Source organism: Microbacterium sp. C-MGS6, assembly GCF_058140415.1.
Genome location: NZ_CM176934.1, coordinates 3299879 through 3469578 on the forward strand (window position 1 = coordinate 3299879; position 169700 = coordinate 3469578).

Below are 169700 nucleotides of genomic sequence, written 5' to 3' on the forward strand. Positions count from 1 at the left end.
CACGTGGGACGGGCCGAAACGGGTGCCGGGACGATAGCTCACGCCGGAGTCGAACGGGATGCCGATCACGGCGATGTCGGCGCGCGGCACGTCCTCGATGCGGGGCAGGCGGGCGAAGGTGGCGATGCCGGAGTACCGCGGGTTCACGGAGGCGTCGACGGGGCCGATGTTGTCGGTCATTTCTCGTTCCTGTTCGTCGGGAGGTGTGGGTCTCAGAGGGCGTGCTGCGGGATGTGCACGAGCTGCACCCCGCCGTCGGCGATGGCCGCGCGGATGCTGGGGGCGATGTCGGCGCGTGATGCCACCCGTCGCCCGGTCGCCCCGAAGGCGGTGGCGAGCGCGGCCCAGTCCGGCTGCACGAGGTCGACGCCGACCGGGGTCATGCCCCGGTCGAGCTCGTTCTGGCGGATCTCCGCGTATCCGCCGTTGTCGACGCACACCACGGTGACGTCGAGGCGCTGCTCAACGGCGGTGACGAGCTCGTTCACGCAGAACATCAGAGCGCCGTCACCGATGACGGTGACGACCGGGCGTTCGGTCTGCGCGACGGCCGCGCCGATCGCGGCGGGGAGGCCATAGCCGAGCGTGGCGTAGGTCGGCGTGTAGAGGAGGGAGTGCGGCTGCTCCTGCCGCAGCACGCTGCCGAGCGCCATGTAGACGATCTGGGAGGAGTCGCCGGCGACGATCGCATCGGCAGGGAGGGCGGTGGCGATGATCTCGGCCAGCGCGACGGTGTCCGGCGCGGTCTCCCGCGACTCGGCCTCGATCGCGGCCCGCTCGGCCGTGAGGTCGCGGGTGGGACGGGCGGGGTCCGGCAGCAGGGGCAGGAGGGCGTCGGTCACGGCGGCGGCGTCCCCCGTGAGAGCGACCGTCGCGGTGAGGTTCTTGTCGCGCTGCTCCGGGGAGATGTCGATGCGGATCACCGCACCGCGCGCCTCGAGCCGCGGTGCCCAGAGCTCCGCCTCGCCCAGCTTCGAGCCGATCACGAGGAGCACGTCGGCGTCCTCGGCCACGGCGCGGGCGGCGGCCAGACGCAGGTTCGATCCGAGCGACAGCGGATGCCGCTCGTCGAGCACGGCCTTGCCGTTCAGGGTCGTGAGCACGGGGGCGCCGAGCCGCTCGGCCACCGCGACGATCTGGTGCGCGGCGTCCACCGCGCCCCCTCCGGCGACGATCACCGGGGTGCGGGCGGCGGACAGCAGTCGGGCGGCCTCGGCGAGCGCGATCGGGTCTCCGGAGATGCGGTCGGGCATCGACCGCGGCCTCCGGTCCTCCGCGGGCACCTCGGCGGTCCCCTCCAGCACGTCGAGCGGGATCTCGATGTGCACGGGTCGGGGGCGGCCGGTGCGGAAGAGGTGGAACGCGTCGTGCACGGCCTGCACCGCCTCCGCCGCGGACGACACCCGCCGCGACCACTCGGCGATCGCACCGACCATGGCCGTGGCGTCCTTCGTCTCGTGCAACGTGCCGACGTCGGCGAACTCCGCCCCGAGCGGCACGCCCGGGGACAGGACGATGAGTGGTCGCGACTCGCAGAACGCGGTGCCGATGGCGCTCATCGCGTTCTGCAGGCCGGGACCGGAGGTGGTGATCACCACACCGGGAAGGCCGGTCTGCTGGGACCAGCCGTCGGCGCCGTACCCCGATCCCTGCTCGTGGCGGTTCGTCACGGCGCGGATGCCGAGGTCGGCGAGGGGGCGGTAGAACTCCAGGTTGTGCGTGCCGGGGATGCCGAAGATCGCAGTGACCCCGTAGCCGCGGATGGTCTCCAGGACCGCGCGGCCCGCGGTGTCGGCGTACCGGTCGTCTCCGCTGATGTCGGTGCTCATCGTGTCATCCTCACATCGCGTGACGACGGACGCCGTCGACCCAGGTCTCACGGACCTCGATCGCCGCGATCTCCTCGGCAGGCACCGCGAGCGGGTCGCCCGAGAGCACCGCGAAGTCGGCGTACTTGCCCGGCTCCAGCGAGCCGAGGTCGTCCTCCCGTCCGATCGACACCGCGCCCTCGATCGTGTGCGCCCGGAGCGCCGCGATCGCGGAGATGCGCAGGTCGTCCGGGCCGAGCCGGTGTCCGCGGCGGGTGACCCGGGTGACCGCGGTCTGGATCGCCTCCAGGGGGATGGGCTCGGCGACCGGGGCATCCGACGAGATCGTCATGGGCACGCCGGCGCGCTCGAACTCCCCGAGGGGGTTGAAGCGCTCGCCGGGGGTGCCGATGGCCTCCTCCACGCCTTCGCCCCAGTTGAAGTAGTGCTGCGTCTGGTTGACGGGACGGATGCCGGCGACCGCCATCCGCTCGATCTGTGCGGGCGTGGGCAGGCCGCAGTGCTCGATGCGGTGCCGGGCGTCGGCGTCCGGACGCTCCGCAAGGGCCGCCTCGACCGCCGACACGACCATCTCGATCGCGGTGGGCGACTGGGCGTGCGTCGCGGTCTGCAGCCCGGCCGCATGCGCCTTGCGGACGAGCTCCGCGTAGTCGGCGGGCTCGTGGTAGAGCTGGCCGGTGCGGCAGGGGTCGCCGACGTAGCCGTCCGGGAAGTACGCGGTCCAGCCGCCGAGGGTGCCGTCGGCGTAGAACTTGATGCCGGCGAAGCTCAGGTGCGCGTTGCCGAACTGCCCGACCAGCCCCATCTCCAGCGCCTCGTCGAGCAGGTGCGACAGCAGATACATCGACACCCGAAGCTCGAGCCGCCCGGCCTCGGCCAGCCGCAGGTACATGTCGAACTCGCGCCGCGTGACCTGGCAGTCGCCGATCGAGGTGACGCCGCCCGCGAGGAACCGCTGCGTCGCCGCGTCGAGCTGCCGCAGGTGCTCCTCCGGCTCGTCCGCGAGGTGGAAGTTCGGGCCGTGATGGCCGATCTTCACCCCGTGTACGCCGGTGAGGATGTTGCACGCCGCATCCGAGAGTTCACCCGTCAGCTCACCATCGGCGTCGCGGAAGAACTCGCCGCCGTCCGGGTTCGGGGTGTCCCGGTCGACGCCGTTGAGGTCGAGCGTGTACGAGTTCACCACGCCGCCGTGACCGGAGGCGTTCATGAGGTACACCTCGCGGTCGGCGGCCACCTCGTCGAGCTCGAAGCGGGTGGGATGCCGCTTCTCGGCGAGGTTGCGCTGCTCGTAGCCGTAGCCGCGAACCGGGCGTCCGGCGGGGAGGTCGGCGGCCGCGGCCTTCAGCAGGGCCACGATCTCCGGGATGCTCCCCGCCTTCTCGGGGCCGCAGTCCACCCACGTCATCATCTGCCCGAACATCAGCGGATGCGCGTGTGCGTCCACGAAGCCGGGGACGACGACCGCCTCCCCCAGGTCGACGCGCTCCGGGGTGAGGCCCGCCCGCGCCGCCACGTCCTCGCACGCCGCCGCCGTGCCGAGGGCGACGATGCGCCCCCGGTCGGTCAGCATCGCGGTCGCCGTCGTGTCGGAGGCGTCCGCCGTGTGGATCGCCCGCGCGGTGATGAGGGCGGGAGCGGCCTGGGCCGAGCGGTCGAAGGGAGTGAGCTTTCTCATGGGGAGCCTGTTCGCGGTGGTGTCGTACGGGAGGGGCCGGTCAGGGCAGGCGGTTCGCCGTGGTGTCGGTTCGGGCGGTGAACGAGGCCGTGACCGGAGCCTCGTCGGAGTGCTGCGGCGCGAGGCGCGTGCAGATCCCGGCGATGACCGCCATGCCCACGAACATCGCGATGACCGACCAGACGCTCCCGGTCCAGGCGATGAGCTGGGTGGCGAACCAGGGCGAGAACCCGGCCCAGATCGCAGCTCCGACACCGTAGGCCAGCGCGATCGACGTGTAGCGGGCCTGCGGACGGAACATCTGCGCGAGGATCGCCGCGATCGGCGCGTAGGTCGCGCTCATCGCGATGCGCACCAGCGAGGCGAAGAGGAAGATCAACGGCTCCACGCGTCCGGGCATCAGCAGCAGGAAGGGCGCGAAGGTCAGCACGGAGGTGATGAGACCGATGTACATGACGTTCTTGCGGCCCCACTTGTCGCCGAGCCAGGCGACCGGCAGCGTCACCACGAACTCCACGAACGAGGCCAGGGTCATCGCGTCGAGGATGACCTGCTCGCTGATCGCGATGGGCTCGCCGGTCGCGTAGGCGGTGGCGAAGGTGGTGGCCAGGTAGTAGCCGCCGGTGGAGATGGGCAGGATGCCGATGCCGAGGAGGATCGGCTTCCAGTTGACACGGAGGGCGAAGGCCAGCGGCATGGACTGCTTGCGACCCTCGATCTTCTCCTCGAAGACCGGCGACTCCTCGACGCGATACCGGACCCAGAGGCCGACGGCGATCAGCACGATGGACAGCAGGAACGGGATGCGCCAGCCGCCGTCGATGATGAACGTGTCGCCGCCGCGGGCCATGATCGCGAAGATGCCGGAGGCGAGGAGGGCACCGGCCGGGTTGCCGAGCTGGGTGAAGCCGCCGTAGAAGGTCTTCGACTTCTCGGGAGCGTGCTCGACGCTCATGAGCACCGCGCCGCCCCATTCGCCGCCGACCGCGAGGCCCTGGATGGCGCGGAGCAGGATGAGGAGGATGGGCGCGAGGATGCCGATGTTCTCGTACGTCGGGAGGCAGCCGACGAGGACGGTCGCCACGCCCATCAGCAGCAGCGTGATGACGAGCGAGACACGCCGGCCGAGCTTGTCGCCGATGTGCCCGAAGACGATGCCGCCGAGGGGGCGGACGAGGAAGGCGACCGCGAACGTCGCGAAGGCCGCGGCGGTCTCGGCCAGGGGGTCGTCGCTCGGGAAGAACAGCGGGCCGAAGACGAGGGCGGCGGCCGTGGCGTAGACGTAGAAGTCGTACCACTCGATGGTGGTGCCGACGAAGGCGGCGATGCCGGCGCGGCGTGCGCGGCTGTGGACGCCGCTTCGGGGGGTGGGGGTAGTGGTCATGGACCCGCTCCTTCGCGGATGGTGTCGGATAGCGAAGGATGCTACGGAGGTGGAGCACCGTGAGCAAGGGCAGAACTCCAGCCGTACGCGTCATTCACTGGAGGTCTGTCGACAGTACCGCGCACAGCGGGCCTTCCTCTCTGCCTCAACGCGCTCTACGCTGAGGTTCTGCACGGACGACCGTGCACTGCGGGGAAATCGACGGAATCGGATCGGACATGGACTTCGACGCGGAACTCATCCGGGCGCTGCAGGAAGACGGCCGCGCCAGCATCCTCTCCCTCGCCGAGCGCGTCGGCCAGTCCCGCGCCATCGTGGCGGCACGCCTGCGCACCCTGCTCGGCGACCGCACGGTGCGAGTGGTCGCGGCCGTCGACCCGGTGTTCCTCGGCCAGCACGTCCTCGCACACGTGTCGATCCGGACCGACGGCGCCGTCGAGGTGGTCGCCGAGCACCTGCGCGACATGTCCGAGACCGTCCTGGTGTCGGCGGTCGGCGGCGCGCACGACATCGTCACGGAGGTGCGGGTGGGGTCGATGTCGGAGCTCCACGACCTGCTCGCGCGCATCCGCGGGAGCGCCGGGGTGCTCGACATCAACACCATCATCTACTCGACCGTGATCAAGGGGTTCTTCGTCTCGGAGTACCACGGCGGGGTGACGCTCGACGGGATCGACGAGGCTCTCATCGAACTCCTGCAGACCGACGGACGGATGAGCTTCCGTGCCCTCGGCGAGCAGGTGCGACTCTCCCCCAGTGCTGTCGCCACCCGGGTGCAGCGCCTCATCGACGCCGGGGTCATCAAGATCAGCGCCGTGGAGGCCCGCGGGCTCGCGCATCGACAGCTCTCGATGGGCGTGGGCATGACGCTCGGAGACGACGACGAGGCCGTGATCGACGAACTGCGGCGGGGGCGCGGCGTCGACTTCGCCGCGCGGACGCTCGGTCGGTTCGACGCCGTCGCGACCCTCGTCGAGCCCTCCGCCGGAGCCCTGTACGCAAGTCTCGAGCGGCTGCGCGCCCTCCCCGGCGTGACCCGGATCGAGGCGTGGCTGCACCTCGCGGTGCTCAAGGAGGACTACGCCCGCACCCTCCGCCCCCTCCGGACGGACTGACCCCGCCCCGTCCCTTCCCCTTCCCGCCCGGTCCCGCCCGGGATCAAAACCGCGCCTCTTTCCCCCATCCCCCGCACGTTTCTGCACACCCACCGCGGGGTGTCCCCCACGCGGGATGAAAACGGAGCCTCGGGAGGCGCGTGGAGGACCCTTTTTGATCCGGCGCCCTCCGCACTTCCACCGGGAGGGATTCTCGGTGCGGGATGGAAAACGGGCGTCGGGAGGCGCGGTGAGGGGCCTTATCGATCCCGCAGGTGGCGCGGCGGGACCGACCTCAGCCATCTCCAACTCAGCTCCCCTCCGCCTTCCCCATCGCGCACGGCCCATCCGCCCCCGATCCCGGGATCGAAAACGCGCCTCCCGCTCGCGTCCCGGGCACGTTTCTGCACTCCCACCGGGAGGGGTTCTCGGTGCGGGATGAATAAAGGGCGTCGGAAGGTGCGGGGAGGGGCCTTGTCGATCCCGGGATCGAGGGGCAGCACCGGGGCGGGACGGGGCGGCACCGGGGCGGGACCGGGCGGGACCGGGGCGGGACCGGGGTGAGACCGGGGCGAGACCGGGAAGGGGCGGGGCGGGGGGTCAGGGGGCGAGGGGGGCGAGGAAGGCACGGCGGACGGCGGCGACGCCGGCGTCCTCGCGCGTGGGATGCACGCGGTTGAGGAGCAGCACGCCGTAGCCACCGGTCTCGGGGACGACCGCGAAGCACGTGCCGGTGAAACCGGTGTGGCCGACCGCATCGAGGTCACCCATCCACGCGGCATCGCGCACGCGCAGACCGATCGCCTGGCCGTAGCCGGCGTCGGCCTGGATCGACGGGGTCGTCATCCCGCGGAACGACTCCCGTGACAGCACGCGCCCGTGCGGCCCCTCGCCTTCATCGCGCAGGAGACGGGCGAGAGCGGCGACATCCGCCACCGTGCCGAACAGTCCCGCGTGGCCGGCGGGACGGCCGAGCGCGTGGGCGAGCTCGTCGTGCACCTCACCGCGCACGTTCCCGCGATGCGGCTGCGTCTCCGTGGCGACCGCACGCTCCCGCTCCGGAGCCATGGTCAGCGACGCGGCGCCGATCCCCGTGGCCACCTCCGCCCAGAGCGCCGCGAGCGGCCGCCCGGAGACCCGTTCCAGACAGTCTCCGGCCGTGATGTACCCGACGTCGGAATACAGGTGGCGAGCGCCCGGCTCGGCACCGAGCGCCCGACCCCGCACGCGGGCACGCAACTCGTCCCCGCGCACGCCCTCCCGCCACTCGCGCCCCTCCGCCGGCAGCCCGGAGGTGTGGGTGAGGAGGTGTCGGAGGGTGATGCGCTCCGCTCCAGCGCCACTGCCCACCGTGAGGACGCGCTCGACGGGCTCATCGAGGTCGAGCACCCCCGCGTCGACGAGCCGCAGGGCGGCGATCGCGGTGAAGACCTTCGTCAGCGATGCGAGATCGAACAGGTGCGCGGCGGTGAGCGGAGCGGGGTCGTCGTGCGCCGGCGACCCGAGGAGCTGCAGCTCTTCCGCTCCCCCGGCGACCGCCCGCACCGACGCCCACGCCGAGCCCGGGGCTCCGTTCACCACGATCCGCCCGCGGCCGTCACTTGCTCATGCCGGAGGTGAGGCCGTTGATGATCTGCTTCGTCGCCAGCAGGAACAGCACCACGAGCGGGATGGTGGCGATCGTGAGTCCGGCGAACAGCTGCGGCCAATCGGTCGAGTACTCCCCGAAGAACCGGGTCAGGCCCACGGGGAGCGTGTACGAGTCGCGGTCGCGCAGCAGGATCAGCGGGTAGAAGAAGTCGTTCCAGACCGGCACGAACCGGAAGACGATCACCGTCGCGAGCGCCGGGCGCACGAGCGGCAGCAGGATCTGCAGGAACGTGCGCAGCGGTCCGGCGCCGTCGATGCGCGCGGCCTCCTCCAGCTCGATCGGCAGTGCCCGGAAGAACACCGTCAGCACGAAGGTGGTGAACGGGATGCCGAGGGCGCCGTAGACGAGGATGAGGCTGAAGACGTTGCTGGTCATCTTGAGCGCGTCGAGCAGATAGAACAGCGGCAGGATCGCCAGGTGCACCGGCAGCATGAGGCCCGAGAGGAACACGGCCTCGATCCCGCGGAAGAACTTCGCCCTGGCCCGCGCGAAGGCGTAGGCGGCGAGCACCGAGACGACCGTCGTCACGATGACCGACCCGACCGTGACGGTGATCGAGTTGATGAAGTACGTGTCGAACGAGGCGGTGATCCACGCGTTCTGGAAGCTCGTGAACGTCGGGGGGACGGGAAGTCCGAGCGGCTCGGTGGCGATCTGCTGCTGCGTGCGCAGGGAGTTGTTGACCATGAGCAGCAGCGGACCGATCGCGACCAGCGCGTATCCCCACAGGAACACGTTGGCGAGGAGGCGGCCCACGAACGGGGTGTCGTTCGTGCGACGGGAGCGGCGCCGCGGGGCGGAGGGCCGGCCGGAGACGATCGCCTCGGTGGTCGGCTCCTGACGGGTGTCGAGGGCGGTGCTCATCAGAACAGCTTTCGTTCGGCGCGGCGCATCGTCGTCGTGATGACGACGGAGATGACCATGATGAAGATGAACAGGACGGTCGCGAGGGCCGAGGAGACCCCGATGGAGTTCGGGTTCCCGGACTCGAACGCGGTGCGGTAGAAGAGCAGCATCATCACGTCGGTGGAGCCGGCGGGAGCGCCGTTCGACCCGGCGAGCGCGAACGGGATGGCCATCGCCTCCATGCTGCCGATGAAGGTGAGCACGGTGATGATGCCGATCGTCGGGGTGAGCATGGGCAGGGTGATGTAGCGGAACCGCTTCGCGGCCGTGGCGCCGTCGAGCGACGCCGCCTCCTCGATCTCCTCGGGGATGCCGCCGAGGGCGGCGCCGTACAGCAGGATCGGGAATCCGATCCACTGCCAGGCGCTGACCAGCACGATGACCCAGATCGCGAGCTGCGGATCGCCGAGCCATGGCAGCGCGAGGCTCTCCAGGCCGACGCCGCGGAGGATCGCGTTCACCGGGCCGAACAGCGGCGACAGCATCAGCGACCACAGGTAGCCGATGACCATCGGGCTCACGAGGTAGGGCAGGGCGAAGATCGTCTGGAAGAACCGCTTGGTGCGCTTGCGGCGGTGCAGCAGGGTGGCGATGCCGAGGCCGAGCGAGTTCTGGAAGGCCAGGGCGCCGGCGAAGAGCAGCAGGTTGTGGCCGAACGCGTTCCACATCTCGGAGGCGTAGGGCTCCTTGGTGAGGAGCGTGAGGTAGTTGCCGATACCGGCGAATCCACCCTGCTTGGTGCCCTGCCAGTCGAAGAACGAGTAGCTGAGCGCGGCGAGCATCGGGTAGAGGATCAGCACCGCGAAGAGCACGGCGGCCGGGAGCACGAGCAGCGCGGCCGTCGGCGTCGACAGCGCGATGCCGGTGCGGGGGCGCCGGCTCTTCGGCGGGCGCACGGGGAGGGTCAGAGCCATGGGGGGTCCTTCGCTCGTGGTGGGGCGCCGGATGCGGCGCCCCACCACGCTCGGATCAGGAGGAGGGGGTGAACCAGGTGGAGATGCCCGACTGCAGGTCGGCACCCAGCTGCTCCGGGGTCTTCTGACCGAGGAACATGGCCTGGATGTCCGGGCCGAGCACCGCGGTGCCGGTCGGGTCGCCGTAACGGAAGTCGACGAGCAGCAGGTACGGAGCCGGGTTGGCGGTGTACTGCTCGTTCATCTCCTTCATGAGCGGGTCGGAGTACTCCACCCCGGGGAGCGCGGAGAACTGGTCGACCTCGTCGGCGACGAGCTGGCCGAACTCCTTCGTCGTCATCCAGTTGAGCAGCTCGGTGGCCGCCTCCTGGTTCTCGCTGGCCGCGTTGATGCCGAAGCTGCCGTCCGCGTAGCCCGGGGTGACCGCGTGGTCGAGCGCGCTGTCGGGGGACGGCGGGACCTCGTAGACGCCCCACTCGGTGTCGGGCGCGGAGCTCTGGAACGTGGGCAGGTCGAACGAGCCGCCGGGCCACTGCGCGGCCTGGCCCGAGGTGAACTGCAGGACGGCGTCGGCGACGGCGATCGCGTTGACGTTCTTGTCGAGGTACTTCTGCATGTCCTGCACGATCTGCAGAGAGGACACGTAGGCGGGGTCGGTGAAGTCGACGTCGCCGGCGAGCACCTTCTCCTCGAAGTCCGCACCGCCGTAGTGCGCCGACCCGACGATGTCGTGGAACATCGGCAGGACCCAGTCCTCGCGGGCGCCGAGCGCCATGGGGGTGACGCCCTCCTCGAGGAGGGTCTCCTGCAGCTCGATGAACTCGTCCCAGTCGGTGGGCTCCTCGAGGCCCATCTCGTCGAACATGGTCTTGTTGTAGAACATCTGCATGGTCTGGTACGCGAAGGGGACGCCGTAGGTCTTGCCGTCGTCCTTGCCCTGGGCCGCGCGCAGGACCGTGGGGTCGAACTGGTCGAGACCGTCGACGATGTCGTCGATCGGCACGATCTGCTCCGACTGGATCGCCGACTGCACCCCGCCATAGGCGCGCAGCATCGCGATGTCCGGACCGTCGCTGCCCTCGAGGCCGGTGGCGAGGATCTGGTTGTACTCGGTGGGCTGGAAGCCCTCGAACTCGATGGTGACGCCGGGGTGGGACTCTTCGTAGGCGTCGAAGACGGCCTCCCACTTCGGGGACGACGAGGCCTGCCAGGACCAAATGGTCAGGGTGACATCATCCTGGCCTTCGCCGCTCGAGGCTGCGGGCGCGCAGCCGGCGACGGCGAGTCCGGCGACCAGGATCCCTCCGGTGAGAGCGAGGCGGACGGGGCGGTTTCGCATGGTGTTCCTCTCGGGTGACGTCTTCGTCGCGGCACGGGGACGATGCCGACACTGCCACTGTGGGCAATCTCTTACAAAAATGCAAGCGTTTCTGAAAATTCCTACCGAGTGTGCACCCGACCTGCCATCATGGGCTCGTGCCGAACAGTGTCGTGACAGCCATCCATCAGCGCCTCTCCGCGCTCACCCCCACGGAACGCCGCATCGCCGAACGCGTGCTCGCCGAACCGCAGGCGGTCCTGGAGAACTCCATCACCCGACTCGCCGAGGAGTGCGGGGTGTCGGTCGCCAGCGTCGCCCGCTTCACCCGCAGCCTCGGGTTCCCCGGGTACCCCGACCTGCGGATCGCCCTGGCCGGAGAGCTCACGCGGAGCGCGTCCGAGCGCGAGCGCTTCCAGGTGTCCGCCGGCGATGTGAGCCGTCACGACGACGCCGCGACCACGGTGCGCAAGATCGCCTTCGCGGAGGCCGAGGCCATCGAGCGCACCGCCCGCCAGCTCGACATCGCCGAGCTGGAGCGGTGCGTCGCCGTGGTCCGCGGCGCGCGTCGCATCGACATCTACGGCGCGGCCTCCAGCGGACTCGCCGCGCAGGACCTCGAGCAGAAGCTCCATCGCGCCGGCCTCGTCGCCCAGGCGCGGACCGACCACCACCTCGCTCTCACCGGCGCCGCGCTCCTGGACGATCGGGACGCCGCGATCGCCATCTCGCACTCCGGCCGCACCCTGGAGATCGTGCAGGCGGCCGAGGTGGCCGCCGCCGCCGGCGCCACCACCATCGCCATCACCAACAACCCGCGCTCGCCGCTCGCCCGCGCGTGCGCGCACACCCTCGTCACGGCGGTGTCGGAGTCGACCTTCCGCTCCGGCGCGATGGCCAGCCGCATCGCCCAGCTCGCCGTCCTCGACTTCCTCTACACGCGCATCGCCCAGGCCGACTACGACCGGATCTCCGCGAACCTCCAGCGCACGCACGACGCCGTCACCGCTCACAGAATCGATTGATCATGCAGCTCGGAATCGACCGCCTCCTCCACGACGACCTGACGCAGCCGCAGCGGGACCGCCTCCGGGGCGCCCGCCTCGGGATGGTCACGAACGACCTGGCCCTCACCTCGACCCTCGCCCGTGGACGCGCAGGCCTCGCCGACGCCGGCTTCCCGCTCACGCTCCTCTTCGGCCCCGAGCACGGCCTGGACGGCCGGGCCAGGGAGGGAGAGCTGATCGGGGATCTGCGGGACACGCTGACCGGGCTCCCGGTGCGCAGCCTCTACGGCGCGGACGTGCGTCCCGCGGCCGCCGACCTCGCCGACCTCGACGTCGTGCTCGTCGACCTTCCCGACGTGGGTGCGCGTTTCTACACGTACATCTGGACGATGAGCCATGTGCTCGAGGCGTGCGCCGACGCGGGCGTCGCCGTGATGGTGCTCGACCGCCCGAATCCGCTCGGCGGACGCCTGGAGCAGGCCGAGGGCCCGATGCTCGACGAGGCGGCGAACTCGCTCGTCGGACGGTGGACGATGCCCGTCCGCCATGGTCTGACGATCGGCGAGCTCGCGCGGCACTGGGTGCGCACGCGCGGGATCGACGTGGAGCTGCACGTCGTCGAGGTGCAGGGCTGGACGCGCGATCAGACCGCCCTCGGCCGGCAGGAGCTGACCTGGATGCCGCCCTCGCCGAACCTGCCCAGCGCCGCGACCGCCCTCCTGTACCCCGGCACGTGTCTGGCCGAGGGCGTGAACGTCTCCGAGGGTCGCAGCACGGCCGTGCCCTTCCGCGTCGTCGGCGCCCCGTTCATCGACGCCGAGGAGTACACGACCGCGTTCGTCGAGCTCGCCCTTCCCGGCGTCACCGCCTCCCCCTACGGCTTCACCCCTCTGGTGCGGGATCACGCCGGCGAGGCCTGCCAGGGACTCCTCCTGCACGTGACCGACCCGGTCGCCTTCCGGCCGGTGCACACCGGCGTCCGCCTGCTGTCCCTGCTCGCCACCCTCTACCCCGAGGCCCTGGCCGAGCGGGCGCTGGTGCCGATGCCCGGGGAGTCCGACTGGTCCCCGCTGGAGAAGCTTTTCGGGGTCGAGGGCGCCTTCCGCCGGATCACGGCGGGCGAGTGGGACGAACCGGAGTCGCTCGCGGTGCCGGACTGGCCGGGGCTCGTCGACGCCGACCTCCTCTACCGCTGACCGGCAGCCGCGCGGACGTCAAGGGGATGGCGGCGCCCGCGGCCGCCGCGCAGGATAGCCGGTATGACGGACGACGGCCCCGCGCCCACCGCGGACGGACACCACATCGTCGTGAACGGCCGTCGGTGGCGCGCCACCGATCCGTCGATCCCCGAGAACCTGCGGCAGGAGCTCGTCGACGAGCTCATGGCCGCACGGCGCGCGGTCAAGGCGGCGGAGCCCGACGCCCGCCGTCGCGTGCAGGATGCGAAGACCGCCCTCGGCGAGCGGGGTGCCCCGTGGTGGGAGGAGCCCTCCGCGGCGCAGGCCGAGGAGCGGATCGCCGCGACGATGCGCGCCCTCACCCGGAAACGCGCGGACTCGTCGATCTGCCCGAGCGACGTCGCCCGCGCGGTCGGCGGCGCGGAGTGGCGCGACCGGATGCCCGACGTGCGCCGCGTCGCCGCCGACCTGGCGTCCCGCGAGGTGGTCGTGGTCACGCAGAAGGGCGAGCAGGTGAGCATCGCCGACGCCCGGGGCCCCGTCCGGATCCGCCGCGGCCCCGCCCTCTGAACGCCCCGGTCGCCCGACGCCGACGGCGCGCCGTCACCGGGCGTTCACCGTCCGCGGCCAGACTTCGAGCATGACCTCACCCGATCCCGCCGCGGGCGCCCCCGAGCCCGTGGCGACAGCGAACAGCGGCGCCGTTGCCGTCGTCGGACTCGAACTGCGCGGAGACACCCCCGCACCCCGCAAACAGGTGTACTCCTGGGCGCTGTGGGATTGGGCGACGCAGCCGTTCAACACCGTCATCCTCACGTTCGTCTTCACCGCGCTGTACCTCGTCAGCGCCTCATTCCTGCCGCCGGAGGTCGCCGCCCTCGACCCGAGCGACCCGGTCCGCGTCGCCGCGGAGGCTGACCTCGCCTCCGGTCTCGGACTGGGTTCGACGATCGCCGCCCTCGGCATCCTCCTGCTCGCCCCCGTCCTCGGTCAGCGCGCGGATGCGGCCGGACGACAGAAGCTCTGGCTGGGCATCGGCACCGGCGCCCTCATCCTCTGCATGCTGGGGCTGTGGTTCGTGGAGCCGCAGCCGGCCCTGTTCTGGCTCGGCGTCGCGCTGATCTCCGCCGGCTCCGTGTTCGGCGAGATCGCCGCGGTGAACTCCAACGCCATGCTCATCGGCATCGCGAACCCGAAGAACGTCGGCCGCATCTCCGGACTCGGCTGGGGCTTCGGCTACCTCGGCGGCATCATCGCCCTCGTCATCGTCGTCCTGCTGGACACCTTCGACTGGTTCGGGATGTCCACCGACAACGGCCTCGCGTACCGGCTCATCGCGGTGGGATGCGCCGTCTGGGCGATCGTCTTCAGCATCCCGATCTTCCTCAACGTGCCGGAGCCGTCCCTCGGGCGGCCGGAGCGCAAGGTCGGGTTCTTCCGTTCGTACGCCGTGCTCGTGCAGGACGTGATCGGCCTCTACCGCGACCCGCAGACCCGGTCGACGTTCTGGTACCTGCTCGCCAGCGCCGTGTTCCGCGACGGTCTCGGCGGCGTCTTCGCGTTCGGCGCCATCATCGGCACCGCGGTGTTCCGGTTCGGCACCCAGGACATCATCGTCTTCGGCATCGCCGCGAACCTCGTCGCCGGTGTCTCGACCATCATCGCCGGACGCCTCGACGACCGCCTCGGCCCCAAGCGGATCATCCTCGGCTCGATCGGGTCGATGATCGTCGCCGGACTCGCGGTGTTCCTGCTGCGCGACGCCGGGTCCCTCGTGTTCTGGATCGGCGGCCTCGTGCTCTGCGCCTTCGTGGGACCGGCGCAGGCAGCGGCACGGTCCTTCCTCGCCCGCGTCACACCGGCCGGACGGGAAGGCGAGATCTTCGGCCTCTACGCCACGACGGGCAGGGCGGCGAGCTGGATGGCCTCGGCCGCCTGGACCGTGCTGATCGTCGCCACGAGTCAGACCGCCTACGGCATCCTCGGCATCGTCATCGTGCTCATCATCGGGTTCCTCCTCCTGCTGCCCGTGAAGGCACCGCGCTGAGTCCGCTCCGTGCACGACTTCGGACCTCGGAGCCGACACGCCGGCCGTCGGGCCCTGACGGCGGCGAGTCGCGGCGGGGCTCCGAAGCTGTGCCCGGCGAAAGAGCGGGGCCGGCGGGAGTAGCCTGACCCGGTGACCGTCGTCCTCGCCTTCCTCGCCAACATCCTCGTCGCGATCGCGAAGACGGTCGCCGCCGTCATCACCTCGTCCGCGTCGATGGTCGCGGAGGCCGCGCACTCCTGGGCCGACGCGGGGAACGAGATCTTCCTGCTCATCGCCGACCGGCGCGGCGCGAAGACCAAGGACGCCCGGCATCCGCTCGGCTACGGCCGCAACGCGTTCGTCTGGTCTCTCATCGCCGCGTTCGGCATCTTCACCGCCGGTTCGATCGTGTCGATCATGCACGGGATCCAGGAGTTGTCCGACACCGGCCCCGTGGAGAGCCCGGTCGTCGCCTATGTCGTGCTGGGCATCGCCTTCGTGCTGGAGGGGGCGTCGTTCACGCAGGCGATGGTCCGCTCCCGTCGGCTGGCCAAGGAACGCGGGTCCTCCACGTGGGACTTCGTGCTCGAGACGAGCGACACCACGCTCCGGGCGGTGTTCTTCGAGGACTCCGCCGCCCTCATCGGCCTCGTGCTGGCGGGCGGATCGATCCTCCTGCACCAGCTCACCGGCGTCGCCGCGTGGGATGCGATCGGGTCGATCCTCGTCGGGATCCTGCTCGGCGTCGTCGCCGTGATCCTGATCGGGCGGAACATCGCGTTCCTCGTGGGCACGTCGGTGTCCCCCGCACTGCGCTCGCGGGTGGGCACGGCCCTCCTCGGCATGGACGAGATCGAGCGGGTCACCTACCTGCACATCGAGTACGTGGGGCCGAATCGCCTGTTCCTCGTCGCCGAGGTCGACCTCGCGGGCGATGCGCGCGAGCACGACGTGGCCCGGCGGCTGCGGGAGGTGGAGCGGCGGATCGAGGCCCACGATGCTGTCGAGACCGTCGTGCTGTCGCTTTCGGTGGACGACGAGACCTCGCTGGATTTCGCTCGGGTGTGAGGCCGGTCAGGCGCGCCAGTTGTCGGCGAGCTTGGTGAGCAGCCGCGCGAGCTCGGTGCGCTCCTCCTCGGTGAAGGACTCCAGCGCGCGGCCGAGCATCTCGCGGCGTTCCCCCCGCATCCCGCGGGCGAGCCGCCGGCCCTCCTCGGTCAACGCGATGCGGGTGCGGCGGGCGTCGTCCGGATCGGCCTCGCGCCGCACGAACCCGGCCTGCACGCCCTGCTGCACGAGCCGGGACGCCCGCGGCTGATCCACGCCGATCGCCTGCCCGAGCGCGCTCACGCTCAGGGGCTCCGGCGCGGCGGCGAGCGCCTCGAGCATGCGGAGACGGGCCGGTCCGCCGAGGCGGCCGCCGTCGGCCATCCAGGGCGGCATCCCCGGGTGACCACGATGGTGAGCGAAGTGCTCGTGCGGGTCGCCGTGAGGGCCGTGACCGTGTGCACCGTGCGGCCCGCCGTGCTCGCGACCGCCGGGTCCGGGGCGGCGTCCGCGCAGTCGGGAGAGCGCCTGCGCGATCGCTTCGGCGGCGTCGGGGGACGCGGGGTCGATCGGATCGGTGGCCATGCCCCGATTTTACATGCAGCTTGACATGCGTCTCCCATCCATGTCACACTGCATGCACATGCACACTGACATTGATATGTCGGATGACATCCGTCATCGGTGCACCACAGACCATGAAGGATCACCATGAACACCACGACAGACAACACCTCTGACAACAGCTCCCGTCCGTTCGGCTACTGGCTCAAGGCCGTGGATCGCCTGATGGCCCAGGAATTCGCCACCGCCTTCGCCGCGGAGGGCGCGACCCGTCGCGACTGGCGGTTGCTGAACGTCGTCGACGGCTCGGCGCCCTCGCGCCGCCCGCTGAACCCGCACAAGCTGCACGACCTCGTCGACCGCGGCTGGGTCGAAGCGGACGGCGACGGGTGGACACTCACTGGGGAAGGCCGCGCGGCGAAGGAACGCCTCGGCGCCGCCGTCGACAGCATCCGCGCGAAGGTCGCCGGCGCCGTCTCCGACGAGGAGATGGCGACGACCCTCGCCGCACTCGAGAAGATCGCTCGCGCCTTCGACTGGGACGAGGAGACTCCTCTCCCCCGGAAGCGGCGTCCCGGGTTCGGCTTCGGCCCCCGGCACGGCTTCGGCCGCCGGCACGGGCACGGGCACGGCTTCGGACCCGGACACGGCTTCGGACCCGGGGACTTCGAGCCCCGGCGCGGCTTCGGTGCCGGGCACGGCTTCGGACACGGGGACTTCGAGCCCCGGCACGGCTTCGACCGTCACGATGGCGAGGAGGACGGCGGGTACCGCGGACGCGGTCACCACGACGGTCACGCACACCGCGATCACGGTCACGCGCATCGCGGCCACGGCCACGGCCACGGCCACGGCCATCGGGCGCAGCGGATGGCGGAGCGCGCATTCGAGCGCGGCTTCGACGCCGGATTCCGCCGCGGCCACGCCGCCTGACCGTCCCCCTCAAGCGCCTCACCCGACTCCCGGGTGAGGCGCTTTGCGCTTCGCGAAACCGGAACCGGGATCACTTCCGCGCCTCCCGAGCGCCCCCGCGGCACTTTCCCGATCCCCCACCCGCACCCCAGTGCGACCCGAGGTGAGGACGCGGGCGAAGCGCCCTGAGCCGAGACGGGATCAGAGTCGCGCCTCCCAAGCCGTTCCGGGGCACATTCTTGATCCCACACCTCGGCGACGCGAGCACCCCTCCCCGGACGAGATCAGAATCGCCCCTCCCGAACGCCTCAGCGGCACGTTCTCGACCCCGCCCGGTGATCCAGGCAGGCGGCGCGGGAGGGGCGGGGACGAGGCGCCCGGTGCATGCGCAAGGACCCGAGGCGACAAGTACAGGGAAGGCACGTGCGTGGATCAGGAACGGCCCCTCCGTCGCGCCTCGCGGCCCATTTCTCACCCCGCACGCAAGACGGCAGGGCCCGACCGTCGAACGGGGATCAGAAACGCCCCTTCCGACGGATCTCGGGGCCCGATTCTCATCCCGCACGCGAAGGGGGCAGACCGACGGTCGGACGGGTTCAGAAACGGCCCTTCGAAGCGGGATTGCGGGGCGTTCGTGATCCCGCAGGGGGAATGGGGCCCCGGCCGCGGGATGGGGCTAGAGGGCGAGGAGGGCGAGGGCGGTGTCGGGGGCACCGGCGTCACGGAGGCGTGCGCGCATGGCGGCCGCCGCGAGCCCGTACGGCTTGTCGCTCCGCAGGAGGAGCGACCGCGCGTTGGCCTGCTCATTGAGGGCGACGAGCTCGAACGCCAGGACCTCGACGTCGGCCGCGTCGACCTCGCCCTCCGCCGCGGCGAACCGCAGCTGGGCCTCGATGTACCCGTACCAGTCGACGAGGGCTGCCCGCACGGCATCGCTCACGGGGCCGGGCTTGGAGTCGACGTCCGCCGCAGTCGCCGCGAAGAAGCAGCCGCCCGTGAAGACGCGGTCCTTCGAGTAGACCAAGGCATTGTGGAGGAGCGCGGCCAGGCGATGCGCTCCTCTCGGCTGGGCGCGGGCAGGCTCGATGATCCGCGCGACGAAGATGTCCCGAGCGGCGGCGACCGTCGCGAGCTGCAGGCCCTCCTTGCTCTGGAACAGCGTCGCGATGCTGCTCTTGCTCGACCCCGAGGCCGCGGCGAGGCGCCCGATCGTCACGCCGTCCAACCCCTCGACGGAGGCGAGGTCGGTCGCACTCTCCAGCACGATGCGGCGGGAGGCGTCGCCCCGCGCCCGCCGACCGTCCTGCATCACCGTGTCCGTCATAGCCCTAGTATACGAACGATCGTTCGCCTACTATACGGATGATCGTTCGTATAGTTCGGTGAAGGAGCCCCCATGCCGTCCGCGTCCACCCTCCTCGTCCGCACCCTCCCCGCTGTGGGACGTGTCACTCCCCGCCTCGCCGGCGACCTCGCATACGGACTGTTCTTCTCCACCCGTCCGCGGATGGGCGTGCGTGCCACCGACGCCGCGACCCATGAGGCCGCCCGCCGCGGGAGCATCCTCGTGCGCGACATCCCCGTCACGACCTACACGTGGGGCGGGGGTCCGCGCACCGTGCTGCTGCTGCACGGCTGGCGTGGCCGCGCCTCGCAGTTCGCGCCACTCGTGCGGGAGCTCGTCGCCGAGGGGCTCCGGGTCGTCGCCTTCGACGCTCCGGCCCACGGCTCCTCCGGTGGGCGGAGGACCGACATCCGCGACTGGGTCGAGGCCGCGCAGGAGCTGGAACACACCCACGGCCCCTTCTCCGCCCTCATCGGCCACTCCTTCGGGGGTCTCGCGGCACTGACCGTCGCCCGGACGTCCGGCCCGGTCCCCACCGTCGCCGTCGTCGCCGGTGCCGCGGCTCCCGAGGCTTTCCTCGCCCAGTTCGCGCACGACCTCCGCCTCGACCCCGCCACCGCGGAACGGCTCCGCACCCGCTTCCACCGCCGACTCGGCCTCGATTCCGCCTCCGCCGCCGAGCGATACGATGCGGCCGCGGATCCTCTGCCCGCCGGCACCGCCCTGCTCCTCGTGCACGATCGGGGTGACCGCCGGATGACCGACCAGGACACCCTCAGGCTGCACGCCGCCCACCGCGGCCGCTCCCGCCTCGTCCGCACCGTGGGTCTCGGCCATACGAAAGTGCTGTCGGCGGACCCGACCCTCGATGCGGTGGTCGCCCTCGTGACCGGAGGGCTCGACGCCGTCGATGCGCTCGGCACCGCGACGGGACGGGCAGCCACCGACGCCGCACCGGCAGACCGGGCCGCCGCCCTCCGCAGCGCTACACCCGGATCGGCAGGAAGCCCGCGTCCGGGCCGGCCGCCGCGAACGGCAGCCCGACAGTGGTGATCAGCACCACGAGCGTCACCACGGCCGCCGCGAGCAGCAGGAACAGCACGACGAAGACCACGACGGCGAGCACCCGGTAGCTCCCGGTCTCGGGGACCTCCGGGGCGATCGACCGCTGCGCCCAGTCCTCGGCGGCCGCCGCGGGCTGCTCACCCTGGAGGATCGCGGGCGTCGGACGGGATCGTTCCGAGCGACGGGTCGGGGCCGGAAGCACATCTCCTTCGGCGTCCGGCGCCGCCAGCAGCCCCTCCGGAATCGGCGTCTCCGGTGGCGGGGGCGGGATCACGTCATCGGCGGACGGGATCACCGCATCGGCGGGAGCGATCTCCGGTCCCGCAGCGTCCGGCGGCACTGCCTCGTACGGCGCCCTAGGCTCGTCGGGGGTGGTCCCGCTCGCGTCGCTCATGTCAGCCTCCGACGGCTCCGATGTCGGTCACACCCACGTCCGTGCGGTGGAAGTTCTGGAAGGAGCGGGACGCCGTCGGTCCTCGCTGGCCCTGGTAGCGGTTGCCGTAGGGGCCGGAGCCGTACGGGTTCTCCGCCGGCGAGGTGAGCCGGAAGAAGCAGAGCTGGCCGATCTTCATGCCGGGCCACAGCTTGATCGGCAGCGTCGCCACGTTCGCGAGCTCCAGGGTCACATGCCCGGAGAAACCCGGGTCGATGAAACCGGCGGTCGAGTGGGTGATGAGCCCGAGGCGGCCGAGAGAGGACTTGCCCTCCAGCCGCGCGGCGATGTCGTCCGGCAGGGTGACCTGCTCGAACGTGGCCCCCAGCGCGAACTCGCCGGGGTGCAGGATGAAGGGCTCGTCCGGGTCGACCTCGATCAGCCGTGTGAGCTCGGGCTGATCGACCGAGGGATCGATGAACGGGTACTTGTGGTTGTCGAACAGGCGGAAGTAGCGGTCCAGCCGCACATCGATGCTCGACGGCTGGATCATCTCCGGCGCATGCGGTTCCAGGCCGACGCGGCCGGAGGCGAGTTCTGCTCTGATATCGCGATCGCTGAGAAGCACGGCACAAGCCTAGTCACGAGCGACCCGCGCTTTGGCCATCCGGCCTGCGACAGGTAGGCTTGCTCCACCTGCTCTCGGGCGGGTACGGGGCTGTAGTTCAATGGTAGAACTTCTGCTTCCCAAGCAGACAGCGCGGGTTCGATTCCCGTCAGCCCCTCCACATCTCTGATCCTCGCCTCGACGCGACCGGTTCGGCGTCCCCCTCGCTGACCGGCCGGCATCCATCGAAAGAGGGAGACTTCCCTCCATCGTCTTGACGATGTCGCCGCACGACGCTCCTGGTGGAGTGACAGGTATGGCACATTCTCGCGCTCTTCGGCGCTTTCCCGAGTGGATGACCTCCCGTGGCGGCGCATGGATCATGCTCGGCGTGGTCCTCCTGATCATGACGGCTCTCTTCGGCCTGTTCGGGTCGGCGAAGGCCCCGGCCGGCAACGAGCAGGCCCCCGCGGGATCGGAGTCGGCGCGAGCGAGCGCCCTGCTGGCCGAGTTCCCGAACGCGGATCGCCAGTCCGTGATCGTGGTCGCGTCGCGCAACGACGGCGCGACGCTCTCGGCACAGGACGTCGACGCCCTCGAAAGTCTCCTCCCGGTGCTCGGCACGCACGCGGACGCGGATCCGACCGGGCCTCTCGTGAGCGAGGACGAGAAGGCCGCAGTTCTGGTGACGCCGATCGCGGTCGGTCAGACGAGCACCGACACCGCCGCCGTGATCTCGGCGCTCCGCGCCGACATCGACGAGCACGCCCCGGATGGGATGACCCTGCTCGTGACCGGGGGCCCGGCGTTCGGCGCCGATATCGCCGCCTCCTTCGAAGGGGCCGACTTCACCCTGCTGCTCGTGACCATCCTGATCGTCGCGGTACTCCTCATCGTCACGTACCGGTCACCGGTGCTGTGGCTGCTGCCGCTCGCCGCCGTCGGTCTGGCCGACGGACTCGCCGGCCGCCTGACCGCGGCTGCCGGTTCCGCGTGGGACCTGCAGTTCGACGCCGGGATCATCAGCGTCCTCGTCTTCGGCGCCGGGACCAACTACGCCCTCCTCCTGATCTCGAGGTACCGGGAAGAGCTCGCCACCACCACAAGCCATCGCCGGGCGCTCAGCACCGCGTGGCGGCGGACCGCTCCGGCGATCCTCGCCTCGAACCTCACCGTCGTCCTCGCACTCTTGACGCTCGTCCTCGCGGTGATCCCCGGCACGCACGGGCTCGGCGTCTCCTCCGCGATCGGCCTGCTGGTCGCCCTGGCGTCCGTCCTCTTCCTGCTGCCTCCCCTGCTGGCGGTGTGCGGACGGAACGTGTTCTGGCCGTTCGTCCCTCGTCCCGGAGCTGCCGCACGGCGCGGCGGGGTGTGGCGGACGATCGCGACGCGCGTCGTGAGCCGGCCGGTCGGGAGCCTCCTCGGGGGTGCGGCCCTGCTGGCCGTGATGACGATCGGCCTCGTCGGGACGACCGTCGGGCTCGACCAGGTCGACAAGTTCCGGGTCCCGTCCGAGTCCGCGACGGGTCTCGAGGTGCTCTCGAACCACTTCCCGGCAGGAGAGGCGCAGCCGATCCTCATCGTCACGGACAGCGGCGAAGCCGAAGCCGTCCTCACTGCGGCGCGCGACGTGGAGGGCATCGTCCGCGCCACTCCTGTCGGGACGACGGACGATGAGAAGCTCACGGAGATCCTGGTGACCAGCGAGTATGCGCCCAGCACCGAGGAGAGCCTCGCCCAGATCACCGGACTCCGCGATGCCGTGCACGCTGTCCCGGGGGCCGAGGCGGTCGTCGGCGGCGCGGTGGCGACAGATCTCGACGCCCGTGCCGGAAACGTCGCGGACCTCGGCGTCGTGGTGCCTCTCGTCCTGGCGGTGAGCTTCCTGGTGCTCGTGTTCCTGCTGCGGTCGTTCGTCGCCCCGCTGCTGCTGCTCGCCGTCAATGTGGCGAGCGCCGTAGCCGCCATCGGCGCCGGGGCCTGGCTCAGTCGCGTGCTGTTCGGACAGCACGCGCTCGATCTCCCGGTGCCGCTGCTGGCCTTCCTGTTCCTGGTCGCCCTCGGCATCGACTACACGATCTTCCTCGTCCACCGTGCGCGGACCGAAGCGGCGCTGCGGGGCACGCGGGTGGGCATGGTCGAAGCCGTCGCACACACCGGCAGCGTGATCACGAGCGCCGGCATCGTCCTCGCCGCCGTGTTCGCAGCGCTCGGCGTCCTGCCGCTGGTGACCCTCGGGCAACTCGGGCTGATCGTCGGCGTGGGCGTGATCGTCGACACCCTGGTGGTCAGGACCGTGGTCGTGCCGGCACTCTTCGCGCTCGTCGGCGACCGCATCTGGTGGCCGGGGCGACCTGCCTCCGGACGCGTCGCTGACGCGAGGTGATCACGGTGGAGACCGGTGCACCCGCTCAGGCCACCGGACGATACCGCTGCATGACGGCACCGGAGCGGAACTCCCGCCGCTCCACGAGTTCGAGCCGAAGACGCTCGTGCACGCCGTCGAGCAGCCGAGGGCCGTGCCCCGCGACGACCGGATGCACCACGAACACGTACTCGTCGATCAACCCGAGGTCCGCGAGGGTCGCGGGCAGGGCCACCCCGCCGACCGACAGGCCCTCCCCCGGCTGCACCTTCAGCCGCCGCACGGCCTCGGCGAGGTCGCCGCGCACGAGTTCCGCGTTCCAGTCGACGGCATCGAGCGTCGACGACACCACGTGCTTCGGCATGCCATCGATGACCTCGGCGAAGGGTGTCTCCCATTCCTCCATCCAGTCCGGCCAGACCCCGGATTCCGGACGCCGCCACGCGGCCCGCATCATGTCGTACGTCACCCGGCCGTAGAGCAGGGCGTCGGCGCGCTCCAGCTCCGCGGTCCAGAAGCGCATCGACTCCTCATCCGGCGGGAGCCCCGCCTCGTGATGGCAGCAGCCGTCGAGTGTCACGTTGATCGCGTACCGCAGCGGCCTCATCGGAGCTCTCCAACCGGAATCGGCACCGTCAGCACGTTGCCGGGTGGCGCTAGCGGGCACGCCCACGCCGGGTCGTAGGCGCACGACGGGTTGTACGCGAAGTTGAAGTCGAGCACGATCGTGCCGCGGCGTGGGTCGGCCCCGAGGTCGGCACCCTTGATCGTGTCGATGAGGTAGCGCCCGCCGCCGTACGTCCCCCCGCTCTGCCCGGCGGAGGCATCGCGCACCGGCACGAACAGCCCGCCGCCGTAGGAGGCGAGCCGCCACACGTCGAGCGATCCGGCGTCAGGGATCTCCACGACGCCGACGCGCTCGAACGGCACGACGCCGTCGGTCCCGGTCGCGAACTCGAAGGATGCCGGTTCGGTGTCGAGGATCGGAAGCTCGAACCGCCAGGCGGAGTCGTACGGCGCTATCGGGAGTCCCTCGAACGGTGCCCTGTCCTCCGGAAGGAGGGGCGTCGCCGGGTGCCGCAGCAGCAGCTCGTCGCGCTCGATCCGCCACAGCTCGTGCGCCTCCTCCGGGGAGTCGGCCCGTCGCACCGCTTCGTACAGGGCGAACACCCGCCGCCGCCAGTCGACGACCTCGACGGCCGTCTGCGCATTCGTCATGCGCCCACGGTACGCCGGACGACGGACGCCCGGAATGCCCTCAGCTCCGCGTCACGCGACGCTGACGCCGTGCGGCGAGGCCCACCGCGGCGAGCACGATGACGCCCGTGATGACCCTCCCGAACGTCGCACCCAGTGCGATGTCGTGCACATACTGCACTCCCTGCAGCACCCGGCCCGCGGCGACAAGCGCCGCGAGGGCGATCGCGGCCCACACCATATTCACACCCACCAGGGCGACGGCGATCACGACGGCCGCTCCGAACGCGAGGGTCGCATGGTTCGAGGGGAGGGACCAGTCGCCGACCGGCGGGTATTCCCCGGCGCTCGGCCAGCGCAGGCAGGGACGCCCGGGCTAGCCCTCCGGAAGAGGGACGAAATGAACGGGGGTGCACCAACATCGCCGCATGCGCGGTCCAATAGGCTCTAGGCGCCAAACTGAAAGGGGAATGGTATGACCATTCGCAGATTCGCCGCCGCCGCTCTCGTCTCCGCTGCACTTGTCCTTACAGCGTGCTCGACGACCGATGCGTCTTCCGGTTTGGACGCCAGCTCGGTACAGCCGGCGCAACCCGCCAACCTGGTGGGGGACTGGACGGCCGAGGGTGACAACGTATCCCACATTGCGACCATCACCGAAGACACCATCTCGGTGGACTGGTTCAATGACGAGGACGACTCCCGCTCCGTGTACTGGGTCGGCACCTACGAGGCACCTACGGAGGCCGGCGACTTCGCGTGGGAGTCTGCGCGTGACGAGGAGGCCACTGCCTCCGCTCTTCTCGCTTCTCAGGACGACACGAAGACATTCAACTACGAGGACGGCAAGCTGTCCTTCGAAGTCACTGCCTTGGGCACGACCAAGACGGTGATTCTCGTGCCCGCCGAGTAGCTACTCGTCCTTCCCCCGCACTTGGCCCTGTCCTCCGACGAGGACGGGGCCTTCTGTTTGCTGGCCAGCCAGCGGGCGCAGAACCCCCGCGAGGAAGGTGGGTTCCTCCGGGGGCGTGACCAGCTCGGAGAGGAGCCAGTGCAGGCACTGCACTCGTGTTCACGAGCGACATCAAGCATTGCTCGCATGGCGCGAGGTGTAGGCCACATGGGGGACAGACAGGGGTGTTGGCAAGCTTCTAGGTTGAGAGCAGTGCCCCAGTGTGGGGGCCAAACAACCGGAGGATTGATGAAGATTCGTCATGCCCTTGGGGCAGTCGCAGCCGCTTTGATCGCCAGCGCGCTTGTTGCTGCACCCGCATCCGCTTCCACGAAGGGGAGCATCACCGTCGAGCAGATTCCTGGGGTCATCCAGAATGACCTTGAGCAGCGGGACGAGCTGTTCGCGCTGGCAGAGGAGCAGTCACCCGAGGAAGTCCAGCAGCTCCTTGCCGAAGCGGCGGAGGCACACGTCCCGATGGACATCCTGGTCGACGTCGAGACAGGGGTGCAGATCGCAGCGACGCCGTCGGAGGCCCCGATCTCGACGTTCGCGATCGACATGAAGTGTCTGGACAACCCGGCGAAGCTGACCGTCACCGCCGGCGCGAAGGAAGCGGTGTATTGCTTCCGCGGAACGGGCACATACACCGGAACGTGGGGACCCGCTATCAAGCTGTCCGCGGGCGCCTACACAACGACCGCCTGGTACGGCTCGAGCCTTCAGTATGGTGTCTGGGCCGCGGCGGGCAACACGCAGTACTTCTCGTCGCCTGTGACCGTCAAGAAGATCACGCGTAGCTAACCTACGTGACGTTGACGGGTGCATCGAGAATCTTGATGCACCCGTCAACCATTGACCTCACCCGCGAGTAACGGTGAGCGTCGGAAGGGCGCGGCCTTCAGGGTCAAAGGACACCGCGTACTCCATTGCGAGGCCTGTGCGCCCGCTCGGGACCGAGAGGGCGACAGTCGAGGCGTCTGACTTGCAGACCATGTCTCCGCCATTGGTCGGCGGCGGAGCGGCGGCCAACACGCAGCGGCGTCCTTCCAGATCGACCGCCGACCACACTCGTGATTCTCCGACCTCTCCGAAGTAGACGACCGTGTCTTCCTTGAGCATCCCGATGGACGGTGGCACCGCATGCGCAATCGGCTGGGTAGGCTCATTCGCCTCCAGCGCTAGGCCTGCAACCACGCCGAGCCCCAGAAGCCCGACGCCACCAGCACTCAACAGCCATGCGTTCCTGGAGGAGCCGGAAGAGCCCGTCGCGACCGTCGGCGGGCAGACTGCGCGGCCGCCCTCCTCGTCGCTGTGAGAGGTCACCGGGTTCTCGAGCTCCTCCTCGGCTTCGTCAACGCAAGCTGGAGCTGAAACGGTTTCCCTCGGAGATCTGAGAGAAGCGAGCCGGTCGAGTCCTTCCCTCGTCACGGTGCCGTCCCTCCCGTAGAGAGCCTTCTGAAGGTCGCGGATCTCAGCGTCGTCACCACTCACGCAGATCACTGTAACCAGAGCCAGCGGCTTCTCTTCGTGCCGCGCGGCACACTGGTGGGTACAGCGCGAAGTCGCGCCATCCGAGCGGGCAGGCTCCCTGCGGTTCCGCTGGTTCGCTGTCCGCGACGATAACTCCGCTCCGTGCTTCCGCAGCGACCATCCGCAACCACAGGAGCAGCACCCAAAGGACCGAGACCCGAATGTCCGCGACGGGCACGCCATGATGGACGCATGGACGATGAGGGCCGCAGACGGTTCGAGCTGGCGGGCGTCTCGACCCGACGGATCGTGCAACAGAGTCGTACCCACGTCACACGCATCACCGGGAAGATGCGGAGTTGGGTGCTGAACGCGCCCGCGACGACCGTGATCGGGAGCGACCGAGCAGCCATCCAGCGGGGAAGCCAACGGCTGGCTTTCGACTACCGTTTGGAACACGCGCAATCGATGGCGAATGCATTACTGTCGCACCTTGAAGGGCTGCATTTGCTCATGCAGCACGAGACGTTCTACCCAGTACCGGCGACCCCCATCGCGCGTGCGATCGCAGAGGTCTCCGCTTCCGCGTCGTGGGTTCTCGCGGCCGGCCAAGACTCTGACACGCGGGCCGCACGCGCCTACGCCTCGCTGTTCCACTCCATCCATACGGGCGCGCCAGCCGACCCGGAGAAGGCCGTCGAATTACGCGATCGAGTCATAGAAACACTGGTCGAGGACGGTATCAAGATCAGTCGGAGGATGGATAAGAGGGGCAAGGAAACCGATGACGTGGCGCAAGTGATCGTTGGGAGGGGAAGGGCAAAGACCGCGTTCAACTACTCGTAGCGTCTCAACGACGAGATCCCGTCGATCGCTTCGGCTTATTCCGGTATGTCAGGAATCGTGCATGGCGAGATGAATCACCTGGCGAGCACATGGGCTGGACCAGACACGTACGCACGCCTCGTCGGTTTTGTCGTTTCGGAGGCGATCGAAGCCTGGTCAGCCGCAACACATAGGTGGGTCGGCGTCACTGCTGCACCCTTCATCAACGAAATGGACTTACGAAACCTCGTGGACTCCATGCCCCCCGACTACCTCGACGAGTTCAATCAGCTCTGACAACCGAGGCGCTGAGGACGGGATGAGTCATGCGTCCCAGGTGTCGGGCTGAGGATCGCCGGCATCGGGTCGTGCACACCTCGCTGGGGAGAATCCGGGAGCCCAGAAGCCCTAAGCGAGTTCTTCCATCAGGGCATTTATCACCGGTCCGTCCTTTGGAGCGGTTGGCGGACCTCTGCCAGCCCCAGCTCGCGAGCTCAAAAATTCGGCCTAAGTGATCAAGCACGGCTCCCCCACCGGACACGCACAAGGGCCCGTGACAATCGTCACGGGCCCTTGTGCGTTCCTGAACATTGTCAGGCTGGTGTGAGTCGCCGGCGTCGGGTCACGGTGTGGACCTCGCCTCGCTCAACCTGAGCGGCGGCGATATCCAGTGCCTCAACGAGTGGCTTGTTCGCGAGGACCTTTGCCTCGTAGTCGGAGATCACCGTCACTGGTTCGAGCGTGACGGTGCCGTGCGGGCTGGTGGTCACCCGGTAGTCGCGATCAGCCTGGACGATCTTCCCAAGGCTGAGACGGCCCCGGGCATCTGAATGCACGAGTGTCATGATCTGGTCGGTCCCCTTTAATGTCACTTTCCGCGGCTCCGGGCCGCGTTCTCTCCTAGCTGCTCTCAGCTAGTGATTCAAATGTAGCACGAGTTTAGGGTAGTTGGGCATTCGGGGTTCGGTGGGTTTTGCCCCTAGGGGGGTAAAACCCATGGTATCCTTGTCGTATGGAAGTTTCATTCACCTTGGTGGCGCAGGGCGCCGAAGACACCCTCGACGACCACAGTTACAACCAGTTGTGGGATGTCATCGAACGCATCCTCGAGGACCCGGAGTACGCGCGGCGCGCCCCGTGGTCCGAGTTCGTGTCCACCCGGAAGCTCTATGGGACCAAGGTCCCGGGGACGGACCTCACCGTGTACTGGGCAGTCGAGGGGGACACCCTCAGGGTGCACGTGATCGCCGCCGACCGCGGGCTGTAACCATGGAGGGGTTCGGGCCAACGAACCCTGGACCTCTCCATGGCCTGGACCGCACGCCATTGCCCCGCTCTGTGAGCTGACATAATACTCGATATCGGAGATTCAGCAACCGCTTGAGATTCGTATATTTGTTCTATCCAAGAGGGGCTGGGAACGACTGGGGCCACGGTGAATGTTGCCCGGCGATGGGCAATCCTGGCGCGATGCGCTCTGCCTACCGGCGACAAGCGATCACAAGCGGGATCGGTGCTGGAGGCAGCCAAGCACGGCGCGTGGCGTCGACGGACGATCGAACTCTATGAACCCCGGGGTCGTTTTGGTCGCACCAAGAGTTTCAGCACGCGCTCGGCGTTCTTCCGGCGTTCGCCCCGTCCGAAGGTTGCCATGATCGCGAGGAGCACTTTGAGGCAATAGTGGGCGCTGACCGCGACCAGGGCGACGACCGATGCGGGCGGCGCGGCGTCGAGGAGCTGCGAGAGGTAGTCAGACACCGTGTCTCCGAACTGGCACTAGCGCCCCGTCGCCCGGCGCCGGTCAGGAAAGACAAGGTCAGCTTGGGCTTTTGGTGGGCGGACTGATCCGCAATCTGCGATCGACTCAGCGGACACCTAGCCCGGACCCACGGGGAGGACGGGAGATGACGGCGCGAGCGCAGACCACCTGCGGGGAGACAGGGTGCCGGTCCCGCCGGCTTAGGGCCTCTCCGCCGATGAGACAGGGGGCCGGTCCCGCCGGCTTGGGATCTCATCGATACCCGCTACGCGGGTATCCCGCTGCTACGCAGTCGGGGTAGTGCACCCTCCACTGCTACGCAGTTTTGGAGGGGTATTGCTTCTGCGTACATTCTAGACCAGCTGACGGACAGTCGCACCGAAACGGTCGAGGCGTGCAGGTCCCGAGCAAGCACGGGCAAGCTAGTGCCGAGCTTTCTGGCTTCCCGAGGGTACCCGGGTGTCCGTGCTTCACGCGAGACTGAGATTGACACCAGCGATGCGGCGCTCATGGCTGCTGCTTGCACGTTTCGCATCACCATCACCTAGTTCAAGGAGTTCCGTTGGCATTCATCACTCTTCGTGAGGCCGTCATTGGTGAACACAGCCTCGTCAACACCGACCACATCACGCGCGTGGCGTCGGAGAAGGGCCGTCCGAACAACGCCGTGTCCTCGAAGCGCGTTCTGCGCTTGGAGCTGATCGAGTTCGAGCGCCCCGTGTACTTCGCCCCGGTGAATGTTGATGGCGAACCACTTCCGGATCTGGACGACGATGAGGCCGTCGTGCGCAAGTTTGCAGAGTTCCTGAACGCGTCGCTCATCCGGGCGTGACACCGAGTGGGTAAACGCAACGTACGGATTCCGCCAGCCGTCGCGGGGACGCGCTGGGAGACGCTGCTGCAGTCCTATCAGGCGGCTGTGTGGACGATGAGCTATCAGCCGCTGCGGTACACCAGCATCCTGCTGATTGTCCTGACTCTGTGTTTCGTCGTGGTCGCCGTGGCGCTCTCGGGTGCTCCCTGGTGGGTGCTGCTGGGGGTTGCCGTACTCGTGCTGGCAGCCACCTTGCTGATGGCTTTCGCTCTCCAGTGGGCGCGCATGGAACGCTGCACGTACGCCACTCCCGATGCTCGCCTCGCGATCGTCTCCACGCCGCGCGGCTGGTACCTCGCCGATCACGTGATCCGCCCCGGCGCAACCCTCGAAGGCCACCGGCTTCGTCTCCACGTACGCGACGCGCTGACGACCGTCGCAGACGCCCGTCAGATCATCGTCTACGCGCACACGAAGGATGAGCGTCTCGCGCGGATCTACATGCGCTGCGTTCCGGGAATGAGGATCGCCGCCCGCCGACGAAAGCGCATCCTGCTCGTGCGTGTCCCGCGTCAGCCGGTCGACTGCTCGGACTGACCGACCACCACTGCTCTGAGAACGGATGATCTTCTATCAAGACCCTGGGTAGGGATGGCCGCCGCCCATCTCCGCCGGGCGAGGCGCAGCGTGATCTTGGAGACGACGATGCGTCAGCTGGGCGTCGTCGACGCGACGATTCGCGCGTTTCGCGACAGCGGGTACCGCGTGGAGGTGCGAGCTCTCGCGGTTTCTGGCGCGGTATCTTCTCGGCGCGGTGTCGCGCTTCCTCGGAGGACTGTCGAGCAGCTCGTCGCTGCCGGCATCGTCGACCACATCGCGGTGAGCACCCGGTCACAGCCCGTGCTCTACGATCGCTCCGTCTCCCCGGACACTGCACCCGTCGCCTCGCAGGAGACACGTCGCGCTATCGACGCCGGAGGGCTGCCGAGCACGTTGACGGCGCACGAAGAACAGCGCTGGGCGAGAGAGTGCCTGTCGGCGGCTGTGATGATGTCCCAAGTCCCCGATGCGACGCCCGACTTGCGAACCCACCATGAGGCGCCTCGGCTAAGCAGCGCCAGAGGCCATCCGCGCCACCCATGACGCGGCGGAGGTCCCTTCGACGATCCGAGCGGTGCGCGTCGCTACGGAACGGGCCGCAGACCCGCAGCGGCCCACGCAGCCCCACCCGAGAACCGAGCCGGTCACGGGGCCCTTCGGTTCCGAGGCGAACGGTCCCCGGCTCAACTAACCCCCGCTGCTACGCGTCGATTCCGTTCATCGACGAGGGTGGGGACCCCTTGGTCGCGCGCCGGCGTGATGCGAGAGTGAGAGGCGACGACGATGACTGACCACATCGCCGAGAGCTCGACGGGCAACCCTGTCGAATCTGCTCCCGGCATCCCCTGGGCTGAGGAACAGCGGGCAACCCTGGTGGACCGTGTGCCCTGGACCTATGACCACATCGAGGGTGACTCGCTCCAGTTGGAGGACCTGGACACTCTGATGGATGTCCTGCATCACGTGGAGGGCCGGCGGCGAAGAGCCCCGCACCTGCTCACATGGAGCAGGTCCTCGAGCGCATCAAAGAGGTACTGGCCCACCCCGCCGGATCATTCGAAGATGTGCTGACGCCGGCAGGCGACACTACGGACCTCGGTAGGACCTCCGCGTCAGAGGTTGAACCGGAGTAGCTCACAGCCGAGCAGCGCGAGGATCCTCGATGGAAGGTCTACGAGAGCGAGACCCTCGCGACGGTCTATGAGTTCGACGGTCAGCGACGTGTGCAGCTCTGGACCGAGGGGGAGAGTTCGCCGGGATCCCCGAAGGTCGGAGCTGGCAGGAACAGCCGTGGACCGGCGCTGGCTGAGCCGACGTCGAGGAGGAGATCACAACGACGAGCGATCCGCGCGCCCTGGCTCGCCAGATGGAGTGGTTCCGTGAAGACGTGCAGGCCACGGACCTCGCGCCGCGATCATCTCCGTGTACCCGTCCTCGTACGTCGGGTACGCGAGGTCCCCGAGAACCGAACGCAAGAGCGTGCCGTCGTAGACGAAGCCGCTCGGCGCACTGCCGTCGTCGGGCGGTACCGGCAGACCGAGGCGGTCGGCGAGGAAGGTCATGACGTCTCCCAGAGGAGCGGGTGCCGCATCGACGGCGTGCACGAGCGCCGGGGGCTCCGGCGTCCGCAGCAGCAGGTCGAGAGCGCGCACCAGGTCGATCTCGTGGATCCGGTTCGTGCGGCGACGGTGGGCCACCGGAGCCCCCTCCCTGACCTTCCGGAGGAGGAACTCACGCCCGGGACCGTAGATGCCGGCGGGGCGCACGACCACGGCGTCGAAGAGCTCGACGGCCGCGCGCTCTCCGTCGCGCAGACCGCGGCCGCGACCCGTGGTGGGCACCGGCTCGACCCGCTCGGTCACCGGCTCGGCGCCACCGGCGCCGTCGAACACCCCGGTCGACGAGACGAAGAGCGTCCGCGCGGGCGGGGACGGCAACGCCGCCGCGAGGTGCGAGAGCGCCGTGCGGTACAACGACACGTCCGGCCCGGGTGGCAGCGTCACCACCATCGCGTCGACCTCGGGCAGCGGACCCGTGAGCGGGACGGCGAGGTCGGCGGAGAGCGCCTGCACACCGTCCGGAACCGCTCCGGCACTGCGGCGGAGTGCCACGACGGCGCCTCCGTCCCCGAGGAGCAGCGGCGCGAGCCGGGCGCCGAGTTTCCCGAAGCCGACGAGGAGGGTGCGGCGCGGCGGAGGCGGAGTGGTCATCTCCTCCACCCTCGCACATCGGTGCCGGGCGACGGACGTAGGCTTGATCGGTGACGGAATCGCAGGGACGGGTGTGGACGGGGGTCCTGCGCGTCGGCCCGCACCGCGGCGATCACCGGGTGGCCCTGCGCGCCGCGGTGAGCGTCGCCGTCCCGCTGCTCGTGCTGTGGGCCGTCGGCCGGCTCGACCTCAGCATCTACGCGAGCTTCGGCGCCTTCGCCGCGCTCTACGGCCGGCACGACGTCTTCCGCGACCGGATCCGCATGCAGGCGAGTGCCGGAGGCGTGCTGCTCGGCGCGATGCTGATCGGCACGGCGCTGTCGGTCCTCGCCGCCCCCGCCGTGCTGAGCATCCTCGTCGTCGCACTGGTCGCGGCGGCCGTGACGCTCCTCGCCTACGTCCTGCAGTGGCACCCGCCCGGTCCGCTGTTCACGGTCTTCGCGACCGGCGCATGCGCGACCATCCCCGCCACCGGCGCCTCCTTCGGCGCGGTCCTGCTCGTCGGCGGGGCGAGCGTGCTCTTCGGCCTCGCACTCACCGTCCTCGTCGCCGTGGTCACCCGGAGCACGGCGGAGGCGCCGCCGCGACGGCGCCCGTCCGTGGGCCCGGTCGCCGCCGAGATGGCCGCCTCGGTCGCCGTCGCGATCGTCGGTGCCGGAGTCGTGGGCCTGCTCCTCGGCGGCACTCACTGGTACTGGGCGGCGGTCGGCGCGGTGGCGGCAGTCAGCGGCGCGCAGCTCAACGCCCGCGTGATCCGCGGCATCCAGCGCCTCGTCGGCACGCTGCTCGGCGTGCTGGTGGCCGCCGGGATCCTCGCTCTCGACATGCCGCCTCTCGCCGTGATCGCTGTCGTGGTGGTCCTGCAGGGGACGGCGGAACTGTTCATCGGCCGCAACTACGGCATCGCCATGGTGTTCGTCACTCCGCTGGCCCTCCTGATGGTGCACCTGGCCGCACCCACCCCGGTCGCCGACCTGCTGACCGATCGCGTCCTGGAGACGATCATCGGCGTCCTCGTCGGCACGATCGTCGCCGTCGCGTCGGCCGCGCTGCGGCGGCGGGGTCGGCGCCGCCCCTGACGACACGACGAAGCGCCGCACCCCGGAAGGATGCGGCGCTCCGTCGATCGTGTCTACTCGGCGTCCGCAGCGATCTTCCGCGCGTCGTCGGCGTTGAGCACCCGGAACAGCAGCGCCGCGATGATCGCACCGGCCGCGGGAGCCACGATGTAGAGCCAAAGGGAGCTCCACGCGAAGTGCCCGCTGACCGAGAGGCCGAGCGCCACCGCGGGGTTGAATCCGCCACCCGAGATGGAGCCGACCGTCGCCGCACCGACGAAGACGGTCGCACCGATCGCGAGTCCGTAGAACGAGTTGCCCGCCGTGTCCTTCGAGGTGGCGGAGTTCAGCACGACCCAGACGAGGATCAGGGTGAACAGCGCCTCGACGAGGAACGCCGGGCCGACCTCGATGACCATCGCCTTCTCCCCCGCCGGCCAGACGGCGAGAGCCACGAGAGCGGCGAGCGCCCCGCCGGCGAACTGCGCGACGAGGTAGGAGACGAAGTCGGCGACGCTGAGCCCGCCGCGCAGGAACACGCCCAGCGAGACCGCCGGGTTGAGGTGGGCGCCGGAGATGTGGCCCGTGGAGTACACGAGCACCATCAACGTGAAGCCGATCGCGAGCGGGGTGAGCGGGCTTCCGCTGTTCACCGCGGCGATGATGGCGAGGACGAAGAGGAACGTGGCGATCGCTTCTGCGAGCGCCTTACGAGGTGTACCGATCATGAGAGTGTCCTTCTGTGGATCGCAGGCGGCCCCCCGTCTCCCCGGAACGGTCCGGGCGACGACCCGCCTTGCGGCACTGAGGATAGCGCGAGGTCGTCCTGTGCTGGCTCATTGGCGGCGGGACTGTCAAGCCCGTCGCCCCCACCGGCTTCCGGGCCGTACCGTGCAAGGATGACCGCCCAGACCGAGCCGCGCGCCGAGACACCCACCCGGCTGCGCCGCGCCATCACCGGCCCCCTCCTGTTCGCGTTCATCCTCGGTGACGTCCTGGGCGCGGGGATCTATGCGCTCATGGGCGTGCTGTCGGAGGACGTGGGCGGTCTGCTCTGGGCACCGCTCGTCCTCGCCCTCCTTCTCGCCATGCTCACCGCCGGCTCGTATGCGGAACTCGTCACCAAGTATCCGCGCGCCGGCGGCGCCGCGGTCTTCGCCGAGCGCGCGTTCCACAGCCCGCTGGTCTCCTTCCTCGTCGGCTTCAGCATGCTCGCGGCGGGTGTGACCAGCGCGGCCGGTCTCGCCATCGCCTTCGCCGGCGACTACCTCAGCACCTTCATCGACCTGCCGACCATCCCGGTCGCGATCGTCTTCCTCGCGATCGTCGGCCTGCTCAACGCCCGCGGCATCCGCGAGTCGATGGGCGCGAACCTCGTGATGACGGCGATCGAGCTCAGCGGCCTCGTCATCGTGATCGTCGTCGTGGCGGTGTTCGTCGGCGGCGGGGGCGGCGACCTGTCCCGGGCGACGCAGGTGCCGGAGGGGGCGAACGTCGCGCTGGCGGTGCTCTCCGGCGCGGTGATCGCGTACTACTCCTTCGTCGGCTTCGAGACCTCCGCCAACATGATCGAAGAGGTCAAGGACCCGCGGCGGACCTATCCCCGCGCGCTGTTCGGAGCACTCCTCACCGCGGGCGTCGTGTATGTACTCGTCGGCATCGCCAGCGCCGTCGCCCTGCCGGCGTCCGAACTGCAGGAGTCCAGCGGTCCGCTGCTCGCGGTCGTCGAGGCCACCGGGGTCAGCGTCCCGTCCTGGCTGTTCAGCCTCATCGCCCTCATCGCAGTCGCCAACGGTGCGCTGCTCACGATGATCATGGTCAGCCGCCTCACCTACGGCATGGCGGAGCAGAACCTCCTGCCGTCGGTGCTCGGGCGCGTCCTGCCGAAGCGGAAGACCCCGTGGGTCGCGATCCTGACCACGACGCTCGTGGCGATGGGCCTCACGCTGGTCGGAGACCTCGCGACCCTCGCCGAGACCGTCGTGCTGCTGCTGCTCGTCGTCTTCCTGAGCGTGAACATCTCGGTGCTGGTCCTGCGCCGCGACAAGGTCGAGCACGACCACTTCCGCGTGTGGACGTTCGTCCCGGTGCTGGGCATCGCGTCCTGCATCCTGCTGCTCACCCAGCAGCGTCCGCAGGTGTGGCTGTTCGGCGCCATCCTCCTCGCCGTCGGCGGGGTGCTCTACGCTGTCGCCCGATGGACCCGCAATCGATCGAAGACCGCCGACACGAAGGAGAGCCATGAGCACGCCTGACAACGCCGCTGACGAGACGTTCGAGGAGAACCGTCACGACCAGCTGACCTCCGCTCCCGATGCCACGGAGGCCGACGCCGCGCCGCGCGTGGACGTCTCGGAGCACGACGGCAACACGCGCATCGACATCCGCGACGACGCGGAGGTGCGCCCGGGCCCCGGTCCTGGCATGCCGGAGGCCGACGGCGAGGACTGATCCGGCGCCGTCGGGCGCTACAGCCAGCCCTTGCGCTTGAACGCCGCGTAGAGCCCGACGCCCATCGCCACCATGAGCAGCACCGCCATAGGGTACCCGAGTGCCCAGTGCAGCTCCGGCATGTGGTCGAAGTTCATGCCGTAGACGGTGCCGACGAGCGTCGGAGCGAAGAGGATCGCCGCCCAGCCGGAGATCTTCTTCACCTCATCGTTCTGGCGGATGCTGAGTTCCGTCATCCGTCGCATCTCGTCGTTCTGGCGTCGCGCGACGATGGTCGACTCGACCGTGAGGGCGTTGTCGAGGACGGAGCGGAAGGTCGTCGCCTTGTCGCTCACGCGCAGGGTGTGGTCGAGGACGTCCCGCAGGTACCGCTGGAGCTCCTCGCTCACGCGGTACTTCTCGGATCCGCGGAGCAGCGCCTCGAGCATGCCGGTCAGCGGCTGCGTCGCCCGCTGGAAGTCGATCACCTCGCGACCGAGGTCGTAGATCCGCTGGGTCGCGTCCGCGTCCTCCTCGAAGAGCTGACCCTCGATCTCGTCGATGTCGTTCTCGAGTCCGGCGAGGACCGGGGAGTACTCGTCGACGACCTCGTCGAGGATCGCGTAGAGCACCGCCTCAGGGCCGTGGGCGAGCAGAGCGGGATCGGCCTCGAGCCGGCGACGCACGCGGCCGAGGTCCGGCGACTCCGCATGACGGATCGTCACGACGAAGTCGGGTCCTACCAGCACGTGCACCTCGCCGAACTCGACCTCCTCGCGCTCGTCGAGATAGCGGGCGGGGCGGAGGACCATGAACAGCACGTCGCCGTACCGCTCCAGCTTGGCGCGCTGGTGACCGGAGAGCGCGTCCTCCACGACCAGCTCGTGGATGCCGAACTCGTCAGCCACGGCGCGGATCTCCTCGGGGCTCGGCCGATACAGACCGATCCACCCCATGCCCCGTCGTTCGCGGATCCGCTCGAACGTGTCGTTCAGGCTCTGCGGGTTCTCGGTGCGCACGCCATCGACGTAGACGGCGTTGTCGACGATCGCCATGCGGACCTCCTGCTCGTCGAAGACGCGCTCAGCCGGCCGGAGGGACGCACGCGAGCGCGGCGTTCGCGATCGCCGTGTGATACTGCTCGGCCGTATAGGGAAGACCGAACTCCGGAGCCGTCTCCCCGGCCGCCGCGGGAGCCTTGGAGGCGATCGCCGCCAGCTCCCAGGAGAGTTGCTGGGCGAAGCGCGCACCGCCCGTGGAGTCGTTCAGCACCACGGCCACCGTGAAGCCGGTCGTCGGGTCGGAGTACGCCGCCGTCGCGTAGCCGGGAGTCCAGCCGTGCTGACCGATCATAGAACCGACGATGTAGGCGCCACCGGTCGCCTGGTACCACGATGGTGCCTTGTCGTACGCGGGGAGCGGCGACGCGAAGCGGTCCGGCTCGTCCTTCGTGCGCAGCACCTGCTTGGCCTCAGCCTGCATGTACCGCCCGAGGTCGGTGATCGTCGACACCACACCCGAATCGGTGAAGCCGGTGCTGGAGGACATCGTCGTGATGTCGACGGGCGCGGCGCAGGTGAAACCGCCCTCGACGGCTCCCATGTAGTGTCCGCTGAGCGACGCCCCCTCCGACGGCGGTGCCGCAGCGGGCGACGGCAGCGAGGTGTCGGCGAGCTCCAGCGGCTCGGTGACGTACTCGGCGATCAGTTCGCGCGCGCTCATCCCCGAGGCGCGCTCCAACGCGAGGCCGAGGAGAAGGTATCCGGCGTCGGAGTCGCGGAACGTGGTCTGCGGAGCGACGCGCGCGCGGCCGAGACCGTAACCCGCGAGCTCGAGGGGCGCCCAGACCCGCTCCGGCGTGTTCAGCCACGCGCTCTTGACCGTCGCCTCGGACGAACCGGCGCCACTGGTTCCGTTGCACAGATCGAGGAGAGTGACATCGGCCATGTCGGCGACGCCCGAGACGTACTCCGGCACCTTCGCGTCGAGCTCCACGGTGCCCTCGTCGGCGAGCGCGTAGAGGACGTCGCAGGTCATCAACCGGGTGATGTCGGCGATGCGGAACGACATGTCGGTGGAGAGCTCGCCGCCGTCCGCCTTGTCCTGCGTGCCCGTGGCGGCGACCCAGGTGCCGCTCCACGGCACCCAGACCCCGACGATCGCCCCGCTGGCCCCGGAGGCCGCGAGCGCGTTGTCGACCGCGCCCTGCAGCGCCGCGACCGTGTCGTCGGGAAGCGTGGCGTCGACCTGCGGGGGTGGCGTATAGCTGAAGGAGCCCTCGGAGGAGCATCCGGTGAGGACGAGACCGAGAACGGCCGCCGTGGCCGCTGCGGCGCGCCACCGGCGCGACGAGAGAAGCTGCATGTGTGGGAACCCCCGAAGACGTGTCCCCTGAGTCTAGAACGCGGATGCTGAAAGTCGGCCCCGCGTGGCGTCGTAGGGTGTCCCTGTGCCCCATGATTTCGATGCCGACGTGATCGCCGCCGTCCTCCGCCACATGAACGGCGACCACACGGACGACAACCTCCTCATCGCCCGCGCCTTCGCCGAACCGTGCGCGGAGGCGATCGACGGGGCGGTGATGACCGGCTTCGACGGGCAGGTCGGGGTCTGGGAGATCTCCCGCGGTGGCTCGACGTCGGAGCTCCGCGTCCCGTGGCCCGGCGGTCCGATCACCGAGCGCCGAGAGGTGCGCCGCGAGGTCGTGGCCCTGTACGACGCGGCCTGCGCGCGCCTGGGCATCGAACCGCGTCCGCACGACTGAGTCGTCCCGCACAGTTCGGGCTTCCGCCCAAGGTTAGGCTGCCCTTACACTGAAGCCATGCCCGAGATCCTGTCCTTCTCCGCCGCCCTCCGCGAGCGCTCCTCCGGCTCGCACTCCCGCAGCGAGACCGCCGGCTTCATGTCCGATCTACTCAAGGGCGAAGGGTCGCGCGAGGACTACATCGCCCTGGTCGCGCAGCACTACTTCATCTACGACGCCCTCGAAGGCGCGGGAGAGCGGATGCGTCAGGACCCGGTGGCCTCCGTGTTCCTCAGCGACAAGCTCACGCGCCTCCCCGCGCTCGAAGCCGATCTCGCCTTCCTCCTCGGCCCCGAGTGGCGCGAGCGGATCGCACCCCTGCCCACCACGCAGCGCTACGTCGACCGCATCCGTCAGGTGGGCGCGACGTGGGCGGGCGGGTTCGTGGCGCACCACTACACCCGGTACCTCGGCGATCTCTCCGGCGGCATCTTCATCGGGCGGGTGATGGCGCGGCGCTTCGGCTTCGAGACCAACGGCATCGGCTTCTACCTGTTCGACGACATCGCCGACCCCTCCGCCTTCAAGGACGTCTATCGCGAGCAGCTCGACGCCGCTCCGTGGGACGAGGCGGAGCGCGAGCGCGTCATCGACGAGGTGCTGCTGGCGTACCGCTTCAACACCGAGCTCTTCGAAGACCTCGACCGCGCCCGCGCCGCCGCCTGACCCGGCAGCGACCTCAGGTCCTCGGCAGCTCCGGCGTCGAGGCCGCCAGCCACGCATCGCGCATGAACCGGCGCACGTCCTCATCCACGCGGATGTCGCTCGGCCGCAACGGACGGGAGAGGTACAGCCCGTCGAGCGACGTGAGCCGGCTCAGCGCGACGTAGGTCTGCCCCGGCGCGAAGGCCCCGGAGCCCAGGTCGATCACGGCGCGATCGTAGGTCTTGCCCTGGGACTTGTGGATCGTCACGGCCCACGCGAGCCGCAGCGGGAACTGCGTGAACTCGGCGACGACGTCCCGGGAGAGCTTCTTCGTGTTGGGGTCGTAGGCGTACCGGAACCGCTCCCAGACGGCCGGCTCGACGTCGACCTCCTCGCCGTCGATCTCCACCCGCACGGTCCCGCCGAGGATGCGGGTCACCGTCCCGATGGTGCCGTTGACCCAGCGCGGCGGCTCTCCGGTCATCGCGGTGTCGTTGCGCAGGAACATCACCTGCGCCCCCACCTTGAGCTTGAGCTCGGATTCGGCGGGGAGAGAGGCCTCGCCGCGGCCGAAGTCGCCGTTGACCTCCGCCCGCGCGGTCTGCTCCTTGCCGGGCAGCGCGGCGAGATGCCGGCTGTTGATGCTGTTCACGATGTCGTTGCGGGTGGCGAGGGTGATCATCGGCACCTCGCCGGGCTCGGGCTCCGGCGGGGTGCGCGCGCCCTGAGCGTTGAGGATCCCGGCGATCTCCGCCGTCACCCGTCCATAGCGGACGGCGTTGAGCATGGACTTGAAGCCGTCGTCCGACTGGCGGTGGATCTGCACGAGCTCCCGCACGTGCAGCTCCGCCCGGGTGTCCACCTCGAACAACGCCCCCTGGGCTCCTTGGGCCCCTGAGCCTGTCGACGGGCCCGCCCACACCTTCGCGTCGAAGAACCAGAACGACCGGTAGTGATCCTTCACGTACCGAGCCTCATCGCCCCGGGGCGGGACCGGAGCGAGCTGATAGGGGTCGCCGAACATGACGACCTGCACACCGCCGAAGGGCTCTCCCCGCCGCCCTCTCGCCTGCCGCAGCGACCGATCGATGGCGTCCATGAGGTCGGCGTTGACCATGGAGATCTCATCGATGACGAGGGTCTCGATCGCGTTGAGGATGCGTCGGGTCGCATCGTTCTGATCGATGTCGCCGTCCCCGATGAGGCCGATCGGGAGGCGGAACAGGGAGTGGATCGTCTGCCCCTCCACGTTCAACGCTGCGACGCCCGTGGGAGCGCAGATCGCGATCTGCTTCTTCGTGTTCCAGGCGAAGTGCTGCAGCAGCGTGGACTTCCCGGTGCCGGCGCGTCCCGTGATGAACACGTGCTCGCTGGTGTCCTCGATGAGCCGGAACAGCTCCTGCTGCTCCTCGGACAGGGCGGGAAGGGACACGGTTCTCACAGGGCTGACGGGGCGGACACGGGGCGCTCCCCCATGCTACGTGCCCCGTCCGGGACGGGGCCGCCGACGCTCGGCGTCCCCCCAGGACGCCCTCCTAGACTGACCGGCATGGAGCGGGCCGGGACGCGCGCGCCCCGGCGGTCGCGCCTGGGCGCCGATCTGGCGATCCTGGGCCTCATCGGCGTCCTCCTGCTGGCCGCGATCGGCGCGGGCGGCGCGACGCTCTACCGGCAGTTCTACGGCCCGTCGGCGTTCGTGGTCCGCTATCTCGACCTGCTCTCCGAGGGGCGAGCCGCCGATGCCCTCCGCGTTCCCGGTGTCGCTATCGACCGGGAGACCCTCGATGACGCCGGGATCGACCCCGCCGCGTCCGAGGCGATGCTGCGCCGCTCCGCCCTCGGTCCGCTCAGCGACGTCGAGGTCGAATCCGAGGAGCCCTCCGGCGACGGCACCGCGGTGACCGTCAGCTACCGCGCCGGCGGCCACTCCGGCACCACCACGTTCCACGTCGCGCAGGACGGCTGGGCCGGCGTCACACCGAACTGGCGGTTCACGACCAGCCCCCTCGCCGTCGTCGAGCTCACGGTGCGCGGAGCCGACCGGTTCTCCGTGAACGGGTTCGAGGTCGACCGCCGCCAGGTCTCCGCCGCCGGGCCCGCGGCGCTGCCCCTGGAGCCTCTCCCGCTGCTCGTCTTCACCCCCGGGCTCTACTCCGTGACGGTTGACACCGCGATCGCGGAGTCCACCGGGCACGGCGTGCTCGCCGACGAGCCGCTCGCTGTGACCCCTCTCGATGTGCAGACCGAGCCGACGGAGGAGTTCGTCGACGTGGTCCAGGAGCGCGTCGAGGAGTTCCTCACCGCGTGCACCACGCAGGAGGTGCTGCAGCCCACCGCGTGCCCGTTCGGCCTGCGCGTCGAGAACAGGATCGCCGCGCCGCCGAAGTGGTCCATCGCCCAGCAGCCCGAGATCATGGTCGCGCCGTCCGACGACGGTCACTGGCAGATCCCGGCCACCGACGCCGTGGCGCACGTCGAGGTCGAGATCCAGTCGCTCTTCGACGGCTCCGTGGAGCCGGTCTCCGAAGACGTGCCCTTCCGGGTCAACGGCTCCATCGCCATCCTCCCGGACGGCTCGGCATCGATCCGCGTCGGCTCCCCGGACGATCCCGTGAAGTGAGACCGGTGCCCGGTCAGCGGCCCTGGCGCTCCGCCGCGCGCTGATCCCGGGCCGCGAGGTCGGCGAGCCGCGCGTTGTACTCCTCCAGCTCGGCATCGCCGGTGCGATCGGCATGCCGATCGCGGCGACGCTGGAGCTTGGTGTCGCTCCGGCTCCACTGGATGGCGACGGTGATCGCGAGGATGAGCGTCGGGATCTCCCCGATCGACCACGCGATGCCCCCGCCCACGTACTGGTCGGTCATCGGGTCGGCGCCCCAGTCGCGGCCCATCGCACCGAACCAGTCGGCGACCATGAGCCCCTCCTGCATCATGATCGCCATGCCGAAGAACGCGTGCATGGCCATCACGGCGATGAGGGTGATGAGCCGGCCGGGGTACGGCAGGCGATACGGCACCGGGTCGGCGCCGATCAGACTCATCACGAAGAGGTACCCAGAGATCAGGAAGTGGGCGACCATCCACTCGTGCCCGAGGTGCTCGAACATCGACCAGCGCACCAGGTCGGTGAAGTAGAACGCCCAGAGGGACAGGATGAAGATCGCCGCCGCCACGATCGGGTGCGTCACGACCCTCGCGAACGGCGAGTGGACGGCCCACATGATCCATTCGCGACCACCGCGGGTGCCGTCGTCGCGCTTGTGGATGGCGCGCAGCGCGAGGGTGATCGGCGCGCCGGAGACGAGGAGCAGCGGGATCGCCATCGAGAGCATCATGTGCCCCAGCATGTGCACGCTGAAGAGGTACTCCTGGTACGCGTTGATGGGTCCGCCGGTCACCCACACCAGCAGGAGCAGACCGAGCACCCAGAACACGGTGCGGTGGATCGGCCAGCGATCGCCGCGCACCCGGAGTCGGCGCACCCCTGCGAGGTAGAAGAAGAGTCCGAAGCCCGCCGCGACGAGCCACAGCACGTCGATGTCCCAGGCCGTGAACCAGCGCTCCAGAGTGAGCTCCGGCGGCAGCAGCGAGCCGGTGAGGATCTGCGCGGGGGTCTGCGCGAACGCGGCGACCTCTCCGGTCGGCGGGGGCGTGCGAGCGAGCGCGGCCGCCGCGCCGGAGGCGAGGCCCATGAGCGCCACCTCGCCGAGGACCAGAGCCCAGAACCACCGGGAGGCGCGGGCGCCGCTCAGCTTCGGGATCAGCCGCGTGCGGTACCAGGCGCCGAGCAGTCCCATGCCGACGAGCAGGACGGCCTTGACGACGACGATGAGTCCGTAGGGGGTCGTCCACACGGCCTCCCAGCTCCCGACGGCCACGATCGACCGCGTGAAGCCGGAGAAGGCGACGACCGCGAAGGCCGCGATCGCCAGGGACGAGTAGCGGCCGACGAGCCGGGGGAGGTCGAGCCCCTGCTGCCCGCGCAACAGCACGAGAAGGAGCAGCCCGCCGAGCCACGCCGCCGCGCCGATGGTGTGCAGGAGGATCGAGTTGACGGCCATGTTGTGTCCGTCGAGGTCCCCCGCGTGCCCCTGGGTCGCCAGCGGCAGGAAAGACACCGCGGCCAGCAGGGCGGTGAGCAGCGTGGGTGTCCAGGTGCGCCAGGCGAACGCGAGCACCGTGATGACGGCGCCCAGGATCGTTGTGATCAGCCACGACTGCCCCAGCGGGAGCTCGAGCAGGAAGCGGCCGAGCTGCGAACCGAACTCGCGCTCGATGCTGAGCTGCGGGTTGAAGGCGGCCATGAAGGAGAAGAACCCGGCGAGCCCGGCGGAGACGGTGAAGACGGCGGCGCCGATGGACGCGATGTTCAGGGCCGTGTCGAAGGTGCGCTCCCCCGCCTGCAGTCCGAAGAGCGCCAGCACGAGGGAGCCGAGCATGACGGCGCCGGCGATGTTCATCACGAGCTTCGCCAAGGGCGTGCCCCACAGCACCACCGGCCCTGGATCCTGCAGCAGCGGCGGGTTCGCCCCTCCCCCGACCAGAAGCGCCCAGACCAGAGCGGCTCCGGCTGCGACGAGGAGGATCACGATGCCGGCGAGACGGTACGCCGACGTCGGGCGCGGCGTCTCGGTGCGGGAACTCACCCCTCCAGCCTAGGCGCGCGCAGCAGGGAGAACGCACGAAGGCCGCCCCCGAAGCGGGGGCGACCTTCGAACGGGTGCGGTCTTACTTGACGGCAGCCTTGAGCTTGGAGCCGGCGGTCACCTTGACGCGCTTGCCGGCCGGGATCTTGATCTCGGCGCCGGTCTGCGGGTTGCGGCCCGTGCGGGCGGCCGTGTCGACCTGCTCGAACGAGATCCAGCCCGGGATGGAGACCTTGCTGCCCTTGGCGACGGCGTCGGAGACCGTGGCGAACAGCGAGTCGAGGACACCGGAGACGGTGGCCTGGCTCTGGCCGGTGGCGGAAGCGATGCTCGCGACGAGCTCGGTCTTGGTGATGGACTTGTCAGCCATGTCATCCTCCAGCGACGAAGGACCGTCGCATCGTGTGTGTGGGTACGAGGAGCGGGTGCTCCCCGTTGGTCGTGTGACCGCCTCGAATGTACCAACGGCGACCCGGATTTCCGCGTCATTTCGCGGGTTTCGACCTATTTCCCGGCGTGTCGCGTCACATTGGCCACTCGTGCCACAGGTTTTCGGCCGCACGCTCGCGCGTTCAGGCCGCCGCGCGGCATCAGGCACTCCCTGGCATACGCGCCTGATCCGGCGTGATCGCCTGCGTTCCCGGGCATGCAAAAGGGGCGAGGATCCGAAGATCCCCGCCCCTTCTCGCTGGGTGCTTACCAGCTCGACTTGGTCACGCCGGGCAGCTCGCCACGGTGCGCCATGTCACGGAAGCGGACACGCGAGATGCCGAACTTCGTGAGGACACCACGGGGGCGGCCGTCGATGACGTCGCGCGAACGCACGCGAGCCGGCGACGCGTTGCGCGGCAGCTTCTGCAGGCCGACGCGGGCGGCCTCGCGGGCCTCGTCGGTGGCGTTCGGGTCGACCAGGGTCTTCTTCAGCTCGGCACGACGCTCGGCGTAGCGCTCGACGATGACCTTGCGCTGCTCGTTGCGCGCGATCTTGCTCTTCTTAGCCATGGATCAACGCTCCTCTCGGAATTCGACGTGCTGACGGATGACCGGGTCGTACTTCTTGAGCACGAGGCGGTCGGGGGTGTTGCGGCGGTTCTTCTTGGTCACGTACGTGTAACCCGTACCCGCCGTCGAACGCAGCTTGATGATCGGACGGACGTCCTGAGCCTTCTTGGCCATTAGAGCTTCACACCCTTCGCCTGGAGGTCCTTGACGACGTTCTCGATGCCGCGCACGTCGATCACCTTGATGCCCTTGGCGGACACGTTGAGCGTGATCTTACGACCGAGCGAGGGCACGAAATAGGTCTTCTTCTGCACGTTCGGGTCGAAGCGACGCTTCGTCCGGCGGTGCGAGTGCGAGACGTTGTGACCGAAGCCGGGAACAGCTCCGGTCACCTGGCACACTGCTGCCATGATGATGACTCCTTCATTACCGTGAGACCGGACGGCCTCACCCAAGATCCCTTGTCTGCACGCCGCCCCGCATGCCGATCTCTCGGCGGAAGAAGGGGGAGCACACGAACTGCGCACAGGAGCGTGCGCAGACGAAGAGTCAGTCTAGCACGGCTCCGAGCAGCTGCTCGAATCGCCTGAATGGCCCCATCTCAGCCCGAAACGCCGCCATTCGCGCGACTCGAAGCGTCGGCGGCGCCCCGGCCCCACCGGAACGCGGACACCGTGGGGTCGCTGGGGATCCAGAAGCGCCAAGGGAACGCGTCCGTGCCGGCGATGCCCGCCACCCCCACCCGCGGGCCCTGGGCCACGTCGACCACGGGAGGGCCGAGCCACAACTCCGCCCTGGCGCCGTTCCGCTCCTCGCCGGTGATGGCGTCGATGCCGTCGTGCAGGGAGTGCCGCAGTCCCGCGGCCTGTCCGAGCCGTCCGGGCCCACGCGCGAGGTCCCGCCGAGCGGTGCGGCCGAGCGGGAGGACCGCACGCCGTCGCCGGGCCGCCTCCTCCACCCCGGTCACGATCTCCCCCGCGCGCAGCAGCACCCCGTCACCCTGCCCCTCGGGACCGCAGGCCACGTTGACGCAGGAGTGGATGCCGTGACTCAGGTACACGTAGAGATGGCCCGGCTCGCCCCACATCGTGGCGTTCCGGGCGGTGCGGCCCATGCGGGCGTGGGACCCCGGGTCCGCCAGCGCTCCGGTGCCCTGCCCGTGATAGGCCTCCACCTCGGTGATCCGCACGCGCACCTCCACCGGGCGACCGTCCTCGACGACCACGGTCCGCAGCTCCGCGCCGAGGAGCGTCGGCGCGACCTCCACGGCGGAGCGCATCACGTCGTCGCGGGTCGCGCGCCGCAGCGCCAGGGGCCCCGTCATGTCAGAACCGCGGCGCCGTCTGGCACCAGGACGCGTCGAAACCGGTCAGTGCGACGATCTCGTCCCCGGTCTTCATGTCGATGAGGTGCGTCTCGAGCTTCTCCGGCAGCGGCAGCAGCATCCCGTCGTAGGCGTTGTCCGCCATGTCCGGCGCGATCACCACCGCGGCGTACTGCCCGCTCGGCGACGCACAGGCCTGGAGGATCGAGTCGGCCGAACTCACCTCGACCAGCGGCGTGGCCGCGCCGGAGTCGTCGACGCGGATGACGGCCTGTCCCACCGGGAGGCCGCCCTCGTCCCTGGCGACGACGTGACGCAGCGTTCCGCCGGGGAACGGCGTGATGGAGGTCGCGGTGCCGTAGTCCGGCTCCGACGCGGCGAGCGGCTCCTCCGATCCGTCCGCCAGGTCGAGCTCCACCACCGATCCGTCCAGTCGCTCGACGATCGCGGTGTAGGTGCCGCGGGAGATGCCCTGGATCGTCGTGGCGAGACCGAGGGACTGCACGCCGGTGTCGGCCGACTGGTCCACGAGGGAGAGCGCTCCGTCGAAGTCGATGAACAGGACGGCGGCACTGTCCGGCACGAACTGCCACACGAAGACGCTCACCTGCTTGTCTCCGACCTCGGTGATGCGGGGCTCGTCGTCGCCGCTCAGCGACTGGGTGACGAGCACGCTCGCGCGCCCCTCGGTGTCGCTGAGCTCGCGATCGGAGTAGCTGTAGCCGACGAGGTTGCCCCGTTCGGACACCTGGATCGCGCCCACGTAGCCTTCTCCGGGGAGGGGGAGCTCGCGCTGGTCGGAGCCGTCCCTGTCCATCACGAGCAGCCGCGACTGGTCGTCATCCTCGACCGCGGCCACGAGCTGCGTGGACGTGGCCCGGAAGTCGTCGATCCGCGGGTGGGAGAACACCGGCTGCGCGTTCTCGCCGCTCAGGTCGGTGCGGAAGATGATGTCGTCGCCGTCGGGGTCGCGGCGCAGGAGGAAGATCGACGACGCCGGGGTCTCGAAGGATGTCGTCAGATCGGCGGCCGGTCCTCCTCCCGCACCCGTCACGTCGGAGACGGTCACCGTGTAGGTCGTGTCGTCGTCGAGGGGCACCGTGAAGCGCACGCCGACGCCCCGACCGGCGGCATCGACCGTGAACGGCACGGACGGCTCGACCGTGACCTGCTCGGGGTCGATGGCGGAGAGCGGCTGATTCGCCGTGAGGATGACGCGGCTCCCTGAGGATTCGATGGCCTGGGCGGCGTCGACCTGCACATCGGTCACCCGGGGGCCCTGGAGCAGGCTGACGATTCCGAGTCCGGTGCCGACGAGCACGAGCACTCCGACCACGGCACCGATCGTGACGAGGAAGCGGCGGCGGGACCACGGCGCGGGCGGAGGCGCATCGTCGTCGGCGGGGAGGTCGGTGGTCGGCGTCCAGCCCGGATCCGATGCATCTCCCGGTTCGCTGCTCGCCGCGGGGGTGGACGCCGGCCCCGCGGGGGTGAACACCGGCTCGGGCGCCTGCGGGATCGCGGGGACGCCGGCGGCCGCATCGGGAGCAGCGCGCTCCGCCGCCTCACGCTCCGCCGCCTCACGCTCCGCCGCCTCGCGCTCTGCCGCCTCACGCTCCGCCGCAGCTTCGCGATCGACGGCGGCCTGCTCGGCGGCGACCTCGGCGGCCATCCGCTCCACGGCCGCACGTTCCGCCGCGACCTGCTCCGCTTCAGCCTGCTCGGTGGCCGCGCGCTCTGCGGCCGTCTGCTCCTCGGCGGCGCGCTCCTCCGCTTCCCTGGCAGCGCGCAGCTCGGCGCGGGTCCGCGGGACGGCGGGCGGCTCCGGCCGCTCGTCGTCAGTACTCATACGGGTCCTTCGGCTCGTCGATCGCCACGACATCGGTCGGCTCGATGTGCAGGGAGCCGTTCTCATCCGCACGGACGGTCCCGGTGATCTCGACCCATTGTCCGGTCTTGTACGCGTCCGCGTCGACGCTCACCGGCAGCGCCGCCGTCTGGGCGTCGATGACGCAGTGGGTGATCACGAGCCGGGTGAGGTTGACGCCGTCGCCGTCGCCCGGCGTGACGAAGCCCTGCAACGTGACGTCGGCCCCGTCGTAGGCCGTGGTGTTCGTCGCGGCGGCGAAGACGCTCGCCCAGTCGCCCACGCCGAACGTCGACGTGTCCGCGACCCCGAGGGCGACCGTGTCGGCGCCGGCGAACAGTGCGGTCTCCTCCCCGGCGCGCGACATCGCGAGCTCGACCGAGAGCGAGGCGGGAGGCAGGACGAGTGCGGAGACGACGACCCCCGTCGCCACCACACCGCCGGCCAGAGCACCGACCCCGGCGAGGGTCCGGCGCGACGGGACGGAGGGGCGCTCGCTCTCCTCAGCGGAGGAGTGCTCCGACTCCGCAGATCGGGCGGAGGAGGGACCGTGGTCGTGCCCGTGATCCTCCTCCGCGCCCAGGGGCAGCGTGCACGACCAGACGGCTCCGGCGAGAGTGACCACGGCGGCAGCCGATGCGAACCACACCGACTCCGGGCTGATGTAGAGGCTGAGGCGGTCGGTCACCGCGAGGCCGAGGGTGACGACGGCGACGACGGAGGCCAGACCGATCCCCAGCCACCGGGTCGCGAGGGCGCGCGTGCGGACGGAGAGCTCAGGCAAGGACGTTCACCCCGATCCCGATCGCGAAGGCCGACGCCAGCACGACAGCGGTGATCCCGACGAGCGTCCGGGTGGTGAAGGTCGTGCGCATCAGCGCCAGCATCTTGATGTCGACGAGCGGCCCGACCAGGAGGAACGCCACGAGGGCCCCCGAGGAGAAGGTCGACGCGAACGACAGCGCGAAGAAGGCGTCGACATTGGAGCAGATCGCCACGACGATCGCGAGCAGCATCATCGCGACGATGGACAGCACGGGGTTGGCGCCGATCGTGAGCAGGACGTCGCGCGGGATGAGGACCTGCACGGCCCCCGCCAGCGCGGAGCCGATCACGAGCGCCGGCATCACGGCCCGCAGCTCGACGAGGAACTGCGTGAGGCTGCGGCGCACGGGAGTTCCCGGCTCGTGGGTCACGCGCTCGCACGTGTCGACGAAGCGCTGGGTGAGCAGCGACTCCGGCGAGGGGTGGCGGCTGTAGATCCAGCCGATGAGGTTCGCGATGAGGTAGCCACCGACGAGGCGGGCGACGAGGATGCCGCCGTCCCATCCGAACGCGGCGTGCGTCGTGAGGATCACGATCGGGTTCACGATCGGCGCCGCGATGAGGAAGGTCAGCGCTTCCGCGGGGGCGAGTCCGCGCATCATGAGTCCGCGGGCGAACGGGACGTTCCCGCACTCGCAGACCGGGATGAGCATGCCGAGCAGGGAGAGCACGGCGCGGCGGGCCCAGGCGCGGCGCGGGAGCCAGCGGTGGATGACGTCCGCCGGGAGCCAGACCTGCACCACGATCGACAGCAGCACGCCGAGCACCACGAACGGCAGCGCCTCGATCAGCACGCTGAGAGCGAGTGTCAGACCGTCCTGCGCGCGGGTGGGCAGCGAGGCGGGGAAGAGGGTGGGGAGGAAGGCGTCGATGAGGAACAGCGCCGCGACGATCACGACGCCGATGCCGACGGCGATCCACGTCGAGCGCGGCGAGGGCGCTCGACGGTGCGTGTGGCCCGGACGGGTGGCCGTTCGTGCCGGGGCGGTCACGCTGTCGCAGTCCTCTCGGCGTCGCGCTTGTTCGCGCAGGGGGTGCACAGTCCGAAGATGTCGACCACGTGCGCGGCCTCGGTGAAGCCGTGCAGGGCGGCCGTGCGGTGCGCCCACTGCTCCACGTCCTTCGCCTCGATCTCGACCGTGAGGCCGCAGGACCGGCAGATGAGGTGGTGGTGGTGGCCCTGGGTGGTGCACGCCCGGTAGAGCGCCTCCCCCTCGGGGCTCTGCAGCGAGTCGGCATCTCCGGCCGCCGCGAGTCCGGCGAGGGCGCGGTATACAGTGGCCAGGCCGATCCCCGTGTTGTCGTCGCGGAGCGTCGCGTGCAGGCTCTGTGCGCTCACGAAACCGCGCGCGTCGGCGAGCGCTTCGCGCACGCGTTCGCGCTGCCAGGTGTTCCGCTGAGCCATGCCATCGATTCTAGGCCGCCGGGATCGGCGAGGGCTGGGAGCGCCCCCACCGCGGATTCGAGTCGCCCGATTGGCGGCATCTGCGACCGAAATGGAGCGAAGTGCGCGACTCGAAGGGGGTCAGACGCGGGTGACCCGGGAACGGACGCGCTGCACGATCCAGCACACGACGTAGATCGTGAAGGACAGGGTCGTGATGTAGGGGCTGACGGGCAGGGTGCCGGCGAGCGCGAGGAGGATGCCGCCGACGGCCGAGACGAACCCGAACAGCGCCGCCAGCACCGGCACCGCGACCGGGCCCGCCGTGATCCGCATGGCTGCGGCAGCGGGCGTCACCAGGAGCGCCATCACCAGCAGCGCGCCGATGATGTGCACGCTCACCGCGACGATGAGCCCCAGAAGCACCATGAACAGCAGGCTCACGGTGCGGGTGGGCACCCCGCGGGCTGCCGCCGACTCCGGATCGAGTGAGTCGAAGCGCAGCGGATTCCACATCACGAGCAGGCCGAGCAGCACCACGAGGCTGATGCCGACGAGCCAGCCGAGGTCGGGACTCGAGACCGACACGATCTGCCCCGTGAGGAGGCTGAACCGGTTGGCGCTGCGGCCGTCGTACAGCGACAGGAACAGGATGCCGAGACCGAGGCCGAACGGCATGAGCACGCCGACGATCGAGTTGCGGTCCCTGGCCTTGGCGCCGAGGACCCCGATGAGGATCGCCGCCACGAGGGCTCCGCCGAGTGAGCCGAGCACGACGCTGCCGCCGAACAGCAGCGCCGCCGCCGCTCCCGCGAAGGAGAGCTCGCTCACCCCGTGCACCGCGAACGCGAGATCGCGCTGCATGACGAACACCCCGATGAGACCGCCGACGAGCCCGAGCACGGCGCCCGCGATGATCGAGTTCGCGAGCAGGGCGACGAGCTCGCCATAGTCCTGGAAGGAGAAGATGTCGTCCCAGCCGACCATGGGGACGAGAGCGGACGCGACGGTCATGCGGCGCCCCCGTGCTCGTGGTCATGGTCGTGGTGCGGCTCCGCATCGGGGACGCCGACCACGACGAGCCGGTCACCGGCGCGGAGCACGAACACCGGGGTGCCGTAGAGATCCGTCAGCACCCGGGTCTGCAGCACCTCCTCCGGGGTCCCGAGGAGGAACCGGCCGCCGGCGATGTAGAGGATGCGGTCGACGCGGTTCAGGATCGGGTTGACGTCGTGCGTGACGAAGAGCACGGCGGCTCCGCGCTCCCGACGCTGCCGATCGATGATGTCGGTGACGGCGACCTGGTTGGCGAGGTCGAGGTTCGACAGCGGCTCGTCGCAGAGGAGCAGCGCGGGTTCGTCGGCCAGCGCCTGCCCGACGCGGAGGCGCTGCTGCTCTCCGCCGGAGAGGAGGCCCACCCGGCGGTCCGCGTACGAGGTCGCCCCGACAGCGGCCAGCAGGGCGTCGACCTTCGCCCGGTCGCCACGGTGCGGGACCGGGAAGCCGAAGCGGCTGCCCTGCACGCCGAGGGCGACGAGATCACGGGCGCGCATGCTCGTGTCGGGAGCGAGCGAGCGCTGCTGAGGGATGTACCCGATGCGGGCGTTCCCGCGGTGCACGGGCTCGCCGGCCACGCGGATGCTGCCGCGCGAGAGGGGCTGGAGTCCCAGGATGCTGCGGAGGAGCGTCGTCTTCCCGGATCCCGATGGGCCGAGCACGGCGATGAACTCCCCGGGCTGCACCGTGAGGTCGAGTCCCGACCAGAGCTCGCGGTCGCCCCGCTGCAGGGCGCCGTCGGCGATCTCGAGGACCGGACCGGTCTCCCTCGCGGGTCGCTGCGCCTGTGAACGGGCTCCGCTCACGACTGGACGGCGGCGGCGAGGCTCTGGATCGCGTCACTCATCCACTCAGAGTACGACGATCCGTCCTCGAGCAGCTCCGTGAACGCGACCACGGGCACCCCGGCGTCCTCCGCGGCCTTCTCCACGCGCTCCGTCTCCGCGCCGCCGGTCTGGGCGTTGGTGAGCACGGCGGTCACATCGCCGGACCCGACGACCTGCAGCGCCTCGAGCAGCACGGCGGGCGCGACATCACTGCCCTCCTCCACCGACTCCGCGAAGCCCTCGGGGGTGACGTCGGTGAGCCCGGCGGCCGTGGCCAGGTATCCGGGCAACGGCTCGGTCATGAACACCGTCGCACCGGCGGCGTCCGCCTTGATCGCCTCGAGGTCGCCCTCGAAGCCCTCCAGCTCCGCGACGAGCTCGTCCGCGTTCGTGCGGAACGTGTCGGCGCCGTCGGGGTCGATCTCGGTGAGCTCGTCGGCGATCGCCTCGACGACGTGGATCATCGTGTGCGGGTCGAACCAGACGTGCTCGTTGAAGCCCTCGATGTGGTCGTGGCCGGCGTGCTCGTCCTCGCCCTCGGCGTGCTCGTGATCGTGCGGCTCGTCCGTCGCCGCCTCGTCGTGATCGTGGTCCTCGCCCTCGTCGTGACCCTCGTTGCCCGGGTAGTCGTGCGAGAACTCCACCGCGGTGACGACGTGCGGGTCCTGCGCATCCTGCAGGAGGCTGTCGATGAACGCGTCGTAGCCGCCGCCGTTCTCCACCACGAGATCGGCCTTCTGCAGCGTGAGACGGTCGCGGGCACTCGCCTCGTAGGAGTGCGGGTCCTGGGTGACCGAGTCGATGATCGCGGTGACGTCGACGCGGTCCCCGCCGATCTGCGCGGCGATGTCGCCGTAGACGTTGGTGCTCGCGACGACCGTCACCGCGCCGTCGTCCTCTGCCGCGCCCGGGGTGGTCGAGCATCCGGCCAGCGTGAGGGCGGCGACGGAGGCGAGTGTGAGGGCGAGGACGGGCTTCTTCATGATTCCCACTCTAAACGCTAATGAGAACCATTATCAAACCGGTGCCCTCGCCCCGACTCTGCAGTCAGTCCGCGAGCGCCCCCGAGGCGATCCACGCCGTGGCCTCGCCCGGCAGCACGGAGCCGTCGAGGGGCACGGTCGACAGCACGGCATCGTCGGCCGCGGCGCCCAGATCGAACGGAGCGGTGCCGAAGTTCGTCACGACCTCCCACCCGTTCGGGCGGCGGAACCGCAGCACGTCCTCCCGACCCGTGTCGACCCACTCGAGCGTCTCCCCGGTCTGCAGCAGTCGCCGGAGACGCAGCGCCTCGCGGTACAGGTTGAGGGTCGAGCCGGGATCGGCGTCCTCCACCTCGACCGCGTACTCCGCGAACCAGGCAGGCTGCGGCAGGTGCGAGCCAGCCGCGCCGAAGCCGTATGAGCTACCGGACGCCGTCCACGGCAGCGGCACGCGGCAGCCGTCGCGCCCGAGGCCGTCGAAGTCCGCGCCGCGGAAGAACCCGGGGTCCTGGCGCTGGTCGGGGGTGATGTCCGCGACCTCGTGCAGGCCGAGCTCCTCGCCCTGATAGAGGTAGGCGCTGCCGGGCAGGCCGAGCAGCAGCAGCGTCGCGGCGTGCGCCCGACGCAGACCGCCTTCCCGATCGAGTCCCTCCTCCGGGCCGCCCGCGCGCACCCACTCGGTTCCCTGCTTGACCGCGCGTCCGCGCAGCGGCGGCAGGCCGTAGCGGGTGGCGTGCCGGGTCACGTCGTGGTTCGAGAGCACCCAGGTCGTCGAGGATCCGGCGGCCTGCGCCTGGGCGAGGTTGTCGGCGATGATGCGCTGGAAGTCCGCCGCGTCGAAGTCGGCGACGAGCAGGTCGAAGTTGAACGCCTGTCCGAGCCCCTCTGCGGAGGCGTACTTCGCGCGGCGCTCCGGGGTCTCCACCCACGCCTCCGCGACCGCGGTGCGCGGCGGGTCGTACTCGTTGAAGACCGCGCGCCACTGGGCGTAGATCTCGTGCACGTCGTCGCGGTCGATCATCGGGTGCGTGCCGGAGGTGCGGTCCATCGCGTCGAGCTCGGCACGCGACGGCAGCGGCTCGGTGAGGTCCTTCGTCAGCATGTGGGCCACATCGATGCGGAACCCGTCCACGCCGCGGTCCGACCAGAAGCGGAGCGTTGTGAGGAAGTCCTCGCGCACCTCGGGGTGGTCCCAGTTGAGGTCGGGCTGCTCGACGGCGAAGTTGTGCAGGTACCACTGGCCGTCCGCGACGCGCTCCCAGGCGCTGCCGCCGAAGACCGAGACCCAGTCGGTGGGCGGCTCCGCGCCGTCGGGACCGGTGCCCTCGCGGAAGATGTAGCGCTCCCGGGCGGCCGAGCCGCGGCCGGCAGCCAGCGCCTCCTGGAACCAGGCGTGCTGGTCGGAGGTGTGGTTGGGGACGATGTCGACGACGACGCGGATGCCCCGCGCGTGCAGCGCCTCGACCATGGCGTCGAAGTCGTCGAGGGCGCCGAGGCGGGGGTCGACGTCCCGGTAGTCCGCCACGTCGTACCCGCCGTCGGCGAGCTCCGACGGGTAGAACGGGCTCAGCCACACCGCGTCGATGCCGAGCTCGGCGAGGTAGTCGGCGCGCGACACGATGCCGGGGATGTCGCCGAGGCCGTCGCCGTCGGCGTCCGCGAAGCTCCGCGGATAGATCTGGTACACGGCGGCCTGACGCCACCAGGTCGCGGTCTTGTCGTCTTCGCGGGTCGCGGTGAGCAGCGAATCGGTCATGAGGAAGAGGCTCTCCTTGTTTCTTGCGGGGGTCGGGTCAGCCCTTGACGGCACCCTGCGTGACACCCTCCATCACCCAGCGCTGAGTGAAGAGATAGGCGACGATCGCGGGCGCCATGGCCATCAGGTACGAGGCGAAGGCGACGTTGTAGTTGTTGCTGAACTGGTTCTGGAAGAGGTTCTGCCGCACCGGGAGCGTCTGCAGCGCCGGGTCGGAGATGATCAGCGACGGCATCATGAAGTCGTTCCAGGCGTAGAGGAAGGCGAAGATGCCGACCGTGGCGCTCATCGGCGCGAGCAGCGGGAAGATGAGCCGCCAGAACGTCTGCCAGGTCGTGGCGCCGTCGATCCGCGCGCTCTCCTCCAGCTCGATCGGGATCGAGCGCAGGAAGGCCGTGAACAGCAGCACGCTGAAGCTGAGCTGGAACATCGTGGCGAGGATGATCACGCCGAACGGGTTGTCGAGGCCGACGCGTCCGGTGAGCTGGATCTGCGGAAGTGCCACGACGGGGAACGGGATGAACATCGCCGCCAGCAGGTAGAAGAAGGAGTACCGGAACAGCCGGCGGTCCCAGTTGCGCACGATCGCGTACGACGCGAAGGCCGCGAGGACGATCGTCGCGATGACCGTCCCTGCCGTGACGAGCAGCGAGATCGCGGCGCCGACCGGGAACTTCGTCAGCGTCCACGCTTGCACGAAGCCGTCGATGCTGAACGGCGCCGGCAGCGAGAACGCGTTGCCGTCGACCGCCTGCCCGGTGGTCTTGAACGCCATCGAGATCGTCACGTACAGCGGGATGAGGATCGTCGCCGTGCACAGGATCAGGATGATGGTGCCCGACCAGTTGACGCGCTCCATCTTCTGCCGCTTCCGGCGTCCGTCCGCGGGGATGGTGGTGAGGGTCTCCGTCGACATCAGAACGTGTTCCTTCCGCGGGTCAGCGAGAGCTGGAGGACGGAGATGAGCACGGCCACGATGAAGAAGATCGTGGCGTTGGCCATCTGGTAGGCGTAGTCGCCGCCGTTGAAGCCCGCGATGATCGTCATCGCGACGCTGCGGGTGGCGGTGCCGGGACCGCCGTTGGTGAGGCCGACGATGATGTCGTAGGCGTTGAGGAAGCCCTTGAAGCCGAGGATCACGTTGATGACGACGTATCCGGCGACGAGGGGGATCGTGATGCGGGTCAGCTGCTGCGTGCGGCTGGCGCCGTCGATGCTCGCCGCCTCGTACACCTCGCCCGGCACCGACAGGAGTCCGGCGATGTAGATGAGGAGCGTGCCGGGGACCGCCTGCCAGGCGGTGACGATCACGATCGCGACCCAGGCGAGGTCGGGGTTGGCGAGCAGGCTCGTCTCCAGCCACGGGATGCCGGTGGCCGCGCCCGCCGCGGGGATCGAGTTCGAGAACAGGAAGTTGAAGACGTAGGCGATGATGATGCCCGAGATCACCATCGGGATCACGAAGATCGTCCGCAGCCCCGTCTTGAACCGGATGCGGGAGGTGAGGCCGACCGCCAGCAGGAACGCGATGACGTTGACGACGATCACTGTCGCGATCGAGAACCCGAAGGTGAAGAGATAGCTCTGCAGGATCGCCGGGTCGCTGAACAGCGCGATGTAGTTCGTCAGCCCGTTGAAGCTCCATTCGCCGATGCCGATCGAGTCGGTGAAGCTGAAGAAGATGCCGATGACGCCGGGGACCGTGATCGCGAGCGTGAAGATCACCAGGGTCGGCAGCAGGAACAGGTAGTAGATCGGCTCGACGCGGCGCGTGTGGCGGCGGATCTTCCGCTGCTCGCCGGTGACGATGGCGGTCGTGCTGGTGCTCATGGCGCGGACTCCTCTGTCTCGCCCGATGCGGAATCCTCGGAACTCGGGATCGGGGCGCGGAAGGCGATGCGGGCCCAGTCCGCGTCCATGGTGCGGAGGATGGAGGACGGGTCGGCGCCGAGCACCATGGCCTGCGCGTAGTTGTTCATCGGCAGGGTCTTCGGGACGAGGACCGAGGGGCCCTGGTAGATCCGCCCCTCGTCGTAGTACTCGATCATGCCCTCGATACGCGGGTCGTCCGGCGGTGCCGCGTCCGTCGTCGGGGTGAACCCGAGCTGCGAGGCGTTGTACTCCTCGATGTTCTCCGGGAGGTAGAGGTACTCCAGGAAGTCGCGCGCGGCCTCCTGGTGCTGCGACTCCTCGGGGATCATGACCGCGAGGTCCATGTTCACCCGGACGGCGAGGTCGCCCGGATCGTCGGTCATGGGCAGCGGGAAGGTGCCGAGGTCGAGGTCGGGGTCGGTCTTGGCGATCTCGCTGAACGCCCACGGCCCCTGGAGGTACATCGCGGCCTCCCCCTTCGCGAAGGCGAGGTTGCCGTCTCCGTACGCCCGGCTCGCCGCATCCTCGTTCGTGTACTCGTTCGCGAGCACCATCATCCGGTCCATCGGTTCCGCGAAGTCCTTCTCGAAGGAGACCTCCGAGTCCGGGCCCACCTCTGTGCCCTCGGCGGCGAGCGCGTCGAAGAAAGCCAGCACGTCCAGCGAGCCACCGGCCGCGTAGTCGTACCAGCCCTGCGCGACGGTCCAGTCGTCCTTGAACGTGGCGTAGAACGGGTCGATCCCGGCCTCGCGGAGGCTGTCGCTGACGGCGAGGAGCTCGTCCCAGGTCTGCGGCACCTCGAGGCCCTGCTCCGCGAAGATCTGCGTGTTGTAGATGACCGAGGCGGCCATGACCGAGTACGGCAGGGCGCTGGTGCGCCCCTCGCAGGAGCCGTACTGGTCCATCAACGGCTGCAGATCCTCACGGATGCCGGCGGCGGCCTCCGTGTCGGAGAGGTCGGTGAGCGCGCACCGCTGCACGAACCGGGCGACCTCGTAGTTGTAGTTGGCGAGCATGATGTCGGGCGGGTTCCCGCGGACGAAGCTCGCCGAGACGACGTCGACGCCGGACGTGTCGATCTCCACCCGGACGTCGTCCTGCGACGCGTTGTACTCCGCGACGAGCTCCGTCATGAACGGGATGGCCTCGCGCTTGCTGAACGTGAAGCGGATCGTCTCCGCTCCCCCGCCGGCGGCACAGCTCGTGAGCGCCGCGCCGGTCAGCACGAGGCCGAGCGCTCCGGCGGTCCAGCGCACCGCCCGTGATCGTGTGGCAGACACCGTCGTCCTTTCGTAGATCCGCGGAATAAATCTAGTGAGCGAATTTAGTCCGTCTAGAGGTACTGTCTCATCTGGGCGACAGGAAGGTCAAGGGGAGTGACAGAGGTCTCGACGGGACTCGGCACCGGCCGCGCGAGCGTGAGCGCGGTGCTCGACTTCGCCTGGACGGCCGGCGAGTTCACCGCCACCGAGGCCATGGCCGGCACCTCGCTCACGCGCTCGACCACCATCGACGCGATCGACACCCTCGTCACCGCGGAGGTGCTGCGCGAGCTGCCCAACGCCCGCGCCATCGGCGATTACCGCTCCGGGCGCCCCGCGCGCCGCTTCGCCCTCGCGGCAGACCTCGGCGTGGTGATGGGCATCGACGCCGGCGACACCCATCTCGCCGTCACCGTCGCGGATCTGCTCGATCGCACGCTCGTCCATCATCGCGTGGAGGTCGACCCCGCGCAGAGCGTCGAGGACCGCCGGGCGACGATCCTGCGGCACCTCACCGCCGCGCGCGACGAGGCCGGGGTGCCCGCGGAGCGCGTGCTCGCGGTGTGCGCCGGCGTCGCCGCCCCCGTCAACCGCGACGGCATCTCGCCCCCGCACCCCGATGGCTTCTGGGAGCGCACGAACCCCGGGCTCGCGGAGGCCCTGCGCGACTGGGCCCCGGTGGTCGAGGTGAAGAACGACGCCCAGCTCGCCGCGATCGCCGAGGGGACGCTCGGGGTGGCCGTCGACTGCCGCGACTACGTGGCCCTGCTCGCGAGTGAGCGCTTCGGCGGCGGCGTCGTCGTCGACGGGCACGTGCTGCATGGCGCGCACGGCGGCGTCGGCGAGGGCGTGGTGTTCGATCACATCATCGGTGTCGGCTCGGCGGTGGGCCTCCGGCACGCCGTGGAGGAGCAGGCTCGGAGCGCCGTCGAGGACGGGGGCGCTGCCGCAGACGGAATCCTCGGACGGCTCGTGGCGGACGGGCCGGTCGATCCGCGGCTGGTGCTGACCCTCGCCGCCTCCGGAGACGCCGACGCCCTGCGCGTCGCCGAGCGCGTGGGGGCCACCCTCGCCCGTGTCGTCGGGGTGCTCGGCAGCATGTACGACCCGGCCCGCGTGATCATCTGCGGGGCCGTGGCGGAGAGCATCGAGCCTGTGCTGGCCGCCGCCCGCCGGATCCTCCCGGACGAGCTGCACCTGCCCGCACCCGAGATCCTCGCCTCCACACTCGGCGCGGAGGTCGTGTCGGCCGGCGCGATCGCGACCGCCCGGAGGGCTGCCAGGGAGCGTGCCGTCCCCCGCCTCGCGGAACAGCGTCTCACCGCCTGACCCCCCTCTTGCGTCAGCCGCCCCCTCCCCTCGCGAGCCGCCCTCCCTCGCGAGAACAGGTAAGCGCGCGAGTTCAGGCTCTCCCGCCCCTGGCAGCCTGTTCCCGCGCGAACGCCTGTCCCGCCAGCCTGTCGCGAGAACAGGCCCCCGCGCGAACTCAGGCGAACGCGGGAGTTCAGGCTCTCCCCCACTCCAGAGCCTGTTCCCGCGCGAACGCCTGTGTCGTGGGACGCGGATGCCGATCGCGGTCAGGACAGTGTCGGCGGAATACCGAAGAGAGTGTGGAAGGCGGCCGTGCCGGCGGGAGAGACCATCACAGCACGCGAGGTCTGCTGAGGGTGGATCCAGCCTCGGTCGCGCGCGGTGCGGAGGAGGACGGCGCCGAGGTGACCCGAGAGATGCGAGCGCCGTTCCGTCCAGTCGAGGCAGCTCCGCACAAGAGGACGACGAGACGACGGCACCAACGCGTCCGGCCCCGCGATGCTCTCGAACAGGTCGCGCCCCGTCGCGGTCACCGTCAGGTCCGGCGTGAGGTGCCCCCGATCGACGAGGGCGTCGAAGAGGGCGACCCCCAGGCGACCGGCGAGGTGGTCGTAGCAGGTGCGGGCCAGGGCCATGCCGTCTCGCGCCGTCGCCGAACGGAGGCTCGAGACCGGGGCCGCCTTCCCGGCGTACGCCGTCGCGGCCTCGATGATGTGCGCGGCATCGGGGGACGCGAGCGTGACGTAGGAGTGCCGCCCCTGTCGGCGGAGCGCGACGAGCCGGACGTCGAGGAGCGTCGTCAGATGCTCCGACGCCGTCGACCTCGACACCCCAGCGGCACGCGCGAGCTCGCCGGCCGTCCATGCCCGGCCGTCGAGGAGCGCCAGACACATCTGCACCCGGGTCGGGCTGCTGAGCGCGTGTCCCAGCTGGGACACGGACGAGGGATCGACGATCACGCCACGACGGGGTCGTCGAGGAGCGGCGCGCGGAAGTTGGAGCCGACCCGAGGCCCCTGGGCGAAGTAATGGCGGAAGGCGTAGGACAGAGGGTCCCACTTGTCCGTGTCGATGCGGTCGGGTCCGTACGCCTTCAAGATGTCCTCGTGCACGTGGACCTGCAGGACCTCGGCTTCGACCGCCAGCGCGTCGCCGCCGTCGATCGGGATGATCTGGGCCACGCGCGCTTCGATCTGCACCGGGCATTCCGCGATCCGGAACGGGATCACCGCCTCCGACGGCACAGGGGTGAAGCCCCCGAGACTCCATTTGTCCGGCTCATGCCGGTACGCGGGAACCTTCTCGGCGGGAACCGGCGAGCGACCGGTGGTCGGCGCGATCGCCTCCACGGCGTGCACGAGGTCGGCGGAGGGGAGGTTGATGACGAGGTCCCTGACCCGGCCGATGTTCGCGGCCGCCTGCCCTTCGGCACCGAGCCCGAGCATGTACCGCGTCCCCAGCGCCCATGCGGACGAGATCGGGCTGATGTTCGACGACCCGTCGGGGTTGACGGTGGTGATCAGCGCGACGGGAGTCCCGAAGTACAACACCGGCAGGTCGACGCTCCGCGTGGTTCTCATCCGTCCATTCTCGCCACCCGATCGTTCGGGCTGCGCCGAACCGTGGCCTGCTCAGTCCACCAGGAGCGCGGGCTCTTCGAGGATGGAGGCGACGTCGGCGATGAAGCGGCTCATGCCATCGCCGTCGATCACGCGGTGGTCGAACGAGCCGGCGACCGTGGTCACCCAGCGCGGGCGCACCTCGCCGTCGACGACCCAGGGCTTCTGGCTGATCGTGCCCATGGCGACGATGCCGGCCTCGCCCGGGTTGATGATCGGAGTGCCCGCGTCCATCCCGAACACGCCGATGTTCGTGATGGTGATCGTGCCGTTCTGCTGGTTGGCCGGCGGGGTCTTGCCCTCGCGTGCTGTGAGCGTGAGCCGGTTCAGGGCGCGGGCGAGATCCTTCATGCTGAGGTCCTGGGCGTCCTTGATGTTCGGCACGAGCAGACCCCGGGGCGTGGCGGCGGCGATGCCGAGGTTCACGTAGTGGCGCACGGCGATCTCGGCACCGGCCTCGGTGTCGATCCAGGCCGCGTTGACCATCGGCGTCCGGCGCACCGCCCAGATCACCGCGCGAGCCATGATGAGCAGCGGCGAGACCTTGATGTCGGCGTAGTCCGGCGAGGCCTTGAGGCGCTTGACGAGTTCCATCGTGCGGGTGGCGTCGATCTCCTTCCACACCGTGACGTGCGGGGCGGAGTACGCGCTCTGCACCATCGCCGACGACGTCGCCTTGCGCACGCCCTTCACGGGGATGGACTCGGTGCGGTCGTCGCCGGCCGCCGACGGGCGCACGGGCGCGAGGCCGCGCGCCAGGCCGGACGGGGCCTGCGGGGCCGGGACGGTCTCCTCGCGCACGCTCCCCCACTCCGGGGTCTCGATGTTGCGGAAGACGCTGGCCTGCGAGGCGTGCTTCATGACGTCGTCGCGGGTGACCTCGCCGTCGGCACCCGTGGGCGTCACGCTCGTGAGGTCGACGCCGAGGTCGCGGGCGAGCTTGCGGATCGGGGGCTTCGCGATCACGCCGACCGACGACCGCACGGGGCGCTCGGCCGGGCGCTTGCGCCGCGAGGTCGCGCCGCTTCCGGAGCCGTAGCCGACGAGCACCGACCCGCCGCCCTCCTCGGGCGCGGGCGCCTCCGCCGTCGCGACGGTGCCGGGCGCCACCGAACCGTTCCCCGAGCCCGCCGCAGGGTCGGTCACGAAGGTGATGATCGGGGTGCCGACCTCGACCGTCGCCCCCTCGTCGACGAGCAGCTCGCCGACCACGCCCGCGTGCGGGGAGGGCAGCTCGACCAGGGACTTCGCGGTCTCGATTTCGCAGATGACGTCGTTGATGGCGACCCGGTCACCCGGCGCCACCTTCCACGCGACGATCTCGGCCTCGGTCAGCCCTTCGCCGACGTCCGGAAGGGGGAAGTTCTGCGTGCTCATGCGGAGTCCTTTCGTGGGCCGCGTTCGTAACTCAGGAGACTCGATCCGGGGCGCGCCCCTGCGCCCGCGCTGGACGGGTAAAGGGGGCGGTTGTCCTGAGTTGTGAACATGGAACGTCGGTATCAGTAGGCCAGGGAGCGGTCGACGGCTTCGAGGATGCGATCGGCGTCCGGCAGGTACGCGCCCTCGAGCTTCGCGGGCGGGAACGGGGTGTCGTAGCCGGAGACGCGCAGCACCGGAGCCTCGAGGGCGTAGAACGCGCGCTCCATGACGGTCGCGGCGATCTCGCTGCCGAGGCTCGTGAATCCCGGGGCCTCCTGCGCGTAGACCATGCGGCCCGTCTTGCGTACCGACCCGAGGATCGGCTCGTAGTCCACCGGCGACAGCGAGCGCACGTCGACGACCTCGCAGCTCGTGCCCTCGGACTCGGCGAGGGCGGCGGCCTGGAGCAGCGTCGTCACCATGGCGCCGTGTCCGACGAGGGTCACGTCCGTCCCGGTCCGCACCACCCGCGAGGAGTGCAGCGGGACGGCGGGAGCGTCGAGCTCGACCTCGCCCTTCGGCCAGTACCGGCTCTTCGGCTCCAGGAAGATCACCGGGTCGTCCGAGGCGATGGCCTCCTGGATCATCCAGTAGGCGTCGTTCGCGGTGGACGGCGACACCACGCGCAGACCGGGGGTGTGCGTGAAGTACGCCTCCGGGCTCTCCTGGTGGTGCTCGACCGCGCCGATGTGCCCGCCGTACGGGATGCGGATCACGACGGGCAGCCGCAGCGACCCCTCGTGCCGGTTGGTGAGCTTGGCGAGCTGGGTGGTGATCTGGTCGAACGCGGGGAAGACGAAGCCGTCGAACTGGATCTCGACGACGGGACGGAACCCGGCCATCGCGAGGCCGATCGCGGTGCCGACCAGGGCCGACTCCGCGAGCGGGGTGTCCAGCACGCGCTGCTCCCCGAAGTCGCGCTGCAGGTGCTCGGTGATGCGGAACACGCCGCCGAGCTTGCCGATGTCCTCGCCCATGAGGAGGACTTTCGGGTCGTCCTCCATCGCCTTGCGCATACCGGCGTTCAGCGCCTTGCCGAGCGGCATGGTCTCCCGGGTCACTGGCCCTCTCCTTCGAACGACGCCTCGTAGCGGGCGCGCCAGGCTTTCTGCTCCTCGATCAGCGGATGCGGCTCGCTGTACACGTGGTCGAACATGAGGTCGGCGCGGGGCGGGCCGAGCTGCACGGTGCGGGCGCGGAGGTCTTCCGCGGCGTCGGCGGCCTCGGCGTCGACCTCGGCGAAGAAGCCCTCCTCGGCGCCGCGGTTCTCCAGGAACGCGCGCATCCGGACGATCGGGTCGCGCCCGGCCCACGCGAGCTCCTCGTCGTCGCCGCGGTACTTCGTGGGGTCGTCGCTGGTCGTGTGCGCGCCGAGCCGGTAGGTCACGGCCTCGATGGCGCGAGGGCCGCCGCCGCCGCGCGCCTCGTCGAGGGCCACGCGGGACACCGCGTAGCTGGCGAGGACGTCGTTGCCGTCCACGCGGACGCTGGGGATGCCGTACCCGGCGCTGCGCTGCACGAGCGGCACCCGGGACTGCGTGGTGACGGGGACCGAGATGGCCCAGTGGTTGTTCTGCAGGAAGAACAGCGTCGGGGCCTGGTAGCTGGCCGCGAACACCATCGCCTCGTGCACGTCGCCCTGACTGGAGGCCCCGTCGCCGTAGTACACGACGACCGCCTCGTCGCGCTCGGGGTCGCCGGTGCCGGTGCGCCCGTCGAACGTGAGACCCATGGCATAGCCGGCGGCGTGCAGCACCTGGGAGCCGAGCACGAGCGTGTAGAGGCGGGTGTTGCCGTTCTTCGGATCGGTCGGGTCCCAGCCACCGTGGGAGACGCCGCGCATGAGCTTGATGATGTCGACCGGGTCCACGCCGCGGATCCGGGTGACGGCGTGCTCGCGGTACGAGGGGAAGATCGTGTCCTGCGCGCGGGCGGCCCGACCGGAGCCGACCTGCGCCGCCTCCTGTCCGCGGCTCGGCGGCCACAGGGCGAGCTGGCCCTGGCGCTGCAGGTTGGTGGCCTGGGTGTCGATCGCGCGGATGCCCACCATGTCGCGGTAGAACTGCGCGAGCTCGTCGTCGGGGATGGCCTCGATGAGCGGCAGGTACTGCTCCGCGGCCGGCGTCGGGGCGACCTTTCCGGTCTCGTCCAGGACGCGCACGAGGGGGGTCTCAGAGGTGCTCACGGCCCCCACGCTACCCGCGTCGGCATGCCGGGTCACGCATACCTAGGACGCCCTCGTATCTCCCCGGAACCCCGAGATTCCGCGGTTCGCCGGGCGGCGTCGCGCTCAGCGGAGGGTTGCGGCGACCTCCAGCACACGGGTGACGGCCGCCTCCTCGCCGACGGAGATCCGGATGCCGTCGCCGGAGAAAGGGCGCACGATCAGGTCGGCGTCGACGAACGCCGCCGCGACCTCGTCCGTACGCGCGCCGGTCGGCAGCCAGACGAAGTTGCCCTGGGCGTCCGGCACCTCCCAGCCCTGCGCGCGGAGCCCCTCGACGAGACGGGCGCGGCGTTCGACGATCACGGCGACGCGCTCGAGGAGCTCGGCTTCGGCGTCGAGGCTCGCGATGGCGGCGTTCTCGGCCGCGGATGTCACCGACAGCGGGATGCCGGTCGTGCGCGCCGCGTCGAGCACCTTCTCGTGGCCGATCGCATAGCCGACCCGGAGCCCGGCCAGACCGTAGGCCTTGGAGAACGTGCGGAGGACGACCACGTTCGGGTGCGCCTCGAAGACGCGCTCGGCCAGGCCGTCGACGGCGTCGGGGGCGGTGACGAACTCCGCGTAGGCCTCGTCGAGGATGATGAGCACGTCAGAGGGCACGCGGTCCACAAAGGCCGCGAACTCGGCGGAGGTGACGATCGGGCCGGTCGGGTTGTTCGGCGTGCAGACGATGATCGCACGCGTGCGGTCGGTCACGGCGTCGGCCATCGCGTCGAGGTCGTGGCGGGAGTCGGCGGTCAGGGGCACCTGCACCCCGGTCGCCCCGGCGACGAGCGGCAGGCTCGGGTATGCCTCGAACGACCGCCAGGCGTAGACGACCTCGTCGCCGACGGAGGCCGTGGCGAGCACGAGCTGGTGCAGGATCGCGACGCTGCCGGAGGCGACGTGGACCTGCTCGGGCTCGACCCCGTAGCGGGCTCCGAGCCGCGCACGCAGGCGGCCGGCCGTGGCATCGGGATAGCGGTTGATCGGCGTCGTGTGCTGCAGCGCCTCGACGACCGAGGGCAGCGGATCGAACGGATTCTCGTTGCTGGAGAGCTTGAAGGCCTCGGGACCGGCCTGCTTGCCCTGGCGGTACGGTGCGAGGGAGGCGATGGCGGGACGGATGCGGGGCAGGGTCGGCTCGGTCACGCGTCGAGTCTAGGACGTGTGTCCCGCCACCCTTTCGAGGCGGAGGGTGCGGTGATACCATTCTGGTATGGCTATGACGGTGCGACTCCCTGCGGAACTCGATGCCCGGCTGGGCGAGGTCGCCGCCCAGCGACACACGTCCAAGCATGCGCTGCTCATCGAGGCGGCCGATCGCTTCGTCGCGGACAGCCATCGGTCGGCCCTCGTCGACGCCGCCGTCGACTTCGTGTTCGACAACGACAAGGTCCTCCTCGAGCGACTCGAAGACGCGTGACCGAGTATCTGACTCTGGAGGACGGCCTCCGCATCGTCGGCCGCCTGGGGTTCCACGTCCGGGACGCCGGTCTCCTGGCGTCGGCTCTCGCGCGCCCTGCCGCGTCGCTGTTCGGGGAGGACGCCTACGGCACGCTGGACCGGAAGGCGGCCGCCCTCCTCGAGTCTCTGGCCCGCAACCATCCCCTGTTCGACGGAAACAAGCGCACGGCGTGGACGAGTTTCGTGGCGTTCCTCTGGATCAACGGATGGAAGCACCGCTTCACGACGGACGATGCCTTCGATCTGGTCATCGGCGTCGCATCAGGCAGCATCGACCTCGACGAGTCGGAGCGGCGCATCCGCGAGAACCGGATCCCGGTGGACGACCGCGGCTGACACCGCGAGCCCCGCGTGGGAGACTGAACACATCATGCGCTTCATCATCCGGGTCGTCGTCAACGCGTTCGCCATCTGGGTCGTCACGCTCATCCCCGTGCTCCAGGTCACGGTGCGCGCCTTCCCGCCGGGCGAGACGCTGCAGCTCGTCCTGACGCTCCTCGCGGTGGGAGCCCTTTTCGCGCTGGTGAACACCATCATCGGCACGGTCGTGAAGATCGTCGCCTTCCCGCTGTACATCATCACGTTCGGCCTCATCGGCTTCCTCATCAACGGCTTCCTGCTCTGGCTGACCGCCTGGATCACCAGCAGCTTCGGATGGGGCCTGACGGTCGAGTCGTTCTGGTGGGGTGTTCTCGCCGCCCTGATCATCTCGATCATCAACGGCATCTTCGGCTTCATCCTGCGCCCGCAGAACAAGCGCTCCCGCCGCGACTGACCCGTCCACCGACGTCTGCCGACGCCGCGTGCGGCTCACGGATCGGGGAGCACACGCTCCGCGCGGTACTCGGTGCGGTCGACGGTGACGGCGCGGTCCAGGTCCGCCCAGTAGGCGTCGAGAGCCTCCGCCCGCGGGTCGGCGGAGGCATCCACCATCGCCGCCGTCTCGATGTAGTTCTCCAGCGCATGAGTCTCGAGCGCGAGGTCCTGGCGACCGGCGTCGGGGTCGCCCACCCGACTCGCGGTGAAGCTGTCGGCCGAGCCTGTGCCCTCCCTCGCCCCTCCCGCGGCGAGCGCGGACACCACGTCGTCGGTGTGCCGAAGCTGCACCAGGGTGTGATCGGCGGAGAGCGTCGGCTCCACGGGGCTTCCGGCGGTGATCTGAGTCGTGACCGCGAACGGGCTCTCCATCGCCAGGTGCGCCGCGATCATCCCACCCTGCGAGTGCGCGACCACATCCACCCGATCCCCGGGTCTCGCACCGGCCGCGGCCAGGGCGTCGAGGGTCGCCTGATACGACGCGGACCGGCCCCCGGTGTAGAGCTCGATGTTCGACTTCATGTCCCACGGTTCCGTCCCGCCGGCCGTGCGGAGCGACATCGAGCGGCTACCGGCGAGGTAGGCGACGTATCGCGGCGCCTCACCGGGCATCGTGTACTTCTCGATCGCCACCTGCGCCCCGGAGGCGGAGGGCAGGCGGCGGAGCGCACTCGCCAGTCCGGTCGGCGCGCCGGTCGGCCGCGAGCGGGAGGCCACGGAGACGCGTACCGGATCGGCCGTCGCGCCGAGTGCCATTCCCGGTCGGACGCGCCCGAGTCCCGACGTCACGCCTACGAACGCACCGCCCAGGAAGACCGGTGGGAGCAGACCGGCGGCGTCGTACTGGTCGTCGAGGCCGCGGAACCGCCGGGCATCCGCGGTCCGCTCCAGAGTGTCCGCGAGCGTTCCCACACTCCCGTCCGAGGCGAGGAGCCGCGCCAGGCGCGCCTCCACCGCGGCGGCGGTGGCCGCGTCGGTGTGCGCCAGCGCCTCCGCCCGCGCGCGCAGCTCGACGACCTCGTACGCCTCCGCCATCAGGACGAGGTCGGCGGCCGTCTTCTCGACGCGGGCCGTCAGCCCGTCCAGCGACGTCGCCACGGACCGCAGCGACCAGGCCGCGGGGGCCAGCTCCGTCCACGCCGCCGTGGCGAGCAGCGCCTCGGCGCGCGCCACGGCATCGGCCACCTCCGCCAACACCGGGATGACGCCCCGCACCCGTACCGCGAGGTCGCGAAGCTGCGCGGTGTCCACGGCGATCGCGCCGCCGTGGTCGATGCTGAGCCCGCTCATGCCGCTTCCGCCTCCCTGCGGCACTGCTGCATCATGGCGCGCACCGGCGCCGCGTCCTCGGACAGCCGCCAGAGCGCCATCCGCAGCGCCTCGACCCCCTCGGATTCCCAGGAGCACGCATCACGCAGGGCCGTCAGCACGGACGCCGCCTCGTCGAGTCGCTCCCCGGCCGCATCCAGCTCGGACAGCACTGCGGCGCGCAGCGCGGGGTCGACACCGGGAGAGAGGGCGGTGAGAGGGAAGGACGACATGGATCCACCCTTTCCCCGCCCTTCGTTCCCCGGCTCCGGATGCGCCTCACACGGGCACGGACCGTGGACAGTCGTCGCCCACACACCACGGTGCAGGAGAGTCGAAGGCGGGTCGCGATCCGGGCGGCGCTGTGCAGGAACCGCATCGACCGGCAGAATGGATCCGTGACAGCCCGAGATCCCTTCCGCGTGATCTTCGTCTGCACCGGCAACATCTGCCGCTCCCCCATGGCGGAGGCCGTGTTCCGGGACCTCGCGGAACGGCAGGGTCTCGGTTCCCGGATCGTCTCCCGCAGCGCGGGCACCGGGGACTGGCATCTCGGGGAGCGCGCCGATCACCGCACCATCGATGCGCTCGCCCGTCGCGGCTACGACGGCTCGCTGCACCGCGCCCGCCAGTTCACCGCCGCGTCCTTCGCCGAGAACGACCTCGTGGTGGCCCTGGACCGCACGCACGAGCGCATCCTCCGCGAATGGGCCAGAGACGAGGACGAGGACGGCAAGGTGACCCTCCTCCTCGCCTTCGATCCCGACGCCTCGACCCACGATGTCCCCGACCCCTACTACGCGGGCCCGGAGATGTTCGATTCGGTGCTCGGTATGATCGAGACGGCGACTCGCGGCTTGTTCCGCCAGCTCGAACCCGCCCTGCGCCTGCCCCGCACGCCCCGAACCTTCGGGGCCTGATCAGGAGGATTCCCCTGACTTTCCAGCCTTCGCTCCCGCCGCAGCCCCTCAGCCCCCTCGACGGCCGCTATCGCGGCGCCGTCACCGGGCTCGCCGACTTCCTCTCCGAGGCCGGACTCAACCGCGCCAGGGTCGAGGTGGAGGTGGAATGGCTGATCGCCCTCACCGACCGCTCGCTGTTCGAGACGAGCCCCCTGTCGGGCGACGACAAGGAGCGCCTGCGCGCGCTCTACCGCGACTTCGGGCAGGCCGAGATCGACTGGCTCGCCGAGAAGGAGGCCGTCACGCAGCACGACGTGAAGGCCATCGAGTACCTCGTGCGCGACCGGCTCGCCACGCTCGGCCTCGACCACATCGCCGAGCTGACGCACTTCGCGGCGACGAGCGAGGACATCAACTCCGCGTCCTACGCGCTCACCGTCAAGCGCGCCGTCGAGGAGGTCTGGCTCCCGGCTCTCGACACCGTGATCGCGAAGCTGCGGGAGCTCGCCGTCGAGCAGGCCGACGCCGCCATGCTCTCCCGCACGCACGGGCAGCCCGCCACGCCCTCGACCATGGGCAAGGAACTCGCGGTCTTCGCCTGGCGCCTCGAGCGCGTGCGCAGCCAGATCGCCGGCTCCGAGTACCTCGCGAAGTTCTCCGGAGCGACCGGCACCTGGTCCGCTCACCTCGCGGCCGACCCGGACGCCGACTGGCCGACCATCGCCCGCGAGTACATCGAAGGGCTCGGTCTCGGGTTCAACCCGCTGACGACGCAGATCGAGTCGCACGACTGGCAGGTGGAGCTGTACGACCGCGTGCGTCACGCCGGCGGTATCCTGCACAACCTGGCGACGGACATCTGGACCTACATCTCGCTCGGCTACTTCGCGCAGATCCCGGTCGCCGGGGCCACCGGCTCGTCGACGATGCCGCACAAGATCAACCCGATCCGCTTCGAGAACGCCGAGGCCAACCTGGAGATCTCGGGCGCTCTGCTCGCCTCGCTCGGCCAGACCCTCGTCACGAGCCGCCTGCAGCGCGACCTCACCGACTCCACCACGCAGCGCAACATCGGCGTCGCATTCGGGCACTCGCTGCTCGCGCTCGACAACCTGCGCCGCGGCCTGAACGCGATCTCGCTGTCGCGCGACGTGTTGCTCGCCGACCTCGACGTGAACTGGGAGGTGCTAGCCGAGGCGATCCAGACGGTGATCCGTGCCGAGGTCGTCGCCGGCCGGTCGAGCATCCAGGACCCGTATGCGCTCCTCAAGGAGCTCACGCGCGGACACCGGGTGGGCGCCGACGACCTCGCCGAGTTCGTGCAGGGCCTGGAGATCGGCGACGCGGCCAAGCAACGGCTGCTCGCACTGACCCCCGCGACCTACACCGGTATCGCGGAGCGCCTCGCCCGCTGAGCCCGGGGAGCTAGGAGCCGGACTCCCCGGAGTGCTCCTCGACGCTGTCCTTCGGCATGAACGCGGCGGCGATCAGGGTGAGCACGGCGGTCACGGCGACCGCGACGAACACCCACACCGACGCGTGGATGATCGTGTCGGGGTCGTCGGGTCCCGCGCCCTGCGCGATGACGGCGTTGGAGATCGCCCCGAACACCGCCACCCCCACGGCGCTTCCCGCGGACCGTGCGAACGCGTTCATCCCGGTCACCGCTCCGCGCTCGCCCCAGCCGACCGACGCCTGAGCGGCGATGAGGGTCGGCGCGGCACTCCACCCGAGCCCGAAGCCGAGGAGGAACGCGATGCCGGCGACGACGAACGGGTTCGGCCAGGAGGCGACGGCGGCGAGCGCGACGGCGGCGACCGTGGTGATGCTCATGCCGATCAGGGTGGTGCGGCGGAAGCCGATGCGCAGGTACAGCCGGCCGGCGTTCGCGGCGGCGAGCGGCCAGCCGAGGGTCAGAGCAGCCACCGCGAGACCTGACAGCAGCGGAGCGATGCCGATGGACCCCTCGAGGTAGGCGGGGGCGAAGCTCGTCACCCCGAGCATCAACGCCCCGATGCCGAGCGACACGATGGTCGTCGTGAGGATGAGCCGACGTGTGACGAGGCGCAGATCGACGATCGGCTCCGCGACACGGCGCTCGACGAACCCGAAGGCCACCAACGCGACCACCCCGATACCGAAGCAGAGGGCGCTCGGCACCGACAGCCAGGCCCACGCGTTCCCGCCCTCCAGCATGCCGAGGATGAGCGCGGTCAACCCGATCGTGAGCAGCACCGCTCCGCCGTAGTCGATGCTGTGCTTCTGCGTCTGCTTCTGCTCCCGGTAGGTGCGCAGCAGCATCCACCCGGCGATCAGACACAGCGGGACGTTGATCCAGAAGATCCATCGCCAGGCGTCGAGCTGCGCGAAGATCCCGCCGAGCGCCGGGCCCACGACCGAGGAGATGGCCCAGACGCTCGCGACGTATCCCTGGACCTTGGCGCGTTCGGCGACCGTGTAGATGTCGCCGACGATGGTCATCGACATCGGCGCGACGGCACCGGCGCCGATGCCCTGGATGATGCGGAACACGATCAGCGCCGGCATGCTCCAGGCGAACCCGCAGAGGATCGATCCGAGCAGGAACAGGGCGATGCCGAGCAGGATGATCGGCTTGCGGCCCACCGTGTCCGCGAAGCGGGAGTAGATGGGCACGCTGACGGCCTGCGCCAGGAGGTACACGGAGAACAGCCACGGGAACTGCTGATAGCTGCCGAGGTCGCGCACGATGCTCGGGACAGCGGTCGCGAGGATGGTCGCGTCGATCGCGATGAGGCCGGTGGCGAGCATGAGCGCGCCGAGGATGGGTCCGCGCTCCGACCGGAGTCCGATGGAGGCGCGGTCGACGGAGGCAGTCACTCCAGGGACAAGCGGAAGGACCTCACCGATATTCCGCCCGTATGACGGATCAGGTCGAGGCGGGGCGTCCCGGCTCGTCGGTGGTGCCGTCACCCTTGCCGTCGTCCTCCGCGTCGTAGAGCACGGGACGGTCGATGGTCTTGGTGACGTCGGCGGGGTCGATCGCGAGCATCAGCATCGCGAGGATCAGGAGCGTCGCGATGAAGGCGCCGCCACCCACGACGAGGCTCAACGCCACGGGGGTGAGACCCTCGTAGGTGCCGTTCGCGATGGCCGTGTTCACGCGGAGGGTGAACGCGCCGGTGGAGACGAGAGTGACCACCATGGCGAACACGCCGCAGCCCAGGGCGATGCCGAGCAGGTGGAGGGGACGCAGGATGTCCCGTCGGGTGGGCTTGTCGTCGCTCATCGCTCTCCTCCGTGCTCCACAGGAGCCGCATCGTTCTCGGGGGCGGGAGCGACGTCATCGGCGTCCGCACGCTTCGGGGTGAGGCCGGCGATGCCGAGGAAGACGGCGACGATGGCCGCATACCCTCCGAACATCCCCACGCCGAGGATGATGCCGGACAGCTGGAACGTGCCCGCCTTCTCGATCGTGTACTCCTGGACGAAGCCCGAGGGGATCAGCAGCAGGACGACGGCGAGGAGCAGGCCGAGAGCCCCGACGGTGATCGCGTCGGTGGCGAGCGCTCCCCCGGCGCGGCGGGCCCGGATGCCGGCGAGCAGCTCGAGGCCACCGCTGAGCACACCCCAGGTGATGAGGACGATGAAGAACATGTCGTCCGTGCGCCACGCGGGCACACCGCTCGCCATACCCGCGATGACGCTGACGACCGCGAGGAGGATCGCCGCCCAGCGCGACCCCGTGGGGAGGACGAGCCAGGCCGCGAGGATGTGCACGAGGGCGGTGACCAGCGCGAAGCCGCTGAAGACGGCGAGACCGACCGCGGCGGAGTGATCCGAGGAGAAGGTGATCATCAGGGCGGCGACGGCCGCGAACAACGCGCGCAGCAATTGCACGTGGCGCATGGTGAACGCGCGAGCAGGGGCAGACATAACGGCCAGATCCTCCGGGGTTTCCCCCCAGTCTACGCGGGGCCGCGAGCCGCACGCGCCCGGGGATGCTCGTGAAGCCCGGCGGATCTCCCCAGATCGATTGCCGGGCTTCACGACATACGCAGCAAGGGGGGCATCACTGCGTCGGGCCGCTGTCGCCGGGTCGGGCACCCTCCCCGCGACATCGCAGCCCCGTGACCCACATGCCCACCTGGTCCCCTGAGGTGCGCGCGTGCGGTCTTATGCTCACTGTAGAGGTGTGTTCTTCACATACCGGGCGGGGGCTGTGATGGGTTTTGGGGACGGCGAGAGGAGAGCGGCGACGCCGGACGCGTTCGCCGCGGCGCTGCGCGATGCGATCAATGCGAGACCGGTGACGCTGTCGTGGTTGCAGCGGCAGCTCCGCGACCGGGGCAACCGCGTCTCGATGGCCACGCTGAGCTACTGGCGCTCGGGGGCCCGTCGCCCGGAAGGACCGCAGTCCCTCGCCGCCCTCGCCGACATCGAGGACCTGCTGTGCCTCGAATCCGGGGCGTTGAGCCGTCTCCTCCGTCCGCACCGCACAGGACCCCTGGGACCGCAGGGGTTCCCGCTGGAGCAGGTCGACATGGAACGGGCCGTCCGCGAGGTCTACGCCGCCCTCGGCGCCACGTACCCGGACCCGTCGCGGGAGCTCACCGTCCATTCCGTCACGGACGTCGACGCCGACGGCGAGGTGTCCTCCTGCCTCACCCGCAGCATCGTGCAGTCGACGAGCGGCGTGATCACCGCCATCCCCGTCCTCGACCTCACCCCCGGCGTGCCCGGGCCTCCGCCGCGGCTCACGGCCGTGGCCGGCGGACGGGTCACCGCGCGCTACTCCCACCCGAACGGCGAGGCGCACGGTGCGCTGATCGAACTCGACGTCCCGCTCGAAGCCCCGGACACCGCGGTCGTCGAGTGGTCGGTGCAGTACGAGCCGGGCCACCCGTCGGATCGGGAGACCGGTCACGCCCTGTCCCGCCAGGCCCGGGAGGTCCTGGTGTGGACGCGCTTCCACCCGGATGCCGTCCCGGACTGGTGCGACGAACTCGTCGAGACCGCCGGAGGCACCGTCGTCACCGCGCTCCCCCGACCTCGGGGCACGTCGGTGCATCAGGTCCGTCGGGCATTCGGCCCCGGCGCCCTCGGTCTGCGCTGGGGGTACGGTCCTCGCGGAGGCGATCAGCCCGGCTGATCCCCCGTCGCGACCGGCCGCCCCGGGGTGTTCGACCACTGGCTCCAGGAGCCGGGGAAGACCTTCGCCGGGATGCCGACCTCGTGGAGCACCAGAGCCGTGTGCGCCGCCGTGACTCCCGACCCGCAGTAGGCCGCCACCGGCGTCTCCGGGGTGACCCCGACCTCGGCGAGCGTCGCCAGCACCGTGTCACGGTCGCGGATGCGCCCGTTGTCGTCGAGGTGCCGCGTGGTGGGGAGGTTCCGGGCGCCGGGGATGTGCCCGGCGATCGGGTCGAGCGGCTCGGTCTCTCCGCGGTAGCGCTCCGGGGCGCGGACGTCGAGCAGCACCCCGGTCTCCGGGAACGCCTCCGCCTCATCGATCGAGAGGGCGTCCTGGCCCGGATCCGCGAGGACGACATCGCCGGTCTCCGGCACGACGTCGTCGGTCGCCAGGTCGTATCCGGCCGCGGTCCACGCGCGCAGCCCGCCGTCGAGCACCCGGACGTCGACCCCTGCCTGCCGCAGCAGCCACCACGCCCGGGCCGCCGCGAGTCCCTTGGTGTCGTCGTAGGCGACGACCGTGTCTCCCTGCCGCACACCCCATCGCCGGGCCGCCGCCTGCAGGGTCTCCGTCGAGGGGAGCGGATGGCGGCCCTCGGTCGGTGCCCCGGGTGTGGAGAGCTCCTGATCCAACGACGCGAACACCGCGCCGGGGATGTGGCCGGAGCGATAGTCGCCCGGGCCCGCCTCTGGGCGGTCGAGGCGCCAGCGCACGTCGATGACCCGGATCGGGGCGCCGTTCTCGAGGAGGTCGTGGAGCTCGGTGGCGGTGACGAAGTGACTCATGGTGCGAGGCTACCGAGTGCGCGGCGCTCCCCGTCTGCCTCCGTCACGGACGGACACGGTCATCGCCTCCCGACGGTTGCGGGAATAGCCGCGCGTCTCCGGCGTTTCCCCTCACATGATTGAAACTTCAACGGTCGCCGCGGAGCGCACCCGCGTGCGGGTGCCCCTGCGCTTCGCGGACGGCTTCGGCACGACGGCCGACGTCGTGACCTTCGACGGACTCGTGGACGGCCGCGAGCACCTGCTGCTCGGCCTGGGCGACTGGCAGGCCGCCCTCGATCGCGCCGCCGACGGCGGGGTCGCGCCCCTCGTCCGCCCGCACAGCGAGTGCCTCACCGGTGACGTGTTCGGCTCGGAGCGCTGCGACTGCGGACCGCAGCTGCGGGAGGCCGTGGAGCGGATCGCCGCGGAGGGCGGCTTCCTCCTCTACCTGCGGCAGGAGGGCCGCGGCATCGGGCTCTACGCCAAGCTCGACGCCTACGCGCTGCAGGACGCCGGGCTCGACACCTACGAGGCGAACGTGGCCCTCGGCCGCGGCGAGGACGAGCGGGACTACACCGTGGCGGCCCAGATGCTGCGAGCGCTGGGCGTGGACCGCATCCGCCTGCTCAGCAACAACCCCGACAAGGCCGCGCAGCTCGACGGGCTCGGAATCCAGGTCACCGAGCGCGTCCGCACCGAGGTGCACCTCTCCGCAGCCAACTCGCGCTACCTCCAGGCGAAGCGCGACCACACGGCCCACACGATCGACCTGACCGCGGCGTGACCTCCGAGGAGCACGACATGAACGAGGCGCGGCACCCGCGGCGGCTCGACGACGGCGAGCTCGCGACCTGGCTGCCGATCATCCGGTTCGTCCAACTGCTGCCGCAGGTCCTCGACCGGGCGCTGAAGGACGAGGTCGGGCTCAACCACGCCCGCTACGCGATCCTCGTCACCCTCGCCGGCCAGGGTGAGGACGCCGTCACCATGACCGAGCTCGCGCGCATCGCCGGACTCAGCCGGTCGCGCCTGAGCCACGCCCTGGACTCGCTGGAGGAGCGCGGGTGGGTGGAACGGACCTCGTGCAGCACGGACAAGCGCACCCTCTCCGCGACGCTGACCCCGGCCGGACGGGACATGCTCCGCGCGGCCGCACCGGTCCACGTGGCCCAGATCCGCGAGCTCATCCTCGACCCGCTGTCCGCGGAGGATCGGCAGCGGCTGCAGGACATCCTGGGGGCGCTGCTGCCGGGAGTCACGGCCGCGCTCTGAGCCGCGTTCTGCTCTGAGCAGAACGTCTCGATCGCCCCGCGGGCGGCGGCTTATCGTGAGGCATGGCCGACATCGTCCCGTTCCCCCGCGCCCCGCATCCCGTCCGTCCGCCGTCCAACGGACCCGAACCGCTGTGGCGCGAGATGCTCGGCGATCAGCTGCGACGGCGACGCCATGACCGCGGGGAGACACTCAGCGAGACCGCGGAGAAGGCCGGGGTCTCGCCGCAGTACCTCTCCGAGGTCGAGCGCGGCCGGAAGGAGCCGTCCAGCGAGATGATCGCCGCGATCGCCGGCGCGCTGAACTCCTCCCTCGTGGAGCTCACGAGCGCGGTCGCCGAGGAGCTTCGTCAGGCCACCCCTGCCGCGGCGGCGGTCTCGACCTCCCGCGGCGCCTTCGCTCTGGCCGCCTGACCCCTTTCACCTGCACGACCGGAGTCCGGGTGCACGACGGATCTCGGGAATCCGTCGTACACCCGTCACCTCATCGTGCATCCGGATCACGGGGACCGAGCACGGTGTCGATGAGGCCGTACTCGAGAGCGGCGGCGGCGGTGAAGACCCGGTCCCGGTCGGTGTCGACGCGGAGCTCCGCGAGCGCGCGACCGCTGTGCCGGGCCAGGATCGACTCCATGTCGGCCCGCACCCGCACGACCTCCTCGGCCGCAAGGATGAGGTCCGGGATGGCTCCGCGTGACTGCCCGGCCGGCTGATGCAGCACGATGCGCGCGTGGGCGAGGGCCGCTCGCTCCCCCGGCGCCCCCGCCGCGACGAGCAGCGCCGCCGGACCGATGGCCTGCCCGACGCAGGTCGTCGCGATCCGCGGGCGGATGTGCTGCATGGTGTCGTAGATCGCCAGCGCGGCACCGGGATCCCCACCCTCGCTGTTGATGTAGAACTGCACGGCGGTCTCCGGGCTGTCCGCGTCGAGGTGCAGGAGCTGCGCGATGACGGCGTTGGCCACCCCCGCGTCGATCCCGGTGCCGAGATAGATGACGCGCTCGGCGAGCAGATGCGAGTAGACGTCCATGACGCGCTCACCCCGCGGATGCTGCGCGATGACGTGGGGGATCGTGTAGCTGCTCATACGTCCGCCCCCAGTCCCACCCGCGCCCGACGGCGGGGCATGATCTCCGCCGCGGACCGCACGATCTCGTCGATGAACCCGTAGCCCTGCGCCTCGGCCGCGGTGTACCAGCGATCGTGGAGGGAGTCCTCGAAGATCCGCGCGAGGGGCTGGCCGGTGTCGTCGGCGATGAGGCCGAGGACGGTGTCGCGCATGTGCCGGAGGTCGTCGGCCTGCGCCTCGATCTCCACCGCCGATCCGCCGATCCCCGCCGAGCCCTGGTGCATGAGGATCCGGGCGTGCGGGAGAGCGCGCCGCTTGCCCTTCGTCCCCGCGGAGAGCAGGAACTGTCCCGCGCTGCAGGCGAGGCCGAGGGCGAGGGTGGAAACGTCGTTGGGGATGAGGTGCATGAGGTCGCGGATCGCCAGCATCGACGGCACAGAGCCGCCCGGCGAGTGGATCCAGAGGGCGATGTCGGTCGTCGGGTCCTCCGCGGCGAGGCCGAGGAGCTGGGTCATCAGGAGGGTGCCGTTGTCGTCGTCGAGGGCGCCGTCGAGGACGAGCACCCGTTCGTGGAACAGGGCGCGCCGGGCCTCGGGGCCGAACTGCGGGAGAGGGGTGTCTTCGCTCATGTCCCCAGCATCCGGCTCCGGTCATGACCGCGGGCGCGAATCCGCCCGGAGCAGATCCGCTGTGAGCGGCGGCGCGTGCACCCGTCCGAAAACCCGGCGTAACACCGCCGACGCACGAGCCGCCTAGCCTCGGGGCATGGCGAAACAGAAAGCACCGGCATGGCAGTCCGAGGACGGCCTGAACTTCCGCACCCGCAAGTGGGTGCGCCCGGAAGACCTCAACGCGAACGGCTCGCTGTTCGGCGGGAGCCTGCTGAAGTGGATCGACGAGGAGGCCGCGATCTACGCGATCGTGCAGCTCGGCAACTACCGCGTCGTCACCCGGCACATCTCCGCCATCACGTTCGAGGCGTCGGCGGTGCAGGGCGACCTCATCGAGATCGGGCTGCAGGCCACCCGCTTCGGTACGACGTCGCTCACGATGCGGGCCGTCGCGCGCAACATGATCACCCGCAAGCGCATCCTCACCATCGACGAGATCGTGTTCGTCAGCATCGGTGAGGACGGCCTGCCGACCCCGCACGGTTACGACGAGATCACCTACGATCGCGACCGCATGCCCACCGAGCGAATCGCCACCGGCACGATCCCCCTCCCGAAGCGCTGACCCGCGCTCGCCGACCCACCCCCCTGCGGTCGACCCACCCCCGAAAGTGCGTCACTTACGGGGGTGGGTCGCGCGGAAGGGGGCGGGTCGACGATCAGCGGTGGGCGACGCGGTGGCCGATCCAGAACCCGATCGCGATCAGGCCGATCAGGCCGATCCCGAGGATCCACGGGAGCAGAGAGGGCGCGGCGCCCGCCGTGGCCGTCGCGAGGGTGCCCGAACCGTCGGCGATACGTCCGTTTCCGGCCGCGAGGTCGGCGGCACCGGCGTCGAGCCTCGCGCCTCCGCTCGCCAGGGCCCCGGAGCCCTCGGCCACCGCGTCGGCGCCGGTGCGGAGTTCGCTCATCCCGGACCGGAGGTCACCGGCACCCGACTGCAGCGCGCCGACGCCCGCGGCCAGAGACCCGGCGCCGTCGTCGAGCCGCGCCGCGCCGGCGCTGAGCTCCGCGGTGCCGGAGTACAGCGACGACGCCCCGGTCGAGAGGGTCTGCAGCCCGGACGAGAGATCCGCCGCACCTGCCGCGAGCCGGGAGGTGCCGTCTTGCAGTGTCTGCGTTCCGGCGACCAGGGCGGGAGCGCCCTTCGGGGAGACCAGCACCACGGTCCCCGGCCACCCCTTCGAGGGGTCGCCGTTGATGAGCGCGCCGACGCCTGCCGTGACGCGAGCGGAGCCGTCGGCGGCGCCGATGAGTCCCTGTGCGAGGCCCGGAGCAGCCGCGGCGGGGGCGGCCAGCGCGCCGACCTGCTTCTCGACACCGGCGGCGAGCGTCGCGAGCTGCTGGAGCTGCACGTCATCAGGGTGTGCGGCGAGGAGACCTTGCAGACCGGCGGCGAGCGTCCGCGCATTGCCGGGAGCGCTCGTGGCGACGCCCGTCAGCAGCGTCTGCGTGTCCGGATGGGCGAGCTTCTGCACGTCGGCGCTCACTCCGGCGCGCAGCGTGGTGCTCAGAGTCGTCGCGCCCTCGAGCACGCCGTTCGCGTACCGGTGCGCGCCGTCGACGCCCGCGGCGAGCGTGGTCGCTCCCGCGACGAGCTCTCGGGCCCCGGCATCCGCCGCCGCCATCTTCGCCGCGAGCTCCTGCGACCCGGCGAGCGCCGTCTGCGCTCCGCCGCTCACTCGTCCTGCACCGTCGAGAGCGGTGGCGGCTCCCGCCGCAAGGGTTCCGGCGCCCTCGGCGAGCGTCGTGGCGCCCGCGGCGGCCGTCGTCGCCCCGTCGCTCAGCTTCTCGGAGCCCTGCTGCGCCGTCGCCGTGCCTGCCGCGAGATCCTGCGTGCCCGCGGCCAGGTCGTCGGCTCCCGCGGCGAGGTCGGAGGCACCGGCGGCGAGGTCCGCGGATCCGCCCCGCGCGGTGGTCGTGCCGTCCGCGAGCTCCGCGGCCCCAGCGGAGACCTTGCTCATCGTGGCGAAGAACAGCAGCACCATCGCCGCCAGCAAAAGGCTGAGGACGATCACGGCGATGCGCATGCCGAGGCCGTGCGCGTGGGTCTTTTCACTCGTCATTGAGGACTCCCGAGGTCAGTGGCGTCGTTGCCACCCGCGACTGTAGGCCCGCCCTCTCCGCGACCCCCCGGTTTTGCCGTCAGGTACCAAGTCCCACCTCAGTCGAGACTCAGTTTCTTGTCGTCCTCACACAATCGCCGACCCGGCCCCTTATGTGCGAGCCACCCCCATATGTGACGCACTTTCCGGGGTGGGTGGCACGGAAAGGGGTGGGTCGGCGAGAGTGGCGAAGGCGTTCGCGAGGTCGGCGAGGAGATCATCGACGTTCTCGAGGCCGATGGACAGGCGAAGGACGTCGGCGGCGGGACGCGCCTCCGCGGGGACCGGGCGGTGCGTGAGCGCGGCAGGATGCTGGATGAGGGAGTCCACGCCGCCCAGTGACACCGCATGCGTGAAGAGGCGGGTCGCCCCGGCCACCGCCGCGGCCGCCGCATAACCGCCTCGCAGCCGCAGGGCGATCATCGCCCCCGGCCCGCGGAGCTGCCGTTCCAGGATGCCCCACGGATCCCCGTCGAGCCCCGGATAGAAGACCTCGGCGACCTCGGGTCGATCGACCAGCCACTGCACGATGCGACGAGCACTCTCCTGCTGGTGCCGCACGCGGACCGGCAGGGTCGTGAGACCGCGGTGCAGCAGGTACGCGCCGAGCGGGTGCAGGAGCCCCCCGGTCACCGCACGCACGCGACGCAGCGCCTCCGCGGTCCTCTCGTCACAGGCGACGACGCCGGCGATGACATCACCGTGGCCGCCGAGGTATTTGGTGGCGCTGTGCAACGACATCGCCGCGCCGTGGTCGATCGGGTTCTGCAGCACGGGGGTCGCGAACGTGTTGTCGACCACCACCGGCACGCTCCCGGCCTGCCGCACGATCTCGGCGATGTCCGCGACCTCGAGGGTCGGGTTCGCCGGCGTCTCCACGACGACGAGTCCGGTGTCGGCGCGCAGTGCGGCGGCGACCTCGTCGGGACGGCAGTACGTCGTCTCCACACCGAGCAGACCCGACCCCAGCAGGTGGTCGGTCCCTCCGTAGAGCGGACGCACCGCGACGACGTGCCGCGCCCCCGTGGCACCGGTGTGCGCGAGGATCACGGCGGTCATGGCCGCCATCCCGGAGCCGAAGGCGACGGCGGCTTCAGCGTGCTCCAGCTCGGCGAGGGCGTCCTCGAAGCGCGCGACCGTCGGGTTCCAGAGGCGGGCGTAGACCATGCTGCCGTCCTGCGGCGGACGACCCCCCGTGGCCATCGCCTCGTACGAGTCCCCGCCGCGCTCGACGTCCGGCAGCGGGTTGGTCGTGGAGAGGTCGATCGGCAGGGCGTGGACCCCGAGCGCCTCGAGGTCGGCTCGGCCGCTATGGACGGCGACGGTGTCGGGATGCAGCGGTGCGGTCATCCCTCCACGGTGACCGAATCACGGCGTTCTCGCTGATCTTCGACAGAACAGCTCGCCGAAGCCGGGATTCTCGCTATTCTGTGCAACATCCGGTCGTACCGAGGAGGGCACGTTGGCGAAAGCGCAACTCGACGAGATCGACCTGGAGCTGCTCGCCGCCCTGAGCCGCGATGCGGCCGTGACCAACAAGGCTCTGGCCCACCGCCTCGGGCTCGCGGAGTCCACATGCGCACACCGCATCCGCGCGCTCCGAGACCGGGGAGTGATCCGCGATACGCGCGTCCGCCTCGACGGGTCGGCTCTCGGCTACCCGCTGCAGGCGATCATCAAGGTCCGGCTCGCTCACCACACCGGCCCCAAGGTCACGGCACTCTTCGACGCGCTCGTCGCGATCCCCCGGGTGCTCCAGGTGTTCCATGTCGCCGGGGTGGACGACTTCCTGGTGCACGTGGCCGTGCAGGATGCGACCGCCCTGCGCGACATCGTGCTCGAGCACATCACCGTGCACCCCGTCGTCCGCGGCACCGAGACCCAGCTCGTGTTCGAGCTCCGCGACGGCACGGGTTTCCTCCCCCGCTGAACGAAGGGGCAGGATGGAGGGACGCCGTTGCAAAGGAGCACCATGAGCCGTCGTGCCACCCCCGCCACCGAAGCGATCCGCGGGATGAGGGACCTTCTCTTCACGCACGCCACGGACTACGACGCCGCGCGCCGCGAGTTCGCCTGGCCCGACCTGACCGCCTTCAACTTCGCGCTCGAGTGGTTCGACGTCATCGCCGGCGAGAACCCCGATCGTCCGGCCGTGCAGATCGTCGAGGCCGACCTCAGCCTCCGGTCCTGGACGTACGGGGAGCTCTCCGCGCGCTCCGATCAGGTCGCCGCCTGGCTCCGCAGCCTCGGCATCAGCCGGGGCGACCACGTGATCGTCATGCTCAACAACACGATCGAGCTGTGGGAGGTGATGCTCGCGATCACGAAGTTGGGCGCGGTGTCGATCCCGACCTCGACGCTGCTGTCGGCCTCCGACCTCGCGTACCGCATCGAGCACGGCCGCGCCGGCGCCGTCGTCACCCTCGGCGCCCTGGCCGACCGCCTCGAAGGGATCGACCCCGCGGTCCTGCGCATCGGCGTCGGCGCATCGCTGCCTGCGGACTGGAAGCGGTTCACGGACGCCGATGCCACCACGACGGCGTTCGTCCCGGACGGCCCGACGCCGGCCGGCGACACGGTCCTGCTGTATTTCACGTCGGGCACGACGAACCGCCCGAAGCTCGTCCAGCACACCCACGTCTCGTACCCCGTCGGCCACCTCTCCACGATGTGGTGGCTCGGGGTGCGCCCGGACGACGTGCACCTCAACATCTCCTCCCCGGGGTGGGCCAAGCACGCCTGGTCGAGCTTCTACTCCCCCTTTCTGGCCGAGGCGACGGTGCTCGTCTACAACTACGACCGCTTCGACGCGAACACGCTCATGGAGGTCATGGACACCCACCACGTCTCGACCTTCTGCGCCCCGCCCACGGTCTGGCGCATGCTCATCCAGGCCGACCTCTCCCGGCTCGCGCACCCTCCGCGGGAGCTCGTCGGCGCCGGCGAGCCGCTGAACCCCGAGGTCATCGACCGGGTGCGCGAGGCGTGGGGCGGCACGATCCGCGACGGCTTCGGTCAGACCGAGATGACGGCCTGCATCGGCAACTCCCCTGGCCAGACGGTCAAGGTCGGGTCGATGGGCCGTCCGCTGCCCGGCTACCCGGTCGTGCTGCTCGACCCGTCGACGGGCGAGGTCGTGGAGGACGAGGGCGAGATCGCGCTCGACCTCGCGCAGCCGCCGCTCGGCCTCATGGCGGGGTACTACGACGACCCGGAGAAGACCGCGGAGTCGCGGGCCGGGGGCTTCCACCACACCGGGGACATCGCCGTGCGCGACGCCGACGGCTACCTGACCTACATCGGACGCTCCGACGACGTGTTCAAGGCCTCCGACTACAAGATCTCGCCGTTCGAGCTCGAGTCCGTGCTGCTGGAGCACGACCTCGTCGTCGAAGCGGCCGTCATCCCCAGCCCCGACCCCACGCGCCTCGCGGTGCCGAAGGCGTACGTGTGCCTGACACCGGACGCGGGCGCGGACGAGGCCGCCGCCGCGCGCGCCGTGTTCGGCTACGCGCACGAACGGCTGTCCTCGCACCTGTGGGTGCGGATCATCGAGTTCGTGCCCGAGCTGCCGAAGACGATCTCCGGGAAGATCCGCCGCGTCGAGCTGCGGGCACGCGAGAGCGCCCGCGTGGCCGCGGGCGACGAGGCGCGGCAGCACCGCGACCGCGACTACCGCTGAGCGCTAGGAGACGACGGCGACCGGCGCCGTGGGCGTCGCGGTCGAGCCGGTCTTGAGCGTGGCCGTCGTCGTGGTCGCCGGCGCCGGCTTCACGCGCGCGGCCCGGCGTCGCGACTCGAAGCCGCCCGCCGTGAGCATCGCGCGCACGATCCCGCCGATCACGAGCATGCCCCCGAGCGACGCGCCCGCCGCGATCAGCGGAAGCCACTGATTCGCGAAGCTCGCGGTGAAGCTCATCAGCGCGCACACGATCCACAGTCCGACCGCGCCTCCCGCGAGCCCCCCGGCTCCGCGGATGATCGCGATCGCGGCCACGATCGCGCAGACCGCGGCGAGCGCCGCACCCACGTATCCGATCGGTACCAGAATGGCGGCCAGATCTCTGGCCACTCCCAATGTCGTCATGACGACCCCCCGTCCGGCGGAACCCCTCCGCACCTTCGACATTAGAAGTGTCTCTCCGGAAGGCCATCCGTCTCAAGTCCGATCCGGGTCATCCTTCCGGTGGATATCGCGGATCAGCGCCGGACCGGCCACCGCAGCCGGCGCGGGCGCACGACGCGGACCGGGCGGGTGACGACCGCGTCGACCACCATCGAGCCGTCGGTGGGGCCGACGATCGCGATCGCGGAGGTCTCGGTGGCCTCGGTCGGGGCCACGGGCTGGGTCGCCAGCGCGCGATGCGCCTTGACGTAGGCCGGCACGAGGAGCACGATCGCGCCCACCCAGGCGAGCGGGTTGCTGAGGGCCACGCCGTCGAACCCGATCATCGCGCCGAGGACCACTGCGGCGACGACGCGCATCACGAGCTCGATCACGCCGGTGACGGTCGGCACCAGCGTGTGGCCGAGCCCCTGGAGTGCGCCGCGGAGCACGAAGAGCATGCCGAGCGCCCAGTAGCCGCAGCCGTTGATGATGAGCATGCGGTGCGCCATGGCGACGACGTCGTCCGAACCGTCACCGACGAACAGCCGGACCATCGGCGCGCCGAACGCGATGAGCAGCCCGCCGAGGACGATCGCCGCGGCGACCGCCATCCAGGTGGCCTCGACCACGCCGCGCCGGATGCGGTCGGGGCGACGGCCGCCGTGGTTCTGCGCCGCGTACATCGACACGGCGAGCCCGAGCGAGGAGAGCAGGGCGACCGCCAGGCTGTCGACCCGCGACGCCGTCGTGTACGCGGCGACGGCGTCAGCTCCGAGCGTGTTGAGGGCGACCTGCACCGTGAGGGTCCCGATCGCGATGATCGAGGCCTGGAAGCCCATGGGGAGGCCGAGGCGCAGGTGGTCGGCGATGTCCGTGCGGGAGATGCGCCAGTCCGAACGACGCAGGTGCAGCATGGGCAGCCGCCGGCGCACGAACTCCAGGCAGAGGATCACCGACACGGCCTGTGCGACGACGGTCGCGAGCGCGGCCCCGGCGACGCCCCACTCCAGCGGACCGACCATGAGCACGACGAGGCCGACGTTGAGCGCGCAGGAGACCGTGAGGAACACCAGCGGGGTCTTCGAGTCGCCGATGGCGCGGATGATGGCGGAGAGGTAGTTGAAGAACATCGTCGCGCCCGCGCCGAGGAAGCTGATCTGCGTGAACACCGTCGCCTCGGCCATGAGCTCGGGCGGCGTCTGCAGCAGCGTCAGGATCGGCCCCGCGATGAGCGGCGCGACCACCGTGAGGACCACGCTCGTGATGCCGCTGAGGAGCACACCCGTCGCGACCGAGCGGCGCACGGCGGCGTCGTCGCGCGCACCGAAGGCCTGGGCGATGGGGATCGCGAAACCGCTCGTCAGACCCCAGGCGAAGCCGAGGAGGAGGAAGAGCAGGCTGCCCGTCGCGCCGACGGCGGCGAGCGACTGGACGCCGAGGTGTCGTCCGACGACGATCGCGTCGGCGAACTGATAGAGCTGCTGCACGACGTTGCCGAGCAGGAGCGGGATCGAGAAGGCGAGGATGACGCGCCACGGACGGCCCGTGGTGAGGGTGGTGGCCATGAAGGAAGGGGCTCGCAGGGAAGGAGGGATGGATCGGGGGTGCGCTTAGTTTATCGAATCGTTTCGGGCGAAGGGAACACGCGAATGCCGAAATGCCGGTCCACGCCCGTCGATTTCGGCCTGGCACATCCCGGTGGTTACTCTGCATCAGTCGACGACGACCGGAGGAGAAGAGCGTGACGAAGCAAGACACGGGGGCCATCCGCCAGGGGCAGACCGGAGCCGGAGGCGAGGAGCACCTGCGGCGCGCGCTCAGCAATCGGCATATCCAGCTGCTCGCGATCGGCGGGGCGATCGGCACGGGCCTGTTCATGGGCAGCGGCAAGACGATCTCGGTCGCCGGCCCCTCCGTGATCTTCGTCTACATGATCATCGGGTTCATGCTGTTCTTCGTCATGCGGGCGATGGGCGAGCTGCTGCTGTCGAACCTCAAGTACAAGTCGTTCAGCGACTTCGCGAGCGACCTCCTCGGCCCCTGGGCGGGCTTCTTCACCGGCTGGACGTACTGGTTCTGCTGGGTGGTCACGGGCGTGGCCGACGTGATCGCGATCGCCGGGTACACCGACGCCCTGATCCCCGGCGTCCCGCTGTGGATCCCGGGTCTCCTCGTGGTCGTGATCCTCCTGGCGCTCAACCTGCCCACCGTCGCCGCCTTCGGCGAGATGGAGTTCTGGTTCGCACTCATCAAGATCGTCGCGATCGTGGCGCTCATCGTCACCGGTCTCGTCATGATCCTCACCGGCTTCTCCCACGACGCCGGCACCGCGAGCTTCTCGAACCTGTGGGAGCACGGCGGCATGTTCCCGCACGGCTTCCTCGGATTCGTCGCCGGCTTCCAGATCGCGGTGTTCGCGTTCGTCGGGATCGAGCTCGTCGGCACCGCCGCCGCGGAGACCAAGGACCCGGAGCGCAACCTCCCGAAGGCCATCAACGCCATCCCGATCCGGGTCCTGCTGTTCTACGTGGGCGCGCTCATCATCCTCATGGCCGTCACGCCGTGGACCGAGTACGTCGCCGGTGAGAGCCCCTTCATCGCGATGTTCGCCCTCGCCGGACTCGGCATCGCCGCCACCGTCGTCAACCTCGTGGTGCTCACCTCGGCGATGTCCAGCGCGAACTCCGGCATCTACTCCACGTCGCGCATGGTGTTCGGCCTGGCGCAGGACGGCGACGCCCCCCGGTTCTTCGGCCGGCTCTCCAAGCGCCGCGTGCCGCAGAACGCGCTGTTCCTGTCCTGCATCCTGCTGCTGTCCGGCGTCGTGCTGCTCTACGCGGGCAAGGACATCGGCACGGCCTTCGAGATGGTCACCACCGTGTCGGCCGTGTGCTTCATGTTCGTGTGGACGATCTTCCTCTGCAGCTACCTCGTGTACCGGCGACGACGTCCGGAGAAGGCGGCGACCTCGGCGTTCAAGATGCCGGGCGGCGTGTTCATGGTGTTCGTCGTGCTCGCGTTCTTCCTGTTCATCCTCTGGGCGCTGACCACCCAGCCGGACACCCTGATCGCGCTGCTCGTGACGCCGATCTGGTTCGCGATCCTCATCGTGGCGTGGCTGTTCGTCCGGAAGTCGCCGCACCACCTGGAGCGTCACGCCGCGCACATCGCCTACCTGCGCGACGACACGATCCCGGCCGACTGAGGCGTCAGGCCACCGACTCGAGGGTCGCGGGCCCGGTGGCCGCGACCTTCGGCGCGAAGACACGAGGGCGGAGCGCGAGGAACAGCAGCACCATGCCGGCGGCGAGCAGCATGTGCCCCACGCCCGCGATGCCGGCGATCATCTTCGTGGACTCCTGCCCGAGCACCGTGAGGCAGCCGTGCCAGACGAGCATCGCGGAGGTCAGCACGAGACCGGCGGTGTAGGTCCAGAAGAACCAGCCGAACAGGCGGCTCTCGGAGAGCGCGAACGCCTTCTCCAAGAGCATCACCACGAGGAAGACGACGAAGCCCAGCACGAGCAGATGCGTGTGCACGAGTCCGAGCTGCGTCGGCGCCCCCTCGGGGAAGCCGTTGATCTTGGTGAACTCGCGGTAGAAGAGTCCGGAGGCGACGCCCACCAGCATGGAGGCGAACGCGGCGGTGAAGAGCCTGCGCATGGGAGTCCTTTCTGTCTGCCTCCAGCCTCGCCGGGGAGCCGTCGCCGCGGATCCATCGAACGGTGGAGACCGCGGGCGTCAGAGCAGACCGGACTCCCTGGCGATCGCGACCGCCTTCGCGCGGCTGTCGGCCCCGAGCTTCTCGAAGACGTGCACGAGGTGGGTCTTCACCGTCGCCTCCGTGACGAACAGCGCCTTCGCGATCTCCCGGTTGGAGGCCCCGGTGTCGAGCAGCCGCAGCACGTCGAGCTCGCGCCCCGTGAGCTGCACCCGCGGGGCACGGAGGGCCCGCCCGACGCGCGCCGTGAGCTCCGGCGTCAGCGCCTGCCCGCCCGACGCGGCCTGTCGCACGGCACGGACGATGTCCTCCGGGTCGATGTCCTTGAGCAGATACCCCGCCGCCCCCGCCTCGATCGCGCCGAGGATCTGGGCGTCGCGGTCGAACGTCGTGAGGATGAGCACCGCCGGCGCCGGGTCGAGCGCCCGGAGCGCCGCCGTCGTCTGCACGCCGTCCATCCCCGCCCCCAGACGCAGATCGCAGAGCACGACGTCGGGACGGAGGTGCCGGGCGAGCACGACCGCCTCCTCCCCCGACGCCGCCTCACCCACGACCTCGGCGTCGTCGCGGCGGTCGAACAGCGAACGCACGCCGGCCCGCACGATCGGGTGATCGTCGACGAGGAGGATCCGCACCGGGGTCACGACCGTCCTCCGAGCGGCAGGTGGGCGGAGAGCGCGGTGCCGTCGCCGGGGGCGCTCTCCACGTCGAGACCGCCGCCGAGCTCGCGCAGTCGGGCGCGCATCGCCCGCAGACCGTAGCCGCCGCCGGGCCCCGCCGACTCCAGCCGGGACGGATCGAAGCCGCGGCCGTCGTCGACCACGTCCAGCCGCACGGCGTCGCCGGCGTCCGCGAGGGTCACCACCACCCGGGTCGCGGCGGCATGGCTGCGCACGTTGGCGAGTGCGGACTGCGCCGTCCGCAGCAGGGCGACCTCGGCGTCGAGGCCGAGTGCGGGGAGTTCCTCGTCGGCGTGGAGGGTGGCCGCGATCCCGGTCTCGGCGGTCAGGCGCTCGAGCATCCGGGCGAGGGCGTCGCTCAACGCGGAACCGTCGAGCTCGGCGGGCATGAGGTCGTCCACGATGCGGCGGGCGTCGGCGAGCCCTTCCGCGGCGAGCGCCCCGATCTGCCCGAGCGCCTGCTCCCGACCGTCCTCGTGCTCGGCCGCCGACCGCGCCAGCAGGACGATGGACGACAGGCTCTGGGCGAGCGTGTCGTGGATGTCGCGGGACACCCTGGTGCGCTCGGCGGCGGCGCCGGACTCCCGCTGGGTCCGGGCGAGCTCGTCCTGGAGGGCCGCCATCTCCTGCTGCGTCGCGACGAGGGAGGCGATGAGCCGCCGCCGCTCGCGTCCGTCGCGGACCAGTTCCAGGTAGCCGCGGGAGATCCCGAGGGCGAAGATGCCGCCCACGAGCGGTCCGATGACGTTCGCGTAGGTGGTCGTTCCGGTGTGCAGCAGCGGCGCGACGATCACGACGGCGAGGACGAGGAGGCTCAGCGGTACGGCCCATCGCAGCCGCAACAGGAAGCCGGCGAGCAGCCACAGCGAGAACGCGAGCCAGACGAATTCCGGCGACAGCGCCACCGCCCCCAGCCAGATGGCCGTGAGCCCCAGCAGCCAGCCGGTGGCGAGCGCCCGGTCGTCCGTCCGGGAGGAGAGCAGGAGTCCGCCGCCGTACCAGCCGAGGAAGGCGAGGGCGGTCGCGACCAGCCACGGCACCGGGACCCCGTCGGCGAGGGAGCGGACGACGCCGACGACGGTGAGCACGACCGTGATGACGGCCTGCCCGATCCGCAGCGACGTGACCAGGCGCCCCCAGGAGCGCGTTCGCGCTCCTGTCCGCCCTCCGGGGAGGTCGGGCTCGGCGGTGTCTCCGGTCGGCATGCTGACATTCTCGTCCGCCGGGCCACAGTCCGCCTCCATCGTTCGGTCGAGCCGGTTCGAATCGCCCGATTGGCGGCATCCGGCCCGGATTCGGGACCAATCAGGCGACTCGAACGGAGGTATCGTGGGGCCGATGTCGACACCGCACCCGTTCCCGGCGACGATCGCGGCGGCCGTCGACCACGAGCTCGTCATCCGGAAGTCTCGCTTCCTCACGCACGTCGCACCGGTGTCGACGGTGGCCGAGGCGGAGGCCGTCATCGCGGCGATCCGGAAGCGCGCCTGGGACGCGAACCACAACTGCACCGCGATGGTGACCGGCCTGCACGGGGATCAGGCGCGGTCCTCGGATGACGGCGAGCCCTCCGGCACGGCCGGCGTCCCGATGCTCGAGGTCCTGCGGCGTCGCGGCCTCACGGACGTCGTGGCGGTGGTGACCCGGTACTTCGGCGGGGTGAAGCTCGGGGCGGGCGGCCTCATCCGCGCCTACTCCACCGCCGTGTCCGAGACGCTCGATCGTGCTTCACTCGTCCGTCGCGAGGCGCTCACCCAGGCGACCGTCGAGGTCCCGCACGCCGACGCCGGCCGCTACGACAACCTGCTCCGCGACTGGGCGGCGTCGCACGGGGCCACGCTCGGCACTCCGACCTACGGGGCCTCCGCGCACCTCGAGCTGTGGGTGCCCGCCGCCGCGCTGCCGCGTCTGACCGCCGACCTCGCCGCCGCGTCCGGGGGCGCCGTCGCCCCGGTGGCCGGGATCGAGCGGATCGTCGACGTCGCGGACTGAGGCTCCCGGCGGCCGCACACCGTCCGCCGGATATCCTGGACGCCGCGGTCGCGGAAGGAGAGCGATGTTCGACAGTCCGCTCTCGGCCTCGCCGTACGAGGTCCTCGGCGTGGATCCGGCCGTCGACGACGCCGAGCTCCGGCGGGCGTATCGGCTGCGGCTGCGGCAGACCCACCCCGACACCGGCGGCGACGCGGCCGTGTTCATCCAGGTCCAGCGCGCCTGGGAGCTGATCGGTACTGCGGAGGACCGTGCCGCGTACGACCGCCGCGCGGGCCTGACCGACGACGGCGGCGAGTGGAGCGGCTGGCGCCCCCAGACCGTGCGCACCGACACCCGGCCGCGCGCCCGCTCCTACGGACACCCCGGCGGCTGGCGGCGAGAGCGCTACCTCTCCCTCATCCGCGAGTGGGCGGGTCACGGGGTCGAGGTCCCCGATCCGTACGCCCCGGCTCTGGTCCGTGCGGCCCCGCGCGAACTCCGGCGGCTGCTCGCCGATGCGCTCGCGGAGGAGGCCACGGCCCGCACGGTCTCCGACCTCGGCATGGGCTTCACGGTCTGGCACGACGTCGCCGCCGGGCAGACCCCGGAGGACAAGCTCGACCACGTCGTGCTCAGTCCCTCCGGCCTCTACGGCATCATGTCCGAGGACTTCGGCGGGGTCGTGGGCTTCCGCCGCGGGGAGATCACCGGTCCGAGCCTCGGCACCCGCGCCCCGGTCACGGCGGCCCTCGCCCGGATGCGCGCGGTGGCGAAGGCCGCGAAGGTGAAGTTCGGCGGCGCGATCGTGGTGCTCCCCGACGACGACCTCGCCCAGGCCGTCACCCCGCTCGGCAGCAGTCGCGGCGTCCCGGTCGTGGTGGTCCGACGCAGCGCGCTGGCGATGGTGCTGCGGCAGGGCGTCCCCGGGGCGCGGGCCATCGGGGGCAACGAGCTGTTCGACGTCCGCACCCGTCTCCAGCAGACGGTCCGCTTCGTCTGAGTCCGCGACGCGCCCGGCATCCCGGCATGCTCTTTTGAATCACTCAAAACACGTGTAGAGTCGGAGGCATGGAGACGGAACTCGACTCGGCGTTGCGCGACGCCGGGCTGCGTGCGACTGCGGGCCGCGTCGCCGTCCTCGAGGCTCTCGGCTCCATGGCCCACACGGATGCGGAGCGGGTCTACCGCGCCGTGTCCGACGTGCTTCCGACCACGTCGATCCAGTCGGTGCACAACATCCTCGCGGACCTGACGACGGCGGGCCTCATCCGCCGGATCGAACCGGCAGGATCCGCGGCGCTGTACGAACGGCGCATCGACGACAACCACCACCACATTGTCTGCACCTCCTGCGGTGCAGTCGGCGACGTGGACTGCGTCGTCGGCGAGGCGCCGTGTCTCACCCCGTCCTCGACGGGGGGCTTCACCGTGCAGACAGCTGAAGTCACCTTCTGGGGCCTCTGCCCCAGCTGCCAGAACGCCGCGTAGGCGCATCCACCGATCCCCTCCCCGAGGGTCCGTTCGGCATGTCCGCGCGGAGAAGGAGAAGACCATGACCAACCCCACCGACGCGGGCCGTCCGGCCACGACGACGCAGGCCGGAGCGCCGATCGCGAGTGACACCCATTCGCTGACCGTGGGCCCCGACGGCCCCACCGCGCTGCACGACCACTACCTGGTCGAGAAGCTCGCCTCCTTCAACCGCGAGCGCGTGCCGGAGCGCAACCCGCACGCCAAGGGCGGCGGCGCGTTCGGCGAGTTCGTCGTCACCGAGGACGTCTCGAAGTACACCCGTGCGGCCGTGTTCCAGCCGGGCGCCACCTCGGAGACCCTCCTCCGCTTCTCCTCCGTCGCCGGTGAGCAGGGCTCGCCCGACACCTGGCGCGACGTGCGCGGGTTCTCGCTGCGCTTCTACACGACCGAGGGCAACCTCGACATCGTCGGCAACAACACCCCGACGTTCTTCCTCCGCGACGCCATCAAGTTCCCGGACTTCATCCACTCGCAGAAGCGCCTCGGCGACTCCGGTCTGCGCGACGCGGACATGCAGTGGGACTTCTGGACCCTCTCGCCCGAGAGCGCGCACCAGGTCACCTACCTCATGGGCGAGCGCGGACTCCCCCGCAGCTGGCGTCACATGAACGGCTACGGCTCGCACACCTACTCCTGGATCAACGCCGAGGGCGAGGTGTTCTGGGTCAAGTACCACTTCATCTCCCACCAGGGCGTCGAGGCGATGAGCCCGGAGGAGGCCGAGCAGCTGGCCGGTTCCGACGCGGACCACTACCGTCGCGACCTGTTCCAGTCGATCGACGGCGGCGACTTCCCGAAGTGGGACCTGTACGTGCAGATCATGCCGTACGACGAGGCGAAGGACTACCGCTTCAACCCGTTCGACCTCACCAAGACGATCTCGAAGAAGGACTACCCGCGCATCAAGGTCGGCACGCTGACCCTGAACCGCAACCCGGAGAACTTCTTCGCGCAGATCGAGCAGGCCGGCTTCGCGCCGGGGAACCAGGTGCCCGGTACCGGCATCTCCCCCGACAAGATGTTGATGGGCCGGATGTTCGCCTACCCGGACGCCCAGCGTCACCGCATCGGCGCGAACTACAACCAGCTGCCGGTGAACCAGCCGCACGCCGCTGAGACCCGCAACTACCAGCACGAGGGCTCGATGCGGTACCAGTACAACGACGCCGCGCACCGCACCTACCAGCCGAACTCTTTCGGGACCCCCGGTGGCCCCGAGGCCGACCCGGCCAAGGGCATCGAGGTGAACTGGTCGGCGGACGGCGAGCTCACCCGCTCCGCCGCGACGCTGCACGCCGAGGACGACGACTTCGGTCAGGCCGGCACGCTGTACCGCGAGGTCTTCGACGGCCCGCAGCGCGCCCGCTTCCTGGAGGTGCTGACCGGTCAGGGCCGTTCGATCACGGTCGACGCCATCCGCGAGCGCTTCTTCCAGTACTGGACGAACGTCGACGCCGAGCTCGGCGCCGCTCTCCGCGACCGCGTCTGACCCGAGACCCCGGGTTCTCCTCGAAACCCCCTCCCCGTGACACCGCGGGGAGGGGGTTTCGGCGTGTAACCGGGGTCTCGGCGTCGACGTCAGGGCCAAGATGGAGGGGTGGCTGTTTCCCTCTCCGACCTCACCGAGATGCCCGCCCCGCAGCACGTCTACGCGGCGGACGGCACACGACTGGCGACGTACACGTGGGGCGAGCTCGATGCCCCGGTCGTGGTGACCGTGCACGGCTTCGCCTCCGGCGCGCGCGACAACTGGGTGCTGACGGGCTGGGTGCGCGAGCTGACCAGGGCCGGGTACCGCGTGCTCGCGCTCGACCAGCGGGGCCACGGGCAGAGCGACAAGCCGCATGAGTCCGACGCCTACGCCATCCGCAACCTCGTGACCGACGTCGAGACCGTCATGGACACATACCTCGTCGACGACGCGTTCTACCTCGGCTACTCGCTCGGCGCGCGGGTGGGGTGGGAAGTGGCCCGTGAGCTCCCGCATCGGATCGGCCGGGCGGTCCTGGGCGGTGTTCCCGACGGCATCCCCCTCGCGCGTCTCGACCTCGACCAGGTGCGCGCATACATCGCGGACGGCACCTCGGTGGAGGACCGCACGACGCAGAACTACATCGCGCTGACCGAGCGGGTGCCCGGGAACGATCTGCGTGCGCTCGTCGCGCTGGCCGAGGGGCTGCGGGGCTCCGGCACGATCGACCCCGATCCCGCGGACGCCCCGGTCGTGCCGCTGCTGTTCGCGACGGGGTCCAAGGACGCGATCATCGAGGGCTCCCGGGCACTGGCCGCGGCGGCTCCCGATGCCCGCTTCGTCGAGCTCCCGAACCGCCACCACTTCAACGCCCCCGGCTCCCGCGACTTCAAGGAGGCCGCGCTCGCGTTCTTCGCCGAGTCCTGAGCCCGCCGAGACCCCGTCTTCGCGCCGAGACCCCCTCCCGCACGCGTGTGCAGGAGGGGGTCTCGGCGCGAGAGCGGGGTCTCGGGGTCAGGCGGTGGCGTCCTCGCGCTTCGAGAGGACCCAGCCGGCGCGGGGGAAGTGACACGTGTAGCCGTTCGGGTACTTGATCAGGTAGTCCTGGTGCTCGGGCTCGGCCTCCCAGAACGGACCGGCGGGCTCGATCGTCGTGACGGCCTTCGCCGGCCACAGGCCGGAGGCGTCGACATCGGCGATCGTGTCGCGGGCGACCTGCTCCTGCTCGGGGGTGAGCGGGAAGATCGCCGACCGGTAGCTCGACCCGATGTCGTTGCCCTGCCGGTTCAGGGTCGACGGGTCGTGGATCTGGAAGAAGAACGCCAGGATGTCGCGATAGGTCGTCGCACTCGGGTCGAACACGATCTCCACGGCCTCCGCGTGACCGGGGTGGTTGCGGTAGGTCGCGTGGTCGTTCTCGCCGCCGGTGTAGCCCACGCGGGTGTCGATGACGCCGGGCTGGCGGCGGATGAGGTCTTCCATGCCCCAGAAGCAGCCGCCCGCGAGGACGGCCGTCTCGGTCCCGGGGGTGCGGGTGATGGTTCCGGTGTCGGTCATGACTGCTCCTCAGAGGTGTGGGTGGTGAAGAGGGGGCTGTAGCGACCGTACCCCTCCTTCTCGAGATCCTCCGCCGGGATGAAGCGGAGGGCCGCCGAGTTCATGCAATAGCGGAGGCCGCCCTCGGCGCGGGGTCCGTCGTCGAAGACGTGTCCCAGGTGGCTGTCGGCTCCGGAGGACCGCGCCTCGGTGCGGGTCATCCACAGGGTGCGGTCTGTCTTCGTGGTCACGGCGTCGGCATCGATCGGACGGGTGAAGCTCGGCCAGCCGGTACCGCTGTCGTACTTGTCCTTCGAGGAGAACAGCGGCTGGCCGGAGACGACGTCGACGTAGATGCCGTCGTCGTGCGTGTTCCAGTAGGCGTTGCGGAAGGGCGGCTCGGTGGCGTCCTGCTGCGTGACCTCGTACTGCAGGTTCGTGAGACCGCTGACGGCCTCGGGGGTCCTGCCGTAGTCGTTCGACATGAGTGGCTCCTTGTCCGACGCCGCTGGCTGCGGCGTCATAGAGGAGAACCACGCGGGCGCGGCTTTTGGTCCCGCGGGGCTGGGAGCGGGCTGGGAGTTTTCCCACTCGATAGAGTTGCCTCCGCACCACACACCACCCGAGGGGAACTGCCATGTCCGTTGGACTGCTCGCCGTCGTCGACGACATCCTGAGCGCCGCGATGAAGGCGTCGGCGAAGGCTGCGGGAGTCGTCATCGACGACGCCGCCGTGACGCCGCAGTACGTGCAGGGCATCACGCCGGCCCGCGAACTCCCCGTGGTCGGCAAGATCGCCCTCGGGTCGCTGGTGAACAAGTTCGTCATCATCATCCCCATCGCGCTGCTGCTCACCGCCTTCGCGCCATGGGTACTGCCCTATCTGCTGATCCTCGGCGGCTCGTACCTGTGCTTCGAGGGGGCGGAGAAGGTGCTCGAGTGGTTCGGGGTGCAGCACGGTCACGCGGACGAGGGCGCCCGCGACGAGAGGAAGCTCGTGCTCGGCGCCGTCCGCACCGACCTCATCCTCTCGACCGAGATCATGCTCATCTCCCTCGCCAGCCTCGACAAGGGACTCGGCATCTGGTCCACCCTGGCGATCCTCGCGGTGATCGCGCTGGTCATGACCGTCGCGGTGTACGGCGCCGTGGCGCTCCTGGTGAAGATCGACGACATCGGCCTGAAGATGGCGAAGAACCCCGTGCAGCGCGTGCGGCACACCGGCACGCGTATCGTCCGGTCGATGCCCGCGGTCTTCCGCTTCATCAGCGTGCTCGGCACCGTCGCGATGCTCTGGGTCGGCGGGCACCTCGTCCTCATCAACCTCGGCGAGGTCGGGCTGCACGCGCCGGCCGACGTGCTCCATGCGGTCGAGCACGCGCTGGAGCCCCTCGGCGGCTTCGTGGTCTGGGTGGTCGACACCATCATCTCCGCCATCGCCGGTCTCATCTGGGGTCTCGTGATCGTCGGCGCCGTCCTCGGCATCGCGAAGGTCTTCGGCAAGAAGCCGAGCTTCCACGAGGGCGAGGCCTCCCCCGCCGACATCCACGTCTGACGATGACCGCCGTGCACCTCAGGGCCGCCGAGAGCGACGACCTCGACACGATCACCGAGATCCACAACCACGCCGTCGTGCACACGACCGCGATCTGGAACGAGGTGGCGGTGGATCGCGCCGACCGGGCAGCCTGGCTCGCCGACCGGACCGCGCGCGGCTACCCCGTGATCGTCGCCGCCGACGACAGCGGGGTCGTGGGCTATGCGTCCTACGCCCAGTGGCGCCCGCACAGCGGCTACCGCCTGACCGTCGAGCACTCCGTCTACGTGCGCGGCGATCAGCGCGGGCGCGGCATCGGCACGCTCCTCATGACGGAGCTCATCGCCCGGGCTCGGGCAGCCGGGATGCACGTGATGATCGGCGGGGTGGAGAGCGGCAACACCGCCTCCATCGCCCTGCACGAGCGCCTCGGGTTCCGGGAGGTGGGCCGCATGCCGCAGGTCGGTGCGAAGTTCGGCCGCTGGCTCGACCTCAGCATGCTGCAGCTCGTGCTCGACGACCGCCCCACCCCCCACGCGGCGCTCTAGCGATGGGCTTCCTGCAGTGGCTCGTCGACGCCTTCTCCTCGTCCTGGGTGCTGCCGGGAGGCCAGACCCTCCTGGTGCGTGAGGTCGTCGGGAACGCGTTCGGACTCGCGAGCGCCCTCGGGGGCATGCGGCGCAAGGTCTGGGCGTGGCCGGTCGGCATCGTCGGCAACGTCCTGCTGCTGACGGTGTTCCTCGGTTCCGCGCTGAGCCCCGACCCGTCGCTCCCGCATCTCCTCGGTCAGGCCGGGCGGCAGATCATGTTCATCGCCGTCGCGATCTACGGCTGGATCCGCTGGCGGAATGCCGACGGCGGTCGCATCGTGCCGCGGTGGGCGCCGACCGGTGCCCGCGTCGGTCTGGTCGTGGTCCTCGTCGTCGGAACCGTGGCGCTCACCCCCCTGTTCCGCGCCCTCGGTTCGTGGGAACCGGTCTGGGCCGACGCCTGGACCTTCGTCGGGTCACTGCTCGCGACGTACGGCATGGCCAAGGGCTGGACCGAGTTCTGGCTCATCTGGATCGCCGTGGACGTGGTGGGGGTGCCGCTTCTGTTCAGCTCCGGCTACTACGCGACCGGCCTCATGTACGTGTTCTACGGCGTCTTCACCGCGATCGGGTTCGTGATCTGGTGGCGGGCGCAACGGCAGGCTGCCCGTCCGATCGAGATCCTCCCGCCCGACCCGAGCCCCCGCCGTCCGGACGACGAGGCCTGACCGGCGTCGCGATTGTTTCGGTGCGTGTCGCCGTCGCTCGCCCCGATGCCGCCCGGTCCCGTTTCATGGGGGCATGACCCGGCAGATCCGTTTCAACGCCTTCGACATGAACTGCGTCGCCCATCAGTCGTCCGGCCTGTGGCGGCATCCCGACGACCGGTCGCGCCAGTACAACACGATCTCGTACTGGACCGACCTGGCGAAGCTGCTGGAGAGCGCGACCTTCGACGGCATCTTCATCGCCGACGTCCTGGGCACCTACGACGTCTACGGCGGCACGAACGAGGCCGCCATCCGCAACGGCGCCCAGGTGCCGGTGAACGACCCGATCCTCCTGGTCAGCGCGATGGCCGCGGTGACCGAGCATCTGGGATTCGGCGTCACCGCCGGCACGGCCTTCGAGCACCCCTACCCGTTCGCTCGACGACTCAGCACGCTCGATCACCTCACCCAGGGCCGCGTCGGCTGGAACGTCGTGACCGGGTACCTGCCCAGCGCCGCCCGGAACATGGGGCAGGAGGACCAGCTCGCGCATGACGACCGCTACGACCACGCGGACGAGTACGTCGAGGTGCTCTACAAGCTCTGGGAGGGGTCGTGGGAGGACGACGCGGTGGTGGAGGACCGCGAGCGCGGCATCTTCACAGACCCGTCGAAGGTGCACCCGATCCGGCACGAGGGGAAGCACTTCTCCGTGCCCGGCATCCACATCTCGGAGCCGTCGCCGCAGCGCACTCCGGTGATCTACCAGGCCGGCGCCAGCCCGCGCGGAGTGCGGTTCGCGGCGGAGAACGCCGAGGCCATCTTCGTCGCGGCGCCGTCGAAGGAGGTGCTCGCCGGCACCGTGAAGCGGATCCGCGACGCTCTCGAGGCGGCGGGGCGCGACCGGTACGACGCCCGGATCTACACCCTGCTCACTGTCATCACCGCCGCGACGAGCGAGGAGGCGGCCGCGAAGCACGCCGAGTATCTCTCCTACGCGAGCCCGGAGGGGGCGCTCACCTTCATGTCGGGGTGGATGGGCGTCGACCTGTCGCAGTACGCCGAGGACGAGCCGGTGGGGAACGTCGAGTCGAACGCGATCCAGTCGGTGCTGCAGCACCTGAAGGAGGAGGCCGACCTCGGGCGCGAGTGGACGGTGGGCGACTTCGGTCGCCACAACGCGATCGGCGGGCTCGGCCCGACGATCGTCGGCTCCGGGGTCGAGATCGCCGACGAGCTGCAGTCGTGGGTCGAGGAGACCGACATCGACGGCTTCAATCTCGCGTACGCCGTCACCCCCGGCACCTGGCAGGACGTCATCGAGCACGTCATCCCGGTGCTGCGCGAGCGCGGCGCGTACCCCGAGGAGTACGTGCCCGGCACGCTCCGCCACAAGCTGCACGGCCGCGGCGACCGGGTCCAGCCCACGCACCGCGCCGCCCAGTACCGCCTCTGACCCCGTTCGAATCGCCCGCTGTGCTGCAAATCCGGTTTGGCGCAAAGTGGGCGATTCGAAGGCAGGTCAGTCGGCGTCGCGGGTGAAGAGGCTCCGCAGCACGAGGAAGACCACCACGGCGACGACAGCGACGATGGCGAGCTTCGCGATGAACCAGAGCACCGAGAACAGCGCGCTGACGATCCACCACGCGATCACGACGGCGAGGATGACGCCGAGGACGGTCCAGATGTTCTTGGTCATGCCTCCAGCCTACGGAGTCGCGGCGGCCGGGATCTCCTCCAGCGACCGGTAGACGGGCAGTCCGCGCTCGTGGGCGATGGCGACATCCTGGTCCGCGCCCGTCGAAGCCCCCGGAAGGCGCAGCACCGCATCGCAGTGCTGGAGGAGGCGGTGCGCGGTCTCGTACATCACGTCACCGGTCTCCACTTCGGCCGCGTCGAGGGTGCGGAGGATGGGCAGAGCGGCCCACTCCCCGATCATCGGCACATGGCCGAGGCGGAAGATCGGACCGGACGCCTCCTCCAGACGCGCGAGATTGCGGGCGATCAGGGTGGGGTCGCCGTTGGTGCCGGAACGGTAGGGGCCGGCGATCAGGATCAGGAGTGGCTTCATCATGGAGATGACTGTAGTCTGAATCATGCATAAACGTGCAACTTCGTGAGGAAACGTATGCTCGCTGCTCAGCGCAAAGACCACCTGCTCGCCGTGCTCGCCCGTGAGGGACGGGTCGTGGCGAAGGCTGCGGCCGATGACCTCGGAGTATCGGAAGACGCCATCCGCCGCGACCTCCGCGAGCTCGCCGAGGAGGGCAGGCTCCAGCGCGTGTACGGCGGCGCGCTGCCCATCGCCGCGGCCGATCGCCCGGTGCGCGAGCGCCATGACCTGGCGACCGAGAGCAAGGAGCGGGTCGCCCGCCAGGCCGTCACGACCATCCGGCCCGGATCGACGATCGCGCTGGATGCCGGAACCACCACGCTCGCGATGGCGCGACTGCTGCCCTCCGGCACCGGCGTCACGGTCATCACCCCGAGTCCCGCCATCGCCCTGGCCGTCGCCGAGCACTCAGATGCGCGCGTGATCATGATCGGCGGCGAGCTCGCCCGGCACTCTCTCGTCGCCGGAGGGGGACTCGCGATGGAGGCGATCCAGCACCTCGCTGCCGACGTGTTCTTCGTCGGGGTCACGGGTGTCGACCCGCGTCACGGCCTCACGACGGGCGAGCTCGACGATGCCGTCACCAAGCGGGCGATCGCCTCCCGATGTGCCGCGACGATCGTGCTCGCGAGCGACGAGAAGATCGGCGCCGCCTCGCGCTACCCGGTGCTGCCGTTCGAGGCGGTCGCCGCGGTCATCACCGACCCCCTCGACGAGAATCCGCTGATCCCCGAGGTCCTGGCGCAGATCCCGGCGGGGGCGTGAGCGAGGATCCCTCCTCCGCGAGGCGTTCCGCGAGCAGGGCGTGCAGGTGACCTGCCGCCGCGAGGAGCGCCACGCTACGGCGCGTGAGGTCAGCCAGCCGCTCCGCGAGGATGCGCTGCACGTCTTCGGTGTCACCATGCGCGCGCACCTCGTCGATGATCCGGGATACCGCGGGGATGCCGTAGCCGCCCGAGCGCAGGGCGGCGGCGATCCGCGCCTCGGTGATCGCCAGGGAGTCATAGGAGCGGACCGATCCCGCGCGACGAAGGGGGCGCACGAGCCCTTCTCGCTCCCAGTGCCGAAGTGCGGAGGAACGGACGCCGAGCGCCTGGGCGAGTTCGCCGATGGCCATCGCATCGTCCTCGACGAACGGATCGTCGGCCTCCGCCACGGCGTCCTCGAGTCCGCGCAGGGCCGCGCGCACCCGTGAGCGATCGAGGGCGACGTCCGCGTGCAGGGCGTCGATCCGCTCCGCCGCGTGCTCGACCGATCCGCCGATGAGAGCGGGCATCAGTCGACGCGCGGGCACCGGACCGAGCGCCGCCGCCAACGCGCGATAGGCACGCAGCGCCAGGGCATGCGGCGTCCGATACCGCCGGTACCCGTTCGCGCCGCGCTCCGCGGCGGGGAGGACGCCGAGGCGCTCGAGGTCGCGCACCTGCTGCGTCGAGTAGTCGACCAGCCGGCCGAGCGCCGCCGTCGTCATCACCTGCTCTTGAGGGTTCTGCACACTCCTCCTCGTCTTTCCGGTCCTTGAGTCCACATAAGCACGTCAGCCTCAGCATTGAAGGATGGAAATGCAGGAGATCATCGCAGAGGTCCGTTCGTTCGACGGCGTGCTCGTCATCGCCCCGGAGGCGGGCAGCGACTTCCCCGAACTGTCATGGGGAGACGCGTACTTCTACCACGCGCCCGACGGCCGGATGCCCGAGCGCACTCAGCCGTACGGGACGATCATCACGAAGGACTATCCCGACGACACGTCCTCCGCGCTGGACGCTCCAGGGCGCTTCCGGGTGAACATCCACGTCGGACGCGAGCGCGCGGGGTCGATCATCGCGGCGGCGTCTCTCACAGGCGACGACACCGACCCGACGGCGGTCGACGTCTTCCGCCCTCACCCCCTGTACGGCACCGCCGGCTGGGTGTGCGTCATCGACCCCGCAGAGGCGACGGAGGGTGCCGTGCTCGCCCTTCTCCGCGAGGCGCACGAGGCGGCACGTGCGCGCACCGGACGACGGGCGCGATGAGTCCCGTGTCGACTCCTCAGGGCATGACCGAGTCCGACCGTCGGATCGTCGCGGTGTGGGCGGCCGACTGCGCCGACCGCGTGCTGCCGCTGTTCGAGAGGGAGGCCCCGGACGACGTACGTGCGCGTGATGCCATCGCCAGGACGCGCGCCTTCGCCCGTGGCGAGCTCGCGGCTGCGGGCGAGATCCGTCGTCGCTTCGTCGCGGGCAGGGCTGCCCGCAGCGCCGTGACACCTGCCGGCACCGCGGCCGCTCGCTCCGCGGCACAGGCCGCCGGGGTCGCGCACATGGGTGCGCATGCTCTCGGGGCAGCCGCCTACGCCGCGCGAGCTGTCGAGCTGGCACACCCGGACGCCCCCGACGTCCGCGTCGCAGAGGTGCGCTGGCAACTCGCGCACCTCTCCCCCGAGGCCGCTGCGGCCCTGCGCACCCTCCCGCCCCTGGGCACCGACCCCGCCGGCCCGCTCGGCCCCGGGCTCCTCTCCTCCGGCCCCCTCGGCGAGGTGATCCGCGACCTGCAGGCACACCTCTCGTCCGCCGTCGATTGAGTCCCTCTTCGAATCGCGCAACTGGCTGTATCTGAGCCGCAGATGGAACCAGTTGCGCGATTCGAAAGCGGCCCGACGGCTTCAGCCCCGATTCAGCGTCGACCCGCCACACTGGGGGGATGCGGATCCTGGTGGTGGACGACGAGGTGCGTCTGGCCGAAGGCGTGCGCCGCGGACTCGAGGCGGAGGGCTTCGCGGTCGACGTCGCCCACAACGGCGTCGACGGCCTGTGGCGGGCCCGCGAGACCCGGTACGACGCCATCGTGCTCGACCTGATGATGCCCGGCATGAGCGGGTGGAAGGTCTGCGAGGCCCTGCGCGCCGAGGAGAACTGGACCCCCGTGCTGATGCTCACCGCCAAGGACGGCGAGTGGGATCAGGTGGAGGCGCTGGAGAGCGGCGCCGACGACTACGTCACCAAGCCCTTCTCGTTCGCGATCCTCGTGGCCCGACTTCGGGCACTCCTGCGCCGCGGCGCCGTGGCGCGACCGACGATCCTCGAGGCCGGCGACCTGCGACTGGATCCCGCGGGACACCACGTCTGGCGCGGCGAGACCCCGATCACCCTGACGGCCCGCGAGTTCGCTGTGCTCGAGCACCTGATGCGGCACCGGGGGCAGGTGCTGTCGAAGCGCGACCTGCTGGCCGGCGTCTGGGACGACGACTTCGACGGCGACCCGAACATCGTCGAGGTCTACGTCGGCCACCTCCGCCGCAAAGTCGACAAGCCGTTCGGGCGCGAGGCGATCGAGACCATCCGCGGTGCGGGCTACCGGCTGGCGGCGAACGGTGGCTAGGCGGCTCTGGCGGTCGGTCCGCGGCCGGACGACGCTCGGCGCCACCCTGGTCGTCGCGGTCGCGCTGCTCCTCGGTGCCTTCTCCTTCTACGGGGTGCTGAGCGCGAGCATCCACGGCAGCACCGAACGCGCGGCGGAGCAGCGGCTGGAGGAGCTCGTCAGCCGGTTCGACGGTCCGGGCCGACGCGGCCCCGACCAGCTCGACGACGACCTCGTGCAGCTGCTCGGACGAGACGGGTCGGTGCGGGCGTCCAGCGAGGAGGCTGCCGATGCGCTCGGCGCCACCCCGCTGCCCGTGGACGACGATCCGCAGGTGGTCCGCATCGACGGGGAACCCATGCTCGTGGTGTCCGACGACGTGGAGGGCGACCAGACCCTCGTGCTCGCGGTGCCGATGGACGAGGACGCGGAGACCCTGGCCACCGTGGCGACGCTGCTCGTGATCGCCGTCCCCGCGCTGCTGCTGCTCGTGGCCGTCACCACCTGGCTCGTCACGGGGCGTGCGCTGCGGCCGGTCACACGCATCCGCCAGGAGGTCGAGGGCATCACCGCCGAGCGCCTCGATCACCGGGTGCCGGTTCCCGACACGGCGGATGAGATCCACTCCCTCGCCGTGACGATGAACGGGATGCTCGATCGGCTCGACGCGGCGGCGACCGCGCAGCGCCGCTTCGTCTCCGACGCCTCGCACGAACTGCGGTCTCCCCTGGCGACGATCCGTCAGCACGCGGAGCTCGCCCAGGCGCACCCGGAGGTGACGAGCATCGACGAGCTCGCCGAGGTGGTGGCCGAGGAGGGGCTGCGACTGCAGGGCATCGTGGAGTCGCTGCTGCTCCTCGCCCGCCTCGACGAGGGCGCGGCCGGGAGCACCGAACCGGTGGATCTGGACGACCTCGCCCTCGCGGAGGTGCGCCGGCTGCGGGCCGCCGGACTCGACGTCGACGGGTCCGGCATCCGCGCGGCCCGCACTGCCGGCGATCCCCGCCTGCTCGGCCAGCTGCTGCGGAACCTCGCGGACAACGCCGCCCGGCACAGCAACGGCCGCGTGGCGATCGGGGTGGAGCCACGGCCGCCGCACGTCGTCCTCACGGTCGAAGACGACGGCTCCGGAATCCCGCCGGAGGAGCGGGACCGCATCTTCGAGCGCTTCGTCCGGCTCGACGAGGCCCGGAGTCGCGACGCGGGAGGCAGCGGGCTCGGTCTCGCGATCGCTCACGGCATCGCCACCGCCGCCCACGGCGCGATCGCGGTGGACGCCTCCCGGTGGGGCGGCGCCCGCTTCACCGTCACCCTCCCCTCGGCCGGCCCTCTCTCCTGACCCCGCCCCCGGGCACAGCTTCGGAGATCCCCCACGACACCCCGGCCATGACCTCCTCCCGGACGGCGTGTCGTCGCCGAGCTCCGAAATCGTGCCCGGGATATCGGTTCCTGAACGGGGCTTCAGGAGGCTTCAGGGTGGCTTCAGCGGCGTCGGGAGACCATCGAGACATGAACGACAAGACTCCTGCTTCCGACCAGAACCCCACGCCGGACGAGAACCGCGCCTCCGGACCGGACTCGGCATCCGCCGTCCCGAACGCGGGCCAGGACCACACCGCAGGACAGGGCTCCCCCGCCGGCCCCGGCACGAACGCGAACGCCGACGACCCGACGGTGCCGGTCGCGCCGACCACCGATCCTGCCGCGACGCCGAACGGCGCGCCGGAGGCACCGGCCGCCGCAGCGACCCCCACCAAGCCCGGACGCAAGCGCGCGCTCCTCATCGGCGGCGGGATCGCGGCCGCGGTGCTGCTCGCCGGCGGAGGCGTGGCAGTGGGCGCCGCGATCGGCGACGAGTTCGGTGACGACGACGACCGTCCCGCCATGGAGGGCCCCCGACACGAGGGCGATCACGGCCCGCGCGGAGACCACCGCGGCGACGACGACGCGCGCCCGAGCGGAGACCGGGGCGACCGCGGTCCGGTGACCGGCATCGGCACCGACGACGTCGACGAGCTCCTCGCGATCGCCGCCGCCGCCCAGGACGCCGCGGAGGGCGAGGTCACCTCGATCGACGCGAAGCGCGACGGGACGTGGGAGGTGCAGCTCACCACGTCCGCTGGGGACGAGACCGAGGTGCGCGTCGACGACGAGCTCGCCGCGACCGTGGTGTCGACAGACGCTGCGGACGGCGACGACCAGGGTCCGACTCTCACGCTCGACGAGGAGACCATCCGCACGCTCGTCGATGCCGCTCTCGCCGAGGCCGAGGGGATGATCACCGACCTCGACGTGGACTCCGACGACGTGAGCCCCTACGACGCCTCCGTCCTGACGACGGACAACCGCTCGATCGACATCTCCTTCGATGCCTCGTTCGCGGTCGTGGGCACCGACATCGACGAGTGACGGTCGGCCCGACGGCTAGCATGCAAGGATGACGAACTCCGATCCGATCGACGAAGTCTCCATCGGCGGCGAGGTCATCCGCCTCGGGCAGTTCCTCAAGTTCGCGGGCCTGCTCGATTCGGGCGGCGACGCGAAAGAGGTCATCATCGACGGCTACGTCACCGTGAACGGCGACGTGGACCGGCGCCGCGGGCGTCAGCTCCGCGATGGCGATGTGGTGACCTTCGAGGGCCGGGCGGTGCGCGTCCGGCCCTGACTCGGCACCGCGGAGCCGTCCTCCTCCTGGCCCCGATTCCGCGCCTCGCTCACGAGCACGGCGGTCACCCCGGCCCCGCACAGCGCGAACCCGCCGAGCGTGATCGCGGTGAGGGGCTCGCCGAGCAGCAGCGCCCCGCCGATCGCGGTCGCCGGGGCGACGAGGAAGAGCAGGGCCTGCAGCGCGGTGATGCCGACCCGGCGCAGCAGCCACCAGTACAGTCCGTAGGCGCCGAGCGTAGGGAAGACCGCGGTCAGGACCACGGCGATCCAGAACGACGGTCGAGCCGGCGGCACGAGTGCCCCGGCGAGCGCGCCGATGACGAGGAGCAGCACTGCGGTCACGCTCACGTGGATGGTCAGGGTCAGCAGCACCCCCGTGCGCACGGCCGTCCGCCGCTGCACCAGCGTGCCGATCACGAGGCAGACCATCGCCGTCGCCGGAAGCAGGTAGGCGACGAGCGGCGCGCGGCCGGCGCCGAACTGCGACTGGACGACGAGCAGCACCCCCACCGCCCCGATCACCAGCCCCGCGACCTGAGCGCCGCGTACGCGGAGGCCTAGCACCGGACCGACCAGCACGGCGACGAGCAGCGGCTGGACGGCATCGATCAGCGCGACGGTGCCGGTGGCGATGCCTGCGGCGACGGCGGCGTACACAGCGGCGCAGTATCCGAACTGGGCGAGCGATCCGACGAGCGCCTGGACGCCGAGTTCGCGACCGGTCATCCCCCTCGCCGCACCGGACACCGCGACGAGGACCACGAGCACGACGGCGAGCGGCGTGAACCGCCAGACCAGGAGCGTCAGCGGGTCGACGTCCGTGGTGGCGACCGCGGGGATGAGGAATCCCGAGCTCCACGTGAGGACGAAAGCCACCGCGGCACCGACGGTGAGGAGGCGCCCGAGTATACCGATCTGTTTACTCATCCGCCCACTATACAGGTTGGTATACTCGGCGCATGTCGATCCCCGTCCCGGAACTCCCCCCATTGACCCCGGGAGCACGCCGCGTGCTCGACGCCGCCTCCGACCTCTTCTACGAGCGCGGCATCCACGCCATCGGAGTCGACACCATCGCCGCGGCCGCCGGCGTCACGAAGAAGACGCTGTACGACCGCTTCGGATCGAAGGAAGCGCTCGTCGTGTCGTACCTGCAGCACCGGGACGCCCGCTGGCGCGATCACGTCGCGGCCCACCTCGCGCGGGTGCCGGAGCCGGGGCCTGCCCGTGTGCTCGCGATCTTCGACGCAGCCCTAGCCTGGGTGCCCGACAACAGCACCAAGGGATGCAGCGCCATCAACGCGCGTGCCGAGATCGACGGCCCCGGGGATGCCCCGCTGGTGCTCGCCGAGGCCCGTCGCGAGAAGGAGTGGCTGCTCGCGGTGTTCGCAGAGCTCTGCGATGAGGCGGGCTTCCGCGATCCGGAACGTCTCGCGGCGACGCTCATGCTCCTCTATGAAGGGGCCATCGTCACCGTCGGCATGGGGACCTTCGCCGAACCGTTCGTCACCGCTCGCGACAGCGCGCGGCGGATCCTGGAGTCCACACCGTCCGACGCGTCCTAGACGTCGGTCGTCGGCAAGGACGCGCGCGGCGGCAGCACAGCGCGCACCGTGACCACGAGAAGGGCCACGAGCAGCACGACCATCGTCACGTCCGCGACGATGTAGGCGTAGTGCGCGCCATCGGTTCCCGGAGCCTCCTGCCCTGCGATGACGAGATCGCTGCGCCGATTGAGGATCGGGCGGATGACGATCACCTCGACGAGGAACGCCAGCCACAGCCCGCCGAGCAGCAGCGCCGAGGGACGTCCGGCCCTGGCGCGGATGCTGACCGCGGTCAACACGAGGAGCACCGCTCCCGCGAGGACATTGAGGGCGGTGAAGACGAGGCGACCGATGCCGAGCCCCAGCGGGATCGTGATTCCGGGAGCCAGGAACTTCAACGGCGCCTCCAGGAATGAGATCGCGACGATCGCCCCGAGCAGGAATGCGGGCAGGAGCAGGCGCAGCGCGGTCACCGTGCGTCCACCCGTCATGGCCTCAGGCTAACCGGACCGGTCGCCGCCGTCGCCAGACCTGGCCGTGGAAATCGGCCCCTCGCTCGGCGCGCAGGGGATAATGGGTAACATGCCACGTCCTACCGACGCCTACCGCGGGCTCATGCAGAGCAGCCGGCTGCGGGTTCTCGCCGCCTTGATGGACACTCCGGGAATCGGCCTCGCCGAGCTCTCCCTCCGCATGGGCCTCCACGTGAACACGCTGCGCGACCACCTTCGCGTGCTCGAAGGCGAGGGCCTCGCCCGGTCCGAGGTGGAGCACACCGGTCGTCGCGGACGGCCGCGGCTGCGCTTCTCCCCCGTGTTGCCGAGCGAGCCGAATGAGATCGAGGAGCGGCGGGTCCAGGAGGCGATCCGTCACGGCGACCTCATGCGCGCGGTGCTCCCGGCGACGCGATCCGGGCTCCCGGAGGCCGCGACGCATCAGCTCGATGCGCTGTTCCACCACCTCGACGACGTGGGCCTGCAGCCGGACATCGACGAGAAGGCGATGACCGTCGACCTCTCCCCCTGCCGCTTCCACACGCTGCTGACCGATGACCAGACCCTGGTCTGCCGGGTGCACGAGGAACTCATGAAGTCGGTGCTGGCGAGAGCGGGCGGCCCCGTGGAGATCGAACGCGTGATCCCGTTCACGACGTCCCACTCCTGCCACGTCCGGCTCAGCCTCCGCGAGGAGTCGGCGTCCGACGTGGGACGCTGACGCCGCGGCTCAGGTGAAGTCGCCGCCGGGGGCCATGTCGGCGAACCGGGAGTAGTGCCCCTGGAAGGCGACCGTGATGGTCGCGGTCGGACCGTTACGGTGCTTGGCCACGATGAGGTCGGCCTCGCCGGGACGGACGTCCTTGTCGTAGACCGAGTCGCGGTGCAAGAGGATGACCATGTCGGCGTCCTGCTCGATCGATCCGGACTCTCGCAGGTCGCTGATGGCGGGCTTCTTGTCCTGTCGCTGCTCGGGACCACGGTTCAGCTGCGACAGCGCGATGACCGGCACCTGCAGCTCCTTGGCGATGAGCTTGAGGCTTCGGGAGAACTCCGAGACCTCCTGCTGACGGGACTCGACGCGCTTGCCGGATGTCATGAGCTGGAGATAGTCGATGATGACCATCCGCAGACCGGCCCGCTGCTTCAGCCGCCGGCACTTCGCCCGGATCTCGACGAGCGTCATGTTCGGGCTGTCGTCGATGTAGAGCGGGGCGTCGTTGATGCGGCCGCGGGTGGCGGCGACCGTCGTCCAGTCCCGCGGGTCGAGCGTTCCCTTGCGCATGTTCTGCAGCGGGATCGCCCCCTCGGCGCTGAGCAGACGCATCGCGATCTCGCTCTTGCCCATCTCGAGCGAGAAGAAGATCGAGGGGAAGTCGTGCCCGATCGAGGCCGCACGGGCGAAGTCGAGGGCGAGCGTGGACTTACCCATCGCGGGTCGCGCGGCGACGACGATCATCTGGCCGCCGTGCAGGCCGTTGGTGAGCTCGTCGAGCTCGCGGAAGCCGGTGGGGATGCCGGTCATGGAACCGTCGCGGCCGTTGGCCGCCTCGATCTCCTCGACGGCGGCATCGACCGCGACGGTGAGCGGTACGTAGTCCTCGGCCGTCTCCGAGCCGGTGACCGAGTAGATCTCCGCCTGCGCGTTGTTGACGATGTCGGTCGCGTCGCCCTGGCCGTCGTAGCCGAGCTGGACGATGCGCGTCCCGGCGTCGACGAGGCGGCGGAGGATCGCTCGCTCGGAGACGATGCCCGCGTAGTAGCCGGCGTTGGCCGCGGTCGGGACGATCGACGTAAGGGTGTGCAGGTAGTCCGCGCCGCCCGCCTTGTTCAGCTCACCGGTCTTGATGAGCTCGTCGGTGACGGCGACGACGTCGGTCGGCTCACCGTGGGAGTAGAGGGAGAGGATGGCCTCGAAGATGAGCTCGTGCTTCGGGATGTAGAAGTCGGCGCCCTTGAGCGTCTCGATCACATCGGCGACGGCGTCCTTCGACAGGAGCATGCCGCCCAGGGCGCTCTGCTCGGCGAGGAGGTCGTGCGGAGGGGTGCGCTCGGGCGGACGCTGCCCTCCCAGGCGCTCCGCGGAGATGTCGGCGATCGACACTGTGTTCCCTTCGATGCGACGGTTCTGAGGCGGGCCCCGCGCTCGCATCCGCGGATGCCGGTGCGGGGGACCGCGGCCGCGCGGCGGCCATCCCCAGACAAGCAGGTGCCCCCGACATTCGGTCGCTCGACCACGCTATGAGCGGTCTCCACACGGTGCAACACGGCCTGTGGATAACCATGTGGACAGCGTGCGGACAATCTCGGAGTGTCTGTGCAGAACGGGTGTGGATAACCCGGTGGACGGTGTGAAGAGCGAAGTTTTTTCTGCCAGCCGACCAGGCATAAATCGTTTCCCCAGCCTGTGGATGAAAACGAGTTTAAATTGCGCGTTGAAGGTTTCCCCTCCGGAGGGGGCATGTGTAGAACCTGGGGAAAGTCAAGCCGGAAATCCGCCGGGCGCGTCACGATCTGACACGAGACGAATCGGATGTAAACGCCCCTGGACAGAGAGGGGGTGCGCGAGTATTCTCCCTCCCATCGACACACGCGTAGACCTTTCGGAGGGGGAGGACCACGTGGACGCTCGGACCACCCGACGCGGCGTACCCCACGCCGTCCTCTGGGGTGGCGTCGGCGTGCTCGCCTGGGCGGCCCTGACCGTCCTCACCGGTGGGGGCTCCGCGCATGCGGCCGAGGAGCCGAAGGGTCCGCTCGACGGCCTCACCTCCGTCGTGTCGGAGACGGTCACCGCCGTGACGAAGCCGGTCGTGAACAACGTCGTGGCTCCGGTAGTGAAGCAGGTGGCGACGCCGGTGGTCCAGGAGGTCGTGGCCCCCGTCGTGCACGAGGTCGTCGCTCCCGTCGTGACCCACACCGTCGCTCCTGTGCAGGAGGCGGCTCCCGCCATCGTCGAGACGGTGACCGAGACGGTGACGCAGGTCCCCGTCGTCGGAGACACCGCGGCCCCGGTGCTCGAGGCGGTCGCCGAGACCACCGAGACGGTCGTCGAGCCCGTGACCGACGTGCTCGGCTCTGCACCGGTCTCGCAGATCACCGCGCCCGTGCTCGACCTCGTCGGCGGCCTTCCGCTGGTCGGCGGCATCGTCGTGGACTCCGGCGCCATCGACCTGGTCGAGAACGTCGTCGGTGTCGTCGACGGCACGACCAGCCTGATCGGCGGCGTCGTCGAAGAGACCGTTCCGCCGGTCGTCGAGGTGCTTACGCCACATGAGCCGGCTGCACCGCAGACACCGGAGGGCTCCGTCCCCATGGGCGTCCCCCCTGTGCGCGACGACATCGCCGCGCTTCCCGAGCCTGCTCCCGCACCGTCGGCCTCGCCGAGCACGGGCCAGGACTCTGTGCTCCGCACCGTGGCTTCCTTCGCAGGTCCGGTCTCCGCACCCGACTCCTCGGACGCCGGTGCCGGTGACACCGCTCCGGTGCCGTTCGGTGCTCCTCCGGCCGCTCCGGCCGCCCCCGCCTCTTCCTCCGCCACCTCGGCCGGAGGTTCCGCCAGCGCCCCCGCTCGCCTCAGCGAGATCGGCGCGACCCCGCTCCGTGCCTGGGAGCGGGCCGCCGGCGCACGGGACGACGCCCTTCCGGGCGCACCCGTCGCCGACACCGACGTCTCGCCTGACTGACGGACTGTCGCGTCATCCCACCGGGATGACAGATGCCGTGCTGCGCACGCACTTCCTCGCGCGCATCCCATCAGACAGACCAGTCACGTCAGGAGAACCATCATGCGTACCTACGCGAAGCGCGTCCTCTGGGGCACGCTCATCGCCGGCGGGATCACCCTGCTCGGCGCGACGGCCGCCAATGCGGCCGAGACATCCGGAGACGACGGCTTCCTCTCCGGCACCCAGGCAGTAGCGCCCATCACCGCCCCGATCACGGTCGTCGACAACGCGATCTCCGTGCTCGGCGACGCGGCATCCACCGCGCCGGCTCCGGCCCCGGCTCCCGCCCCTGCTCCGGCTCCCGCACCGGCGTCCGCCCCCGCTCCGCAGACGAGCGGCGAGGAGGGCACCGCATCCGGCACCCAAGCCGTGGTGACCGTGAACCTCCCCGTCACGGTGACGGACAACGCGATCAGCCTCACCGAAGACTCCACGACCAGCACCCCGGCCGCCGCTCCTCCCCAGAGCGCGGCTCCCCAGGCCCCTGACGCGGCCGGGGTGCTCTCCCTCGACACGGACGGCCTGGATGGCGTGCTCTCGGGCACGCAGGCTCTGGTGGCGGTCAACGCCCCGGTGACCGTGTCCGACAACGCCATCTCGCTGCTCGGTGACTCCGAGTCGGCCGCTGAGGGAGAGAGCGCCGCAGCACCGGCGCCTGCCCCGGCGACCGGGTCGAGCACCTCGGGCGAGGACGGCACCGCGAGCGGCACCCAGGTCGTCGCCCCGGTGACGGCCCCCGTCACGGTGAGCGGCAACGCCATCTCGCTCCTCGGCGACAGCGAGGCCACCGGCACCTCCGGCGGCACCGCGGCCCCGACCGCACCCGCGGCCGGCGGGAGCACCACCGGCGGTGACGACAGCATCCTCGGGGGCACGCAGGCCGTGGCACCCGTGACGACGCCTGTCACCGTCGGCGGCAACGCCATCTCGCTCCTCGGTGACAGCGAGGCCACCGGCACCTCCGGCGGCACCAGCCCGGCACCGGCTGCGCCCGCGGCCGGGTCGAGCACCTCGGGCGAGGACGGCACCGCGAGCGGCACCCAGGTCGTCGCCCCGGTGACGGCCCCCGTCACCGTCGGCGGCAACGCCATCTCACTCCTCGGTGACAGCGAGGCCACCGGCACCACCGGCGGCGCCACGGCCCCGACCGCACCCGCGACCGGAGGCAGCACCACCGGCGGTGACGACAGCATCCTCGGCGGCACCCAGGTGGTCGCGCCCGTGACCGCCCCCATCGGCGTCACCGGCAACGCCATCTCCGTCACCGACGACGCCACCGTCACCGGCACCACCGGCGGCGCCACGGCCCCGACCGCACCCGCGACCGGAGGCAGCACCACCGGCGGTGACGACAGCGTCCTCGGCGGGACTCAGCTGGAGCTCCCGGTGACGCTTCCCATCACGATCGGCGGGAACGCGATCTCCGTCGTCGGCGAGAGCACGGTGACCGATCCCGGCACGAACCCCGGCACGGACCCGGGCACGGACCCGGGCACTGATCCCGGAACGGACCCGGGCACCGACCCGGGCACGAACCCCGGAACCGACCCGGGCACGGACCCCGGCACCAACCCCGGAACCGACCCCGGAGCGAACCCGGGAACGACGCCGAGCACCGGAGCCGGCATGACCAGCATGCCGTGGGCTGCGGGTGCCGCCGCGACGGGTGAGGCCACCGGCCTCGCGATGACCGGTGGCGCCTCGGCCCCGTGGCTGTGGGCCCTCGCCGCTCTCCTGCTGCTGGGAGGTGCGGGCCTGCTGCGCCGTCGCGCGGCGTAGGCGCTGAGCCCCGGCGGTGGCGATGTCCTCGGGGGAGGAGACTCGCCCCCGCCGGTGCGCGGCAGCGTCCGCCCGTGCGGTGCAGCCCTCGCTGCGCTTCCTCTGCCGAGCGTGACCGCCGCGCAAACGGCGGATGCCCCGTGGTCCCCCACCGCGGGGCATCCGTGCGCCCGTTCGGCGAGGTGCGCGGGATGCGATGTGGTGGTTAGCCGAGCTCCTGGAGCTCCGCCGTCATGTCGCCGCCTGCGTCTCCGGTGTTGACCGTGCCCTTCGGCTCGAAGAGGATCGCCTGCACCTCTTCCTCGGCTTTCGGGCAGTGCTCGATACCCCGGGGCACCACGAACACGTCGTTCGGGTTCAGGATGACGTCGCGGTCGCGGAGCTGGATCGTCAGGCGCCCGCTCACCACGAAGAACAGCTCGTCGGTCTCGGGATGCGTGTGCCAGACGAACTCGCCCTGCAGCTTCACGACCTTGACGTCGTAGTCGTTGACGCTCGTCAGCCGGTGCGGCTGCCAGTGCTCGTGGATGGTGGACAGGGCCTCGTGCACATTGCGAACGTCGTCCGTCATGGCCAGCAGCCTATCCTCACGGCGGGGCGATCAACCCGTCGGCGTCGACGACGGCGGCACTGCCCGGGAAGTCCCGTCGGCCGCGCTCGTCCATCAGGGCGCCGGCCCGACCGGTCGGATCGGGCGCCGGGGCGCCGCCGTCGGCCTCCAAGACGATCGAGCGGACCTGTCCGCCGAGATACGTTCCGTCTGCGCGGAGACGGACCGACAGGTAGGCGCCGAAGCGCGTCTCCTCCTCGGCCCCGAAGACGCCCCCTCCCGCGAAGTTGCCCAGGCCGTACGCGATGAGCCGGCCACGGTAGAACTCCGCACCCCGGACGACGTGCGGACCGTGCCCGACCACCAGATCGGCCCCGGCGTCGACGGCGGCATGCGCGAACGCCTGCGGATCACCCCGGTTCTCCCCGAAGCTGTGCTCGGTCCCGCCGGTGACCCCGTCGGCCTCTGGTCCCTCGGCGCCCATGTGCGCGTGGACGACGACGAGATCGGCCTGTTCCGCCGCCGCGCGCACCACCTGACCGACGTGACGGAGGTCGGTGACCCGGTTGAACCCCCCGTAGGGCGCGAACCCGACCAGGGCCACGGTGGTCTCCCCCACCCTCGTCACGACGACCTCGTTCCGGTCGCCGACCGCGTCCATGCCCTCTGCGCGGAGGATCGTCCTCGTCTCTTCGACGCCCTCCCGGCCGAAGTCGTGACTGTGGTTGTTCGCCTGATTGAGCACGTCGAAGCCGCGCAGCGCCTCGACGGCATCCGGCTCGCTGCGGAACGCGAGGCAGTGGTCGCTCCCGCCGCACTTGTCGACGCCGGTATCCGCCGCGATCACCTGCTCCAGGTTGCCGGTGACGATGTCCTCGGTGAACCAGGGGCGTATCTCGTCGAAGGTCGATCGCCCGCGATCCGCCGGGATCCCGCGCGACGCGTCGTACAGCAGGATGTCGCCGACGGCGCCGACGCTGACCTCGCCCTCGTTGGTGGCGGCGCGGTCGGCGGTCGCGGCCGGCCGGGCGGGGATCGCCGCTGCCGCGCTGACGGCGAGGCCGACCCCCAGCAGTGCCAGCATCGCGACCGGGGTCCGCCAGGGGACTCTGCGAGGCGCGTCGTCGACCGCGGCCCGCCGACGCGGCAGGTCCCACAGCCAGGCGAGTCCATCGCGAGCGGTGAGGCGATCGAGGCCGATGCACGCGGCGACGAGACCCGCCGTGAGCACGACCGGGAGCAGGACGGCCGCGAGCAGCTGCACGGCTTGCCCCGCGTCGGACAGGACCCCCACGAGCGCGGCGTCGGCGAGCGCGAGCAGCGGCATGTGCAGGAGGTAGATGGGCAGGCTCCAGACGCCGAGCGCTTGCAGGCCCCGCCCGGCCAGCGGGAGGCCCGCGAGGATCGGAGCGACCGCGAGTCCCATCGCCACCCCGAGGACGGACACCGCCGGCCACACCCCCGGAACGGTCTCCGTACCCGTCACGCGCATGACGGCGTAGGCGGCGAGGTACCCGAAGATCAGGGCCCCGGCGAGTGCTGGTCGCGGACGAGCGGTGAAGCGACGGATGCGCGGTGCGAGGTACGCACCTCCGAGGAAGAAGAAGAGGTTGTAGAGGAGCGATCCGCGGTTGCTCACCACATCGACCAGCCCGGCGGCCACCGCCACCGAGAGGACTCCGGAACCCGCCAGCATCACGCCGCGCGGCAGTCGCTGCAGACCCTTGGCGACGACGAAGTACAGCGCGAGGGCGTAGAGGTACCAGGTGTTCGGCGGGCTCATCGTCACCCCCTCCACGAACGCGGAGACACTCCTCGGTACGAACGTCGGGAAGTCGGGGAACGCCCACATCGCGGCGGCATGGATGAGACTCCACAGCAGATAGAGGTAGAGGAAGCGGGCCACGCGCGGACGGAGCACGGCCGCCCACGGTCGAGCCAACGCTGCGGAGGCGAAGTATCCGGACAGGAACAGGAACAGCGGCATGAGGAACGGCCAGATGAGGTCGCTCGCGAGACCCCAGGCTCCGGGAAGGGGGATGCCGAGCCGCCAGTCGACCTGCAGGTAGGTCTTCAGCACGACGTGCCAGAACACCACGAGGACGATCAGCAGCCCCTTCGCGGCATCGCCCCAGGGCGCGCGCGATGTCGTCGCTGCGGTCATGACACCAGCCCACCCCACCGGATGTTGCGAGAACGTATGCGAATCCGGCGACAGTCCTGCAACATCCCCGTCCGTACGGTCCTTCGCATGACACGCATCAGATACCTCGTCGCCGCCGTGCTCGCCTCGCTCCTGGTCCTCGCGGGCACGACGCCCGCGCTCGCGATCAGCGACGGCAGCGACGCGACGGAGCCCTACCCCTTCATGGGCGCCTACAAGCCCGGCTACCCGAAGACGCCGGGGCCGGGAGGCAACGGCTGCGGCGTCACCCTGATCGACGCGAACTGGGGCCTCACCGCCGCGCACTGCCGCAAGAACAACCTCGTCAGCACGGGAACGCCGAAGGGATGGACGGTCCAGTTCGGTTCCGCCGACGTGACGGAAGGCGGTGAGGTCGCCACGGTGAGCCGGTTCTTCCGCCTCCCCGGGGGTACCGAGCCCGTGTTCGGTGAAGACCTCATGCTGTTGCGCTTCGACGAGCCGGTGTCGCAGACGCCGATCCCTCTCGCGTCGGCGCGGCCGAAGGTCGGCACGGCGGTGCGTTTTCTCGGTTGGGGTAATGACGCGAGTCCGAGCGAACAATCCCACTACCCGACGATGCTGAAGGAGTTCGACGCGCGAGTCCTCGACAACGCCGACTGCCCCACCATCGAACGAGTCAGCGAGATGTGCGCCGGCGACGGCGACAGCAAGACCGGAAACGCAGACTCCGGGGGGCCGCTGCTCGTCCGCGTGAACGGAGGGTGGGCCCTCGCCGGCATACTCACCGGCAGCGAAGACCAGAACCCGGAGGTCAGCGGCCTCTTCACCGACGTGACCGCGCACGCGGACTGGATCCGGACCGTCATGTCGACGTACGAGTCGATTCCTGATGACGTCGTGCCCCATGACCCCCTCGCCGGCTACCCGGGCGTCGGGCCCTGCGCGTCCTCCATCGTCAGAGCCGCGGCGTCGACGGACGAGGACCATGCCCTCCTCCTCACCAACGGGCACTGCACCCCGGCCGTGGATCCGTCTCGAGACATCCCGCAGCCTGGAGCATTCGAGCTCGACCGATCATCGGACTCCTCGGTCCCGTTCAAGGACGAGAAGGGGTACCTCCTGACCACGTCGAGGACCGAGCGGCTGCTGTTCGCCACCATGACCGGCACCGATCTCGCGCTCTATCGGCTCGACGCCTCCTACGCCGACCTCGAATCGCAGGGCGTCACCGTCCTGGACATCGCCGCCGCGCCGCCGAAGATCGGAGACGTGGTCACCCTGCAGGCGGATGAGGGCTTCACCTGCACCGTCGAGACGGTCGTCCCCACCCTGCGCGAAGGCGAGTATGAGCTCTACGACTCGCTGCGAATGGCGAAGGGCGAGTACTGCGAGACCTACCACGGCACCTCCGGGGCAGCCCTCGTCGCCCCCGACGGGAAGACCATCGTCGGGGTGAACAGTTCGAGCAACACCGACGGGGAGAAGTGCACGGAGGACAACCCGTGCGAGGTGGGGGCGGACGGGAAGATCAGCGTCCACACCGATCAGGCCTATGCCCGTCAGGTCACCGTGCTGAACGACTGCATCGCGGCCGGTTCGGTGTTCGACGCGGACGCTCCCGGGTGCACCCTCGCCGCCGCTGCCCGTGGCGAGGAGCCGCTGAACGTCCCGCTCCTCGTCGGCGGTGCGGTGTTCGGCCTCGGCATCGTGGCGTTGGCGTGGGCGCTCGTCGCGCAGCGTCGACGGAGGCATCACCTCATCGACCAGACGATGGAATCAGGCAGCACCCCTGCCGCCTGACCCGCGTCCAGACGCAGAAACGCCCCCTGTCCCGGAGGACAGGGGGCGTTCTGTTCGACAGGCAGGGCCCGTCGGGTGCCTTACTTGGCGGCGACGACCTGCAGCGTGATGACGGCAGTGACGTCCTCGTGCAGACGCACGGTCGCCTCGTGCTCACCGGTCGCCTTGATGGGCGAGGTGATGTGCACCTTGCGCTTGTCGATCGAGCCGAGGCCCGCAGCCGTGACGGCCTCTGCGACGTCGGCGGTCTTCACCGAGCCGAACAGACGGCCTTCCTTGCCGGCCTTCACCGCGAGGCGCACCTTGGTGCCCTCGAGGGTGTTCTTCAGGGCCACAGCCTCGTCGCGGTCGTGGATCGCGCGTGCCTGACGCGCGGCCTGGATCGATGCGACCTGCTTTTCGCCACCGCGGGTCCACGCCGTAGCGAAGCCCTGCGGGATGAGGAAGTTGCGGGCGTACCCGTTCTTGACCTCGACCACGTCACCGGCGCTACCGAGCCCGGCGACCTCGTTCGTGAGAATCAGCTTTGCCATCTCGATACCCCTTACCGGCCGGCGCCAGCGTAGGGCAGGAGCGCCATTTCGCGCGCGTTCTTGATCGCCGTGGCGATCAGACGCTGCTCCTGCACCGAGACACCGGTGATACGACGGGCGCGGATCTTGCCGCGCTCCGAGACGAACTTGCGAAGGGTGGCGACATCCTTGTAATCGATGACACCGACCCGGATGGACTTCGCGGGAGCGGTGGGCTTGCCACCCTTCCGCGGCTTGCGGCGGTCGCCGCTCGACTTTCCAGCCATAGTTTTTCCTTAGTGATGAGCGGGGTGCGGCCCTTCGACAAGCTCAGGGACCCACCCGTGAAGAAGTGTTTTCAGAAGGGGGTGTCGTCGCCGAAGCTGCCCGGAGTGCTCCAGGCGTCGGCGCTGGTCGACGAGCCGGGCGTGGACCACGGCTCCTCCGACACCTGCTGCTGCTGCGCGGGACGGGACTGTCCCCCGCCGCCACCGCCCGAGGCCGCACGGGTGACCTGCGCGGTCGCGTACCGCAGCGAGGGGCCGATCTCGTCGACCTCCAGCTCGATCGCGGTGCGCTGGTTGCCCTCGCGGTCCTGGTAGGAACGCTGGCGCAGACGACCCTGCGCGATCACGCGCATGCCCTTGGTGAGCGAGCCCGCCACGTGCTCGGCGAACTCACGCCACACCGAGGCGCGGAGGAACAGCGCTTCGCCGTCCTTCCACTCGTTCGCGGCACGGTCGAAGTTGCGAGGCGTCGATGCGATGGTGAAGTTCGCCACCGGCAGCCCGTTCTGCGTGTAGCGCAGCTCGGGGTCGGCGGTGAGGTTGCCCACCACGGTGATGACGGTTTCGCCGGCCATGAGACTTAGGCCTTCGCAGCCTTGGCGGCCTTGCGGGCAGCCTTCTCTTCGGAGCGCTTGGCCTCGGAAGCGATCATCGCCTGAGCCTCTTCAGCGCGGAGCACCTTGGTGCGCATAATCTGCTCGTTCAGCTTGAGCTGACGGTCGAGCTCCTGCGTGGCGGCGCTGGTCGCGGTGAAGTTGACGACGGCGTAGATGCCCTCGGTCTTCTTCTGGATCTCGTAGGCGAGACGGCGCTTGCCCCAGATGTCGACGTTCTCGATAGAGCCACCATCGTTGGTGATGACCTTCAGGAACTTGTCGAGCGTCGGGGCGACCTGGCGCTCGTCGATCTCGGGGGTCAGAATGACCATGAGTTCGTACTGGTGCGTCACTTACCCACCTCCTTCGGACTAGAACGGCTCTCGGGGCTTTCCCGGGAGCAGGAGGGTGTGTGCACGTGCCCGCCCGTGGAATCCCGAATGGACGCCGCAAGGCAGACAACCTCGACAGTCTAGCGGAGTTTCCTCGGAACCGCCTCCCGCACATCCGCTCGGTCCTTGGCATGCTGGAGGGCGTGCCTGGTGACGGTCATCGGCACGTGACCTGGAGGGGGGCGCCATGCGCGTCAACAAGTGGGGGGTCGGCGTCGTGCTCGCCGCCGCCGTCATGCTCACCGGATGCTCGGCGGGAGCGTCGGACAAGCCGGCCGAGTCGAAGCCGAGCGGGGCCGCGTCGCAGGAGGCCGAAGCGCCGTCCACCGACTGCCCCGAGCTCGCCGACGGCGCCACCGTCGACGGCTCTGCCCTCGGCGCCTGCATCGCCGAGGCCATGACCGACACTGCCGGCTACGCCGCCAAGACCGTCGTGATGGGCATGGAGTCCACCACGCGCTTCAACCCGTCCGAGAAGGCGCTGGAGTCGCTCTCCCCGATGGGCTCGATCGTCGCGATCGGCGACGACGTCTGGGTGAAGTCGCCATCGAGCGACTGGCAGACCGCCGACCCGTCGTCGAGCGACCCGATCATCGCGAGCCTCAGCACCACCGCGAAGGACGTCACCGCGATGGACCCCGCCGAGACGGCGAAGGCCATCACGGGTGACTTCACCGTGACCGGCACCGGCGAGCGCCTCGGCCAGAAGGTCTACCTCGTCAGCGGCACCGTCGAGCAGGCGGGCACGCCCGTCGAGGTCGTGTTCGAGGTCACCGAGGACTACGTCAACCTCGCCTCGACCAGCTCCGCGACCGTCCAGGGGCAGTCGGTCGACGTCGCGCTCGAGATCACCGAGTGGGACGTGAAGCAGGACATCGTCGCGCCGCTCTGATCGCACGAGACACGCGAAGGGCCGGGGTGCATGCTCCGGCCCTTCGCCGTATCAGGCGTCAGTAGGCGACGGGAGGCACCTCGGCCCAGACCGCGCGGTCGTCGGCGGAGGGGGCATCGGGGATGCGGCCGGTGCCGTCCGGCTCCGGGATCGCGGCGAGCAGCGCCTGCGTGTAGGGGTGCCGCGGCGCCGCCCAGAGCTCAGCGGTCGGCCCTGATTCGAGCACCCTCCCGCCGAACATCACGAACGTGCGGTCGGCGATGCGGCGCACGACGGCGAGGTCGTGGGAGATGAAGAGCATCCCGGCGCCGGACTCGGCCACGAGGTCGCGCATGAGCCCCGCGACACTCGTCTGGGTGGACGCGTCGAGCGCGGAGATCGGCTCATCGGCGACGAGCAGCGAGGGCCGCGCGGCGAGCGCTCGGGCGATCGCGATGCGCTGCTTCTGGCCGCCGGAGAACTGATGCGGGAAGCGGGTGCGCACCTCAGCGGGCAGTCCGACCCGCTCCAGCCACTCCTCCACGGTGGAACCGACGGCACCGCGCGCGCGGGCGGTCGCGATGCCGTCGGAGATCTGGTCGCCGATCCGCCGGCGCGGGTTCAGCGAGGTCGCCGGGTCCTGGAAGACCATCTGGATGCCCGTGAGCGCCGTGTCACGACGACGGATCCCCAGCGGCGCGACGGGGGCTCCGCGGAACGACACCGTCCCGCCGGCGGTCTTCTCGATGCCGACGACAGCGCGGGCCAGGCTCGACTTGCCGCTGCCGGACTCGCCCACGAGGGCGACCGTCTCTCCCGCCGCGACACTCAGCGAGACGCCGTTCACCGCGATCACGGGCGGGGTGCCCGGATACCGCACCACCACGTCGCGCGCGTCGAGGACGCTGACCTCACTCATCCGCGGCCTCCTCCGGGCTCTCATCGATGCGCGATCCCGGCAGGGCCGCGAGCAGCATGCGGGTGTACTCGTGCTGCGGAGCGCGGAACAGCGTCTCCCGGTCGGCGAGCTCCACGATGCGACCGTCCTTCATGACGGCGACCGTGTCGGCGATCGCGCTCATCACGCCCAGGTCGTGGGTCACGAGCAGGACGGCGAGGTTCCGCTCGATCGCGAGGTCGCGCAGCAGCTTCAGGATGCCGGCCTGCACCGTCACGTCGAGGGCGGTCGTCGGCTCGTCCGCGAGCAGCACCTCCGGATCGCACGCGAGGGCGCACGCGATCGCGATGCGCTGCCGCTGCCCGCCGGAGAACTGGTGCGGATACCGCTTCAACGCCTCGGCCGGATTCGGCACCTGCACGGTCTGGAGCAGCTCCACCGCCCGCTCGCGCGCAGCGGCGCCCTTGAGCCCGAGATGCACGCGCATGTGATCGGTGAGCTGCCGACCGACCGGAAGCTGCGGGTGCAGCGAGGCCGACGGATCCTGGAAGACCATCGCGATCCGCTTCCCGCGGATGCGGTTGAGCCCCCGGCGGTTGCGACCGACGAGCTCCTCCCCCGCGAGCAGGATCGAGCCGCCGGTCTTCGCCTGTCGCGGCAGCAGGCCGAGCACGGCGAGGGAGGTGAGCGTCTTGCCGGAGCCGGACTCCCCCGCGAGGCCGTGGATGCGCCCCGGTTCGAGTTCCAGGGACACGCCCTTGACCAGCGGACGGCCGATGTCGATCGTGAGGTCGCGGATGCTCAGCGTCGCCGTGCTGTGCGCGGTCATGCGGGCACCCCCGTCGCGGAAGCCGTGTGCTCCGCCTGCTTCTCGTGGGCGATCTCGGCGGTCGGGTCGAGCACGTCGCGCATCGCGTCTCCGAGGAAGTTGAACGCGAGCACCACCGTGAGGATCGCGAGACCGGGGAAGACTCCGAGCCACCAGGCGTCGAAGTTCTGCATCGCACCGGAGATCATCGACCCCCACTCGGCCGTCGGCGGCTGCGCCCCCAGGCCGAGGAAGGAGAGGCCGGAGAGCAGCAGGATCGCCGCCCCGATGTCGAGTGTCGCGAGCACCAGGACCGGGCCGGCGATGTTCGGGAGGATGTCGACGAACAGGGTGCGCACCGGCGAGTGTCCGAGCAGGCGGCCCGCGATCACGTAGTTCTGTCCGCGGAGACCGAGCACGATGCTGCGGGTGACGCGGGCGTACTGCGGCCACGAGACCACGATCGCGGCGATGACGGCGTTGAACAGCGAGGGGCCGAGCGAGGCCGCGACCACCATCGCGAGGATCACGGTCGGGAACGCCATGAACAGGTCCGTGATGCGCATGAGCGTCTCGTCGACGGCGCGCCCGAAGTACCCGGCGACCGCGCCGACGAGGGTGCCGATGATGAGGGCGGCGATCACGAGCATGAGCGCGAGCGGCAGACTCACCGTCGCGCCGGTCATCAATCGGGAGAAGATGTCGCGGCCGTTGCCGTCGGTGCCGAGGATCGTGTCGATGCCCGGCGCCTGCAGACGGGACAGCACCTGCGCGTTCGGCGGGTAGGGCACCCACCACTGCGCGGTGAAGGCGACGATGATCCACGCACCGGCGATGACGGTGCCGATGATGCCGAGCGGGGTGCGCCAGGCGCGCGGCCAGCGGAAGCGGAAGCGTCCGGCGGGGGTCGCTGCGGCGATGCGGCTCATGCGATCCTCACTCTCGGGTCGAGCACGCCGTAGAGCAGGTCCACGATGAAGTTGATGAGGAGGTAGATGACACCGACCACAAGACCGACACCCATGATGCCGGGCAGGTCGAGATTGGCGGCGGAGTTGTAGGCGTACGTGCCCAGCCCCGGCCAGGCGAACACCGACTCGACGAGCACCGTTCCGGAGAGCAGGGCTCCGAAGGCCACGCCGACCACCGTCAGGATCGGCAGCGAGGCACCCCGGAGCACGTAGTCGAGGATGACGCGCATGGCCGGCAGGCCCTTGGCACGGGCCGCGCGCACGTAGTCGCTGCCGAGGACCTCGAGCACCGAGGTGCGGATGAAGCGGGTGAGCAGTCCGATGGTCACGAGCGAGAGCACCATGACCGGCAGCGCGAGGTGCGCGAGGGCGTCGAAGAAGCCCACCGCGTCGCCGTTGAGGAGGTAGTCGACCGTGTAGAGCCCGGTCACCCGGGGCGGCGGGGTGATCGACGGCGAGATGCGTCCGGAGCCCGGCGCGATGCGCAGCTCCAGGAAGAACACGTAGAAGCTGACCAGCGCGAGCCAGAAGGTCGGGACGCTGAGCCCGACGAGCGTGACGACGCGGATGACCTGGTCGGTGACGAGTCCGCGACGGTAGGCCGCGAGCGTGCCGAGCACGATGCTGACCGCGAGGCTGACGATGATCGCGCTGATCGCGATCTCGATCGTCGCGGGCACGGCGGTGGCGAGGTCGCTGGTGACCGGGCGTCCGGTCACCAGCGACGTGCCGAGGTCCCCGCGGAGCAGGTTCCCCATATAGATGAAGTACTGCACGAACAGTGGCTGGTCGAGACCGTTCGCCGTGATGAACGCCTCGCGCGTCGCGGGGTTCTGCGACGCGCCCTCGCCGAGCGCGGCCGAGACCGGGTCTCCCGGCACCAGGTTGGTGAGCGCGAACGTGACGATGGTCACGCCCACCAACAGGAGCAGGGAGGTCCCGGCCCGCCGCAGCAGGTACCCGACGAGAGGCGAGCGGCGCCGCTGCGCCTGCCTCTGCACGGCCACTGTCGTCATGAGTCGTCCGATCAGCCGGCGGGCGTGATCTCGGCGATGTCCATCTCCCACACGGAGTTGTAGACGGCGCCGGACACGCTGGAGGCGGAGGAGATGTTGCGACCGGGGACGATCAGCGGCACGAACGGGCCCTCGGCCTGCATGGCCTCGGCGAACTCCGTGAAGGCCTCGGTGCGCTGCTCGGCGTCGGTCGCGGCGGCCGCACCGGCGGCGATGCCCGCGATCTCCGGGTTCGCCTCGGCCGCCCAGCCGGCGCGGAGGCCGACCTTCAGACCGGGCGCGAAGGGCAGGAAGTTCGCGGAGTCGGCGTAGTCCGGACCCCAGAACCAGAGGCCGAAGCCCTCAGTGCCGTTGACGTACGCGTCGAGCTCGGTCGCGAACGGTGCAGGAGCGAGGTCGACGGCGATGCCGGCGTCCTCGAGCTGCGCCTGGATGCGCTCTGCGAGCGGCGTGAACTCCACGCCGCCGACCGGGTAGTCGTTCGGGAACTGGAGCTTGAGGGTCTGACCGGTGTAGCCGGCCTCCTCCAGCGCGGCCTTCGCCTTGTCGAGGTCCTGCTCCACGCCGCTGTCGAGGGCACCCTCGAACCCGGGCGGGATGACGCCGGTGGCCTGCACGGCGCCGGCGCCCGCGAGCTCGAGCAGCGCGTCGTAGTCGAGCGCGTAGCGGATGGCCTCCGCGATCTTCACGTTCGCGAGGTCACCGCCGGCCTCGCCCTGGTTGAGCAGCAGGAAGATGGTCTGGCCGGAAGGGACCGAGTCGACGCTGATGTCGTCGCCGAGGCCCGCGACCTGGTCGCCGTTGAGGTCCATCGCGACCATCGAGTCGCCGCCCTTGAGGTTGGCGAGCTGGGTCGCGCTCTCCGAGACGTTGCGCACGACGACGCGGCTGTAGGCCGACTCCTCGTCGCCGTTGTACTCGTCGTTGCGGGTGAGGACGACCTGCGAGCTGAGGTCGAGGGTGTCCAGCACGAAGGGGCCGGATCCGGCGGACTCGCCGTCGAGGAAGCCCTGGGCGCTGTCGGAGCCGTCGGTGGTCCCGCCGTTCTCCATGACGACGTCGGCGTTGACGATGCCGAGCGCCGGGTTCGCGAGGATCGCGGGGAGCTGCAGCAGCGGGGTCTCCGAGGTGAACCGGATGGTCTTGTCGTCGACCTCCTCGATCGTCAGGCCGCCGAGCAGGAAGTTGGGCTTGGCGTCTGCCATGCCCTGGATGCGCTGCAGCGAGAACACGACGTCCTTCGCCTCGATGGGCGAGCCGTCGGAGAACACGCGGTCGCCGTCGAGCGTGAAGGTGAACTCGGTCGCCTCGTCGTTCTGCTCCCACGACGCCAGGCCAGGGACCGGAGTGGAGACGTCGGAGCCCTCGAAGTCGACGAGGGTCTCGTACAGCGCCTTCGCGATCATGTTGCCGGTCGGGTCGTAGGTGTGACCCGGGTCGGTCGTCTCGATCGAGAACGCGGTGTCGATGACGAGGGAGTCGGAGCCCTGGGACGACTCGGAGTTGTTCGCCGAGTTCCCTCCCGAGCAACCTGCGAGCGCCAGGAGCGCGACGGCTCCGAGCGCGATGACCGGCGTGATACGGCGTGACGACATCAGGGCCTCCAAGGGCGAGGAGTACATTCGGGTCCGGTCGCCACCGATGTGGACGACCGGGGATCAGATTCGCATCATATGCGACGATGTGTCCAGCAAGTGCGCGTCACACAGGCACGCATTGTCGAGAACCTCGGATGTGAGGAGCAATATGTCCAGCAAGGACGCGGATCCGTCGAAGCAATCTGGACGAAGTGCCGCCCCTTTGGATGAGACGGCGTACAGAATCCTCGATGTGCTGCGCGATAACGGTCGCGTCTCGATCGCCGCGCTGGCCGAGAAGGTCGGCATCTCGCGGGCCAGCGCCTACACGCGGGTCGAGTCGCTCGTGCACGACGGCGTCATCACCGGATTCAGCGCGCGCGTGGATCAGGCGAAGGCCGGGCTGTCGATCGGGGCGCTCGTCTTCGTCACGGTGATGCCGCAGGCCTGGGCCTCGTTCCGGGAGCGCATCATCGAGATGCCGGACGTGGAGTGGTGCGCGATCACGACCGGGGAGCACGACGCGATGCTGCTCATCCGCGCCGTCGACGTGAGCGGCGTGCACGAGTTCTCGACGGGGGTCATCGCGCAGCTTCCGGAGGTGCGGACCGTGGTCAGCGTCGTCGTGCTCGACGAAGTGATCCGGCGGCCCTACCTGCTGCCCGGCGACCTGCCGGAGCGGCAGACCGAGGTCCCGCTGGGGATGACCCGGTGGACGCCGGCCTCCCCCGGTCGGGACGCACTCCCGCCGCGCTGAGGTCAGGCGGCGGGGATCTCCTCGACGACGCTCAGCTGCGGAAGGCCGTGCATCTCGTAGTGCTCGACCAGACGGATGCGGCCGTCGTCGGTGAGCTCCAGCTCGCTCTCGCCGTCCCCGGTGACGACGGTGCCGTCGGCCTTGAGCACGTGGACGAACGAGACCCAGATCGTGTCGCCGGTACGCGTGCCCACGAACTTCCCGAAGGTGACCGTGTCGCCCTCGTAGCCGCCCCAGATCGCGCCGTCGCGTTCGAAGTACTCGAAGACGCTGGGGGCGTCGGGATCGACGGCGGAGGTCGTGGACGAGACCATGCGGAAGCGTCGGCCGTCGAGGGAAGGGAGGGTCGCGGTGGCAGTCACCCCTCGATTATGAGGGATCCACGGCCGCGGCTCGCGTCGTCGGACACGGCCGGTACCGTGGTCGCATGGAGTGGATCGCAGACCCCGGCGTCGGCGCGTGGCTGCGCGAGACCCTCGACGACGGTCTGGGCAGCATGCACGCGGTCGTCCCCCGCGGCTTCCCCGCGTACGCCCGGGTCTTCCATCCCGCCACCGTGCGGGAGAGTCCCACGGCAGCGGATTCCGAGGTACGCGTCAGCTGGGCGCAGACCGCCGCCGCCTTCGGCACGACGATGCACGCGGAGGCGCAGTGGCACCGGATCGTGCGGACTCCCGTCGACGCCGATTGGCGGACCCGCATCGCTCCGGACGGCCGCGAGTTCACGGCGCCGCTCGAGGGTGCGCTCGACAGCGACCTCGTGTCGATCCTGGCCGGGCACCTCGCCGCCCACACCACGACCCCGGACGACGGGGTCGTCGCGCTCTGGGACGGGTTCGGCGCCCTCGTCGGGTTCTTCGGCGACGGCCCGTCCCGCGCGTTCCTCACGTTCAGCGACGACCCGAACCATCAGGCGATGCTCGACCGGAGCATCCACGACCCGTTCAACAACGTCTTCCGGAAGCCCACCTGGCAGGACGGCATCCTCTCGCGGGAGATCTCCGAAGGGCCGCGGCTGCAGCTCCCCGGGCGCGACTACGTGCTGTTCTCCGGCGGCGCCAGGGACTTCATCGATCCGGCCTGGGTGCTCGGCGTGCCGTGGCGCGACCGGGTGGGCGAGGAGCACGGCTTCCCGCCCTCCGCGCAGAGCCCGAACATCCTGTGGCCGAAGGATCGCACGTGGGTGATGGTCTCGGAGATCGACTACGACTCCACGATCGTCGCGGGCTCGCCCGACCTCGTCCGCGCGATCTGCACGGACGAACGTCTGGAGGCGAAGGCGCTTCGCGAGGGCGCCGACCTCACCTGGGACGCCGACGAGGTCAACCGATGACGTCTCCGCAGGCGTCGGCGTCGTTCGACGCGCGTCCCCTCACCGATCCGGTCGACCCGGCCGCCGTCCGCGCCTTCACGGCGGAGCTCCGGTCCCGGCGGACGACCGGCATGGCGGTGTCGTCGATCATCGCCGTCGTAGCCGTGGCGATCGCCGGAGTCGTGCTGCTCCCGATCCTCGCCTCCGTGGTGGTGGCGCTGGCAGCGGGCAGTGGGTCCCCCGCCTCCGCGGCGATCCCGCTCGTCCTCCTGCTCCTGGTGGCGGCGGGAGTGGGTGTGCTCGTCTGGATGGGCGTCCGCAACGCGCGCACCGCTCGGTACCGCCTGCACCGGTTCGCCCAGGCCAACGGCATGACGTACGAGCCCCGCGTGGACGATCCGCCGCTCCCCGGAATGATCTTCCACCTCGGCCGTTCGCGCCTGGCCACCGACCTCGTCCGCGGAACCCACCCGCGGTTCGTGGAGTTCGGCAACTACCAGTACACGGTGCAGTCCGGGAAGAACTCGACGACGTATCGCTGGGGCTACGTCGCCGTGAAGCTGGATGTGCCCCTGCCGAACATCGTGCTCGACGCGAAGGGCAACAACGGCTTCGGCTCCAACCTGCCGGCATCGTTCCAGCGGGCGCAGCGTCTGTCGCTCGAGGGCGACTTCGATCAGCACTTCACCCTCTACTGCCCCGAAGGCTACGAGCAGGACGCGCTCTACCTCTTCACGCCCGACATCATGGCGCGCTTCATCGACAACGCCGCGCAGCTCGACGTCGAGATCGTCGACGACTGGCTGTTCCTCTACACGCCCCGCCGGGCCTCCACACTCGATCCGGCGACGTGGGCCTGGCTGTTCGGGACGGTGGGCGCGTTGCTGACCAAGCTCGACCAGTGGGCGCGGTGGCGCGACGACCGCCTCGCTGCCGCGGCGGCGCCCGGGGGCCACGCTCTCCCGTTCGCTCCGCCGGCGGGGATGATCACCCCACCGCCGGGGGTCGCGCCGCAGGGTCGGCGCCTCAAGCGCACGGGCACGTGGGTGCCGATCCTCGTGGTGATCGGCTTCGCGGTCTTCTGGATGCTCAGCCGCTGGAACTGACGACGGTCCGATGTGGGGGTGGGTGTCGTTCTGGGGAACCGACGCCCACCCCATCCCCCCTCGGGATCGAAAGGAATTCGACGTTCCCTCCGCATTGACGGTTCGACCGTCCCGCCCGTGGTCAGCTGGGGACTGACGCTGCGTGGCGATACCCGGATGGTATACCGGCGGACGTTGCACCCGGTTGCGTTCATGCGCGGGAATGCACTTTCCCGCGCGGCAGTCAGCGGTGCATCGCGCTGTCTGGTGCGGCCCGAGTGGCCTCCCCCGCCAGGACCGCGTCGAGCGTCTGCCAGGCGTCCGCAGCGCGCATCGCCTCTCCGACCTGCCGTGCGCGGTCGCGGAACGCCGGCTCGACCAGCACCCGGTGCACGGCCGCGGCGACCTGTCCCGGCTTCGGCGCATTCGTCCGCAGGTTGACGCCGACGCCGGTCCACCCGACTCGGGCGGAGACCTCGACCTTGTCCTCCGTCTGACCCGCGACCACCAGCGGGACGCCCTGGGCCAGGGCCTGCTGCACCCCGCCGAAGCCGCCGTTGGTGACGAACACGTCGATCTCCGGCAGCAGCCGGTCGTAGGGCAAGTACTCGGCGACCCGGACGTTCGCCGGCAGCTCCGCCGGGAGCGCGTCGACAGGACGGCCGCCGGTGGATACCACCACGAGGGCGTCGGTCGCGGCGAGCCCGGCGATCGTGGGAAGCACGAGCTGACCGAAGTCCGCGTTGGCGATGGTGCCCTGACTGACGTGGATCACGGGCCGCCGACCGTCAAGGTCGGACCACCAGTCCGGCAGCGGTGCCGTCGACGGCGCGGCCGGAAGGGGCCCGGCGAAATGCACGGACGCCGGGAGGTCGGACCGTGGGTATTCGAACGCGGAAACCGAGAACTGCACGTACGCGTCGGCGCGGCCCGCCCAGTCGAGCACGAATCCGCCGAGATCGCGGCCGACGGCCTCGCGCGCCATGGCATCGGCCTCCTTCTGCACGCCCCCGAAGATCACGCGCTCCGCCACCAGACGCAGGAAGGCGTTGCGCACGCGTCCGAACGGCCCGGGCATCGGCGTGACTCCGAGCCCGAACGGGGCCGTGTCGACGCTGCGAGCGCCGAGCGGGAAGATCCCGAGGACCACGACCGGGGGCCGCTCGGCCTTCGGCAACCGCTGCAGCAGCGCCGCACCGACGAACAGCGGTTCGGTGAGGACCGCGTCGATGCGGTTCCGCGCCAGCTCGACGCGCACGGCCTCGAGCTGAGCCCGACCCGGGCGGATGAAGAGGGTGCTCATATCAAAACGGAGCGCGGCCGCCCCGGTGAGACCTTCGCGCTCGGGGAACGCGCCGTTCGCGTCGTCGAGATCGACGTCGGCCTCCGCGGGCAGCGGGCGGAACAGCGCACCGGCCGCTGTCACCCGCTCCTCGTATCGGCTGCTCGTGAGGAAGAGGACCTCGTGCCCGCCCGCGACCAGGTGCCTGGCGACCTGCAGCAGCGGGAGCACGTGCCCGTGAGCGGGAGTGCAGGTGAGGAGGTAACGGGACATGGCGGCTCTCTCGATAGGGTTGGTTGTACCGTTGAAGTATTCATCACCCTTTGAGGAAAGTCAATGACGTCGAGTGTGCGCCCCTACCGCTCCGCCCTGCGGACCCGCCAGGCCGAGGAGACCCGTGCGCGCATCGTCGCGGCGGCCGCCCGCCTCTTCGCCGCGCAGGGATACCAGGCGACGACGATCTCCGCGATCGCCAAGGAGGCCGGGGTGTCCGCGGAGACGGTGAAGACCACGGCGGCGAAGGCGGAACTGCTCATCGCCGCCTTCGAGGTCACCTTCTCCGGCTCGGAAGCCGCCGAGACCCTCGCCGACACCGAGGCCGGTTCGGGACTGACGGCCCTGCCCGACGACGTCTTCCTGGACGCCGTCATCACGCAGATCGGCGCCGCGAACGAGCGCGGGCATGCCCTCTGGACGGTCCTCCTGGGTGCGGCGCTCTCCGACCCGGTCGTCGATGCCGCCCTCCAGCGCATCCTCGCGAACCGGGCGGCGGACTACCGGGGGTTCGCGGCGGAACTGCAGCGCCGGGGCATCGTCGCCTCCGACCGCGACGGCGACACCCTCGCCGACGTGCTCTCGTTCCTGCTCTCGCCCGAGAGCCACCAGCAGCTCGTCGTGCAGTCCGGCTGGTCGCCGGACCGCTACCGCTCCTGGCTGCGGAGTGCTGTGCTCGCCGCGGCCTCTCCGTCGGCGTGACGACGAGGTCGGCGAGGACATTCGTTGACCGATTCGTCAACCAACGCGTAACGTGCTACTCATGCGCATCAAGACACCGACCGCCAAGGTCGGGTATCTGCTCGTCGTCATCGTCGGGATCGTGCTCACCGTCGTACCGCTCACGGTCCTCAGGTTCGAACTCGGATTCGTGTGGGCCACCGTGGTTATCGTGGCGGCCGTCGTCGTGGCGGCACGAACGTTCCGTAGCCCCGGAGAGTCGGACGCCCCACGCCCCTGGTGGAAGATGACCAGCACACGAGGGAGCGGAATCCTCCTCAGCGCAATGTTCTTGATCCAAGGGATCATGGCCTCCTCCGGAGCATTCGCTTCACCGAGTCCGGTGCTGGCCGTGATCGGTGGCCTGGTGGCGCTCGCAGTGGCAGCTCTCTACCTGAACTCCGCAGTCCGGGTCCAGGGCACTCCGGTGCCGTCGCTGCCAGAGAGCTCCAGGCCGAAGCTCTCCCCCTGACAGGTGCTCGACGGGGCGGGCTGAGCGCGGGTCAGAGCAGCTCGGCCACGAGGGTCTCGATGCGGCCGCGGATATCGTCGCGGATCGGCCGGACGGCATCGATTCCCTGACCGGCGGGGTCATCGAGCACCCAGTCCTCATAGCGCGTGCCGGGGAAGAACGGGCACGCGTCACCGCAGCCCATCGTGATCACGACGTCCGACGCCTGCACGGCCTCGGTCGTGAGCACCTTCGGCTGCTCGGCCGTGATGTCGATGCCGAGCTCCCCCATCGCCGCCACCGCGACGGGGTTGATCTCGGCAGCGGGCATCGACCCGGCGGAGCGCACCTCGATGCGGTCGCCGGCGAGGTGCCGGAGGAAGCCGGCGGCCATCTGCGAGCGCCCCGCGTTGTGCACGCAGACGAAGAGGACGGAGGGTCGGTGTGGTGCGTTCACGATGGGGCCAGCGTATCCCGTTCGAGTCGCTTGATTAGCTGCATCTCCGGCCGAAATGGGACCAATCGGGCGATTCGAAGGCCCTCAGGCCAGGCCGAGGCCCGCCAGCTCGGCGGGGTCGAGCATTCGCGACCGGATGAGGAACCGCATCCCCGTCGGGCCCTCGACGCTGAACCCGGCGCCGCGTCCCGGCACGACATCGATGGTGAGGTGCGTGAACTTCCAGTACTCGAACTGCGAGGCCGACATGTAGACCTCGACCGGATCGTCGAGCCCGACGTCGAGGGTGCCGAGGAGCACGTCGCCGGGACCGGTGAGGAACATCCCCACGGGGTAGCACATGGGGGCGGAGCCGTCGCAGCAGCCGCCGGACTGGTGGAACATGAGCGGCCCGTGCTGCGCGGTGAGTTCGCGGACGAGCGCGGCGGCGGGGTCGGTCACCGCGACGCGGGCGGGCGTGGTTTGACTGGCCATGGGACTCCTTCCGGAATGCCGAGTGCCGGACGGCGCGGCGCGCGCCGCCCGACACTCGGGCTCGGGCGGATCAGAAGAAGCCCATCGGGCCCTCCGCGTACGAGACGAGGAGGTTCTTCGTCTGCTGGTAGTGGTCGAGCATCATCTTGTGGTTCTCGCGGCCCACCCCCGACTGCTTGTACCCGCCGAACGCGGCATGCGCCGGGTACTGGTGGTAGGTGTTCGTCCACACGCGACCAGCCTCGATCGCCCGGCCCGCGCGGTACGCGGTGTCGCCGCTGCGACTCCATACACCGGCCCCCAGCCCGTACAGGGTGTCGTTCGCGATCGAGATCGCGTCGTCGAAGTCGTCGAACGAGGTGACCGAGAGCACAGGACCGAAGATCTCCTCCTGGAAGATCCGCATGTCGTTCGTCCCCTCGAACACGGTCGGCTGCACGTAGAAGCCCTCGCTGAGGTCGCCGCCGAGGTCGGCGCGCTCGCCTCCCGTGAGCAGCCGGGCCCCGCCCTGCTTGCCGATGTCGATGTAGCTGAGGATCTTCTCCAGCTGATCGTTCGAGGCCTGCGCGCCGATCATCGTCGCAGGGTCGAGCGGATTGCCCTGCACGACCTTCTCCACACGCTCGAGGCCGTCGGCGAGGAAGCCGTCGTAGATCGAGCGCTGGATGAGGGCGCGTGACGGGCAGGTGCAGACCTCGCCCTGGTTGAGCGCGAACATCGTGAAGCCTTCGAGCGCCTTGTCGTAGAACGGGTCGCTCGTGGAGCGGGCGACGTCCTCGAAGAAGACGTTCGGGCTCTTGCCGCCGAGCTCCAGGGTGACCGGGATGAGGTTCTGCGAGGCGTACTGCATGATGAGGCGGCCGGTCGTGGTCTCGCCGGTGAAGGCGACCTTGCGGATGCGCTTGTGCTGCGCGAGCGGCGCGCCGGCCTCGATCCCGAAGCCGTTCACGATGTTCACGACCCCGGCCGGCAGCAGGTCGCCGATGATGTCGAACAGGAACAGGATCGACGCGGGGGTCTGCTCCGCGGGCTTGATGACGATGCAGTTGCCCGCGGCGAGCGCCGGCGCCAGCTTCCACACGGCCATGAGGATCGGGAAGTTCCAGGGGATGATCTGCCCGACCACGCCGAGCGGCTCATGGAAGTGGTACGCGACGGTGTTCTCGTCGAGCTGGCTGATGCCGCCCTCCTGCGCGCGGAGCACCCCCGCGAAGTAGCGGAAGTGGTCGATCGCGAGCGGGATGTCGGCGGCGAGGGTCTCCCGCACGGGCTTGCCGTTCTCCCACGTCTCCGCGACCGCGATCTCCTCGAGGTGCTGCTCCATCCGGTCGGCGATGCGGTTCAGGATCACGGAGCGCTCCGCGGGGCTGGTCTTGCCCCAGGCGCTGAAGGCCTTCCAGGCGACGTCGACGGCGCGGTCGATGTCCTCGACGGTGCCGCGGCCGACCTCGGTGAAGGGCTTGCCGTTGACGGGACTGATGTTCTCGAAGTATTGGCCCTTGGCGGGCTCGACGAACTCGCCGCCGATGTAGTGACCGTAGCGGGGCCGGTAGTTCGCGACCGCTCCGGGCTGTCCGGGGGCGGCGTAGGCGAGGGACACGTCTTCTTCGACGATGGTCATGGGGTCTCCTTCGACGGGGGCGCCGCGGCGTCGATGCCGCGGTGTTCCCTCGACGCTAGGCCGCTCCCCGTTGCACTCCCGATGCGCAACGTTGCAGCCGGTTGCGCCCCGTTCGAATCGCTCACCTGGCTGCATCCGCGGCCGAAATGGCACCAATCGGGCGATTCGAATCAGCCGAGGCGCTCGATCCGCGTCACGAGACCGGCACGACGCGGCGAGCGCGCCGGCAGCATCTCCAGCGCGAGCCGCAGCACCTCCGCGTCCTCGCTCCCCTCGGGGGTGTCCGCATAGGCGAGCAGCACGTCCAGACTCGCCCCCGACAGCATCACCTCCCGCAGCGCCGCACGGACCGAATCGCGGAACTCCTCGACGCCGGGCGAAGTCGAATCCGGCAGCACCGGCCCCCGGTAGGCCGTCAGCGCGACCCGGTGGGCGCCGCGATCAAGGAGGGACAGCACGTCCTGAGCATCGGTCTCCAGCGGCACCGGAAGGCGATACGGGCGGGACTCCGGCACGAGATCCGGGGCCGCCCGCTCCAGGACCTTGCGCAGGCGCACCATCTCCGGCCGCAGGGTGTCCGGCGAGACCCCGGGACCGTAGACGAGCTCCGCGAGCCGGTCGGCGGAGAGGCCCTGGCGGTGCACGGCCAGCATCAGGAGGATGGCCGCGTGCCGGGCGCTGAGCTCGGTGACGGCCTCCTCGTGTGCCGACGCGGTCTCCAACCGGGCACGGTCGCGTCCGAGCACCTGCAGTCGCGCGCGAGCGAGGGGTTCCGGCGGGGTCCTGCCCGGCAGGCGTCGAGCCGGAGGCTCCGCTCGTCGCTGCAGCCGCGCCACGAGGAGCTCGGACTCGACCGCCCGCGCCGTCGCGTCGACGAGCAGTCGCGCCTGCGGGGTCACCACTTCGGGTCCGCCGGTGATGTCGATCACGCCGAGGACCCGCTGCGTCTCCGGGTCGCGCACGGGCGCCGCACTGCACGACCACGGGTGCACCAGGCGGTTGTAGTGCTCGGCCCCACGGATCTGCACCGACCGCTCCAGGGCGAGCGCCGTGCCCGGGGCGCTCGTGCCGACGGCGTCCTCCGCCCAGTTCGCGCCGGCCACGAACCCCATGCCCTCGGTGAGGGACCGAAGCTGCGCATCGCCCTCGATCCACAGCAGGCGCCCTGCCTGATCTCCGACGGCGATCACGACCCCCGAGTCCTCGGAGTCGCCGGGAAGCAGCAGCGCGCGGATCATCTCCATCGCGGAGGCGAGCGGGTGAGTCAGACGATAGGCGTCGAGCTCGTCCTCGAACAGGTCGAGCGGTGGCAGCGCCTCCGGACCGACACGGCGGCGCCAGGACCGCTCCCACGACTCCCGCACGAGTGGCCGCACCTCGCGGAGGCGGTGGTCGTCGAGATTGCCGGCGATGAGCTCCTCGTGCGCACGCTCGACGAGGAGGCGAGACGCCGTCGGCGACGCCTCCCGCGGATCGTGCCACGTCGCAGACACGCGTTCTCCGTTTCTGGAGTCGAGAGCGTGCCCTCAGTGTACGAGCAGGATCGACCGGGCGGAACAGCGGCCGCGGCAGTGGTCAGGGCAACAGGGAGTGATCCCGCCGTCATCGGGTGCGTAGCCGGTCGAGGCCCGGATGGCAATACCGTTCTCGAATCTGTTCCCGGTTCCTATCGTGGTCCCATCACGAGTCAGGAGGCGCCATGAACGTCCACACCCCCACCAGCACTGGCTCCTCGCAGCGCGCCGACGCGGCCCACCCCGCCGCGACCGAGCCGGCCTGCGAGCGGATCGACTTCGACCGGTACGTCGTCGCGCACGACGCTCCCGTCGGATACATCGAGGTCGTGCCGCCGCTCTACGTCTGCTACCTCGGACACCCGTATCCTCGGGCTGTGGAGATCGCTCAGGTGTACGACTACGACCATGCCGTCAGCATCGTCAGTGCCATGGCCGCGGGTTCGCGCGACCACGCCCTCGCCGGATGAGCGGCGAGGTCTGGCCCGGGTCCGCGTACCCGCTGGGGGCCACCTTCGACGGTCAGGGCACCAACTTCGCGCTCTTCAGCGAGGGCGCGGAGCGCGTGGAACTCTGCCTCTTCGACGCGGACGGCACGGAGACACGAGTGCCGCTCACCGAGGTCGACGCGTTCGTCTGGCACGGCTACCTGCCCACGGTGCAGCCGGGGCAACGCTATGGCTACCGTGTGCACGGTCCGTACGATCCCGCGCAGGGACAGCGCTTCAACCCGAACAAGCTGCTCCTCGACCCCTACGCGAAGGCCGTCGCCGGTGAGATCGACTGGGGCCAGTCCCTCTTCGGCTACGACTTCGGCGACCCCGACTCCCGCAACGACGACGACTCCGCGACCGCGATGGCGAAGGGCGTGGTCGTCAGCCCGTTCTTCGAGTGGGGCGGCGACCGTCCGCTGAAGACCCCGTACGCGGAGACGGTCATCTACGAGGCCCACGTCAAGGGGCTCACCCAGCGGCACCCCGAGGTCCCGGAGGAGCTGCGCGGCACCTACGCCGGCATCGCGCATCCGGCGGTCATCGAGCATCTCCAGCGCCTCGGCGTCACGGCCCTGGAGCTGATGCCGGTGCACCAATTCGTCAATGACTCGGTGCTGCAGGACAAGGGCCTGTCGAACTACTGGGGCTACAACACCCTCGGATTCTTCGCCCCGCACAACGCCTATGCCGCCGGCGGCCAGGACGGCCAGCAGGTGCAGGAGTTCCGCGCCATGGTGCGCGCGCTCCACGAGGCCGGCATCGAAGTCATCCTCGACGTCGTCTACAACCACACCGCTGAGGGCAACCACCTCGGGCCGACGCTCTCCATGCGCGGGATCGACAACGAGGCGTACTACCGGCTCGAAGAGGATAAGCGGTACTACACGGACTACACGGGCACGGGCAACAGCCTGAACGCGGGCAACCCGCACGCGCTCCAGTTGCTCATGGACTCGCTGCGCTACTGGGTGACCGAGATGCACGTCGACGGTTTCCGCTTCGACCTCGCGGCGACCCTCGCCCGCGAGTTCTACGACGTCGACCGCCTCGCGGCCTTCTTCGAGCTCGTGCAGCAGGATCCGATCGTCTCGCAGGTGAAGCTCATCGCCGAGCCGTGGGATATCGGCCCCGGCGGCTATCAGGTCGGGAACTTCCCGCCGCAGTGGACGGAGTGGAACGGCAAGTACCGCGACACCGTGCGCGACTTCTGGCGCGGCGAGCCCCAGGCGCTCGGCGAGTTCGCCTCCCGCCTCACCGGCTCCGCCGACCTGTACGAGCACTCCGGCCGGCGCCCGGTCGCCTCCATCAACTTCGTCACCGCCCACGACGGCTTCACGCTGCGGGACCTCGTGTCGTACAACGAGAAGCACAACGAGGACAACGGCGAGGACAACAACGACGGCGAATCCCACAACCGCTCCGACAACATGGGCGCGGAGGGACCGACCGACGACATCGACATCAACCGGCGGCGCGCGCGTCAGCAGCGGAACTTCCTGGCGACCCTGCTGCTCTCGCAGGGCGTGCCGATGATCTCCCACGGCGACGAACTCGGCCGCACGCAGCACGGCAACAACAACGGCTACGCGCAGGACAACGAGCTCACGTGGATCGACTGGGAGGCCGCCGACCTGCCGCTCGTGGAGTTCACGGCGGCGGTCGCGCGGCTCCGGCACGAGCACCCGACCTTCCGCCGCAGCCGCTTCTTCGACGGACGCCCGGTCGCAGACGAGGACGAGGACGGCGAGCGCATCCCCGACGTCGTGTGGCTGCGCCCGGACGGTGCCCGCATGACGCCTGAGGACTGGGACTCGGGCTTCGGACGCTCCGTGGGCATGTTCCTGAACGGCCGCGGCATCCGCGAGAACGACCGCCGCGGACGTCCCGTGGAGGACGTGAACTTCCTCGTCTACTTCAACAGCGGCGACGAGCCCGTCGACCTCGCCCTGCCGGACGACCGGCACGGCGCGGAATGGCTCGTCTCCGTGGACACCGCCGGCGAACTCGGTGACCGGAAGCTCCGGGCGCGGGACAGCGTGCCGCTCGAGGGCAAGGCCATGCTCGTGCTGCAGGAACTCGACGGCGAGCCCGTCGACACGGATGACTCCGTCGATGCCTCGCTCCGCGCGCAGAGCGAGCAGGCTGCGTCATGACCGACAGACCGGTCTCGACGTATCGCCTGCAGATCAGCGAGGACTTCCCCCTGGACGCGGCCGCGGGGGTGACCGGATACGTCGCCGAGCTCGGCGCCTCGTGGGCCTACCTGTCACCGTTGCTGGCGGCGACCCGCGGCTCGAACCACGGCTACGACGTCGTGGACCACGGCCGCATCGATCCCGACCGCGGCGGCGCGGAGGGGCTCGTCCGCTTCGCGGCGGCCGCACGGGCGGCAGGCCTCGGCGTCCTCGTCGACATCGTGCCCAACCACGTGGGGGTGGCCGTGCCGCGGCAGAACCCGTGGTGGTGGGAGGTGCTGCGGCTGGGTCGGAAGACCCGTCATGCGGCGGCGTTCGACATCGACTGGGCAGCGGGCGGCGGGCGTCTCCTGCTGCCCCTGCTGGGCGCGAGCCCGGACGAGGTCGTCGCGAACGGCGAGCTCGTGGTCGACACCACGCCGGCCGCCGACGCGCCGGACGGCGTTCTGCGCTACTTCGAGCATGAGCTGCCCCTCGCCCCCGGCACCGCGGCACTGGCGGACGATCTCCCGGCGCTCCTGGGCGCCCAGAACTACGAGCTGCGGTTCTGGCAGGACCAGAACACCGACCTCACCTACCGCCGGTTCTTCGCCGTCTCCGAACTCGCCGGCATCCGGGTCGAACGGCCCGAGGTGTTCGCCGAGTCGCACCGGGAGATCCTGCGCTGGATCCGGGAGGGTCTCGCGGACGGTCTGCGGGTGGATCACCCGGACGGCCTCGTCGACCCCGGCGCGTACCTGGAGCAGCTCGCCGACGCGACCGGACGCGCGTATACGCTCGTCGAGAAGATCCTGGAGCCGGGCGAGGCCCTGCCGGCCTGGTGGCGGACCGACGGCACCACCGGATACGACGCGCTGGCCGAGCTCGACCGCCTGTTCGTCGACGCGGAGGGCGTCGCGGCGCTGGACCGGCTGGATGCCAGGCTCCGCGCGGAGACCGGTCTCCCGGACGCGCTCCCCTGGCACGACCTCATCCACGACACGAAGCGGATGATCGCGGACACTCTTCTGGCCGCCGAGGTGCGCCGACTGGTGCGTACGCTCCCCCACGGGATCGTGCACGCCGACGATGCGCTGGCCGAGCTCCTCGCCTGCTTCCCCGTGTATCGCTCCTATCTCCCGGAGGGCCGCGAGCACCTGCGCGCCGCCTTCGCGGAGGCACGGCGGCGACGTCCCGACCTCGCGACCGCGTTCACGGCGCTGGAGCCGCTGCTGAACGATCCGCGCCTCGAGGTCGCGCAGCGATTCCCGCAGGTGAGCGGCGCCGTGATGGCGAAGGGTGTGGAGGACACAGCGTTCTACCGGTTCACCCGCCTCGGAACACTGACCGAGGTCGGCGCCGACCCGTCCCTCCCCGCGCTGTCGGTCGAGGAGTTCCACGACGCGCAGCGGGCGCGGTTGGCGGCGTGGCCGCACTCGATGACGACGCTCTCCACGCACGACACGAAGCGCTCGGAGGACGTGCGCGCGCGCCTGTCGGTGCTCTCGGAGATCCCGGAGCGCTGGGCCGAGGTGCTGGCCGAGCTGCGCGACGTGGCGACCACCGGGCACGGCCCGCTCGACGCGCTGATCTGGCAGGCCGCGGTCGGCGCCTGGCCGCTGCCCTCCGACCGGCTGCTCGCCTACGCCACCAAGGCCGCGCGTGAGGCCGCGGAGCGGACGACCTGGCAGCATCCGGATGCGGAGTTCGAAGAGGGCCTGGCCGCGATCGCCCGGTCCGTCGAGGGCGATGCCGCGCCGATCCTCGACCGTTTCGTGGCCGAGATCGTCGATGCGGGGCGCTCCAACTCCCTCTCCGCCAAGCTGCTGCAGCTCACCGGCCCCGGCGTGCCCGACGTCTATCAGGGCACCGAGCTGTGGGACCTCTCGCTCGTCGACCCCGACAACCGTCGACCCGTCGACTTCGCTCTGCGCGCCCGGATGCTGCGGGATCTCGACGCGGACCACGCCCGCGGTGTGGTCCCCCCGATCGACGACTCCGGCGCCGCGAAGCTGCTGGTGACCTCGCGGGCACTGCGACTGCGGCGGGACAATCCGGAGCTGTTCCGCTTCTACCGGCCGGCCGTCGTCGAAGGTGAGGCCGCAGACCACGCGATCGCCGTGCACCGCGGCGGCGCGACCGCCGTGGCCACACGGCTGCCGGTCGCGCTGGCGCGCCGCGGGGGCTGGGGCGACACGGTCATGATGCGCCCCGAGCTGCCGGGGACCGACCTCCTCACCGGCCGGCGGATCCCGCCCGGGCCCGTGCGACTGGCGGAACTCCTCGACACCTACCCGGTCGCGCTGATCGAGCTGGCTCGATGATCTCGGTGTGGGCGCCGCGGGCGACCCGTGTGCGGGTACGACGCCTCGACGACGCGGGCACCACCGTGGAGGAGCGCGCACTCACGGCGGGGGCAGAGGGGCACTGGGCCGCCGACGTCGTCCTCGCGGACGGTGAGCGCTACGGCTTCCTCCTCGACGACAGTGATGACCTGCGCCCCGATCCGCGGTCGCGACGGCAGCCGGACGGCGTGCACGGGGCCTCGGCGGCCTTCGACCCCGCCGCCTTCGCGTGGACCGACGCCTCGTGGACCGGACGGCAGCTCGCGGGCGGGCTGATCTACGAGCTGCACCTCGGCACCTTCACACCGGAGGGCACGCTCGACGCGGCGGTCGGCCGCCTGGCGCATCTCGTCGACCTCGGCGTCACCCATGTCGAGCTGCTGCCCGTCAACGCCTTCAACGGCGCCTGGAACTGGGGATACGACGGCGTGCTCTGGTACGCGGTGCAGGAGGAGTACGGCGGCCCCGCGGCCTATCAGCGCTTCGTCGACGCCGCCCACGCGCACGGGCTCGCGGTCGTGCAGGACGTCGTCTACAACCACCTCGGCCCGAGCGGCAACTACCTCCCGCTCTTCGGTCCGTACCTGCGCGAGGGCGAGAGCACCACCTGGGGCGACTCGGTGAACCTCGACGAGGACGCCGTGCGGGAGTACATCCTCGACAACGCCCTGATGTGGCTGCGCGACTTCCACGTCGACGGACTCCGGCTCGATGCCGTGCACGCCCTCCACGACCGGCGGCCGGTGCACCTGCTGCGGGAGCTCGCCGAACGCGTGGACGCCCTCTCCGCGCAGCAGAACCGGCCGCTGAGCCTCATCGCGGAGTCAGACCTCAACGATCCGACGCTCATCCTGCCGCGGGAAGCCGGGGGCTACGGGCTCACCGCGCAGTGGTCCGACGACTGGCACCACGCCGTGCACGTCGCGCTCACTGGAGAGACCGCCGGGTACTACACCGACTTCGCCGCAGACGAGGCGGTGGCCAAGGTGACGGAGGGCGGCTTCTTCCACGACGGCTCCTTCTCGTCCTTCCGCGACCGTCCGCACGGGTCCCCGATCCCGGCCGAGGTGCCGAGCTGGCGGCTGGTGACCTTCGCGCAGGATCACGATCAGATCGGGAACCGCGCCGCCGGGGATCGGCTCCCTGCCACCCTGTCCCCCGATCGGCTCGCGGTGGCCGCCGTGCTCACCCTGACAGCGCCGGGTACCCCGATGCTCTTCATGGGCGAGGAGTGGGGGGCGACGACCCCGTGGCAGTTCTTCACCTCCCACCCCGAACCCGAGCTCGGCCGCGCGGTCGCCGAGGGCCGCACGGCGGAGTTCGCTCGCATGGGATGGGATCCGGATGCGGTGCCCGACCCGCAGGACCCCGAGACCTTCCGCCGCTCGCACCTCGACTGGGCGGAGGCCGAGGCCCCGGAGCACTCCCGGCTCCTGACGCTGTACCGCGACCTGGCACGACTGCGGCGAGCGCGACCGGAGCTCACCGACCCGGACTCCGCGCACACGACGGTCGAGGTCCGGGAGACGGACGGCCGCCCCGAGCACCGCGTCTACCGCATCGATCGCGGTGGAGTGTCGGTGCTCGTGAACCTCTCCCCCGCCCCCGCGACGTTCAGTGTTCCCGCTACGGCCGATCTCCTCCTCGCCACCGCCGCCCTGACGCGCTCCTCCACGTCGCTGACACTCCCCCCGGACGCCGCCGCCATCGTCAACTGAGGTCGACCCACCCCTCTCCGGTCCTCCCGGCCCCCTGCGTGCGGCCGTAAGGGGCCGGGACGCACGGAAGGGGGTGGGCCGGCAGGAGTCAACCGCGCGACGCCCACCACTCCCGGAGTCGCTGCTCCGCGACGGCCTCGCCCAGCACACCCTCGTCGAGGCGCAGATCGAGGAGGAACCGGTACGCCTCGCCGACCTCCCGGCCCGGCTTGATGCCGAGGACCTCCTGGATGCGGTTGCCGTCGAGCTCCGGACGGATCGCGTCGAGCTCCTCCTGCTCCCGGAGCGCCGCGATCCGTGACTCGATGTCGTCGTAGGCGGCGGCGAGCCGGGCGGCCTTGCGCTTGTTCCGCGTGGTGACGTCGGCGCGCGTGAGGATGTGCAGGCGCTCCAGCAGGTCCCCGGCATCGCGGACGTAGCGGCGCACGGCGGCATCCGTCCACGCCCCCTCCGCATAGCCGAAGAACCGCAGATGCAGCTCGATCAGGGTCGCGACGGCATCGGTGGTCGCGGTGTCGAAGCGCAGCGCCTGCAGCCGCTTGCGAGCCATGCGCGCGCCGACCACGTCGTGATGGTGGAAGGTCACCGCACCGCCCGGCTCGAGCTTGCGCGTGCGGGGTTTGCCGATGTCGTGGAGCAGAGCCGCGATCCGCAGCGGCACGTCCGGCGCCGCCCCGGGGTTCCGGGCATGCTCGAGCGCGATGGCCTGGCTGAGCACCGTGAGGGAGTGCTCGTAGACGTCCTTGTGGTGGTGGTGCTCGTCGACCTCGAGCTTGAGAGCGCTCACCTCGGGGAGGAACTCGTCGATGAGTCCGGTCTCCACCAGCACCCGGATGCCGCGGACGGGGTCGTCGGTCTGCATGAGGCGCACGAGCTCGGACTGCACGCGCTCGGGGCTCACGATCTTCAGCGTCTCGCGGAGCTCGGTGATCGCCCGCTCTGTGTCCTCCTCCACCGTGAAGCCGAGCTGCGCGCTGAACCGGGCGGCCCGCAGCATCCGGAGCGGGTCGTCGCCGAACGACACCCGAGGATCCGTCGGCGTCCGCAGTACCCCCGCCACGAGGTCCTCGACCCCGCCGGTCGGATCGACGAGCTTCACCGCGGGCACCTGGAGGGCCATCGCGTTGACCGTGAAGTCGCGGCGGACGAGGTCGCCGTCGATCGAGTCGCCGAACTCCACCGTCGGCTTGCGCGTCACGCCGTCGTAGCTGTCCGCCCGATAGGTCGTGATCTCGACCTGCTCGCCCCGGACCCGGGCACCGATGGTCCCGAAGGCCCGACCGATGTCCCAGTGCGCGGATGCCACCGGCTTCACGATCGCGAGGATCTGATCCGGCGACGCACTCGTCGTGAAGTCGAGGTCGTGCGTCTGCCGCCCGAGCAGCGCATCGCGCACCGGACCGCCCACGACGGCGAGCTCGAAACCGGCTTCGTCGAAGGCCTCCGCGAGGGTACGGACGACGGGATTCTCGGCGAGCGCGCCGAGACGCGCGAGGCCGTCGGCCATGTTGAGCATGGGTTCCAGCGTACCGGCCGCCCCCTGACGCGCCCGCGTTCACCTCCCGGTCGTCTTGATGTCAGACCCCGGTCATCCGGCTCCGCTGGGCTGGGGGCGCCCCGTGCGGCTGAGCACGGACACCCACCCACGAAGGACAGACATGACCTCCCCCACCCCTGCGGTGCGGTGGCGGCGTCGCGGACTGACGTCCGTCGCGCTGCTCGCCGTGCTCGGCGGCGCCGTCGTCGCCCCCGCGGCCCTCGCCGCGCCCGACCCGGAAGTGCCGACCGGCTCGCTCCTCACCGGCGACACCCCCTGGCACTACCTCGACGACGGCTCCGACCCGTCGCCCGCCCCGGCCGCGCTGCGCGACTGGACCCTGCCCGCGTACGATGACAGCGCCTGGAAGACCGCACCGGGCAGCTTCGGTGCCAAGAACGGCGCCCTCGCGCCGGTGGGACCGCAGACCCCGAAGACACTCCTCAACCACTACCTCGACGGGGTGAAGGCACCGACGGTGCCGACGTACTTCTTCCGCACGACCTTCGAGCTGGAGGCCGGCGTCGCCGAGCAGGTCGCCGCCCTGCAGAGCACCGTCACCTTCGACGACGCGATCATCGTGTGGATCAACGGCGAGGAGGTCGCCCGCTACGTCGACGGCCGCATCACCGACACCACCAACGTCGAGTACGCCGGAGACTCCAACGGCGACCCCCTGACCAGCACGTTCAGCGCCGAGGGCGACCTGCTCCGCGACGGCACGAACACCATCGCCGTGTCGCTGTTCCAGGACCGCGCGTCGAGCTCCGACATCTACTTCGACATGTCGTCGCTGACCCTCGTGAAGGCCTCCGACCCCGGCACTCCCGTCGTCGCCCCGCCGACCCGCGTCATCCTCACCCCGACCGAGAAGCCGGAGGTGTCGCAGTCGTTCTCCTGGCTCGCGGGCGACCCGTCGCACACGGCAGGTCAGGTCGAGATCGGCCCCGCAGCAGGTGGGGCCACCCGGACGGTCGACGCCTATGACGCCGGAGTGGTGAACGGCAACCCGAACAAGCACTTCTCGGCCACGGTCACCGACCTCACCCCGGCCAGCGCGTACCGTTACCGTGTCGGCCTCCCCGGCAGCTGGAGCGACTGGCACGAGTTCCGCACCGCGGACCCGAAGGCGAGCGACTTCCAGTTCATCTACTACGGCGACGCCCAAATCGGTCTCGACACCACGTGGCCGAGCGTCGTGAAGCAGGCAGAGGCTCACGCCCCGCGATCGATCGGCTCCGTGCACGCCGGAGACCTCATCAACACGTCCAGCAACGAGAACGAGTGGCTGAACTGGTTCAAGGGCATGGAGGATTCCGCCGTGCGCACCAACGTCATGGCCGCCCCCGGCAACCACGAGTACTCGGGGGACAAGCTCCTCACCGCCTGGAAGGCCGCGTTCGAGTACCCGCACAACAACCCGTCCACGAGCTCGATCGGGGAACTCGCGAACCTGGCGAAGGGCGACTCCGAGGTGGCGCAGCAGTACCGCGCGTTCTTCGACCACTGGAGCTCGTTCGCCGCAGAGACCGCTTACTACACCGACTACCAGGGCGTCCGTTTCATCACCTTGAACGCGACGCGCGACACGACCTTCCTCACGCCGGCCGGGCTCCCGTCCTGCACGGGCGCGGAATGCCCGTCGTCGCAGATCGGCACGCTGTGGACGCGCTTCCAGGCGGCGTGGCTCGACCTGCTGCTGCAGAACAGCCCGTCGAAGTGGAACGTCGTCACGTTCCACCAGCCGGTGTTCTCGGCGTCGGCCGGTCGTGACGAGCCGGTGCTCCGTGCCGAGTGGCTGCCCGTCTTCCAGCGCAACGACATCGACCTCGTGCTCATGGGCCACGACCACACGTATGCCCGCGGTTTCGTGAACACGGACGCCACGGACACTCCCGGTCTGACCACGGGGCCGGTGTACGTCGTGTCGAACTCCGGCGCCAAGCACTACGACCTGGAGACCCCGGAGAAGAACGTCTGGACCAACAACGGCGCGACCCAGGTGCTGCGCGGTCAGGGCGTGACGACCTACCAGGTGATCGATGTCTCGAAGAACCAGCTCGTCTACCGGTCGTACCTCGCCGAGAAGCAGCCGGACGCCACGACCGACCTCCCCGTCGGCGCGGTCTACGACACGTTCACCGTGACCAAGTCCGACGCGGGCGAGAAGTGGGTGACCGAGGCCGGCGTCACCCCACCGGTCACGGAGGAGCCGGAGCCCGAGAAGCCCGCGACCGTCGAGCTGGGCGCGTCCTCGGTCACCGCCGGCGGCACGCTCGCCGTGTCGGGCAGCGGCTTCGCGGAGGGCGCCGAGCTCGCGCTCGAGCTGCGGTCCGACCCGGTCTCGCTCGGTACGGTCACGGTCGCGGCGGACGGCACGTTCGCGCGCACCGTCACCATCCCGGCGGGCACCCCGGCGGGTGCGCACACCCTCGCCGTGATCCTCCCCGACGGCTCAGAGGTGACGGCCTCCCTGACCGTGACCGCGGCGGCCGGTGGCGGAGCGATCGTCCCCGGTGAGAGCGACTCGGGTGGTGCGACGGACGGTGACCTCGCGACGACCGGTGCCGACAGCACGCCGTTCGTCATCGGCGCGGTCGTGCTGCTCGCCGCCGGCCTCGGCCTGTTCGCCCTGCGTCGCCGCCGCCGGGATGCCACGGTGGAGACGATCGAAACGGTGTAGCCCGTCAGCGGGCGTCGTCCGGGGTTCTCCCCGGGCGGCGCCCGCTCTTCGCGCACGGATCCCCCACCGATAACGGTTCAGCCTCCGTCCGCCGGTCGATCCCGCGCTCACTCTAGGCTCAAGCCATGCCCCACCCCTCTCGGCTCGTGATCGCTTCCACCGCAGCTGCAGTCCTGGGCTTCGCCCTCACCGCCTGCGCGCCCGAGAGCACGGAGGGCGGTGGACCAGTGCCGTCGCCATCGCCGTCGCCATCCATCATCGCCTCTCCCCCCGCGACGCCCGCGGACCGTGTCGTCGAGATTTCGGTTGACGGCCTTTCGATCGATGACGGCCCGGTCCTCGCGTACGACGACGCCGACGGCGCCCTCGCGGCCCTCACCGATGCGTTCGGAGCGGCGCCGACGGAGGCACCCGTGGAGGGTCCGTACGGCGCCGTGTACGCCGGCTACGACTGGCCGGGAACGAAGGCCACGGTCCGCGACACCCGCATCGACCTCGTCGTGTCGGCAGACGCGCCGGGAGTGATCGTCCGGACTCCGGAGGGTATCGGCATCGGCTCGACGCGCGCTGAGGCGATGGCCGCAGGGGCCGTGGACGGGTGGGATGAGGACGGCGATGGCGTCGCCGACTACCTGAGCATCGGCGTGCGGGAAGTCCCCGGCACCTCCTCGCTCGTGAACCCCGGCGAGGTCGGTGTGGAGTACGTCGACCTCACGATGACCGGCGACATCGTGAGCCGCCTCAGCACCGGTGGCAACGACTTCAGCGACATCTGAAGCACCCCACGACGCCGCCGCCCGTCCGGGCACAGCTTCGGAGCCGGGGCTCGACTCGCCGTCGTTCAGCCCCCACGTCGGCGTGTCGGTCGAGATGTCCGAAGCTGTGCACGCGATCCGCGAGGGCTCAGGCTCCGCGGCGGGTCAGCACGAGGCGGAGGGTCACGGCGAGGACCGTCGACACCGCGATCCAACCAAGTGCCGTGCCCAAGGCTGTGAAGAACGAGGCCTGATCGGTGGCGCCGGCGAGGTTCCCGTAGTTGATCGCGGCGTGGGCTCCGATGGCCACCGTGAGTCCGGCGAGCGCGACGAGCGGGCGGGACCAGGCGCGACGGGCATCCAGCGCGAGGCCGAGCGCCGCCCCGGTCCAGACGGTGAGAGCGGCATGCGTGGGGAAGGTGAGCGTGCGGACGATCCACGTCACCACGCCGTAGCCGACATCGTTCGCCGCGATGTCAGCCGCGATGGCGGAGGCGTCCTCCACCGCCGCGAAGCCCACGCCGACCAGCGCCCCGGCCATCGCGCCGAAGAGTACGCCGCGGCGCCCGACGCGCCGGGCGAGCGAGGATGAGCAGCACCCCGAGACCCTTCCCGAGCTCCTCCACGATGGGCGTCAGCACCCACGTCGAGGGGATCGCCTCGCGCAGGATGCCCTGATCGTCGACGTACAGCGCCTGCTCGGAAGACCACGCGCCGAGCCCGGTGGCGATGAGCACAGCAGCACCGGCGCCCCAGGCCGGCGCCAGCATGGAGGACGTCCAGGAGCGCGAGACCCGCGGAGCGACCCAGCGCGCGGCGAACATCGTCACCGCCGCCGCGGGGAGGACGGCCACGAGACACAGGAGGAAGACGGGGCCGGACTCGACGGTGAACAGCAATATCGCCAGAGCCAGCGGGATGAGGAACACCGAGAGCACCACGGAGCGGCGCCCCCAGAACGGGACGGTTTCAGAGGGAGCGAGCGCGGAATGCACGCCCCGATCCTTCCAGACCGATGCCGCGACTCTCCTGGGCGCAGCCGCACTTCCGCACGAGGTCGCAGGTTCTCCCGGCAATCCGTGCGAGCTCGGTGCGAATCTGCGACCGCGTGCCGGGCCTCAGCCCTCGCGGGAGAACGTGATGTGGGTCACGCCGGACTCCGCGACCTCGGAGGTCACGCGATAGCCGGCCTCGAGGCCGCGCAGGTCGTCCCACAGACGGATCCCGCTGCCGGTGAGGATCGGGGTGATGCCCACGTGCAGGTCGTCGACGAGCCCCGCGCGCAGGAACTCCCGGACCGTGGTCGCCCCGCCGCCGACGCGCACGTCACTCCCTCCGGCCACCGCCACCGCCTCCCGCAGCGCCTCCTCGGGGGTCGCGGTGAGGAAGCGGAAGCTCGTGCCGTTCGCGAACTCGATCGGCGGGCGCGGGGTGTGGGTGAGGACGAACACCGGAACCTCGAACGGCGGCTCCTCGCCCCACCAGCCGCGCCACTCCGGGTCGTCCGGGTTCGCGTGGAGGCCGAACATCCCGGCGCCCATGATCTCGGCACCGATGCCCCGGAAGTACTGTGCCGCGTACTTCTCGTCCACCCCGGTCGTGCCGGCGCCGCTGGTGTCGTGGAAGACGCGCTCCTGGAAGGTGCGGGTCGCGGTGTAGGCGGCGGTGAGTCGTCCCCAGTCCTCGCCGAACGGGTTCTCCGGGGTCTGATCGGTCGTCGTGGCGAAGCCGTCGAGAGTGATGTTGAGGTCGACGCGCACGCGGGTCATGGTGCCTCCGAAGCGGTGGGGACGGGCACCGGTCGGCGCGCCGTCCCCAGCGTCGGGCGTTCCGCGGCCGGTGTCAAGAGCGGGCCGCCGTACCGGACACCCGCGGATCAGGCCTTGGGGTCGTCCGAAAGCGCCATGTGGATGATCGGATAGGGACGACCGTCACCGTCGAGCGCGCTCCGGCCCACCTCCACGAAGCCTCGGCTGCGGTAGAACCCGCGCGCGCCCGGGTTGTCCTCGTTCACATCGACCCTGGCCACGCCCTGGTGGACGACGACCTCGGCGAGCAGGGCAGAGCCCACACCGCGTCCGCGAACGGCATCGGAGACGAACAGCATCTCCAGCCCGTCGTCGTGGACGCCGGCGAACCCGACCGGAACCCCGTCCTGCTCGGCGACGGTGAGGGTCACCGCGGGGAAGTAATCGGACGCGAGGTGCGATTCGATCCGGGCGAAGTCGGTCTCCTCCAGGAAGTCATGGGTGGCGCGAACGGCGCTGCGCCAGATCTCGACGAGTTCCGCGTACTCCTCTTCCCCCCGGCACGGCCGGATGGTGAGCGGGGAACTGCCTGCGGACATGCCCCCGACACTATCGGTCGGACCGCCATGCCGGATCAGACCACGGGGTCGCCCTGGACCGGACCCTCCGTGTTGGGCTTCCACCCGAGGGCCGGCGCCACGTGCTCCGCGAACGCCTCGAGCACGTGGAGGTTGTACTCCGGCCCGAGCTGGTTCGGGATCGTCAGCATGAGGGTGTCCGCGGCCATGACGGCCTCGTCCTGCCGGAGCTGCTCGATGAGCACATCGGGCTCCGCGGCGTAGGTCTTGCCGAACGTGGAGCGGAACCCGTCGATGATGCCGATCTGGTCGCCGTTCTCCTCGCTACGCAGCCCGAAGTAGGCGCGGTCCATGTCCGACACGAGCGGGAACACGCTGCGGCTGACCGACACGCGAGGCGTCCCGGTGTGGCCGGCCTCACGGTAGGCGGAGCGGAAGAGCTCGATCTGCTCGCGCTGCAGCTCGTGGAAGGGCTGACCGGTGGCCTCCGTCACGAGCGTCGAGCTCATCATGTTGAGTCCCTTGCGGCCGGTCTCCTCGGCCGTCGCGCGCGAACCCGACCCCCACCAGATGTGGTCGCGCAGCGTGGGGGACTGCGGCTCGATCGCGAGGTACTGTCCCGCACCCACCATCCGGGGGTCGCCGGGAGCGAGTCGCTCGCCGTCGATGGCGCGGAGGAAGATCTCGAACTTCTCCCGTGCGAGCACGCTGCCTCGCTCCGGGTCCTCCTCGTCGCGGAAGCCGAAGGTCTCGTAGCCGCGCAGCGCCGTCTCGGGTGACCCGCGGCTCACGCCGAGCGCGATACGGCCGTCGGCGATGAGGTCGAGTGCGGCCGCCTCCTCGGCGAACTGGAACGGGTTCTCGTACCGCATGTCGATCACGCCGGTGCCGACCTCGATGCGCTCGGTGCGCGCGGCCATGGCCGTCAGCAGCGGCATCGGGGACGCCGCCTGGCGTGCCCAGTGGTGCACGCGGACGTAGGCGCCGTTGACGCCGAGCTCGTCGGCGCCCTCCGCGATCTCGATGGTCTGCTTCAGCATGTCGCCCGCCGTGCGGGTGGCCGAGCCGGGCACGTCGGCGTAGTGACCGAACGAGAGGAATCCGAAAGCCTTCATGGTGTATTCGAACGCATGGAAGCCGGGACTATTCCCCCGGGAGCAGGAAGCCGTCGAGGACGAGCCCGCGGATGCGCGGCTCGAGCTCCGCCCACAGCTGCGCGAACGGCACCTCGAAGAGGTCCGCGAGGGCGGGGACGATCTGCAGCACCTGGAGCTCGCCGTCGCACGCGCCGACGAAGCCGGCGAGCGCGGGGTCCACCGCGACGGTGCGCGCGAACCCGCCGCCCTGACGCAGCTCGATCACGCTCGGGTCGTCGTTACCGGGGAGAAGGTGGCGCGCCTCGGTGACGTCCGGAGCCACGACGAGGGTGTCGGGCAGCCCTGCGGCGAGCGCATCGTGGGCCGCGAGCCCGAGGCCGAGCGCCGCGCCCACGTTCGCCACGGGCTGCGTCACCCGCTCCGATCGCCGCAGCGGCTCCCCCCGCCCGCGGCGGAGCAGCACATAGCCGAAGCCGATCGCGGTCACGCCGCGCGCCGCGAAGTCGTCGAGCCACGCGGTCAGCAGCGGAGTGAAGGCGGCATCGCGCGGCGTGATGCCGCCGTCCCTGATCCACAGCTCGGCATAGGCGAGAGGGGACAGCTCCTCCCGCTCGACGACCCACAGGTCGAGGTCGGCGGGCACCCACGCGTCCAGCCGCGCGAGGCCGGTGATGCCCGTCCGCGACTCCCAGTTGCCCAGCAGCTGCGCGATGCCGCCCGGGGTGAGGTGCGCCGGTGCCGTGCGCACGAACTGCTCGACCAGTGCGTCGCCGACCAGACCGCCGTCGCGATACTCGTAGGCGGGCACCCCCGCCGTGCGCGGGGTGATCACGAACGGCGGGTTCGAGACGATGAGGTCGAACGCCTCCCCGGCGACCGGCGCGAACATGCTCCCGTGACGGAACTCGATGTTCGTGACCCCGTTCAGTTGCGCGTTCAGCGCGGCGTAGGCGAGGGCGCGGCGGGAGACGTCGGTGGCCACGACCCGGCCGGCGCGTCGTGCCACGAGGAGCGCCTGGATGCCGCAGCCCGTGCCGAGGTCGAGGGCACGATCCACCGCGAGCGGGACGACCGTCTCAGCGAGCGTGCGGGAGGCTCCGCCCACACCGAGGACGTGGTCGGCGGGCAGCGGGCCGTCGAGGGCGACCTCGTCCAGGTCGCTGGCGATCCACCATTCCCCGACTCCGTCCTCGTCGACGAACGACTGCGGGCGCAGCAGCGCGCTCGGCGTCACGGTGTCGGCGTCGGTCGTCGCCAGCCCCAGAGCCTCCAGCCCGTCCACGCCGAGCGTCGGCAGTGCGCGCTCCACGGCCGCGCGCGGCTGGGGAAGGCCGAGCACCAGGAGGCGTCCGAGGGTCGCGAGGACCCCCTCATCCTCGGCGATCGCCCGAAGGATGGGCTCGCGCAGACCACGGGCGAGTGCATCATCCGCCTCCTCGCCCCAGAGACGTCGCAGCGGCTCGGATCGGAGATCGGCGGCATCGAGATCCGCGGCGAACGCAGCGCTGCGGAGCGGGTCGGGGCGGGGGGCGGGGGTGTCGGACACGGCCGTCACTCTACGCGTCTTCAGGGTTCTCCTCCGTCCGGCCTCCTAGAATCACAGGGTCAGTACTCACGATCCGCCTCTCCCCGGCGTTCGAGGAAGACCTTCATGACCGCGATCACTCCCCCGACGGGCCTCCGCGCGCGTGCGCGCCGGCTCGCGGCGTTCGTGGTCGCCGCCGGCGTCTGCGCGGTGGGTGTCGCCGGTCCCGCGATGGCGGCCGACCAGCCCGCCGCGGACGACGACCACCGTGTCGAACTGCACGTCACGGCGGGTCTACGCGGCACCGTCGCGCCGGGCACGTCGACGTCGGCCGTGGTCACGATCGAGAACGAGACCGAGGCGGAGCTCTCCGCGGGTCGCGTCGAGATCGAGCTCGGGAGCACGCCACTGACCGACGACGATGCCGTGACCGAATGGCTGGACGAGGGACAGGCCGCCGGTTCCTTCCTCTCCCTCGGCGAAGAGGCCACCAAGCCGGCGGAGGCGGGCGGATCCGCCACCACCACTGTGTTCGTGCCGCAGGAGACGCTGAAGCCGTTGAAACCGGGGGTGTACCCGCTGCGGGCCGCCCTGAGCGATGCCGGTACGGAGGACGCCGAGGGGGAGCGCACCACCACCTGGGACACCAGCGCGACGAGCGTCCTCGTGGTCAGCGCCAGCCCGACCAATCCGGTCGGCGTCCTCGTGCCCATCACCGCCACCCCGGCCGGCGGTGCCCTCCTGAGCGCTGACGAGCTCACGGAGCTGACCGCCCCGGACGGCGACCTCACCGCGCAGCTCGACGGCGTCGCCGGGACGACGGCTGTGCTCGCGGTCGATCCCGCCATCCTCACCTCGATCCGCGCACTGGGCACCGCGGCTCCCTCCACGGCGAGCGACTGGCTGCAGAGGCTCGACGAACTCCCCAACGCCCGCTTCGCCCTGCAGTTCGGCGATGCCGACCTCACGGTGCAGGCGCAGGCCGGTCTGCCCGAGGCGCTGGCGCCGCTGCCGCTGACCTCGCTGCTCGATCCCGCGGCCTTCCCGCAGCAGCGCGCCGTGACACCGACGAACACCCCCGCCGCCACCGCCGACCCCTCGGCGACGCCGACCGACGGGCCCGCGCTTCCCACCGACGACGAGCTCGCGGAGATCGACGGCGCGGTCCCGGGAATCGTCTGGCCGGAGAGCGACCTCACGCAGGCTGACCTCGCGTCGTTCACCGGCTACCTGGGGGGCACCGCCACGACGGTCGTGTCGTCCGAGACGGTCGGCGGTCAGAGTGCGGCTCATGCGACGGCGGGCGGACAGGACCTGCTCGTCACCGACGCGGCCACGTCGGCGGCCCTCTCCGCAGCGGCGACCGAATCCGCCTCGGCTCCCCGCCAGGGGCTGCTGGCGGAGGCGGCAGCCCGGCTCTTCCTCGCCGGTGCCCGGGCGCCTGGCGCTCCGCTCCTCATCGGCCTGGAGCGTGACGAGAGTCGTCCCGCAGAGGCCCTTCGTGACGCGATCTCCACCGCGGACTCCATCGGCTTCGAGCTCTCGGCGGTGCGGGCCGCACCTGCCGTCGCGGTGACACTGCCGGAGACGGCCGCGGCGACCCGGGCGTCCGACCTCACGAACCTCCTCGCCGATGAGCGCTCCCTCACCGCTTTCGCGACCGTCCTCAGTGACCCGCTCGTGCTGCTGAGCCCGGAGCGGATCCGGATCCTGCGCACCATCGCGGTCGGTTCCTCCGCGGAAGCCTTCACCGAGAAGGTCGCGGCCCATCGCGCGCGCACCACCGAGACGCTCGGCGCCGTCAGCATCCCCGACTCCAGCACCATCCAGCTCCTCACGGCCAACGCCGACCTCCCCATCGCCGTGCGCAACGACCTCCCGTGGCCGGTGACGGTGCGGTTGTACGCGTCCCCCACCGATCCGCGCCTCGAAGTGACACCCGTGATCGACGTCGCCGTACAGGCGAGCTCGACCACGAGGGCGAAGGTGCCGGTGTCGGCCCGGGTCGGCAGCGGCGAGCTCGACCTGCGCCTCAGCCTCACCAGCCCGACCGGAGTGCCGATCCAGTCGGAGCAGACCATCCGGGTCGCGGTGCGCGCGGAATGGGAGACCATCGGTCTCATCGTCTTCGGCGGCCTCGCCGTGCTCCTCATCGCCCTCGGGGTGGTGCGCACGGTGCGCCGGAAGCGTCGGGAGGCCATCGAGGAGCAGGCCGTGGAGGCCGCCGTCGAGGAACTGATCGAGGAGAAGGAAGCGGAAGCCGCGGTGCAGGAGCGCCCCGACGGCCCGGATGCCCCTCCCACGAAGGAGTCGCGTGACTAGTCTCGGGCGCGCCAGCGCCATCATCGGCGCGGGCACCCTGGTCTCCCGCGTGACCGGGCTGCTGCGCAGTATCGTCCTCGTGGCGGTGATCGGCTCGTTCAAGTCGGGCCCGGCCGACGCCTTCGCCGCGGCGAACACGCTCCCGAACAGCGTCTTCTCCCTCATCTCCGTCGGCATCCTCACCGCGGTGATCGTGCCGCAGATCGTCAAGGCCACCGCCGACGCCGACGGGGGCAACGCGTTCATCTCGAAGCTCTTCACCCTCGGGACGGTCGTGCTCGTCGCCGTCACGGCTCTCGCCACGATCGCAGCGCCCTGGCTCGTGCAGATCGTGGCAGGCGGGCTCTCCTCGACGACCCAGGCGCTCGCCACCGCACTCGCCTACTGGTGTCTCCCGCAGATCCTCTTCTACGGTCTGTACGCCCTGTTGGGCGAAGCCCTGAACGCGCGGCGCATCTTCGGGCCGTTCACCTGGGCACCGGTCGTCAACAACATCGTCTCGATCATCGGATTCCTGATCCTGGGATGGGCGTTCTCGCCGGTGTCCCGCGACTCCGCCGACTGGACGCCGGAGATGATCGCCCTGCTCGGCGGCACGGCGACCCTCGGCATCGCCGTGCAGGCGCTCGTCCTGCTGCTTTTCTGGCGTCGGACGGGACTCTCGCTCCGCCCCGATTTCCAGTGGCGGGGCGTCGGCCTCGGCAACGTGGGAAAGCTCGCGGGATGGACCTTCCTGATGGCGTTCGCCTCACTGTCCGCCGGGGTGCTGCAGGGCAACATCGTCAGCAACGCCTCGGAGTCGGGCGCCTCGCTCGCCGTGACCACGAACGCCTGGCTCATCTTCATGCTCCCCTACTCGGTCATCGTGCTGTCGATCGGGACCCCGTACTTCACGCAGATCAGCGAGCACGCCGCCGCCGGGCGGCACGACGAGGTCCGCGGAGACATCTCGCGCAGCATCCGCACGCTGCTGTTCTTCATCGTCGCCGCCGTCGCCGCGGTGGCCGCCGCGGCGATCCCCGCCTCCCGTGTCTTCACCGAGAGTGCTTCCGACGCCGAGGGGGCGGCCGTCGTCCTCCTCTGCTACCTGGTCAGCCTGATCCCCCTCACGATCCTGTTCATCGTGCAGCGCACTTTCTACGCGTACGACGACACGCGCACGCCCTTCTGGTTCACGATCTTCCAGTGCGCGCTGATCGTCGTGACCGCGCTGGGAGCCGTCGCCCTGCTGTCGGCGGAGGTCATCGACCTCACGCAGCTGGCCGCCGCCGTGGCTCTGGGGCAGTCCATCGCCAGCACGCTGCAGACGATCGTCGCCACCTGGCTGCTGCATCGCAAGATCGGCGGCATCGGAATCCTGTCCTGGCTGCGTGCCCTCGCGCTTTTCGCGGTCGCCGCGATCCCGGCGGGGCTCGCCGGATGGGGAACGTTCCTCCTGATCGGGGGGACGACCGGATGGGCCACGTCCGGAGTCATCCCCGGCGCCCTGGCGACCGCCGTCGTCGGCCTCGTCGTCGTGATCGTCTACGTCGCGATCCTCGCGGTCTTCCGCGCCCCGGAGCTGAAGGCCGCCGGCGGGCTCGTCCGCCGCTTCCTGCCCGGCCGCTGACGCGGGAATGCCCCGCGGTTACCATGGGTTGAAGCAGTCGGACGTCTTTCGACGGCACCGCCTTTCTAACGGAGATCACATGCGTCAGGTCATCATCATCGGCTCCGGCCCCGCCGGATTCACGGCTGCCATCTACGCGGCGCGCGCGAACCTGGAGCCGCTCCTCATCGCGAGCTCCGTCGAGGTCGGCGGCGAGCTCATGAACACGACCGAGGTGGAGAACTACCCCGGCTTCCCGGAGGGCATCCAGGGCCCTGAGCTCATGGCGAAGTTCCAGGAGCAGGCCGAGAAGTTCGGCACCGAGGTGCTCTACGACGACGTCACGGAGCTCGATGTCGCCGGTCCCGTCAAGAAGGTCACCCTCGGTTCGGGTGCCACCCACGAGGCCAAGACGATCATCTACGCCACCGGTTCGGCCTACCGCAAGCTCGGCATCGAGGGCGAGGAGCGCCTCTCCGGCTTCGGCGTCTCCTGGTGCGCCACCTGCGACGGCTTCTTCTTCCGTCAGAAGACCATCGCGGTCGTCGGCGGCGGCGACTCGGCGATGGAGGAGGCGACCTTCCTCACCCGATTCGCCGACAAGGTGTACGTCATCCACCGCAAGGACTCCCTCCGCGCCTCGAAGATCATGCAGGAGCGCGCCTTCGCGAACGAGAAGATCGAGTTCGTGTGGAACAGCGAGGTCGTCGAGATCCTGGGCGACACCGCCGTCTCCGGCGTGCAGCTGCGTTCCACGGAGGACGGGTCGCTGCGCGACCTCCCTCTCGACGGCCTGTTCATCGCGATCGGCAACGACCCGCGCACGCACCTCGTCCACGAGAAGCTCGAGCTCACGCCCGAGGGGACGATCTGGGTCGACGGACGCTCCTCGCGGACGTCGGTCCCCGGTGTCTTCGCCGCCGGTGACGTGATCGACCCCACCTACCGCCAGGCCATCACCGCCGCCGGGACGGGCACGATCGCGGCTCTCGACGCCGAGCACTTCCTCGCCGACCTCGAGGACGCGTCCGTCGAGGTCCCCGCGGCCGAGGCCGCCGAGGTCATCACGGCCTGACCAGGGCCGGGAACACTTTCCCCCCGCCCGTTGTTGCAACAGGCGAACCTCGAACAAGGAGAACTCTGATGAGTGCAAAGGCAACGAGCCAGGCGACCTGGGAGCAGGACGTGCTGCAGGCCGATGGTCCCGTGCTGGTGGACTTCTGGGCCGAGTGGTGCGGTCCGTGTCGTATGGTCGCGCCGGTGCTGGACGAGATCCAGTCCGACAACCCCGACAAGATCACCATCCTCAAGCTCAACGTGGACGAGAACCCGGAGCTGGCCATGAAGTACCAGATCACGTCGATCCCGGCGATGAAGGTCTTCCAGGGCGGAGAGGTCAAGACGACGATCATCGGCGCCAAGCCGAAGTTCGCTCTCGAGCAGGATCTCGCCGCTTTCCTCGGCTGATCCCCACGACCACGAGAAGGGCCGCGCCTCCGGGCGCGGCCCTTCTCGCATGCTCGGCCAGCCCAGGGTGATCAGCGCTTGTCGTACACGTCCACCGGCTCGAGCCCGCGTGCTGCCCGCGCCCTGTCGACGATCTCCTGGATGACAGCGGTCTTCGCTGCGTTGTAGGAGGAGTTCCGCTCCTCCGCCTCCCGCGCTGCCTCGTGCTTGACGCGTTCGTATCGCTCCGCATCGTCCGGGTGGGCGCACAACCAGTCCCGCAGCAGGCGCTGAGGCACGGCATCCCATTCGGCTGCCGTGAAGAAGTGTGCGATGGCGAGGCGCTCCCCGGCCGCCTCCATGATCATCACCGGATGAGTGCGGATTCCGCTGCCGGTGCGCCATCCCACCGCCTCCAACGCGGACCGGTACGCGTCGAACTCCCCTCGCGTCTGCACGCGCACCGCGAGGTCGACGATCGGTTTCGCGCTCATCCCGGGAATGGCCGTCGAACCGATGTGCTCGACGATCCAGCCGTCCGCCCCGGCAGCGCGGATCGATGCCGCGAACTCCTCGAATCGCTGCGGCCACGACGGGTCGTAGGGAACGAGGAGCATCGGTCGTCAGGAGGCGTCGGCGATGCGGGGGTCCCAGCGACGATGGCGCTGCTTCTCGTCCAGGAGCCCCCAGACGGCCGGCGTGAGCTCCGGGTACTCCAGGGCGATCTGACGCAGCACCCGGTAATGCCGCGCGGCGTTGGGACGTACCCCGTCGTTCGCGGCGATGTTGTCGGCGCGCAGCAGGTAGACGACGAGTTCGTCGACACTGGGCAGCTCCTCCATGAACTCCCAGGGGTCCTCACCGCCGAGCAGGCGCTCCTGGACGAGGACGGCGAGTTCGTCCGAGGCCTCGGCGCGCAGCACTTCCAGGCTGGCGCGACGGGGGACGGACTCGGTCATCCCTCCAGCCTACGCGCGTGCGCGACGGGGTCGGCGCTCCACCTTCGCATCCTCGCTCATGTCCTCGAGCTCGCGGCCCTTGGTCTCCGGCACCTTGAAGAACACGAAGAAGAACGACAGCAACGCGAAGAACGCGTAGAAGCCGTAGGCGAAGGTGAGGCCGATCTCGGCGAACGCCGGGAACGTCGTCGAGATGAAGAAGTTCGCCACCCACTGCGCCGCGGCGGCCACGGCCAGGGCACCGGCACGGATCGAGTTCGGGAAGATCTCGCCCAGGAGGACCCACACGAGCGGTCCCCAGCTCGCACCGAAGAACACCACGAAGCCGTTGGCGCAGACGAGGGCGACGGTCGCCCAGGGGTCGGGAAGCGTCGCGGTGCCCGAGGCGTCCAGCGTGCCGAACGAGAAGGCGAGCGCCATGAGTCCCAGGGTCACCGTCATGCCGACGGAGCCGACGAGCAGCATGATCCGGCGTCCGATCCGGTCGACGAGCAGGATCGCGACGATCGTGACGACGATGTTGGTCACAGAGGTGATGACGGAGGTCAGGAGAGCGCTGGACTCGTCGAATCCGACCGACTGCCACAGTGTCGTGGAGTAGTAGAAGATCACGTTGATGCCGACGAACTGCTGGAACACCGACAGCAGGATGCCGACCCACACGATCGGCTTGAGGCCGAGACGGCTGCCTCGCAGGTCTCGCAGCGACTCGGAGCGCTCCGTGTCGATCGTGCCCGTGATCTCCTTGATCTTCGCCTCGGTGTCGATCGTCCCCGTGACGGTCTGGAGCACTTCCGCGGCACGCTTCACTTCGCCCTTGCGCACCAGGTAGCGCGGGGATTCCGGCAGCCGGAGCGACATCAACCCGTAGACGAGCGCGGGGATGGCCGCGACCATGAACATCCATCGCCAGGCGGTCAGGCCCCAGAGCGGCTGGTCGGCCTCCCCCGCGATGCCGGCGAGGAGGGCGTCCGACAGCAGGGCGGCGAAGATGCCGAGGACGATGGCGAGCTGCTGCAGCGATCCCAGACGACCGCGGATCGCGGCGGGAGACACCTCCGCGATATAGGCGGGGGCGATCACCGAAGCCGCGCCGACGCCGAGTCCGCCGATCACACGCCAGACGATGAGGTCGACGACGCTGAACGCGAGTCCGGAGCCGATCGCCGAGACGAAGAACATCGCCGCGGCGACAACCATCACCGGGATGCGTCCGAACTTGTTCGACACCGGGCCGGCGAACCAGGCGCCGACCGCACAGCCGATCAGGGCGGAGGAGACAGCGAAGCCCTTGAGACCCGTGCCGAGGTCGAACCCTGAGACATCTCCCGCCAGGGCGTCGACAGCACCGTTGATCACCGCGGTGTCGAATCCGAAGAGGAATCCGCCCAGAGCCGCCGCAATACTGACGGCGATCACGCGACGCTTGATACTCGCTGGATCAGCTGGTCTGGACATGACATCCCCCTCGCATCGACAAGATGACGCGAGTCTATGTCACCCCCGACCGGGGGCGGGGTCAGCGCGCGGAGCCGTATCCTTCTTCGCCGAGCTCCTCGAGAATGCGGTTCAGGTCCTGGATCGAAGCGAAATCGATCGTGACCTGGCCTTTCCGAGCGCCCAGTGCGATCCGGACGCGGGTGTTGAGCCGGTCCCCCAGCTTGCCGGCGACCTCATCCAGGTACGCCCGCCGCGCCCCGGGCGTGGGCTTGGGAGTCTTCCCTGCGGAGGGCTGGGACTTGGCCGCCTCTTCCGTGGCACGGACGGAGAGGTCTTCGTTGACGACCTTGTCCGCCAGGCGCTGCATGGCCTCCGGCGAGTCCACGCTCAGGATCGCGCGCGCGTGTCCGGCGGTCAGGACACCAGCGGCCACCCGCTGCTGCACGGGGACAGGAAGCTTGAGCAGGCGGATGGTGTTGCTGATCTGCGGACGGGAACGACCGATGCGCGTCGCGAGCTCCTCCTGCGTGATGCCGAAATCGTCGAGGAGCTGCTGGTAGGCCGATGCCTCTTCCAACGGGTTCAGCTCCGAGCGGTGGAGGTTCTCCAGGAGCGCGTCCCGCAGCAGGTCCTCATCGGCGGTATCCCGGACGATGGCCGGGATCGACTCGAGTCCGGCCTCGCGGGCAGCCCGCGTGCGCCGCTCCCCCATGATGAGTTCGTACTCGCCGTCGCTGTTCTTCCGGACCACCACCGGCTGCAGCACGCCGAACTCGCGGACGCTGTGCACGAGCTCCGCGAGGTCCTCCGGGTTGAAGTGCGTGCGCGGCTGGCGGGGGTTGGGGACGATCGCCTGCGGGTCGACCTGGATCAGGTGGATCCCGGGCACCGCCTCGAGCTCAGCCTCGGGTGCCGCGTCGGCGTTCGCGGAGGGAGCCTCGGGTGCCGGAGCGATCTTCGCGCCCGGGAAGAACACGTCGACAGGACGTTCGGCCTGGTCCGCCGTCGGGATGAGGGCGCCGATGCCGCGGCCGAGTCCAGTGCGCTTCGCCATTATTTCTCCTTGCTCTGCGTCTGTCGCGACGCGATCTCGACGGCGGCCTCACGGTAGGCGATCGCTCCGGCGGACTGACCGTCGTAGGCGATGACCGTCTGGCCGAAACTGGGGGCTTCCGATACGCGTACGGACCGCGGTATCACGGTGTCCAACACCTGTGACGGGAAGTGCGAGCGCACTTCCTCCGCAACCTGCTGCGCCAGACGCGTCCGCCCGTCGAACATAGTCAGGAGGATCGTCGAGAGATGGAGGCTCGGATTCAGGTGCTTCTGGATCATCTGGATGCTGCCGAGCAGCTGGCTCAGGCCTTCCAGGGCGTAGTACTCGCACTGGATCGGGATGAAGACCTCGTTCGCCGCGGTGAACGCGTTGATCGTGAGGAGTCCGAGCGATGGGGGGCAATCGATGATGACGAAGTCGACAGGGTTGTCGACGAGGTAGTCCTTCAGAGCACGGCGAAGTCGGTGCTCCCGGGCGACCTGTGCGACGAGTTCGATCTCGGCACCCGCGAGGTGGATGGTGCTCGGCGCACAGAAGAGATTGGGGCTCTCCGGACTGGGCTGCACGATCTCCGCGAGCGGGAACTCGTCGATGAGGACGTCATAGACGCTCGGTGTGTCGGCATTGTGTGGCACCCCGAGCGCCGTGGAGGCGTTCCCCTGAGGGTCCAGGTCGATGACGAGCACCTTCGCACCCAGACCAGCCAATGCCGAAGCGATGTTGACGGCGCTCGTGGTCTTACCCACGCCACCCTTCTGGTTCGACACCGTCAGGATTCGCGTGTCTCCCCCGAACTCCACGGTGACTGCTTCGAGCGCGCGGCGACGAACGGAGAGATCCGCGATTTCTCGCGCGAGGGGGGTGTCCATCCCGAACGATTCGTTCGACGATGCCTTCTCGGACTGTTTCACGTGAAACATCCACTCCTTTCGGGGCCGCGTTCCACTCTAATCGCAGCGACCGACGTCGGATCACAGGCACGACCGGGCGGCAGAGATGCTTCCCGTCCGCGCACTTCCGCATACACGCGGACAGTCAGCTCCGGTGAGGTTCGTTTCACGTGAAACGAGGCTTCAGCACGGCCCGCTGAACGCGGCTTTCGTCACCGGTGGCTTCGCGCAACTCCATCGACGAAAGGCGAAGGGACGCCCCCAGCGCTGACACCGGGGTCCCCTGCTGAGACGGATGTCTGAATCACGCGACTGGGGTCCCTACCGCTCCACCGAAGCGTGCTGGCGAGCCGACCTCGTGCCCCTCCTCGATGAGAGCGCCTGGCGGTCCGGCGTAGCTTCTCCGCGTCGTCCGGTTCGACGCCACATTTCTCGAGGCCCAGTCCCGCGCTCGCAAACCTCGGCCTCCCCACCTCACTCAGGTACCTTGTCGCAGCTTCCCACGCGGGGTGCCTGCCGCGGTCAGGCGAATTCGCGACCGCGTCCTTCTGGATAACCCCTGCCTACACCCGCGAGCCACCGCTCTGCCGGGCATCCCGCTGCAGAGCGCCCGGATCCTTCACGCATGCACCCTCGGCCGGGAGCACGCCAGCGTCGCGCAGCACCGATCCGGGTGCCCATGCCCTGTGCTCCATGAGACCTCGCGACAGGTGCGTCGCGTCGTTCTGGCCCCCCATGACCTGCCTGCCCGCAGAACTCGCGGAGCATCACGCGGCTGCCTCCGCGTCCGAGCCGGCAGGTGGACGAGGGATCGCGCCGCATGGGTACATCGATACTCAATCTGACCCGTTCCTTCGCCCTTTGCGACGGCTCGTCTCCCGTGAATCCGCCGCCCGATCGCGGTCTGTTTCACGTGAAACACAACCCCTCCTAGCCTGTTCACATCCGTTCACCATCTCGGGCACGCACAGCAGCACGTGTTCCCAGCCGCTGCTCGGGTCGCCCCACGACGACGGAGCACACCTGGGAGCAGTTCTGGCGCGGAGGGATTTCCCTTCACGGCGATGCCCATCGAACGACGTGGCGTCGCCCGTCCACGCACACCACTCGGCATGCCTGCCCGAAGTGTGTGGAACGACCGTCGCTCAAGAGCCATCTGCGTCACGCGAGCCGTAGCCCCACGGTGGCGGCAGGGCACGTTCACACCCGACTCTCGCGCAAACGCCGCACACAGCTCCCACTTCCCTTCCTGTGCACACCGTCCATAGCGAGGATCAGAGCTCGCCGAGCAGGTCCACCGCGGACCGCTATAGAGAGGCGGCACCACGGCACGTCTGCCACAGCGGCGCCCGGTCACACCGTTGCCCGCTCCTCCACGGGAAGGCCGATCACCGGGCCCGGCCCGCTCTTCGAGGGACACCGTTGAGCATCAAGGCGAGCCCCGGGTGTCCGGAGTCATCCCCCGGACGAAACACGAGACGAGGCATGAGCGCCTCTGCCGTAGCGGCCGAAAGCTCAAAACCCCACTCCCGCGTCAAGGTACCCACCGGCCCCCTCCACACATGGACACACACCATCCAATGCCAGGCCTGCATCGGTTACACCCGTCTCCCCCCGACGACACTCGAGACGAGGCACGAGGGATCCGATAGCGCCGCAGAAAGGTTCAGAGGCCACTCCTCCGAAGAAGGCCACTCACCGGGTGCCTTTACACGTCGACACACCATCGAGCGCCAGGGCCCGACCCCGTTGCCCCGAGTCGTCATTGACCAGGCACGGGACGAAGTATCGCGCCGCCTCCCCCGCCGCAGAACCCGGCGACACCATCACACTTTCCCACGAGAATGCCGCCCGCCGGCTCCAGTCCAGGCTTCGAGGCACACCCCGAACGTCACTGACAGGACTGGTGGCACCATGTCCGTCTCAGACGGCAGAGGAAACGAGGCACCGAGGCACCCCCTGCGGTAGCTTCACCGAGCGGATGACCTTCTTGCCTGTCGACACCCCCGCGGGGGACCTCCACTGCCGCAGCGACCCGCAGGAGCCAGCGGCACGACCCAGTCGGCTCTGACGAGGGCTCCCCCCGACGACCGATGAGCATAGGTACGCACACGATGCAGAGAGACATGACACGTTCGCCCCGTGCCGCGCTCACCGTCACTGCACTCTGCGCACGCGCTGAAGATCGGTGCCCCTCAGCGGGAGGACGGCACTCGGGCACCGTGGGAGCCACACCGAGAAACCGACTGTTTCACGTGAAACAGTCATTCAAGATCGCTGCGACTGAGGGATACCTCCTCCACTACCGAATGCGCCATGGCAAACGGTCGGAGATGGTCAGCGAACGACGTACGCGCGTGCGATAACTCGTCGAAGCGAATCGCGCGACGTTTCACGTGAAACAGTTGTGTGTCTGATGTGGCCACGCCGACCACGATCCCACCTCCTGCGCCTGCCTCACGGGAGGTTCTGCGATCCGCAGCCCACCACGCCGCGCCGTGAAGACAGCACACCCCGCTCGCTGACCCACAGCACGGGCAGGTATCAGTGTCGAGCCGAAGGGCACTCAACGAGCAGTGCGTCCGATGACCTCGCAGGAAGACATCACTTTTGACCTACGGACCGCTCGGGGGCAGCGCCCCACGCTCCTTGGCTCGATCGGCGGATGCCCCACCGGTCTCCACACGCGCTTTCCAAAGAGACTCGGAGACGTTGATGAGTACGCCCGCCCACAGTTCCGATGCCAAGGAGTTGTGTGGCGGCGCCCACCGATTCCCTCTCCGAGGCCGGCCTCCGGAGTCGTGGTACTCGCCCCTGACCGCCTCAGTGAAGATGGTACCGCGATGGATGAACCTCTACGCCCCCGAACCCAGCGCTCCCGGCAACCGTGTCAGACAGAGGTCGGTCACCGTTTCCGGTTCACCGTAACTGGAGCAACCAGACACCGACGTCGCCGATGCACCCAGTGAACGCGATTCCCGACTCAGCGCCTTCGGAGCCGAGAGTAGCGTCCTACCGCACTGCTCCGAGACTCGTTGTTGTTTCACGTGAAACATGGCCTGTCCGGGCGGACCCCATCCGTGAGCGGGCACAACCTCTTCGGATCAGTCGATCAAGGGGTAGTGCCCGCCAAAGAAGGACACTCTGATGGCAGTGTTTCACGTGAAACGACAAGGTCCTCAGCGCACGTGGGCACGGACGACCCGGGTCGTCTCGGGAAGCAGTCCCTCGCCCAGAACCTCGACGCGAACGTCGGAGAGTGTGAACTTCGCGATCTGCTTCCGCGCCGCCTCGATCTCGTTCGCGGCGTTCATGCCCTTCAAGAGGGTGAGTTCACCACCATCGCGCACCAGCGGAGCCGTCAGTGGAATCAAGGTACGCAGCGCGCTCACCGCGCGAGCCGTGACGACGTCGAAGGCACCCTTCGCACGGACGTCCTCCGCACGCGCCCGGAGAATGGTGACGTTCGAGAGCTCGAGATCGTTCACCTGCTCCGTCAACCAGTTGATCCGACGCTCCATCGGCTCGACCAGTGTCCACGACACATCGGGGCGGGCGATGGCGAGCACCAGACCGGGCAGTCCGGCCCCAGACCCGATGTCCGCCACGGAACCATGGAAGAGCGGTGCGGCGATCGCGCTGTTCAGGATGTGACGGGTCCACAGGCGGGGCAGTTCGAGCGGCCCGATCAGACCCCGCTCCTCCCCCTCACGGGCGAGGGAGTCCGTGAACCGCCGAGCGATCTCCAGGCGGTCTCCGAAAAGATCGGCAGCGACAGCCGGCTCCTGCTCGACGGTCTTCTCGCCGGAATCGTTCGTCTCAGACACCCGCCCGTACTCGCCTTCGGTACGTCAATGACGACGCAGGACCGTGTGACGGTCCGCGCCCTCGCCGTACGACTCGGAGACGAGCCCTCGCTCGGCAGCGATGTCGTGGACCAGCTTGCGCTCGTAGCTCGACATCGCCGGCAGCGACGCCTGCGACGAGCCCTCATCGAGCTTGGCGGCCGCCGCCTCGACCAGGGTCACGAGCTGCCGGCGGCGCGTGTCGCGGGATCCTCCGATGTCGAGGATGAGACGCGAGAACGAGCCAGTCTTGTTCTGCACGGCGAGACGCGTGAGCTCCTGCAGCGCCTGCACCGTGTCCGGAGCGGAGAGCAGCGCGAGGCCGTCACCCTCGGCCTCGACCGAGACGTAGGCACGCCCCTGCCGGACATCGAGGTTCAGGTCGCCGTCGATGTCGGCGATGTCGAGCAGCTCCTCGAGGTAATCCGCGGCGACATCGCCTTCGTTCTCGAGCTGCGCCACAGTGGGCTCGGTGCTCCCGGTCACGACCTCACTCATGACGCGTTCCCCTTCTTCTTCGCGCGCTTCTTGCCGACCGGCTGCTGTCGCTTCGGTGCCTCAGCCTTCGCCTTCTCGGCCTGCTCCAGCAGACGCTGCTGCTCTGCCTCGTACACCGACATCGGCACGACCTTGCCCGAGGAATCGATGGCCTTGCCCTTACGCGCCAGACGCTCTTCGCGCGCCTTCGCCGCCTCCGAGCCCGGGGTGGGCATCTCACGGATGACGAGGAACTGCTGGCCCATGGTCCAGAGGTTCGAGATGAACCAGTACACGACGACACCGAGCGGGAAGAAGACACCGGAGAAGATGAAGCCCAGCGGCAGCACGTAGAGCATGATCTTCTGCATCTGGTACGCCTGGCCGGTCTTGGCCTCCGGCGAGAGGTTCTTCGAGATGATCTGCAGCTGGGTGAAGAACTGCGACGCGATCATCAGGACGACCAGGGTGACGAGGATGATGATCGCCGTGACGTTCTGGGCATCGATGGCGTTGCCCAGCGTCTCGTGCAGCGAAGCGACGCCGAAGAGCTTCGCGTCGTAGAACTCCTTCGTGAGCTCCGGGCTCAGCAGGCCGACGCCACCGACGTTGTCGCGGGCGTGCTTGCTGACGTCGCTCAGCACGCTGTAGAGCGAGAAGAAGATCGGCATCTGCACGAGCAACGGCAGACAGCTCGACATCGGCGTCGTGCCGTGCTTCTTGTACAGCGCCATCGTCTCGCGGCTCATCGCCTCACGAGAGAGCTGATCCTTCTTGCCGCGGTACTTCTCCTGAACTTTCCGCAGTTCAGGAGCGATTTCCATCATCTTGCGCTGGCTCTTGATCTGCTTCACGAACAGCGGGATGAGCGCTGCACGGACCACGATCACGAGGCCGACGATCGAGAGGACCCAGGTGATGCCCGAGGCGGCAGGAAGGCCGACCGCCGTGAGAAGCCAGTGCCAGGCGACGAGGATGAGCTCGACGACCCACTTCAGCGGCCACAGGATCGTGCCGAGCAGGTCGAATCCGCCGGATGCCGGCTCCGGGCTGGGGGTGGCACTGGCGAACAGAAGGTCAAGACCCACCGATCAGTCCTTTCGGGAGGGGACGACGAAACCGTGTGCGGTCAGGTCGTAGCGGAAGTGTCGGTGCGGTGTGACGTCGTCGACGCCTCCGCGAGACCAGGGATTGCAGCGGAGGATGCGCCACGCCGAGAGCAGAGCCCCCCGCACGGCGCCGTGCTGCTGCACCGCACCTACAGCGTAGGCGGAACAGGAGGGGTAGTACGCACACACGTCCCCGTACATCGGCGAGACCACCCTGCGGTACCCCGTCAGGAAGGCGAGCACGGCGTTGCGCGGCAGGAGCGGGATGCTGCGAAGCACGTCGCGCCCGTGCATCTCCCCCGTCCCCACCGACGAGGCCGGCAACGCGGTCATGAGGCGGCCTCGGCCGGTGCGAGCCGCGCCAGGCAACGATGCACATCGCTGCGAAGCTCCGCGTAGGAGGCGGTCGCGGACGCAGGAAGGGCACGGATGACGACATCCGTGCCCTGAGGAACACGCGGGAGCGCCTCCGCACAGACGGCTTTGAGTCGCCGACGGACGGTGTTGCGCACCACGGCCGTGCCCACCTGCTTGCTGATGATGAAGCCGAACCGCGCGGCCCTGCTCTCGCCCGTCGCCAGCATGGAGGTGAGGACGCGGGCCCCGCCACAACGCGATCCGCGTCGAACGACCAGTCGGTAGTCGCTCCCGCGGGTCAAACGGAACGGGCGGGCGAGCACAGCTGCTTACGCGGAGAGCTCGGTACGGCCCTTCGCGCGGCGTGCCGAGAGGATGGCACGGCCGGCGCGGGTACGCATGCGGGCACGGAAGCCGTGCTTCTTGGCGCGACGACGGTTGTTGGGCTGGAAGGTGCGCTTGCTCATGAGATCACTCCGGGAATGCTGTCACCGGATTCACTTCGACCGGAGACATAGGGAACTGCCAAACAGGCATAAGTCAACCGACTAAGGGTACGTCTTGGCGGCGGACAGGGCAAATCTGCGACCTGTACCGCTTGTCATCCCATGCGTACCGCACAGCCATTATCCACAAGCCGGACGCATCCGCCACATCCAACACGCCCGCGTGTTTTCAAGGGCAGGTTGCCGTTCCGAGCCGGTGTGACTACCGTGGCATCCGAAGTTATCCACAGGGGAACGGCACGTCGACCCCGACCCGATCCGTCGTCCGGAGCACC

The 169700-nt window shown here is 70.0% G+C and carries 178 protein-coding genes and 1 tRNA gene (1 of these 179 cut by a window edge); 75 read left to right on the plus strand and 104 right to left on the minus strand.

Translation table 11 applies throughout. The annotated features are described in order from the left end of the window. The 4 genes in view from speB to AC3B5L_RS16315 are tightly spaced (at most 40 nt apart) and all read right to left on the minus strand, a layout consistent with a single transcriptional unit that may run on beyond the window. A protein-coding gene (gene speB, locus AC3B5L_RS16300) for an agmatinase (RefSeq protein ID WP_259955087.1) crosses the window boundary here: on the minus strand, nucleotides 1–180 show its 5' portion. Its footprint begins 768 nt before the window's first position; the window shows 180 of its 948 coding nt (coding positions 1–180); its start codon is at nucleotides 178–180; the stop codon falls past the left edge of the window. A 32-nt stretch (nucleotides 181–212) separates the two neighbouring features. Next, entirely contained in the window at nucleotides 213–1829 is a 1617-nt protein-coding gene (locus AC3B5L_RS16305) for a thiamine pyrophosphate-binding protein (protein WP_259955086.1), read from the minus strand. Nucleotides 1830–1839: 10 nt separating this feature from the next. Next, nucleotides 1840–3507 carry an amidohydrolase gene (locus AC3B5L_RS16310; protein ID WP_259955084.1) on the minus strand — a complete coding sequence of 556 codons (1668 nt, stop codon included), beginning with the start codon at nucleotides 3505–3507 and terminating at the stop codon, nucleotides 1840–1842. Nucleotides 3508–3547: 40 nt separating this feature from the next. Then, a complete protein-coding gene (locus AC3B5L_RS16315) occupies nucleotides 3548–4891 on the minus strand; it encodes an MFS transporter (protein WP_259955082.1) in 1344 nt (447 codons plus the stop codon). A gap of 218 nt (nucleotides 4892–5109) precedes the next feature. On the opposite strand from AC3B5L_RS16315, the gene AC3B5L_RS16320 reads away from it, so the two are divergent. Beyond that, nucleotides 5110–6006, plus strand: coding sequence for an Lrp/AsnC family transcriptional regulator (locus AC3B5L_RS16320; protein WP_187662664.1), 897 nt, complete (start codon nucleotides 5110–5112; stop codon nucleotides 6004–6006). A gap of 579 nt (nucleotides 6007–6585) precedes the next feature. Here AC3B5L_RS16320 and AC3B5L_RS16325 read toward each other — a convergent pair. Genes AC3B5L_RS16325 through AC3B5L_RS16340 form a run of 4 tightly spaced genes read right to left on the minus strand, consistent with a single transcriptional unit; the run spans nucleotide 6586 to nucleotide 10795 of the window. Next, nucleotides 6586–7563 carry a serine hydrolase domain-containing protein gene (locus AC3B5L_RS16325; protein WP_259955080.1) on the minus strand — a complete coding sequence of 326 codons (978 nt, stop codon included), beginning with the start codon at nucleotides 7561–7563 and terminating at the stop codon, nucleotides 6586–6588. A gap of 19 nt (nucleotides 7564–7582) precedes the next feature. Then, nucleotides 7583–8500 carry a carbohydrate ABC transporter permease gene (locus AC3B5L_RS16330; RefSeq protein ID WP_259955078.1) on the minus strand — a complete coding sequence of 306 codons (918 nt, stop codon included), beginning with the start codon at nucleotides 8498–8500 and terminating at the stop codon, nucleotides 7583–7585. Next, a complete protein-coding gene (locus AC3B5L_RS16335) occupies nucleotides 8500–9456 on the minus strand; it encodes a carbohydrate ABC transporter permease (protein WP_259955077.1) in 957 nt (318 codons plus the stop codon). Before AC3B5L_RS16335 ends, AC3B5L_RS16330 begins: the two co-directional genes overlap by 1 nt. Nucleotides 9457–9511: 55 nt before the next feature. Next, a complete protein-coding gene (locus tag AC3B5L_RS16340) occupies nucleotides 9512–10795 on the minus strand; it encodes an ABC transporter substrate-binding protein (RefSeq protein ID WP_259962646.1) in 1284 nt (427 codons plus the stop codon). Between the two features lie 137 nt (nucleotides 10796–10932). On the opposite strand from AC3B5L_RS16340, the gene AC3B5L_RS16345 reads away from it, so the two are divergent. The 5 genes from AC3B5L_RS16345 to AC3B5L_RS16365 all read left to right on the plus strand — a co-directional run bounded on the left by AC3B5L_RS16345 (nucleotide 10933) and on the right by AC3B5L_RS16365 (nucleotide 16056). Beyond that, complete coding sequence (locus AC3B5L_RS16345; RefSeq protein WP_029989136.1) at nucleotides 10933–11799, plus strand: MurR/RpiR family transcriptional regulator; 867 nt, start codon at nucleotides 10933–10935, stop codon at nucleotides 11797–11799. 2 nt (nucleotides 11800–11801) lie between these two features. Next, complete coding sequence (locus AC3B5L_RS16350) at nucleotides 11802–12977, plus strand: exo-beta-N-acetylmuramidase NamZ family protein (RefSeq protein ID WP_259952474.1); 1176 nt, start codon at nucleotides 11802–11804, stop codon at nucleotides 12975–12977. 63 nt (nucleotides 12978–13040) lie between these two features. Next, complete coding sequence (locus AC3B5L_RS16355) at nucleotides 13041–13529, plus strand: DUF3253 domain-containing protein (protein WP_259952476.1); 489 nt, start codon at nucleotides 13041–13043, stop codon at nucleotides 13527–13529. 70 nt (nucleotides 13530–13599) lie between these two features. Beyond that, on the plus strand, nucleotides 13600–15006 hold the full coding sequence (locus tag AC3B5L_RS16360; RefSeq protein WP_187662666.1) for an MFS transporter: 1407 nt from the start codon (nucleotides 13600–13602) through the stop codon (nucleotides 15004–15006). Nucleotides 15007–15138: 132 nt separating this feature from the next. Next, nucleotides 15139–16056, plus strand: a complete 918-nt coding sequence (locus AC3B5L_RS16365; RefSeq protein ID WP_187662667.1) for a cation diffusion facilitator family transporter — start codon at nucleotides 15139–15141, stop codon at nucleotides 16054–16056. Between the two features lie 6 nt (nucleotides 16057–16062). Here the strand turns inward: AC3B5L_RS16365 and AC3B5L_RS16370 are convergent, their stop codons facing one another. Beyond that, nucleotides 16063–16620 (minus strand): MarR family winged helix-turn-helix transcriptional regulator, encoded by a 558-nt coding sequence (locus tag AC3B5L_RS16370; protein ID WP_232089121.1) that lies wholly within the window; start codon nucleotides 16618–16620, stop codon nucleotides 16063–16065. 126 nt (nucleotides 16621–16746) lie between these two features. On the opposite strand from AC3B5L_RS16370, the gene AC3B5L_RS16375 reads away from it, so the two are divergent. Continuing rightward, a complete protein-coding gene (locus tag AC3B5L_RS16375; RefSeq protein ID WP_259952484.1) occupies nucleotides 16747–17532 on the plus strand; it encodes a hypothetical protein in 786 nt (261 codons plus the stop codon). A 655-nt stretch (nucleotides 17533–18187) separates the two neighbouring features. Here AC3B5L_RS16375 and AC3B5L_RS16380 read toward each other — a convergent pair. Next, nucleotides 18188–18835: a TetR family transcriptional regulator C-terminal domain-containing protein gene (locus AC3B5L_RS16380; protein WP_259952486.1), complete on the minus strand. Its 648-nt coding sequence runs from the start codon at nucleotides 18833–18835 to the stop codon at nucleotides 18188–18190. 72 nt (nucleotides 18836–18907) lie between these two features. Between AC3B5L_RS16380 and AC3B5L_RS16385 the strand changes: the two genes are divergently transcribed. Next, complete coding sequence (locus AC3B5L_RS16385) at nucleotides 18908–19909, plus strand: alpha/beta hydrolase (RefSeq protein ID WP_259952488.1); 1002 nt, start codon at nucleotides 18908–18910, stop codon at nucleotides 19907–19909. Here the strand turns inward: AC3B5L_RS16385 and AC3B5L_RS16390 are convergent. Beyond that, entirely contained in the window at nucleotides 19842–20315 is a 474-nt protein-coding gene (locus AC3B5L_RS16390) for a hypothetical protein (RefSeq protein ID WP_259952489.1), read from the minus strand. The genes AC3B5L_RS16385 and AC3B5L_RS16390 overlap by 68 nt on opposite strands. A 1-nt stretch (nucleotide 20316) precedes the next feature. After that, complete coding sequence (gene dcd / locus AC3B5L_RS16395; RefSeq protein WP_025102697.1) at nucleotides 20317–20922, minus strand: dCTP deaminase; 606 nt, start codon at nucleotides 20920–20922, stop codon at nucleotides 20317–20319. Between the two features lie 86 nt (nucleotides 20923–21008). Between dcd and AC3B5L_RS16400 the strand changes: the two genes are divergently transcribed. Both AC3B5L_RS16400 and AC3B5L_RS16405 read left to right on the plus strand, forming a co-directional pair. Beyond that, a tRNA-Gly gene (locus AC3B5L_RS16400) sits at nucleotides 21009–21082 on the plus strand. 174 nt (nucleotides 21083–21256) lie between these two features. Beyond that, a complete protein-coding gene (locus AC3B5L_RS16405; protein ID WP_259952490.1) occupies nucleotides 21257–23287 on the plus strand; it encodes an MMPL family transporter in 2031 nt (676 codons plus the stop codon). A gap of 25 nt (nucleotides 23288–23312) precedes the next feature. Here AC3B5L_RS16405 and AC3B5L_RS16410 read toward each other — a convergent pair whose 3' ends face one another. From AC3B5L_RS16410 to AC3B5L_RS16420, 3 genes are read right to left on the minus strand one after another with little or no spacing between them, the layout of a single operon-like run. Next, entirely contained in the window at nucleotides 23313–23873 is a 561-nt protein-coding gene (locus AC3B5L_RS16410; protein ID WP_259952491.1) for a dihydrofolate reductase family protein, read from the minus strand. Further along, nucleotides 23870–24484, minus strand: a complete 615-nt coding sequence (locus tag AC3B5L_RS16415; protein WP_259952500.1) for a DUF1684 domain-containing protein — start codon at nucleotides 24482–24484, stop codon at nucleotides 23870–23872. Before AC3B5L_RS16415 ends, AC3B5L_RS16410 begins: the two co-directional genes overlap by 4 nt. 40 nt (nucleotides 24485–24524) lie before the next feature. Next, nucleotides 24525–24824 (minus strand): phosphatase PAP2 family protein, encoded by a 300-nt coding sequence (locus tag AC3B5L_RS16420; RefSeq protein WP_259952715.1) that lies wholly within the window; start codon nucleotides 24822–24824, stop codon nucleotides 24525–24527. A gap of 114 nt (nucleotides 24825–24938) precedes the next feature. Between AC3B5L_RS16420 and AC3B5L_RS16425 the strand changes: the two genes are divergently transcribed. Together AC3B5L_RS16425 and AC3B5L_RS16430 are read left to right on the plus strand one after the other, a co-directional pair. Then, nucleotides 24939–25376: a hypothetical protein gene (locus tag AC3B5L_RS16425; RefSeq protein WP_259952501.1), complete on the plus strand. Its 438-nt coding sequence runs from the start codon at nucleotides 24939–24941 to the stop codon at nucleotides 25374–25376. Nucleotides 25377–25664: 288 nt separating this feature from the next. Further along, the gene (locus tag AC3B5L_RS16430; protein WP_259952502.1) at nucleotides 25665–26219 is read left to right on the plus strand and encodes a hypothetical protein; all 555 of its coding nucleotides are present in this window, start codon (nucleotides 25665–25667) and stop codon (nucleotides 26217–26219) included. Nucleotides 26220–26276: 57 nt separating this feature from the next. On the opposite strand, the gene AC3B5L_RS16435 is transcribed toward AC3B5L_RS16430, so the two are convergent. Continuing rightward, a complete protein-coding gene (locus tag AC3B5L_RS16435; protein WP_259952503.1) occupies nucleotides 26277–26909 on the minus strand; it encodes a hypothetical protein in 633 nt (210 codons plus the stop codon). A gap of 231 nt (nucleotides 26910–27140) precedes the next feature. Here AC3B5L_RS16435 and AC3B5L_RS16440 point away from each other — a divergent pair, with 231 nt between their 5' ends. Further along, nucleotides 27141–27734, plus strand: a complete 594-nt coding sequence (locus AC3B5L_RS16440) for a hypothetical protein (protein ID WP_490095987.1) — start codon at nucleotides 27141–27143, stop codon at nucleotides 27732–27734. 572 nt (nucleotides 27735–28306) lie between these two features. On the opposite strand, the gene AC3B5L_RS16445 is transcribed toward AC3B5L_RS16440, so the two are convergent. Then, complete coding sequence (locus tag AC3B5L_RS16445) at nucleotides 28307–28558, minus strand: hypothetical protein (RefSeq protein ID WP_259952506.1); 252 nt, start codon at nucleotides 28556–28558, stop codon at nucleotides 28307–28309. A gap of 167 nt (nucleotides 28559–28725) precedes the next feature. On the opposite strand from AC3B5L_RS16445, the gene AC3B5L_RS16450 reads away from it, so the two are divergent. Further along, the gene (locus AC3B5L_RS16450) at nucleotides 28726–28980 is read left to right on the plus strand and encodes a hypothetical protein (protein WP_259952507.1); all 255 of its coding nucleotides are present in this window, start codon (nucleotides 28726–28728) and stop codon (nucleotides 28978–28980) included. Nucleotides 28981–29276: 296 nt separating this feature from the next. Here the strand turns inward: AC3B5L_RS16450 and AC3B5L_RS16455 are convergent, their stop codons facing one another. After that, nucleotides 29277–29471, minus strand: a complete 195-nt coding sequence (locus tag AC3B5L_RS16455) for a hypothetical protein (protein ID WP_259952512.1) — start codon at nucleotides 29469–29471, stop codon at nucleotides 29277–29279. Nucleotides 29472–30034: 563 nt separating this feature from the next. On the opposite strand from AC3B5L_RS16455, the gene AC3B5L_RS16460 reads away from it, so the two are divergent. From AC3B5L_RS16460 to AC3B5L_RS16475, 4 genes are all read left to right on the plus strand, one after another. Continuing rightward, nucleotides 30035–30304, plus strand: coding sequence for a hypothetical protein (locus tag AC3B5L_RS16460; RefSeq protein WP_259952513.1), 270 nt, complete (start codon nucleotides 30035–30037; stop codon nucleotides 30302–30304). A gap of 6 nt (nucleotides 30305–30310) precedes the next feature. Further along, entirely contained in the window at nucleotides 30311–30883 is a 573-nt protein-coding gene (locus AC3B5L_RS16465; RefSeq protein ID WP_259952514.1) for a hypothetical protein, read from the plus strand. Between the two features lie 15 nt (nucleotides 30884–30898). Further along, entirely contained in the window at nucleotides 30899–31429 is a 531-nt protein-coding gene (locus AC3B5L_RS16470) for a zeta toxin family protein (protein WP_490096414.1), read from the plus strand. A 240-nt stretch (nucleotides 31430–31669) separates the two neighbouring features. Further along, the gene (locus tag AC3B5L_RS16475) at nucleotides 31670–31957 is read left to right on the plus strand and encodes a hypothetical protein (protein ID WP_259952521.1); all 288 of its coding nucleotides are present in this window, start codon (nucleotides 31670–31672) and stop codon (nucleotides 31955–31957) included. A 257-nt stretch (nucleotides 31958–32214) separates the two neighbouring features. Here AC3B5L_RS16475 and AC3B5L_RS16480 read toward each other — a convergent pair whose 3' ends face one another. Next, nucleotides 32215–33096: a Rossmann-fold NAD(P)-binding domain-containing protein gene (locus AC3B5L_RS16480; RefSeq protein ID WP_259952522.1), complete on the minus strand. Its 882-nt coding sequence runs from the start codon at nucleotides 33094–33096 to the stop codon at nucleotides 32215–32217. Nucleotides 33097–33146: 50 nt separating this feature from the next. Here AC3B5L_RS16480 and AC3B5L_RS16485 point away from each other — a divergent pair, with 50 nt between their 5' ends. After that, entirely contained in the window at nucleotides 33147–34175 is a 1029-nt protein-coding gene (locus AC3B5L_RS16485; RefSeq protein ID WP_259952524.1) for an FUSC family protein, read from the plus strand. Between the two features lie 53 nt (nucleotides 34176–34228). On the opposite strand, the gene AC3B5L_RS16490 is transcribed toward AC3B5L_RS16485, so the two are convergent. Further along, nucleotides 34229–34882 (minus strand): MIP/aquaporin family protein, encoded by a 654-nt coding sequence (locus AC3B5L_RS16490; RefSeq protein WP_187662677.1) that lies wholly within the window; start codon nucleotides 34880–34882, stop codon nucleotides 34229–34231. Nucleotides 34883–35053: 171 nt separating this feature from the next. Here AC3B5L_RS16490 and AC3B5L_RS16495 point away from each other — a divergent pair, with 171 nt between their 5' ends. After that, the gene (locus AC3B5L_RS16495) at nucleotides 35054–36409 is read left to right on the plus strand and encodes an APC family permease (protein ID WP_187662678.1); all 1356 of its coding nucleotides are present in this window, start codon (nucleotides 35054–35056) and stop codon (nucleotides 36407–36409) included. Further along, nucleotides 36396–36605 (plus strand): multidrug transporter, encoded by a 210-nt coding sequence (locus AC3B5L_RS16500; protein WP_259952527.1) that lies wholly within the window; start codon nucleotides 36396–36398, stop codon nucleotides 36603–36605. The genes AC3B5L_RS16495 and AC3B5L_RS16500 overlap by 14 nt, the downstream gene beginning before the upstream one ends. Before the next feature lie 17 nt (nucleotides 36606–36622). Here the strand turns inward: AC3B5L_RS16500 and corA are convergent, their stop codons facing one another. Together corA and AC3B5L_RS16510 are read right to left on the minus strand one after the other, a co-directional pair. Further along, entirely contained in the window at nucleotides 36623–37639 is a 1017-nt protein-coding gene (gene corA / locus AC3B5L_RS16505; protein ID WP_187662680.1) for a magnesium/cobalt transporter CorA, read from the minus strand. Nucleotides 37640–37667: 28 nt separating this feature from the next. Next, nucleotides 37668–38948: a serine hydrolase domain-containing protein gene (locus AC3B5L_RS16510; RefSeq protein ID WP_187662681.1), complete on the minus strand. Its 1281-nt coding sequence runs from the start codon at nucleotides 38946–38948 to the stop codon at nucleotides 37668–37670. 85 nt (nucleotides 38949–39033) lie between these two features. On the opposite strand from AC3B5L_RS16510, the gene AC3B5L_RS16515 reads away from it, so the two are divergent. After that, nucleotides 39034–39348 carry a DUF2470 domain-containing protein gene (locus tag AC3B5L_RS16515; RefSeq protein ID WP_259952531.1) on the plus strand — a complete coding sequence of 105 codons (315 nt, stop codon included), beginning with the start codon at nucleotides 39034–39036 and terminating at the stop codon, nucleotides 39346–39348. A 57-nt stretch (nucleotides 39349–39405) separates the two neighbouring features. Continuing rightward, on the plus strand, nucleotides 39406–40053 hold the full coding sequence (locus AC3B5L_RS16520) for a biliverdin-producing heme oxygenase (RefSeq protein ID WP_060922936.1): 648 nt from the start codon (nucleotides 39406–39408) through the stop codon (nucleotides 40051–40053). Nucleotides 40054–40066: 13 nt separating this feature from the next. Here AC3B5L_RS16520 and AC3B5L_RS16525 read toward each other — a convergent pair whose 3' ends face one another. After that, nucleotides 40067–41464, minus strand: a complete 1398-nt coding sequence (locus AC3B5L_RS16525; protein WP_259952533.1) for an ATP-dependent DNA helicase — start codon at nucleotides 41462–41464, stop codon at nucleotides 40067–40069. A gap of 117 nt (nucleotides 41465–41581) precedes the next feature. On the opposite strand from AC3B5L_RS16525, the gene AC3B5L_RS16530 reads away from it, so the two are divergent. Further along, nucleotides 41582–42652, plus strand: coding sequence for a hypothetical protein (locus AC3B5L_RS16530; protein ID WP_187662683.1), 1071 nt, complete (start codon nucleotides 41582–41584; stop codon nucleotides 42650–42652). A 13-nt stretch (nucleotides 42653–42665) separates the two neighbouring features. Here the strand turns inward: AC3B5L_RS16530 and AC3B5L_RS16535 are convergent, their stop codons facing one another. From AC3B5L_RS16535 to AC3B5L_RS16615, 17 genes are all read right to left on the minus strand, one after another. Continuing rightward, nucleotides 42666–44678: a bifunctional copper resistance protein CopD/cytochrome c oxidase assembly protein gene (locus tag AC3B5L_RS16535; RefSeq protein ID WP_232089123.1), complete on the minus strand. Its 2013-nt coding sequence runs from the start codon at nucleotides 44676–44678 to the stop codon at nucleotides 42666–42668. A gap of 82 nt (nucleotides 44679–44760) precedes the next feature. Further along, on the minus strand, nucleotides 44761–45048 hold the full coding sequence (locus tag AC3B5L_RS16540; RefSeq protein WP_017203554.1) for an HU family DNA-binding protein: 288 nt from the start codon (nucleotides 45046–45048) through the stop codon (nucleotides 44761–44763). Between the two features lie 326 nt (nucleotides 45049–45374). Continuing rightward, a complete protein-coding gene (gene rpsN / locus AC3B5L_RS16545; protein WP_017829734.1) occupies nucleotides 45375–45680 on the minus strand; it encodes a 30S ribosomal protein S14 in 306 nt (101 codons plus the stop codon). A gap of 3 nt (nucleotides 45681–45683) precedes the next feature. Beyond that, nucleotides 45684–45854, minus strand: coding sequence for a 50S ribosomal protein L33 (gene rpmG / locus AC3B5L_RS16550; protein ID WP_017203558.1), 171 nt, complete (start codon nucleotides 45852–45854; stop codon nucleotides 45684–45686). After that, nucleotides 45854–46090 (minus strand): 50S ribosomal protein L28, encoded by a 237-nt coding sequence (gene rpmB, locus AC3B5L_RS16555; protein ID WP_017203559.1) that lies wholly within the window; start codon nucleotides 46088–46090, stop codon nucleotides 45854–45856. Before rpmB ends, rpmG begins: the two co-directional genes overlap by 1 nt. A 191-nt stretch (nucleotides 46091–46281) precedes the next feature. Beyond that, nucleotides 46282–47004: a DNA-3-methyladenine glycosylase gene (locus AC3B5L_RS16560; RefSeq protein WP_259952550.1), complete on the minus strand. Its 723-nt coding sequence runs from the start codon at nucleotides 47002–47004 to the stop codon at nucleotides 46282–46284. A 1-nt stretch (nucleotide 47005) separates the two neighbouring features. Continuing rightward, nucleotides 47006–48853 carry an Ig-like domain-containing domain gene (locus AC3B5L_RS16565; RefSeq protein ID WP_259962644.1) on the minus strand — a complete coding sequence of 616 codons (1848 nt, stop codon included), beginning with the start codon at nucleotides 48851–48853 and terminating at the stop codon, nucleotides 47006–47008. Continuing rightward, nucleotides 48843–49655, minus strand: a complete 813-nt coding sequence (locus tag AC3B5L_RS16570; RefSeq protein ID WP_187662685.1) for a TIGR03943 family putative permease subunit — start codon at nucleotides 49653–49655, stop codon at nucleotides 48843–48845. The genes AC3B5L_RS16565 and AC3B5L_RS16570 overlap by 11 nt, the downstream gene beginning before the upstream one ends. Next, nucleotides 49648–50688 (minus strand): permease, encoded by a 1041-nt coding sequence (locus AC3B5L_RS16575; RefSeq protein ID WP_187662686.1) that lies wholly within the window; start codon nucleotides 50686–50688, stop codon nucleotides 49648–49650. The genes AC3B5L_RS16570 and AC3B5L_RS16575 overlap by 8 nt, the downstream gene beginning before the upstream one ends. Continuing rightward, nucleotides 50685–51101: a Fur family transcriptional regulator gene (locus AC3B5L_RS16580; protein WP_187662687.1), complete on the minus strand. Its 417-nt coding sequence runs from the start codon at nucleotides 51099–51101 to the stop codon at nucleotides 50685–50687. Before AC3B5L_RS16580 ends, AC3B5L_RS16575 begins: the two co-directional genes overlap by 4 nt. 120 nt (nucleotides 51102–51221) lie before the next feature. Then, entirely contained in the window at nucleotides 51222–52094 is an 873-nt protein-coding gene (locus tag AC3B5L_RS16585) for a metal ABC transporter permease (protein ID WP_370428264.1), read from the minus strand. Then, nucleotides 52091–52942 (minus strand): metal ABC transporter ATP-binding protein, encoded by an 852-nt coding sequence (locus tag AC3B5L_RS16590; RefSeq protein ID WP_085605185.1) that lies wholly within the window; start codon nucleotides 52940–52942, stop codon nucleotides 52091–52093. Before AC3B5L_RS16590 ends, AC3B5L_RS16585 begins: the two co-directional genes overlap by 4 nt. Next, nucleotides 52939–53946 (minus strand): metal ABC transporter substrate-binding protein, encoded by a 1008-nt coding sequence (locus AC3B5L_RS16595; RefSeq protein ID WP_259952555.1) that lies wholly within the window; start codon nucleotides 53944–53946, stop codon nucleotides 52939–52941. Before AC3B5L_RS16595 ends, AC3B5L_RS16590 begins: the two co-directional genes overlap by 4 nt. A gap of 64 nt (nucleotides 53947–54010) precedes the next feature. Further along, the gene (locus AC3B5L_RS16600) at nucleotides 54011–55702 is read right to left on the minus strand and encodes a glycoside hydrolase family 13 protein (protein WP_259952556.1); all 1692 of its coding nucleotides are present in this window, start codon (nucleotides 55700–55702) and stop codon (nucleotides 54011–54013) included. 37 nt (nucleotides 55703–55739) lie between these two features. Further along, nucleotides 55740–56618, minus strand: coding sequence for a carbohydrate ABC transporter permease (locus AC3B5L_RS16605; protein ID WP_085605188.1), 879 nt, complete (start codon nucleotides 56616–56618; stop codon nucleotides 55740–55742). Then, nucleotides 56618–57532, minus strand: coding sequence for a carbohydrate ABC transporter permease (locus tag AC3B5L_RS16610; RefSeq protein WP_101848001.1), 915 nt, complete (start codon nucleotides 57530–57532; stop codon nucleotides 56618–56620). Before AC3B5L_RS16610 ends, AC3B5L_RS16605 begins: the two co-directional genes overlap by 1 nt. Next, a complete protein-coding gene (locus AC3B5L_RS16615; protein WP_259952563.1) occupies nucleotides 57529–58854 on the minus strand; it encodes an ABC transporter substrate-binding protein in 1326 nt (441 codons plus the stop codon). The genes AC3B5L_RS16610 and AC3B5L_RS16615 overlap by 4 nt, the downstream gene beginning before the upstream one ends. Before the next feature lie 96 nt (nucleotides 58855–58950). Between AC3B5L_RS16615 and AC3B5L_RS16620 the strand changes: the two genes are divergently transcribed. Next, the gene (locus AC3B5L_RS16620) at nucleotides 58951–60165 is read left to right on the plus strand and encodes an ROK family protein (RefSeq protein WP_259952564.1); all 1215 of its coding nucleotides are present in this window, start codon (nucleotides 58951–58953) and stop codon (nucleotides 60163–60165) included. A gap of 248 nt (nucleotides 60166–60413) precedes the next feature. Here the strand turns inward: AC3B5L_RS16620 and AC3B5L_RS16625 are convergent, their stop codons facing one another. From AC3B5L_RS16625 to AC3B5L_RS16650, 6 genes are all read right to left on the minus strand, one after another. Beyond that, entirely contained in the window at nucleotides 60414–61085 is a 672-nt protein-coding gene (locus AC3B5L_RS16625) for an ArsR/SmtB family transcription factor (RefSeq protein WP_259952565.1), read from the minus strand. 17 nt (nucleotides 61086–61102) lie between these two features. After that, a complete protein-coding gene (locus AC3B5L_RS16630; protein ID WP_259952566.1) occupies nucleotides 61103–61726 on the minus strand; it encodes a flavin reductase family protein in 624 nt (207 codons plus the stop codon). Between the two features lie 51 nt (nucleotides 61727–61777). After that, nucleotides 61778–63142 carry a dihydrolipoamide acetyltransferase family protein gene (locus tag AC3B5L_RS16635; protein WP_490095988.1) on the minus strand — a complete coding sequence of 455 codons (1365 nt, stop codon included), beginning with the start codon at nucleotides 63140–63142 and terminating at the stop codon, nucleotides 61778–61780. A 122-nt stretch (nucleotides 63143–63264) separates the two neighbouring features. Continuing rightward, the gene (locus tag AC3B5L_RS16640) at nucleotides 63265–64230 is read right to left on the minus strand and encodes an alpha-ketoacid dehydrogenase subunit beta (RefSeq protein ID WP_187664256.1); all 966 of its coding nucleotides are present in this window, start codon (nucleotides 64228–64230) and stop codon (nucleotides 63265–63267) included. Between the two features lie 11 nt (nucleotides 64231–64241). Continuing rightward, nucleotides 64242–65369 (minus strand): thiamine pyrophosphate-dependent dehydrogenase E1 component subunit alpha, encoded by a 1128-nt coding sequence (locus AC3B5L_RS16645; RefSeq protein ID WP_232089125.1) that lies wholly within the window; start codon nucleotides 65367–65369, stop codon nucleotides 64242–64244. Nucleotides 65370–65474: 105 nt separating this feature from the next. Further along, the gene (locus AC3B5L_RS16650; RefSeq protein WP_259952627.1) at nucleotides 65475–66542 is read right to left on the minus strand and encodes a histidinol-phosphate transaminase; all 1068 of its coding nucleotides are present in this window, start codon (nucleotides 66540–66542) and stop codon (nucleotides 65475–65477) included. A 67-nt stretch (nucleotides 66543–66609) separates the two neighbouring features. Here AC3B5L_RS16650 and AC3B5L_RS16655 point away from each other — a divergent pair, with 67 nt between their 5' ends. From AC3B5L_RS16655 to AC3B5L_RS16665, 3 genes are read left to right on the plus strand one after another with little or no spacing between them, the layout of a single operon-like run. Continuing rightward, nucleotides 66610–66816 (plus strand): ribbon-helix-helix domain-containing protein, encoded by a 207-nt coding sequence (locus AC3B5L_RS16655; protein ID WP_187662695.1) that lies wholly within the window; start codon nucleotides 66610–66612, stop codon nucleotides 66814–66816. Then, a complete protein-coding gene (locus AC3B5L_RS16660) occupies nucleotides 66813–67193 on the plus strand; it encodes a type II toxin-antitoxin system death-on-curing family toxin (protein ID WP_187662696.1) in 381 nt (126 codons plus the stop codon). Before AC3B5L_RS16655 ends, AC3B5L_RS16660 begins: the two co-directional genes overlap by 4 nt. 34 nt (nucleotides 67194–67227) lie before the next feature. Continuing rightward, nucleotides 67228–67632 (plus strand): phage holin family protein, encoded by a 405-nt coding sequence (locus tag AC3B5L_RS16665; protein WP_187662697.1) that lies wholly within the window; start codon nucleotides 67228–67230, stop codon nucleotides 67630–67632. Between the two features lie 35 nt (nucleotides 67633–67667). Here the strand turns inward: AC3B5L_RS16665 and AC3B5L_RS16670 are convergent, their stop codons facing one another. Both AC3B5L_RS16670 and AC3B5L_RS16675 read right to left on the minus strand, forming a co-directional pair. Beyond that, entirely contained in the window at nucleotides 67668–68963 is a 1296-nt protein-coding gene (locus AC3B5L_RS16670) for a hypothetical protein (RefSeq protein WP_259952628.1), read from the minus strand. Further along, nucleotides 68960–69214: a hypothetical protein gene (locus AC3B5L_RS16675; RefSeq protein WP_187662699.1), complete on the minus strand. Its 255-nt coding sequence runs from the start codon at nucleotides 69212–69214 to the stop codon at nucleotides 68960–68962. Before AC3B5L_RS16675 ends, AC3B5L_RS16670 begins: the two co-directional genes overlap by 4 nt. Nucleotides 69215–69379: 165 nt before the next feature. Here AC3B5L_RS16675 and AC3B5L_RS16680 point away from each other — a divergent pair, with 165 nt between their 5' ends. Together AC3B5L_RS16680 and purB are read left to right on the plus strand one after the other, a co-directional pair. Next, the gene (locus tag AC3B5L_RS16680; protein ID WP_187662700.1) at nucleotides 69380–69901 is read left to right on the plus strand and encodes a low molecular weight protein-tyrosine-phosphatase; all 522 of its coding nucleotides are present in this window, start codon (nucleotides 69380–69382) and stop codon (nucleotides 69899–69901) included. A gap of 14 nt (nucleotides 69902–69915) precedes the next feature. Further along, nucleotides 69916–71298 carry an adenylosuccinate lyase gene (purB, locus tag AC3B5L_RS16685; protein WP_490096415.1) on the plus strand — a complete coding sequence of 461 codons (1383 nt, stop codon included), beginning with the start codon at nucleotides 69916–69918 and terminating at the stop codon, nucleotides 71296–71298. Nucleotides 71299–71308: 10 nt separating this feature from the next. On the opposite strand, the gene AC3B5L_RS16690 is transcribed toward purB, so the two are convergent. Genes AC3B5L_RS16690 through AC3B5L_RS16700 form a run of 3 tightly spaced genes read right to left on the minus strand, consistent with a single transcriptional unit; the run spans nucleotide 71309 to nucleotide 73798 of the window. Next, a complete protein-coding gene (locus tag AC3B5L_RS16690) occupies nucleotides 71309–72742 on the minus strand; it encodes an MFS transporter (RefSeq protein WP_315636704.1) in 1434 nt (477 codons plus the stop codon). Nucleotides 72743–72791: 49 nt separating this feature from the next. Beyond that, nucleotides 72792–73151, minus strand: coding sequence for a hypothetical protein (locus tag AC3B5L_RS16695; RefSeq protein WP_187662702.1), 360 nt, complete (start codon nucleotides 73149–73151; stop codon nucleotides 72792–72794). Next, entirely contained in the window at nucleotides 73148–73798 is a 651-nt protein-coding gene (locus AC3B5L_RS16700; protein ID WP_259952631.1) for an acyl-CoA synthetase, read from the minus strand. The genes AC3B5L_RS16695 and AC3B5L_RS16700 overlap by 4 nt, the downstream gene beginning before the upstream one ends. Nucleotides 73799–74087: 289 nt before the next feature. Between AC3B5L_RS16700 and AC3B5L_RS16705 the strand changes: the two genes are divergently transcribed. Further along, complete coding sequence (locus tag AC3B5L_RS16705) at nucleotides 74088–75014, plus strand: hypothetical protein (protein ID WP_259952633.1); 927 nt, start codon at nucleotides 74088–74090, stop codon at nucleotides 75012–75014. Here the strand turns inward: AC3B5L_RS16705 and AC3B5L_RS16710 are convergent. After that, nucleotides 75002–75841, minus strand: a complete 840-nt coding sequence (locus AC3B5L_RS16710; protein ID WP_187662705.1) for a sulfurtransferase — start codon at nucleotides 75839–75841, stop codon at nucleotides 75002–75004. The genes AC3B5L_RS16705 and AC3B5L_RS16710 overlap by 13 nt on opposite strands. A 115-nt stretch (nucleotides 75842–75956) precedes the next feature. On the opposite strand from AC3B5L_RS16710, the gene AC3B5L_RS16715 reads away from it, so the two are divergent. The 3 genes from AC3B5L_RS16715 to AC3B5L_RS16725 all read left to right on the plus strand — a co-directional run bounded on the left by AC3B5L_RS16715 (nucleotide 75957) and on the right by AC3B5L_RS16725 (nucleotide 77508). After that, nucleotides 75957–76607 carry a GTP cyclohydrolase II gene (locus AC3B5L_RS16715; protein WP_187662706.1) on the plus strand — a complete coding sequence of 217 codons (651 nt, stop codon included), beginning with the start codon at nucleotides 75957–75959 and terminating at the stop codon, nucleotides 76605–76607. 17 nt (nucleotides 76608–76624) lie between these two features. Continuing rightward, a complete protein-coding gene (locus AC3B5L_RS16720) occupies nucleotides 76625–77095 on the plus strand; it encodes a MarR family winged helix-turn-helix transcriptional regulator (RefSeq protein WP_187662707.1) in 471 nt (156 codons plus the stop codon). Nucleotides 77096–77157: 62 nt separating this feature from the next. After that, the gene (locus AC3B5L_RS16725) at nucleotides 77158–77508 is read left to right on the plus strand and encodes a helix-turn-helix domain-containing protein (protein ID WP_490095989.1); all 351 of its coding nucleotides are present in this window, start codon (nucleotides 77158–77160) and stop codon (nucleotides 77506–77508) included. Between the two features lie 70 nt (nucleotides 77509–77578). On the opposite strand, the gene AC3B5L_RS16730 is transcribed toward AC3B5L_RS16725, so the two are convergent. Further along, a complete protein-coding gene (locus AC3B5L_RS16730) occupies nucleotides 77579–78181 on the minus strand; it encodes a ClpP family protease (protein ID WP_259952638.1) in 603 nt (200 codons plus the stop codon). After that, on the minus strand, nucleotides 78178–78792 hold the full coding sequence (locus AC3B5L_RS16735) for a ClpP family protease (protein WP_187662710.1): 615 nt from the start codon (nucleotides 78790–78792) through the stop codon (nucleotides 78178–78180). The genes AC3B5L_RS16730 and AC3B5L_RS16735 overlap by 4 nt, the downstream gene beginning before the upstream one ends. 136 nt (nucleotides 78793–78928) lie before the next feature. Between AC3B5L_RS16735 and AC3B5L_RS16740 the strand changes: the two genes are divergently transcribed. Next, nucleotides 78929–79399, plus strand: a complete 471-nt coding sequence (locus tag AC3B5L_RS16740; protein ID WP_490095990.1) for an acyl-CoA thioesterase — start codon at nucleotides 78929–78931, stop codon at nucleotides 79397–79399. Nucleotides 79400–79493: 94 nt separating this feature from the next. On the opposite strand, the gene AC3B5L_RS16745 is transcribed toward AC3B5L_RS16740, so the two are convergent. Continuing rightward, nucleotides 79494–80900 (minus strand): hypothetical protein, encoded by a 1407-nt coding sequence (locus AC3B5L_RS16745; protein ID WP_259952640.1) that lies wholly within the window; start codon nucleotides 80898–80900, stop codon nucleotides 79494–79496. A 150-nt stretch (nucleotides 80901–81050) separates the two neighbouring features. Next, a complete protein-coding gene (locus AC3B5L_RS16750; RefSeq protein ID WP_187662712.1) occupies nucleotides 81051–82289 on the minus strand; it encodes a trans-sulfuration enzyme family protein in 1239 nt (412 codons plus the stop codon). 112 nt (nucleotides 82290–82401) lie between these two features. Between AC3B5L_RS16750 and AC3B5L_RS16755 the strand changes: the two genes are divergently transcribed. Both AC3B5L_RS16755 and AC3B5L_RS16760 read left to right on the plus strand, forming a co-directional pair. Continuing rightward, a complete protein-coding gene (locus AC3B5L_RS16755) occupies nucleotides 82402–82869 on the plus strand; it encodes an Lrp/AsnC family transcriptional regulator (RefSeq protein ID WP_259952642.1) in 468 nt (155 codons plus the stop codon). Nucleotides 82870–82911: 42 nt separating this feature from the next. Then, complete coding sequence (locus AC3B5L_RS16760; RefSeq protein WP_490095991.1) at nucleotides 82912–84621, plus strand: AMP-binding protein; 1710 nt, start codon at nucleotides 82912–82914, stop codon at nucleotides 84619–84621. A 3-nt stretch (nucleotides 84622–84624) separates the two neighbouring features. Here AC3B5L_RS16760 and AC3B5L_RS16765 read toward each other — a convergent pair whose 3' ends face one another. After that, the gene (locus AC3B5L_RS16765) at nucleotides 84625–85026 is read right to left on the minus strand and encodes a hypothetical protein (RefSeq protein ID WP_187662715.1); all 402 of its coding nucleotides are present in this window, start codon (nucleotides 85024–85026) and stop codon (nucleotides 84625–84627) included. A 113-nt stretch (nucleotides 85027–85139) separates the two neighbouring features. Beyond that, nucleotides 85140–86612, minus strand: a complete 1473-nt coding sequence (locus AC3B5L_RS16770) for an MATE family efflux transporter (protein ID WP_259952644.1) — start codon at nucleotides 86610–86612, stop codon at nucleotides 85140–85142. A 176-nt stretch (nucleotides 86613–86788) separates the two neighbouring features. Here AC3B5L_RS16770 and cycA point away from each other — a divergent pair, with 176 nt between their 5' ends. After that, nucleotides 86789–88252 (plus strand): D-serine/D-alanine/glycine transporter, encoded by a 1464-nt coding sequence (gene cycA / locus AC3B5L_RS16775; protein WP_259952645.1) that lies wholly within the window; start codon nucleotides 86789–86791, stop codon nucleotides 88250–88252. 4 nt (nucleotides 88253–88256) lie between these two features. On the opposite strand, the gene AC3B5L_RS16780 is transcribed toward cycA, so the two are convergent. The 3 genes from AC3B5L_RS16780 to AC3B5L_RS16790 form a co-directional block, all read right to left on the minus strand. Beyond that, the gene (locus AC3B5L_RS16780) at nucleotides 88257–88709 is read right to left on the minus strand and encodes a DUF2871 domain-containing protein (protein WP_259952648.1); all 453 of its coding nucleotides are present in this window, start codon (nucleotides 88707–88709) and stop codon (nucleotides 88257–88259) included. 78 nt (nucleotides 88710–88787) lie between these two features. Then, the gene (locus tag AC3B5L_RS16785; protein WP_025102775.1) at nucleotides 88788–89411 is read right to left on the minus strand and encodes a response regulator; all 624 of its coding nucleotides are present in this window, start codon (nucleotides 89409–89411) and stop codon (nucleotides 88788–88790) included. Next, nucleotides 89408–90652 (minus strand): sensor histidine kinase, encoded by a 1245-nt coding sequence (locus AC3B5L_RS16790; RefSeq protein ID WP_259952655.1) that lies wholly within the window; start codon nucleotides 90650–90652, stop codon nucleotides 89408–89410. The genes AC3B5L_RS16785 and AC3B5L_RS16790 overlap by 4 nt, the downstream gene beginning before the upstream one ends. A gap of 133 nt (nucleotides 90653–90785) precedes the next feature. Here AC3B5L_RS16790 and AC3B5L_RS16795 point away from each other — a divergent pair, with 133 nt between their 5' ends. The 5 genes from AC3B5L_RS16795 (at nucleotide 90786) to AC3B5L_RS16815 (ending at nucleotide 95352) form a co-directional block, all read left to right on the plus strand. Beyond that, nucleotides 90786–91439 (plus strand): IMPACT family protein, encoded by a 654-nt coding sequence (locus AC3B5L_RS16795; protein ID WP_268776908.1) that lies wholly within the window; start codon nucleotides 90786–90788, stop codon nucleotides 91437–91439. A 64-nt stretch (nucleotides 91440–91503) separates the two neighbouring features. After that, nucleotides 91504–92421 (plus strand): J domain-containing protein, encoded by a 918-nt coding sequence (locus tag AC3B5L_RS16800; protein ID WP_187662720.1) that lies wholly within the window; start codon nucleotides 91504–91506, stop codon nucleotides 92419–92421. A 68-nt stretch (nucleotides 92422–92489) separates the two neighbouring features. Then, nucleotides 92490–92909, plus strand: a complete 420-nt coding sequence (locus AC3B5L_RS16805; protein WP_187662721.1) for a Fur family transcriptional regulator — start codon at nucleotides 92490–92492, stop codon at nucleotides 92907–92909. A gap of 64 nt (nucleotides 92910–92973) precedes the next feature. Next, nucleotides 92974–94443, plus strand: coding sequence for a catalase (locus AC3B5L_RS16810; RefSeq protein ID WP_136052327.1), 1470 nt, complete (start codon nucleotides 92974–92976; stop codon nucleotides 94441–94443). 108 nt (nucleotides 94444–94551) lie between these two features. Then, the gene (locus AC3B5L_RS16815) at nucleotides 94552–95352 is read left to right on the plus strand and encodes an alpha/beta fold hydrolase (protein ID WP_259952660.1); all 801 of its coding nucleotides are present in this window, start codon (nucleotides 94552–94554) and stop codon (nucleotides 95350–95352) included. An 87-nt stretch (nucleotides 95353–95439) separates the two neighbouring features. On the opposite strand, the gene msrA is transcribed toward AC3B5L_RS16815, so the two are convergent. Together msrA and msrB are read right to left on the minus strand one after the other, a co-directional pair. Beyond that, nucleotides 95440–95982, minus strand: a complete 543-nt coding sequence (gene msrA, locus AC3B5L_RS16820; protein WP_259952664.1) for a peptide-methionine (S)-S-oxide reductase MsrA — start codon at nucleotides 95980–95982, stop codon at nucleotides 95440–95442. Continuing rightward, entirely contained in the window at nucleotides 95979–96446 is a 468-nt protein-coding gene (gene msrB / locus AC3B5L_RS16825) for a peptide-methionine (R)-S-oxide reductase MsrB (protein WP_259952665.1), read from the minus strand. The genes msrA and msrB overlap by 4 nt, the downstream gene beginning before the upstream one ends. A gap of 152 nt (nucleotides 96447–96598) precedes the next feature. Between msrB and AC3B5L_RS16830 the strand changes: the two genes are divergently transcribed. From AC3B5L_RS16830 to AC3B5L_RS16845, 4 genes are all read left to right on the plus strand, one after another. Then, nucleotides 96599–97516, plus strand: coding sequence for a DUF808 domain-containing protein (locus tag AC3B5L_RS16830; RefSeq protein WP_187662724.1), 918 nt, complete (start codon nucleotides 96599–96601; stop codon nucleotides 97514–97516). Between the two features lie 2 nt (nucleotides 97517–97518). Next, nucleotides 97519–98046, plus strand: coding sequence for a GNAT family N-acetyltransferase (locus AC3B5L_RS16835; protein ID WP_490095992.1), 528 nt, complete (start codon nucleotides 97519–97521; stop codon nucleotides 98044–98046). 2 nt (nucleotides 98047–98048) lie between these two features. Further along, on the plus strand, nucleotides 98049–98756 hold the full coding sequence (gene pnuC / locus AC3B5L_RS16840; RefSeq protein ID WP_187662726.1) for a nicotinamide riboside transporter PnuC: 708 nt from the start codon (nucleotides 98049–98051) through the stop codon (nucleotides 98754–98756). 73 nt (nucleotides 98757–98829) lie between these two features. Beyond that, a complete protein-coding gene (locus tag AC3B5L_RS16845; protein WP_280567700.1) occupies nucleotides 98830–100194 on the plus strand; it encodes an LLM class flavin-dependent oxidoreductase in 1365 nt (454 codons plus the stop codon). Nucleotides 100195–100260: 66 nt separating this feature from the next. Here AC3B5L_RS16845 and AC3B5L_RS16850 read toward each other — a convergent pair whose 3' ends face one another. Next, nucleotides 100261–100437, minus strand: a complete 177-nt coding sequence (locus tag AC3B5L_RS16850; RefSeq protein WP_025102796.1) for a hypothetical protein — start codon at nucleotides 100435–100437, stop codon at nucleotides 100261–100263. 9 nt (nucleotides 100438–100446) lie between these two features. Then, on the minus strand, nucleotides 100447–100812 hold the full coding sequence (locus tag AC3B5L_RS16855; protein WP_259952669.1) for a DUF4406 domain-containing protein: 366 nt from the start codon (nucleotides 100810–100812) through the stop codon (nucleotides 100447–100449). A 54-nt stretch (nucleotides 100813–100866) separates the two neighbouring features. Here AC3B5L_RS16855 and AC3B5L_RS16860 point away from each other — a divergent pair, with 54 nt between their 5' ends. After that, the gene (locus AC3B5L_RS16860; RefSeq protein ID WP_259952670.1) at nucleotides 100867–101616 is read left to right on the plus strand and encodes a DeoR/GlpR family DNA-binding transcription regulator; all 750 of its coding nucleotides are present in this window, start codon (nucleotides 100867–100869) and stop codon (nucleotides 101614–101616) included. Here the strand turns inward: AC3B5L_RS16860 and AC3B5L_RS16865 are convergent. Beyond that, on the minus strand, nucleotides 101549–102346 hold the full coding sequence (locus tag AC3B5L_RS16865) for a MerR family transcriptional regulator (protein ID WP_259952672.1): 798 nt from the start codon (nucleotides 102344–102346) through the stop codon (nucleotides 101549–101551). The two genes, AC3B5L_RS16860 and AC3B5L_RS16865, sit on opposite strands and share 68 nt — an antisense overlap. Nucleotides 102347–102413: 67 nt before the next feature. Between AC3B5L_RS16865 and AC3B5L_RS16870 the strand changes: the two genes are divergently transcribed. From AC3B5L_RS16870 to AC3B5L_RS16895, 6 genes are all read left to right on the plus strand, one after another. After that, entirely contained in the window at nucleotides 102414–102866 is a 453-nt protein-coding gene (locus AC3B5L_RS16870) for a DUF6194 family protein (protein WP_490095993.1), read from the plus strand. A gap of 23 nt (nucleotides 102867–102889) precedes the next feature. Continuing rightward, complete coding sequence (locus AC3B5L_RS16875; protein WP_259952676.1) at nucleotides 102890–103414, plus strand: putative immunity protein; 525 nt, start codon at nucleotides 102890–102892, stop codon at nucleotides 103412–103414. 119 nt (nucleotides 103415–103533) lie between these two features. Continuing rightward, entirely contained in the window at nucleotides 103534–104211 is a 678-nt protein-coding gene (locus tag AC3B5L_RS16880; protein WP_259952678.1) for a response regulator transcription factor, read from the plus strand. Then, nucleotides 104204–105529, plus strand: a complete 1326-nt coding sequence (locus AC3B5L_RS16885; protein WP_259952682.1) for a sensor histidine kinase — start codon at nucleotides 104204–104206, stop codon at nucleotides 105527–105529. Before AC3B5L_RS16880 ends, AC3B5L_RS16885 begins: the two co-directional genes overlap by 8 nt. A gap of 170 nt (nucleotides 105530–105699) precedes the next feature. Then, a complete protein-coding gene (locus tag AC3B5L_RS16890) occupies nucleotides 105700–106599 on the plus strand; it encodes a hypothetical protein (RefSeq protein ID WP_232089130.1) in 900 nt (299 codons plus the stop codon). A gap of 28 nt (nucleotides 106600–106627) precedes the next feature. Continuing rightward, a complete protein-coding gene (locus AC3B5L_RS16895; RefSeq protein WP_187662734.1) occupies nucleotides 106628–106855 on the plus strand; it encodes an RNA-binding S4 domain-containing protein in 228 nt (75 codons plus the stop codon). Here the strand turns inward: AC3B5L_RS16895 and AC3B5L_RS16900 are convergent. Beyond that, on the minus strand, nucleotides 106795–107784 hold the full coding sequence (locus tag AC3B5L_RS16900; RefSeq protein ID WP_187662735.1) for a DMT family transporter: 990 nt from the start codon (nucleotides 107782–107784) through the stop codon (nucleotides 106795–106797). The two genes, AC3B5L_RS16895 and AC3B5L_RS16900, sit on opposite strands and share 61 nt — an antisense overlap. Nucleotides 107785–107816: 32 nt before the next feature. On the opposite strand from AC3B5L_RS16900, the gene AC3B5L_RS16905 reads away from it, so the two are divergent. Further along, nucleotides 107817–108422: a TetR/AcrR family transcriptional regulator gene (locus AC3B5L_RS16905; RefSeq protein ID WP_187662736.1), complete on the plus strand. Its 606-nt coding sequence runs from the start codon at nucleotides 107817–107819 to the stop codon at nucleotides 108420–108422. Here the strand turns inward: AC3B5L_RS16905 and AC3B5L_RS16910 are convergent. Next, nucleotides 108419–108895, minus strand: coding sequence for a hypothetical protein (locus AC3B5L_RS16910; RefSeq protein ID WP_187662737.1), 477 nt, complete (start codon nucleotides 108893–108895; stop codon nucleotides 108419–108421). The two genes, AC3B5L_RS16905 and AC3B5L_RS16910, sit on opposite strands and share 4 nt — an antisense overlap. A 91-nt stretch (nucleotides 108896–108986) precedes the next feature. Here AC3B5L_RS16910 and AC3B5L_RS16915 point away from each other — a divergent pair, with 91 nt between their 5' ends. Continuing rightward, a complete protein-coding gene (locus tag AC3B5L_RS16915) occupies nucleotides 108987–109619 on the plus strand; it encodes a winged helix-turn-helix transcriptional regulator (RefSeq protein WP_259952686.1) in 633 nt (210 codons plus the stop codon). A 9-nt stretch (nucleotides 109620–109628) separates the two neighbouring features. Here the strand turns inward: AC3B5L_RS16915 and dnaB are convergent, their stop codons facing one another. Continuing rightward, the gene (gene dnaB / locus AC3B5L_RS16920; protein ID WP_187662739.1) at nucleotides 109629–111002 is read right to left on the minus strand and encodes a replicative DNA helicase; all 1374 of its coding nucleotides are present in this window, start codon (nucleotides 111000–111002) and stop codon (nucleotides 109629–109631) included. Between the two features lie 517 nt (nucleotides 111003–111519). Between dnaB and AC3B5L_RS16925 the strand changes: the two genes are divergently transcribed. Beyond that, nucleotides 111520–112584, plus strand: coding sequence for a hypothetical protein (locus AC3B5L_RS16925; protein WP_490095994.1), 1065 nt, complete (start codon nucleotides 111520–111522; stop codon nucleotides 112582–112584). A gap of 102 nt (nucleotides 112585–112686) precedes the next feature. Further along, nucleotides 112687–114405, plus strand: a complete 1719-nt coding sequence (locus tag AC3B5L_RS16930) for a beta strand repeat-containing protein (protein WP_490095995.1) — start codon at nucleotides 112687–112689, stop codon at nucleotides 114403–114405. 205 nt (nucleotides 114406–114610) lie between these two features. Here AC3B5L_RS16930 and AC3B5L_RS16935 read toward each other — a convergent pair whose 3' ends face one another. Both AC3B5L_RS16935 and AC3B5L_RS16940 read right to left on the minus strand, forming a co-directional pair. Beyond that, nucleotides 114611–114976, minus strand: coding sequence for a cupin domain-containing protein (locus AC3B5L_RS16935; RefSeq protein ID WP_490095996.1), 366 nt, complete (start codon nucleotides 114974–114976; stop codon nucleotides 114611–114613). Between the two features lie 16 nt (nucleotides 114977–114992). Further along, nucleotides 114993–117119, minus strand: a complete 2127-nt coding sequence (locus AC3B5L_RS16940; RefSeq protein WP_490095997.1) for a CapA family protein — start codon at nucleotides 117117–117119, stop codon at nucleotides 114993–114995. 87 nt (nucleotides 117120–117206) lie between these two features. Between AC3B5L_RS16940 and AC3B5L_RS16945 the strand changes: the two genes are divergently transcribed. Next, nucleotides 117207–118901, plus strand: coding sequence for a S1 family peptidase (locus tag AC3B5L_RS16945; RefSeq protein WP_259952697.1), 1695 nt, complete (start codon nucleotides 117207–117209; stop codon nucleotides 118899–118901). An 80-nt stretch (nucleotides 118902–118981) separates the two neighbouring features. On the opposite strand, the gene rplI is transcribed toward AC3B5L_RS16945, so the two are convergent. The 4 genes from rplI to rpsF form a co-directional block, all read right to left on the minus strand. After that, nucleotides 118982–119434, minus strand: a complete 453-nt coding sequence (gene rplI / locus AC3B5L_RS16950; RefSeq protein WP_187662744.1) for a 50S ribosomal protein L9 — start codon at nucleotides 119432–119434, stop codon at nucleotides 118982–118984. 11 nt (nucleotides 119435–119445) lie between these two features. Then, entirely contained in the window at nucleotides 119446–119700 is a 255-nt protein-coding gene (gene rpsR / locus AC3B5L_RS16955) for a 30S ribosomal protein S18 (RefSeq protein ID WP_017829850.1), read from the minus strand. A gap of 71 nt (nucleotides 119701–119771) precedes the next feature. Beyond that, a complete protein-coding gene (locus AC3B5L_RS16960) occupies nucleotides 119772–120275 on the minus strand; it encodes a single-stranded DNA-binding protein (protein WP_025102815.1) in 504 nt (167 codons plus the stop codon). Nucleotides 120276–120280: 5 nt separating this feature from the next. Continuing rightward, entirely contained in the window at nucleotides 120281–120649 is a 369-nt protein-coding gene (gene rpsF, locus AC3B5L_RS16965; protein ID WP_021201450.1) for a 30S ribosomal protein S6, read from the minus strand. Nucleotides 120650–120875: 226 nt separating this feature from the next. On the opposite strand from rpsF, the gene AC3B5L_RS16970 reads away from it, so the two are divergent. Then, nucleotides 120876–121580: a hypothetical protein gene (locus tag AC3B5L_RS16970; RefSeq protein ID WP_259952707.1), complete on the plus strand. Its 705-nt coding sequence runs from the start codon at nucleotides 120876–120878 to the stop codon at nucleotides 121578–121580. Nucleotides 121581–121638: 58 nt separating this feature from the next. Here AC3B5L_RS16970 and AC3B5L_RS16975 read toward each other — a convergent pair whose 3' ends face one another. From AC3B5L_RS16975 to AC3B5L_RS16995, 5 genes are read right to left on the minus strand one after another with little or no spacing between them, the layout of a single operon-like run. Beyond that, on the minus strand, nucleotides 121639–122478 hold the full coding sequence (locus AC3B5L_RS16975; protein ID WP_490095998.1) for an ABC transporter ATP-binding protein: 840 nt from the start codon (nucleotides 122476–122478) through the stop codon (nucleotides 121639–121641). Further along, nucleotides 122471–123286 (minus strand): ABC transporter ATP-binding protein, encoded by an 816-nt coding sequence (locus tag AC3B5L_RS16980; RefSeq protein WP_187662748.1) that lies wholly within the window; start codon nucleotides 123284–123286, stop codon nucleotides 122471–122473. Before AC3B5L_RS16980 ends, AC3B5L_RS16975 begins: the two co-directional genes overlap by 8 nt. Then, nucleotides 123283–124194, minus strand: a complete 912-nt coding sequence (locus AC3B5L_RS16985; RefSeq protein ID WP_259952711.1) for an ABC transporter permease — start codon at nucleotides 124192–124194, stop codon at nucleotides 123283–123285. Before AC3B5L_RS16985 ends, AC3B5L_RS16980 begins: the two co-directional genes overlap by 4 nt. Further along, nucleotides 124191–125252: an ABC transporter permease gene (locus tag AC3B5L_RS16990; RefSeq protein WP_187662750.1), complete on the minus strand. Its 1062-nt coding sequence runs from the start codon at nucleotides 125250–125252 to the stop codon at nucleotides 124191–124193. The genes AC3B5L_RS16985 and AC3B5L_RS16990 overlap by 4 nt, the downstream gene beginning before the upstream one ends. Nucleotides 125253–125263: 11 nt before the next feature. Continuing rightward, nucleotides 125264–126847 carry an ABC transporter substrate-binding protein gene (locus AC3B5L_RS16995; RefSeq protein ID WP_259953775.1) on the minus strand — a complete coding sequence of 528 codons (1584 nt, stop codon included), beginning with the start codon at nucleotides 126845–126847 and terminating at the stop codon, nucleotides 125264–125266. 151 nt (nucleotides 126848–126998) lie between these two features. Here AC3B5L_RS16995 and AC3B5L_RS17000 point away from each other — a divergent pair, with 151 nt between their 5' ends. Continuing rightward, nucleotides 126999–127586: an Lrp/AsnC family transcriptional regulator gene (locus AC3B5L_RS17000; protein ID WP_234024180.1), complete on the plus strand. Its 588-nt coding sequence runs from the start codon at nucleotides 126999–127001 to the stop codon at nucleotides 127584–127586. A 2-nt stretch (nucleotides 127587–127588) separates the two neighbouring features. Here the strand turns inward: AC3B5L_RS17000 and AC3B5L_RS17005 are convergent, their stop codons facing one another. After that, nucleotides 127589–127948, minus strand: a complete 360-nt coding sequence (locus AC3B5L_RS17005; protein ID WP_231729533.1) for an avidin-fold protein — start codon at nucleotides 127946–127948, stop codon at nucleotides 127589–127591. Between the two features lie 65 nt (nucleotides 127949–128013). Here AC3B5L_RS17005 and AC3B5L_RS17010 point away from each other — a divergent pair, with 65 nt between their 5' ends. After that, nucleotides 128014–128919 (plus strand): hypothetical protein, encoded by a 906-nt coding sequence (locus AC3B5L_RS17010; protein WP_187662752.1) that lies wholly within the window; start codon nucleotides 128014–128016, stop codon nucleotides 128917–128919. Continuing rightward, nucleotides 128916–130004, plus strand: a complete 1089-nt coding sequence (locus AC3B5L_RS17015) for a DUF3137 domain-containing protein (RefSeq protein WP_259953769.1) — start codon at nucleotides 128916–128918, stop codon at nucleotides 130002–130004. Before AC3B5L_RS17010 ends, AC3B5L_RS17015 begins: the two co-directional genes overlap by 4 nt. A 223-nt stretch (nucleotides 130005–130227) precedes the next feature. Here the strand turns inward: AC3B5L_RS17015 and AC3B5L_RS17020 are convergent, their stop codons facing one another. Beyond that, nucleotides 130228–131538, minus strand: coding sequence for a glycosyltransferase (locus tag AC3B5L_RS17020; protein ID WP_259953767.1), 1311 nt, complete (start codon nucleotides 131536–131538; stop codon nucleotides 130228–130230). 63 nt (nucleotides 131539–131601) lie between these two features. On the opposite strand from AC3B5L_RS17020, the gene AC3B5L_RS17025 reads away from it, so the two are divergent. Together AC3B5L_RS17025 and AC3B5L_RS17030 are read left to right on the plus strand one after the other, a co-directional pair. Next, nucleotides 131602–132240 (plus strand): TetR/AcrR family transcriptional regulator, encoded by a 639-nt coding sequence (locus tag AC3B5L_RS17025; RefSeq protein WP_259953765.1) that lies wholly within the window; start codon nucleotides 131602–131604, stop codon nucleotides 132238–132240. 61 nt (nucleotides 132241–132301) lie between these two features. After that, on the plus strand, nucleotides 132302–132730 hold the full coding sequence (locus AC3B5L_RS17030; protein ID WP_370428223.1) for a hypothetical protein: 429 nt from the start codon (nucleotides 132302–132304) through the stop codon (nucleotides 132728–132730). Nucleotides 132731–132761: 31 nt separating this feature from the next. On the opposite strand, the gene AC3B5L_RS17035 is transcribed toward AC3B5L_RS17030, so the two are convergent. The 4 genes from AC3B5L_RS17035 to AC3B5L_RS17050 form a co-directional block, all read right to left on the minus strand. After that, a complete protein-coding gene (locus AC3B5L_RS17035; RefSeq protein WP_370428222.1) occupies nucleotides 132762–133166 on the minus strand; it encodes an arsenate reductase ArsC in 405 nt (134 codons plus the stop codon). A gap of 84 nt (nucleotides 133167–133250) precedes the next feature. Further along, nucleotides 133251–133640 (minus strand): DUF779 domain-containing protein, encoded by a 390-nt coding sequence (locus tag AC3B5L_RS17040; protein ID WP_259953760.1) that lies wholly within the window; start codon nucleotides 133638–133640, stop codon nucleotides 133251–133253. 70 nt (nucleotides 133641–133710) lie between these two features. Then, entirely contained in the window at nucleotides 133711–135261 is a 1551-nt protein-coding gene (gene exaC, locus AC3B5L_RS17045; protein WP_187662760.1) for an acetaldehyde dehydrogenase ExaC, read from the minus strand. A gap of 170 nt (nucleotides 135262–135431) precedes the next feature. Beyond that, nucleotides 135432–136754 carry a GAF domain-containing protein gene (locus AC3B5L_RS17050; protein ID WP_259953759.1) on the minus strand — a complete coding sequence of 441 codons (1323 nt, stop codon included), beginning with the start codon at nucleotides 136752–136754 and terminating at the stop codon, nucleotides 135432–135434. A 206-nt stretch (nucleotides 136755–136960) separates the two neighbouring features. On the opposite strand from AC3B5L_RS17050, the gene AC3B5L_RS17055 reads away from it, so the two are divergent. From AC3B5L_RS17055 to treZ, 4 genes are read left to right on the plus strand one after another with little or no spacing between them, the layout of a single operon-like run. Continuing rightward, a complete protein-coding gene (locus AC3B5L_RS17055; protein ID WP_060922071.1) occupies nucleotides 136961–137245 on the plus strand; it encodes a hypothetical protein in 285 nt (94 codons plus the stop codon). Continuing rightward, a complete protein-coding gene (gene glgX, locus AC3B5L_RS17060) occupies nucleotides 137242–139422 on the plus strand; it encodes a glycogen debranching protein GlgX (RefSeq protein ID WP_259953756.1) in 2181 nt (726 codons plus the stop codon). The genes AC3B5L_RS17055 and glgX overlap by 4 nt, the downstream gene beginning before the upstream one ends. Further along, nucleotides 139419–141767: a malto-oligosyltrehalose synthase gene (gene treY, locus AC3B5L_RS17065; protein WP_490095999.1), complete on the plus strand. Its 2349-nt coding sequence runs from the start codon at nucleotides 139419–139421 to the stop codon at nucleotides 141765–141767. The genes glgX and treY overlap by 4 nt, the downstream gene beginning before the upstream one ends. Next, nucleotides 141764–143506, plus strand: a complete 1743-nt coding sequence (treZ, locus tag AC3B5L_RS17070; RefSeq protein ID WP_490096000.1) for a malto-oligosyltrehalose trehalohydrolase — start codon at nucleotides 141764–141766, stop codon at nucleotides 143504–143506. Before treY ends, treZ begins: the two co-directional genes overlap by 4 nt. Before the next feature lie 88 nt (nucleotides 143507–143594). Here the strand turns inward: treZ and AC3B5L_RS17075 are convergent, their stop codons facing one another. Beyond that, complete coding sequence (locus AC3B5L_RS17075) at nucleotides 143595–145022, minus strand: CCA tRNA nucleotidyltransferase (RefSeq protein WP_490096001.1); 1428 nt, start codon at nucleotides 145020–145022, stop codon at nucleotides 143595–143597. Between the two features lie 142 nt (nucleotides 145023–145164). Between AC3B5L_RS17075 and AC3B5L_RS17080 the strand changes: the two genes are divergently transcribed. Continuing rightward, nucleotides 145165–147726, plus strand: a complete 2562-nt coding sequence (locus tag AC3B5L_RS17080; RefSeq protein WP_259953749.1) for a purple acid phosphatase family protein — start codon at nucleotides 145165–145167, stop codon at nucleotides 147724–147726. A gap of 125 nt (nucleotides 147727–147851) precedes the next feature. Further along, complete coding sequence (locus AC3B5L_RS17085) at nucleotides 147852–148502, plus strand: hypothetical protein (RefSeq protein WP_187662769.1); 651 nt, start codon at nucleotides 147852–147854, stop codon at nucleotides 148500–148502. 127 nt (nucleotides 148503–148629) lie between these two features. Here AC3B5L_RS17085 and AC3B5L_RS17090 read toward each other — a convergent pair whose 3' ends face one another. The 6 genes from AC3B5L_RS17090 to AC3B5L_RS17115 all read right to left on the minus strand — a co-directional run bounded on the left by AC3B5L_RS17090 (nucleotide 148630) and on the right by AC3B5L_RS17115 (nucleotide 153459). Continuing rightward, the gene (locus AC3B5L_RS17090; RefSeq protein ID WP_490096002.1) at nucleotides 148630–149022 is read right to left on the minus strand and encodes a PrsW family glutamic-type intramembrane protease; all 393 of its coding nucleotides are present in this window, start codon (nucleotides 149020–149022) and stop codon (nucleotides 148630–148632) included. Beyond that, a complete protein-coding gene (locus AC3B5L_RS17095) occupies nucleotides 148958–149476 on the minus strand; it encodes a hypothetical protein (RefSeq protein WP_490096003.1) in 519 nt (172 codons plus the stop codon). The genes AC3B5L_RS17090 and AC3B5L_RS17095 overlap by 65 nt, the downstream gene beginning before the upstream one ends. A gap of 123 nt (nucleotides 149477–149599) precedes the next feature. Further along, nucleotides 149600–150250: a dihydrofolate reductase family protein gene (locus AC3B5L_RS17100; RefSeq protein WP_490096004.1), complete on the minus strand. Its 651-nt coding sequence runs from the start codon at nucleotides 150248–150250 to the stop codon at nucleotides 149600–149602. Nucleotides 150251–150357: 107 nt separating this feature from the next. Beyond that, entirely contained in the window at nucleotides 150358–150828 is a 471-nt protein-coding gene (locus AC3B5L_RS17105) for a GNAT family N-acetyltransferase (RefSeq protein WP_187662772.1), read from the minus strand. 35 nt (nucleotides 150829–150863) lie between these two features. Then, entirely contained in the window at nucleotides 150864–151922 is a 1059-nt protein-coding gene (locus AC3B5L_RS17110; RefSeq protein ID WP_259953747.1) for an LLM class flavin-dependent oxidoreductase, read from the minus strand. Nucleotides 151923–151950: 28 nt separating this feature from the next. Next, entirely contained in the window at nucleotides 151951–153459 is a 1509-nt protein-coding gene (locus AC3B5L_RS17115) for a DUF7059 domain-containing protein (RefSeq protein ID WP_396817903.1), read from the minus strand. A gap of 96 nt (nucleotides 153460–153555) precedes the next feature. Here AC3B5L_RS17115 and AC3B5L_RS17120 point away from each other — a divergent pair, with 96 nt between their 5' ends. The 4 genes from AC3B5L_RS17120 to trxA all read left to right on the plus strand — a co-directional run bounded on the left by AC3B5L_RS17120 (nucleotide 153556) and on the right by trxA (nucleotide 158806). After that, a complete protein-coding gene (locus AC3B5L_RS17120; protein WP_490096005.1) occupies nucleotides 153556–155751 on the plus strand; it encodes a DUF6049 family protein in 2196 nt (731 codons plus the stop codon). After that, on the plus strand, nucleotides 155744–157360 hold the full coding sequence (gene murJ, locus AC3B5L_RS17125) for a murein biosynthesis integral membrane protein MurJ (RefSeq protein WP_259953744.1): 1617 nt from the start codon (nucleotides 155744–155746) through the stop codon (nucleotides 157358–157360). The genes AC3B5L_RS17120 and murJ overlap by 8 nt, the downstream gene beginning before the upstream one ends. A 79-nt stretch (nucleotides 157361–157439) precedes the next feature. Then, nucleotides 157440–158414 carry a thioredoxin-disulfide reductase gene (gene trxB / locus AC3B5L_RS17130; RefSeq protein ID WP_280567630.1) on the plus strand — a complete coding sequence of 325 codons (975 nt, stop codon included), beginning with the start codon at nucleotides 157440–157442 and terminating at the stop codon, nucleotides 158412–158414. Between the two features lie 68 nt (nucleotides 158415–158482). Beyond that, entirely contained in the window at nucleotides 158483–158806 is a 324-nt protein-coding gene (trxA, locus tag AC3B5L_RS17135) for a thioredoxin (RefSeq protein ID WP_025102859.1), read from the plus strand. Between the two features lie 71 nt (nucleotides 158807–158877). Here the strand turns inward: trxA and AC3B5L_RS17140 are convergent, their stop codons facing one another. The 11 genes from AC3B5L_RS17140 to rpmH all read right to left on the minus strand — a co-directional run bounded on the left by AC3B5L_RS17140 (nucleotide 158878) and on the right by rpmH (nucleotide 169386). Beyond that, nucleotides 158878–159402: a GrpB family protein gene (locus tag AC3B5L_RS17140; protein ID WP_490096006.1), complete on the minus strand. Its 525-nt coding sequence runs from the start codon at nucleotides 159400–159402 to the stop codon at nucleotides 158878–158880. A 6-nt stretch (nucleotides 159403–159408) separates the two neighbouring features. Beyond that, a complete protein-coding gene (locus AC3B5L_RS17145) occupies nucleotides 159409–159744 on the minus strand; it encodes a hypothetical protein (RefSeq protein WP_025102860.1) in 336 nt (111 codons plus the stop codon). A 9-nt stretch (nucleotides 159745–159753) separates the two neighbouring features. After that, a complete protein-coding gene (locus AC3B5L_RS17150) occupies nucleotides 159754–161202 on the minus strand; it encodes a sugar porter family MFS transporter (RefSeq protein ID WP_187662780.1) in 1449 nt (482 codons plus the stop codon). Between the two features lie 61 nt (nucleotides 161203–161263). Then, the gene (locus tag AC3B5L_RS17155) at nucleotides 161264–162238 is read right to left on the minus strand and encodes a ParB/RepB/Spo0J family partition protein (protein WP_187662781.1); all 975 of its coding nucleotides are present in this window, start codon (nucleotides 162236–162238) and stop codon (nucleotides 161264–161266) included. Beyond that, entirely contained in the window at nucleotides 162238–163161 is a 924-nt protein-coding gene (locus AC3B5L_RS17160; protein ID WP_232089132.1) for a ParA family protein, read from the minus strand. Before AC3B5L_RS17160 ends, AC3B5L_RS17155 begins: the two co-directional genes overlap by 1 nt. Nucleotides 163162–166310: 3149 nt before the next feature. Further along, nucleotides 166311–166958: a 16S rRNA (guanine(527)-N(7))-methyltransferase RsmG gene (rsmG, locus tag AC3B5L_RS17165; RefSeq protein WP_280567620.1), complete on the minus strand. Its 648-nt coding sequence runs from the start codon at nucleotides 166956–166958 to the stop codon at nucleotides 166311–166313. A 24-nt stretch (nucleotides 166959–166982) separates the two neighbouring features. Then, entirely contained in the window at nucleotides 166983–167474 is a 492-nt protein-coding gene (locus AC3B5L_RS17170) for a Jag family protein (RefSeq protein ID WP_187662783.1), read from the minus strand. Further along, nucleotides 167471–168541: a membrane protein insertase YidC gene (gene yidC, locus AC3B5L_RS17175; protein ID WP_187662784.1), complete on the minus strand. Its 1071-nt coding sequence runs from the start codon at nucleotides 168539–168541 to the stop codon at nucleotides 167471–167473. Before yidC ends, AC3B5L_RS17170 begins: the two co-directional genes overlap by 4 nt. 3 nt (nucleotides 168542–168544) lie before the next feature. Then, the gene (gene yidD, locus AC3B5L_RS17180; protein WP_490096007.1) at nucleotides 168545–168895 is read right to left on the minus strand and encodes a membrane protein insertion efficiency factor YidD; all 351 of its coding nucleotides are present in this window, start codon (nucleotides 168893–168895) and stop codon (nucleotides 168545–168547) included. After that, complete coding sequence (gene rnpA, locus AC3B5L_RS17185) at nucleotides 168892–169242, minus strand: ribonuclease P protein component (protein ID WP_187662786.1); 351 nt, start codon at nucleotides 169240–169242, stop codon at nucleotides 168892–168894. The genes yidD and rnpA overlap by 4 nt, the downstream gene beginning before the upstream one ends. A 6-nt stretch (nucleotides 169243–169248) precedes the next feature. After that, a complete protein-coding gene (gene rpmH, locus AC3B5L_RS17190) occupies nucleotides 169249–169386 on the minus strand; it encodes a 50S ribosomal protein L34 (protein ID WP_022879826.1) in 138 nt (45 codons plus the stop codon). Nucleotides 169387–169700: the final 314 nt, after the last annotated feature.

Coding starts and splice junctions, on each gene's coding strand:
- AC3B5L_RS16305 (WP_259955086.1), bottom strand. CDS start 1,829: ATGAGCACCGACATCAGCGGAGACGACCGGTACGCCGACACCGCGGGC.
- AC3B5L_RS16310 (WP_259955084.1), bottom strand. CDS start 3,507: ATGAGAAAGCTCACTCCCTTCGACCGCTCGGCCCAGGCCGCTCCCGCC.
- AC3B5L_RS16315 (WP_259955082.1), bottom strand. CDS start 4,891: ATGACCACTACCCCCACCCCCCGAAGCGGCGTCCACAGCCGCGCACGC.
- AC3B5L_RS16320 (WP_187662664.1), top strand. CDS start 5,110: ATGGACTTCGACGCGGAACTCATCCGGGCGCTGCAGGAAGACGGCCGC.
- AC3B5L_RS16330 (WP_259955078.1), bottom strand. CDS start 8,500: ATGAGCACCGCCCTCGACACCCGTCAGGAGCCGACCACCGAGGCGATC.
- AC3B5L_RS16335 (WP_259955077.1), bottom strand. CDS start 9,456: ATGGCTCTGACCCTCCCCGTGCGCCCGCCGAAGAGCCGGCGCCCCCGC.
- AC3B5L_RS16340 (WP_259962646.1), bottom strand. CDS start 10,795: ATGCGAAACCGCCCCGTCCGCCTCGCTCTCACCGGAGGGATCCTGGTC.
- AC3B5L_RS16350 (WP_259952474.1), top strand. CDS start 11,802: ATGCAGCTCGGAATCGACCGCCTCCTCCACGACGACCTGACGCAGCCG.
- AC3B5L_RS16355 (WP_259952476.1), top strand. CDS start 13,041: ATGACGGACGACGGCCCCGCGCCCACCGCGGACGGACACCACATCGTC.
- AC3B5L_RS16360 (WP_187662666.1), top strand. CDS start 13,600: ATGACCTCACCCGATCCCGCCGCGGGCGCCCCCGAGCCCGTGGCGACA.
- AC3B5L_RS16370 (WP_232089121.1), bottom strand. CDS start 16,620: ATGGCCACCGATCCGATCGACCCCGCGTCCCCCGACGCCGCCGAAGCG.
- AC3B5L_RS16375 (WP_259952484.1), top strand. CDS start 16,747: ATGAACACCACGACAGACAACACCTCTGACAACAGCTCCCGTCCGTTC.
- AC3B5L_RS16380 (WP_259952486.1), bottom strand. CDS start 18,835: ATGACGGACACGGTGATGCAGGACGGTCGGCGGGCGCGGGGCGACGCC.
- AC3B5L_RS16385 (WP_259952488.1), top strand. CDS start 18,908: ATGCCGTCCGCGTCCACCCTCCTCGTCCGCACCCTCCCCGCTGTGGGA.
- AC3B5L_RS16390 (WP_259952489.1), bottom strand. CDS start 20,315: ATGAGCGACGCGAGCGGGACCACCCCCGACGAGCCTAGGGCGCCGTAC.
- AC3B5L_RS16405 (WP_259952490.1), top strand. CDS start 21,257: ATGACCTCCCGTGGCGGCGCATGGATCATGCTCGGCGTGGTCCTCCTG.
- AC3B5L_RS16410 (WP_259952491.1), bottom strand. CDS start 23,873: ATGAGGCCGCTGCGGTACGCGATCAACGTGACACTCGACGGCTGCTGC.
- AC3B5L_RS16415 (WP_259952500.1), bottom strand. CDS start 24,484: ATGACGAATGCGCAGACGGCCGTCGAGGTCGTCGACTGGCGGCGGCGG.
- AC3B5L_RS16425 (WP_259952501.1), top strand. CDS start 24,939: ATGACCATTCGCAGATTCGCCGCCGCCGCTCTCGTCTCCGCTGCACTT.
- AC3B5L_RS16430 (WP_259952502.1), top strand. CDS start 25,665: ATGAAGATTCGTCATGCCCTTGGGGCAGTCGCAGCCGCTTTGATCGCC.
- AC3B5L_RS16440 (WP_490095987.1), top strand. CDS start 27,141: ATGGACGATGAGGGCCGCAGACGGTTCGAGCTGGCGGGCGTCTCGACC.
- AC3B5L_RS16445 (WP_259952506.1), bottom strand. CDS start 28,558: ATGACACTCGTGCATTCAGATGCCCGGGGCCGTCTCAGCCTTGGGAAG.
- AC3B5L_RS16450 (WP_259952507.1), top strand. CDS start 28,726: ATGGAAGTTTCATTCACCTTGGTGGCGCAGGGCGCCGAAGACACCCTC.
- AC3B5L_RS16475 (WP_259952521.1), top strand. CDS start 31,670: ATGACTGACCACATCGCCGAGAGCTCGACGGGCAACCCTGTCGAATCT.
- AC3B5L_RS16480 (WP_259952522.1), bottom strand. CDS start 33,096: ATGACCACTCCGCCTCCGCCGCGCCGCACCCTCCTCGTCGGCTTCGGG.
- AC3B5L_RS16490 (WP_187662677.1), bottom strand. CDS start 34,882: ATGATCGGTACACCTCGTAAGGCGCTCGCAGAAGCGATCGCCACGTTC.
- AC3B5L_RS16495 (WP_187662678.1), top strand. CDS start 35,054: ATGACCGCCCAGACCGAGCCGCGCGCCGAGACACCCACCCGGCTGCGC.
- AC3B5L_RS16500 (WP_259952527.1), top strand. CDS start 36,396: ATGAGCACGCCTGACAACGCCGCTGACGAGACGTTCGAGGAGAACCGT.
- corA (WP_187662680.1), bottom strand. CDS start 37,639: ATGGCGATCGTCGACAACGCCGTCTACGTCGATGGCGTGCGCACCGAG.
- AC3B5L_RS16510 (WP_187662681.1), bottom strand. CDS start 38,948: ATGCAGCTTCTCTCGTCGCGCCGGTGGCGCGCCGCAGCGGCCACGGCG.
- AC3B5L_RS16520 (WP_060922936.1), top strand. CDS start 39,406: ATGCCCGAGATCCTGTCCTTCTCCGCCGCCCTCCGCGAGCGCTCCTCC.
- AC3B5L_RS16530 (WP_187662683.1), top strand. CDS start 41,582: ATGGAGCGGGCCGGGACGCGCGCGCCCCGGCGGTCGCGCCTGGGCGCC.
- AC3B5L_RS16540 (WP_017203554.1), bottom strand. CDS start 45,048: ATGGCTGACAAGTCCATCACCAAGACCGAGCTCGTCGCGAGCATCGCT.
- rpsN (WP_017829734.1), bottom strand. CDS start 45,680: ATGGCTAAGAAGAGCAAGATCGCGCGCAACGAGCAGCGCAAGGTCATC.
- rpmG (WP_017203558.1), bottom strand. CDS start 45,854: ATGGCCAAGAAGGCTCAGGACGTCCGTCCGATCATCAAGCTGCGTTCG.
- rpmB (WP_017203559.1), bottom strand. CDS start 46,090: ATGGCAGCAGTGTGCCAGGTGACCGGAGCTGTTCCCGGCTTCGGTCAC.
- AC3B5L_RS16560 (WP_259952550.1), bottom strand. CDS start 47,004: ATGACGGGGCCCCTGGCGCTGCGGCGCGCGACCCGCGACGACGTGATG.
- AC3B5L_RS16565 (WP_259962644.1), bottom strand. CDS start 48,853: ATGAGTACTGACGACGAGCGGCCGGAGCCGCCCGCCGTCCCGCGGACC.
- AC3B5L_RS16580 (WP_187662687.1), bottom strand. CDS start 51,101: ATGGCTCAGCGGAACACCTGGCAGCGCGAACGCGTGCGCGAAGCGCTC.
- AC3B5L_RS16585 (WP_370428264.1), bottom strand. CDS start 52,094: ATGACCGTCGCGTCCGCTCTCGTCCCCATGGTCGGCTGGGACGACATC.
- AC3B5L_RS16595 (WP_259952555.1), bottom strand. CDS start 53,946: ATGAAGAAGCCCGTCCTCGCCCTCACACTCGCCTCCGTCGCCGCCCTC.
- AC3B5L_RS16600 (WP_259952556.1), bottom strand. CDS start 55,702: ATGACCGATTCGCTGCTCACCGCGACCCGCGAAGACGACAAGACCGCG.
- AC3B5L_RS16605 (WP_085605188.1), bottom strand. CDS start 56,618: ATGTCGACGGAGACCCTCACCACCATCCCCGCGGACGGACGCCGGAAG.
- AC3B5L_RS16610 (WP_101848001.1), bottom strand. CDS start 57,532: ATGAGCACCAGCACGACCGCCATCGTCACCGGCGAGCAGCGGAAGATC.
- AC3B5L_RS16630 (WP_259952566.1), bottom strand. CDS start 61,726: ATGAGAACCACGCGGAGCGTCGACCTGCCGGTGTTGTACTTCGGGACT.
- AC3B5L_RS16635 (WP_490095988.1), bottom strand. CDS start 63,142: ATGAGCACGCAGAACTTCCCCCTTCCGGACGTCGGCGAAGGGCTGACC.
- AC3B5L_RS16640 (WP_187664256.1), bottom strand. CDS start 64,230: ATGCCGCTCGGCAAGGCGCTGAACGCCGGTATGCGCAAGGCGATGGAG.
- AC3B5L_RS16655 (WP_187662695.1), top strand. CDS start 66,610: ATGGCTATGACGGTGCGACTCCCTGCGGAACTCGATGCCCGGCTGGGC.
- AC3B5L_RS16665 (WP_187662697.1), top strand. CDS start 67,228: ATGCGCTTCATCATCCGGGTCGTCGTCAACGCGTTCGCCATCTGGGTC.
- AC3B5L_RS16670 (WP_259952628.1), bottom strand. CDS start 68,963: ATGAGCGGGCTCAGCATCGACCACGGCGGCGCGATCGCCGTGGACACC.
- AC3B5L_RS16675 (WP_187662699.1), bottom strand. CDS start 69,214: ATGTCGTCCTTCCCTCTCACCGCCCTCTCTCCCGGTGTCGACCCCGCG.
- AC3B5L_RS16695 (WP_187662702.1), bottom strand. CDS start 73,151: ATGAGCGACGACAAGCCCACCCGACGGGACATCCTGCGTCCCCTCCAC.
- AC3B5L_RS16700 (WP_259952631.1), bottom strand. CDS start 73,798: ATGTCTGCCCCTGCTCGCGCGTTCACCATGCGCCACGTGCAATTGCTG.
- AC3B5L_RS16705 (WP_259952633.1), top strand. CDS start 74,088: ATGGGTTTTGGGGACGGCGAGAGGAGAGCGGCGACGCCGGACGCGTTC.
- AC3B5L_RS16710 (WP_187662705.1), bottom strand. CDS start 75,841: ATGAGTCACTTCGTCACCGCCACCGAGCTCCACGACCTCCTCGAGAAC.
- AC3B5L_RS16715 (WP_187662706.1), top strand. CDS start 75,957: ATGATTGAAACTTCAACGGTCGCCGCGGAGCGCACCCGCGTGCGGGTG.
- AC3B5L_RS16720 (WP_187662707.1), top strand. CDS start 76,625: ATGAACGAGGCGCGGCACCCGCGGCGGCTCGACGACGGCGAGCTCGCG.
- AC3B5L_RS16725 (WP_490095989.1), top strand. CDS start 77,158: ATGGCCGACATCGTCCCGTTCCCCCGCGCCCCGCATCCCGTCCGTCCG.
- AC3B5L_RS16730 (WP_259952638.1), bottom strand. CDS start 78,181: ATGAGCAGCTACACGATCCCCCACGTCATCGCGCAGCATCCGCGGGGT.
- AC3B5L_RS16735 (WP_187662710.1), bottom strand. CDS start 78,792: ATGAGCGAAGACACCCCTCTCCCGCAGTTCGGCCCCGAGGCCCGGCGC.
- AC3B5L_RS16740 (WP_490095990.1), top strand. CDS start 78,929: ATGGCGAAACAGAAAGCACCGGCATGGCAGTCCGAGGACGGCCTGAAC.
- AC3B5L_RS16745 (WP_259952640.1), bottom strand. CDS start 80,900: ATGACGAGTGAAAAGACCCACGCGCACGGCCTCGGCATGCGCATCGCC.
- AC3B5L_RS16750 (WP_187662712.1), bottom strand. CDS start 82,289: ATGACCGCACCGCTGCATCCCGACACCGTCGCCGTCCATAGCGGCCGA.
- AC3B5L_RS16760 (WP_490095991.1), top strand. CDS start 82,912: ATGAGCCGTCGTGCCACCCCCGCCACCGAAGCGATCCGCGGGATGAGG.
- AC3B5L_RS16765 (WP_187662715.1), bottom strand. CDS start 85,026: ATGACGACATTGGGAGTGGCCAGAGATCTGGCCGCCATTCTGGTACCG.
- AC3B5L_RS16770 (WP_259952644.1), bottom strand. CDS start 86,612: ATGGCCACCACCCTCACCACGGGCCGTCCGTGGCGCGTCATCCTCGCC.
- AC3B5L_RS16780 (WP_259952648.1), bottom strand. CDS start 88,709: ATGCGCAGGCTCTTCACCGCCGCGTTCGCCTCCATGCTGGTGGGCGTC.
- AC3B5L_RS16790 (WP_259952655.1), bottom strand. CDS start 90,652: ATGCCGACCGGAGACACCGCCGAGCCCGACCTCCCCGGAGGGCGGACA.
- AC3B5L_RS16795 (WP_268776908.1), top strand. CDS start 90,786: ATGTCGACACCGCACCCGTTCCCGGCGACGATCGCGGCGGCCGTCGAC.
- AC3B5L_RS16800 (WP_187662720.1), top strand. CDS start 91,504: ATGTTCGACAGTCCGCTCTCGGCCTCGCCGTACGAGGTCCTCGGCGTG.
- AC3B5L_RS16805 (WP_187662721.1), top strand. CDS start 92,490: ATGGAGACGGAACTCGACTCGGCGTTGCGCGACGCCGGGCTGCGTGCG.
- AC3B5L_RS16810 (WP_136052327.1), top strand. CDS start 92,974: ATGACCAACCCCACCGACGCGGGCCGTCCGGCCACGACGACGCAGGCC.
- msrA (WP_259952664.1), bottom strand. CDS start 95,982: ATGACCGACACCGGAACCATCACCCGCACCCCCGGGACCGAGACGGCC.
- msrB (WP_259952665.1), bottom strand. CDS start 96,446: ATGTCGAACGACTACGGCAGGACCCCCGAGGCCGTCAGCGGTCTCACG.
- AC3B5L_RS16830 (WP_187662724.1), top strand. CDS start 96,599: ATGTCCGTTGGACTGCTCGCCGTCGTCGACGACATCCTGAGCGCCGCG.
- AC3B5L_RS16835 (WP_490095992.1), top strand. CDS start 97,519: ATGACCGCCGTGCACCTCAGGGCCGCCGAGAGCGACGACCTCGACACG.
- pnuC (WP_187662726.1), top strand. CDS start 98,049: ATGGGCTTCCTGCAGTGGCTCGTCGACGCCTTCTCCTCGTCCTGGGTG.
- AC3B5L_RS16845 (WP_280567700.1), top strand. CDS start 98,830: ATGACCCGGCAGATCCGTTTCAACGCCTTCGACATGAACTGCGTCGCC.
- AC3B5L_RS16850 (WP_025102796.1), bottom strand. CDS start 100,437: ATGACCAAGAACATCTGGACCGTCCTCGGCGTCATCCTCGCCGTCGTG.
- AC3B5L_RS16855 (WP_259952669.1), bottom strand. CDS start 100,812: ATGATGAAGCCACTCCTGATCCTGATCGCCGGCCCCTACCGTTCCGGC.
- AC3B5L_RS16860 (WP_259952670.1), top strand. CDS start 100,867: ATGCTCGCTGCTCAGCGCAAAGACCACCTGCTCGCCGTGCTCGCCCGT.
- AC3B5L_RS16870 (WP_490095993.1), top strand. CDS start 102,414: ATGCAGGAGATCATCGCAGAGGTCCGTTCGTTCGACGGCGTGCTCGTC.
- AC3B5L_RS16875 (WP_259952676.1), top strand. CDS start 102,890: ATGACCGAGTCCGACCGTCGGATCGTCGCGGTGTGGGCGGCCGACTGC.
- AC3B5L_RS16880 (WP_259952678.1), top strand. CDS start 103,534: ATGCGGATCCTGGTGGTGGACGACGAGGTGCGTCTGGCCGAAGGCGTG.
- AC3B5L_RS16890 (WP_232089130.1), top strand. CDS start 105,700: ATGAACGACAAGACTCCTGCTTCCGACCAGAACCCCACGCCGGACGAG.
- AC3B5L_RS16895 (WP_187662734.1), top strand. CDS start 106,628: ATGACGAACTCCGATCCGATCGACGAAGTCTCCATCGGCGGCGAGGTC.
- AC3B5L_RS16900 (WP_187662735.1), bottom strand. CDS start 107,784: ATGAGTAAACAGATCGGTATACTCGGGCGCCTCCTCACCGTCGGTGCC.
- AC3B5L_RS16905 (WP_187662736.1), top strand. CDS start 107,817: ATGTCGATCCCCGTCCCGGAACTCCCCCCATTGACCCCGGGAGCACGC.
- AC3B5L_RS16910 (WP_187662737.1), bottom strand. CDS start 108,895: ATGACGGGTGGACGCACGGTGACCGCGCTGCGCCTGCTCCTGCCCGCA.
- AC3B5L_RS16915 (WP_259952686.1), top strand. CDS start 108,987: ATGCCACGTCCTACCGACGCCTACCGCGGGCTCATGCAGAGCAGCCGG.
- AC3B5L_RS16930 (WP_490095995.1), top strand. CDS start 112,687: ATGCGTACCTACGCGAAGCGCGTCCTCTGGGGCACGCTCATCGCCGGC.
- AC3B5L_RS16935 (WP_490095996.1), bottom strand. CDS start 114,976: ATGACGGACGACGTTCGCAATGTGCACGAGGCCCTGTCCACCATCCAC.
- AC3B5L_RS16940 (WP_490095997.1), bottom strand. CDS start 117,119: ATGACCGCAGCGACGACATCGCGCGCGCCCTGGGGCGATGCCGCGAAG.
- AC3B5L_RS16945 (WP_259952697.1), top strand. CDS start 117,207: ATGACACGCATCAGATACCTCGTCGCCGCCGTGCTCGCCTCGCTCCTG.
- rplI (WP_187662744.1), bottom strand. CDS start 119,434: ATGGCAAAGCTGATTCTCACGAACGAGGTCGCCGGGCTCGGTAGCGCC.
- rpsR (WP_017829850.1), bottom strand. CDS start 119,700: ATGGCTGGAAAGTCGAGCGGCGACCGCCGCAAGCCGCGGAAGGGTGGC.
- AC3B5L_RS16960 (WP_025102815.1), bottom strand. CDS start 120,275: ATGGCCGGCGAAACCGTCATCACCGTGGTGGGCAACCTCACCGCCGAC.
- AC3B5L_RS16970 (WP_259952707.1), top strand. CDS start 120,876: ATGCGCGTCAACAAGTGGGGGGTCGGCGTCGTGCTCGCCGCCGCCGTC.
- AC3B5L_RS16975 (WP_490095998.1), bottom strand. CDS start 122,478: ATGAGTGAGGTCAGCGTCCTCGACGCGCGCGACGTGGTGGTGCGGTAT.
- AC3B5L_RS16980 (WP_187662748.1), bottom strand. CDS start 123,286: ATGACCGCGCACAGCACGGCGACGCTGAGCATCCGCGACCTCACGATC.
- AC3B5L_RS16985 (WP_259952711.1), bottom strand. CDS start 124,194: ATGAGCCGCATCGCCGCAGCGACCCCCGCCGGACGCTTCCGCTTCCGC.
- AC3B5L_RS16990 (WP_187662750.1), bottom strand. CDS start 125,252: ATGACGACAGTGGCCGTGCAGAGGCAGGCGCAGCGGCGCCGCTCGCCT.
- AC3B5L_RS16995 (WP_259953775.1), bottom strand. CDS start 126,847: ATGTCGTCACGCCGTATCACGCCGGTCATCGCGCTCGGAGCCGTCGCG.
- AC3B5L_RS17000 (WP_234024180.1), top strand. CDS start 126,999: ATGTCCAGCAAGGACGCGGATCCGTCGAAGCAATCTGGACGAAGTGCC.
- AC3B5L_RS17010 (WP_187662752.1), top strand. CDS start 128,014: ATGGAGTGGATCGCAGACCCCGGCGTCGGCGCGTGGCTGCGCGAGACC.
- AC3B5L_RS17015 (WP_259953769.1), top strand. CDS start 128,916: ATGACGTCTCCGCAGGCGTCGGCGTCGTTCGACGCGCGTCCCCTCACC.
- AC3B5L_RS17020 (WP_259953767.1), bottom strand. CDS start 131,538: ATGTCCCGTTACCTCCTCACCTGCACTCCCGCTCACGGGCACGTGCTC.
- AC3B5L_RS17025 (WP_259953765.1), top strand. CDS start 131,602: ATGACGTCGAGTGTGCGCCCCTACCGCTCCGCCCTGCGGACCCGCCAG.
- AC3B5L_RS17030 (WP_370428223.1), top strand. CDS start 132,302: ATGCGCATCAAGACACCGACCGCCAAGGTCGGGTATCTGCTCGTCGTC.
- AC3B5L_RS17040 (WP_259953760.1), bottom strand. CDS start 133,640: ATGGCCAGTCAAACCACGCCCGCCCGCGTCGCGGTGACCGACCCCGCC.
- exaC (WP_187662760.1), bottom strand. CDS start 135,261: ATGACCATCGTCGAAGAAGACGTGTCCCTCGCCTACGCCGCCCCCGGA.
- AC3B5L_RS17055 (WP_060922071.1), top strand. CDS start 136,961: ATGAACGTCCACACCCCCACCAGCACTGGCTCCTCGCAGCGCGCCGAC.
- glgX (WP_259953756.1), top strand. CDS start 137,242: ATGAGCGGCGAGGTCTGGCCCGGGTCCGCGTACCCGCTGGGGGCCACC.
- treY (WP_490095999.1), top strand. CDS start 139,419: ATGACCGACAGACCGGTCTCGACGTATCGCCTGCAGATCAGCGAGGAC.
- treZ (WP_490096000.1), top strand. CDS start 141,764: ATGATCTCGGTGTGGGCGCCGCGGGCGACCCGTGTGCGGGTACGACGC.
- AC3B5L_RS17075 (WP_490096001.1), bottom strand. CDS start 145,022: ATGCTCAACATGGCCGACGGCCTCGCGCGTCTCGGCGCGCTCGCCGAG.
- AC3B5L_RS17080 (WP_259953749.1), top strand. CDS start 145,165: ATGACCTCCCCCACCCCTGCGGTGCGGTGGCGGCGTCGCGGACTGACG.
- AC3B5L_RS17085 (WP_187662769.1), top strand. CDS start 147,852: ATGCCCCACCCCTCTCGGCTCGTGATCGCTTCCACCGCAGCTGCAGTC.
- AC3B5L_RS17090 (WP_490096002.1), bottom strand. CDS start 149,022: ATGGCCGGGGCGCTGGTCGGCGTGGGCTTCGCGGCGGTGGAGGACGCC.
- AC3B5L_RS17100 (WP_490096004.1), bottom strand. CDS start 150,250: ATGACCCGCGTGCGCGTCGACCTCAACATCACTCTCGACGGCTTCGCC.
- AC3B5L_RS17105 (WP_187662772.1), bottom strand. CDS start 150,828: ATGTCCGCAGGCAGTTCCCCGCTCACCATCCGGCCGTGCCGGGGGGAA.
- AC3B5L_RS17110 (WP_259953747.1), bottom strand. CDS start 151,922: ATGAAGGCTTTCGGATTCCTCTCGTTCGGTCACTACGCCGACGTGCCC.
- AC3B5L_RS17120 (WP_490096005.1), top strand. CDS start 153,556: ATGACCGCGATCACTCCCCCGACGGGCCTCCGCGCGCGTGCGCGCCGG.
- trxB (WP_280567630.1), top strand. CDS start 157,440: ATGCGTCAGGTCATCATCATCGGCTCCGGCCCCGCCGGATTCACGGCT.
- trxA (WP_025102859.1), top strand. CDS start 158,483: ATGAGTGCAAAGGCAACGAGCCAGGCGACCTGGGAGCAGGACGTGCTG.
- AC3B5L_RS17140 (WP_490096006.1), bottom strand. CDS start 159,402: ATGCTCCTCGTTCCCTACGACCCGTCGTGGCCGCAGCGATTCGAGGAG.
- AC3B5L_RS17145 (WP_025102860.1), bottom strand. CDS start 159,744: ATGACCGAGTCCGTCCCCCGTCGCGCCAGCCTGGAAGTGCTGCGCGCC.
- AC3B5L_RS17150 (WP_187662780.1), bottom strand. CDS start 161,202: ATGTCCAGACCAGCTGATCCAGCGAGTATCAAGCGTCGCGTGATCGCC.
- AC3B5L_RS17155 (WP_187662781.1), bottom strand. CDS start 162,238: ATGGCGAAGCGCACTGGACTCGGCCGCGGCATCGGCGCCCTCATCCCG.
- AC3B5L_RS17160 (WP_232089132.1), bottom strand. CDS start 163,161: ATGTTTCACGTGAAACAGTCCGAGAAGGCATCGTCGAACGAATCGTTC.
- AC3B5L_RS17170 (WP_187662783.1), bottom strand. CDS start 167,474: ATGAGTGAGGTCGTGACCGGGAGCACCGAGCCCACTGTGGCGCAGCTC.
- yidD (WP_490096007.1), bottom strand. CDS start 168,895: ATGACCGCGTTGCCGGCCTCGTCGGTGGGGACGGGGGAGATGCACGGG.
- rpmH (WP_022879826.1), bottom strand. CDS start 169,386: ATGAGCAAGCGCACCTTCCAGCCCAACAACCGTCGTCGCGCCAAGAAG.